Annotated in this window: 212 protein-coding genes and 6 tRNA genes (1 of these 218 cut by a window edge); 98 read left to right on the top strand and 120 right to left on the bottom strand. The window is 58.5% G+C overall.

Annotated features, from left to right (window positions below; all coding sequences use genetic code 11):
- Window positions 1-72 precede the first annotated feature (72 nt).
- A complete protein-coding gene (locus BHU62_RS00005) occupies window positions 73-429 on the bottom strand; it encodes a helix-turn-helix domain-containing protein (protein ID WP_073528889.1) in 357 nt (118 codons plus the stop codon).
- 294 nt (window positions 430-723) lie between these two features.
- Here BHU62_RS00005 and sdeA point away from each other — a divergent pair, with 294 nt between their 5' ends.
- Window positions 724-1,911, top strand: a complete 1,188-nt coding sequence (gene sdeA, locus BHU62_RS00010; protein ID WP_078061980.1) for a multidrug efflux RND transporter periplasmic adaptor subunit SdeA — start codon at window positions 724-726, stop codon at window positions 1,909-1,911.
- Window positions 1,912-1,934: 23 nt separating this feature from the next.
- On the top strand, window positions 1,935-5,078 hold the full coding sequence (gene sdeB / locus BHU62_RS00015) for a multidrug efflux RND transporter permease subunit SdeB (protein WP_073528539.1): 3,144 nt from the start codon (window positions 1,935-1,937) through the stop codon (window positions 5,076-5,078).
- A 65-nt stretch (window positions 5,079-5,143) separates the two neighbouring features.
- Here sdeB and BHU62_RS00020 read toward each other — a convergent pair whose 3' ends face one another.
- The 9 genes from BHU62_RS00020 to hinT form a co-directional block, all read right to left on the bottom strand.
- Entirely contained in the window at window positions 5,144-5,623 is a 480-nt protein-coding gene (locus BHU62_RS00020) for an RrF2 family transcriptional regulator (RefSeq protein WP_073528540.1), read from the bottom strand.
- Between the two features lie 265 nt (window positions 5,624-5,888).
- The gene (locus BHU62_RS00025) at window positions 5,889-6,425 is read right to left on the bottom strand and encodes a glycine zipper 2TM domain-containing protein (protein WP_171971272.1); all 537 of its coding nucleotides are present in this window, start codon (window positions 6,423-6,425) and stop codon (window positions 5,889-5,891) included.
- Between the two features lie 350 nt (window positions 6,426-6,775).
- Window positions 6,776-8,080: an NAD(P)/FAD-dependent oxidoreductase gene (locus tag BHU62_RS00030; protein WP_073528542.1), complete on the bottom strand. Its 1,305-nt coding sequence runs from the start codon at window positions 8,078-8,080 to the stop codon at window positions 6,776-6,778.
- 332 nt (window positions 8,081-8,412) lie between these two features.
- Window positions 8,413-8,955 (bottom strand): alpha/beta hydrolase YcfP, encoded by a 543-nt coding sequence (gene ycfP / locus BHU62_RS00035; protein WP_073528543.1) that lies wholly within the window; start codon window positions 8,953-8,955, stop codon window positions 8,413-8,415.
- Between the two features lie 79 nt (window positions 8,956-9,034).
- Complete coding sequence (gene nagZ / locus BHU62_RS00040; protein ID WP_073528544.1) at window positions 9,035-10,054, bottom strand: beta-N-acetylhexosaminidase; 1,020 nt, start codon at window positions 10,052-10,054, stop codon at window positions 9,035-9,037.
- Between the two features lie 38 nt (window positions 10,055-10,092).
- Entirely contained in the window at window positions 10,093-10,959 is an 867-nt protein-coding gene (gene thiK, locus BHU62_RS00045) for a thiamine kinase (protein WP_073528545.1), read from the bottom strand.
- Window positions 10,940-11,530, bottom strand: a complete 591-nt coding sequence (gene lpoB, locus BHU62_RS00050) for a penicillin-binding protein activator LpoB (protein WP_073528547.1) — start codon at window positions 11,528-11,530, stop codon at window positions 10,940-10,942. The genes thiK and lpoB overlap by 20 nt, the downstream gene beginning before the upstream one ends.
- 26 nt (window positions 11,531-11,556) lie before the next feature.
- The gene (locus BHU62_RS00055) at window positions 11,557-11,946 is read right to left on the bottom strand and encodes a YcfL family protein (RefSeq protein WP_073528550.1); all 390 of its coding nucleotides are present in this window, start codon (window positions 11,944-11,946) and stop codon (window positions 11,557-11,559) included.
- Between the two features lie 11 nt (window positions 11,947-11,957).
- Window positions 11,958-12,308, bottom strand: a complete 351-nt coding sequence (gene hinT / locus BHU62_RS00060) for a purine nucleoside phosphoramidase (protein WP_004928776.1) — start codon at window positions 12,306-12,308, stop codon at window positions 11,958-11,960.
- Window positions 12,309-12,529: 221 nt separating this feature from the next.
- Between hinT and BHU62_RS00065 the strand changes: the two genes are divergently transcribed.
- Window positions 12,530-13,435 carry a transporter substrate-binding domain-containing protein gene (locus BHU62_RS00065; RefSeq protein ID WP_073528552.1) on the top strand — a complete coding sequence of 302 codons (906 nt, stop codon included), beginning with the start codon at window positions 12,530-12,532 and terminating at the stop codon, window positions 13,433-13,435.
- On the opposite strand, the gene BHU62_RS00070 is transcribed toward BHU62_RS00065, so the two are convergent.
- Window positions 13,432-13,809 (bottom strand): winged helix-turn-helix transcriptional regulator, encoded by a 378-nt coding sequence (locus tag BHU62_RS00070; RefSeq protein WP_073528554.1) that lies wholly within the window; start codon window positions 13,807-13,809, stop codon window positions 13,432-13,434. The genes BHU62_RS00065 and BHU62_RS00070 overlap by 4 nt on opposite strands.
- Before the next feature lie 99 nt (window positions 13,810-13,908).
- Here BHU62_RS00070 and BHU62_RS00075 point away from each other — a divergent pair, with 99 nt between their 5' ends.
- A complete protein-coding gene (locus BHU62_RS00075) occupies window positions 13,909-14,658 on the top strand; it encodes an SDR family oxidoreductase (protein WP_073528556.1) in 750 nt (249 codons plus the stop codon).
- 22 nt (window positions 14,659-14,680) lie between these two features.
- Here the strand turns inward: BHU62_RS00075 and BHU62_RS00080 are convergent, their stop codons facing one another.
- Complete coding sequence (locus tag BHU62_RS00080) at window positions 14,681-15,985, bottom strand: Nramp family divalent metal transporter (protein ID WP_073528558.1); 1,305 nt, start codon at window positions 15,983-15,985, stop codon at window positions 14,681-14,683.
- A gap of 230 nt (window positions 15,986-16,215) precedes the next feature.
- Here BHU62_RS00080 and mntR point away from each other — a divergent pair, with 230 nt between their 5' ends.
- Window positions 16,216-16,677: a manganese-binding transcriptional regulator MntR gene (gene mntR / locus BHU62_RS00085; protein WP_073528560.1), complete on the top strand. Its 462-nt coding sequence runs from the start codon at window positions 16,216-16,218 to the stop codon at window positions 16,675-16,677.
- Between the two features lie 14 nt (window positions 16,678-16,691).
- On the top strand, window positions 16,692-17,057 hold the full coding sequence (locus tag BHU62_RS00090; RefSeq protein ID WP_073528562.1) for a DUF4180 domain-containing protein: 366 nt from the start codon (window positions 16,692-16,694) through the stop codon (window positions 17,055-17,057).
- A 56-nt stretch (window positions 17,058-17,113) separates the two neighbouring features.
- Here the strand turns inward: BHU62_RS00090 and ptsG are convergent, their stop codons facing one another.
- The 14 genes from ptsG to yceD all read right to left on the bottom strand — a co-directional run bounded on the left by ptsG (window position 17,114) and on the right by yceD (window position 29,424).
- Window positions 17,114-18,547, bottom strand: a complete 1,434-nt coding sequence (gene ptsG, locus BHU62_RS00095; protein ID WP_016928184.1) for a PTS glucose transporter subunit IIBC — start codon at window positions 18,545-18,547, stop codon at window positions 17,114-17,116.
- A gap of 343 nt (window positions 18,548-18,890) precedes the next feature.
- Window positions 18,891-19,667 (bottom strand): metal-dependent hydrolase, encoded by a 777-nt coding sequence (locus tag BHU62_RS00100; RefSeq protein ID WP_073528564.1) that lies wholly within the window; start codon window positions 19,665-19,667, stop codon window positions 18,891-18,893.
- Between the two features lie 19 nt (window positions 19,668-19,686).
- Window positions 19,687-20,694 carry a DNA polymerase III subunit delta' gene (holB, locus tag BHU62_RS00105; protein ID WP_073528566.1) on the bottom strand — a complete coding sequence of 336 codons (1,008 nt, stop codon included), beginning with the start codon at window positions 20,692-20,694 and terminating at the stop codon, window positions 19,687-19,689.
- Complete coding sequence (gene tmk / locus BHU62_RS00110; protein WP_073528568.1) at window positions 20,694-21,332, bottom strand: dTMP kinase; 639 nt, start codon at window positions 21,330-21,332, stop codon at window positions 20,694-20,696. Before tmk ends, holB begins: the two co-directional genes overlap by 1 nt.
- Complete coding sequence (mltG, locus tag BHU62_RS00115; protein ID WP_073528570.1) at window positions 21,322-22,347, bottom strand: endolytic transglycosylase MltG; 1,026 nt, start codon at window positions 22,345-22,347, stop codon at window positions 21,322-21,324. Before mltG ends, tmk begins: the two co-directional genes overlap by 11 nt.
- 13 nt (window positions 22,348-22,360) lie before the next feature.
- A complete protein-coding gene (gene pabC / locus BHU62_RS00120) occupies window positions 22,361-23,158 on the bottom strand; it encodes an aminodeoxychorismate lyase (protein WP_073528572.1) in 798 nt (265 codons plus the stop codon).
- 145 nt (window positions 23,159-23,303) lie between these two features.
- The gene (gene fabF / locus BHU62_RS00125) at window positions 23,304-24,545 is read right to left on the bottom strand and encodes a beta-ketoacyl-ACP synthase II (RefSeq protein WP_073528574.1); all 1,242 of its coding nucleotides are present in this window, start codon (window positions 24,543-24,545) and stop codon (window positions 23,304-23,306) included.
- Between the two features lie 82 nt (window positions 24,546-24,627).
- Entirely contained in the window at window positions 24,628-24,864 is a 237-nt protein-coding gene (gene acpP / locus BHU62_RS00130; protein WP_004719003.1) for an acyl carrier protein, read from the bottom strand.
- 154 nt (window positions 24,865-25,018) lie between these two features.
- Window positions 25,019-25,753: a 3-oxoacyl-ACP reductase FabG gene (gene fabG / locus BHU62_RS00135; RefSeq protein ID WP_073528576.1), complete on the bottom strand. Its 735-nt coding sequence runs from the start codon at window positions 25,751-25,753 to the stop codon at window positions 25,019-25,021.
- 11 nt (window positions 25,754-25,764) lie between these two features.
- Window positions 25,765-26,694, bottom strand: coding sequence for an ACP S-malonyltransferase (fabD, locus tag BHU62_RS00140; RefSeq protein WP_073528577.1), 930 nt, complete (start codon window positions 26,692-26,694; stop codon window positions 25,765-25,767).
- An 18-nt stretch (window positions 26,695-26,712) separates the two neighbouring features.
- Window positions 26,713-27,666, bottom strand: coding sequence for a beta-ketoacyl-ACP synthase III (locus BHU62_RS00145; RefSeq protein WP_073528578.1), 954 nt, complete (start codon window positions 27,664-27,666; stop codon window positions 26,713-26,715).
- A gap of 6 nt (window positions 27,667-27,672) precedes the next feature.
- Window positions 27,673-28,707, bottom strand: coding sequence for a phosphate acyltransferase PlsX (gene plsX / locus BHU62_RS00150; protein ID WP_073528579.1), 1,035 nt, complete (start codon window positions 28,705-28,707; stop codon window positions 27,673-27,675).
- 11 nt (window positions 28,708-28,718) lie between these two features.
- Entirely contained in the window at window positions 28,719-28,886 is a 168-nt protein-coding gene (gene rpmF, locus BHU62_RS00155; protein WP_004927778.1) for a 50S ribosomal protein L32, read from the bottom strand.
- A 16-nt stretch (window positions 28,887-28,902) separates the two neighbouring features.
- On the bottom strand, window positions 28,903-29,424 hold the full coding sequence (yceD, locus tag BHU62_RS00160) for a 23S rRNA accumulation protein YceD (protein ID WP_073528580.1): 522 nt from the start codon (window positions 29,422-29,424) through the stop codon (window positions 28,903-28,905).
- A 141-nt stretch (window positions 29,425-29,565) separates the two neighbouring features.
- Between yceD and BHU62_RS00165 the strand changes: the two genes are divergently transcribed.
- Entirely contained in the window at window positions 29,566-30,147 is a 582-nt protein-coding gene (locus BHU62_RS00165) for a Maf family protein (protein ID WP_139282239.1), read from the top strand.
- A 6-nt stretch (window positions 30,148-30,153) separates the two neighbouring features.
- Here the strand turns inward: BHU62_RS00165 and rluC are convergent, their stop codons facing one another.
- Complete coding sequence (gene rluC / locus BHU62_RS00170) at window positions 30,154-31,113, bottom strand: 23S rRNA pseudouridine(955/2504/2580) synthase RluC (protein WP_073528582.1); 960 nt, start codon at window positions 31,111-31,113, stop codon at window positions 30,154-30,156.
- A 552-nt stretch (window positions 31,114-31,665) separates the two neighbouring features.
- Here rluC and rne point away from each other — a divergent pair.
- The gene (rne, locus tag BHU62_RS00175; protein WP_073528583.1) at window positions 31,666-34,974 is read left to right on the top strand and encodes a ribonuclease E; all 3,309 of its coding nucleotides are present in this window, start codon (window positions 31,666-31,668) and stop codon (window positions 34,972-34,974) included.
- A 62-nt stretch (window positions 34,975-35,036) separates the two neighbouring features.
- On the opposite strand, the gene BHU62_RS00180 is transcribed toward rne, so the two are convergent.
- Window positions 35,037-35,324: a putative quinol monooxygenase gene (locus BHU62_RS00180; RefSeq protein ID WP_073528584.1), complete on the bottom strand. Its 288-nt coding sequence runs from the start codon at window positions 35,322-35,324 to the stop codon at window positions 35,037-35,039.
- Between the two features lie 213 nt (window positions 35,325-35,537).
- Here BHU62_RS00180 and pyrC point away from each other — a divergent pair, with 213 nt between their 5' ends.
- The 8 genes from pyrC to BHU62_RS00220 all read left to right on the top strand — a co-directional run bounded on the left by pyrC (window position 35,538) and on the right by BHU62_RS00220 (window position 41,111).
- The gene (pyrC, locus tag BHU62_RS00185; protein WP_073528585.1) at window positions 35,538-36,584 is read left to right on the top strand and encodes a dihydroorotase; all 1,047 of its coding nucleotides are present in this window, start codon (window positions 35,538-35,540) and stop codon (window positions 36,582-36,584) included.
- Window positions 36,585-36,659: 75 nt separating this feature from the next.
- Window positions 36,660-36,899, top strand: a complete 240-nt coding sequence (dinI, locus tag BHU62_RS00190) for a DNA damage-inducible protein I (protein ID WP_038875499.1) — start codon at window positions 36,660-36,662, stop codon at window positions 36,897-36,899.
- Between the two features lie 130 nt (window positions 36,900-37,029).
- Window positions 37,030-37,311 (top strand): hypothetical protein, encoded by a 282-nt coding sequence (locus BHU62_RS00195; protein WP_073528586.1) that lies wholly within the window; start codon window positions 37,030-37,032, stop codon window positions 37,309-37,311.
- A gap of 200 nt (window positions 37,312-37,511) precedes the next feature.
- Window positions 37,512-37,766 (top strand): biofilm formation regulator BssS, encoded by a 255-nt coding sequence (gene bssS, locus BHU62_RS00200; protein WP_004927812.1) that lies wholly within the window; start codon window positions 37,512-37,514, stop codon window positions 37,764-37,766.
- A gap of 138 nt (window positions 37,767-37,904) precedes the next feature.
- Window positions 37,905-39,020, top strand: a complete 1,116-nt coding sequence (solA, locus tag BHU62_RS00205; RefSeq protein ID WP_073528588.1) for an N-methyl-L-tryptophan oxidase — start codon at window positions 37,905-37,907, stop codon at window positions 39,018-39,020.
- Between the two features lie 217 nt (window positions 39,021-39,237).
- Window positions 39,238-39,864: a LuxR C-terminal-related transcriptional regulator gene (locus BHU62_RS00210; RefSeq protein WP_073528590.1), complete on the top strand. Its 627-nt coding sequence runs from the start codon at window positions 39,238-39,240 to the stop codon at window positions 39,862-39,864.
- Window positions 39,865-39,986: 122 nt separating this feature from the next.
- A complete protein-coding gene (locus BHU62_RS00215) occupies window positions 39,987-40,103 on the top strand; it encodes a DUF2770 family protein (RefSeq protein WP_073528592.1) in 117 nt (38 codons plus the stop codon).
- Between the two features lie 3 nt (window positions 40,104-40,106).
- Window positions 40,107-41,111, top strand: a complete 1,005-nt coding sequence (locus BHU62_RS00220; RefSeq protein ID WP_078061981.1) for a zinc-dependent alcohol dehydrogenase family protein — start codon at window positions 40,107-40,109, stop codon at window positions 41,109-41,111.
- On the opposite strand, the gene BHU62_RS00225 is transcribed toward BHU62_RS00220, so the two are convergent.
- The gene (locus tag BHU62_RS00225; protein ID WP_073528594.1) at window positions 41,059-42,117 is read right to left on the bottom strand and encodes an AI-2E family transporter; all 1,059 of its coding nucleotides are present in this window, start codon (window positions 42,115-42,117) and stop codon (window positions 41,059-41,061) included. The genes BHU62_RS00220 and BHU62_RS00225 overlap by 53 nt on opposite strands.
- Before the next feature lie 441 nt (window positions 42,118-42,558).
- Here BHU62_RS00225 and BHU62_RS00230 point away from each other — a divergent pair, with 441 nt between their 5' ends.
- Both BHU62_RS00230 and BHU62_RS00235 read left to right on the top strand, forming a co-directional pair.
- Entirely contained in the window at window positions 42,559-43,113 is a 555-nt protein-coding gene (locus BHU62_RS00230) for a cytochrome b (RefSeq protein ID WP_073528596.1), read from the top strand.
- 23 nt (window positions 43,114-43,136) lie between these two features.
- On the top strand, window positions 43,137-43,715 hold the full coding sequence (locus BHU62_RS00235; RefSeq protein ID WP_073528598.1) for a YceI family protein: 579 nt from the start codon (window positions 43,137-43,139) through the stop codon (window positions 43,713-43,715).
- Window positions 43,716-43,758: 43 nt separating this feature from the next.
- Here the strand turns inward: BHU62_RS00235 and BHU62_RS00240 are convergent, their stop codons facing one another.
- Both BHU62_RS00240 and BHU62_RS00245 read right to left on the bottom strand, forming a co-directional pair.
- A complete protein-coding gene (locus tag BHU62_RS00240) occupies window positions 43,759-44,826 on the bottom strand; it encodes a rhodanese-related sulfurtransferase (RefSeq protein WP_073528600.1) in 1,068 nt (355 codons plus the stop codon).
- 118 nt (window positions 44,827-44,944) lie between these two features.
- Window positions 44,945-45,106, bottom strand: a complete 162-nt coding sequence (locus BHU62_RS00245) for a histidine kinase (protein WP_073528602.1) — start codon at window positions 45,104-45,106, stop codon at window positions 44,945-44,947.
- A 279-nt stretch (window positions 45,107-45,385) separates the two neighbouring features.
- Between BHU62_RS00245 and BHU62_RS00250 the strand changes: the two genes are divergently transcribed.
- From BHU62_RS00250 to BHU62_RS00265, 4 genes are all read left to right on the top strand, one after another.
- The gene (locus BHU62_RS00250) at window positions 45,386-46,306 is read left to right on the top strand and encodes a Kdo(2)-lipid IV(A) acyltransferase (protein WP_073528604.1); all 921 of its coding nucleotides are present in this window, start codon (window positions 45,386-45,388) and stop codon (window positions 46,304-46,306) included.
- Between the two features lie 101 nt (window positions 46,307-46,407).
- Window positions 46,408-46,692 (top strand): YciI family protein, encoded by a 285-nt coding sequence (locus tag BHU62_RS00255; protein ID WP_073528605.1) that lies wholly within the window; start codon window positions 46,408-46,410, stop codon window positions 46,690-46,692.
- A gap of 199 nt (window positions 46,693-46,891) precedes the next feature.
- The gene (mdtG, locus tag BHU62_RS00260; RefSeq protein WP_073528606.1) at window positions 46,892-48,130 is read left to right on the top strand and encodes a multidrug efflux MFS transporter MdtG; all 1,239 of its coding nucleotides are present in this window, start codon (window positions 46,892-46,894) and stop codon (window positions 48,128-48,130) included.
- Window positions 48,131-48,604: 474 nt separating this feature from the next.
- On the top strand, window positions 48,605-50,158 hold the full coding sequence (locus BHU62_RS00265; protein WP_073528607.1) for a peptide MFS transporter: 1,554 nt from the start codon (window positions 48,605-48,607) through the stop codon (window positions 50,156-50,158).
- Window positions 50,159-50,208: 50 nt separating this feature from the next.
- On the opposite strand, the gene BHU62_RS00270 is transcribed toward BHU62_RS00265, so the two are convergent.
- From BHU62_RS00270 to BHU62_RS00285, 4 genes are read right to left on the bottom strand one after another with little or no spacing between them, the layout of a single operon-like run.
- Complete coding sequence (locus BHU62_RS00270; RefSeq protein WP_073528608.1) at window positions 50,209-50,607, bottom strand: VOC family protein; 399 nt, start codon at window positions 50,605-50,607, stop codon at window positions 50,209-50,211.
- Entirely contained in the window at window positions 50,598-51,026 is a 429-nt protein-coding gene (locus tag BHU62_RS00275; protein ID WP_073528609.1) for a YeeE/YedE family protein, read from the bottom strand. The genes BHU62_RS00270 and BHU62_RS00275 overlap by 10 nt, the downstream gene beginning before the upstream one ends.
- A gap of 2 nt (window positions 51,027-51,028) precedes the next feature.
- Window positions 51,029-51,463, bottom strand: a complete 435-nt coding sequence (locus tag BHU62_RS00280; RefSeq protein WP_073528610.1) for a YeeE/YedE family protein — start codon at window positions 51,461-51,463, stop codon at window positions 51,029-51,031.
- The gene (locus BHU62_RS00285; protein WP_073528611.1) at window positions 51,453-51,770 is read right to left on the bottom strand and encodes an ArsR/SmtB family transcription factor; all 318 of its coding nucleotides are present in this window, start codon (window positions 51,768-51,770) and stop codon (window positions 51,453-51,455) included. The genes BHU62_RS00280 and BHU62_RS00285 overlap by 11 nt, the downstream gene beginning before the upstream one ends.
- A gap of 205 nt (window positions 51,771-51,975) precedes the next feature.
- On the opposite strand from BHU62_RS00285, the gene BHU62_RS00290 reads away from it, so the two are divergent.
- Window positions 51,976-52,353, top strand: coding sequence for a MysB family protein (locus BHU62_RS00290; protein ID WP_073528612.1), 378 nt, complete (start codon window positions 51,976-51,978; stop codon window positions 52,351-52,353).
- A 34-nt stretch (window positions 52,354-52,387) separates the two neighbouring features.
- A complete protein-coding gene (locus BHU62_RS00295; RefSeq protein WP_073528613.1) occupies window positions 52,388-52,933 on the top strand; it encodes a GNAT family N-acetyltransferase in 546 nt (181 codons plus the stop codon).
- A 6-nt stretch (window positions 52,934-52,939) separates the two neighbouring features.
- On the opposite strand, the gene BHU62_RS00300 is transcribed toward BHU62_RS00295, so the two are convergent.
- The 3 genes from BHU62_RS00300 to BHU62_RS00310 all read right to left on the bottom strand — a co-directional run bounded on the left by BHU62_RS00300 (window position 52,940) and on the right by BHU62_RS00310 (window position 57,465).
- On the bottom strand, window positions 52,940-53,137 hold the full coding sequence (locus BHU62_RS00300) for a YceK/YidQ family lipoprotein (protein WP_016928222.1): 198 nt from the start codon (window positions 53,135-53,137) through the stop codon (window positions 52,940-52,942).
- 208 nt (window positions 53,138-53,345) lie between these two features.
- Complete coding sequence (mdoH, locus tag BHU62_RS00305) at window positions 53,346-55,904, bottom strand: glucans biosynthesis glucosyltransferase MdoH (RefSeq protein WP_073528615.1); 2,559 nt, start codon at window positions 55,902-55,904, stop codon at window positions 53,346-53,348.
- Complete coding sequence (locus tag BHU62_RS00310; protein ID WP_171971273.1) at window positions 55,897-57,465, bottom strand: glucan biosynthesis protein G; 1,569 nt, start codon at window positions 57,463-57,465, stop codon at window positions 55,897-55,899. Before BHU62_RS00310 ends, mdoH begins: the two co-directional genes overlap by 8 nt.
- A gap of 259 nt (window positions 57,466-57,724) precedes the next feature.
- Here BHU62_RS00310 and mdoC point away from each other — a divergent pair, with 259 nt between their 5' ends.
- The 4 genes from mdoC (at window position 57,725) to BHU62_RS25490 (ending at window position 61,775) form a co-directional block, all read left to right on the top strand.
- Window positions 57,725-58,855: a glucans biosynthesis protein MdoC gene (gene mdoC, locus BHU62_RS00315; protein ID WP_073528617.1), complete on the top strand. Its 1,131-nt coding sequence runs from the start codon at window positions 57,725-57,727 to the stop codon at window positions 58,853-58,855.
- A gap of 304 nt (window positions 58,856-59,159) precedes the next feature.
- Complete coding sequence (locus BHU62_RS00320; RefSeq protein ID WP_073528618.1) at window positions 59,160-59,384, top strand: hypothetical protein; 225 nt, start codon at window positions 59,160-59,162, stop codon at window positions 59,382-59,384.
- Between the two features lie 282 nt (window positions 59,385-59,666).
- Complete coding sequence (locus tag BHU62_RS00325; protein WP_073528619.1) at window positions 59,667-61,388, top strand: potassium/proton antiporter; 1,722 nt, start codon at window positions 59,667-59,669, stop codon at window positions 61,386-61,388.
- 255 nt (window positions 61,389-61,643) lie between these two features.
- Window positions 61,644-61,775, top strand: a complete 132-nt coding sequence (locus BHU62_RS25490) for a hypothetical protein (RefSeq protein ID WP_265341093.1) — start codon at window positions 61,644-61,646, stop codon at window positions 61,773-61,775.
- A gap of 60 nt (window positions 61,776-61,835) precedes the next feature.
- Here BHU62_RS25490 and BHU62_RS25495 read toward each other — a convergent pair whose 3' ends face one another.
- The 4 genes from BHU62_RS25495 to BHU62_RS00340 form a co-directional block, all read right to left on the bottom strand.
- Window positions 61,836-61,967 (bottom strand): hypothetical protein, encoded by a 132-nt coding sequence (locus BHU62_RS25495; RefSeq protein WP_015377413.1) that lies wholly within the window; start codon window positions 61,965-61,967, stop codon window positions 61,836-61,838.
- A gap of 69 nt (window positions 61,968-62,036) precedes the next feature.
- Window positions 62,037-62,540, bottom strand: a complete 504-nt coding sequence (locus BHU62_RS00330) for a YlaC family protein (RefSeq protein WP_073528620.1) — start codon at window positions 62,538-62,540, stop codon at window positions 62,037-62,039.
- Between the two features lie 123 nt (window positions 62,541-62,663).
- Complete coding sequence (locus tag BHU62_RS00335) at window positions 62,664-62,963, bottom strand: sigma-S stabilization anti-adapter protein IraP (protein WP_073528621.1); 300 nt, start codon at window positions 62,961-62,963, stop codon at window positions 62,664-62,666.
- A gap of 180 nt (window positions 62,964-63,143) precedes the next feature.
- Window positions 63,144-63,240: transfer RNA gene (locus BHU62_RS00340), tRNA-OTHER, on the bottom strand.
- A 325-nt stretch (window positions 63,241-63,565) separates the two neighbouring features.
- Between BHU62_RS00340 and BHU62_RS00345 the strand changes: the two genes are divergently transcribed.
- The 6 genes from BHU62_RS00345 (at window position 63,566) to BHU62_RS00365 (ending at window position 70,618) form a co-directional block, all read left to right on the top strand.
- Window positions 63,566-64,747, top strand: a complete 1,182-nt coding sequence (locus BHU62_RS00345) for an efflux RND transporter periplasmic adaptor subunit (RefSeq protein WP_073528892.1) — start codon at window positions 63,566-63,568, stop codon at window positions 64,745-64,747.
- Window positions 64,744-66,681: a MacB family efflux pump subunit gene (locus BHU62_RS00350; RefSeq protein WP_073528622.1), complete on the top strand. Its 1,938-nt coding sequence runs from the start codon at window positions 64,744-64,746 to the stop codon at window positions 66,679-66,681. Before BHU62_RS00345 ends, BHU62_RS00350 begins: the two co-directional genes overlap by 4 nt.
- Before the next feature lie 3 nt (window positions 66,682-66,684).
- Window positions 66,685-68,052, top strand: coding sequence for a TolC family protein (locus tag BHU62_RS00355; protein WP_073528623.1), 1,368 nt, complete (start codon window positions 66,685-66,687; stop codon window positions 68,050-68,052).
- A 412-nt stretch (window positions 68,053-68,464) separates the two neighbouring features.
- On the top strand, window positions 68,465-69,967 hold the full coding sequence (proP, locus tag BHU62_RS00360) for a glycine betaine/L-proline transporter ProP (protein WP_073528624.1): 1,503 nt from the start codon (window positions 68,465-68,467) through the stop codon (window positions 69,965-69,967).
- Between the two features lie 138 nt (window positions 69,968-70,105).
- The gene (locus BHU62_RS25155; protein ID WP_171971274.1) at window positions 70,106-70,243 is read left to right on the top strand and encodes a hypothetical protein; all 138 of its coding nucleotides are present in this window, start codon (window positions 70,106-70,108) and stop codon (window positions 70,241-70,243) included.
- A 105-nt stretch (window positions 70,244-70,348) separates the two neighbouring features.
- Window positions 70,349-70,618, top strand: coding sequence for a hypothetical protein (locus BHU62_RS00365; protein ID WP_073528625.1), 270 nt, complete (start codon window positions 70,349-70,351; stop codon window positions 70,616-70,618).
- Window positions 70,619-70,849: 231 nt separating this feature from the next.
- On the opposite strand, the gene BHU62_RS00370 is transcribed toward BHU62_RS00365, so the two are convergent.
- Window positions 70,850-71,137 carry a hypothetical protein gene (locus tag BHU62_RS00370; RefSeq protein WP_236720557.1) on the bottom strand — a complete coding sequence of 96 codons (288 nt, stop codon included), beginning with the start codon at window positions 71,135-71,137 and terminating at the stop codon, window positions 70,850-70,852.
- Window positions 71,138-71,375: 238 nt separating this feature from the next.
- On the opposite strand from BHU62_RS00370, the gene BHU62_RS00375 reads away from it, so the two are divergent.
- Both BHU62_RS00375 and BHU62_RS00380 read left to right on the top strand, forming a co-directional pair.
- Window positions 71,376-72,716: an anaerobic C4-dicarboxylate transporter gene (locus BHU62_RS00375; protein ID WP_073528626.1), complete on the top strand. Its 1,341-nt coding sequence runs from the start codon at window positions 71,376-71,378 to the stop codon at window positions 72,714-72,716.
- A gap of 726 nt (window positions 72,717-73,442) precedes the next feature.
- Window positions 73,443-74,432 carry an acyltransferase family protein gene (locus BHU62_RS00380; protein WP_073528627.1) on the top strand — a complete coding sequence of 330 codons (990 nt, stop codon included), beginning with the start codon at window positions 73,443-73,445 and terminating at the stop codon, window positions 74,430-74,432.
- A gap of 556 nt (window positions 74,433-74,988) precedes the next feature.
- Here BHU62_RS00380 and BHU62_RS00385 read toward each other — a convergent pair.
- The 10 genes from BHU62_RS00385 to uvrY all read right to left on the bottom strand — a co-directional run bounded on the left by BHU62_RS00385 (window position 74,989) and on the right by uvrY (window position 82,446).
- Window positions 74,989-75,074 (bottom strand) — tRNA-Leu (locus tag BHU62_RS00385).
- Between the two features lie 10 nt (window positions 75,075-75,084).
- Window positions 75,085-75,158: transfer RNA gene (locus tag BHU62_RS00390), tRNA-Cys, on the bottom strand.
- A 361-nt stretch (window positions 75,159-75,519) separates the two neighbouring features.
- Window positions 75,520-75,972 (bottom strand): hypothetical protein, encoded by a 453-nt coding sequence (locus BHU62_RS00395; RefSeq protein ID WP_073528628.1) that lies wholly within the window; start codon window positions 75,970-75,972, stop codon window positions 75,520-75,522.
- 97 nt (window positions 75,973-76,069) lie between these two features.
- The gene (locus BHU62_RS00400) at window positions 76,070-76,405 is read right to left on the bottom strand and encodes a TfoX/Sxy family protein (RefSeq protein ID WP_073528629.1); all 336 of its coding nucleotides are present in this window, start codon (window positions 76,403-76,405) and stop codon (window positions 76,070-76,072) included.
- Window positions 76,406-76,581: 176 nt separating this feature from the next.
- Complete coding sequence (locus BHU62_RS00405) at window positions 76,582-77,454, bottom strand: alpha/beta fold hydrolase (RefSeq protein ID WP_073528630.1); 873 nt, start codon at window positions 77,452-77,454, stop codon at window positions 76,582-76,584.
- A gap of 203 nt (window positions 77,455-77,657) precedes the next feature.
- Window positions 77,658-78,473 carry a hypothetical protein gene (locus BHU62_RS00410; protein WP_073528631.1) on the bottom strand — a complete coding sequence of 272 codons (816 nt, stop codon included), beginning with the start codon at window positions 78,471-78,473 and terminating at the stop codon, window positions 77,658-77,660.
- Window positions 78,474-79,137: 664 nt separating this feature from the next.
- Window positions 79,138-79,213, bottom strand: a tRNA-Gly gene (locus tag BHU62_RS00415).
- 144 nt (window positions 79,214-79,357) lie between these two features.
- Window positions 79,358-79,906, bottom strand: a complete 549-nt coding sequence (gene pgsA, locus BHU62_RS00420; RefSeq protein WP_073528632.1) for a CDP-diacylglycerol--glycerol-3-phosphate 3-phosphatidyltransferase — start codon at window positions 79,904-79,906, stop codon at window positions 79,358-79,360.
- A gap of 58 nt (window positions 79,907-79,964) precedes the next feature.
- Window positions 79,965-81,797, bottom strand: a complete 1,833-nt coding sequence (uvrC, locus tag BHU62_RS00425; RefSeq protein WP_073528633.1) for an excinuclease ABC subunit UvrC — start codon at window positions 81,795-81,797, stop codon at window positions 79,965-79,967.
- A complete protein-coding gene (gene uvrY / locus BHU62_RS00430) occupies window positions 81,790-82,446 on the bottom strand; it encodes a UvrY/SirA/GacA family response regulator transcription factor (protein ID WP_073528634.1) in 657 nt (218 codons plus the stop codon). Before uvrY ends, uvrC begins: the two co-directional genes overlap by 8 nt.
- A 716-nt stretch (window positions 82,447-83,162) precedes the next feature.
- Here uvrY and BHU62_RS00435 point away from each other — a divergent pair.
- Window positions 83,163-83,387 (top strand): DUF2594 family protein, encoded by a 225-nt coding sequence (locus BHU62_RS00435; RefSeq protein ID WP_004927950.1) that lies wholly within the window; start codon window positions 83,163-83,165, stop codon window positions 83,385-83,387.
- A gap of 121 nt (window positions 83,388-83,508) precedes the next feature.
- Complete coding sequence (locus BHU62_RS00440; protein ID WP_073528635.1) at window positions 83,509-83,850, top strand: GlpM family protein; 342 nt, start codon at window positions 83,509-83,511, stop codon at window positions 83,848-83,850.
- 17 nt (window positions 83,851-83,867) lie between these two features.
- Here the strand turns inward: BHU62_RS00440 and BHU62_RS00445 are convergent, their stop codons facing one another.
- Window positions 83,868-84,299: a hypothetical protein gene (locus BHU62_RS00445; protein WP_073528636.1), complete on the bottom strand. Its 432-nt coding sequence runs from the start codon at window positions 84,297-84,299 to the stop codon at window positions 83,868-83,870.
- A 169-nt stretch (window positions 84,300-84,468) separates the two neighbouring features.
- Window positions 84,469-84,783 (bottom strand): hypothetical protein, encoded by a 315-nt coding sequence (locus tag BHU62_RS24550; protein ID WP_078061984.1) that lies wholly within the window; start codon window positions 84,781-84,783, stop codon window positions 84,469-84,471.
- Window positions 84,784-85,324: 541 nt separating this feature from the next.
- Between BHU62_RS24550 and BHU62_RS00450 the strand changes: the two genes are divergently transcribed.
- Window positions 85,325-85,684, top strand: coding sequence for a hypothetical protein (locus BHU62_RS00450; protein ID WP_073528637.1), 360 nt, complete (start codon window positions 85,325-85,327; stop codon window positions 85,682-85,684).
- Between the two features lie 39 nt (window positions 85,685-85,723).
- Here BHU62_RS00450 and BHU62_RS00455 read toward each other — a convergent pair whose 3' ends face one another.
- Genes BHU62_RS00455 through BHU62_RS00470 form a run of 4 tightly spaced genes read right to left on the bottom strand, consistent with a single transcriptional unit; the run spans window position 85,724 to window position 89,313 of the window.
- Window positions 85,724-86,992, bottom strand: a complete 1,269-nt coding sequence (locus BHU62_RS00455; RefSeq protein ID WP_073528638.1) for an FAD-dependent oxidoreductase — start codon at window positions 86,990-86,992, stop codon at window positions 85,724-85,726.
- Window positions 86,985-87,245, bottom strand: coding sequence for a (2Fe-2S)-binding protein (locus BHU62_RS00460; RefSeq protein WP_073528639.1), 261 nt, complete (start codon window positions 87,243-87,245; stop codon window positions 86,985-86,987). The genes BHU62_RS00455 and BHU62_RS00460 overlap by 8 nt, the downstream gene beginning before the upstream one ends.
- The gene (locus tag BHU62_RS00465) at window positions 87,242-88,366 is read right to left on the bottom strand and encodes an NAD(P)/FAD-dependent oxidoreductase (RefSeq protein ID WP_073528640.1); all 1,125 of its coding nucleotides are present in this window, start codon (window positions 88,364-88,366) and stop codon (window positions 87,242-87,244) included. The genes BHU62_RS00460 and BHU62_RS00465 overlap by 4 nt, the downstream gene beginning before the upstream one ends.
- A complete protein-coding gene (locus tag BHU62_RS00470; protein ID WP_073528641.1) occupies window positions 88,366-89,313 on the bottom strand; it encodes a 4-hydroxyproline epimerase in 948 nt (315 codons plus the stop codon). Before BHU62_RS00470 ends, BHU62_RS00465 begins: the two co-directional genes overlap by 1 nt.
- Before the next feature lie 389 nt (window positions 89,314-89,702).
- Between BHU62_RS00470 and BHU62_RS00475 the strand changes: the two genes are divergently transcribed.
- Entirely contained in the window at window positions 89,703-90,557 is an 855-nt protein-coding gene (locus BHU62_RS00475) for an AraC family transcriptional regulator (RefSeq protein ID WP_073528642.1), read from the top strand.
- Window positions 90,558-90,574: 17 nt separating this feature from the next.
- Here BHU62_RS00475 and BHU62_RS25160 read toward each other — a convergent pair whose 3' ends face one another.
- Window positions 90,575-90,736 (bottom strand): hypothetical protein, encoded by a 162-nt coding sequence (locus BHU62_RS25160; RefSeq protein WP_171971275.1) that lies wholly within the window; start codon window positions 90,734-90,736, stop codon window positions 90,575-90,577.
- A 29-nt stretch (window positions 90,737-90,765) separates the two neighbouring features.
- On the opposite strand from BHU62_RS25160, the gene BHU62_RS00480 reads away from it, so the two are divergent.
- From BHU62_RS00480 to BHU62_RS00495, 4 genes are read left to right on the top strand one after another with little or no spacing between them, the layout of a single operon-like run.
- A complete protein-coding gene (locus BHU62_RS00480; RefSeq protein WP_073528643.1) occupies window positions 90,766-91,686 on the top strand; it encodes a dihydrodipicolinate synthase family protein in 921 nt (306 codons plus the stop codon).
- Between the two features lie 54 nt (window positions 91,687-91,740).
- On the top strand, window positions 91,741-93,354 hold the full coding sequence (locus BHU62_RS00485; protein WP_073528644.1) for an aldehyde dehydrogenase (NADP(+)): 1,614 nt from the start codon (window positions 91,741-91,743) through the stop codon (window positions 93,352-93,354).
- A gap of 44 nt (window positions 93,355-93,398) precedes the next feature.
- A complete protein-coding gene (locus tag BHU62_RS00490; RefSeq protein ID WP_073528645.1) occupies window positions 93,399-94,964 on the top strand; it encodes an APC family permease in 1,566 nt (521 codons plus the stop codon).
- Window positions 94,965-94,983: 19 nt separating this feature from the next.
- Window positions 94,984-95,997 (top strand): Ldh family oxidoreductase, encoded by a 1,014-nt coding sequence (locus tag BHU62_RS00495; protein WP_073528646.1) that lies wholly within the window; start codon window positions 94,984-94,986, stop codon window positions 95,995-95,997.
- A 118-nt stretch (window positions 95,998-96,115) separates the two neighbouring features.
- Here BHU62_RS00495 and BHU62_RS00500 read toward each other — a convergent pair whose 3' ends face one another.
- Window positions 96,116-96,544, bottom strand: coding sequence for a universal stress protein (locus BHU62_RS00500; protein ID WP_073528647.1), 429 nt, complete (start codon window positions 96,542-96,544; stop codon window positions 96,116-96,118).
- A gap of 762 nt (window positions 96,545-97,306) precedes the next feature.
- On the opposite strand from BHU62_RS00500, the gene BHU62_RS00510 reads away from it, so the two are divergent.
- On the top strand, window positions 97,307-97,849 hold the full coding sequence (locus BHU62_RS00510; RefSeq protein WP_073528649.1) for a hypothetical protein: 543 nt from the start codon (window positions 97,307-97,309) through the stop codon (window positions 97,847-97,849).
- 127 nt (window positions 97,850-97,976) lie between these two features.
- Here BHU62_RS00510 and BHU62_RS00515 read toward each other — a convergent pair whose 3' ends face one another.
- Entirely contained in the window at window positions 97,977-98,279 is a 303-nt protein-coding gene (locus tag BHU62_RS00515) for a putative quinol monooxygenase (protein WP_073528650.1), read from the bottom strand.
- Between the two features lie 292 nt (window positions 98,280-98,571).
- Between BHU62_RS00515 and BHU62_RS00520 the strand changes: the two genes are divergently transcribed.
- A complete protein-coding gene (locus tag BHU62_RS00520) occupies window positions 98,572-99,075 on the top strand; it encodes a DedA family protein (RefSeq protein WP_073528651.1) in 504 nt (167 codons plus the stop codon).
- A gap of 220 nt (window positions 99,076-99,295) precedes the next feature.
- Here BHU62_RS00520 and BHU62_RS00525 read toward each other — a convergent pair.
- Window positions 99,296-99,371, bottom strand: a tRNA-Lys gene (locus BHU62_RS00525).
- Window positions 99,372-99,720: 349 nt separating this feature from the next.
- Here BHU62_RS00525 and cycA point away from each other — a divergent pair.
- Window positions 99,721-101,121: a D-serine/D-alanine/glycine transporter gene (gene cycA / locus BHU62_RS00530; protein WP_073528652.1), complete on the top strand. Its 1,401-nt coding sequence runs from the start codon at window positions 99,721-99,723 to the stop codon at window positions 101,119-101,121.
- Window positions 101,122-101,173: 52 nt separating this feature from the next.
- Here cycA and BHU62_RS00535 read toward each other — a convergent pair whose 3' ends face one another.
- Window positions 101,174-102,097 carry a DMT family transporter gene (locus BHU62_RS00535; protein ID WP_073528893.1) on the bottom strand — a complete coding sequence of 308 codons (924 nt, stop codon included), beginning with the start codon at window positions 102,095-102,097 and terminating at the stop codon, window positions 101,174-101,176.
- Window positions 102,098-102,164: 67 nt separating this feature from the next.
- Between BHU62_RS00535 and BHU62_RS00540 the strand changes: the two genes are divergently transcribed.
- The 6 genes from BHU62_RS00540 (at window position 102,165) to BHU62_RS00565 (ending at window position 107,101) form a co-directional block, all read left to right on the top strand.
- On the top strand, window positions 102,165-102,740 hold the full coding sequence (locus tag BHU62_RS00540; RefSeq protein ID WP_073528653.1) for a helix-turn-helix domain-containing protein: 576 nt from the start codon (window positions 102,165-102,167) through the stop codon (window positions 102,738-102,740).
- A 116-nt stretch (window positions 102,741-102,856) separates the two neighbouring features.
- Window positions 102,857-103,327 (top strand): helix-turn-helix domain-containing protein, encoded by a 471-nt coding sequence (locus BHU62_RS00545; protein WP_073528654.1) that lies wholly within the window; start codon window positions 102,857-102,859, stop codon window positions 103,325-103,327.
- Window positions 103,328-103,413: 86 nt separating this feature from the next.
- Window positions 103,414-104,013 (top strand): NAD(P)H:quinone oxidoreductase, encoded by a 600-nt coding sequence (gene wrbA, locus BHU62_RS00550; RefSeq protein ID WP_073528655.1) that lies wholly within the window; start codon window positions 103,414-103,416, stop codon window positions 104,011-104,013.
- A gap of 236 nt (window positions 104,014-104,249) precedes the next feature.
- Window positions 104,250-104,564 carry a hypothetical protein gene (locus BHU62_RS00555; RefSeq protein ID WP_016928271.1) on the top strand — a complete coding sequence of 105 codons (315 nt, stop codon included), beginning with the start codon at window positions 104,250-104,252 and terminating at the stop codon, window positions 104,562-104,564.
- Window positions 104,565-104,698: 134 nt separating this feature from the next.
- Window positions 104,699-106,159 (top strand): TrkH family potassium uptake protein, encoded by a 1,461-nt coding sequence (locus BHU62_RS00560; protein ID WP_073528656.1) that lies wholly within the window; start codon window positions 104,699-104,701, stop codon window positions 106,157-106,159.
- Window positions 106,160-106,300: 141 nt separating this feature from the next.
- Window positions 106,301-107,101: a DNA/RNA non-specific endonuclease gene (locus BHU62_RS00565; protein ID WP_073528657.1), complete on the top strand. Its 801-nt coding sequence runs from the start codon at window positions 106,301-106,303 to the stop codon at window positions 107,099-107,101.
- Between the two features lie 49 nt (window positions 107,102-107,150).
- On the opposite strand, the gene BHU62_RS00570 is transcribed toward BHU62_RS00565, so the two are convergent.
- Together BHU62_RS00570 and BHU62_RS00575 are read right to left on the bottom strand one after the other, a co-directional pair.
- On the bottom strand, window positions 107,151-110,231 hold the full coding sequence (locus BHU62_RS00570; protein WP_073528658.1) for a MexW/MexI family multidrug efflux RND transporter permease subunit: 3,081 nt from the start codon (window positions 110,229-110,231) through the stop codon (window positions 107,151-107,153).
- A gap of 10 nt (window positions 110,232-110,241) precedes the next feature.
- Complete coding sequence (locus tag BHU62_RS00575) at window positions 110,242-111,327, bottom strand: efflux RND transporter periplasmic adaptor subunit (RefSeq protein WP_073528659.1); 1,086 nt, start codon at window positions 111,325-111,327, stop codon at window positions 110,242-110,244.
- A gap of 145 nt (window positions 111,328-111,472) precedes the next feature.
- Between BHU62_RS00575 and soxR the strand changes: the two genes are divergently transcribed.
- Window positions 111,473-111,946, top strand: a complete 474-nt coding sequence (soxR, locus tag BHU62_RS00580) for a redox-sensitive transcriptional activator SoxR (protein ID WP_073528660.1) — start codon at window positions 111,473-111,475, stop codon at window positions 111,944-111,946.
- Between the two features lie 40 nt (window positions 111,947-111,986).
- Here the strand turns inward: soxR and BHU62_RS00585 are convergent, their stop codons facing one another.
- From BHU62_RS00585 to BHU62_RS00605, 5 genes are all read right to left on the bottom strand, one after another.
- Window positions 111,987-113,063, bottom strand: coding sequence for a fimbrial protein (locus BHU62_RS00585; RefSeq protein WP_073528661.1), 1,077 nt, complete (start codon window positions 113,061-113,063; stop codon window positions 111,987-111,989).
- An 18-nt stretch (window positions 113,064-113,081) separates the two neighbouring features.
- Window positions 113,082-115,574: a fimbria/pilus outer membrane usher protein gene (locus BHU62_RS00590; RefSeq protein WP_073528662.1), complete on the bottom strand. Its 2,493-nt coding sequence runs from the start codon at window positions 115,572-115,574 to the stop codon at window positions 113,082-113,084.
- A 15-nt stretch (window positions 115,575-115,589) separates the two neighbouring features.
- Complete coding sequence (locus tag BHU62_RS00595; RefSeq protein ID WP_073528663.1) at window positions 115,590-116,285, bottom strand: molecular chaperone; 696 nt, start codon at window positions 116,283-116,285, stop codon at window positions 115,590-115,592.
- A 49-nt stretch (window positions 116,286-116,334) separates the two neighbouring features.
- Window positions 116,335-116,919, bottom strand: a complete 585-nt coding sequence (locus tag BHU62_RS00600; RefSeq protein ID WP_073528664.1) for a fimbrial protein — start codon at window positions 116,917-116,919, stop codon at window positions 116,335-116,337.
- 176 nt (window positions 116,920-117,095) lie between these two features.
- Window positions 117,096-117,710 (bottom strand): helix-turn-helix transcriptional regulator, encoded by a 615-nt coding sequence (locus BHU62_RS00605; RefSeq protein WP_073528665.1) that lies wholly within the window; start codon window positions 117,708-117,710, stop codon window positions 117,096-117,098.
- A gap of 404 nt (window positions 117,711-118,114) precedes the next feature.
- Here BHU62_RS00605 and BHU62_RS00610 point away from each other — a divergent pair, with 404 nt between their 5' ends.
- Both BHU62_RS00610 and BHU62_RS00615 read left to right on the top strand, forming a co-directional pair.
- Entirely contained in the window at window positions 118,115-118,912 is a 798-nt protein-coding gene (locus BHU62_RS00610) for a winged helix-turn-helix domain-containing protein (protein ID WP_073528666.1), read from the top strand.
- Window positions 118,913-119,395 carry a hypothetical protein gene (locus BHU62_RS00615; RefSeq protein WP_073528667.1) on the top strand — a complete coding sequence of 161 codons (483 nt, stop codon included), beginning with the start codon at window positions 118,913-118,915 and terminating at the stop codon, window positions 119,393-119,395.
- A 92-nt stretch (window positions 119,396-119,487) separates the two neighbouring features.
- Here BHU62_RS00615 and BHU62_RS00620 read toward each other — a convergent pair whose 3' ends face one another.
- Together BHU62_RS00620 and BHU62_RS00625 are read right to left on the bottom strand one after the other, a co-directional pair.
- Complete coding sequence (locus BHU62_RS00620) at window positions 119,488-119,703, bottom strand: hypothetical protein (RefSeq protein ID WP_016928277.1); 216 nt, start codon at window positions 119,701-119,703, stop codon at window positions 119,488-119,490.
- A gap of 228 nt (window positions 119,704-119,931) precedes the next feature.
- A tRNA-Ser gene (locus BHU62_RS00625) sits at window positions 119,932-120,019 on the bottom strand.
- Between the two features lie 228 nt (window positions 120,020-120,247).
- Here BHU62_RS00625 and yccA point away from each other — a divergent pair.
- Window positions 120,248-120,907: an FtsH protease modulator YccA gene (gene yccA, locus BHU62_RS00630; protein WP_004928091.1), complete on the top strand. Its 660-nt coding sequence runs from the start codon at window positions 120,248-120,250 to the stop codon at window positions 120,905-120,907.
- A 111-nt stretch (window positions 120,908-121,018) separates the two neighbouring features.
- A complete protein-coding gene (gene tusE, locus BHU62_RS00635) occupies window positions 121,019-121,348 on the top strand; it encodes a sulfurtransferase TusE (RefSeq protein WP_073528668.1) in 330 nt (109 codons plus the stop codon).
- Between the two features lie 34 nt (window positions 121,349-121,382).
- Here the strand turns inward: tusE and yccX are convergent, their stop codons facing one another.
- A complete protein-coding gene (yccX, locus tag BHU62_RS00640; RefSeq protein WP_073528669.1) occupies window positions 121,383-121,661 on the bottom strand; it encodes an acylphosphatase in 279 nt (92 codons plus the stop codon).
- Window positions 121,662-121,754: 93 nt separating this feature from the next.
- Between yccX and rlmI the strand changes: the two genes are divergently transcribed.
- Window positions 121,755-122,945 (top strand): 23S rRNA (cytosine(1962)-C(5))-methyltransferase RlmI, encoded by a 1,191-nt coding sequence (rlmI, locus tag BHU62_RS00645; RefSeq protein WP_073528670.1) that lies wholly within the window; start codon window positions 121,755-121,757, stop codon window positions 122,943-122,945.
- 60 nt (window positions 122,946-123,005) lie between these two features.
- Entirely contained in the window at window positions 123,006-123,323 is a 318-nt protein-coding gene (gene hspQ, locus BHU62_RS00650; RefSeq protein ID WP_073528671.1) for a heat shock protein HspQ, read from the top strand.
- A 58-nt stretch (window positions 123,324-123,381) separates the two neighbouring features.
- On the opposite strand, the gene BHU62_RS00655 is transcribed toward hspQ, so the two are convergent.
- Window positions 123,382-123,795 carry a CoA-binding protein gene (locus tag BHU62_RS00655; protein WP_073528672.1) on the bottom strand — a complete coding sequence of 138 codons (414 nt, stop codon included), beginning with the start codon at window positions 123,793-123,795 and terminating at the stop codon, window positions 123,382-123,384.
- Window positions 123,796-124,050: 255 nt separating this feature from the next.
- Here BHU62_RS00655 and BHU62_RS00660 point away from each other — a divergent pair, with 255 nt between their 5' ends.
- The gene (locus BHU62_RS00660; RefSeq protein WP_073528673.1) at window positions 124,051-124,716 is read left to right on the top strand and encodes a DUF2057 family protein; all 666 of its coding nucleotides are present in this window, start codon (window positions 124,051-124,053) and stop codon (window positions 124,714-124,716) included.
- Window positions 124,717-124,837: 121 nt separating this feature from the next.
- Window positions 124,838-125,296 (top strand): methylglyoxal synthase, encoded by a 459-nt coding sequence (locus BHU62_RS00665; RefSeq protein ID WP_073528674.1) that lies wholly within the window; start codon window positions 124,838-124,840, stop codon window positions 125,294-125,296.
- A gap of 33 nt (window positions 125,297-125,329) precedes the next feature.
- Here the strand turns inward: BHU62_RS00665 and helD are convergent, their stop codons facing one another.
- Window positions 125,330-127,384, bottom strand: coding sequence for a DNA helicase IV (gene helD, locus BHU62_RS00670; protein WP_073528675.1), 2,055 nt, complete (start codon window positions 127,382-127,384; stop codon window positions 125,330-125,332).
- 166 nt (window positions 127,385-127,550) lie between these two features.
- Here helD and BHU62_RS00675 point away from each other — a divergent pair, with 166 nt between their 5' ends.
- Both BHU62_RS00675 and yccS read left to right on the top strand, forming a co-directional pair.
- A complete protein-coding gene (locus BHU62_RS00675) occupies window positions 127,551-128,003 on the top strand; it encodes a YccF domain-containing protein (RefSeq protein WP_073528676.1) in 453 nt (150 codons plus the stop codon).
- Between the two features lie 26 nt (window positions 128,004-128,029).
- Window positions 128,030-130,165 (top strand): YccS family putative transporter, encoded by a 2,136-nt coding sequence (gene yccS, locus BHU62_RS00680; RefSeq protein ID WP_073528677.1) that lies wholly within the window; start codon window positions 128,030-128,032, stop codon window positions 130,163-130,165.
- 16 nt (window positions 130,166-130,181) lie between these two features.
- On the opposite strand, the gene BHU62_RS00685 is transcribed toward yccS, so the two are convergent.
- A complete protein-coding gene (locus tag BHU62_RS00685; RefSeq protein WP_073528678.1) occupies window positions 130,182-130,826 on the bottom strand; it encodes a TfoX/Sxy family DNA transformation protein in 645 nt (214 codons plus the stop codon).
- Between the two features lie 229 nt (window positions 130,827-131,055).
- Here BHU62_RS00685 and sulA point away from each other — a divergent pair, with 229 nt between their 5' ends.
- Window positions 131,056-131,562 carry an SOS-induced cell division inhibitor SulA gene (sulA, locus tag BHU62_RS00690; RefSeq protein WP_073528679.1) on the top strand — a complete coding sequence of 169 codons (507 nt, stop codon included), beginning with the start codon at window positions 131,056-131,058 and terminating at the stop codon, window positions 131,560-131,562.
- A gap of 357 nt (window positions 131,563-131,919) precedes the next feature.
- Window positions 131,920-133,008, top strand: coding sequence for a porin OmpA (gene ompA, locus BHU62_RS00695; RefSeq protein WP_073528894.1), 1,089 nt, complete (start codon window positions 131,920-131,922; stop codon window positions 133,006-133,008).
- 89 nt (window positions 133,009-133,097) lie between these two features.
- Here the strand turns inward: ompA and matP are convergent, their stop codons facing one another.
- Entirely contained in the window at window positions 133,098-133,556 is a 459-nt protein-coding gene (gene matP, locus BHU62_RS00700) for a macrodomain Ter protein MatP (protein ID WP_019454505.1), read from the bottom strand.
- Between the two features lie 209 nt (window positions 133,557-133,765).
- Here matP and BHU62_RS00705 point away from each other — a divergent pair, with 209 nt between their 5' ends.
- The 5 genes from BHU62_RS00705 to fabF (BHU62_RS00725) all read left to right on the top strand — a co-directional run bounded on the left by BHU62_RS00705 (window position 133,766) and on the right by fabF (BHU62_RS00725) (window position 139,332).
- A complete protein-coding gene (locus BHU62_RS00705) occupies window positions 133,766-135,514 on the top strand; it encodes an AAA family ATPase (RefSeq protein ID WP_073528680.1) in 1,749 nt (582 codons plus the stop codon).
- Between the two features lie 68 nt (window positions 135,515-135,582).
- Window positions 135,583-136,101 (top strand): bifunctional 3-hydroxydecanoyl-ACP dehydratase/trans-2-decenoyl-ACP isomerase, encoded by a 519-nt coding sequence (fabA, locus tag BHU62_RS00710; protein WP_019454507.1) that lies wholly within the window; start codon window positions 135,583-135,585, stop codon window positions 136,099-136,101.
- A 291-nt stretch (window positions 136,102-136,392) separates the two neighbouring features.
- Window positions 136,393-137,400 (top strand): acyltransferase family protein, encoded by a 1,008-nt coding sequence (locus BHU62_RS00715; protein WP_073528681.1) that lies wholly within the window; start codon window positions 136,393-136,395, stop codon window positions 137,398-137,400.
- Between the two features lie 130 nt (window positions 137,401-137,530).
- Window positions 137,531-138,058: a winged helix-turn-helix transcriptional regulator gene (locus BHU62_RS00720; protein WP_073528682.1), complete on the top strand. Its 528-nt coding sequence runs from the start codon at window positions 137,531-137,533 to the stop codon at window positions 138,056-138,058.
- Window positions 138,055-139,332, top strand: coding sequence for a beta-ketoacyl-ACP synthase II (gene fabF / locus BHU62_RS00725; RefSeq protein ID WP_073528683.1), 1,278 nt, complete (start codon window positions 138,055-138,057; stop codon window positions 139,330-139,332). The genes BHU62_RS00720 and fabF (BHU62_RS00725) overlap by 4 nt, the downstream gene beginning before the upstream one ends.
- A gap of 63 nt (window positions 139,333-139,395) precedes the next feature.
- Here fabF (BHU62_RS00725) and rmf read toward each other — a convergent pair whose 3' ends face one another.
- The 6 genes from rmf to rlmKL form a co-directional block, all read right to left on the bottom strand.
- Window positions 139,396-139,566, bottom strand: coding sequence for a ribosome modulation factor (gene rmf / locus BHU62_RS00730; protein ID WP_004928150.1), 171 nt, complete (start codon window positions 139,564-139,566; stop codon window positions 139,396-139,398).
- A gap of 270 nt (window positions 139,567-139,836) precedes the next feature.
- Window positions 139,837-140,397 (bottom strand): membrane integrity-associated transporter subunit PqiC, encoded by a 561-nt coding sequence (gene pqiC / locus BHU62_RS00740; protein ID WP_073528684.1) that lies wholly within the window; start codon window positions 140,395-140,397, stop codon window positions 139,837-139,839.
- Complete coding sequence (gene pqiB, locus BHU62_RS00745; RefSeq protein ID WP_073528685.1) at window positions 140,394-142,040, bottom strand: intermembrane transport protein PqiB; 1,647 nt, start codon at window positions 142,038-142,040, stop codon at window positions 140,394-140,396. The genes pqiC and pqiB overlap by 4 nt, the downstream gene beginning before the upstream one ends.
- Entirely contained in the window at window positions 142,027-143,343 is a 1,317-nt protein-coding gene (gene pqiA / locus BHU62_RS00750) for a membrane integrity-associated transporter subunit PqiA (protein WP_073528686.1), read from the bottom strand. The genes pqiB and pqiA overlap by 14 nt, the downstream gene beginning before the upstream one ends.
- Before the next feature lie 73 nt (window positions 143,344-143,416).
- A complete protein-coding gene (locus tag BHU62_RS00755) occupies window positions 143,417-145,321 on the bottom strand; it encodes an ABC transporter ATP-binding protein (protein ID WP_073528687.1) in 1,905 nt (634 codons plus the stop codon).
- A gap of 5 nt (window positions 145,322-145,326) precedes the next feature.
- Window positions 145,327-147,453 carry a bifunctional 23S rRNA (guanine(2069)-N(7))-methyltransferase RlmK/23S rRNA (guanine(2445)-N(2))-methyltransferase RlmL gene (gene rlmKL, locus BHU62_RS00760; RefSeq protein WP_088776020.1) on the bottom strand — a complete coding sequence of 709 codons (2,127 nt, stop codon included), beginning with the start codon at window positions 147,451-147,453 and terminating at the stop codon, window positions 145,327-145,329.
- Window positions 147,454-147,556: 103 nt separating this feature from the next.
- Here rlmKL and BHU62_RS00765 point away from each other — a divergent pair, with 103 nt between their 5' ends.
- Window positions 147,557-148,660 carry a YcbX family protein gene (locus BHU62_RS00765; RefSeq protein WP_073528689.1) on the top strand — a complete coding sequence of 368 codons (1,104 nt, stop codon included), beginning with the start codon at window positions 147,557-147,559 and terminating at the stop codon, window positions 148,658-148,660.
- A 6-nt stretch (window positions 148,661-148,666) separates the two neighbouring features.
- On the opposite strand, the gene BHU62_RS00770 is transcribed toward BHU62_RS00765, so the two are convergent.
- On the bottom strand, window positions 148,667-149,215 hold the full coding sequence (locus BHU62_RS00770; protein ID WP_073528690.1) for a cell division protein ZapC: 549 nt from the start codon (window positions 149,213-149,215) through the stop codon (window positions 148,667-148,669).
- A 176-nt stretch (window positions 149,216-149,391) separates the two neighbouring features.
- Window positions 149,392-150,402, bottom strand: coding sequence for a quinone-dependent dihydroorotate dehydrogenase (gene pyrD, locus BHU62_RS00775; RefSeq protein WP_019454516.1), 1,011 nt, complete (start codon window positions 150,400-150,402; stop codon window positions 149,392-149,394).
- A 258-nt stretch (window positions 150,403-150,660) separates the two neighbouring features.
- Between pyrD and ssuE the strand changes: the two genes are divergently transcribed.
- Genes ssuE through ssuB form a run of 5 tightly spaced genes read left to right on the top strand, consistent with a single transcriptional unit; the run spans window position 150,661 to window position 154,974 of the window.
- Complete coding sequence (gene ssuE, locus BHU62_RS00780; RefSeq protein ID WP_073528691.1) at window positions 150,661-151,239, top strand: NADPH-dependent FMN reductase; 579 nt, start codon at window positions 150,661-150,663, stop codon at window positions 151,237-151,239.
- Between the two features lie 24 nt (window positions 151,240-151,263).
- A complete protein-coding gene (locus BHU62_RS00785; RefSeq protein WP_073528692.1) occupies window positions 151,264-152,229 on the top strand; it encodes a sulfonate ABC transporter substrate-binding protein in 966 nt (321 codons plus the stop codon).
- Between the two features lie 20 nt (window positions 152,230-152,249).
- Window positions 152,250-153,398 (top strand): FMNH2-dependent alkanesulfonate monooxygenase, encoded by a 1,149-nt coding sequence (ssuD, locus tag BHU62_RS00790; protein WP_073528693.1) that lies wholly within the window; start codon window positions 152,250-152,252, stop codon window positions 153,396-153,398.
- A gap of 11 nt (window positions 153,399-153,409) precedes the next feature.
- Window positions 153,410-154,204, top strand: a complete 795-nt coding sequence (gene ssuC / locus BHU62_RS00795) for an aliphatic sulfonate ABC transporter permease SsuC (RefSeq protein WP_073528694.1) — start codon at window positions 153,410-153,412, stop codon at window positions 154,202-154,204.
- On the top strand, window positions 154,201-154,974 hold the full coding sequence (gene ssuB, locus BHU62_RS00800) for an aliphatic sulfonates ABC transporter ATP-binding protein (RefSeq protein WP_073528695.1): 774 nt from the start codon (window positions 154,201-154,203) through the stop codon (window positions 154,972-154,974). Before ssuC ends, ssuB begins: the two co-directional genes overlap by 4 nt.
- 55 nt (window positions 154,975-155,029) lie before the next feature.
- On the opposite strand, the gene pepN is transcribed toward ssuB, so the two are convergent.
- On the bottom strand, window positions 155,030-157,648 hold the full coding sequence (gene pepN, locus BHU62_RS00805; RefSeq protein ID WP_073528696.1) for an aminopeptidase N: 2,619 nt from the start codon (window positions 157,646-157,648) through the stop codon (window positions 155,030-155,032).
- Window positions 157,649-157,985: 337 nt separating this feature from the next.
- Between pepN and BHU62_RS00810 the strand changes: the two genes are divergently transcribed.
- The 5 genes from BHU62_RS00810 (at window position 157,986) to BHU62_RS00830 (ending at window position 165,611) form a co-directional block, all read left to right on the top strand.
- On the top strand, window positions 157,986-159,686 hold the full coding sequence (locus tag BHU62_RS00810; RefSeq protein WP_073528697.1) for a GGDEF domain-containing protein: 1,701 nt from the start codon (window positions 157,986-157,988) through the stop codon (window positions 159,684-159,686).
- A gap of 255 nt (window positions 159,687-159,941) precedes the next feature.
- Window positions 159,942-161,147 (top strand): nicotinate phosphoribosyltransferase, encoded by a 1,206-nt coding sequence (gene pncB, locus BHU62_RS00815; protein ID WP_073528698.1) that lies wholly within the window; start codon window positions 159,942-159,944, stop codon window positions 161,145-161,147.
- Between the two features lie 214 nt (window positions 161,148-161,361).
- Window positions 161,362-162,762 (top strand): asparagine--tRNA ligase, encoded by a 1,401-nt coding sequence (gene asnS, locus BHU62_RS00820; RefSeq protein WP_073528699.1) that lies wholly within the window; start codon window positions 161,362-161,364, stop codon window positions 162,760-162,762.
- A gap of 303 nt (window positions 162,763-163,065) precedes the next feature.
- Window positions 163,066-164,175 (top strand): porin OmpC, encoded by a 1,110-nt coding sequence (gene ompC, locus BHU62_RS00825; protein ID WP_073528700.1) that lies wholly within the window; start codon window positions 163,066-163,068, stop codon window positions 164,173-164,175.
- A gap of 245 nt (window positions 164,176-164,420) precedes the next feature.
- Window positions 164,421-165,611, top strand: coding sequence for an amino acid aminotransferase (locus tag BHU62_RS00830; protein WP_073528701.1), 1,191 nt, complete (start codon window positions 164,421-164,423; stop codon window positions 165,609-165,611).
- Window positions 165,612-165,684: 73 nt separating this feature from the next.
- On the opposite strand, the gene BHU62_RS00835 is transcribed toward BHU62_RS00830, so the two are convergent.
- The 7 genes from BHU62_RS00835 to cmoM all read right to left on the bottom strand — a co-directional run bounded on the left by BHU62_RS00835 (window position 165,685) and on the right by cmoM (window position 176,406).
- Window positions 165,685-166,332, bottom strand: a complete 648-nt coding sequence (locus tag BHU62_RS00835) for an MBL fold metallo-hydrolase (protein WP_073528702.1) — start codon at window positions 166,330-166,332, stop codon at window positions 165,685-165,687.
- Window positions 166,333-166,397: 65 nt separating this feature from the next.
- Window positions 166,398-166,946: a YcbK family protein gene (locus tag BHU62_RS00840; protein WP_073528703.1), complete on the bottom strand. Its 549-nt coding sequence runs from the start codon at window positions 166,944-166,946 to the stop codon at window positions 166,398-166,400.
- 180 nt (window positions 166,947-167,126) lie between these two features.
- Complete coding sequence (gene ldtD, locus BHU62_RS00845) at window positions 167,127-168,926, bottom strand: L,D-transpeptidase (RefSeq protein ID WP_073528704.1); 1,800 nt, start codon at window positions 168,924-168,926, stop codon at window positions 167,127-167,129.
- A 221-nt stretch (window positions 168,927-169,147) separates the two neighbouring features.
- Entirely contained in the window at window positions 169,148-173,596 is a 4,449-nt protein-coding gene (gene mukB / locus BHU62_RS00850) for a chromosome partition protein MukB (RefSeq protein ID WP_073528705.1), read from the bottom strand.
- On the bottom strand, window positions 173,593-174,321 hold the full coding sequence (gene mukE, locus BHU62_RS00855; protein ID WP_073528706.1) for a chromosome partition protein MukE: 729 nt from the start codon (window positions 174,319-174,321) through the stop codon (window positions 173,593-173,595). The genes mukB and mukE overlap by 4 nt, the downstream gene beginning before the upstream one ends.
- Window positions 174,302-175,624: a chromosome partition protein MukF gene (mukF, locus tag BHU62_RS00860; protein ID WP_073528707.1), complete on the bottom strand. Its 1,323-nt coding sequence runs from the start codon at window positions 175,622-175,624 to the stop codon at window positions 174,302-174,304. Before mukF ends, mukE begins: the two co-directional genes overlap by 20 nt.
- Window positions 175,621-176,406 carry a tRNA uridine 5-oxyacetic acid(34) methyltransferase CmoM gene (cmoM, locus tag BHU62_RS00865; protein WP_073528708.1) on the bottom strand — a complete coding sequence of 262 codons (786 nt, stop codon included), beginning with the start codon at window positions 176,404-176,406 and terminating at the stop codon, window positions 175,621-175,623. Before cmoM ends, mukF begins: the two co-directional genes overlap by 4 nt.
- A gap of 152 nt (window positions 176,407-176,558) precedes the next feature.
- On the opposite strand from cmoM, the gene elyC reads away from it, so the two are divergent.
- Window positions 176,559-177,332 (top strand): envelope biogenesis factor ElyC, encoded by a 774-nt coding sequence (elyC, locus tag BHU62_RS00870; RefSeq protein ID WP_073528709.1) that lies wholly within the window; start codon window positions 176,559-176,561, stop codon window positions 177,330-177,332.
- 7 nt (window positions 177,333-177,339) lie between these two features.
- Here the strand turns inward: elyC and BHU62_RS00875 are convergent, their stop codons facing one another.
- The 6 genes from BHU62_RS00875 to BHU62_RS00900 all read right to left on the bottom strand — a co-directional run bounded on the left by BHU62_RS00875 (window position 177,340) and on the right by BHU62_RS00900 (window position 181,605).
- Window positions 177,340-178,236 carry a YcbJ family phosphotransferase gene (locus tag BHU62_RS00875; RefSeq protein WP_073528710.1) on the bottom strand — a complete coding sequence of 299 codons (897 nt, stop codon included), beginning with the start codon at window positions 178,234-178,236 and terminating at the stop codon, window positions 177,340-177,342.
- 149 nt (window positions 178,237-178,385) lie between these two features.
- Complete coding sequence (kdsB, locus tag BHU62_RS00880) at window positions 178,386-179,135, bottom strand: 3-deoxy-manno-octulosonate cytidylyltransferase (RefSeq protein WP_073528711.1); 750 nt, start codon at window positions 179,133-179,135, stop codon at window positions 178,386-178,388.
- Entirely contained in the window at window positions 179,132-179,314 is a 183-nt protein-coding gene (locus BHU62_RS00885; protein ID WP_004928237.1) for a Trm112 family protein, read from the bottom strand. The genes kdsB and BHU62_RS00885 overlap by 4 nt, the downstream gene beginning before the upstream one ends.
- A 297-nt stretch (window positions 179,315-179,611) precedes the next feature.
- Window positions 179,612-180,838, bottom strand: a complete 1,227-nt coding sequence (locus BHU62_RS00890) for a winged helix-turn-helix domain-containing protein (RefSeq protein ID WP_073528712.1) — start codon at window positions 180,836-180,838, stop codon at window positions 179,612-179,614.
- 113 nt (window positions 180,839-180,951) lie between these two features.
- Entirely contained in the window at window positions 180,952-181,173 is a 222-nt protein-coding gene (locus tag BHU62_RS00895) for a cold-shock protein (RefSeq protein ID WP_004928241.1), read from the bottom strand.
- A gap of 222 nt (window positions 181,174-181,395) precedes the next feature.
- Complete coding sequence (locus BHU62_RS00900; RefSeq protein WP_019454537.1) at window positions 181,396-181,605, bottom strand: cold shock domain-containing protein; 210 nt, start codon at window positions 181,603-181,605, stop codon at window positions 181,396-181,398.
- Window positions 181,606-182,130: 525 nt separating this feature from the next.
- On the opposite strand from BHU62_RS00900, the gene BHU62_RS00905 reads away from it, so the two are divergent.
- A complete protein-coding gene (locus BHU62_RS00905; RefSeq protein WP_073528713.1) occupies window positions 182,131-183,537 on the top strand; it encodes a VOC family protein in 1,407 nt (468 codons plus the stop codon).
- Window positions 183,538-183,539: 2 nt separating this feature from the next.
- On the opposite strand, the gene lpxK is transcribed toward BHU62_RS00905, so the two are convergent.
- The 9 genes from lpxK to ansB all read right to left on the bottom strand — a co-directional run bounded on the left by lpxK (window position 183,540) and on the right by ansB (window position 195,845).
- Window positions 183,540-184,520, bottom strand: a complete 981-nt coding sequence (gene lpxK / locus BHU62_RS00910) for a tetraacyldisaccharide 4'-kinase (RefSeq protein WP_073528714.1) — start codon at window positions 184,518-184,520, stop codon at window positions 183,540-183,542.
- Complete coding sequence (gene msbA, locus BHU62_RS00915) at window positions 184,520-186,268, bottom strand: lipid A ABC transporter ATP-binding protein/permease MsbA (protein ID WP_073528715.1); 1,749 nt, start codon at window positions 186,266-186,268, stop codon at window positions 184,520-184,522. The genes lpxK and msbA overlap by 1 nt, the downstream gene beginning before the upstream one ends.
- Window positions 186,269-186,303: 35 nt before the next feature.
- The gene (locus BHU62_RS00920) at window positions 186,304-188,574 is read right to left on the bottom strand and encodes a ComEC family protein (RefSeq protein WP_078061985.1); all 2,271 of its coding nucleotides are present in this window, start codon (window positions 188,572-188,574) and stop codon (window positions 186,304-186,306) included.
- A 275-nt stretch (window positions 188,575-188,849) separates the two neighbouring features.
- Entirely contained in the window at window positions 188,850-189,134 is a 285-nt protein-coding gene (gene ihfB, locus BHU62_RS00925) for an integration host factor subunit beta (RefSeq protein WP_004928264.1), read from the bottom strand.
- A 62-nt stretch (window positions 189,135-189,196) separates the two neighbouring features.
- Entirely contained in the window at window positions 189,197-190,870 is a 1,674-nt protein-coding gene (rpsA, locus tag BHU62_RS00930) for a 30S ribosomal protein S1 (protein WP_004928267.1), read from the bottom strand.
- A gap of 184 nt (window positions 190,871-191,054) precedes the next feature.
- Window positions 191,055-191,744, bottom strand: coding sequence for a (d)CMP kinase (gene cmk, locus BHU62_RS00935; protein WP_073528717.1), 690 nt, complete (start codon window positions 191,742-191,744; stop codon window positions 191,055-191,057).
- A 265-nt stretch (window positions 191,745-192,009) separates the two neighbouring features.
- Window positions 192,010-193,296: a 3-phosphoshikimate 1-carboxyvinyltransferase gene (gene aroA, locus BHU62_RS00940; protein WP_073528718.1), complete on the bottom strand. Its 1,287-nt coding sequence runs from the start codon at window positions 193,294-193,296 to the stop codon at window positions 192,010-192,012.
- A gap of 114 nt (window positions 193,297-193,410) precedes the next feature.
- On the bottom strand, window positions 193,411-194,496 hold the full coding sequence (serC, locus tag BHU62_RS00945) for a 3-phosphoserine/phosphohydroxythreonine transaminase (RefSeq protein WP_049200401.1): 1,086 nt from the start codon (window positions 194,494-194,496) through the stop codon (window positions 193,411-193,413).
- Between the two features lie 302 nt (window positions 194,497-194,798).
- Window positions 194,799-195,845: an L-asparaginase 2 gene (ansB, locus tag BHU62_RS00950; RefSeq protein ID WP_073528719.1), complete on the bottom strand. Its 1,047-nt coding sequence runs from the start codon at window positions 195,843-195,845 to the stop codon at window positions 194,799-194,801.
- Between the two features lie 148 nt (window positions 195,846-195,993).
- Here ansB and ycaO point away from each other — a divergent pair, with 148 nt between their 5' ends.
- From ycaO to pflA, 4 genes are all read left to right on the top strand, one after another.
- Window positions 195,994-197,757: a 30S ribosomal protein S12 methylthiotransferase accessory factor YcaO gene (gene ycaO, locus BHU62_RS00955; RefSeq protein WP_073528720.1), complete on the top strand. Its 1,764-nt coding sequence runs from the start codon at window positions 195,994-195,996 to the stop codon at window positions 197,755-197,757.
- A gap of 464 nt (window positions 197,758-198,221) precedes the next feature.
- Window positions 198,222-199,082, top strand: a complete 861-nt coding sequence (gene focA / locus BHU62_RS00960) for a formate transporter FocA (RefSeq protein WP_073528721.1) — start codon at window positions 198,222-198,224, stop codon at window positions 199,080-199,082.
- A gap of 54 nt (window positions 199,083-199,136) precedes the next feature.
- The gene (gene pflB / locus BHU62_RS00965) at window positions 199,137-201,419 is read left to right on the top strand and encodes a formate C-acetyltransferase (protein ID WP_073528722.1); all 2,283 of its coding nucleotides are present in this window, start codon (window positions 199,137-199,139) and stop codon (window positions 201,417-201,419) included.
- Window positions 201,420-201,699: 280 nt separating this feature from the next.
- The gene (pflA, locus tag BHU62_RS00970; protein ID WP_073528723.1) at window positions 201,700-202,440 is read left to right on the top strand and encodes a pyruvate formate lyase 1-activating protein; all 741 of its coding nucleotides are present in this window, start codon (window positions 201,700-201,702) and stop codon (window positions 202,438-202,440) included.
- Window positions 202,441-202,488: 48 nt separating this feature from the next.
- On the opposite strand, the gene BHU62_RS00975 is transcribed toward pflA, so the two are convergent.
- Window positions 202,489-203,640, bottom strand: coding sequence for an MFS transporter (locus tag BHU62_RS00975; protein WP_073528724.1), 1,152 nt, complete (start codon window positions 203,638-203,640; stop codon window positions 202,489-202,491).
- 163 nt (window positions 203,641-203,803) lie between these two features.
- Between BHU62_RS00975 and BHU62_RS00980 the strand changes: the two genes are divergently transcribed.
- A complete protein-coding gene (locus BHU62_RS00980; RefSeq protein WP_073528725.1) occupies window positions 203,804-204,169 on the top strand; it encodes a DUF1801 domain-containing protein in 366 nt (121 codons plus the stop codon).
- A 63-nt stretch (window positions 204,170-204,232) separates the two neighbouring features.
- On the opposite strand, the gene serS is transcribed toward BHU62_RS00980, so the two are convergent.
- The 5 genes from serS to lrp form a co-directional block, all read right to left on the bottom strand.
- Complete coding sequence (serS, locus tag BHU62_RS00985) at window positions 204,233-205,525, bottom strand: serine--tRNA ligase (protein ID WP_073528726.1); 1,293 nt, start codon at window positions 205,523-205,525, stop codon at window positions 204,233-204,235.
- A gap of 109 nt (window positions 205,526-205,634) precedes the next feature.
- The gene (locus BHU62_RS00990; protein WP_171971282.1) at window positions 205,635-206,921 is read right to left on the bottom strand and encodes a replication-associated recombination protein A; all 1,287 of its coding nucleotides are present in this window, start codon (window positions 206,919-206,921) and stop codon (window positions 205,635-205,637) included.
- A gap of 67 nt (window positions 206,922-206,988) precedes the next feature.
- Window positions 206,989-207,600: an outer membrane lipoprotein chaperone LolA gene (lolA, locus tag BHU62_RS00995; RefSeq protein WP_019454555.1), complete on the bottom strand. Its 612-nt coding sequence runs from the start codon at window positions 207,598-207,600 to the stop codon at window positions 206,989-206,991.
- A gap of 198 nt (window positions 207,601-207,798) precedes the next feature.
- Window positions 207,799-211,443 (bottom strand): DNA translocase FtsK 4TM domain-containing protein, encoded by a 3,645-nt coding sequence (locus BHU62_RS01000; RefSeq protein WP_073528728.1) that lies wholly within the window; start codon window positions 211,441-211,443, stop codon window positions 207,799-207,801.
- 120 nt (window positions 211,444-211,563) lie between these two features.
- The gene (gene lrp / locus BHU62_RS01005; protein WP_004928318.1) at window positions 211,564-212,058 is read right to left on the bottom strand and encodes a leucine-responsive transcriptional regulator Lrp; all 495 of its coding nucleotides are present in this window, start codon (window positions 212,056-212,058) and stop codon (window positions 211,564-211,566) included.
- A gap of 654 nt (window positions 212,059-212,712) precedes the next feature.
- On the opposite strand from lrp, the gene trxB reads away from it, so the two are divergent.
- The 5 genes from trxB to infA all read left to right on the top strand — a co-directional run bounded on the left by trxB (window position 212,713) and on the right by infA (window position 218,512).
- Window positions 212,713-213,684 (top strand): thioredoxin-disulfide reductase, encoded by a 972-nt coding sequence (gene trxB, locus BHU62_RS01010; protein ID WP_073528729.1) that lies wholly within the window; start codon window positions 212,713-212,715, stop codon window positions 213,682-213,684.
- 240 nt (window positions 213,685-213,924) lie between these two features.
- Window positions 213,925-215,691 (top strand): heme ABC transporter permease/ATP-binding protein CydD, encoded by a 1,767-nt coding sequence (cydD, locus tag BHU62_RS01015; RefSeq protein WP_073528730.1) that lies wholly within the window; start codon window positions 213,925-213,927, stop codon window positions 215,689-215,691.
- 2 nt (window positions 215,692-215,693) lie between these two features.
- Window positions 215,694-217,433 (top strand): heme ABC transporter ATP-binding protein/permease CydC, encoded by a 1,740-nt coding sequence (cydC, locus tag BHU62_RS01020; RefSeq protein WP_073528731.1) that lies wholly within the window; start codon window positions 215,694-215,696, stop codon window positions 217,431-217,433.
- Between the two features lie 29 nt (window positions 217,434-217,462).
- The gene (gene aat / locus BHU62_RS01025; RefSeq protein WP_073528732.1) at window positions 217,463-218,188 is read left to right on the top strand and encodes a leucyl/phenylalanyl-tRNA--protein transferase; all 726 of its coding nucleotides are present in this window, start codon (window positions 217,463-217,465) and stop codon (window positions 218,186-218,188) included.
- Window positions 218,189-218,293: 105 nt separating this feature from the next.
- On the top strand, window positions 218,294-218,512 hold the full coding sequence (gene infA / locus BHU62_RS01030) for a translation initiation factor IF-1 (protein ID WP_002211347.1): 219 nt from the start codon (window positions 218,294-218,296) through the stop codon (window positions 218,510-218,512).
- A 207-nt stretch (window positions 218,513-218,719) separates the two neighbouring features.
- Here the strand turns inward: infA and clpA are convergent, their stop codons facing one another.
- Window positions 218,720-220,999, bottom strand: coding sequence for an ATP-dependent Clp protease ATP-binding subunit ClpA (clpA, locus tag BHU62_RS01035; RefSeq protein ID WP_073528733.1), 2,280 nt, complete (start codon window positions 220,997-220,999; stop codon window positions 218,720-218,722).
- Between the two features lie 27 nt (window positions 221,000-221,026).
- On the bottom strand, window positions 221,027-221,347 hold the full coding sequence (clpS, locus tag BHU62_RS01040) for an ATP-dependent Clp protease adapter ClpS (protein ID WP_004928347.1): 321 nt from the start codon (window positions 221,345-221,347) through the stop codon (window positions 221,027-221,029).
- A 355-nt stretch (window positions 221,348-221,702) separates the two neighbouring features.
- Here clpS and cspD point away from each other — a divergent pair, with 355 nt between their 5' ends.
- Window positions 221,703-221,924, top strand: a complete 222-nt coding sequence (gene cspD / locus BHU62_RS01045) for a cold shock-like protein CspD (RefSeq protein ID WP_004928349.1) — start codon at window positions 221,703-221,705, stop codon at window positions 221,922-221,924.
- An 87-nt stretch (window positions 221,925-222,011) separates the two neighbouring features.
- Here the strand turns inward: cspD and macB are convergent, their stop codons facing one another.
- The gene (gene macB, locus BHU62_RS01050; RefSeq protein ID WP_073528734.1) at window positions 222,012-223,958 is read right to left on the bottom strand and encodes a macrolide ABC transporter ATP-binding protein/permease MacB; all 1,947 of its coding nucleotides are present in this window, start codon (window positions 223,956-223,958) and stop codon (window positions 222,012-222,014) included.
- Entirely contained in the window at window positions 223,958-225,073 is a 1,116-nt protein-coding gene (gene macA / locus BHU62_RS01055) for a macrolide transporter subunit MacA (RefSeq protein WP_073528735.1), read from the bottom strand. The genes macB and macA overlap by 1 nt, the downstream gene beginning before the upstream one ends.
- Window positions 225,074-225,267: 194 nt before the next feature.
- On the opposite strand from macA, the gene BHU62_RS01060 reads away from it, so the two are divergent.
- On the top strand, window positions 225,268-226,221 hold the full coding sequence (locus BHU62_RS01060; RefSeq protein ID WP_073528736.1) for a VirK/YbjX family protein: 954 nt from the start codon (window positions 225,268-225,270) through the stop codon (window positions 226,219-226,221).
- 14 nt (window positions 226,222-226,235) lie between these two features.
- On the opposite strand, the gene BHU62_RS01065 is transcribed toward BHU62_RS01060, so the two are convergent.
- Window positions 226,236-227,894: an ATP-dependent endonuclease gene (locus BHU62_RS01065; protein ID WP_073528737.1), complete on the bottom strand. Its 1,659-nt coding sequence runs from the start codon at window positions 227,892-227,894 to the stop codon at window positions 226,236-226,238.
- A 187-nt stretch (window positions 227,895-228,081) separates the two neighbouring features.
- Between BHU62_RS01065 and BHU62_RS01070 the strand changes: the two genes are divergently transcribed.
- Together BHU62_RS01070 and hcp are read left to right on the top strand one after the other, a co-directional pair.
- Complete coding sequence (locus BHU62_RS01070; RefSeq protein ID WP_073528738.1) at window positions 228,082-228,978, top strand: lysine exporter LysO family protein; 897 nt, start codon at window positions 228,082-228,084, stop codon at window positions 228,976-228,978.
- A 179-nt stretch (window positions 228,979-229,157) separates the two neighbouring features.
- On the top strand, window positions 229,158-230,686 hold the 5' portion of the coding sequence (gene hcp / locus BHU62_RS01075; RefSeq protein WP_073528739.1) for a hydroxylamine reductase. It continues 121 nt past the right edge of the window; 1,529 of the gene's 1,650 nt are visible here — the first part of the coding sequence; its start codon is at window positions 229,158-229,160; the stop codon falls past the right edge of the window.

Raw genomic sequence — 230,686 nt, forward strand, 5'->3', positions numbered from 1 at the left:
CCCTCACCGCCATATTCTAACGAGAAAGCCTGAGCGAAAGTTCAGGCTTTTTTATCCCCACTCCCCAACCGCTCAGTGGTGCGTGCGCCCCACCGCCGCCGGTATTGCCAACGCGCGGCGCCAGTCGCCCGGCGTTTGGCCAAACTGGCGTTTAAAGCTGCGGTTGAACGACTGCTGTGAGTCGAAGCCGAGCGAAATCGCCACGCTCACGATCGGTTCACCGCTGTTGGCCAGGCGCTCCGCCGACACTTTCAGTTTTTGCATGCGGATATACTCCCCCAGCGCGTAGCCGGTCTGGCGTTTGAACATGCGCTGCAGATGCCATTTGGAATAGCCCGCGCGGTCCGCCACGGTGTTGATATCCAGTTTCTCTTCCAGATTGTTGTCGATCCACGCCTTCAAATCGGTAATAAAGCCCGTAGTGTTCATGCTGATGCTCCCATCATTCGGCAGGGTCACCCTCTGCCCGATGCACATACGTTGCAACAGTTCCGCTTTAAATGCAATTTTTATTATTGCATTTACCAGAAAGCCGCCACTATACTCCACCCAATTAATGTAACCGATATTGATACATTAATGTGACACCAATGTGTTTCAAAACCTAACGTTGCACCGCTGCTCGGTGCAACCGCCCCCTCGCCGCACACCGGTACGGGGCGGATCCCGGAGAACAGGGCCGGGTATAGGGCCTGACCGCGCTTACTTATCGGAATAAAAATAATGGCAAATCAACCTAACTCATCGTTCAACGCCGGCGGCCGCACGCGCGCCGTCGCTCTGGGCCAGCGGCTCTCCGGGGTGGCGCTGCTGGCCGCCCTGCTCGCCGGGTGCGACAACAGCGTCGCGCACAATGCCCCACCGCCGCCGCCGGTGGTCAGCGCCGCCAGCGTGGTGGTCAAGCCGATCAGCCAGTGGGATGCGTTCAACGGCCGGGTCGAAGCGGTGCAGAGCGTGCAGTTGCGCCCACGGGTCTCCGGTTACATCGAGCGGGTCAACTACACCGAAGGCGACGAGGTGAAAAAAGGCCAGGTGCTGTTCACCATCGACGATCGCACCTACCGCGCCGCGCGCGAACAGGCGCAGGCAGAGCTGGTGCGGGCTCGCAACCAGGCCGCCCTGGCGCGCAGCGAATCCTCGCGCACCGAGAAACTGATCGGCACCCAAGCCATCTCTCAGGAAGTGTGGGAGCAGCGCCGGTCGTCCGCCGCGCAGGCGCAAAGCAACGTGCTGGCGGCACAGGCCCAGCTCGATATGGCGCAGCTGAATCTCGACTTTACCCGCGTTACCGCGCCGATTGACGGGCGCGCCAGCCGCGCGATGATCACCGCCGGCAACCTGGTCACCGCCGGCGACAGTGCCAGCGTGCTGACAACGCTGGTGTCGCTCGACAAGGTCTATGTCTATTTCGACGTGGATGAAGCGACCTTCCTGCGCTATCAGCAGCAGGGCCGGCACGATGCGCGCCTGCCGGTGAAGGTCGGTCTGGTGGGCGAAGACGGCACCCCGCATCAGGGGCTGGTGGATTTCACCGATAACCAGCTGAACGCCGGTACCGGCACCATCCGCATGCGCGCCCTGCTCGACAACCGCGATCGCCGTTTCACGCCGGGGCTGTTTGCCCGGGTGCAAATGCCCGGCAGCGCCGAGTTCAACGCCATGCTGATCGACGATAAAGCGGTGATGACCGACCAGAACCGCAAGTTCGTTTACATCGTCGATAAAGACGGTAAGGCCCAACGCCGCGACATCGACGTGGGCCGCGTGGCCGAAGGGCTGCGCATCGTGCAGAAAGGGCTGGCAAACGGCGATCGGGTGATCGTCGACGGCATGCAGAAAGTGTTTATGCCGGGCATGCCGGTCGACGCGAAAACCGTCGCTATGTCCCCCATCGCTTCCGCACTCAACTAAGCCCCAGCAGAGACTTCTGACCCATGGACTTTTCCCGTTTTTTCATCGACCGGCCGATTTTCGCCGCGGTGCTGTCGATCCTGATTTTTGTCGCCGGCGCGATCGCCATCCCGCTGCTGCCGATCAGCGAGTACCCGGACGTGGTGCCGCCCAGTGTGCAGGTACGCGCCGAATACCCGGGCGCCAACCCGAAAGAGATCGCTGAAACGGTGGCCACACCGCTGGAAGAAGCGATCAACGGCGTCGAAAACATGATGTACATGAAATCGGTCGCCGGTTCCGACGGCGTGCTGGTAACCACCGTCACCTTCCGCCCGGGCACCGATCCCGATCAGGCACAGGTGCAGGTGCAAAACCGCGTGGCGCAGGCCGAGGCACGCCTGCCAGAGGACGTGCGCCGCCAGGGCATCACCACCCAGAAGCAGTCCCCGGCGCTGACGCTGGTGGTGCATCTGGTATCGCCTTCCGGCAAGTACGATTCGCTGTACCTGCGCAACTACGCCACCCTGAAGGTCAAGGATGAGCTGGCCCGCCTGCCGGGCGTCGGCCAGGTGCAGATCTTCGGCGCCGGTGAGTACGCGATGCGCATCTGGCTCGATCCGAACAAGGTCGCCGCGCGCGGGCTGACCGCTTCCGACGTGGTAAGCGCCATGCAGGAGCAGAACGTGCAGGTCTCCGCCGGCCAGCTCGGCGCAGAGCCGATGCCGACGCGCAGCGACTATCTGCTGTCGATCAACGCCCAGGGCCGCCTGCAAACCGAAGAAGAGTTCGGCAACATCATCCTCAAGAGCGGCGACAACGGCGAGATCGTGCGGCTGCGCGACGTGGCGCGTATCGAGATGGGTTCCGGCAGCTACGCGCTGCGCGCCCAGCTCAACAACAAGGATGCGGTCGGCATCGGTATCTTCCAGTCGCCGGGCGCCAACGCCATCGAGCTGTCGGACGCGGTGCGCGGCAAGATGGCCGAGCTGGCAACCCGCTTCCCGGACGGCATGAGCTGGAAATCGCCTTACGATCCGACGGTGTTCGTGCGCGATTCGATCAGCGCGGTGGTGGATACCCTGCTGGAAGCGGTGATCCTGGTGGTGTTGGTGGTCATTCTGTTCCTGCAGACCTGGCGCGCCTCGATCATTCCGTTGCTGGCGGTGCCGATCTCCGTGGTCGGCACCTTCGCCGTGCTGTATCTGCTCGGCTTCTCGCTCAATACGCTCAGCCTGTTCGGGCTGGTGCTGGCGATCGGCATCGTGGTGGATGACGCCATCGTGGTGGTGGAAAACGTCGAGCGTAATATCGAGGAGGGGCTGTCGCCGCTGGCGGCGGCGCATCAGGCAATGCGCGAGGTCTCCGGCCCAATCATCGCCATCGCCGTGGTGCTGTGCGCGGTGTTCGTGCCGATGGCGTTTCTTTCGGGCGTCACCGGTCAGTTCTACAAGCAGTTCGCCGTCACCATCGCCATCTCGACGGTGATCTCCGCCATTAACTCGCTGACCCTGTCGCCGGCGCTGGCGGCGCGCTTGCTCAAACCGCACGGCGCGCCGAAAGATCTGCCGTCGCGCCTGATCGACCGGCTGTTCGGCTGGCTATTCCGGCCGTTCAACCGCTTCTTCGCCAGCGGTTCGCAGCGTTATCAGCACGGCGTCTCCCGCGTGCTGGGCCGGCGCGGTGCGGTGTTCGTCGTCTACCTGCTACTGCTGGCCGCCGCCGGCGTGATGTTCAAGACCGTGCCCGGCGGCTTTATTCCGACGCAGGACAAGCTGTACCTGATCGGCGGCGTGAAAATGCCGGAAGGCGCCTCGTTGGAACGCACTGATGCGGTGATCCGCAAGATGAGCGCCATCGGCCTGAGCGTGGACGGCGTCACCGATGCGGTGGCATTCCCCGGCCTGAACGCGCTGCAGTTCACCAATACGCCGAATACCGGCACGGTGTTCTTCGCCCTGGAGTCGTTGAGCACCCGCACCCGTACCGCGGCGCAGATCAACGCCGAGATCAACGCGCGCATTTCGCAGATCCAGGAAGGTTTCGCCTTCTCGATCATGCCACCGCCAATCCTTGGCATCGGCCAGGGCTCCGGCTATTCGCTGTACGTGCAGGATCGCGCCGGGCTGGGCTACGGCGCGTTGCAAACGGCGATCAACACGATGTCCGGCGCCATTATGCAAACGCCGGGCATGGGGTTCCCGATCTCCTCGTATCAGGCCAACGTGCCGCAGCTGGACGCCAAAATAGACCGCGACAAGGCCAAGGCGCAGGGGGTGCCGCTCAATGCGCTGTTCAGCACGCTGCAGACCTATCTCGGTTCGTCTTACATCAACGACTTCAACCGTTACGGCCGCACTTGGAAGGTGATGGCGCAGGCCGACGGCCAGTTCCGCGACAGCGTGGAAGATATCGCCAACCTGCGCACCCGCAACGATAAGGGTGAAATGGTGCCGATCGGCAGTATGGTCAGCATCGGCACCACCTACGGCCCGGATCCGGTGATCCGCTATAACGGCTTCCCGGCGGCGGATCTGATCGGCGACGCCGATCCGCGCGTGCTCTCCTCTACCCAGGCGATGGGGGCGTTGACGCAGATGGCCGGCAAGCTATTGCCGAACGGCATGAGCATTCAATGGACCGATCTGAGCTACCAGCAATCGACCCAGGGCAATGCCGCGCTGGTGGTATTCCCGGTAGCGGTGCTGTTGGCGTTCCTCGCGCTGGCGGCGCTGTACGAAAGCTGGACGCTGCCGCTGGCGGTGATCCTAATCGTGCCGATGACCATGCTATCGGCGCTGTTCGGCGTGTGGCTGACCGGCGGCGACAACAACGTGTTCGTGCAGGTCGGGCTGGTCGTTTTGATGGGGCTGGCCTGTAAGAACGCCATTCTTATCGTCGAATTCGCCCGCGAGCTGGAAATGCAGGGTAAAGGCATCGTCGAGGCGGCGCTGGAAGCCTGTCGCCTGCGGTTGCGGCCGATCGTGATGACCTCCATCGCCTTTATCGCCGGCACCATTCCGCTGATCCTCGGCCACGGCGCCGGCGCCGAAGTACGCGGCGTCACCGGCATCACGGTGTTCTCCGGCATGTTGGGGGTAACCCTGTTCGGGTTGTTCCTGACGCCGGTGTTCTACGTCACCTTGCGTCGCCTGGTGGCACGTAACGCGCAGCCGCAGACCGCCTGATCACGGCGTTCAAATGCAAAAAGGTCGGGCAATGCCCGACCTTTCTTTATGCGTTTTACCCGGCATTATTTACCGGCGGTTTCGGCCTCTTGCTCGGCGGCGTATTCCGCGCAGGCGCGCTTGTCGCCCCGTTCCAGCTCGGCCAGCGAATCGGCCACGGTGTGGCGCGCCAGCACCGCGAGCGAAGCCTGCTCCGCCTCGTTCACCACCGATTTGAAATACCAACAGGCGTTGGCGCTCACCAGGCAACGGGCCGGTACTTCAGGGCGGGAAGCCCAGATGCGCTTGTCGTCAATCACCGCCAGATAGATATCCCGCAGGGTGATCTCTTCCGCCGGGCGGCCAAGGTGGATAGAACCGTTTCGGCCCAGGGTGGAAACGATAATGCCGTCTTTGGTCAGCGGCACCATCAGTTTGCGGATAAAGCTGGGGTTGGCTTCCAGACTGGCGGCGAGCGTGGCGCTCGTCGAACGCATGCCCTGCTTCTCAGCTACGGCGACGCTAAGGACCATTTGCAACGCTGTCGGAAAGCGAAAATCTAACATGTCGTTATCTCTGCGAGACGAAATACTCAGGTTTGGCCGGTGTGGCGATTGGCACCGATAACAGCGCTTAATCGCACAATAATATAACAAACGCGGGGGCTTTTTTGAAGTTTTGCCCAGTGATATCGCACGCAGACATTAGAAGGATCACAGAATCTTTGGGCAGGCAAAAAACAGAAACCCGCGTCAATGTTAACGCCGCTCGCTTAACTGGGTTAAACGATCAGAACTAACACTGCCCGCGGGTTTAATTCGAATGAGGCGATCAGGCTCTGTTCAGCACCAGCTGGCCGTTTTTATCCAACGGAATTTGCGTGCCCGGATCGTGATCCATACGGATCTTGCCCTGCTGGTTGCCGATCTTGTAGGTCACGTCATAGCCCAGCATTTTCTGAGACTTGTCGTAGACCGTTTTGCAACGCTGCTGAACGCTGGTGGTGACGTCGTTGTTCTGCATCGCCCCCTGCACCTGGTTACCGGCGTAGCCGCCGCCCAGCGCGCCGACCACTGTCGCCACATCGCGCCCGCGACCGCCGCCGAACTGGTGGCCGATCACGCCGCCCGCCACGGCCCCCAACACCGAACCGGCGATACGGTTTTCATCCTGCACCGGCGCACGGTGAGCGACGGTGACGTTGCGGCATTCCTGACGCGGCGTTTTAATGGTTTCTTTAATCGGCGTTGCGGCGAGCACCTGCGCGTATTGCGGACCGGCAGTAAAGACGTCCAGGCTAGCTACCGCGGCGATCCCCAGAGCGGCAGCAATACCAATCCCAACACCGGCTAACATTGACTTGTTCACAGGAAACCTCCTGAAAGTGTTACCACGCATTTTTTCCGGGGTCTGTTACCGGCATGGCACCGCGCTTATTATTTTGCGCATGGGCGGCTTGCGGTATCCCGGTTTACGGCGTGCGCGACGCGCCGTCTGTAAACGAGGTAAAGTCTGCACAATGATCTGAGGGCCCGCAATAAGACAAGGGGACCAAAAATGCGGGAAAACGGCCGTTTTGCCGTTGTTTAGGAGGAATCTTAAGAATTTTACCCATGCCGGCGACAGCTTATGCTGAAGAATCAAGCAACCGCCGCCGTTCGCCGCCATAAAAAAACCCGCGCGGGCGAACCGGCGCGGGTTGTTCAGCAAGGGCAGGATCAGTGCATCTTCAGACGCGGACGGATCACCCGGTTGATGCCGCCCACCAGCATCATCAGGCCGGTTTTGATGTAGCCGTGCAGCGCCACCTGGTGCATGCGGTACAGTGAGATATAGACGAAGCGCGCAATGCGCCCTTCCACCATCATCGAGCCGCGCATCAGGTTACCCATCAGGCTGCCGACGGTACTGAAGCGCGACAGTGACACCAGCGAGCCGTGGTCTTTATACACGTAAGGCTTCAGCGTCTGGCCGTTCATCAGCGCCAGAATATTGGTGGCGCAGCGTGAGGCCATCTGGTGCGCCGACTGGGCGCGCGGCGGTACGAAACCGCCGCCCTCTTTCGGGCAGGAGGCACAGTCGCCGATGGCGAAGATGTTCGGATCGCGCGTGGTCTGCAGCGTCGGCTCCACCACCAGCTGATTGATGCGGTTGGTTTCCAGGCCACCGATGTCCTTCATAAAGTCCGGCGCCTTGATGCCGGCCGCCCACACCATCAGATCGGCGTCGATAAACTCGCCGCCCTTGGTGTTCAGGCCTTTGGCATCGGCACTGGTCACCATGGTGTTGGTCAGCACGCGCACGCCCAGTTTGATCAGCTCCTGGTGCGCGGCGGCGGAAATGCGCGGCGGCAGCGCCGGCAGAATGCGCTCGCCGGCTTCCACCAGCGTCACGTTCAACGCGCTGTTGTCCAGGCCTTCGAAACCGTAGCTGTGCAGCTGCTTCACCGCGTTGTGCAGTTCGGCGGACAGCTCAACGCCGGTGGCGCCGCCGCCGACGATGGCGATGTTCACCCGCTCTTTTTGCCCCGGCTGCGCCGAGAACTTCAGGAACAGGTTGAGCATTTCGTTGTGGAAACGACGCGCCTGATGCGGGTTATCCAGGAAGATGCAGTGATCCTTCACGCCCGGCGTACCGAAATCGTTCGAGGTGCTGCCCAACGCCATTACCAGGATGTCGTACGGCAATTCGCGTGCCGGCACCAGCTCGCCGCCCTGCTCGTCGCAGATCTGCGCCAGCTGCAGCGTTTGCGTCTCGCGGTTGATGTTGGTCAGCGACCCCAGCTGGAAGCTGAAATGGTGATTGCGCGCATGCGCCAGGTAGCTGAGCGCATCCACGCCGTCATCAAGGGAACCGGTCGCCACTTCGTGCAACAGCGGTTTCCACAAATGGCTGTGGTTGCGATCCACCAGCGTGATCTCCGCTTTGTTCTTGCGGCCGAGCTTATGGCCCAGGCTGGTCGCCAGCTCCAGACCACCGGCGCCGCCGCCGACAATAACGATTTTCTTCTTTGGCGTTGTCAAAATAACCCCCTAAATGTGAACCATTTGTTATTCCAGGGTAAATAAATAATATCCTTAGAATACATAGGGTTCGCGTAAAATAAATCGGCTCTCTGCAGCCAGAATAGCATGTGAGGTTATTTGGTCATACCAAAATTGACGTACATCAAATTTTTTTGGTTAAAGGCTGGACGGGGGGATTTTTTGGGGATTGTGATTCAAATAGTTAGCGGTGAGTCACAGTTTTAAATTTTGCCGATTGCCACGCAAAACTTTGCCTGAACGCACAAAAAAGCCGCACTTGCCGTCGATGAAAAACGGTGAGCGCGGCCCACTGCGGCGTTATGAAACTGTTAACCCAGCGTCTTGAACGCCTTGAGCCGCTGCAGATGCGGTGAGAGGTTTTTGAACTTGTGCGTCTGCTGTTCATCCCAGACGATCTCGTAGTAATGGTGCAACAATTCGGCGCTGCGCCGGTTATCCAGCACCTCGTCGTGCCGCGCCAGCACCACCAGACAGCGATCGCGGTTTTTCTCGCGGAAATCCTCCACGCATTTGGTGGCAATATCGCGATACTCTTCCGGCCGATCGATCTTGCCGTGCATGTGTTCTTCGGGGTACAGGTTGGGATTGAACATCGCCTGGCGAATGCCGCACAGGAAGCCGATACGCTCCGCCCAGAAGCCGCCGAGACCGACGCCGCAGATCAACGGATGCGCGTCGCCGCCCTGCTGCACCGCCTTATCCACCTCTTTCAACAGGTGCTGCATGTCGTGGCGCGGATGCAGCGTGCTATAGCTGATAAACCGCACGTCCGGATCGATAAACTGCAGCTGTAACACTTTTTCATGATTGCCGGGACTGGTGGAATCGAAGCCGTGCAAATAGATAATCATGTGGATCCTCGCAACAAGCCAAGGGCCGCGGGCGCGGCCCTTCTCATTTCCGCTCTGCGCCGCGATGCGGCGCCTGGATTCACCCTTGCGAACGCTGCTTGTGCTCCTCCCAGCGTTCGCTCAGCGCGCTGAGCGCCTTGTGCGCCTGCTGCCAGCGCTCGGAGTCGCGCAGTTCCTGACGGGTGAACTGACCGCGATGATATAACCGCTTCACCTTCTCTGCTTTGACCGGGGACAGGTTATCCAACACGCTGACCGCGCCGGCGCGGTTATTGCACACCAGGATCATGTCGCAACCGGCATCCAGCGCCGCCTGGCCGCGCTCGGCGTAGCTGCCCATAATGGCCGCGCCCTCCATCGACAGGTCGTCGGAGAAGATCACGCCGTCGAAGCCCAGTTCCTGACGCAGGATCTGCTGCAGCCAGTAAGGTGAGCCGCTGGCCGGACGCGGGTCCGCTTCAGTATAGATGACGTGGGCCGGCATGACGGCGTCCAGCAGTTGGCGGTTGATCAGCTCGCGGAAGATCGCCATGTCGTGCTCGCGGATCTGCGCCAGCGGCCGCGGATCGCGCGGGGTTTCCTTGTGCGAATCGGCGCTGACGGCACCATGCCCCGGGAAGTGTTTGCCGGTGGTTTTCATACCGGCGCTGTGCATACCGAGGATAAAACGTTCCGCCATCGCCAGCGCCTGCTGCGGATCGCTGTGGAAAGAACGCTCGCCGATCGCCGCGCTGCCGTGGCCGATATCCAGCACCGGCGCGAAGCTGATGTCGATATCCTGCGCGATCATCTCCGCCGCCATCAGCCAGCCGGCCTCCTGCGCCAAACGGCCGCCTTCCTGCGCATCGTGCAGCGCGGCGAACGACTGCGCCGCCGGCAGACGGGTGAAACCCTCGCGGAAGCGCTGCACGCGCCCGCCTTCCTGGTCTACCGCCACCACCAGCCGATCGTGCGAGGCGGCGCGGATCTGGCGCACCAGCTCACGCAGCTGATCCGCATCGTGGTAGTTGCGGGTGAACAGGATCAGCCCGCCAACCAGCGGGTGTTTCAAAATCTCACGTTCTTCTGCGTCCAGCTCGTAGCCGGCGACATCTAACATTACTGGGCCCACGGGCACCTCACTTCATTATTGTTCGTTCAGAATTCGGATGATGATAAACAAAATCGCCGGCGCACCGCAGCGCCCCAGCGCAAAAATTCAGCGTCGCCGCTCTGCTGCCAGCGCACTTCAAACCACAGCAGCATCAGATAATCCACCCACGGCAGCCAGCGCCGCACCTGTGCCTGCAGCCGGGCGACGTCGCGATAGCCCCGGCACACGTAGTGCTGCAAAAAGCGCTGCTGCTGCCCGGCCGACCAACCGTTGCCGCGAAACAGTGCGGCGATATCCAGCGCCACGTCGCCGTCGGCAGCGTACTCCCAGTCGATCAGCCGCAGCCCTTCGCCGGTCGCGAGCAGATTGCCCGGATGGATATCCATGTGCAGCGGCGCCAACCGCAGCGGCCGCGGCGGCACGCTCTGTAAGAAATGACGCTGCAGGCGCAGCCAGGCGGGGGTTAGACGCCGCGTATCCAGCTGCTGCCAGTAACGAATGAACTGCCGCCGCAGATCCAGCCGGTAACCGCTGAGCGGCCGCCGATGCAGTTCCGCCACCATCGCCGCCAGCTCACCGCACTGATTCAGCGCCGTAAATTCGGCATCTGTGACGACGTCACCTTCGAGCCATTCGAGTATAAGCCACTGATTATTTTGCGCGAGAACCCGCGGCCCCAACCCCGGTGCACTGCGGCGCAAGACCTGCGCTTCCCGCCGTCGGCTCACGCCCAGCGCGCGTTTCTCCGCACTGTGTTGCCGCGCCAACAGCGTGACGCCTGAACCGTCGATGCGCCAGCTCTCGCCGGTCAGCCCCTGCACCGGGCTGAAACGACAACCGGCGGTATTCACCGCCGGCAGTCTGGTTTCCATCAATCTTCGCAGCGCGGCCTCAGCGGTTAACGGCGCCATTGCCCGACCAGACGATCTCGCCGGTTTGCACCAGCATCAGCTGCATGTCCAGCGCCGGTGACTTCACGTCACCGCTGACGTCGCTGTACAGCACGTACTGTGCGCCGACGATGCGCGCCAGGCCGATCGCCTTGCTGCGGGAGCCGAAGCTGTCATCCGCCGACAGACCCAGCGTTTGTCTGGCGCTGGTCAGCTTCGCTTCCGGCACCACGCTGAAGGTGGAGTTCGACGCCAGCGCCTTGTACAGCGCAGCGGTGGCTTTCCCCATTTGCAGCGAACCGTTGGTGTTGTTCTTGACGCTGTCCAACAGCAGCACGCTGCCGGCCGTCACGCCATCGGCCTTCAACATCTGATTCACCAGCGGCTGAACGCTGCCCAGCCAGTCGAGCTGCTGGATTTTTGGCGGCTGCGGCACCGGCTCGGTAGTCGGCGGTTGTGGCTGCTCTACCGGCGGCTTAGGCTGTTCCGGCTCGACGGTGACCGGCGGCAAAGGCTGTTCCGGCTCAGGCGGGCGCGACAGGCAGCCGCTCAGGGTTAATGCGGCCAGCGCCACTAAGACGTACTTTTTCATGCTTTTTCTCCAAACCTGGCAAGCGCTTACAGATACAGGTGCAGACGCGCGCTTTTGGCGTCCAGATTGCCGTTAATCGAGTAGATTTTGGCGTCCGAGTTAGGCGCCACAACGATCTCGCGCGGTTTCTCGAAAGGACGGATATCCAGACCCTGTGCATCGTACCAGTAGAAACGGTAATGCACGGTGACCGGCGTCGGTTGACTGTTATTGAGCACCGAAACCGCCATCACCCGCCCGGCGTCGGACGAGATTGAGGGCGTATCGGCCAAAATGCCGGCGGTCAGCACCGAAGGGTCCATCACCACCGTCTGGCCCCGGTTGACCGCAATGCCGGACGGTGAACTGCACCCCATCAGCAACGCGGCGGGCAGCGCCAACGCCATCAGACAACGCAGAGTTTTTCTACCGCGCATAGTTTCCTCGCTTAGCGTGACAGCAGCGGCCCCAGCGAACGGCCACCGACCAGGTGCATATGAATATGATAGACCTCCTGGCCGGCGTGGCGATTACAGTTGACGATCAGGCGGTAACCGTCCTCAGCGATCCCTTCCTGCTCGGCGATTTTCGCCGCGGCGGTGATCATGCGGCCCAGCGCGGCCTCGTGCTCCACGGTCACATCGTTGACGGTCGGGATCAGCACGTTGGGAACGATCAGCACGTGGGTGGGTGCCTGGGGGGAGATGTCACGGAAAGCGGTGACCAGTTCATCCTGGTAAACCACATCAGCAGGGATTTCGCGGCGGATAATTTTACTGAAAATCGTTTCTTCGGCCATCTGGCGTTCCTTGTTTTACACAATTAGCTGTACGCAGTATGAGTGACAAATTCTACTGCTTTCAACCTGATTGCGCACTTTCCGCGTCGAGTGATGCAGATTCGCGCAGGCCGGCGCCCCGCTTGTGCATCTTTTCACTTTGGTTATTCACTATTGTTGCTTTACTTGCCCCACGCCGCCGCCAATAGTAACCCAATGATTAACAAAGGATAGAGGGCAACATGCCACTGAGAATATCGGCGCTGTGTGCGCTGCTGCTGAGCGCTGCCGTTCAGGCGGCCCCGGCGGGCGGTATCGACCTGCAGGCTAACCGGCAGCCGATACACGCAGAGCAGAATCCTGCCGCTATCGCACTGATTCCGGCGAACTTTCACTTCGCGGTGCCCGGCAAGCTGACGGTGGCGGTAGCGTTCGAGAACTCCCCGCCGCTGGCGCTGTTCGCCGAGGACAATAAAACGCTGATCGGCAGCGATCCGGACATCGCCCGCCTGGTGGCCGACAGCCTCGGGCTGGAGCTGAATCTGGTACCCACCTCCTGGGAGGATTGGCCGCTGGGCATCAGTACCGGTAAATACGATGCGGCAATTTTCAACATCGCCGTCACCAAACAGCGCAAGACCAAGTTCGACTTTGCCACCTACCGGGTGGACACGCTGGGCTTTTACGTCAAATCCACCAGCAACATCACCTCAATCAACCGGCCGCAGGACGTCGCCGGGCTACGGATCATCGTAGGATCCGGTACCAATCAAGAAAACATACTGCTGGGATGGGATAAGCAAAACCGTGCCGCCGGGCTGCCGCCGGTACAGCCGATCTATGTGACCGACGACGCCGCCACCAACCTGAGCATTCAGTCCGGGCGCGCCGACGCTTTCTTCGGCCCCCACTCCACCGGCGCCTACAAGGCGGCGCTGACCGGCAAGACCAAAATGGTCGGCATCGGCCCCAGCGTGGCCTACGTGGCGGTTACCAGCAAGAGAGGCAATGGTCTGGTGAACGCCATCAACGCCGCCATCAACGGCGTCATCGTCAGCGGCGAATACGCGCAGGTGCTGGAACGCTGGGGCGAAGGCGACGAAAAGGTCGAGCGCTCTACCATCAACCCGCCGGGCATTGGCGACTAGCCGCCGATCAGCTGCGGCGCGTGTCGGCGCATCCACTCGGCCAGCGAGTCCAGCGTCGGCCGCAGCGACGTGCCCAGCGCAGTGATGTGATACTCCACCCGCGGCGGCACTTCGGGAAACACCTGCCGTGTCACCAGGCCGCGCTGTTCGAACAACCGCAGCTGACGCGTCAGCTCTTTCTGCGCAATGGGCGCCACCGCCCGCTGCAGCTCGCTGAATCGCACCGGGCCGTCGATCACGATCAGCCGGTACAGGATCGGTATCGCCCACTTGCCCGACACCAGATTGACGAAATCCACCATCGGACAGGGTTCGCCCGCCGTCGGCAACGCCGCCAAATTATTTTCCGCCGGTAATGGCGCTTGTGCCGTCATTTCATCCCACCTCGTCTTTTAGTATCCAAAAGGTGCCTACTATGCAAAAGGAACTATAGCGCAAATAATGCCGCAACTGACGCTAAAGAGGAATCGGTTATGTCACGACTGCAAGGCAAATATGCATTGATTACCGGCGGTACCAGCGGCATCGGGTTGGAAACCGCCCGCCAGTTCATCGCCGAGGGTGCGACGGTGGCGATCACCGGGCGCAGCCAAAATGCCCTGGACGCGGCGGGCCAGGTGTTGGCGGGCAAGGCGCTGTTGCTGCTGAGCGACGCCGGCAGCATCCCGCAGCAGCGCGAACTGGCGCAGCAGCTGGGGCAGCAATGGCCACGGCTGGACGTTCTGTACATCAACGCCGGCGATGTCACGCATCGCCCGCTGCAGGAATGGGATGAGCAGAGCTATCAGCGGCTGATGGACATCAACCTGAAGGGGCCGTTCTTTCTGATCCAGGCGCTGCTGCCGCTGCTGGCCAACCCTTCTTCGGTGATCCTGTGCGGGTCGGTCAGCGCCCATATCGGCCTGCCGCAGAGCAGCGCTTACGCCGCCAGCAAGGCCGGCTTGCTGTCCCTGGCCAGAACGCTCTCCGGCGAGCTGCACACGCGCGGCATTCGCTTTAACGGCCTGAGCCCTGGCCCGACAGAAACGCCGGCTCTGGGCAAGCTGGGGCTGGCGGAGGCGGATGAACAGGCATTGCGCGACGATATCCGCGCGCTGGTGCCGATTGGCCGCATGGGCAGCGTGCGGGAACTGGCCAAAGCGGCGGTGTTTCTGGCCGCGGATGAGTCGGCGTTTATGGTCGGCGCCGAGCTGCAGATGGACGGCGGCGTGGGGAACTTATAATTTAGCGGCGCGGCCCGAAAGATCACCCCAACCCGGGGATATCGACGCCGAAAGTCTGCAACAGCAGCACCACGTTGAGCAGTACGATCACCACCGTGCCGACCACCGCGGCCAAGCTGGTCCAGCGGCCGTTGGCGAACTCGCCCATGATGTCGCGGCGGCGAGTGAACATCACCAGCGCGATCATCGGCGCCGGCAGCGCCAGGCTCAACACCACCTGGCTGTAGACCAAAGCGTCAGTGGCGTTAACGCCCATCGCCACCACGATAAACGCCGGCACCATGGTGACCAGGCGGCGCACCCACACCGGGATGCGGAAACCGACGAAGCCCTGCATGATCATCTGCCCAGCCATGGTGCCCACCACCGAACTGGAGATGCCGGAGGCGATCAGCGAAGCGAGGAAGATACCGGCGGCGGCAGCGCCGAACAGCGGCGTCAGCGTATGGTAGGCGGTGCCGATCTCGGCCACGTCGCTGTTACCGGCGTGGAAAGCGCTCGAGGCCATGATCACCATCGCGATATTCACCAACCCGGCGAGCGCCAGCGCGATCACCACCTCGATATTGGAGAAACGCAGCAGCTTGCGCCGCTCGCCGTTATCGCTGGCCGGGCTGCGGTGCTGGGTCAGCCCCGAGTGCAGAAAAATGGCGTGCGGCATCACGGTGGCGCCGATAATGCCGACGGCGATGGTCAACGCCTGCGCGTCCGGCAACTGCGGCGTCACCATGCCGATGCCCGCCGCCTGCCAGTCCACCGGCACGATAAACATCTCCAGCAGATAGCACAGCGCGATGATACCCACCAGGCCGCCGATCATCAGTTCAACCGGGCGGAAGCCCTTCTTTTCCACCATCAGCAACGCATAGGTGATCACCGCCGTCACGCCCATCCCCGCCAGCAGCGGCATGTGGAACAACAGCGCCAGCGCGATCGCCCCACCGAGAAACTCCGCCAGATCGGTGGCCATTGCCGCCACTTCGCTGAGCAGCCACATGCCAATCACCACCGGCCGTGAAAACTGGTCGCGGCACATCTCCGCCAGATTGCGGTTGGTAACGATGCCGAGCTTGGCCGACAGCGCCTGGAACAGCATGGCGATCAGGTTGGCCATCACCACCACCCACAGCAGGCTATAGCCGTATTTTGCACCGGCCTGAATGTTGGTGGCGAAGTTGCCGGGATCCATATAGGCGATAGAGGCAATCACCGCCGGGCCGGCGAACAGCAGCGGCGTAAAGGCGCCGCGCTTGCGCCCGGCAAGAGCAGCGCCAATCGCGATGTTGGTCCGTTCGGTTAACGATGGAGTGGTCGCCGCGTCGCGCATGAAGTACCCTTAGTCTTTAACTGGTTATTTTTCCACCTATCATGCTGACAATGTAGCATCGGCTACACTTTATGCAACCGGCGAAAATCACTGGCTTTGTGTAGAGATATTTCTAACTACCACAATGCGCGGCATCGAATTGATAATGTGTGCTATTTGGACTAACTTAGGGCAAAGCTCCCCGCATGGCCGGGAGCCGTCATTTTTACGCTTACAGGACGCCCCACGCTATGGTTACCCGCGCGCCAGATAACGCCGACCGCCCCGACATGCCGGACGAAGCCGAGCACGCCCTGCGTTTTAGCCGCGCCCGCGAGGCGCAGTCCAATGCGCTGATCGAAGATTACGTCGAGCTGATTGCCGATTTACTGCAAAGCACCCGTGAAGCCAGAACCACCGATATCGCGCGCCGCTTCGGCGTGTCTCATCCGACGGCGATCAAAAACATCGCGCGCCTGAAAAGCGCCGGCTTGGTGGAGTCTCGCCCCTATCGCGGGGTATTTTTGACGGAGGAAGGCGAACAGTTGGCGCAGAAGGTACGCCGCCGCCACCGCATCGTGGTCGACCTGCTGATGTGCCTCGGGGTGCCTAGCGAAGCCGCCGAACTGGACAGCGAAGGGATTGAACACCATATCTCGAACGAAACGCTGGCGGTATTCGAAAGCTACCTGCAAAAACACGCCAAACCCTGAATTTCGGAGCGCTGATGAGCTACGCCGTGCAGCAAATCCATAACCTGCGCCTGGTGGTTTTCGCCGAAGCCGGGCCGATGCTGAAAGGCGCAAGCGATGTCAGTTTATTTATCGCCCCCGCTTTTGAACACGATGCCGGGATGCTGGTTATCCCCGTCAACCGCCTCGACGCCGCCTTCTTCCAGTTAAGAAGCGGCCTGGCCGGCACCGTATTGCAGAAATTCATCAACTACCGCCTGCGCGTCGCGCTGCTGGGCGATATCTCCCCCTGGCTGGCGCAAAGTAACGCACTGCAAGACTTCGTGCGTGAAGCCAACCGCGGCGAACAGGTCTGGTTCCTCCCTTCTCCCGCTGAACTAAATCAGCGCCTTGGTGCCTGACGGCAGACAACAAAAAAGGGAGGCTTTCGCCTCCCTTGGTAACTCCCCTGCCTGAATCAGTGATTACGGATGTATTCGTCCATATCGGTTTTCAGGTTGTCGGACTTAGTGCCGAAGATGGCCTGCACGCCGGAGCCTGCAACGACTACACCGGCTGCGCCCAGTTTCTTCAGGCCCGCCTGGTCAACTTTGGACACGTCGGCCACGCTGACGCGCAGACGGGTGATGCAAGCATCCAGGTTAGTGATGTTTTCTTTACCGCCGAAAGCCTGAACCAGCGCCGCGGACATTTCGGAACCGCCCTGCGCAGTCTGCTCGGCAGCGGTGTCTTCACGGCCCGGGGTTTTCAGATCCAGTTTGGCGATCAGCACGCGGAAGATGGTGTAGTACACCAGACCGTAGACGATGCCGACGATCGGGAACAGCCAGATTTTGCTGCTGTTGCCGCTCAGTACGATAAAGTCAATCAGGCCGTGCGAGAAGCTGGTGCCGTCACGCATGCCCAACAGGATGCAGATTGGGAACGCCAGGCCAGCCAGGATAGCGTGGATCACGTACAGGATCGGCGCTACGAACATGAAGGAGAACTCGATCGGCTCGGTGATACCGGTCAGGAACGAGGTCAGCGCGGCGGAGATCATGATGCCGCCGACTTTCGCGCGGTTTTCCGGCTTGGCCGAGTGCCAGATGGCGATGGCCGCCGCAGGCAGACCGTACATTTTGAACAGGAAGCCGCCGGACAGTTTACCCGCGGTTGGGTCACCCGCCATGTAGCGAGGGATGTCGCCGTGGAACACCTGGCCCGCCGCGTTGGTGAACTCACCAATTTGCATTTGGAACGGTACGTTCCAGATGTGGTGCAGACCGAACGGCACCAGCGCACGTTCAACCACGCCGTAGATGCCGAAGGCCACGACCGGGTTCTGATAAGCCGCCCACTGCGAGAAGGTCTGGATAGCCGTACCGATCGGTGGCCAGATGAAGGACAGCACTACGCCCAGAACGATCGCCGCCAGACCGGAAATGATCGGCACGAAACGCTTACCGGCAAAGAAGCCCAGGTATTCCGGCAGTTGAATGCGGAAGAAGCGGTTGAACATATAGGCCGCGATGGCACCGGAGATAATCCCCCCGAGCACACCGGTATCCGCCAGGTGTTTGGCCGCAATCTCTTCAGCCGGCAGGTGCAGCACCAGCGGCGCAACCACCGCCATGGTTTTCACCATGATGCCGTAAGCCACCACCGCCGCCAGCGCGGAAACGCCGTCGTTGTTGGTGAAGCCCAAGGCGACGCCGATGGCGAAAATCAGCGGCATGTTGGCGAAGACCGAACCGCCCGCTTCCGCCATCACGTGGGAGACTACCGCAGGTAGCCAGCTAAAGTTGGCGGAGCCGACGCCCAGCAGGATACCTGCGATAGGCAACACGGACACCGGCAGCATGAGCGATTTACCTACTTTTTGCAGGTTTGCAAATGCGTTCTTGAACATAGTTGAGTGTGCTCCTGAGTAATAATGCTTTGCTACTTCTTGTCGCGATAATTCGCGCTGCAAGGGGGGGAGAAAAACCCCTGCAATTCAGGGTGTCTGAGCACCCCTTGAATTTATTACGCAGAGTAAAATAAATAGCCTGCACAATGTTTGATGACAATCACGTTTCGATGATCGAGCCGCGGTAACTTTGCATAAACCGGCGTTTTTTGGCCAAAACAGGCCGAAAATCGCGCACCAATCGCCCTGAAACGGGTGGGAACCTTACCCGCTTCAGTGATTAATTACGAGCTTAAAAAAAATCATGCCGACAATGACCTACAGCTATAGCCTAGGTCAAAGATCACAGATCGATGTGAAATAAGCGTGAAAAGTTGGCGGTGGTGGCTTCGGCCAGTTGTTCCAGGCTGACGCCCTTCAATACCGCCATATATTCAGCCACATCGCGCACATAGGCGGGTTGGTTTTCTTTGCCGCGATGCGGTACCGGCGCCAGATAAGGCGAGTCGGTTTCCACCAGAATGCGGTCCAGCGGCACGTAGCGCGCCACCTCGCGCAGCTGTTCGGCATTGCGGAAGGTTACGATGCCGGAGAAGGAGATGTAGAAGCCCAGATCCAGCAAAGCTTCGGCCGTGGCCAGATCTTCGGTGAAGCAGTGCAGCACGCCGCCGCAGTCTTGCGCGTTCTCTTCACGCAGGATCGCCAGCGTGTCTGCGCGCGCGTCGCGGGTGTGGACGATCACCGGCTTGTTCAGATCCCGGCCGATGCGGATATGCTCGCGGAAAGAGTCCTGCTGCAGCTCCAGGTTGTCTTTCTGATAGAAGTAATCGAGCCCGGTCTCCCCCAGCGCAACCACCTGTTCCGCCGCCGCCAGGTGACGCAGCTCGGCGTAATCATAGCCCTCTTCCAGATTGAGCGGATGCACCCCGCAAGAGAAGGCCACGTCTTTGCGCTCGCCGATCAGCTCGGTCATGGAACGGTAACCCGGCAGCGTGGTAGCGACCGCCAGCACATAGCCGACGTCGCGCGCTTTGGCCTTGGCCAGTGCATCGTCCACATTCTGGTGCAGCGTTTGATAATCCAGGCCGTCAAGGTGGCAATGAGAATCGACTAACAACATAATTTTTAACTCTTTTACTTTACAGCGAATGAGGTTGGGAATAGCCGGCGGCGCCAAGCATCTGTTCCCAGCGAAGTAACTGTTCGGTCAGCAGCAGCTCGCGATTGACGCCCACCACGCTGAGCAGCTGATGGCGGCAATTCAGCCACTGCTGCACGATCTGCTGCAACGAGGCGCTGCTCAACAGGCTGGCCAGCTGATGCACCAACGGCTGCTGATCCTGATTCAACACATAGTGATGCGCGCCCTGCTGCCACTTCATCGCATCCACCAGCAGCGCGCACAGCCAGCGCAAGCGTTCAGAGACATCTTCGTGGTTTAGCACCGGCAACAGCGACAACATGTCGCGTTGCGGCAGCGCGGCACCCAACGCGGCACACAGGGCGCTGCGCTGCTGCCACTGCTGCGGCTGCAACAACTGTTCGGCAGCCAACGGCGCACCGTCGTGCAGGCGCAGCGCCGTGAGGCGATCCGTCTGCGATCCGGCCGCCTGTCGGCCCAGCCACTGCAAGCTGAGCTGCTCATCCGGGCTGGCCAAATGCCAGTACAGGCAGCGGCTGCGCAGCGTCGCCATCAGCCGCGACGGTTCACGGCAGCCCAGCAGAAAATAGGTTTTCTCCGGTGGCTCTTCCAACGTTTTAAGCAGCGCGTTGGCCGCCGCCTCGGTCAGCTGTTCCGCCTGCGGCAGCCAAATCACTTTGGCACCGCCCTGCTGGGCGTGGGCGTACAGCGTTTCAATCACCTGGCGGATCGGCTCGATCCCCAGGCTGCTCTTACCCTTTTCCGGTGCCAGCACGTGATAATCCGGATGGTTGCCCGCCAGCATCAGCCGGCAGCTGTGGCACTCGCCGCAGCTTTTTTCGCCGTTGCGCTGCTGGCAGATCAACCAGCGGCTCAGGCCGTAGGCCAACGCATCGTCACCGTTGCCCGCCGCCGCGTGCAGCAGCAGCGCATGATGGCCTCGGCCGTCGGCGTACTGCCCAATCAGCTGACGATAAGGGCCGTTCAGCCACGGGTACCAGTTCATTATGCGCCTTCCTGCTGCCGCAACCAGTGGCTGACGCAGTCGCGGATCGCCGCAGTCACCTGCTCCAGCGGCTGGGCGGCGTCGACGGTGACGATGGTTTTATCCTGCGCCGCCAGCTCGAGATAGCGAGCGCGGGTGCGTTCGAAGAACGGCAGCGCTTCCTGTTCGATGCGATCCAACTGACCGCGCGCCTGTGCGCGTTGCAGGCCAACCAGCGGCGGCAGATCGAGATAGACCGTCAGGTCCGGGCGAAAATCCCCCAGCACGGTATCGCGCAGCGAACTCATCAGCTGCGAGTCCACGCCGCGGCCGCCGCCCTGGTAAGCCTGTGAAGAGAGATCGTGACGGTCACCCACCACCCAGGCACCGCGCGCCAGGGCCGGTTTGATCACGGTTTCCACCAGCTGCACGCGCGCGGCGTACAGCATCAACACCTCGGCCTTGATGGTCGGCAATTCGCCGTCGATGCCGCGCTTGAACAGATCGCGCAGCTTCTCCGCCAGCGGCGTACCGCCCGGTTCGCGGGTGAAGACGATGTCGCTGACGCCATGTTCGCGCAGCACATTGACCACCGTGTCGCGCGCGGTGGTTTTGCCCGCGCCTTCCAGCCCTTCGATAACAACGAATTTACTTTTCATTCTTTTCCTTTAACGCCTGACGGTACGCGCGCACCGCCTGGTTATGGCTCGCCAGATTGGTGGTGAAGGTATGGCCACCCTTGCCGTCGGCGACAAAATAGAGATAAGGCGTTTTGGCCGGATTAGCGGCCGCTTGCAACGAGGCCTCACCCGGCATGGCGATCGGCGTTGGCGGCAGGCCGGCGATCACATAGGTGTTGTAAGGCGTCGGCGTCTCCAGATCCTTGCGCGTGATGTTGCCATTATAACTTTCACCCATGCCGTAGATCACCGTCGGATCGGTCTGCAGGCGCATGCCGATACGCAAGCGGTTGACGAACACCGAGGCCACCTTGCTGCGCTCTTCCGGCACCGCAGTCTCTTTTTCGACGATCGAGGCCATAGTCAGCAGATCTTCCGGCGTTTTGTACGGCAGGCTGGTGTCGCGGCCGGCCCAGGCGGCCTGCAGCGCTTTGTTCATACGCGCGTGTGCGCGTTTGAGCAACGCGATGTCGCTCATGCCGGCAGTATACTGATAGGTATCCGGGTAAAGCAGCCCTTCCGGGGTTTCTCCCGCAGGAATGCCGAGCGCTGCGGCGATCTCCGCTTCGCTCTTGCCTACCAGGGTGTGTTTCAGGTATTTGGACTGCTGCAGCACCTGCTGCCAGTCACGCAGGCGCGAACCTTCGATAAAGCGCGCGTTGAACTGCGCCTCTTTGCCGCTGGCCAACAGTTTCAGCATCTGACGCACCGTCATCCCCGGCGTAAACCGATAAGTGCCGGCTTTAAACTCCGCCAGCTCCGGCTCCAGCTTTAGCAGCCATTGGAACCAGCGGCCATTGCGCACCAGCTTATCGCGCACCAGCAACCCTTCCAACGCCACCCGGCCGGTGCCGGCAGGCAGTTTGAAGATGGTTTCTTGCTGGATAGCCAGCGGTGTATCGGCAAAGCGTTCGATCTTCTGGTAGCCCCAAAACAGCAGCGCCAATACCAGAACAACAATAACAGACAGGACCTTCAGCTTTCTTTTCTTCATCAATCAGCCATGGTTAACAGTGTGGACGCAAAAAATCATACAGCTGGCGCGAATGATAACGCCATGATTGCGCTGCGTTTACCGGCAGCAGCGGCATCAGCGCGTTGCTCACCAGGACTTCGTCGGCATCGGCCAGCGTCTCCAGCGGTTCACTGACGCAGTGCAGACGGTATACCGACCCCGCCAACAGTTCGATCACCCGCCGCCGCATCAGCCCGGCGACGCCCGCCTGGCTCAGATCCGGGGTAAACACCGCTTTTCCCTTACGCCAGAACAAATTAGCCGCACAGCATTCCACCAGCATACCGGCAGTGTCAAGCACCAGCGCCTCGTCGGCGGCCGTCTGGTCAAGATGCGCGCGGATCAGCACCTGCTCCAGGCGGTTCAAATGCTTCAAGCCTGCCAGCAACGGATTGCGCGCCAGCGCCACCGGGCTGAGCGCAAGCGTGATGCCTTGCTCGCGCCACTGCAAATAGTGCGTGGGGTAGCTGCTACGGGCCACGATGCGCGTCGGGTTTTCACACCCCAGCGGGCTGTAGCCCCGCCCGCCGCTGCCGCGCGTCAATATCGCTTTGACCACGCCGAGCGGAATTGATTCTGCCGCCAGCACGATCTCCCGCTCGAAAGCCGCCCAATCGGTGGCGGGCAGCATCAGCCGCTGCGCCGCTTGCTGCAACCGCTCCAGATGCCAGGGCAGCAGCTCGATTTTCCCGTCGATAACCCGGGCGGTAGTAAAGCAGCCATCGCCGAACTGCAGGCCGCGATCGCTCGGCGCCAGGGCATCGTGGCGTTGTCCGTTAATCCAGTACATGCTTCCTCCTGTTGCCGGGTTATTTCGTTATGCTCGCAGAATAGCAGGCAGCGAGGCGATACGCAGCCCCGCTGGCGGCCAAACGCTGGGCGTAAAAAAGCCCGGTTAAAAAACCGGGCTTTTCATCAGCTATCGACAGCGCGAGTTACACTCGGCGGAAGATCAGCGAGCCGTTGGTGCCGCCGAAGCCGAAGGAGTTACACAGGGTGTACTCCATATCGCTGACCTGGCGCGCTTCGTGAGGCACAAAGTCCAGATCGCAACCTTCATCCGGATTATCCAGGTTGATGGTTGGCGGTACCGCCTGATCGCGCAGCGCCAGTACGGTGAAGATAGACTCGATCGCGCCCGCCGCACCCAACAGGTGGCCGGTCATCGATTTGGTCGAGCTGACCATCACACGCTGCGCTTCTGCGCCGAAGACGGACTTCACCGCCTGCGCTTCGGCCTGGTCACCGGCCGGCGTGGAAGTGCCGTGCGCATTGATGTAACCGATTTGTGACGGGGTCACGCCTGCGTCAAGCAAGGCATTTTCCATCGCCAGCGCAGCGCCTGCGCCGTTTTCCGGTGGCGACGTCATGTGATAAGCATCGCTGCTCATCCCAAAGCCAACCACTTCGGCGTAGATTTTCGCGCCGCGTTTTTTCGCGTGCTCGTACTCTTCCAGCACCATCATGCCGGCGCCGTCGCCCAGCACAAAGCCGTCGCGGTCTTTATCCCACGGACGGCTCGCCGCCTGCGGGTTGTCGTTGCGGGTGGACAGGGCGCGCGCTGCGCCGAAGCCGCCGACGCCCAATGGGGTGCTGGCTTTCTCTGCCCCACCGGCCAACATCACGTCGGCATCATTGTAAGCAATGATACGCGCGGCATGGCCGATGTTGTGTACACCTGAAGTACAGGCGGTGGCGATGGAAATGCTTGGGCCACGCATGCCGTACATGATTGTCAGGTGGCCTGCAATCATGTTCACGATGGTGGATGGCACGAAGAACGGACTGATTTTCCGTGGGCCACCGTTAACCAGTGAACTGTGGTTTTCTTCGATCAAACCCAGGCCGCCGATGCCGGAACCGATCGCGGCGCCAATGCGGCTGGCGTTAGCCTCGTTGATGTCCAGACCTGCATCCTGCATGGCTTGCATGCCGGCAGCGATACCGTACTGGATAAAGGCGTCCATCTTGCGCGCATCTTTGCGCGAGATGAAATCCTCGGAATTAAAGTTCTTTACCAGGCCAGCAAACTTGGTCGCATAGGCAGTGGTATCGAAATGGTCGATCAGGCTGATGCCACTCTGACCGGCAAGAAGAGCGTTCCACGTGGACTCTACCGTATTGCCGACAGGAGACAACATGCCCAGTCCGGTCACAACTACTCGACGCTTAGACACGTTTGTCCTCCAGGGAGGGAAAAATATGACACTAGGGATAGAAAAAACTTAGGCGGTCGAGCGACCGCCTAGATATGTTCTCTTACTGCTGGCTAGCGTTGATGAAATCAATAGCTGCCTGAACAGTAGTGATCTTCTCAGCTTCTTCGTCTGGAATCTCAGTGTCGAATTCTTCTTCCAGTGCCATTACCAGCTCAACGGTGTCAAGAGAATCAGCGCCCAGATCTTCAACGAAAGAAGCGTTGTTCAAAACTTCTTCCTGTTTAACACCCAGTTGCTCAACAATGATTTTCTTAACGCGTTCTTCGATAGTGCTCATACTCTTAAATTTCCTATCAAAACTCGCTTTCGCGATGGTTTTCGTAGTGTATAAAATGCTGAAAAAGATGCAACTAAATCCCGGCTGGTCAAACCACGATTTTACGCTATTTTGCGGTTTTTGCCTCAAATAACGCAAATGGTTTTCGCATTTTTTAAATCATGTACATGCCGCCATTGACATGTAACGTTTCACCGGTGATATAGCCGGCCTCATCAGAGGCCAAAAATGCAACAGCGCTGGCGATTTCTTTAGCATCGCCCAGCCGGTTGGCTGGAACTGATGACAAAATGCCTGCGCGTTGATCATCTGTCAACGCCCGTGTCATGTCCGTCTCAATAAAGCCAGGTGCCACGACGTTGACCGTAATGCCACGTGAAGCGACTTCACGTGCCAAAGATTTGCTAAAACCAATCAGACCGGCTTTAGCCGCCGCGTAGTTCGCCTGCCCTGCGTTCCCCATGGTACCGACAACGGAACCGATGGTGATGATACGGCCAAAACGCTTTTTCATCATAGCGCGCATTACCGCTTTTGACAGGCGGAATACGGAAGTCAGGTTGGTGTCGAGGATATCCTCCCACTCATCATCCTTCATACGCATCAGCAGGTTATCACGCGTAATGCCGGCATTATTCACTAAAATGTCGATTTCGCCAAATTCGGCGCGAATCGATGCCAGTACGCTGTCGATAGATTGCGCATCGACAACGTTCAACATAAACCCTTTGCCGCTTGCGCCCAGGTAGCCACTGATCGCTTCAGCGCCGCTCTCGCTGGTCGCGGTGCCGATCACTTTAGCGCCACGTGCCACAAACGTTTCTGCAATAGCTCGGCCAATACCGCGGCTCGCGCCGGTGACCAGAACGATTTTACCTTCGAAGCTCATCATTTTCCTCTTTATTGTTCAAGCGCCGCCGACAGGCTGGCGGTGTCATTCACCGCCGCAGCCGTCAGGGTGTCAACAATACGTTTAGTCAGGCCGGTCAGCACTTTGCCCGGCCCCACTTCCAGCAGCGACGTCACTCCCTGTGCTGCGATAAATTCTACGCTCTCGGTCCAACGCACCGGGCTGTACAGCTGGCGCACCAGCGCGCTGCGGATCGCTTCCGGATCGTTTTCGGTACGCACGTCTACGTTGTTCACCACCGGCACCTGCGGCGCGTTAAAGGCGATATCCTGCAGCGCTACGGCCAGCTTGTCGGCGGCCGGCTTCATCAGCGCACAGTGCGAAGGCACGCTCACCGGCAGCGGCAGCGCACGCTTGGCGCCGGCGGCTTTACAGGCAGCGCCCGCGCGTTCAACCGCTTCTTTATTGCCGGCGATAACCACCTGGCCCGGCGAGTTGAAGTTGACCGGAGAAACCACCTGCCCCTGCGCGGACTCTTCACACGCCTTGGCGATCGCGTCGTTGTCCAGGCCGATGATGGCGGACATCGCGCCGGTACCTTCAGGCACCGCTTCCTGCATCAGCTTGCCGCGCAGCTCGACCAGACGGATCGCCGCCTTGAAGTCCAGCACGCCGGCGCAGACCAGCGCCGAGTATTCACCCAGGCTGTGGCCCGCCATCAGCGCAGGCGCTTTACCGCCCTGCTGCTGCCAAACGCGGAAAATCGCCACCGAGGCGGCCAGCAGAGCCGGTTGGGTCTGCCAGGTCTTGTTCAGCTCTTCCGCCGGGCCTTGCTGAACCAGCTGCCACAGGTCGTAACCCAGGGCGGAGGATGCCTCGCCGAAGGTTTCTTCGACGATTGGGTACTGAGCGGCCAATTCGGCCAGCATGCCAACGGTCTGCGACCCCTGGCCCGGGAAAACAAAAGCAAATTGCGTCATTTTTTCTTCCTGTTCAAATCAGAAACGAACCAGCGCCGAGCCCCAGGTAAAGCCGCCGCCGAAGGCTTCCAGCAGCACCAGTTGGCCACGCTGAATTCGCCCGTCGCGCACTGCTTCGTCCAGTGCGGAAGGCACCGAGGCGGCGGAGGTGTTGCCGTGACGATCGAGCGTCACCACCACTTTGTCCATCCCCATGCCCAATTTTTTCGCCGTTGCGCTGATGATGCGCAGGTTGGCCTGGTGCGGCACCAGCCAATCCAGCTCGCTGCGGTCCATGTTGTTGGCCTGCAGCGTCTCGTCGACGATGCGAGCCAGCTCGGTGACCGCAACCTTGAAGACTTCGTTGCCCGCCATGGTGACATAGGCCGGCTTGTCTTGATTCTGACGATCCTTGTACGGCAGCGTCAGCAGGTTGCCGTAGCTGCCGTCGGCATGCAGATGGGTGGACAGGATGCCCGGCTCTTCAGAAGCCCCCAGCACCACGGCTCCAGCACCATCGCCAAACAGGATGATGGTGCCGCGATCTTCAGGATCCAGCGTGCGCGACAACAGGTCTGCGCCGATCACCAACGCATGTTTGACCGCACCGTTTTTCACGTACTGATCGGCAACGCTGAGCGCGTAGGTAAAGCCGGCGCAGGCTGCAGCCAGATCGAACGCCGCACAATCCTTGATCCCCAGCATGTTTTGCACCAGGCACGCCGCGCTCGGGAACGCGTGCGTATTCGTGGTGGTCGCCACCACGATCAGCCCGATGTCTTCTTTAGCCACACCTGCCATTTCCAGCGCTTTCTCAGCGGCCTGGAAGCTCATCGTCGCGACGGTTTCATCCGCAGCGGCGATGCGACGTTCGCGAATACCGGTACGCGTGACGATCCACTCGTCAGAGGTATCCACCATTTTTTCCAAATCAGCATTGGTGCGCACTTGTACGGGCAAATAACTCCCCGTACCGAGAATCTTTGTATACATGTACGATCAGTCACTCTTAGGTAATACAGCCTCAAGGCGCGCAGCAATCCTTTCCGGGACTTGCCGCTGCACCGCCTGCACAGCCTGTTCGATTGCGACTGCAAACGCGTGAGGGTTCGCAGCGCCGTGGCTCTTGACTACGGTGCTGCGCAATCCTAACAGACATGCGCCATTATACTGGTCGGGGTTCAGGTGGCCGAACCGCTTAACCACCCGTTTTTGCAACCAACGGCCCAACAATTTCAGCCACCACGCTCGCTTGTTTCCGTCTCCGGACGATTTCAGCAGCGATAAGAACACCCTGACCACCCCTTCCATGGTTTTCAGGGTGACGTTGCCCACAAAGCCATCGCAGACCAACACGTCGGTCTTGCCGGTGAGCAGCTCGTTTCCTTCCAGGTAACCAATATAGTTGATTGCCGGCGTATTTTTTAACACAGCGGCCGCTTCGCGGATATTATCCAGGCCTTTGGTCTCTTCTTCGCCAATATTCAGCAGCGCCACCCGCGGTTGCGCAATGCCGATCACCTCTTCCGCCATCACGGCGCCCATCACGGCAAACTGCACCAGCATGGTGCTGTCGCACTCGACGTTGGCGCCCAGATCCAGCACCACGGTTTTGCTGCGTTGCTGATTCGGGATCACCGTCATCAACGCCGGGCGCTCGATGCCTTCCAGCGGCTTGATCAACAGCTTCGCCAACCCCATCAGCGCGCCGGTGTTGCCGGCGCTGACGCAGCCCTGCGCCTTTCCGCTGCTGAGCTGTTCGAGCGCAATGCGCATCGACGAACCGCGGCTAGCGCGTATCGCTTGTGAAGGTTTGGCGTCGCCGGCGATCACAGACTCGGCGGGCACGACTTGCAGACGTTCCAGAAGAACCGGATCGGCGTGGGCAAGCAAAGGGGAGATGACGTCGGGATTGCCGACCAGCAGGAGATGAAGCTGTAAATTAGAGGCCAGTGCCTGCAACGAAGCAGGCACTGTGACGCAGGGACCGAAGTCCCCGCCCATTGCATCTAACGCCAGGGTTAGACGAGTCAAGGTATCGCTACTTAGCCGATAACCTTGCGACCGCGGTAGAAACCGTCGGCAGTGATGTGGTGACGACGGTGAGTTTCACCGGATACTTTGTCTACAGACAGAGTAGTCGTGGTCAGAGCATCGTGAGAACGACGCATGCCACGCTTGGAACGGGTTGGTTTATTCTGTTGTACGGCCATGGACCTTACTCCTCAATTACTTACGCTTTAAACTGGCTAATACGGCAAACGGATTCGGTTTCTCCGCCTCAGGAGGCAGTTGGCCAAATACCATGTCCGCTTCGGACACTTCACAGTGTTCAGATTCATGTACCGGAACGACAGGCAGTGAAAGAATAATTTCGTCTTCAATCATTGCCAACAGATCGACTTCGCCAAACTCGTCAACTTCGATCGGCTCGTACGCTTCCGGTAATGCCTCAGCCTGCTCATCATTGACGACCGGGCTAAAACAATATGTTGTGTGAACATGGTGTTCGAACGGGACTCCACAGCGTTGGCACATCAGCGTTACCGTGACGTCCGCATGCCCTGTTATCACCGCGAGGCGTTGATTGTCGATATTAAACGACAACGACACCTCGACATCACTGTCCACACTGACCACGGAGTCGGCAACACGAGTAACCTGCTCAGGCGCATAGACACCAACATAGTCCAGGCGTTTCTGAGCGGTACGTACCGCATCAATGGTCAAGGGTAATTTTACCTTTTGCATAGGGCGCGCATATTAACTTTGTAACGACATAGAGTCAAAGAAAAAGGCCGTAAAACGGCTCCTTTCACCAATATTCGCTTCCACAGCGGCCGACAGTTTAAAATGCCGTACCCATTTACGCTACGGTTTGCGAAAAAAATTATGCAGAGATTGCTTTTAGCCTCTACCTCACCCTATCGGAAAATACTGCTGGAGAAGCTGCAATTGCCCTTCGACTGCGCCGCGCCGGAGGTGGATGAAGCCCCGCTGCCGGCTGAAACCGCCGAAGCGCTGGTGCTGCGCCTGGCGGCGGCGAAGGCTCAGGCGCTGGCCCTCGCCTACCCCGATCATCTGATTATCGGCTCCGATCAGGTCTGCGTGATCGATGGCAACATCACCGGCAAGCCGCATACCGAGGAAAACGCCCGTGCGCAGCTGCGCCAGGCCAGCGGCCAGGCCGTGACCTTCTATACCGGTCTGGCGTTGTACAACGGGCGCAGCAAGCAGCTGCAGGCCCTGTGCGAACCATTCCACGTGCATTTTCGCACGCTGAGCGAAGCGGAGATCGCCGCCTATGTGCGTATGGAGCAGCCGCTGAACTGCGCGGGCAGTTTCAAGAGCGAGGGGTTGGGGATCGCGCTGTTCGACAGGCTGGAAGGCCGGGACCCGAACGCCCTGATCGGCCTACCGTTGATCGCGCTGTTGGAAATGTTGCGGGCTGAAGGCATCAACCCGCTGGCCTGACGCGGATTATTTGGCCGCCTGCCGGCGCAGCACCTGCAGGCAGTGGCGCAGCTCTTCGTCCATCGGCGCTTCGATGCGCATCGTTTCGCCGGTGGCCGGATGCTCGAAGCGCAGCGCTGCGGCGTGCAGGAACAGACGCTTCAGGCCGGTGCCCGCCAGTTGGCGATCGAACTCGCGATCGCCATAGCGATCGTCAAAGGCGATCGGGTGCCCGGCATGCAAAGTGTGCACGCGGATCTGGTGAGTGCGCCCGGTGATCGGGCTGGCCTTCACCAGCGTGGCGAATTCGTAACGCTCTTCCACCTTGAAGCGGGTTTCCGAAGGCTTGCCTTCGCTGCTGACGCGCACGATGCGCTCGCCGCTTTGCAGAATGTTTTTCAGCAGCGGTGCCTGCACCGCCTTGCAGTGGGACTGCCACTGGCCGCGCACCAGCGCCAGATAATCCTTCTGCATGCCCTTCAGCCGCAGCTGTTCGTGCAGCGAACGCAGCGCGGAGCGCTTCTTGGCCACCAGCAGCACGCCGGAGGTGTCGCGATCCAGGCGGTGCACCAGTTCCAGAAAACGCGCTTCAGGACGCAGCGCGCGCAGCCCTTCGATCACGCCGAAGCTCAGGCCGCTGCCGCCGTGCACCGCAGTGCCGGAAGGCTTGTTGAGGATCAGCAGGTGGTCGTCTTCATACAAAATGCAGTCGGCCAACGCGGCCACTTTGTCCAGTTTGGCCGACACCGGCGTCTCTTCGCGTTCGGCCACGCGCACCGGCGGCACACGCACCACGTCGCCGGCCGCCAATTTGTACTCGACCTTAATGCGCCCTTTATTAACCCGCACTTCGCCTTTACGCACGATGCGATAAATCATGCTCTTCGGCACGCCTTTCAGGCGAGCGAGCAGAAAGTTGTCGATTCTCTGACCGGCTTCGTCGTCGGAAATCGTGATGAATTGTACTGCTGGATTGTTCGTTTTCATGGTGCGGGATTCTAAATAGACCGCGTGAATAGCGCCACATCTTTTTCTGTGCTTAACTGTCTCTCTGACGGCGGATGAAACCCCAGCGGACAATAAGGCAGCAAGCCGATTTGAACGTTTGCGATTTCTTCCGCAGTTAAGGAAAAGTCACCTTGCTATAACGGCATCAGCAGTGGAATAATGCAGTCACTTTCCGCGTTGATTCTCGTTAAACAGGGAAAACGGTGGAATTATAAAATTTGTCTGATCGCGCAAAAACGCAGCAATGGCGTAAGACGTAATGCGAAATCAAACAATTAGCGGGCTGCGGGTTGCAGCTTGGCCGGCAAATGGAATCAGATCTGTCGACGTAAATCAGAGGCTATTCCCCTATTAAAAGCGCTGTCTTTCACAAAGAAATGCAGGCTTACCGAGATAATGCGCCCCTATGCAGGCGACAACCGTGAGGTTGACGGCTTTGCGAGAAGACACGGGGCTTTCGGTTGAACTCCGGCCATGAGGTTATTTTGCCCGCAGCTTTGTCGATAATGTAAAAATAACGAGTAAGTTAAGATGAAAAGAATGTTGATTAACGCAACTCAGCAGGAAGAGTTGCGTGTTGCCCTCGTAGATGGACAGCGGCTGTATGATTTGGATATCGAAAGTCCGGGTCATGAGCAGAAAAAAGCGAATATTTACAAAGGCAAAATCACCCGCATTGAACCAAGTCTTGAAGCAGCGTTCGTGGACTACGGCGCAGAACGACATGGTTTCCTCCCCCTTAAAGAAATCGCCCGCGAATACTTCCCTAGCAATTACTCTTCCCATGGCCGCCCAAACATCAAAGATGTGCTGCGCGAAGGCCAGGAAGTCATCGTTCAGGTAGACAAAGAAGAACGTGGCAACAAAGGCGCCGCCTTGACCACCTTCATCAGCCTGGCGGGCAGCTATCTGGTGTTGATGCCGAACAACCCACGTGCCGGCGGCATTTCTCGCCGCATCGAGGGTGACGATCGCACCGAGCTGAAAGAAGCACTCTCTTCGCTGCAACTGCCGGACGGCATGGGCCTGATTGTTCGCACCGCGGGCGTTGGCAAATCCGCCGATGCGCTGCAGTGGGATCTCTCCTTCCGTCTGAAACACTGGGAAGCGATTAAGAAAGCCGCCGAAGGCCGCCCTGCGCCGTTCCTGATCCATCAGGAAAGCAACGTTATCGTGCGCGCCTTCCGCGATTATCTGCGCCCGGACATCGGCGAAATCCTGATCGACAACCCGAAAATTCTCGATCTGGCCAAAGAGCACATCGCTGCGCTGGGCCGCCCGGATTTCAGCAGCAAAATCAAACTGTACAGCGGTGAAATTCCTCTGTTCAGCCACTATCAGATCGAATCGCAGATCGAATCCGCTTTCCAGCGCGAAGTGCGCCTGCCGTCCGGCGGCTCGATCGTCATTGACAGCACCGAAGCGCTGACCGCCATCGACATCAACTCCGCGCGCGCAACCCGCGGCGGCGACATCGAAGAGACGGCGTTCAATACCAACCTGGAAGCGGCGGACGAGATCGCTCGCCAGCTGCGCCTGCGCGACCTCGGCGGCCTGATCGTCATCGACTTTATCGACATGACGCCGGTACGCCACCAGCGCGAAGTGGAAAACCGCCTGCGCGACGCCGTGCGCCAGGACCGCGCGCGCATCCAGATCGGCCGCATCTCCCGTTTCGGCCTGCTGGAAATGTCACGTCAGCGTCTCAGCCCATCGCTGGGCGAGTCCAGCCACCATGTGTGCCCGCGTTGTAACGGCACCGGCACCATTCGCGACAACGAATCGCTGGCGCTGTCTATCCTGCGCCTGATCGAAGAAGAAGCGCTGAAGGAAAACACCAAAGAAGTTCACGCCATCGTGCCGGTTCAGGTCGCTTCGTACCTGCTGAACGAAAAGCGCGAATCCGTCAGCGCGATCGAAAAACGCCAGGGTGGCGTGAAAGCCGTCATCGTGCCGAACGATCAGATGCAAACCCCGCACTATTCGGTGCTGCGCGTGCGCAAAGGCGAGGAAACCTCTACCCTCAGCTACCTGCTGCCGAAGCTGCACGAGGAAGACATGGAGCGCCCGCTGGAAGATGCGCCGATGGAACGCAAGCGTCCGGAGCAACCGGCCCTGGCTTCCTTCTCCCTGTCCGCCGATGTGCCGCCGCCGGCCGAAGAGCCCGTCGCCGTTGCCAAACCAGCTGCTGCAGCTACAGCTGCCAAGGCGAAAGCCGCAGCGCCGGCTGCCGCCAAGCCGGGCTTCCTGGGCCGTCTGTTCGGTGGTCTGAAGAGCCTGTTCGCCGGTGAAGAACAACCTGCCGTCGAAGAAGCCAAACCGGCCGAAACGCCGAAGGCCGAAGGCAACGGAGAAAACCGCCGTCAGGATCGTCGCGGTCAGCGCCGTCAAGGCACCGGCCGTAAAGAGCGCGGTGAGCGTGGCGAGCGTCAGGAACGTGGCGAGCGCAAAGAGCGCGGTGAAGGCCGTGACAATCGCGAGCGCGACAACCGTGAACCGCGTGAGAACCGCGAAGGCCGTGAATCGCGTGAATCCCGCGATGAGCAGCGCCGCAACCGCCGTAACCAGCAGCAGAACGCGCCGGTAGCGGAGGAAGTTTCCGCGGAAGAAAGCGCCAAAGCGCCGCGCGAAGACCAGCAACAGCGCCGTGAGCAGCGAGCTGAACGCCAGCGCCGTCGTCAGGAAGAGAAGCGTCAGGCTCAGCAGGAAGTGAAAGCGCTGGAAAGCGTTGAAGTGGTCGAGAGCACCGACGAAGAGCAGGAAGAACGCCAGCAGCAGAACATGCAGCGCCGTCAGCGCCGCCCTCTGACGCAGAAAGTGCGCATCCTGTCCGCAGAAGAAGAACTGCAGCGTGCAGCGGAAGAGCTGTTGGCGCCGAAAGCGCCGGTAGCGAAAGCCGAAGACGTGCAGCCGACCGCCGACGACAGCGTCAAGCTGCTGCCGGAAACCGTTGCCGCTCAACCGGAAGACGATGCTCAGGGCGAAAACCGCGGCAACGGCGAAGGTATGCCGCGCCGTTCCCGTCGTTCACCGCGTCACCTGCGCGTCAGCGGCCAGCGTCGCCGTCGTTACCGCGATGAGCGTTACCCGCTGCAATCCCCAATGCCGTTGGCAGGCGCGTTTGCCTCGCCGGAAATGGCGTCGGGTAAAGTCTGGGTAAGCTACCCGGTTGCTCAGGTTGAAGAAGCCGAAGTGCAGACCGAAACCGTAGAACAGGCCGCGGCACCGGTAGTCGCCGCAGCGGTTGAACAGCACAGCGCTGCCGTGGAAGACACTCAGGCCGCAACCCGCATCAACGCGCCGGCACCAGAAGCCACCGTTGAAACGGCTGCCGTCACCGCAACGGAAGACGCTGCAGTCGTTGCTACCCCGGCCGAGGAAACCCCGGCTCCGGTGGAAACCGCGCCGACATCGTCAGTGGTTGAAGAGCCGAAAGCGGAAGAGACTGCCCCGGCAGTTGAAGCCGAGCCGGTAATTGAAGCCGTTGCAGTTGAAGCTACGCCTGTGGAAGAAGTGCCTGTGGTAGAAACAGCGCCTGCGGCAGCCGTAGTGGAAGACGCTCCGGTGGAGAAAGCCCCAGAGCCGATCGCCGCTGAACCTGCACCTGTGGTTGTTCAGCAGCCTGCGCCGGTGAAAGCCGTCCAGGACGTGCTGTACAAACACATCGCCACTGCGCCGATGACCAAAGCGCCTGCGCCGGCCTACGAGCCGGAAGAACGCAAGCACAGTGACTGGCAGCGCCCTTCCTTCAACTTTGAAGGCAAAGGCTCAGCAGGCGGTCACTCGGCGGTGAGCCAAGCGACTGCGCCGGCCACCAAGCCGCAGCCGGTTAACGATTAAGTTAATCTTGCAGCCCTAAAAAAACCCGCCATCGGCGGGTTTTTTCTTGCCTGTCAAAAAGCTCAGGCGATCTGCTTCAGTTGTTTGATGTCCAACGTATCCAGTTTGCCGTCAAGCCGGCCGACAAACTGCTGAAAATGCGCGGTCTTATTGTGCTTATCCAGCGCTTCACCGCTGGCCCAACGCTCAAAGAACACGAAGACGCCCGGCTTTTCCAGGTCACGATGCAAATCATATTGCAGGTTGCCCAACTCCTGACGGCTCGGCTCGATAATCTCGTGCACCGCTTCGCTGACCGCGGCCTCAAATCCCGCTTTCGCTTGCAGGGTGGCGATAACGCGTACTTCCATTGCTTTCTCCCTTTCCATATGATGAAAGTCGACGGTATTCACGTCGGCATCGTTGAAATCCCTGCCACTATGCGCCCGCCAGCCCACTGATTTCAACTTGTCGGCAACAAACAGATGCATCTCAGGCACTTTCCGCTTATCCTTACACCCCGGCGTGAATAAACCCATTATTCGCTTTTCATTAGACGTATTTGACCGCCGGAGCCTAGCTAGATGACCGCACAACCTCAAGTTCTGAAAATCCGCCGCCCAGACGACTGGCATATCCATCTGCGTGACGATGAGATGCTGAAAACGGTGGTGCCCTATACCAGCCAGGTATTTGGCCGGGCGATCGTGATGCCGAACCTGGTTCCGCCCGTAACGACCGTGGCCGCCGCGCGCGCCTACCGCGATCGCATTCTGGCAGCGGTTCCACAGGGCCACAACTTCACCCCGTTGATGACCTGCTACCTGACCAACTCCCTGGCGGCCAGCGAACTGGTCAACGGTTTCGAACAAGGGGTGTTTACCGCCGCCAAGCTGTATCCGGCCAACGCCACCACCAACTCCAGCCACGGCGTCAGCGACGTGACCGGCATTTATCCGCTGTTCGAGCAGATGCAAAAAATCGGCATGCCGCTGCTGATCCACGGCGAAGTAACCGATCCTGCCGTCGATATCTTCGACCGTGAAGCACGCTTTATCGAACAGGTGATGGAACCTATTCGCCGTCATTTCCCAGAGCTGAAAATCGTCTTCGAGCACATCACCACCAAAGAAGCGGCTCAATATGTGCAGGCAGGCAATCGTTTCCTCGGCGCCACCATCACGCCGCAGCACCTGATGTTCAACCGCAACCACATGTTGGTCGGCGGCATTCGCCCACACCTGTTCTGCCTGCCGATCCTCAAGCGCAATGTCCATCAGGAAGCGCTGCGTCAGGCGGTCGCCAGCGGTTCGGATCGTTTCTTCCTCGGCACCGATTCCGCACCACACCTCAAACATCGCAAAGAGTCCAGCTGCGGCTGTGCAGGCTGCTTCAACGCGCCGAATGCTATCCCGGCTTACGCCGCCGTCTTCGAACAACTCGGTGCGCTGGAGCACTTTGAGGCCTTCTGCTCGCTCAACGGCCCACGCTTCTATGGCCTGCCACTCAACGAAGACTTCATCGAGCTGCAGCGCACGCCGACCACGCAGCCGGAAGAGATCGCCCTGGGCAATGAATCCGTGATCCCATTCCTGGCCGGCGAAACCTTAAACTGGTCGCTGAAAGACTGATATTTTTTCTTCGCCCTCTTGCTCCCGCTCGCGGTTAACTGTATAAATAAACAGTAAATCGCTTCGGGGGCAATTATGCGTGTTGAAGTCACTATAGATAAAACCCGGCCGCTGCCGGCAGGCGCTATTGAGGCGCTGACCGGCGAACTGGGCAAACGGGTCAATCGCCAGTTTCCAGACGCCGTCGTGCAAGTTCGTTATGCCGGCGCCAACGGGCTCTCCGTGCTGGGGGGCGCCAAAACCGACCGGGATCTGATCGAGGAAATCCTTCAGGAAACCTGGGAAAGCGCGGACGAATGGTTCAGCGCAGAATAACACTGCAATGCTGTTTTTGCCGGGGGTCGCTCTCCGGCTTTTTTGTTTCTGGCGCCCTGCCCGTTCATCGCTTACCCTTACTTTGGAACAAAATCCGCTTCAGATCTGTATTTAACGCAAAGGAGTTAGCATGGCCCCGGACAAGGTGAAATCCGAAGACGCAATGACGTTTGGCGAATTGCTGGCGCTGATTGCCGATCAGAAAAGGCGCCTGAACGTGCTGGAAGTGGCATTCTCTTACCTGGCATTCAGCCTGGATGACAAAGCCAACCAATTGCTGATCCACAGTCTGAAGCTGGAATCGCAAAGCCAGAAGCGCGACGCCGAAACGCAAAAGCATTTTGCGCATTTGGCCGAAGAACTGGAAAAATGCCTGCACGGCGCCTCCCCGCCCCCCACCGGCGCGGAATAACGCGCGGCGTTTATTCCCCCACAAATTCGCATACAGGTTTGTAGAATAATTGTTCAAATAAATATTTATTTTGCAAATTTAAGCGGAAACCCCCTCCACCGATGAAAGCGGATGCGTATACTGTAATTGCTCTCATGATGATGAGCCGCATTGATCCTCGTTAGTCACTCACGGTAGTTACTACTCAATAAGGGGTCTTTATGGACAGAAATGATGAAGTAATTCAGACGCACCCGCTTGTCGGTTGGGATATCAGTACTGTCGACGTTTACGACGCCATGATGATTCGCCTTCATTACCTGTCTTCACTAGACCAAACGCCCGAAGAAGCCCAAGTAGACAGAACGCTTTGGCTGACCACAGATGTCGCCCGTCAATTAATCAATATCTTAGAGGCCGGCATCGCCAAGATTGAAGCTACGGATTACCAGGATCTTGATCGAAGAAAACATTGATTCATCATCCCCTCCCCCTAAGGCGCCGCGGTCATCCCGGCGCCTTTTTCTTTATCTTTCGCCGTTCAATCAGTGCATTGCACCCGCCAACCTTTTATCATGAGGCGATAAGAAATCGCTATCAGAGAGGGTGGGCACGTGGAATATGATTTGATTGTGGTGGGCAGCGGTTCAGTCGGCGCGGCGGCAGGTTATTACGCCACGCGGGCCGGTTTGAACGTGCTGATGATCGACAGCGCCATTCCCCCGCACCGAAACGGCAGCCATCACGGCGATACCCGCATCATCCGCCACGCGTATGGCGAAGGCGAAAAATACGTGCCGCTGGTGCTGCGCGCGCAAGCGCTGTGGAATACGCTGATTCAACAATCCGGCGAGGAACTGTTCCAGTCGTGCGGTGTGCTCAACCTGGGGCCGCAGCACTCCGAATTCATTCGCAATGCGCAACACAGCGCGCAACACTTCCGCCTGAATACGCAAACCCTCAGCGCCGAACAGATCAATCAACGCTGGCCGGAATTCCGCGCGCCGGAAGGTTACGTCGGCGTATTCGAACCGGACGCCGGGTTCCTGCGTTCCGAGCTGGCGGTGGCCAGCCTGATCAAGCTGGCGAAAGACGCCGGTTGCGGCCAACTGTTCAACTGCCCGGTCAGCGCAGTGGCCCCCATCGATGGTGGCGTTGAAGTCGTCACCGGCGAAGGGCGCTTCACGGCGCGCAAAGCGGTGGTCACCGCAGGCACCTGGGTGAAAGCGCTGTTGCCGCAGCTGCCGATCGCGCCGTTGCGCAAAGTGTTTTCCTGGCATCAGGCGGACGGCCGCTACAGCGTGAACAACCGTTTCCCTGCCTTTACCGTCGAAGCGCAAGACGGCACGCATTATTACGGTTTCCCGGCGGATAACGATGGGTTGAAAGTGGGCAAACACGACGGCGGTCAGCCGATGGACACCCCCGAGCAGCGTAAACCCTTCGGCAGTTACGCCAGCGACGGCACGGAAATCTTCACCTTCCTGCGGCAGTTTTTACCGGGTGTAGGCGTATGTTTACACGGGGAAGCCTGCAGTTATGACATGAGCCCCGATGAAGATTTCATTATCGATACCCTGCCGGATTGCGATCGCCTGATGGTCATCAGCGGATTGAGCGGCCACGGCTTCAAATTCGCCAGCGCCTTGGGTGAGATCGCCGCGCTGTTCGCCCAGGACAAAACGCCGCCGGTAGACGTTTCCAGCTTTACCCTGAAGCGATTTAGCTGAACGGAGGATTTCGCTGCCTAAACCACCTGTCGGGTTCCGGGCAGCGAAATTCGACGGTTACAATTCGTTAACCTGCTAACTCTTTTAAAAATCAAGTAAAAACTCTTATCACGGAAATTTCTTGTATTCAGCAATTGAATTTCCGAATTGAACACTTGCAGTGTAAGCCCTATTTTACAGAAGATATGCTCCATCGGCTTTCAACAAGGACGTCACCATGAAACTACTTGTCGTGGATGAATGCTGCTTCACCCGGGTCGGTATAGCCAGCTACTTTGCTGATAGTGGGATTACGACGATCAAATGCTGCCACAGCATTGAATACGCGACGCCGCTGCTGGCCAGTTTTCAGCCGAGCCACATCCTGATAAACCTCAGCAACCAATGCCGTTATAACGAAGCCGACGCGCAGCTGCTGGCGTTTATGGAAGCCAGCCAATCCGCCTTGCTGTTCATCTATCTTGATACGCCTTACCCGTACAGCGAAACGCCGATGCGCATCGCCGATAACGCGTTCCTGTTCAACAAAAGCATCCTGCCGCTCACCCTGCGCACGCTGCGCGAAAACCCGTTGGCGCTGGCCGATGACGGCGAAGATCGCTCCTTATTCAGCCCGCAGGAGCTGACGGTGATGAAGTATTGGATGGCGGAAATGCCCAACTACCGCATCGCGAAAAAACTGCAAATCAGCTCGCATACGGTGTATGTGCATAAGCGACACATCACGGAGAAGATCAACGCGCGCAATCGGCTGGAGTTCTACTCGCTGTACAACGTGCTGCGTTACTTCTACCCGCCGAGCGCGCCGGCCAATTCTACGCCGCTGGCTCTGTTGGCGGTATAGCGTCAAGCCTGCGATCGTGCAGGCTTTTTTATCGCCATTCTCCCCCCGCTCCCGCGCAGCACGCTATAAAAGACGCGGAGAAAAGGACTATAATCAAAGGTCCCTTTCTTCAGGCGGCTGAAATGTTAAACCGAATACTGGCGGCTATCGTCAACAACGTGCGTGAGCACTTAGTGCTGTACCTTTGTCTGTGGCTGCTGCTGCTGGCGCTGGATGTCTACTTTTTCTTCGTGATGTAACCCATGCCGTTGTCATTTCCCCGATTGAGCTTCAGCCGCTTCGGCGATCCCGCTCAGGTGTTGGCACTGCAGCAGGCGAGCAAACCGCCACTGCGTCCCGGCCAGCTGCTGCTGCAGATGCGCTATGCTCCGATCAATCCTTCCGACCTGATCCCGATTCACGGCCAATACGCGCATCGCATCGCCCTGCCGCAGGTGCCGGGGTATGAAGGCGTAGGCGTTATCGTCGATCCGCAGAGCGGGCGCTCGACCGATCGGCGTGCACTGGCGGTGGCGGGCGACGGCAGTTGGCAAACCTTCGTCACGCTGCCTGAAGACCGAACGATCTGGGTGCCGGACGACATCGACGACGCCGACGCGGCGCAAATCTATATCAATCCGCTCACCTGCTGGGTGCTGTTGACGCAATGGCTGTCGCTCAACGCCGGCGACGTGCTGCTGCTTAACGGCGGCGGCTCCGCCGTTAGCCTGCTGCTGGCGCAACTGACGGCGCTGCGCGGCATTCGCCTGGCGGTTGTGGTGCGCAACGCCGCTCATCGTCAGGCGCTGCTGGCCGCCGGTGCGTGGCGCGTTATCGAGGCGCCGCAGCTGGCGCAAATGACAAATTTTGGCGCACGGGCGGCCATCGACTGCATCGGCGGAGAAGACGGGCTGCTGCTGGCGCGGGCGGTTCGCAGCGGCGGCGATTTCGTGGCGCTGGGTCTGCTGGGCGGTCACCAGGTGGACTGGCGGCGCGTGGTGGACGAATTGAAGCTGCGCGCTTCGCTGTTCCACCTGCGTAAATGGAATGCGCAGGCGGCGCCGGCGCAGTGGCAGACGGCGTTTTATCAGCTATTCCAGCTGCTGCGGCGCGGCCAGCTGGCGCTGCGCCCGCCCGCCGCGATTTATCCGTTGCATCGTTATACCGCCGCACTGCAACACGCAGCCCAGCCTGGCTTAGCTGGCAAAATCTTTCTCACTCCGGCGATGCCGGAGGCTGGCGCGGCGGACGGCCATCTCCCAGGATAGCCGCCAGCCGATAACCGCCCTCGGTGGTCTCCAACGCGATGCGGGCGACGATCGTCAGCGGCACCGACAGCAGCATACCCACCGGGCCGAGCAGCCAGCCCCAAAAGATCAGTGACAGGAACACCACCAGCGTCGACAGCCCCAACCCGCGTCCCATCACTCGCGGTTCGAGGATATTGCCGATCACCATGTTGATCGCGATAAAGCCGCCCGCCACCACCAGCGCGTCGCCCAGCCCGTTGAACAACAGCGCCTGAATCAGCGGCGGAATGGCCGCCAACACCGAGCCGATGTTGGGAATATAGTTGAGCAGAAACGCCAGCAACCCCCAGATAAAGGCGAAGCGCACGCCGACCGCCGCCAGGAAGATCCAGACGATCACCCCGGTGGCCAGGCTAATGACGGTTTTAATCACCAGATAGCGCGTCACGCCGTCCAACGCCCGCCGAATCGCGGCAAGGCCCTCGTTCGGCTTATCCAACGCCTGTTGTAGCTTAAAAGGCAGCAGCTGCACTTCGAACAGCATGAACACCACGGTCATCAACAACAGGAAGACGTTGGTCATCGCGCCGGACAAATGCCCCAGCATGCGGGTGACCAGATTCATCGCCGCGCTGGGATCGACATACTGCAGCATCGCTTCGCTGGAGAGGCTGATATTGAAACGACCGGCATAATGCTGCAGCTCGCGCAGCTTCTCAATCATCATGCCGCGGTACTGCGGTAGCGAACGGGCGAACTCATTCAGCGAAGCGCCCAGCATGCCGATAAGCAGCATCACGGCCACAATCACCGCAGTCACCAGCAGCGTCACCCCGACGATACGCGGTATGCGCTTGCGCTCCAGCATCGCCACCAGCGGGTTCAGCACTATGGCGAGAAACACCGCCAGTAAAAACGGCACCACGATGTCAGCGGCGGCTTTCACCCCGGCCAGGATGATCACCAGCATCGCCAGCAGAATGGCCAGGCGCAGGCTGCTGTCGGTTACACGGGTTCGGCCCATGACGTTTCCTTGTTATTTCACTGGGTTAACCGGCCCCACGGAGCCGCCTCTTGGCGCTCATGGTAGCAAAATCCGCCGCCGCGCCGCAGGAAATTTAGCGCAACCGTTCGACAAAATTAATCTTTCTGCCCTACTGTTCGCCGCGAGAAATACGCATAACGTTTGCCAACGAATCATTCCGCCAGGCAATTCATGGTGATTTACGTAAAATGACAAAAGCTGACATTAATAGATAATAAGCCTAATTTTCAACAACTAGCAATAACTTTGCATTCGCGAAACAATATCATCTTCAACGATTTATCTGATTAATTACGAGCATCTCAAACAAATTCACTGACTAATATTTCAAAGGAGTAACATAGTTAAATTTATTATTGATTTTATGTTTCCTAAAGTTTAATTATTGCAGCCAGCCAATCGGTAAACGAAGGAAACAGGATGCTCTGGAAAAATACCGCCGATCGTTTCGGCCATGTGTCAGTGTTGATTCACTGGCTGGTGGCACTGACGGTATACGGCATGTTCGCACTCGGCCTGTGGATGGTCACGCTGGGCTATTACGACGTCTGGTACCACCAGGCGCCGGAGATCCACAAAAGCATCGGCGCACTGCTGTTCATCGTGATGGTGATCCGCGTGATCTGGCGCTTTGTCTCGCCACCGCCCAAACCGCTGGCCAGCTATGGCCGCCTCACCCGCATCAGTGCCATCCTCGCGCATCTGGCGCTGTACGCAGTGCTGTTCGGCATTCTGATCAGCGGCTATCTGATCTCCACCGCCGATGGCCAACCGATCAGCGTGTTCGGCTGGTTCGACGTGCCCGCCACCGTCACCGGCATGGCGGAGCAAGCCGACACCGCCGGCACCATTCACCTTTACCTGGCCTGGGCCGTGGTAGTGCTTTCGGTACTGCATGGCTTGGCTGCGCTTAAACATCACTTTATCGATCGTGATGTCACTTTGAAACGGATGCTGGGTAGCAGCGCCGATTAACCTTTGGATTTATGGAGATAGCTATGTTGAAAAAGACCGTATTGGGCCTGACCGCAGGCGCCCTGCTGCTGAGCGCCGGTTCCGCACTGGCGGCGAACTATAAAATCGACAAACAGGGCCAACACGCCTTTATTGAATTCCGCATCCAGCACCTGGGTTACAGCTGGCTGTACGGCAGCTTTAAAGACTTCGACGGCGGCTTTACCTTCGACGAACAAGATCCGTCCAAGGACAAGGTCAACGTGACCATCAATACCGCCAGCGTCGACACCAACCACGCCGAGCGCGACAAACACCTGCGCAGCGCCGAGTTCCTCAACGTAGAGAAGAACAAGCAGGCCAAGTTTGAATCCACCGAAGTGAAGAAAAACGGCGACGGTTATGCGGTGGTCGGCAACCTGACGCTGAACGGCGTCACCAAACCGGTCACGCTGGACGCCAAGCTGATTGGCCAGGGCAACGATCCGTGGGGCGGTTACCGCGCCGGCTTTGAAGCCAACGGCAAGATCAAGTTGAAAGATTTCGGCATCACCACCGATCTGGGCCCGGCGTCACAAGACGTTGAGCTGATCATCTCCGTAGAAGGCGTGCGCGAGAAATAAAAAAAAGCCCGGCTTGGCGGCCGGGCTTCTCATATCCTCAGGCTCAGCGGGCTGGGCCTTCTTCTTCCGGTGCCGGAATGTGCATCGTGGTCTGCAACAGCCCTTTCGACTTATTGAAGATCTTGACGCCGTTTTCACGGCCTGCGCGGCGCGCGCGCTGCTCTTCGCGCGGCAACTTCAGCTCTTCGCGGCAAATCTCGCTGCAACACCCTTCGAATTTGGCGGCACAGCTCGGGCACTGAATGAACAGCAGATGACAACCGTCGTTTTTGCAGTTGGTGTGGGTGTCGCACGGCGCACCGCACTGGTGGCAGTTGGCGATCACATCGTCGGAGATACGCTCGCCCATGCGCTCATCGAACACGAAGTTTTTGCCGATAAACTTCAGCGGCAGCCCCTGCTCTTTCGCTTTGCGGGTGTACTCGATGATCCCGCCTTCCACGTGGTAGATGTTCTTAAAACCGTTGTGCAGCATATAGGCGCTGGCTTTTTCACAGCGAATGCCACCGGTGCAGTACATGACGATATTCTTGTCTTTGCTGTCCTGCAACATCTCCACCGCCATCGGCAGCTGATCGCGGAAGGTATCCGACGGCACTTCGATGGCGTTCTCAAAGTGGCCGACTTCATACTCGTAGTGGTTGCGCATATCGACGAACACCGTATTCGGATCGTCGATCATCTGATTGACGCGATCGGCCTGCAGATACTCGCCCACGTTGCTCGGATCGAAGCTCTGGTCATCGATGCCGTCGGCCACGATGCGCTCGCGCACCTTGAGACGCAGCACCCAGAAGGATTTGCCGTCGTCTTCCAGCGCGATATTCAGGCGTACCTGATCCAGCGCCGGATGCGAGGCGAACAGCGCGGCTTTGAACGCGTCGAAGTTATGCTGCGGCACGCTGATCTGCGCGTTGATACCCTCTTTCGCCACGTAGATGCGGCCGAACACCTTCAGTTTTTCGAACTGAACGTACAGGCTGTCGCGAAACGCTTTGGGATCGGTGATGGAGAAGTATTTGTAAAAAGAAACTGTGGTGCGCGGCTCGGTTTCCGCCAGCATGCGCGCCTTCAGTTCCTCGTTAGAAATTCGGTTATGTAACACTGGCATGGTGTACTTTCCTGTCTTTCGGGAGGTGACTGATTACTGCGCGCAGGCGGCCAGCCCGCGCGCGGCGCACATCATACCCGAAAAACCGCCGCAGCGCAGCCCTGACGCACGCGCCCGTTCAGCGCCCGCCGCCGCATTCGGTCAACGCGGAGGCCGCTATGCCGGCCGCCATCATCACGCCGGCGATCGCCAACACGGCGTTCACCTGCAGATGCGCGCCCACGCTGCCGACCAAAGCCCCCAAAACCAACAACCCCGCACTTCCCCATGACGCCAACATATTTTTCTCCTGCATAATTACCCGGCCATGATATCGCCATCGCCTCCCGCCGCTTTATCATTTCGCGGGAAATTTTGTTGAAAAATCCGTCACCTGATGCATATTTAACGCCGAAAAGAGGCTTTTAATGCGCTGTGTTTTCCCGGAGCGCGAGAAAAATGCCACAATAGTCGCTAACCAAACGGCAGAAACCAACCTTGCGGCCGAGCACACCCGGCTGCCAGACCATGCTATGACTCTGTCATTACACTTAAACAACCGTATTCAAACAGAGAACCCATGACTCAAGTTCCTACTTTCGATCGCTCTTTATTGCACCCACGCTACTGGCTGACCTGGCTGGGCATCGGCTCGCTGTATCTGCTGGTTCTGCTGCCTTATCCCGTCATCTACTGGCTTGGCACTTCGATCGGGCGATTTTCCATGCGCTTTCTTAAACGGCGCGTCGCTATCGCCCAGCGCAACCTGGAACTCTGCTTTCCCGACATGCCGCAGGCAGAGCGTGATGCGCTGGTGGTAAAGAATTTCGAATCGGTCGGCATGGGGCTGTTTGAAACCGGTATGGCGTGGTTCTGGCCCAACTGGCGCATCGAGCGCTGGTTCAAGGTCAGCGGCCTGGAGCATATCCAACAAGCGCGCGACAACCATCAGGGTGTGTTACTGATCGGCCTGCACTTTTTGACGCTGGAGCTGGGTGCGCGCATCTTCGGTATTCACAATCCGGGCATCGGCGTTTATCGCCCGCACGACAACAAGCTGATGGATTGGCTGCAAACCTGGGGACGCATGCGCTCCAACAAATCGATGCTGGACCGTAAGGACGTCAAAGGCATGATCCGCGCGCTGAAACAGGGTGACATTATCTGGTATGCGCCGGATCACGACTACGGCCCGCGCAGCAGCGTCTTCGCGCCGCTGTTCGCCGTGGACAAAGCCGCCACCACCACCGGCAGTTACGTGCTGGTGCGGATGGGCAAACCGGCGATCATTCCGTTCACCCCACGCCGCCTGCCGGACGGCAAAGGCTATGAACTGATCATGCAGCCGGCGGTGGAAAACTTCCCGCTGGATAACGAACTCGAGGCCGCGGCCTTTATGAATAAAGTGGTGGAAAAAGAGATCCTGATGGCGCCGGATCAATACATGTGGCTGCACCGCCGTTTCAAGACCCGCCCAGAAGGCGAGCCTTCGTTGTACTGAGCAAACAAACCCGCCGCCGGCGGGTTTTTTATTGCGCCCCCCTTGAGAATCGACGGCGAGGGTGGGATGGTAAAGCCTTTCCCGCCCCCCCTGGAGACGTTATGTACATTGTGAGCCTGACCTACCATCGCCCGATCGCCGAAGTCGACAGCCACCTTGACGGGCATATCGCCTGGCTGAAGAAATATTTTCAGGACGGCACCTTCGTCGCCTCCGGCCGCAAGAATCCCCGCAGCGGCGGCGTGATCCTGGCCAAGGGCATCGAGCGCGCTCGGCTGGACGCCATCCTGGCCGAAGATCCGTTCAACGCCGTGGCCCACTACGAGGTCACCGACTTTAACGCCACCACCACCGCCGCCGGTTTCGAAGCGCTGGCCGGACTATAAAACGCTGTAAATTCCGCGCGCTAAGCGCGGAATAAGGTTTAAACGCCATTTTTAAAACTTTATTTCATTTTTCACTCTATTTCCGCCCCCTCGTTTGCCGTTGCCGCGCCTGCGGCGCATACTTATCAGGCTAACTTTCACGTTTTGCCCCTTCATCATGCCGCCGGCAAAACGCGTCACCTTTCGGCAGTGGACATGTATGGCTTCGGCATCAGAACCCGTTAACTGGAAACGTAACCTTTTCGTCGCCTGGCTGGGATGCTTTCTCACCGGCGCCGCCTTCAGCCTGGTCATGCCTTTTCTGCCGCTGTACGTCGAGACGCTGGGGGTTACCGGCCATCAGGCACTCAACATGTGGTCCGGCCTGCTGTTCAGCATCACCTTCCTGTTTTCCGCTATCGCTGCGCCGTTTTGGGGTGCCCTGGCCGATCGACGCGGCCGTAAACTGATGCTGCTGCGCTCGGCGTTGGGCATGGCTATCGTGATGGTGCTGATGGGCATGGCGCAGACGATCTGGCAGTTTCTCGCGCTGCGTGCGGTGCTGGGGCTGCTCGGGGGATTCATTCCCAACGCCAACGCGCTGATCGCCACCCAGGTGCCGCGCAACCGCAGCGGCTGGGCGCTGGGAACCCTTTCTACCGGCGGCGTCGGCGGCGCGCTGGTCGGCCCACTGATCGGCGGCCTGTTGGCCGACCTGTACGGCCTGCGCCCGGTGTTTTATATCACCGCTGCGGTGTTATTCACCTGCTTCGTGCTGACGCTGCTGTATGTCAAAGAGCAATTCACGCCGGTGCCAAAACGCGACATGCTGCATGCGCGGCAGGTGTTCGCCTCGCTGAAGAACCCTAAACTGGTGCTCAGCCTGTTCGTCACCACCATGATCATTCAGATCGCCACCGGCTCGATTGCACCGATCCTGACGCTGTACGTGCGCGATCTGGCCGGCGAAACCCATAACCTGGCGTTTATCAGCGGGCTGATCGCCTCGGTACCCGGCGTCGCGGCATTGATGAGCGCCCCACGGCTGGGCAAGCTGGGCGATCGCATCGGCCCGGAACGCATCCTGGTGTTTATGCTGATCGTCTCGGTGCTGCTGCTGATCCCGATGGCGTTCGTGCAAACGCCGTGGCAGCTCGGCGTACTGCGCTTTCTGCTGGGGGCCGCCGACGGCGCGCTACTGCCGGCGGTGCAGACGCTGTTGATCTACAACAGCACCAATCAGGTGGCCGGCCGCATCTTCAGCTACAACCAATCGTTCCGCGACATCGGCAACGTCAGCGGCCCGCTGCTCGGTGCGGCGGTTTCCGCCGGCTACGGTTTCCGCGCAGTGTTCGGTATCACCGCGCTGGTGGTATTGTTCAACGCCGGCTATTCCTGGTGGTGTCTACGGCGGCGATCGAACTACATGCGGGAAGACACGCTGCAGGAAGAACAATAGCCGCATTTATCGCCAGTTTTCGCCGTTGGCCGGATCAACGGCGTGTTTCCCCTACTTTTAATAATGCTTCCTTCAGGAGTGCGAATTTTCGCCACACCCAGAACAACCTCATCTCAACATATTGTTTATCAATAACTTATTAACTTTCAGCGCATAAAACCCGCTGTCAATCATATTCCCGCCACAACCAACAGAAAAACCAGAAAAGGAGATGCCTGTCGACTTTTCGTCTAAAAAATGGGATACAGGTACTAGACAAAACCAACGACCAGTTATCAAATGGTTAAATAATATCACGCCAGATGTGAACCATCGGCCAAGTGAAGAAAAGGTCAGCACGCTTTCCACGGTTTATCAGCGTTGCAGCCGCAGTTTTGTCGGGTAATCCGCATTGGGCGGATCGCCTTCATTAAATACACATACATACCACAGTACGGGCTGCAGCCTTGCAGCGCCTTTTATTGGGAAATCGTTATGCAATCCTCTGTCAATAAGTCAGAAAGCCGGACCTTCTTCGGCCATCCCTATCCGCTGGGTTCTCTGTTCTTCACCGAAATGTGGGAGCGCTTTTCGTTCTACGGCATCCGTCCGCTGCTGATCCTGTTTATGGCCGCCACCGTATACGACGGCGGCCTGGGCCTGGCGCGTGAGAACGCTTCGGCGATCGTCGGCATTTTCGCCGGCAGCATGTACCTGGCGGCATTGCCGGGCGGCTGGCTGGCAGACAACTGGCTCGGCCAACGCAAGGCCGTCTGGTACGGTTCGATCCTGATCGCCCTCGGCCACCTGTCTATCGCCCTGTCCGCAGTGATGGGCACCAACCTGTTCTTTATCGGCCTGATGTTCATCGTGCTCGGTTCCGGCCTGTTCAAGACCTGTATCTCGGTGATGGTCGGCACGCTGTACAAGAAAGGCGATGCGCGTCGTGACGGCGGTTTCTCGCTGTTCTACATGGGCATCAACATCGGTTCGTTCATCGCCCCGCTGATCTCCGGCTGGCTGATCAAGTCACATGGCTGGCACTGGGGCTTCGGCATCGGCGGCATCGGGATGCTGGTGGCGCTGGTGATCTTCCGCGTGTTTGCCGTACCGGCGATGAAACGCTACGACAGCGAAGTGGGCCTGGACTCCACCTGGAACAGCCCGGTCGCGAAGAAAAAAGGCGTCGGCGCCTGGCTGTTGGCACTGGCGGCAGGCCTGGTGGCGGTCATCGTGCTGATCGCACAGGGCACCATCGTGATCAAGCCGGTCGAGGTCGCCAGCGTGCTGGTGTACGTGATCGCCGCCTCGGTCACCCTGTACTTCATCTATCTGTTCGCCTTTGCCGGCCTGAGCCGCAAAGAGCGCGCACGTCTGCTGGTGTGCTTCATCCTGCTGATCTCCGCCGCGTTCTTCTGGTCGGCGTTTGAACAGAAACCGACCTCGTTCAACCTGTTCGCCAACGATTACACCAATCGCATGATCGGCGGCTTCGAGATCCCGGCGGTGTGGTTCCAGTCGATCAACGCCCTGTTCATCATCCTGCTGGCGCCGGTATTCAGCTGGGCCTGGCCTGCACTGGCGCGCAATAACGTGCGTCCGAGCAGCATCACCAAGTTCGTTATCGGTATCCTGTGCGCCGCCGGCGGCTTTGGCCTGATGATGCTGGCCGCACAGAACGTGCTGACCAACGGCGGTGCCGGCGTATCGCCGCTGTGGCTGGTGGGCAGTATCCTGATGCTGACGCTGGGTGAGCTGTGCCTGAGCCCAATCGGTCTGGCCACCATGACGCTGCTGGCGCCGGAAAGAATGCGTGGGCAAATGATGGGGCTGTGGTTCTGCGCCAGTGCGCTGGGTAACCTGGCGGCCGGCCTGATCGGTGGTCACGTCAAGGCCGACCAGCTGGATATGCTGCCGGATCTGTTCGCCCGCTGCTCGATGGCGCTGCTGATCTGCGCCGCCGTACTTATCGTGCTGATCGTGCCGATTCGCCGCATGCTGGAAAATACCCAGTCCAAAAGCGCGCAGAAACCGGCGACCAACGCCTAACGGATAACCCGTTTTTATCTCGCAAACCGGCGCTCAATGCGCCGGTTTTTTTATGCTTGCCAAGCCTGATGTTGCAATACCACCCGATAACCATCGGGATCTTCAAACGTTTGTCCCGCCCGGTCCCAATAGGGATTATAGGCGGCGACCGATAAGAACCCCGCCGCCCGCATCCGCTCACACCCTGTTCGCCATTCGCTCTCTTGCGGCAGATAAAACACCAACAGATGATCCTGCGTCGGCGCCTGTCCGACCCGCACCCCGCGATGCTGCGTAAACTCCAGATGGTAGCCATGCTTTGGGTGCCCGATCATAATGCCGTCAAAGCCCTGATGATCGACAAACTCACCCAGCCTTTCAAATCCCAGCCCGCGGCAATACAGCGTGGCGATCTCGTGCAACCGATCGGTCGGGCGCGCGATGCGCAACACCGCTTTGGCTATCGACATAAACTCCTCCGCCTTATGATGACCTCATACAGCGCCATACCCGCCAACATTGCCAACAGGAACGGCCACACCCGTTGTATCTCCGCCCCCGCCAACACCCAGGCAGGGCCGGGGCAAATACCCGCGATGCCCCAGCCGATGCCGAACAGCGCACTTCCCGCCAGCAAACGGCGATCCACCCGCCCGGCGGCCGGGATCTGCAGCGGTTCCCCCAACAGACTCCGCTCTCGCCGCCGCGCCCACATGAAGGCCGGCGCCGCCACTGCGATCGCCCCGACCATCACCAACGCCAGCGAAGGATCCCACTGGCCGGCAATGTCGAGAAACGCCAGCACCTTGGCCGGATTGGCCATACCGGCGACGATCAGCCCCAGACCGAAAATCACGCCGCTCAGCAGCGCCAATAGGGATTTAAGCATCTTCAACCTCCCAGCAGGTGGCGCATCAGCCACACGGTCGTAAAGCCCAGCAGCATGAACACCGCCGTAGCGGCCAACGATCGCGGCGCCAACCGCGCGACGCCGCACACGCCATGCCCGCTGGTGCAACCGCTACCCAATCGGGTGCCCAACCCCACCAACAGCCCCGCAACCGCCAGCCAACCGCTGCCGGCCGCGATCTCACCGGGCGGCAAAGCCGCAGCGACAGCATACAGCCAGGGGGAAAGCAGCAACCCGCCAAGAAATGCGGCCCGCCAGCCCCGCTCCCGGCCGCCAGCGCTCAATAAACCGCCGGTAATGCCGCTAATACCGGCGATCCGGCCGTTGAACAGCAGCAGCAGCGCCACCGCACCGCCGATAATGGCCCCGCCCGCCAACGCGGAATAAGGCGTGAAGTGTTGCCAGTCAATGGTCATCGCAGTTCTCCGGTTGTGGGCAATACAGTTGATACAGGGTATTGAGCAGCGCCAACGCTTTGGCATCGGCCACCGCATAGTAAATCTGCTTGCCAGCGCGCCGGGTGGAAACCAGCCCTTCCTCGCGCAGTACGCCAAGCTGTTGGGACAGCGTCGGTTGGCGGATAGCCAGCGCCTGCGCCAGTTCGCTCACCGCCATCTCGCCCTGGCTGAGCCGGCACAGCAGCAGCAGCCGATCTTCATTGCCCAGGGTTCGCAGCATCGCGCCGGCCTGCGCCGCCGCCTTGCGCATCGCGTCTATGTCCATCTCCCCTCCATAATTTATAAAATTATATAATATCATTTTATAAATTATTTGCATGCACCGTCCACCCCTGACGCCGCAATAGCGTCAAACGGGCAACAAAAAAATTTGCATCCTGCGCCAGTGAGACAACAATTAGTTTTGACGTTTCTCCCACCGCACCGGCAGCGCGCCGGCCACTTTACTCTCATCGTCAACGGAGGCGAACATGAGCCTGTATGCAACCCTGGAAGAAGCCATCGAGGCCGCACGCGAAGAGTTTATCGACACCGCCGAAGGCGGCAGCGATGACGAACCGCCGGTGCCGCAGCAGTTCAATCTGCAAAAGTACGTGATGCAGGATGGCGACACGATGTGGCAGGCGGAGTTCTTCGAAGAAGAAGGCGAAGCGGTGGAGTGCCTGACGCTGCGCAGCGGCGCCGCGGCGCAGGCGATCTTCGACGGCGATTACGACGAGGTGGAGATCAGCGCCGAATGGATTGACGAAAATACCCTGTATGAATGGGAAGAAGGCGATTTCCAGCTTGAGCCACCGCTGGACACCGAGGAAGGCCAGGCCGCCGCCGATGAGTGGGATGAACGTTAACCCGCGCCATAACCTTAGCCGCCAAGGAAGCGCCATGATCATTCGCCAGGCCCGCCCCACCGACTACCCCGCGATTTTGCAACTGCAGGGGGAAAACGTGCCGGAAGCGCTCGACGAGCGCCAAAAACGGCAGGGGTTTATCGTATCGCGCATGAATGTAGCGCAGCTGACGGCGATCAATCGCGGCATCGGCATTTTAGTGGCGGAACAGCAAGGCCAACTGGCGGGGTTCGTTTGCCTGATGGCCGCTGACGCGCAACCGCGGCCGCCGGTGGTGGATGCGATGCTGGCGACGCTCGCCACGCTGTCGTTCGCCGGACGGGCGCTGAGCGAGCAGCGGGTCTTCCTCTACGGCCCGGTCTGTCTCGCCGCCGCCTGGCGCGGCAAGGGCGTATTGAAACGCCTTTACGCCGCGGTCAAGGAGCATACCCGCCAGCACTACGATCTTGGCGCGCTGTTTATCGACGACGACAATCCGCATTCGTTGGCCGCTCACGTGCAAGGGCTGGGCATGACCGCGCTGGCCCCTTTTCACTGCGGGCCGAAAAGCTATCAGCTGGTGGTATTCGCCACCCGCTGAACGGACTTATTCATAGGGCCCGTGCTGCGCATCGAACGGCAGCATAAAGGTATCCACCACCATCGACAGCGGCACGTCGATCACCGTGACGTAGCGCCACGGCGTATCGCGCAGATCCCACTGCACGCCGGGATAATACTGGTGGCCATGCCCGGCGCCGGGCACGGTGCGGCTGATGATGCTGCCACAGCCGGTTAAGGCCATCACGCCGGCCGTCACGCAGGCCAGACGAAGATAGAAAGAGAGCTTCACGACATTGACTCTGTGCAGGGGTTGTTTCGCGAGTGAACAACGCATCGCTCGCAGTTTATCACAGTTCCCTTTTTCCTCCGGACCGGCGCGCGTAAGCAACAGGTAAAAAAAACGGGGAACGCGCAATGCGCATTCCCCGTCGAGCGTGGCCGTTTAGCGATTAACGCCGGCCCGTTGGGTGCGCCAGCGGGTTGTGCGGCAACTGCTGATAGTGCTCACGCCAAGCGGCGCCTTCCGGCAACAGCCAGACGCGCTGGTGCAGACGCGCCAGCGTGACCGGATCGCTCAGCAGCTCCAGACGTTTGCCCTTCACCAGCTTCTCCGGCCCCAGCTGCAGCGCTTCGTTCACCCGCTCCTCGCGGTTGCGATCGAGGGTAGCGCGCAGATGGTGACGCGCCGTCGCCAACGCCGTCGCCAGCGCGTTGAAGGACGGGTTAACCACCGCGTGCATAAAGCCGTTGGTCAGCGCGCGGTTGCGGTTGAGATGCAGGTACTCTTCCGTCGCCAGCAGTTCGCGCGGCGGGTTGTACTCTTCCGGGATCAAGAACAGCTTGGCGCGTTTGCTTTTCATGCCCAGCGTCGCGCGGCTCGACAGTACCGACACGAACGGCGACAGGATCAGCGAGAACACAATCGGCGACAGCCACCACAGGAAGCGCAGATCCAGCCACGCCATGCCGCCGGCCCACACCAGGCCCAGCAACATCTGCGAGCCGTGACGGCGGAACGCTTCGCCCCATGGCGTATCGTCGTCGTCACGCTGCGGCGAATTCCACACCACTTCCCAACCGAGGAACGCGCTCACCACGAACACGGTATGGAACAGCATGCGCACCGGCGCCAGCAGCACCGAGAACAGCATTTCCATCAGCATCGAAATAAACAGACGGAATGCCCCGCCGTACTCTTTCGCGCCCTTGGCCCAGATCAACACGATGCTGAGCAGCTTCGGCAGGAACAGCAGCACCAGCGTGGTGGAGAACAGCGCGATCGCCAGCTCGGGCCGCCACTGCGGCCACACCGGGAACAGCTGCCGCGGCTGCAGGAAGTATTGCGGTTCCATCAGGGTGTGCACCACCTGCAACGCGGTGGAGAGCGCCAGGAACATGAACCACAGCGGCGCCGACAGGTAGGACATCACGCCGGTAAGGAACACCGCACGGTGCACCGGGTGCATGCCTTTCACCAGGAACAGGCGGAAGTTCATCAGGTTGCCGTGACACCAGCGGCGGTCGCGTTTCAGCTCGTCCAGCAAGTTCGGCGGCAGTTCTTCGTAACTGCCCGGCAGATCGTAAGCGATCCACACGCCCCAGCCGGCGCGGCGCATCAGCGCAGCTTCGACAAAGTCGTGCGACAAGATTGAACCGGCGAAGGAGCCCTCACCCGGCAGCGGCGCCAGCGCACAGTGCTCGATAAACGGCTTCACGCGGATGATGGCGTTGTGGCCCCAGTAGTGCGACTCGCCCAGCTGCCAGAAGTGCAGGCCGGCGGTAAACAGCGGCCCATAGACGCGAGTGGCGAACTGCTGCACGCGCGCATACAGGGTATCCATACCGGACGCCTTCGGCGCGGACTGGATGATGCCGGCGTTCGGGTTGGCTTCCATCAGGCGTACCAGCCCGGTGAGGCATTCGCCGCTCATCACGCTGTCGGCGTCCAGGATCACCATGTAGCTGTACTCACCGCCCCAGCGACGGCAGAAGTCGTCGATGTTGCCGCTCTTGCGTTTTACGCGGCGGCGGCGGCGGCGATAGAAGATGCGGCCGTGGCCGTCGACATCGCGGCACAGCTCCATCCACGCCTTTTGCTCCGCCACGCAGATGTCCGGATCGTAGCTGTCGCTCAGCACGTAGATATCGAAATGTTCCAGCTGGCCGGTGGCAGCGACGGACTCATAGGTCGCGCGCAGGCCGGCGAACACGCGTTCGACGTCTTCGTTGCAGATCGGCATGATCAGCGCGGTGCGGTGCGCCGGGTTGATCGGCTCATCGCCCTTGATGGTGGAGGAGATGCTGTATTTGTCTTTGCCGATCAGCAGCTGCAGGAACCCCATCAGCGCGGTCCAGAAACCGGCCGAGACCCAGCAGAACAGTACGGCGAACAGGATAAGAATGCCGGTTTGCAGCACATAAGGCAGCAGTTGCAGCACCGACTGCATCAGATCCTGATCCAGCATGGCGATAGGATCGATCAGCGCCCAGCCCTGATAAGGCAGGATGGTTTTCATGTACCAGGTGGCGATGCCGGTCTGCACCAGCATCAGCACCAGCAACACATAGCGGCGCATGGAACCGACAACGCGCCAGCGGTTCTCGGCCTCGGCCTCCTCTTTGGTGGCGTGCCGATTGTGTGGCGAACGCCCCAGCAGAGAATCCCAGAAGCGCGCCACCGGGTTGGTACGCCAGGCTTCCGGGAACATGGTGGTGCGTTTGATCGGCGGCGTCGCCTTGAGAATGGCGCGCCCTTCGGCATCGGTATCGAAGTCGTCGTCGCTGACCGCATCCGGCCAGGCGTTTTCAATACGCGGCTTGACCGAGGCCAGCGCCACGTCATCCGCCGACAGGCGATTGACGTTGGCGTCGGCGGCGCCCATCTGCCGATGCAGCGCCTCCAGAGCCTGGGCGTCATCCGCCGTTTGAGAGTTGAGCGCCTCCGACCGCTCAGCGGTCAGAGGCAGCGCCGCAAGATAATCCTGGGCGGGTTGATTAAGCTTATTCATTGGCAGGTAGCTGATAGCTCCAGGTTTCCGACAGAGTCTTATCGCCATTGACCAGCGCCGCGCGCATTTCTACCGGCTTCTTGTCGTCTTTCACTTTCAGACGCACCGTCAGGCGCCAGCCTTTGGTCACTGGGTTATAGCGGACATTGTTTTCTACCATTTCACCGTTGTCGCCGATGCTGACCTGAGAAGCGACCGGCGCGTTAGCGTCCAGCCCCTTCAGCACCGGGCCGACGAAATCGACCAGGAAGGCCACGCTGCCGTCAGGCTCACGGATCAGGTTAGACTGCTTCACGTCACCGGTCGAACGCATGGTGCGAGCCACATAGGCGATGTCTTGCGAATGCAGTTTGTCTTCATCGCGGGTGAAGTTCAGACGATAGCTCAGCGCCAGCGGCTTTTTGGCTTCCGGCAGCGTATCCGGCGTCCAGAACGCCACGATATTGTCGTTGGTTTCATCCGCCGTCGGGATCTCCACCAGCTCGACCTTGCCTTTACCCCAGTCGCCCTTCGGTTCGATCCAGGCGCTCGGGCGCAGATCGTAACGATCGTCCAGATCTTCGTAATCCTTGAAGTTGCGGCCGCGTTGCAGCAGACCGAAGCCTTTCGGGTTCTCGACGGTATAGGTGCTGACGGACAGGTGCTTAGGATTGTTCAACGGACGCCAGATCCACTCACCGTTGCCGGCATGGATAGACAGACCGTTGGAATCGTGCAACGCCGGGCGATAGTTCAGCGTCGGTGACGGCTGGCTCGGCCCGAACAAGAACATGCTGGTCAGCGGCGCCAGGCCCAGCTTGCCCACTTTGTCACGCAGGAACACTCTGGAATCGACGTCCACGGTGGTGTCGCGGCCCGGCGTCACCGTGAAACGGTAAGCGCCGGTGGCGCGCGGGGAGTCCAGCAGCGCATAGATCACCAGGTGTTTGTCGCCCTGTTTCGGACGCTCAACCCAGAACTCGCGGAAACGCGGGAACTCTTCGCCGGACGGCAAAGCGGTATCGATGGCCAGACCGCGCGCGGAAAGCCCGTAAACCTGCCCTTTGCCCACCACGCGGAAATAACTCGCGCCCAGCAGGCTCATAATTTCATCGTTTTTGTCGGCGCTGTTGATCGGGTAGATCACCTTGAAGCCGGCAAAGCCGAGGTTTTTCACCGATTCAGGATCGTGTTTGACCGAACCGAAGTTGAAGTAATCCGGGCTGTACTTGATCTGCTTGACGCTGGTGGCGGTGACTTCGTTGATTTTCACCGGCGTATCGAAGTACATCCCCTGATGATAAAACTCAAGCTTGAAAGGGGTTTTCAGCTTGCTCCAATAGGCTTTATCGTGATTGAACTGAATCTGTTGATAGTCTGCGAACTTCATCTCGCGGAACTGAGAAGGAAGGTTGCTCTTCGGGGCTTCGAAACCTTTCGCGGCCAGATCCTGCGCCTGCTTGGCTACGTCATCGATAGAAAAAGCCCATGCCGGCGAACTAAACAGCGTGAACAATACGGTGGCACCTAACCAACGAACGCTCGCGGCGCGTGGTTGTCCGGATAATATATTAACTAGCACATCCCCCCCTATTCGTGTGCTCAAATCATTTAAATCCATATTAATGGATTACTCAGCTTTCCGACAACATGATAAATGGATGGTTCATGTCTACGGCTCATTGTTTAAGCAGCTGATGGAACACCAGCGTAGCAAGCCGCGCAACAAGACGCTATGGAAAAATGCGGGGGGCTATAGTAGGGTTTCGGATAACAATTTAACCTTTGACGACTTATTAAGCGTGTTAATGAGCACCCGATTAAATCACCAGCGGTAATCTATGACTAAAGGCAGCAAACAGCGCGAGTTTTTCCTCGATTCCATCCGAGCCTATTTGATGCTGCTCGGCATTCCGTTCCACCTCTCCCTGATTTATTCCAGCCACGCCTGGGCGGTGAACAGCGCGTCGCCCTCCTTCTCGCTGACGGTGCTGAACGACTTCATCCACGCCTTCCGCATGCAGGTGTTCTTCGTGATATCCGGCTACTTCTCCTACATGCTCTACGAGCGCTACGAGCGCCACCAGTGGTTGAAGGTCAGGCTGGAGCGGGTGGCGATCCCGTTGCTGAGTTCCATCCCGTTAATAACGGTGCCGCAGTTTTTCATGCTGAAATATTTCACCGAAAAATTAAAAGGCTGGGATGACTTTTCTCTCTATCAGAAAATAAATGTAACAGTTTGGGAATTGGTCTCTCATCTGTGGTTTTTATTGACGCTGTCATTGTTAACCTGCGCCTGTTTTTATCTGTTCCGAAAGATCAAGCGTCAAACCAGTGCGGCTATTCCTGCGCTAATAAATAACATGCGCGGATTAGGAAACATCTCACTGTGCTTCTTTATTTATGCGGTATGCTATTCGGCCGCACACCGTATTATTTTAATTTTCGCACCTCAGCTATTATCCAACGGCCTGTTCAATTTCGTGGTGATGGAGACGATGTTCTACCTGCCGTTCTTCATCCTCGGCGCCTATGCGTTTAAGTACGTGTGGCTTAAGGAGATTTTTCTGCGCCGTTCGCCGCTGGCGCTGCTCGGCGCGCTGCTGCTGTTTATCGCATATATGCTGAACCAAAAACTGTTGGCGCACAGCAGCTATATGTTCGAGCTGGAAGTGGTGATCAAAACCCTAATGGGGATCCTGATGACCAATGTGGTGTTCTCTTTCGGACATAACCTGCTGAATTATCACTCGCCGCGCATCACCTATCTGGTCAACGCCTCGCTGTTTATATATCTGGTGCACCATCCGCTAACCCTGATATATGGCGCTTTCGTGACGCCTTATATCGGCAACAACCTGCTGGGATTCCTGCTCGGCCTGCTGTTTGTCTTCTCGCTGGCCTTCGCATTATATGAACTGCACAAGCGCATCCCGGTGCTGCGCTTCCTGTTCTCCGGCAAGCCGCAATAATCCCGTCGGCCCTGCAAGCCCGAATGTTTGCAGGGTTTTCTCTGTCATCTCACCGCCGCGCATAGCGCATATACTTGTTTACAGCAGAGCACACATTGCTCAGCCTGTCGCCACCCGTTAGGGCAAAGTGATACGGCTGCATATAGGTAACCTTACTGTTATAACCATCGTATATAAGTAGAAATCCACATCCCTGCCTTACGGTAGTGATTGGGCTCAATAACCCCTGAAGGGCGGCGCGATCGTTGTGTTATCAGATGGCGTTACCTCCATCTCCCTTCCGTCACGACAGAGAGGATTTTGAATGACCGATAAACCCCCCCCGGCTCAGGAAGCCATCGCGGAAAACGCCACCCTGCTGAAGATCCTCGGCAGGCTGCTGTCCGCACTGGACGCCTCGATCAGCGGTAAAGAACGCAGCGTTCTGGTGGCAGAGCTCTCCAACTTCAATCTCGACGGCATTTCCGAAGCGGAAAGAAAACTGGCCTCAGAGCTGATCAAACGGGCGCTGGAATCCCTCGACCATTAACCGCGTCGCGCCCGCAAACCATTAAGCCTGCCTGCGCGAGCTTAATGGTTTTTCCCGCCGCGCCGGCGAGCATTGTTGACGAACCAGAGATACAGCAGACTGATAATGTTGGATAAAAGCCAGAATTTCGCCCCTTCTCCTCACTTTCTTAGCTTAACCACGCCAAAGGGCAATAATTGATCGATTGTTTTCGCAATCAGCCTTGGCGTTTTACCCACTAAACACGTTATCATCGTCACACGCGCAGTGCCCCCTACCCCCCAGCCTCAGGAGAGCGATATTTTGGATGCCAGCACCATTAACAGTTTGTTCGTCATCGGTGCCGTGCTGGTGGGGGCAAGCATTCTGCTCAGCTCATTTTCTTCCCGTCTCGGCATTCCGATCCTGGTGATCTTCCTGGCGATCGGCATGTTGGCCGGCGTCGACGGCCCCGGCGGCATCGTCTTCAGCAATTACCCGGTCGCTTACCTGGTCAGCAACCTGGCGTTGGCGGTGATCCTGCTCGACGGTGGCATGCGCACCCGGGTCAGTTCTTTCCGCGTCGCCCTGTGGCCGGCGCTGTCCCTCGCCACCATCGGCGTGGTGATCACCGCCGGCCTGACCGGCATGGCAGCCGCCTGGCTGTTCAATCTCGATTTGCTGCAGGGGTTGCTGATCGGTGCCATCATCGGTTCTACCGACGCCGCCGCGGTCTTCTCGCTGTTGGGCGGCAAAGGCTTGAACGAGCGCGTCAGCGCCACGCTGGAGATCGAATCCGGCAGCAACGATCCGATGGCAGTGTTTCTCACCATCACGCTAATTGCGATGATCGCCGCCGGTGAAACTGCACTGAGCTGGACCTTCCCGCTGCATCTGATGCAGCAGTTCGGCATGGGCATCGTCTTCGGTCTCGGCGGCGGCTGGTTGCTGCTGACGCTGATCAACCACATCAAACTGGCGGACGGCCTCTACCCGCTGCTGGCGGTGAGCGGCGGCATTCTCATTTTCGCACTGACCACCGCACTGGACGGCAGCGGCATTCTGGCGGTGTATCTGTGCGGTCTGCTGCTGGGCAATCGGCCGATCCGCAACCGGCACGGCATCGTGCAAACCTTCGACGGCCTGGCCTGGCTCAGCCAAATCGGCATGTTCCTGGTGCTCGGCCTGCTGCTCAACCCGCACGAGCTGCTGCCAATCGCCATCCCTGCCCTGCTGCTGTCGCTGTGGATGATCCTGTTCGCCCGCCCGCTGTCAGTGTTTATCGGCCTGCTGCCATTCCGCAGCTTCACGCTGCGCGAACGCGGCTTTATCTCCTGGGTCGGTCTGCGCGGCGCAGTGCCGGTGATCCTGGCGGTGTTCCCGATGATGGCCGGTTTGCCCAACGCTCAGCTGTTCTTTAACGTGGCGTTCTTCGTCGTGCTGGTCTCCCTGCTGCTGCAAGGTACGACGCTGTCCTTCGCCGCCAAGAAGGCCAAGGTGATCGTGCCACCGGCGCTGACGCCGATCTCCCGCGTCGGGTTGGACGTACACCCGGAAAATCAGTGGGAACAGTTCGTGTATCAACTTTCGGCGGAAAACTGGTGCGTCGGCGCGGCGTTGCGCGAACTGAAAATGCCACCCAATACCCGCATCGCCGCCCTGTTCCGCGGCAAAGAACTGCTGCACCCGAGCGGCAGCACCCGACTGCGGGAAAACGACATTCTGTGCGTCATCGGCCATGAGCACGACCTGCCGATCCTCGGCAAACTGTTCAGCCAGGCGCCGGCCGTCACGCTCGACGAGCGCTTCTTCGGCGACTTTATCCTGCAATCCGACGCCTGTTTGAGCGACATCTCGCAGGTTTATGGCCTCAATCTGCAGGACGATGTGGACGAGCAGCAAACGCTCGGCCAATTTGTCATTCAGCTGATCGGCGGTGAGCCGGTGGTCGGCGACCAGGTGGAATGGGATGGCCTGACCTGGACCATCGCCGAAATGGAAGGCAATCAAGTCAGCAAGATAGGCGTCAGGATCGTGGCCGACTAGCGGCTAAGGCCGGCGGTCAGCGTTATCACGCGAGGGAACTTATGGCCTTAAGAACGTTCTTAATCACTGTCATACTTTATGACGTGCGGCGCGGCTGATTTATATCCGTTTGATATATAAATAATTTTGCAGCGGCACCAACAGGGATTAGGGATGTGAACGGCAAGACTCGATTTCTTTCGGTGATGGTGATCATGGCGCTGGGCGTAGCGGCGCTCGATCTCAGCATCGCCGGTTTGGTCCATAGACTTTTAATTGGATAATTTCAACGTGACGCAGCAGCGGGAACAAGAAAAAGACATTCTGGGGAAAATACTGGTGACGGTGTCCGCACTTTGCCTGGTTCTGGTGGCGGCGTTCCTGATATGGGGATTCGTGCTGGACTGAACCACACGACGCCCAGAGATAAAAAAAACCGCCGCGGCGGTTTTTTTATGGGTCCGGCGATCAGATTTTGCAGCCTTCGCAGTCCGCTTCGTCTTCGAGGAACTCCGGCACCTCTTTTACCTTCTGCGCCGCTTTCTCTTCGGCTTTCGCCAGTTCGGCATCGATATCAAAATCGAAAATATCATCACTCATCGCTTGGTCCTCAGTCTGCTTCACGTTCAAACGCTGAGTATAATCGACAAGCCGCCGGCCGGAAACCTTTCAGTTAGCCGCCGCCAGCTGCGGCTGCTCATCCTGCGGCTTTTTTCCGTAGGCCATGTCGTACACGTCGTAGAAGTCGATTTCGCCTTTGTTGCCGATGATCACCCGCATCTTCTGCTTGAGCGCGGCACCGATGGACGGTTCATCCAGCAGTTGTTGCACCGCGTAAGGCGACAGCGCACGGGTGAAATACCATTCGCCGTTGTAGCAAACCCGCAGATCCAGCACGCCGATGTCCTCGAAACGGTACACCGGCCGGATTTCGATCAGCAGCATGGCGAACATGAACAGGACGAAGGCGGTGAAGCCCAGGAAGGCATAAATCCCCATGTACGGCACTTGATACATCACGGCGATCACCGCGAAGTAACCGGCGAACATGGCAAGGCACAGATAGCGGTGAGTGCGGGCGAATTCGCCGTTGAAGCGCGGCTTGCCGTCACGCCCTTCGCGCCGGTTGATCTGTTCAATCTCTTTAACCAAGATGCTTTTAATCGCGTCCATCGTTACAACCTTATGCTGGAAACAGCATTGCCATCAAATCTCACCGCTAAAACTAACACAAGTACAGTTTCGCCGGGTAGATCAGTTCGCCAACTTAATGGTGGCAACTGTTATAGTTATGGTTCATCGCGGCTGAGCGGCCTTGCCTTGCGCAAACATAAACATGCGCTGGGCGACGTCGTCGGCCTGTTTGATTTTCTGCTTTTGTGGCTCGTTACCGCGTTGAATGGCGCGGGCGTAGGCAATTTCATGCGCCTGGTCGATCATGGCGATGACTCGCTCACGTTCTGCCTTTTCCATATTGCCCAACATGGTGGTGATAATCGCCTGATACGCGTTGGACGCTGCGGTCAGCGCTTTCTCGCGCGCCTCGAGAGCGGCGACGCGTTGCAAGAGTTCTTGCAGTTGATCGGAGTGGGACATATCGACCTCCTGTTGCCGGGCAGCAAGCCTGCCTGATCACAGTTTAGCAAAGGATCGAGGAAGAAAGGGGAAGGAAAGCCAGCAGTTACGGTAAAGCACACCCGAAAATCCCAACGAGGAGCCGATAGTGCAAATCAACCCGGGTGCGCTTTACGGTAACCGCAAAGAAGTGAAGAAAGTTGGCGCGCTATGCAGGACTCGAACCCGCGTCTATCAATTTTCAAGCCAAAACAAGCCATTATAAAACCAATCACTCTGCCAACTGAGTTAATAGCGCGTTCCTTCGCTTCGGGACGCCATTATCCATATCAACATTAAGGGTTCAAGTTTTTTAGCATAATTCGCTGAATTTACGGATAAGTCTTAGGTTATCGATAGCATTATGACGTTACGGCAGCTCAATAATTCGATAATCGCCGACCATAAAACAGATACCTGCCCGGCGGATAATAACTCACCGTGATCTTTAGCGGGAAAGCCTTTACCATCCCTTCTCCAGCGGGAAAGCGCCTCACGTTTAGCGCCAGTTCAAGCTGGTGCTGCCATGATGGCAGACTGGAACCGCCGCTTTTATCGTTATGGAAAACCTGGGCATGCCATCACTGAAACTCACACCCCGCCGTTTGGCGCCGATCGCCGTCATCATTTTCATCGCTATCGCTCTTGCGCTGGCGATCTATGAGCAACGCCCGCCGCAGCAAGATTATGTCACCGCGCCGGCGCGACTGGGCGATATCGAAAACGCCGTGCTGGCCACCGGTCGGCTGGATGCCGTCGAACGCGTCAACGTCGGCGCACGAGTCTCAGGTGAAGTGAAATCGCTGAAGGTCAAACTGGGCGACCGCGTCACCAAAGGGCAACCGATCGCCGACATCGACGATCTGCAGCAACGTAACGACCTGCTCAACGCCGAGGCGGCGCTGAACGTCGTCAAAGCTGATTTGCAGGCCAAACAGGCACAGCTGAAACAGGCTGAATCGCGTTTCAAACGCCAGCGCCGCATGCTGAACGACGAGGCCAGCTCGCGCGAAGACTTCGAAACCGCCGAAGCCACGCTCGCCACCACCCACGCCGAGCTGTTGTCGCTCAATGCGCGTCTGGTGCAGGCGCAGATCGAGGTCGACAAGAAAAGGGTCGATCTGGGGTATACCCGCATACTGGCGCCGATGGACGGCGTCGTCATCGCCGTGGTCACGCAGCAGGGGCAGACGGTGAACTCGCAACAAAGCGCGCCGACCATCGTCAAGCTGGCGCGGCTGGACGTGATGACCATCAAGGCGCAGATCTCCGAAGCCGACATTACCCGCATTTCGCCGGGGCAAAAGGCTTACTTCACCATTTTCTCCGATCCGGAGAAACGCTACGACGCTACGCTGCGCACCCTCGAACTGGCGCCGGAATCGGTAATGAAAGACGACTCGCTCGCCGGCACCAGCTCCGCTTCCGGCTCTGGCACCTCGAACGCGTCGGTCTATTACAATGCGCTGCTGGATGTGCCCAACCCGGAAAACCGGCTGCGCATCGCCATGACCGCACAGGTTTCCTTGCTGCTCGGCGAAGCGAAGAATGCCCTGCTGGTGCCGATTCAGGCGGTACATAAAACCGAAGGAAAAGTGCAGCAGGTGCAGGTACTGACCCAGGATCAGCGCCTGGAAACGCGCGAAGTGACCACCGGTATCACCAACAACGTCGACATTCAGATCCTCAGCGGCCTGAAAGCCGGAGAAACCGTGGTGCTGTCGCAACCCGCCGCCAAGTCGGCTGAGGACGGCATCTTCCTGTGAACGCGATCATCGAACTAAAAGGCATCAGCCGCACCTACACCAACGGCGGTCAGGCGCTGACGGTGCTGAAAGACATCAATCTGACCATCGCCGCCGGCGAACTGGTGGCGATCATCGGCGCCTCCGGCTCCGGCAAATCGACGCTGATGAACATCATGGGCTGTCTCGACGTGCCGGATCGCGGCGATTATTACATCAGCGGCCAGAACGCCGCCCATTTGTCACCGGACGAACTGGCCCGGCTGCGCCGCGAGCATATCGGCTTTATCTTTCAACGCTACCACCTGATGCCCGATCTCAGCGCGCTGGGCAACGTCGAAATTCCGGCGATCTACGCCAACGCCCGGCGCGATCAACGGCGGCTGCGGGCGGCGCAACTGCTGGCGCGGTTGGGCCTGGAGGGCCGCGAAGACCACAAGCCCGGCCAACTTTCAGGCGGCCAGCAGCAGCGCGTCAGCATCGCCCGCTCGCTGATCAACGGCGGCGAGATTATCCTGGCGGACGAACCGACCGGCGCGCTGGATACCCAATCCGGCCAGGAAGTGCTGGCGATCCTCAGCGAACTGAATCAACGCGGCCACACCGTGGTGATCGTCACCCACGATATGAATGTGGCGCAGCATGCGCAGCGCGTCATCGAGTTGCGGGACGGCAAGATCATCGCTGACAGCGGCCGCCAAGCGGCACCCGCCGTAGCGCTGCCGCCGCCGATCCGCAGCCGGCAAAGCGGTTGGCAAAGCGTGATCGACCGCACCCGCGAATCACTGCACATGGCGCTGAAAGCCATGAACGCCCACCGCCTGCGCACTGCGCTGACCATGACCGGCATCATTTTCGGCATCGCCGCCGTCGTCACGGTGGTGGCACTGGGCGAAGGTGCCAAACAGCGCACGCTGGAGAATATCAAAGGTCTGGGTACCAACGTGGTGAGCATCTATCCGGGGCGCGACTTCTTCGACGACGCCATCGACAGCATCCGCACCCTGGTACCGGCCGACGCCGACGCGCTGGCGCAGCAAAGCTTCGTCGACAGCGTCAGCCCGGAGGTCAGCGCGTCCGACAGCATCCGTTTTCGCAGTAAATCCGCCACCGCCTCGATCACCGGCGTCGGGCGCGACTATTTTCGCGTCAACGGCATCACGCTGGTGCAAGGTGCCACCTTCCGCGACGATCGCAACGCGTTGCAGGAAGTGATCATCGACGACAACGCGCGCCAGGCGCTGTTCGGCGATTTCGGCGTGGAACCGCTCGGCCAGATCGTATTTCTCGGCTCGGTACCGGCGCGGGTGATCGGCGTCGCCAAAAGCGAACGCAACTATGCGCCCAACCGCATCAGCGTGTGGATGCCCTACAGCACGGTGATGTACCGGATGGTCGGCAAAACCACGCTCAGCGGCATCACCGTGCGGCTGAAGGATGACGTCGCCAGCGAAGCCGCCGTCAGCGCCATTACGCAGTTGCTGACCCAGCGCCACGGCGTGAAGGACTTCATGACCTTCAACCGCGATCAGTTCCGCAAATCGATCGAGCGCACCTCGATGACACTCAGCCTGCTGATCTTGATGGTGGCCTCGATCTCACTGGTGATCGGCATCCTGGGCGTGATGAACATCATGCTGGTGTCGGTGACCGAGCGCACCCACGAAATCGGCGTGCGCATGGCGGTCGGCGCACGGCGCGGCGACATCATGCAACAGTTTATGATCGAGGCGGTGCTGGTCTGTTTGATCGGCGGCGCGTTGGGCATCGCACTGTCGTTCGCCGCCGGAGCGCTGTTCACCTCGCTGGCCGGCGGCATGTTCACCGCCATCTATTCCTGGCAAGCCGCCGCGACGGCGTTTTTCTGTTCAACCTTAATCGGCATGATCTTCGGTTATCTCCCCGCCCGCAAAGCGGCAAGGATGGATCCGGTCGTTTCATTGGCCAGCGAGTAACCCATGAAAATTCTCTCTCCCTTGGCGTTAAGCCTTGCAGCCCTGTTCACCGCCGGCTGCGGCAATGCGCTGAAAAGCGACTACCGGGCGCCGCAGATCAACTACCCGGCAAGCTGGCAACAGGCGGCCGACAGCGCCGCGCCGACGCCGTTCGACTGGCGCGACTTTCACGATCCCGAGCTCGAACGCTGGCTGCAGCAAGTGACGGCAAGCAACAACGATCTGGCCGTCGCCGCGCTGCGCGTCTACCGCGCGCGGCTTGAGGCGGAACGCGTCGGCATCCGCACGGCACCCAACCTTAGCGCCTCGTTGAACGCCGGCATCGATCGCCCGCTGTCGGAGTCCTCCGCATGGAATAAAACCAGCGGTGCGTCTCTCAGTACGAACTATGAAGTCGATCTGTGGGGCAAGTTGGCGCGCCAGCGCGACGCCGCCGAGTGGGCCAGCCAGGCTTCCGAGCAGGATCTGCAGACGGCGCGCCTAACGCTGCTGGCCAACGCCGCCACTCATTACTGGCGCATCGGCTTCCTCAATCAGCAGATCGGCGTCAGCCAAGCGAGCATCGCCTATGCCAAAGAAACGCTGCGGCTGGCTAACGCCCGCTATCGGGCCGGCAACATCTCTGCGCTGGACGTAGTAAACGCGGAGCAAAGCCTGCTGACGCAGGAAAACCGTCTGTTGGCGTTGCAACGTGAGTACCAACAAGCGCTGAACGAGCAGGCGGTGCTGCTGGGCGCCCCCTCCGGCCAGACTACGATCGCGCCAGCTCGCTTGCCGACGACGGCGATGCCGCAAATCAACACCGGTATTCCCGCCGGCGTTTTGAGCCGTCGCCCAGATCTCCGCGCCAAAGAGCTGCGGTTGCGCGCCGCGCTGGCCAATGTCGATGAACAACGCCTGCAATACTATCCCGCCTTCAGCCTGACCGGCTCATTGGGCGCCAGCAGCAACGCGCTGTTGGCGTTTCTGCACAATCCGACGGGTAGCCTCGGCGCCGGCCTGACACTGCCGTTCCTGCAATGGCGGCAAATGGGCGTGGACATCAAAATCGCCCGCAACGACTACGAACAGCGGGTATTGGAGTTCAAACAGGCGCTGTACCAGGCGATGGGCGATGTGAACAACGCACTGTCGCTGCGCACGCAGCTGATGGCGCAGGAAACGCAATTGCGGGCCTCGCTGGCGCTGGCGCGTAAATCGGAACGGCTGAATGAGGTGCGCTATCGACAAGGGGCCGTCACCATTACCGACTGGCTAAATGCTCAGGAGCAACGCCGCCAGGCGGAACTGGCCGTGGACGAAAACCGCTTCGCGCAGTACCAAAATCTGGCGAAAATCTATCTGGAGTTCGGCGGCTCATCGGCGCAATAAACGTACCGGCCTGGCCTTCGGGTCAGGCCCTTTTCGCCGGCAAATACATCAATTTTTCCTATTTTACCCCCCGCATTCTCTATACTTTAGACAGCATCAATCAGACAAAAAAACGTCAAGTCGCACAATTACCAGACCATCCCCGCTCAAAATCAGCGCAAACACTTAAGATAAATTACTCATTTGATCATCACAAGATATAACGTTAAGCTATATGCTAGAAATAATTAGTCAACTAAATGACATATTTTCGGCATAAGAGACCCTGTTTTGTGATCATAATCTCGCAATTCGGATGGGTAGCAAATCGCCACGAAATGCGATTCCATTAGCCGATTTGATAGCTCGAAAACAACAGTGAACGGAGATGACGCTTTCACGAACAACGAATAATTCATTAAGGGATGATTATATGAAGTTAAGAAAAAAACGACATAAACCGATGCATATTAACGACATCACCATCATCGATGACAGCAAACTCAAGAAGGCGATCACCGCGGCGGCCCTGGGCAACGCGATGGAGTGGTTCGACTTCGGCGTATACGGCTTTGTCGCCTACGCCCTTGGCCAGGTATTCTTTCCCGGCGCCTCGCCCGGCGTGCAAATGATCGCCGCGCTGGCGACGTTCTCCGTACCCTTCCTGGTACGCCCGCTCGGCGGCCTGTTCTTCGGTGCTATGGGCGATAAGTTCGGCCGCCAAAAAGTCCTCTCGGTCACCATTATCATCATGGCGGTCAGCACCTTCTGTATCGGCCTGATCCCGTCCTACGCATCAATCGGCATCTGGGCACCGATCCTGCTGCTGCTGGCCAAACTGGCGCAGGGCTTCTCCGTCGGCGGTGAATATTCCGGTGCAGCGATCTTCGTCGCCGAATACTCGCCGGATCGCAAGCGCGGCTTTATGGGCAGCTGGCTGGACTTCGGTTCCATCGCCGGCTTTGTGCTGGGTGCGGGCGTGGTGGTGCTGATCTCCAGCATCGTCGGCGAAGCCAACTTCCTCGACTGGGGCTGGCGTATTCCGTTCTTCATCGCCGCGCCGCTGGGCCTGATCGGCCTCTACCTGCGTCATGCGCTGGAAGAAACCCCGGCGTTCCAGCAGCACGTCGACAAGATGGAAAAAGATGACCGTAACGCCATCGAAAATCCGCCGAAAACCTCGTTCAAAGAGATCGCGGCCAAACACTGGAAAAGTCTGCTGGTGTGCGTCGGCATCGTGATTTCCACCAACGTGACCTATTACATGCTGCTGACCTATATGCCGAGTTACCTGTCGCATAACCTGCACTACTCGGAAGATCACGGCGTCCTGATCATCATCGCCATCATGATCGGCATGCTGTTCGTGCAACCGATGATCGGCCTCACCAGCGATCGCATCGGCCGCAGGCCGTTTATTATCGGCGGCAGCATCGGCCTGTTGGCGCTGGCGATCCCCTGCTTCATGCTGATCAACAGTAACGTAATCGGCCTGATCTTCGTCGGCCTGCTGGTGCTGGCGGTGTTGCTCAACGCCTTCACCGGGGTGATGGCCTCCATTTTGCCGGCGATGTTCCCGACGCATATTCGCTACAGCGCGCTGGCGATTTCATTCAACATCTCGGTGCTGATCGCCGGTGCGACGCCGACCGCCGCCGCCTGGCTGGTCGAAGCGACCGGCAACCTGTACATGCCGGCTTATTACCTGATGGCCGTCTCGGTGATCGGTCTTATCACCGGTCTGTATATGAAAGAAACCGCCAACAAACCGCTGCGCGGCGCGACGCCGGCCGCTTCGGACCGCACCGAGGCGAAAGAGCTCTTGCAGGAGACCTACGACAACATCGAACAAAAAGTCGAGGACATCAACGCGCAGATCGCCGAGTTGGAAAAGAAAAAGCAAATCCTGATTGACCAGCATCCCAAGCTGGATTGATAGGCGCTGAAAGGCAAAAGCCGCCCGTTCGGGTGGCTTTTTTGCTTGAATTTCAATCGAAACACTGCGCAGCGCATTTTATGACAATCGGGATTGGTGGTACTCTTTGAACCACACTTATTATGGAAAAGCATGATCATGAGCAAAATGGACCTTCCCGTCATCATTGGTATCGCCGTTATGCTCGCCTTGTGGCTCGGCGCACTTTTCAACATTGGCGATATCAACTTCACCATTTCCCGCCTGTTCCACTGGCTCGAAAGCCAACGCGGATGACCCGCGCCCACGCTGACGCAGGTGGCGGCAAACATCGGCTATGATTGAAAGACGTTACCGTCATTTTCTGAGATTATCGCCTGCGATGATAAAGGGGACCGCATCATGACCGACTATGTGTTCTACAATCAGATCCTGACCCGCCTGGCCGCCAATCACCCCGGCACGCTGGATGAAAAAACCTACGAACTGTGGAAGCAAGACGCCACCAGTTCGCACGCCTTCGCCGATCCCTTCGCCTATCTGAAGGCCAAGGGGCTGATACAGGCTTATGTGATGAGTGACATCGACGAAAACAACTATGACGTCGATCCACATCAGACGCGGATCACCGCTGCCGGCCTCGAATTCATCCGCAACGGCGGGTTCAAATAAGCTGCGTAAAAAAACCGCCGGCCGGCGGTTTTTTTACGCACAACGCCAGGCAAATTCAGCCACATTCAGCAACGGCGCGGCCGGTTTGGCAACGTCACCCTTGCAGCGCTTAAGATTCAACCAATGGATTCGGCGTATCCACTTCTCCTGGCGGACTCACTAATCCGCAGCCGTGGATCAGGCGAGCTATCAGATCCAACGCATCATCGGCGGCAGCGATCTCGGCGTCATTCACCCCCGCTCCACCGCACGCTCAATGGCACCCATCACCGCCGGAGCCCCTCCCCCAGCGTACTGTGCACCGCACAGCCGGTTACCGAGTCCAATACCGTAGCGGCAAAGCCACCATGAACGCCCCCCCAACGGATTCAGGTGGCGCCCGTCGGCCCGCACCACGATGCGGATATCCCCCACCGCGACCGGTTTCATGGGCACCGTCTCGGCGATCGACGGCGGTGGGACTTTGCCGGCCATCGCAGTCTGTAACAGCGCCAGCCCGGTCATGAGTGTCGGATCCATAGTTTTCCTCCTCTGATGAATGAACCTGTCATAGAGAAGATATCTGACCTGTACGCGTGTTTTTTCGTGCTGATGGCATCAGCCGCCTGCCTTCTGATTCACTTAGCGTGACCGTCATCACCCTTTAGGGTTAATAACCACAATTTTCCAATGCCTTTAGATTTAAAACAACTTTTTGCCGCCAACCCGGCCGGAAACTGAACGCAGTTAAGTTCAACATTATTAAGGCGTATCTATCATGGATTTCTTTCTGCAATTAGCGGTTATATTGGCATGCCTGCTTTATGGGGCACGTAAGGGCGGCATCGCGCTGGGGTTGCTGGGTGGCATCGGTCTGATGATCCTGGTGTTCGGTTTCCACCTGCAACCCGGCAAGCCGCCGGTGGACGTGATGCTGGTGATCATCGCGGTGGTGGCGGCCTCCGCCACCCTGCAAGCTTCGGGCGGGCTGGACGTTATGCTGCAGCTCGCCGAGCGGATGCTGCGGCGCAACCCGCGCTACGTCTCAATCATCGCGCCGTTCGTGACCTGTATTCTCACTATCTTGTGCGGCACCGGTCATGTGGTGTACACCATCTTGCCGATCATCTATGACGTGGCGATCAAAAATAACATCCGCCCGGAACGGCCGATGGCCGCCAGCTCGATCGGCGCGCAAATGGGCATTATCGCCAGCCCGGTCTCGGTGGCGGTGGTTTCACTGGTGGCGATGCTCAGTAGCTACACCTTTAATGGCCGCCACCTGGAATTCCTCGATCTGCTGTCGATCACCATTCCTTCTACCCTGTGCGGCATTTTGGCGATCGGCATCTTCAGCTGGTTCCGCGGCAAAGATCTGGATAAGGATCCGGAATTTCAGAAATTCATCTCGGTACCCGAGAATCATCGCTACGTCTATGGCGACGCCGCTACCCTGCTGGACCGAGTGCTGCCGCGCAGCAACTGGATCGCAATGTGGATTTTCCTCGCCACCATCGCGCTGGTGGCGGTGCTGGGGGCTTTCTCCGAGCTGCGGCCCAGCTTCGGCGGCAAACCGCTGTCGATGGTACTGGTGATCCAAATGTGCATGCTGATGGCCGGGGCGCTGATCGTCATCATCACCCGCACCAATCCGGCGTCGATCTCTAAAAACGAAGTGTTCCGCTCCGGCATGATCGCTATCGTGGCGGTCTATGGCGTCGCCTGGATGGCGGAAACCATGTTTGGCGCACACCTGGCGCAGATCGAAGCCACACTGGGCGTGCTGGTGAAAGCGTACCCCTGGGCCTATGCGCTGATCCTGCTGCTGGTGTCGAAATTCGTCAACTCGCAGGCCGCAGCGCTGGCGGCGCTGGTGCCGGTGGCGCTGGCGATCGGCGTCAACCCGGCCTATATCGTCGCTTCAGCACCGGCCTGCTACGGCTACTACATTCTGCCGACCTACCCCAGCGATCTGGCGGCGATCCAGTTCGACCGCTCCGGCACCACCCGCATCGGCCGTTTCGTGATCAACCATAGCTTTATTCTGCCCGGCCTGATCGGCGTCAGCGTTTCCTGCGTCTTCGGCTGGATCCTCGCCGCGGCGTTCGGTTTCTTATGATTTGTACTGCGGAGCCCTGCGGGGCTCCCGGCAGACAGGAGTGAAAATGGCGAAAATATTTTAAAAAATATTAACATCACCCAGAACATCATTCGATAATCATACAAAACCATCTGGCTACAGTAAGGTTAAGATTCACTTTCCGAGCTGTCATAGGCATAAATCACAGATTGCCAAGGTCCTTCTAATCGCGTGTTGCCATAGCTACAACATGCCGCACACCACTCTGATGCAGCACTGACCTCAAGTCTCATAACCAAACCCAGACAGCCTGATTTCGTCAAATGTCTAACTGCCTCCTCCTATTATTCATGCGGGATCACGCCGAGGAATGTAAGAGCGCATCCCCGGAAACATTGCGTAGGCATAATAAATATTCAAAGTGGTTATATTCTAGCGACCTTAGAGTAAAAGTAATTGATATCACACTCACCAGTGGCTCGAAAAACAACCAAAAAACTTTTATCGCACAAAATAAACTCGGATTTACGTTTGAAAAACAACAGAGATAGCGCTATTATTTTGCGCGAAACAGCGGGGAGGCGCAGAGAAAACCCTGAATGAAAGGACGCAGGGATCCTGTGCAAGGATATCAAATATCTCTTTTTTCATAGCGACTCAGCTCACACTTTCAAACGTTAACTGACAGAGAGCGGTCGTTAAAACGAAATAAATTAACAGCAATGTGAATTAAATATTTTAAAATCATAATAAATGAGATTAAAAATGGAAAATAGATTACCACACATAGATATAGCAAGGGCATTTGCGATTATAGCAGCATACTTGGGTCATATCTTAGCATATCAGTATCCTGGTACTGTATTAACCAACCTGGTATTATCATTCTCTCCTGGCGCAGCAATGTCATTGCTCGCATTTATCAGTGCAATCCTCGTCACCCCCAAAAATCTTACAGTTACTAATACAGCAGCAACAAGAAGAGTATTGAGGATTTACATACCCATGTTGTTATGTATTGCAATCACCTTTATTTTTAGCAGGATAAATACGCCCTGGGATTACGACGCGAAACATGTGCTCTTCCACATTATGGGACTGAGCCTATTCTTTGATTTGTTAAGCTTGCCAAATAATGCTGGCATGGGATATGGACTGTGGTTTGTTACTACAATATTAATTATGTACTTAACTCTTCCAATCCAGATCAAGCTATTCACTCACAGAAACGGAAAGTTGCACCTTCTGATGGTATTTTTGCTCTGCCTTTTGCTGAAGCTATACCTAAAAATAGACTCCTCGCCTTGGGTGGTTCTCGCTAGTTTTTCTCTTGGCGTCTATTTATCCGTAAGGAATAAGGTTGAGTCGGCCACTAGCATGAGCTTCCCCAAGGCCTCGTTCCTATTGCTAGGAATAACAATTATAAGCTATTTCGCCGTGGCTAAAGGAATATATTGGATAATTCCTTTATTAACCCCAGCCTATCCATTGGTCATGCTCCCGTTCTTCAAAGGAATGTGCAATTTCCTGTCTGGCACAGTATTAAAGGCTATAACTTTCTTTAGCCTAATTAGCTATGAGTTTTATATGCTTCAGTTCAGCTTCATAAACGGAGGCTTAACAAAACTCATCAATGTAAATGGATTGGTGGCACACATAGCGCTTTCATTTACCATTTTGATTATTGCTGCATACATAGTAAATAACATATCAAAAAGAATGATAGAAAAGTCCATAAGCTACATGGATAAATAATGAAAAGGCCATGTTTTACATGGCCTTTAATCCACGCAAGAAAGGCCTCCCCTTGGGTTGAAAAACTCATTGGGGAGTGTCATCCACACTCTGTAATAAAATAGCAAGGATCAGGAATCTCACGGGATAAGCAGTAATGATTCTTTCAATTAGCGCTGATATATTTATTACATTAATTCGTAATGCAAGATAGGGGGAATATAAAAATCCAGCGTGCCTGCATACCAAACATCCCGACTGACTTCCACTGCACGCGATACAACGCCGGGTTCTGATCACCTGCGTTCGGTAAGCCAACGATAAAGCTAACACAGATCGCCGGGTAACCCTCTGGCACACAAAGACTTTCGCTTGGTTAACGGTTTCTGCCTCTGCCGGCACCGTCAATATCAGGTCAATAAATCGCGGACCTGGCAGCTATCTACGATCGTAAGGTGAAAAATAACGCTAACGGAGAGTGGCCAGAAAGGATATATATTTATTGCACAAAAAAACCGCCTCTCGGCGGTTACGACATTACTACTTATTGCTTTGATTATTCGGTATTTTCGTTCCCTGGTACCCGGGGCGGGACTTGAACCCGCACAGCCATAAGCCGAGGGATTTTAAATCCCTTGTGTCTACCGATTTCACCACCCGGGCTCGGGAAAGTTGGAGGCGCGTTCCGGAGTCGAACCGGACTGGACGGATTTGCAATCCGCTACATAACCGCTTTGTTAACGCGCCTTTATTCTGTTTGCCTTTTCAGGCAGAAGCCGGTGATTCACCCACTTCGTTTTGTTCTTTTGGTTGGCGATGTTGAAATCGCTTATCCTAATCATCTGATTCTTAAGTAATTTGTTTCGTTACCGCTGAATCGATGGACTGCATTATGGACTAAACCCCCCACCTTGGCAACCCCCCGAAATAGCAAAAAGTTCTCTAACGCTTTCAACTGCTTATTTTGTGGGCGCACTGTTCACAATGCCGACGCAAAGGCAAGCGGAATGTTGATTTTATATGCATCGGCTCAGGAATTCACAGGCAAATCGGTTCTTTTTTCTCGGCAGGAATCGCTTACCCGCGCCCTCTACGGCTTTTCATTTGCTTATGATGATGGGGTACCGTGCAAAACATCATCATGGGGGACATCGCGCAATCTCCGGCGCCACCATAAAAACCCAGCGATCGTGCCCGGCAAAACCGCGATCGTACCGAAAATACGCTGATCGGCATTCAGCAAACCAGGAGCAACGGCGGATAGCACCGCGCATAACAGTAGAAACCACCGCAATCGGCGAATGCCGGGATGAGCGATACCGACGATAGCCCCCACCAAACATGCCGGCAGAAAACCGAGCACATAAGAGAAAGCACCGATAAACGCCACCATGCCCAGCGTGTCGCCGGCCTCGAGACGGCCCAACTCCACAAGTTCGCCGGTGCCAAACACCATTAGCAGAAACATCAACACGCCCCCCAACGGCGGGGCGACCAGGCCGAAGAACAACAGGCATCCCGCCGCTCTCCTGACCAAATGCCGTATAGCGCCAGACTTCATACTCCCTCCTGAGCCCGCCCCTGAGATACCAACAGTGACTCTTCAACCGATGGATTGTGAAGTGACCTGCCTGGCAGACAAGCATAACCCATACTGCTTAAGTAGACTTCTTCGATGGTTTTTTCTTAGGTGCAGGCAGCTGCGCGTAAGTAATCGAGACTAATTGGGAAAGCCAAACACGATCCTCCCAACTCTCTTCCGGAATCATAAAGCAAGGCTTTGCGCCAGGGTAAGGCGGCTCCTCTAAGCATTCGTTCAGGAACGCTTTCCCGCCCGGCGTCGGTTTGATAAACAACCGATCATCACAGACAAGCGCCACCATTTTCTCACCGCAGAAAATGCCATACTCACCGAACATCTTCTTCACCGAAAGCGTATCCGACGCAGAAATGTTGCCGATGATAAACTCTACCGTACTCAGTGTTGAGGCCATCTGGTTTCCTTATTCTTATTTGTGCTCCCTCAGGGCCTGGCCTGGAGCACTTGACTCTCATGTCGGGGAAAATAGCTGAAGGGAAGTCGCGCTTAATGACAGACACACACGCTATTCATCGACCTGAAGTGATGACTGCCGCCATGCAATGGCTAATCATCATACCGACTGAACGCTCACTTCTCCGATAACGCAACGATCAGCTGCGGCCAAAGCGCGGCGTGACTGCGCCTGAACATGTTGATATGGCCGATCGCCTGCCCCCCCACCTGCGTCGGCTGCAGCAGATGGATGGCATGCCTCGCGTTCGGCAACAGCCGCAGCCAGTCTTCGATGCTGCGTTGGGTCACCAACGCATCGTCACTGGCGGCAACCACGGCGATCGGCGCCTGGAACACTGCATAGTAATGACGTTTGATTTCCGTACCAAAAGCGTTTTCCACATAGCCCGGGCGCCGGCACCAGTCGGCCCATTGCCGGGCGACACCGGCGGGTAAGTCCTCCCCCCACCCCAGCCGTTTTGCCGGCGCATAGCCAAGCAGCCGAACCGATAAGGGTATATAGCACCACATAAAGAACATCGCCATCGCCCTAAACGGCCAACGAATATTGCCGATATAGCCGGATGAGGCGGAGACCGCCGTCAGGCTGCGCACCGCGCGGTGATTCGGCATCAGCCCCACCAACTGAGCGCCGGCACTATGTCCGATTAAATGCGCCTGTTGCGCGGCAGTCTTCGATAATAGCCAGTTCAGCGCCGCCGGCATATCCTGTTCTCCCCAATCCTGCTTACGGGCCTTGGAATACCGGACATGCGGCTCCGCCAGAGAGGCGCCGATACCCCGATAGTCGAACACCAAAACCGAATGCCCCTGCTCGCTCAGCCACTGTGCGAAAGCATAATAGAAACCTTGTTTAACGCCGGTGGCGGGGCATATCAGCACCGGCGTCTTATCGCCGCTCGACGCCGGGAAATAACTGCCGCTCAGCATGCAGCCGTCTGCGGCGATAAAACGGATCGCGTCATGCCAGGTATTTTTATCATCCATAACATACGTCCAACGTTGGCGCGCTTTAATTCCCTGGTGGCAATTCAATGCGTGCAATAATCAGAAATCAATATATAGCAGAAAGCAGAGACCTATCCAAGCCACGCTGCTTTAACATCACACAGTGGGAAATAATAAGCGGTACTGAGAAAGAATTGACACAACGCTGAGCAGCAGTTTTATCCGCCGATGCAAAGGCTATTTTATTCACTAATAATAACCCGCTCTGGATAAAAAATACTGATCGTTGCGTTCCCCCTCGTGCGGTCGGTGAAAAATATCTGAGCGGCACGTGCTTGATCATCTGTCAGTATTAGGCGAAGGTCGCTGACAATTTTATCGAACAGCTCCGCACTGTACGCTTTCTCGTCGTTACCGTCAGCCCGTGTTCTGTAGACGCGATACTTCCACTCTTGCCCTCTGTATAATTTACTTGTAGACAAACCGCGCTTTCTGAAAACAACGTTTTTTGCATCATGGCCATCTTCATCTGCAACCGCAGCCAAAGAAAAATCCGGCACATTGGTGTTCAGTCGATTAGCCAAGTCGCTCAGAACGGATGACAGACGGTTGTTAAAATAATAGGTATATTCCCAAGGGCCAGCAGGTTCATCTTTCCCTTCAGCCCACTTCGTAGGGTAATAAAGGCTTGCTGTCGCTGTTCCGTCGGCGCAGTCCGTCAGGAATATTTTTGCGGCAAAGGCACTTTCACTGGGGAGGCCATTAAGCATGTCCTGGATAGGGATAAAAAGCTTTTCCTTATACTCATACTGATTGCTACCCCCCGCTTTGGTTTCCACCGTGGAAACAACCCAGGTTGTGTTGTTCAGCCTTTTCAATTGGCTATCCGGTTTGCTATAAAATATCACCCCTTTCGCCAGCTCACCTCTTTCATCAGCAATAGAAGCTATCACTTTCCTGCCTTCTCGAGAAGATTCATCCATATCTTCTTTCATCTTATCAAGCAACTTGTCGATATCATTTTCAAATTCGTATAAAAGTCCCCATTCTCCCGCCATGATAGCCCCCTTAGACTATGTTTAACGTGATAGTGAATGTTTGTATATATCAACACTGACTTCAACTAATCGGTATATCGATATTGATAAGACACCTAAGCTATTTCACCTACTGATACCCGATTAAGCTGTCAAGTGAGTGTAGCACCGGGTTTTTAAGACGCCATAAAATAACCATCTACTCATAACGAAGACGCTCTCAGTTATAGAGGCAAGCGATTTCACCCGAATTAATACGCAGCAGTATTAGTAACGTCTTAATTACCTGAATGGGGGGGTATAGGGAAAATATTCAATGGCCATCGTCACGTTCAGGATTTTTACCGTGCGAATAGTCTGCACCCGGACAGTATTACCCTGTCCGGCGCCTATCGGGGGTTATTCAGATCCGAACGAACCTGCTTGGGATTGCGCTGAGTCAGCAACAAAATGGCGAAACGGGGCATTAGACAGTCACCTCAGGCTCAGGGCGTTAACCGGCACCCGACGACTTGCCGACGCACCTGAACCCGCCTGCGCCACCAGAAGCGGTGCCACATTCAAGCGAGAAGAGTAAAGTACGAGTGAGTGATAGTGAATTTCAACAAGAATGGAAAAAACAAAAAGGGGCCGAAGCCCCTTTTTGTTTACCTGCCGAACCACGAGAATCCGGCAGGTTAGAATTTGGAGCGGGAAACGAGGCTCGAACTCGCGACCTCAACCTTGGCAAGGTTGCGCTCTACCAACTGAGCTATTCCCGCATTATCAGAACTGACTGATTTCTTTGCTATCTTTCGGCAATTCATCGTTGTCGTCTGATGCGATGCATTCTACTTATCTGACGTGATGAGTCAATCAAATTGTTGGCCCATCACGATCGTTTGCCGATTTTTGCAGCGCATCGATCACGGTTCCAGCAGATCGTTGCGCGCCGCGTTCAAATATTGGAACATCGACCAGAAGGTGAGCACCGCCGCGATGTACAGCAAACCGAACGCGACATATTCCACAGAACGATCCGGGCGCCACAGCAAGCCCACCAGCGACATCATCTGCGCCATGGTTTTCACTTTGCCGATCCAGGACACGGCCACGCTGCTGCGTTTGCCGATCTCCGCCATCCATTCGCGCAGCGACGAGATGATGATTTCACGGGCGATCATAGTGGCCGCCGGCAGCGTGATCCACCAGCTGTGGTAGTGCTCCGCTACCAGCACCAGTGCCACCGCCACCATCACTTTGTCCGCCACCGGGTCAAGAAACGCCCCGAAGCGCGTCGTTTGCTTCCAGCGGCGCGCCAAAAAGCCGTCAAACCAGTCGGTGACGGCGGCAAACACGAAGATTACGGCACAAACCATCGGAGCCCAATTGAACGGCAGATAAAACGCCAGCACAAAGAATGGGATCAGAACTACGCGAAACAGAGTAAGCCAAGTCGGTATATTCAATTGCATAATGCTACGGTAACTATCTGGCTGGAGTGGAAATTAAGAGTATGTTGCTACATTGCCCTCAGTGTTTCAATGCATTGTAGATCTTTTCTGCCAATGCTTGTGAAATACCCGGCACTTTTGCAATTTCCTCCACGCTGGCGTTCAACAAAGGTTGCAGTCCGCCCATATACTTCAACAGCACCTGACGCCGCTTTGGTCCTACGCCCTCAATCAGCTCCAGCGCGCTGGTATTTCTGACTTTCGCCCTTCTCTGCCGGTGACCGGTGATCGCATGATTGTGCGAGTCATCGCGAATATGCTGGATCACATGCAGCGCCGGGGAATCCGACGGCAGCGAAATGCCCTCGCCTTCGGGCACAAAGAACAGCGTCTCTAACCCGGCCTTGCGATCGGCGCCTTTAGCGATACCGATCAGCAACGGTTTGTTCTTATCCCAGGTGACATTAAGCGATTTGAACACCTCGATCGCCATGCCGAGCTGCCCTTTTCCGCCGTCGATAAAGATGACGTCCGGGATTTTTTTCTCTTCGAGCGCCTTGCCATAGCGGCGCTTCAGCACCTGCGTCATCGCCGCGTAGTCATCGCCGGGAGTGATGCCACTGATATTGTAGCGCCGATACTCCGCGCGCACCGGGCCATTACCGTCGAACACCACGCATGAAGCGACGGTCTGCTCGCCCATGGTATGGCTGATATCAAAGCACTCCATGCGGTTGATTTCCGCCAGGTTCAACACCTTGGCCAATTCCGCCAACCGTTGATGGATAGTCGACTGCTGTGAAAGCTTGGTCGTCAGCGCCGTTGCGGCGTTGGTGCGCGCCAGCTTCAAATAGCGGGCACGGTCACCGCGCGGTTTGCTTTGGATCTGAATCTTGCGCCCCGCCAGCTCGGAGAGTGACTCGGCGAGCAACTCTTTTTCCGGCAGGTTGAAATCCAACAGGATCTCGCCCGGCAAGGTGCGCGCCTGGCTGCCTTGCAGGTAAAACTGGCCGACAAAGGTCTGCACCACTTCGCTCATCTCCGTGCCGCCCGGCACTTTAGGGAAATAGCTGCGGCTGCCCAGTACCTTGCCCTGGCGGATGAACAACACATGCAGACACGCCATGCCGGCGTCGAACGCCACACCGATCACGTCCAGATCGTCGCTGTCACCCGAGACGAACTGGCGCTCTGTCACGCGGCGCACGGCCTGAATTTGATCGCGAATGCGCGCCGCCTCTTCAAAATTGAGCAGTTTGCTGGCCTCCTCCATGCGCGCAATCAGCTGGTGCAACACCTGCTGATCTTTGCCGGACAGGAACAGCCGCACATAGTCCACCTGCTGCCGGTATTCCTCTTCGCTGACCAGGCCGGCGACGCACGGCCCCAGGCAACGGCCGATCTGATATTGCAGGCACGGGCGCGAGCGGTTGCGATACACGCTGTTCTCGCACTGGCGGATCGGGAACAGTTTCTGCAACAGCGCCAGCGTTTCACGCACGGCGTAAGAGTTGGGAAAAGGACCGAAGTATTCGCCCTTGGCGTGTTTGGCGCCGCGATGCACGGCCAAACGGGGATGGTTATCCGCGCTGAGGAAAATCAACGGATAAGATTTATCGTCTCGCAAAAGAACATTATATCGCGGTTGGTACAATTTAATGTAGTTATGTTCCAACAACAGCGCTTCTGTTTCGGTATGAGTAACAGTTACGTCTATTTGTGCGATATTTTTAACCAGCGTCTCGGTTTTACGGCTGCTGACCTGCTGCCGAAAATAGCTGGCGAGACGCTTTTTCAGGTCTTTGGCTTTACCGACGTAGATCACCGTGCCCGTGGCGTCGTACATACGGTAGACGCCGGGCTGGCTGGTGACGGTACTCAGAAAGGCTTTGGCATCAAAACGGTCATTCACTGCTTAACAACGTCTCCGCATTGAACAATCCATGTCGGATGGCCAGGTGGGTCAGCTCAACGTCGCCGCTGATATTCAGTTTGCTGAACATACGGTAACGGTAGCTGTTCACCGTTTTCGGGCTGAGACTCAGTTGCTCCGAGATCTCGTTCACTTTTTTACCTTTGGTGATCATCAACATGATCTGCAGTTCGCGCTCGGACAAGCAGCTGAACGGCGTTTCGGTCTGCGGCTCCAGCTGGCTCAGCGCCATTTGCTGGGCGATATCAGACGCGATATAGCGCTGCCCCGCATGCACGGAACGCAAGGCGCTGATCACTTCCTGCGGCGCGGCCCCTTTACTCAGATAGCCGGCGGCCCCCGCTTGCATCACCTTGGCGGGCAATGGGTTTTCAGTATGGATAGTGAGCATGATGACTTTGACGTCGGGTGCATAACGCACAATCTTGCGCGTGGCTTCCAGCCCGCCAATGCCCGGCATATTCATGTCCATCAGCACGATATCAACAGCGTTGCCGCGGCACCATTTCACGGCATCTTCACCGCATTGCGCCTCACCGACAACTTTTATACCTTTGATATCTTCAAGAATGCGTCGTATCCCTGCGCGCACCAGTTCGTGGTCATCAACAAGAAGAACGCTAATCAAGGAAAAATCTCCAAAAAAAGGGAGTAACGCAATCAGCCTCTGTTTTCGCCAGAGATATTACTTGTTTTTCAGACAAGAATGAACACAGATTAATACATACTCCCAAATAACTTTGCGGAGCAGAGCTGATTTTTCAATTTTAGCCGTCTATGCCGCCGATAAATCACCGCTATAGAGAAGCACGGGCGGCGAAAATAATCTCACTGCACCGCAGCGCCAGACACAGGATAGCGCAACAATCATGCCGCAGGGGGGGAATCAGTGTAAGCAATCACGGTATGAATAATATTACCACGGCAGTTGGCTATTTGTAATCATTTGATATTTAAGCCAACGTAAAAAACACCCTCGCCGTTTGCCCAGCGCCCGGCGCAAAAAACTATTATTCTCACTGAACGTCGGCAAAATCGGTGCCATCCACCGCGGATAATTAAAATAATCCTCAATGGCTCAACAATAACCTGCCGGACAAATACTTGTTAACCGTCTCAAAATAACTTGCGATTATCGATTAAGTGGAACATGAAAGGCTGCAGTGTAGGCGCGCTGTGCCCGCCGGTGCGATCCAAGCAAGCCCGGTGCAGATGACTGGCGCATGCTATGCTATACTCCGCGCCCAGTTAAATTCGCCGCCGCGCATGAGGCGACCTTCACCCACGCGCGGTGCGCCAAAGCAGTTTGTATCAGGCTACGGCCTCAAAAATTCAGGAGAGAAAATGAGCAACGTTGACTTCACTACGTCTGCAAACCCGGAAATCTTGGCGACTGAGGTTGCCTGCCTCAAAGCCACGCTGACGCTGATCCTGAAGTCGATCGGCCAGGCCGACGCCGGAAAAGTCATCATCAACATGGAACGTTTCATCGCCCAGATTGAAGACCCGACCCAGGCGGAAATCTTCAAGAACAGCATTCAGCAAATCAAGCACGCTTACCGTCAGTAAGCGTTGCCTCTCAGACCCGCGGTTCACGCGGGTCTGTTTTCCCCCACGCTACGTCACCCCCCATTGATCTCACTGGTGCTTTCGGGCAGTGTGTTGGCTTTCCCCGACACCCGAGACCGTTATGGGTATTCTTGTCAAAGCGCTGATCGGCGCGCTGGTTGTGGTTCTAATCGGCCTGCTGGCCAAAACACGTAACTATTATATCGCCGGATTAGTGCCGCTCTTCCCCACGTTCGCCCTGATCGCCCATTACATTGTCGGCAACGAACGTTCGATCACGGCGCTGAAAACCACGCTGGTTTTCGGCATGTGGGCGGTCCTGCCCTACCTGGTGTATTTGATTTCGCTGTACTTCCTGATTAACAGCCTGCGGCTGTCATTGGCGCTGGGTGCGGCGGTGCTGTGCTGGATCGCGGCGGCGTGGCTGCTGATCACGCTATGGGGATGGTGGCAAGGGCGTTGACGCCCTTGCCCGGTTTGTCACGGCCGCCCGGCCTGCAGAACGAAGCCGCGCTGCCGGTCGCCGGCGATGCGCAGATAACGGCTTTCACCGGCGCGCAAGGTCATAGGCACACTGCCGCCGGTATCGCGCCAAATGCACAGATGATTCTCGATCATGTCTTGCCCGATACTGATCGACGTATTGCCTGGCGGTACACGAAACTCCGCTTTTTCTTTCGCGCCCAGCGAGGCGGCAAACTCCCCGTTGACGTACACGCCGGTGCGGCAACTGCCCGCCAGCATCCCGCTGTCACGCACCACCACCACCGTGGCGTAAGGCGTATCCGGGATATTCTGATAGAGCATCAGACGGCTTGGGGGCGGTAACTCAGCCTGTTGCGGCGGCACGGCTTGAGTCGCGCACCCCGTCAACAGTGCAGTGGCGAAAAACAACGCGGCGTAATGCTTCATCCTTGGCTCCTGAAAAATAATGCTTATCGTAACAAGAGAATAGCCTGCGTCAGTAGTGCTTATGCCGCAAAGACGAAAAAATCGGATAACTTCCCTTGCCGCTGACCACTCACTTGATGATAAGAAGAATCTGTATTAAACGTCTTGAAACAAAGGTGATTTTACGGTTTTAAAACTTAACCATGCCGCGTTGGATATCTGCCGCAAACACGCCACTGACATAGTTGAAACCATCCGGCGTGACGTAAACCCGGGTATGGCCGCTATCCGATAACACCGCCACCATATATCCCAGACTGATCATTTCATGTGATGGAACATTCATCGGCGTAAGAAACCCGCGCCCGCGACACCACTGATAAAAGCGAGTCCGTCCATACCCCAACACGGTGCCGACGTCAGCGAGGTGCTTGAAAGTATCATAATCCTCTGATGGTGAAGGTAAACCGTCATTACTTGCAGGCGTTTTCTTTATCCCAGACAAAATAAACTCCTTTTTTGCATCTGTCGCTAACGGTTATCCTTCATCTGCGTTGAATTTAAAAAATCCGGTTTTGAAATGCAAATGAATTCCCTATATCAAAAAAGTATTTCATGGATAACCATTAAAATAAAACCACAATAAAAAAACAGAAATAAAAAAATAAGACATTAATACCGAGCATTAACGCTTTGGCATAGGTAAATATCCTAATTTAATACCTTCTTTACGTCGGACAAGAAAATAATTAGCTTGCATATTATATTTTCTCTCTCAACGATAAGACTGTGTCCTACCCATGACAATCCAGGGGGCAGGCAAAAACAATCGCCACATCTGCTCCGCCCCAGCGCTGGATAACGGCTCCCCACAGGCTTTCCTCAGTTCAGGGTATCGCTTCTCAAGACCGCGGTTTCTCAATCGCACCTAAACAATAACCATTATCATTTCCAATTAAGCCGCTAGTTGATTACACTTTTTCGCGTCGCTGGTTGGGAATATTCCTAGGCAGCGCCCCCAGGAGAGAGGAAAAGTTAGGGACACCATGAAGAATCGCCGTTGTTTGATTTTATTGCCGCTATTGATGATGACCGCCTGCACCCAATGGGAAAGGCCCGGCGCGGTTGAAAGTACCCGGGAGGCTGAATATGCCGAATGCCGCAGCCGCGGCTACGATCGTTTCCCGCCGGATGTCGTGCGGGACGTGGAGTTCAGCTACGAAAACAAATACATCCCTTGCGAGAAAAATAAGAAAGATTGCCCATCGGGATACCGCTATGACAAAGAGCCGTCAATTAAGACAGTGCAGACCGATCGCAATCAGTCCGCCCGAGATGCCACCATCGAAGCCTGTATGTACGGCAAAGGCTGGCGAGAGAAGACCTATTATTGGCCGCAATGGTAATATGGCGGCGTTTTCCTAAGGCAAACGCCGCTAACTCGCTCATGTGCCGTCATCACCGCAGCGTAGCCCCAGAGCAGCCAACGTTTGCGTACGCACCGGCGTTAAAGGAACGCGCGGCGGCGGTAAAGGCCAGCCAAACAGTTGTCTTGCCGCCGTCGCGCAAATTTTGCCCTGGCATGCCCCCATGCCGCAGCGGCTGCTCAGCTTGGCCGCGTTCCAATCCGGCAAACCACTTACCTGCCCCAGCGCAACATCTTCACAACGGCACAACAGCGTCTGCGGTTTAGCCAGTGAATGCAGGCTTTCATCGAGCGCAAAGGCGGTTGCCACCGCAGCGGCGAACCCCCGCCATTGCCGCCGCTGCCTTGCCAGGGAATCGGCTTTTTCCCGCTGCCCGGTGGCGACATAACCGGCGATGGTACCTTCGGTTAACGCCAATTCACTACCGCCGATGCCGGTACACTCCCCGGCGGCATAAACGTGCGGTTGGCTGGTTTGCTGCCAATGATCCACCGCCACGGCGTCGAGCTCGATCCGACACCCCAGCAGCATCGCCAGTTCAATGTTCGCCACCAAACCGAAACCGCAGGCCAACCTGTCGCAGGCGATCGTTTTCTCCCGCCCGCCGCTATTGACGCGTACCGAGGTTAAACGTTCTTGCCCCAACGCCGCCAACACCCGGCTGTCTGCACGATAGCGGCGCGACATCAGAGAAAACGCCTGAGGCAGCTTGGCCGGCCAGCGCCATAAACCGCCGGTGAACGCCGCCAACCGCCAAAGCGGCGCCTGTTCCGCCACCAGCACTACCTTGCCACCGCCCTGTTTCACGCTGTTAGCCACCGCCAGCAGCAGCGGACCGCTGCCTGCTATCACCACCCGCTCGCCGCGGATCGCCAGCCCCTGCTTAATTTGCGCCTGCAGACCACCGGCGCCGGTTACCCCCGGCAGCGTCCAGCCGGGAAACGGCAGCAGCAGTTCACGTGCGCCATTGCATAGAATCAGCTTTTGATAGCGAATCACGCCACAGCCTGCGGCGTCTTCATACGCCAATCGGCCAGCGCCGCACTGCGCCACCAGCTTGCAGCCGGACTGCAGCGCGATGTTTTCCCGCGCCGCCACCGCCTGTTGATAGCGGCGCGCAGATTCAGGCAGAGCCACCTGCGGCCCGCCGCGCCAGATTTGCCCACCGGGGTGAGGATTATCATCGATCACCCTCACCTGGCAGCCGCTTTCCGCCGCCGCCAGCGCCGCCGCCATGCCGGCCGGCCCGGCCCCAACGATCAGCACCTCACAGTCGAAATCACTCATCATCGCTCCTATCAATGCGCATGCCGGATTGGCACAACGTCTGGCACGCCAGGCGACGCAGGCCGTTAATGGTTACCCGACACTCCTGACAAATGCCCATGCCGCAAAATGGCGCGCGCGGCTGGCGTGACACCGACAGCCGACAACGATCCGCGCCGCACAAGCTGAGCGCCGCCGCGACGCTGATGCCGACCGGCACCCGGTAGGGTTCGCCGTCGATGCTCAACGTGAGCGTATCTTGACTTTCATTCATGCCGACAGCTCCTCGGCGGCAAACGCCCGCGCCGCCAAATACGGGGTATCGTTAATCTCCGGCGTTTTCTGACCGATCTGCGCGGCGATCAGCGCGGCGCTGCCGAGGGCGGTCGTAACGCCCAATCCCTCATGCCCCAACGCCAACCACAGCCAGGGATGGCGCGGATGCGGCCCCAGCAGCGGCAATCCGTCGACAGAAGCGGCACGCAGTCCGGTCCAGCAGCGAATGATGTTCATCTGTGCCAGTGCGGGCAAAAAATGCTGCGCGCGTGTGAGCATCGATGCCAGCAACGGCAGATCCAACGCCGAATCGACGGCATCAAACTGGCGGGAAGAGCCAATCAGCCATTGCCCGGTGGGCCGCGCCTGCACGTTGAACGCCACCGACGTGCCGTCGCTGGCATGCGCGCTGGCGCCGTACCCCAACTCCACTAGCTGATGCCGCACTCGCGACGGATAACGATCGGTTATCGCCAGATGCCCCTTCTTGGCGCGCAGCAACGGCTGCGACAACAGACTGTTGGCCCGCAAACCGCAGGCCATAACCACCACCGGCGCCGCCAGGCGCCTGCCGTCCACCAGCCGCACCGCCTTTTCTTCCAGCGCTGCCGCTTCGCCATACACCACGTCGATCGCCGCGCCACCGTCGGCCAACAGCCAACGCGCCGCGAGCGGCGCATACAGAATGCCATCGCCCGGCACCCGCAGCCCACCGGCCAGGCCGTGTCGCAACATCGGCTCCGTAGCGGCGACCTGCTTTGCCGTCAGCAGCTCCGCCGTCACGCCCTGCTCCGCCAACCTATCCCGTTTTTGCTCGGCAATAGCCATTTCATCCGTTTTATCCGCCAGCCATAACGTACCGCAACCACGCCAGGCACACTCTTCAGGCATGCGCCCCGTCACTTCGCGCCACAACCGCAGCGAATAAGCGCTCAACGCCAGCTCGGCCGGATTATCATCCATGCACACCAGATGCCCCATGCCGGCTGCGGTGGCGCCGGCGCGGCGATCGTCCACCACCGAGACGCGATACCCTTCCAGCGCTAACCGCCAGGCACAGGCGGCGCCGATGATGCCGGCACCCACCACGATGGCATCGGTTCCCCTTCCGCCTCCCATCAGCGTATTCCCCAGACAAAGGGATCGCGCTCATCGAGCAGCAGTTGGCTATCGGCGCACACATAGGCCTGCCCGCGAATAAAGGGGGTAATGCGATCGCCGTTCCAACGGTAATAGGCCTGGAATTCGCTGCCGATCACGCTGGCCTGCCGCCAATGCGTGTCCGGCGGCAGTTTGCCGTCCGCCGCCAGACACGCCAGCTTGGCGCTGGTGCCGGTACCGCACGGCGATCGATCGTAGGCTTTGCCGGGGCACAGTACGAAGCTGCGGCTGTCGGCCTGCGGATCGTCACCGAACAGTTCGATATGGTCGATCGTCCCGCCGTCTTCGCCGCGGATGCCCGCCTGTTCTAATGCCTGCTGCACCGCCCATGTGAACGCGGTCAGCGCCTCCAGATTTTGCTTATCGATGGGCAACGGGGACTCGCCGATCAGAAAGAACCAGTTACCGCCCCAAGCGATGTCGCCCGTCACCGGACCATGGCCCGCAACCTCAACCTGCACCAGGCGGCGGTAACGATAAGCCGCCACGTTCTCTACCGTGACACTGCCATCGTCATGCAGCGTGGCGTTGACCGGGCCGACCGGGGTCTCGATCAGATGGCGACCGGCGTGAATGCGCCCCAGGTGCGCCAGCGAGGCGATTAGCCCAATCGTGCCGTGGCCACACATTCCCAGATAACCGGTGTTGTTGAAAAAGATCACCCCGGCGGTGGCCTGTGGCGAGCAGGGACGACACAGCAGCGCCCCCACCAGCACGTCATTGCCGCGCGGTTCGAGCATCACCGCGCAGCGCCAGTCGTCATAATGTTGTGCGAAACGCGCCCGCCGTTCCGCCATGCTGCCTTCGCCGAGATCGGGGAAACCTTCGACGATCAGCCGGGTCGGCTCTCCGCCGGTATGAGAATCGATCGCCCGCAAAGCGGTGATATGCGCAGAAAGTGCCATCGGCGTCTCCTGGGTTAATGAGATGTTACCAACAGCGTTAAGCCTGAACGAATGCGCGCATGACGGCTTGATGCGTTTCGGCGTGGCGAATGAAGAAATCAGCACAGTGACAAGAGTCGGGCCTGATGCGCCACTATTATGTGCTTAGCGAAATTCATGTTAATAATTTATTTATCATGGTGTTATCTCATCACCAACCCCATGCGTAGCGAGAAACGCCGCAGTTTTCAAGCAACCGCCACACGCCACCCGGCAAAAGTATGCGGCAATCCGCATATTTGGCAGCCGGCCGGAAATAGCGCTTGATTCGTTACGGAAAAGTTAATATTGATGCGAAAGCGCCAACCTGGCCGCCTGTTTTTCCGGCTAACGACCGAAAAGGGACTGCTATGCGACCCACTTCAAGCCATCAGCATCAGGTTTCTCTCTCGCCGCCTGCGCTCGCGGAGCTGCCGGAGCAGGAGGACGTTTTCGCCGTCGAACATCTGTCGCGCCTGTGCGACGGGCTGGCGCAGCAGCGCCCGAACAACCTGCGCGATCTGCTGAATACGCTGGCGCTGATCGCGCCGTTGCTGAACGCGATTCCCAACGTGGTGTTCTTTATCAAAGACGCCCAGGCACGTTACCTGCTGGCCAACCTGACGCTGGCCAGGCGTTGTGGTTTCAAGACCGTTACGCCACTGCTGGGCAAGACGTCCGCCGACGTGTTCCCCGCTCAGCTCGGATCCGGCTACACCGAGCAGGATCTGCGGGTGTTGCGCCACGGCGTGCTGATCCAGGATCAGCTGGAAATGCACCTGTACACCGGCCGTGAAACCGGCTGGTGCCTGACGCAAAAGCTGGCGCTGTACGACGCGCAGGGCAAAATCATCGGCATGGCGGGCATTTCACACGATCTGCAGGAGGCCAAGGCCAATCACCCGGCTTACCAACGGCTGGCGGCGATCGATGTGCACATCCGCCGCCATTACGCCCGGCCGATCGCACTTGAGGAACTGACGGTGCTGACCGGGTTGTCGGTGGCGCAGATCGAACGCTACTGCAAGCGCATCTTCCACCTCACTCCGCGGCAGATGATCCACAAAGTGCGACTGGAAAAGGCCACGGAACTGCTGGCCGGCGACCTGCCAATCACCGATATCGCGCTGCAGTGCGGCTATACCGATCACAGCGCATTTAGCCGCCAGTTCAAAGCGATGACCGGCTCCACGCCGCGTGATTTCCGCCTGACGCTTTCCGCTTAATGCGCTGATTTACCCGATTAACGCATCCTTTTCACGGCGCGCCGGCGCCCGGCTTTTTCACGCCCGTTTTCCGGCGCTATTGTGCCAATTTCGTCGCGGCAATCGGTGAAAACCGTCAAGCCTCCCTGCGCAATACCGGTCAATCTGTCGGTGAGCTTAACCAAGGGTTCACCTTTCATTAACACTTTCGAACGACAGGACAAACACGATGAGCCATAAAGCCATAAGCTGGAGCGGCGTATTCCCGGCGGTGACAACCCAGTTCCGCAACGATTTCTCTCTGGACCTCGACGCCACCCACACGGTGATCAAAAACCTGGTGCGCGACGGTGTATCCGGCCTGGTGGTGTGCGGTACCGTAGGTGAAAACACCTCGATGACAGTACAGGAAAAGCTGGCGGTGATCGAAGTGGCGAGAGACGCCGCCGACGGCAAAGTCCCGGTGATCGCCGGCATCGCCGAGTTCACCACCGCCTTCGCGCAGAATATGGCGCGTGAAGCGCAAAAGGCCGGCGTCGACGGCATTATGGTGATGCCGGCACTGGTCTACTCTGCCAAGCCGCACGAAACCGCCGCGCACTTCCGCAGCGTCGCCGGTGCCACCGACCTGCCGATCATGGTCTACAACAACCCGCCGATTTATAAAAATGACGTCACGCCCGACATTCTGACTTCGCTGGTCGACTGCGAGAATATCGTGTGCTTCAAAGACTCCTCGGGCGACACCCGTCGCTTTATCGATCTGCGCAACGAAGTCGGCGATCGCTTCGTGCTGTTCGCCGGGCTGGACGATGTGGTGCTGGAGAGCATCGCCGTCGGTGCGCAGGGTTGGATCTCCGGCATGTCCAACGCCTTCCCGCGCGAGGGTGAAACCCTGTTCCGCCTGGCGAAGGAAAAACGCTATGAGGAAGCGCTGGCACTGTACAGCTGGTTCATGCCGCTGCTGCATCTCGATGCCCGTCCCGATCTGGTGCAGTGCATCAAGCTGTGCGAACAGCGGGTGGGCCGCGGCAGCGCCGTCACTCGCCCGCCGCGTCTGGCGCTGCAGGGGGAGACGCTCGCCGAGATCAACGCCGTGATCGATAAAGCGTTGGCCGCTCGCCCCGCGCTGCCGAACGTCGGCCTGTAGCGCCTTCACCGCCCGGCCACGCCGGGCGCCGCTCTTTCTCTACCGGGGGTACCGATGCCCAACGATCGCCACGCCGCCATCAGCGGCCAACAATTTATCGGCGGCCAGCGCCGCGCCGAAGGAGACGCGACGCTGCTCAGCCTGCGCGCCGACGATGGCCAACCGACCGGCTACCGTTTCCACCAGGCCACGGAGGCAGAAGCCGCCGCCGCCGCCGAAGCCGCCGCTGCGGCCTTTACGCCTTATTCGCAACTCAGCGCCGAGCAACGAGCGAACTTTCTCGACGCTATCGCCGAGGAGCTTGACGCGTTGGGTGACACCTTCTTCACCTTCGTCACGCAGGAAACCGCCCTGCCGCCGGCGCGGTTGAGCGGCGAACGCGCCAGAACCAGCGGCCAAATGCGGCTGTTCGCCACGCTGCTGCGGCGCGGCGACGTCGAGGCGGTGCGCATCGACTGCGCGCTGCCGCAGCGTTCACCGCTGCCGCGCCCCGATCTGCGCCAATACCGCACGGCGATCGGCCCGGTGGCCGTGTTCGGCGCCAGCAACTTCCCGCTGGCATTCTCCACCGCAGGCGGCGATACCGCCGCCGCGCTCGCCGCCGGCTGCCCGGTGGTGTTCAAGGCGCACAGCGGCCATATGATCACCGCCGAACTGACCGCCCTGGCGATCGAGCGCGCACGGGAACGCATGGGAATGCCCGCCGGCGTTTTCAACATGATCTTCGGTCACCGCGTGGGGGCCACGCTGGTGCAACATCCCGCGATTCAGGCGGTGGGATTCACCGGCTCGCTGCAAGGCGGCCGGGCGCTGTTCGATCTGGCTATGCAACGCCCCCAACCTATCCCGGTCTTCGCCGAAATGTCGAGCATCAATCCGGTGGTGATCCTGCCGCAGGCGCTGGCGCGGCGCGGGCAACAAATCGCGCAGGAACTGGTTTTCTCCTTCACGCTCGGCTGTGGCCAGTTTTGTACCAAACCCGGGGTGATCGTCGCGCTGCGCGGCGCGGATTTCGATCGGTTGGCCGAAACGATGAGCGCGTTGGTCAACGCCGCCGAACCGCAGCCAATGCTGAATGCCGGCACGCTGGATCACTACCGCGACGGGCTTGCGGCCCTCGACGCCCATCCGGGCATACGGCGGCTGGCGGGCCGAAGCGAAACGCTGCCCCACCAGGCGGCGGCGCAGCTGTATCAGGCCGAAGAGGCGCTGCTGCTGGCCGATCCGCTGTTGCAACAGGAGGTGTTCGGCCCTGCCTGCGTGCTGGTGGCGGTAGACAGCGAAGCGCAGCTGCATACGGCGCTGGCGGCGTTGCAAGGCCAGCTGACCGCCACGCTGCTGGCGGATGACGGCGACCTCGATGCAGCTGCCGGGCTGGCGGCACTGTTGGCTCGCAAAGCCGGCCGGGTGTTGTTCAACGGCTATCCGACCGGGGTGGAAGTGTGCGACGCCATGGTGCACGGCGGCCCTTATCCGGCGACCAGCGATGCGCGCGGCACTTCGGTAGGGACGCTGGCCATCGAGCGTTTCCTGCGGCCGGTCTGCCTGCAGAATACCCCTGCGGCGCTGTTGCCACCGCCACTGCAGGACGCCAACCCGCTCAACCTGCTGCGGCTGGTGAACGGCGTTTACACCCGAGATCCCCTTGTTTCACCAGCCCAAAACTAGCCTGGCCGCATCTGCCTGCCACTCAATAACAAAAGGGTAATACCATGACAACCCAAGGCAAATTCAAGAAGCAGCTTACGCTCACCGATCTGACGTTCATCGGTCTGGGCGCCATATTCGGTTCAGGCTGGCTGTTCGCCGCCAGCCATGTCTCCTCCATCGCCGGCCCGGCTGGCATCTACTCCTGGCTTATCGGCGGTCTGGCGGTGCTGCTGCTCGGCATCGTCTACTGCGAGCTCGGCGCCGCCCTGCCGCGCGCCGGCGGCATCATTCGCTATCCGGTGTTCTCGCACGGCGAACTGATGGGTTATTTGCTGGGGTTTATCACGCTGATCGCCTTCTCCAGCCTGATCGCCATCGAGGTCGTCGCCGCCCGGCAATACGCCGCCGCCTGGTTCCCGTTCCTCAGCCAACCGGGTTCCGGCGACCCGACGCTGCTCGGCTGGCTGGTACAGTTGGCGCTGCTGTGCTTTTTCTTCGCGCTCAACTATTACAGCGTCAAAACCTTCGCCAAATCCAATAACCTGATCAGCGTGCTGAAGTTTCTGGTGCCGCTGTTGGTGATCGTGGTGCTGTTCAGCTTTTTCAAACCGGAAAACCTGCACAGCCAGGGCTTTGCTCCCTTCGGTTCCGCCGGGGTCGAAGCCGCCATTTCCGCCGGCGGCATCATCTTCGCCTACCTCGGGCTGACGCCGATCATTTCGGTCGCCAGCGAGGTGCAACGGCCGCAACGCACCATTCCCATCGCGCTGATCCTGTCGGTCGTGCTCTCCACCATCATCTATGTACTGTTGCAGGTAGCGTTTCTCGGCAGCATTCCCAGCGAAATGCTGAGCGGCGGCTGGGTCGGCATCAGCCAACAGTTCTCCCTGCCGTTCCGCGACATCGCCATCACGCTGGGCATGGGGTGGCTGGCGTTCCTGGTGGTCAGCGACGCGATCGTTTCGCCGAGCGGCACCGGCAACATCTATATGAACGCCACGCCGCGCGTGATCTACGGCTGGGCGCGCGCCGGCACCTTTTTCAAACTGTTCACCCGGGTAGATGGCGAATCCGGCATTCCACGCCCGGCGCTGTGGCTGACCTTCGCGCTCTCGGTATTCTGGACGCTGCCGTTCCCATCGTGGGAAAAACTGATCGGCGTGGTGTCCGCCGCGCTGGTGCTGAGCTACGCCATCGCCCCGGTCACCGCTGCCGGATTGCGGCGCAATGCGCCCGACATGCCGCGCCCGTTCCGGGTGCGCGGTTTCTGCGTGCTCGGCCCGCTGTCATTTATCATTTCAGCGCTGATCGTTTTCTGGTCCGGTTGGGACACCGTTTCCTGGCTGCTGGGTTTGCAGATCCTGATGTTCTTCATCTATATCCTGTTCAAAAATCAGGTGCCAACCCACGCCGTCAGCCTAAAACAACAGATTTGGTCCTCACTGTGGCTGATCGTCTTCTATGCGCTGGTGATCGTCGTCTCTTACCTCAGCAGTTTCGGCGGCATCGCTGCTATCGCCCATCCGTGGGATACCCTCACCATGGCGGTGATTGCGCTGGTGATCTATTACTGGGGCGCCTACACCTGTTTACCTCAGGCCAATTTTGTCGGCGATGAAGAAGAATGAAACCAGGGAGGACATTGAGATGACGCCTATGCACACCTTATCGCTGGAACAGGCTTACCAACTGGCGCTGCGCGCACTGCGCAGCAACGGCTTCAGCCAGGCGCACGCCGAGGCGGTGGCGCAGAATGTCACCCAAGGCGAACGCGATGGCTGCGCTTCGCACGGATTGTATCGGGTGTTGGGCTGCGTGCGCTCGTTGCAGGCGGGCAAGGTCTCCGCCGATGCCCATCCCAGGCTGTTCGACCAGGCACCGGCCATCTTGCGCGCCGACGCCGGCGGCGCGTTTTCCCTGCTGGCTTACCGCGCCGCCCTGCCGGCTTTTATCAGAAAGGTGCGCGCCAACGGCATTGCCGCTTTGGCGATCAACCGCTGCGTGCATTTCTCCGCGCTGTGGGCCGACATCGAACCGCTTACCGAGCAGGGTTTGGTGGCTCTGGCCTGCACGCCCAGCCACGCCTGGGTAACACCGGCCGGCGGTTCGCGTCCGCTGTTCGGCACCAACCCCATCGCCTTTGGCTGGCCGCGCCCGGAGCGGCCGCCGTTTCTGTTCGACATGGCCACCAGCGCAGCGGCACGTGGCGAAATCGAACTGCATCGGCGCGCCGGCACCCCGCTGCCCGAAGGCTGGGGCATTGATAAGGCAGGCAACCCGTCCACCGATGCCGCCAGCGTACTGGAGGGTGCGATGCTGACCTTCGGCGGCCATAAGGGCTCGGCGCTGGCGGCGATGGTTGAATTGCTGGCCGGGCCGCTGATCGGCGACATGACCAGCAAGGAATCGCTGGCCTACGACGACGGCACCGGCTCGTCGCCTTACGGCGGTGAGCTGATCATCGCGCTGGATCCCGAGCGCTTTCTCGGTGCGGATAAAGCGAAATATTTCGCCAAGGCGGAGGGAATGTTCGCCGATATGCAGGCGCAAAGCGCGCGCATTCCTGGCGCGCGGCGCTATCGGCAGCGGCGTCACAGCGAACAATACGGCGTGGAGATCCCCAAGGGGTTGTACGACGAAATCGCGGCGCTGTGCGACTAGCGGCCCGCGCCGCCAGCTTGGCGCGGGGTCATACTGACCCTGCCTGAGCCGGATCGCTGTGCCGATCGTTTCTGATAAGCCCCTAACGGCATAGCGATCCCACTTCGGATGGGGAGGGTTACCTGACCACCATCACCGAGATATTGGCATGACGCACGATGGCGGCGGCGTTGGAGCCCAGCAGATAGGTTTTCACGCTTGGGCGACGCGAACCGATAATGATCAGATCGGCGTCGATCTCTTCCGCCAGTTCCAGGGCCTGATCGCGCGCGGAACCGAAGCTGACGGTGTAATTGAGGCGATCCAGCGGCAAATCAATTTCCGACATGATTTTCTTCAGCTTATCTACCGCTTTCACTTCCGCCTGATTTTCAAACTCCTTAAGACCAAACGAATAGGCGGTCACAAAGGCCGAAGCGTCCGGCAACGCATGGAAGAAATGCACTTTGGCACCGGACATCTTCGCCAAATATTCCACATGCTTCAGCGCATGGTCGGTCAACAGATCCTCTTCAATATCTATCGGCACTAAAATGGTCTTGTACATATCACATCCTTTCTAGGTAAACCGGGTACCTACAGAGTACTGCCACCCACAGGCGCGGTGAATCGCTTTGTCGCGCTTTTGTGATCGGAGGTAAATACTGATACGGACAATTCTTGTTTTAACAAAAATATAAACATCTCGCCGCTAACCGATAGGCGATTAATGATTTATATCTCGCGATTAAATAAGCGGCAAATAAGCTGCTTTGGCGGCGGCCGGCCTGCACGCATGGAGAGAATGCGCCGCCATATTGCCACGCCGTAAATAATTACCGGCCGATACGCCACAAAAAATAATATGCACGAAGGACAGCGCGAAATTAACAAATTATTACGGCCATTTGATCACGTCCAGCCTGATGGCCACTGCCCCTTTGCACTCACTCCCCGTCCGAGCCGCGCTATTCTCCCACAGCTCATTTTACGCAGCCCGCACTGCAGAGCTGCGATACACTGCCGGCAGCCATAATGTGCTGACGCTAATAAGGAAAACAATGCGCCATTCGCCTCTGTTGCCTCCCAGGCCGATCCCGCGCCCGTTCACGGCCAACGATCTGCCCCACTTTATCGTCTATAGCAATCCCCCCGACATAGCGTGCAGCCAGAGCAGGAGCGGTTATCGTGTAGCGCGCATACGCAACCTTCGCGCCGCCACGCCAGGCCATGAGGCCCGCTGGGGGCAAAACGCGTTCTTCAAAGGCCCATGGGCCGGCGAATTCGGCCTCGTTATGCGGCAAAGCGAACGATGGGAGAGCAAAAAAACATGACGTTGTTGAATAAATACCTCGGGCAATATCAGTTCGCGGAGCGACATGAGATCGCCATCGCCGCACCGCGGTCCCGGATCATGGCTGCCGTGGCCGCCTACGACCCCAAACACGATCGTTTTTTCCGCAGCATGATAGCGTTGCGAGAGCTACCCGCGCGGCTGATACCGCGCCAGACGCCCAGTCCACCGCCGTTTGGCCTGCATAATTTTTGCCTGCTTGAGCAGAATGAAGCTGCGCGGGTCTATGGCCTGATCGGCCGCTTTTGGCAGGCCGAATACGGCCTGGAGAAGGTCGCTGACGGGCCGGGATTTTTGGCTTTCGCTCAGCCCGGCGTCGCCAAACTGGCGCTGGGTTATGTCGTGAGTCCTCTGCAGGACGGCCGCTGCCGCCTGGTGACGGAAACGCGTATCTTCTGCCCCGACGACGCCAGCCGGCGGCGATTCACCCCCTACTGGTATACTATTCGCCTGGTCAGCGGGCTGATACGCCGCCGTATGTTGCACGCCATCAAAACAGCCTCTGAGGTTACGCCGTAAAATCATTCGTGTTCTTAATGTATTTAGGAGCATTCTCAGCGCGCATATCGAGTTTAGTGGTTATTTTTTAATCATTATAAGATGCATTGAGAAGCCATTAGCCCCGCCCTCAGCGGGGCCTTTTTCATCACTCGCTTTCCAATTCAGGAAATGCCTGCATAAACATAAAGGTGCAAGGCTTGCGCTGATACTGATTAATCTGTGGCACCAACCGGGTGAAATGTTCAGTCTGGCAATGCAGGTCCAGGGCGGCGCGGTCCGGCCAACTTTCGATAAAAATGAAATGCCCGGGATCTTGCTGGTCGATGCACAACTCATAAGTGATGCACAGTGGTTCTTGTCGGGTTTTCTCCACCAGCTCGCGATACCACGGCATGACGGTTTCAATGTGTTCCGGGTGAATGAAATCTTCAGCGATGACCTTAAGCATGTGACGCTCCTGCATTTTATTTGTCGTGCTTCACCTTATCTCGCCACCCGCCGAGATGAAAGCGCAACGCCGCAGGCCAATGACCTCTCTCCCGATTCAGTGATTGCGCACGCAGATCTCGATCACCGCGCTTGCTCTCGTAAGCCGCACCTGAACGTTCTGATTAACAAAACACGGCCCCCCACGAGGGCCGGTAAGATGCGGAGATTGCCGGCTAGCGGCGCGCTATTTAGCCATTATTGAACCTGCAGATGGGACACTGACACTCAGCCCCCTCGCCCGCAGGTGTTAAATGGATGAGTTGACGCAAATTATCGCCAAATACAGCCCGGAACCGGAGATGTTGCTGTTGTTGATTTTCCTGTTCGCACTGGGGAAATCCGTAATCTTCGTTTCTTCTGTGCTGCCGCCCGCGTCGGCCACACTGCTGATGGGCATTCTTGCGGGCAAGCACGCGCTGCCCGCCGGCGCGGTTTGGGCGGCCATCGCCTGCGGCGCCGCGTTGGGATCGATCCTGTCGTTCCACGGCGGCGCGCTGCTGTGCCGCCGCGATCTCAGCGGCCGGCTGCCGGTGCGCTTTCACGCGCCGCTGAGCAAAGCGCAGTATGTCTTGCAAAAGAGGGGGTTGCCGCTGTTGTTCGCTTCGCGCTTTCTGGCGGTGATGCGCTACACCGTACCGCTGATGGCCGGCATGTTGAAACTGCCGTTGGGGCGCGTCTATGCCACCGCCACGCTCTCGGCCGCCGTTTGGGCACTGGCCTTGATGTCCGCTGCGCATTTATTCCCCGTTTTTTGACCTGAAAGATTCTTGGGCAAATATCCCCTCCATGTACCGACGTTGCGCCAGCGCACAGCCTCCCTTGCCGTATAAAGTAAGGTGCAACACCGCAGTTTGCGCCAGATCACCTTTCTGAACATCAGTCGAAAAATGCGAATTTTTTTGCAGAATGCGCGCTTAAAACGGCGCAATGCGGGAACTGGCTGCGAAAAGTCTGAGCGTAACACGCTGATTTAGTTGGTGGGTCGTACAGGGTTCGAACCTGTGACCAATTGATTAAGAGTCAACTGCTCTACCGACTGAGCTAACGACCCAACGCGATAAATTGTCCTCCTCGCCGGCACAACTGTCAAACGCTTACACCCATTACTTTTTCTCATGCGAGTTTTACAACCCTTTGTTTAATCAACTAGATAAGCCGCATAAGGTCTGTTAATCCCACGTTTTGAAGAGTAATCTTCCGCTCCCTGAACGTCCGATTTGCCTCCTCCGTGTAAAGATTGATCGACTTTTATCCCGCGTATAAATGTTGCAAACATGTTGCACAAAGGTGGCGTTATTGCACTACCTTACTAAAGCCGGGCCAACCGGATAAATGTATAAAAAAGAGCCACTTCAGAGCTCGCGACTTCACTAATGACAGGTAAAACAGGACATCATCAGATGGTAGATCATTCCAAAATAGCGACTGACGCGACGCCCGCTTCAGAAGATCATCTACGGCGAGACCTCACTAACCGACATATTCAACTGATCGCCATCGGCGGCGCCATCGGCACCGGTCTATTTATGGGCTCAGGTAAAACCATCAGCCTGGCCGGCCCTTCGATCATCTTCGTGTACATGATCATCGGCTTTATGCTGTTCTTCGTGATGCGCGCCATGGGCGAGCTGCTGCTGTCCAATCTGGAATACAAATCGTTCAGCGATTTCGCTGCGGATCTGCTCGGCCCGTGGGCCGGATTCTTCACCGGCTGGACCTACTGGTTCTGCTGGGTGGTCACCGGCATCGCCGACGTCGTGGCGATCACTGCCTACGCCCAGTTCTGGTTCCCCGGGCTGTCGCAATGGATCGCTTCGCTGCTGTGCGTGCTGTTGCTGCTCGGCCTTAACCTGGCGACCGTGAAGATGTTCGGCGAAATGGAATTCTGGTTTGCGATGATCAAAATCGTCGCCATCGTCGGACTGATCGTCGCCGGGCTGGTGATGATCGCCATGCAGTTCCAGTCGCCGACCGGCACCGTGGCCTCATTCACCCATCTGTGGAATGACGGCGGCATGTTCCCGAAAGGCATCAGCGGCTTCTTCGCCGGCTTCCAGATTGCGGTATTCGCCTTCGTCGGCATTGAGCTGGTGGGCACCACCGCCGCAGAAACCAAGGATCCGGAGAAATCGCTGCCGCGCGCCATCAACTCGATTCCGATCCGCATCATCATGTTCTACGTGTTCTCCCTGATCGTCATCATGTCGGTGACGCCGTGGAACTCCGTGGTGCCGGACAAGAGCCCGTTCGTTGAACTGTTCGTGCTGGTCGGCCTGCCGGCCGCGGCCAGCGTGATCAACTTCGTGGTACTGACCTCCGCCGCCTCTTCCGCCAACAGCGGCGTGTTTTCCACCAGCCGCATGCTGTTCGGATTGGCGCAGGAGGGCGACGCGCCAAAATCGTTCGCCAATCTGTCCAAGCGCGCGGTGCCGGCCAACGGCCTCACCTTCTCCTGCATCTGCCTGCTGGGTGGCGTGGTGCTGATTTACCTGATCCCGAACGTGATGACGGTCTTCACCCTAGTGACCACCGTATCGGCGATTCTGTTCATGTTCGTCTGGACCATCATCCTGTGCTCGTATCTGGTCTACCGTAAACAGCGCCCGGCGCTGCACCAGAAATCGATCTACAAGATGCCGGCCGGCAAACTGATGTGCTGGGTATGCATGGCGTTCTTCGTGTTCGTGTTGGTGCTGCTGTCACTGCGCGAAGACACCCGCCAGGCGTTGATCGTCACCCCGCTGTGGTTCATCGTGCTCGGCCTGTCTTACGTGTTCCTGCGCAAGAAGAAAACCGCATGATGCAAAAAGGGGCGGATATCTCCGCCCCTTTCTTCTTTTTTGTGCCTCTGCGCTAATCCGCTTCCGTCGCCACCGCCGCTTTATCCTTGCGCCGCACGCGCAGCTCGCTGACTACCACCCCAACCACGATCAATGCAGCCCCCAGCAACGCCACGCCCGGCAAACGCTCGCCGGCCAACCGCCCGACGATACCCGCCCAGACCGGCTCACCGGCGTAAATCACCGTAGCCCGCGTCGGCGACACGCTGCGCTGCGCCCAGTTCATGGTCAGCTGAATCAAGGCGCTGGCCAGCCCTAGCCCAATGGCGCTATACAGCAGGTAATCCGAATACGGCGGCGGCGATTCGCCGGTCGGCGCCATCATCAGAAATGAAGCCAGCGAGGCGGTCGCCAGCTGTACGATGGTCACCCGGCGAATGTTCACTTTGCCGGCGAAGGCGCCGATCAGAATGATCTCCGCCGCCATCCCCAGGGTACCGGCCAGCGTCAGAATTTCGCCGAGGCTCAGCGTCATGTCGGTGCTGCTCGGCGCCGCCAGCAGCATCAGGCCGGTAAAGGCCAACAGAATGCCGATCCACGACATGATGCCGGGGAACCGCCCCAGCACCAGCCATTGCAACAGTGGCACGATCGGCACGTACATGGCGGTGATAAACGCCGATTGGCTGCTGGTGATGGTCTGCAGGCCGACGGTTTGCATGCTGTAACCAAACATAATCGCCAGCCCAATCAGCCCGCCTGCCTTCAGTTCATACAGGGTCAGGCCGCGCAGCACGCGCAGCGAAAACAGCGTCAGCGCCAGCGTGGCGGTGGCGAAACGCAGGCCGACGAAAAAGAACGGCCCGCTGACCTGCATCGCGTGATGCACCGCCAAAAAGGTGCCGCCCCAGATCATGGTGATAAAAATCAACACCGCTTCCGGCAGCCTGATTTGCGGAACCACGGCGGAAATAAAGGATTTTTTTGCTGCTGACACCGGCTTGCCCTTCTTGCTGGGTGCAATATAATGCACAGATCCTGCCAGTATGAGATAAAGCCCGGCGATGAGCAATACGGCACATAACGTGAAAAACGATCCCCCCAAGGTGCTGCAGTACCTGAGCAGCAATCTGCGAAGCTACCGCCAACAGGCGGGTCTGAGCCAGACGGCGCTGGCCGAACTTTCCGGCGTAAGCCGCCGCATGCTGGCGGGCATCGAGGCCGGCGACCGCAACGTCAGCCTGGCGGTGCTCGACAAGATCGCTGCCGCTCTGGCGATTTCCTTTACCGATCTGATCCAGGCGCCGGAGGCGCGCGGCAGCCATCTGGTGGGGGAACTGGCCTGGCAAGGCACGCAGCCGGGCAGCCAGGCGCTGTTCGCCGCCAGCGTGCCGGCATGCCAACGGGCCGAACTGTGGGAATGGACGCTGATGCCGGGCGAGCGTTATGACTCGGCACCGGACGCCGCAGGCTGGAGCGAAATGATTTACGTGATTGCCGGTACCCTGACGCTGGAGCTGGAACAAGATACGCTGACGCTCACCGCCGGCGTCTCGCAAACCTTCAACAGCGATCAACGCTACGCTTACGTCAACCGCAGCGATCTCCCCCTGCGGTTTATCCGCAACGTTGCCTTCTGACGGCCGCCAACCCGTACCGGCGGCGGATGTCGTGTCGCTGTCGTGCCGCTGTCGTGGCGCCGCTCCCCCGCTCGCCCTACACTGAATGACAGTGACAGCGAACTCAGGAGCGCACCATGCAAAAGTACCGCATCAGGCCATTACGTCTGGAAAAAGGCTGGTCGCAGGAGCAGCTGGCGACCATCGCTGGCCTCAGCACCCGCACCGTACAGCGGATTGAAAACGGCGAACAGGCCAGCCTGGAAACCTTGACCGCGATCGCCGCCGCGCTGGGCGTGCAGGTCAGCGATCTCAACGCGCAGCCGCAGCCGGAAACCCCCAATGACGTGAGCGAAGAACAGCGTATTCGCCGGCAGGTGGCCGCAGAAAGCAAACTGCTGAGCATGGCGGTGCGCTTCGCCTTTATCGGCGCGCTGCTGTTCGCCATCAACTGGTTCACCCACCCGCAATATCTCTGGTCGCTGTGGGCGATCGGCGGTATGAGCATCGCACTGATCATGCGGGCGGTGCGCACCCTGCTGCTGCGCAATGTTTTCAGCCGCTGGCAACAGCAGCGGCTGGAGCAAAAACTGCGGCGTTTGCCCTGAACCGGCCATTCGGCAAGATCAAATTCGTCATTCGCTTCTATGCTTATCAGGGGATTCAGTTAATCATCTGAGCGGGAGTACGGAACATGACGAAAGTGTTGGTGCTTTATTACTCGATGTACGGCCATATCGAAAGCCTGGCACAGGCGGTGGCCGAAGGGGCGAACCGGGTCAACGGCGTGGATGTGACAATTAAACGCGTGCCGGAAACCATGACGCCGGAAGCCTTCGCCAAGGCCGGGGGCAAACAACATCAGCAGGCGGCGGTCGCCAGCCCGCAAGAGCTGGCGGACTATGACGGCATTATCTTCGGCACGCCGACCCGCTTCGGCAACATGGCCGGGCAGATGCGCACCTTCCTCGATCAGACCGGCGGCCTGTGGGCTTCCGGCGCGTTGCACGGCAAGGTGGGCAGCGTCTTCTCCTCCACCGGCACCGGCGGCGGCCAGGAACATACCATCAGCTCCACCTGGACCACGTTGGCGCACCACGGTTTCATCATCGTGCCGATCGGCTACGCCACGCCGGAGCTGTTTGACGTTTCGCATGTGCGCGGCGGCACCCCTTACGGCGCCACCACCATCGCCGGCGCCGACGGCTCACGGCTGCCGAGTAATGAAGAGCTGACCATCGCCCGTTATCAGGGCGAACACGTAGCGAAAGTTACCGCCAAGCTGAAAAGTTAAGCGGCCGCCATTTACCCACCACTCAAAGGGGCCGCGCATTCGCACGGCCCCATCTTGTTGCCGACCCGCGGCAAGGTTAGAATGCCCCTCCCCCGGCCATTCAGCGTCTGAAGGCCAGGCCCGAATTCGTTCTGCCCGTGTTCATCGGCCTCGGCCGAAGGACGGGCGTTCTGTTTTTTGCGCACAGCGAAGGGAATAAGTCAGTGTCTAAAGATTTTGATGAACTAATAAGAGACATGGATCTTATTATTGAAAATGTAGACAGCTTCAAGGCTCTGGCTCCGCGCGCGCCCGAGCCGGCCCCGGCACCGCCGCCGCCGGTTCATCACTACGACTCGTTCTGCGAAAACATCGCGCTGAAAGTGGTGTTGAAGGTGCTGCTGTCTTCGGTGGACAAGATAGTCAAAGTGCAGATCGCCAACAAGGTCGAGCAGGAGATCGCCCAGATAGAGCAGCAGGTGGTGCGCGCCGGCGGTGGCCCGGTCTCGCCGGACGATTTGGCGCAGATGACGCACTATGTGCGTCGCACCGTCAACGATCTGCTGGAATAAACCGCGCCCCGGTGAGAAACACCGCCATACTTATTCGGCGATATGAATTTTTACGTTATTTTTATATCGCCTGCTTTATGCTTGATACACTTCAATAAATTGACGCATTGTCGGCAGGCATTCCGAGCAACAGCATGGTCAGAACCAAACAAATCCTGGTCGTTATTCATCTTTGCAGCTTTTTGGTCCTTCTTTACAGCCTTTCAATGATTCCCCCCTTGCTGATGGGCCTGTTGTATAAAGAAAAAAGCGCCTTCTCGTTTTTCTACACCCTGGTGCTCGCCGCGACGCTCGGCGGATTGGGCTGGTTCAGCACCCGGCAGTCGAAAGTGCAGCTGCGTACCCAGGACGGCTTTCTGATCATCGTGATGTTTTGGCTGCTGTTTTCCGCGATCAGCGCCCTGCCGCTGTGGCTGGATGACACGCTGAACATCCGGCTGGTTGACGCGATGTTTGAAGGGGTCTCCGGCACCACCACCACCGGCGCCTCGGTGCTGAACGACGTCTCTAACGTACCCAAATCGTTCCTTTATTATCGCTCGCAGCTCAATTTTGTCGGCGGCCTTGGGGTTATCGTGTTGGCGGTGGCCGTACTGCCACTACTCGGTATCGGCGGCGCCAAGCTGTATCAGTCGGAAATGCCCGGCCCGTTCAAAGAGGAACGCCTGACGCCGCGTCTGGCCGACACCTCGAAAAACCTGTGGCTGATCTACCTTGGCCTGGGGTTGGCCTGCACCGTCGCCTTTCGCCTGGCGGGCATGCCGTGGTTCGATGCGTTGTGCCACGGCATCTCCACCGTGTCGCTCGGCGGATTCTCCACCCGCAACGAAAGCCTGGGATATTACGACAGTTCGGCAGTGGAGATGGTCGGCGGTATATTCTCCATTCTGGCGGCGGTGAACTTCACGCTCTATTTCGTCGCCGTCGGCCGCCGCAGCCTGAAACCGCTGTACCGTAACCCCGAGCTGCGCTTTTTTCTGCTGATCCTGGCCATCGTCGTGGCGGTCGTGTGTATTGAACTGTACCGCTCCGGCATGTACGGCGCCAAGGATGCCTTCGTGCACGGTTTTTTCCTCACCAGCTCGATGATGACCGATAATGGCCTGGCCATCGCCGATTACACCAAGATCCCGTCCCACACCATCATGCTGCTGCTGGCGGCGAGTTTTTTCGGCGGCTGCGTCGGTTCCACCTGCGGCGGCATTAAGGCGCTGCGTTTTCTGATCATGTACAAGCAAAGCCGGCTCGAGATCAGCCAACTGGTGCATCCCAACGCCATGTTCACCATCAAGGTCGGCAATGCGCCGATCCAGGATCGGGTGCTGCGCTCCGTCTGGAGCTTCTTCTTCCTCTACGTGCTGTTCACCTGCCTGTTTATCTGGCTGCTAAATCTGATGGGCTATGATCTGGTCACCGCTTTCGCTACCGTCGCCGCCTGCATCAACAATATGGGACTGGGGTATGGAGAAACCGCCGCCGGCTTCGGCACGCTGAACGACGCGGCGAAGTGGCTGATGTGCGCCGCCATGCTGCTCGGACGCCTCGAGATTTATCCGATGCTGATCCTTTGTTCACGCGCATTTTGGCGTTTTTGATGCCTGGGGTTGGCGTTTCGCTCTGCCAACGCTGATACATTCACGACATGAATGTATTGCATTGTTGTATTCGTTTCACTGCGATAAGTTTAATTCACTGTAAATATATACAGTATCATTTAACTTATTGAGGATATGAATATGCGCTTTAACAACAAGATGTTGGCCCTGACCGCCCTGCTGTTCGCCGCACAGGCGTCTGCCGACACGCTCGAATCCATCGACAACTGTGCGGTAGGCTGCCCGACCGGCGGCGGCAGCAACGTATCTATCGTGCGCCATGCTTATACGTTGAACAACAACAGCAGCACCAAGTTCGCCAACTGGGTGGCCTATCACATCACCAAAGACACACCGGCCAGCGGCAAGACGCGCAACTGGAAAACCGATCCGGCGCTCAACCCGGCGGACACTTTGGCGCCCGCCGATTACACCGGCGCTAACGCGGCGCTGAAGGTCGATCGCGGTCATCAGGCGCCGCTGGCCTCGCTGGCGGGCGTTTCCGACTGGGAATCGCTGAACTACCTGTCCAACATCACGCCGCAAAAGTCCGATCTTAACCAGGGCGCCTGGGCGCGGCTGGAAGATCAGGAACGCAAGCTGATCGATCGCGCCGACATCTCCTCGGTCTATACCGTGACCGGGCCGCTGTATGAGCGCGATATGGGCAAACTGCCGGGCACCCAGAAAGCGCACACTATCCCCAGCGCTTACTGGAAGGTGATTTTCATCAACAACAGCCCGGCGGTAAACCACTATGCCGCGTTCCTGTTCGATCAGAACACGCCGAAGGGTGCCGATTTCTGCCAATTCCGCGTGACGGTGGACGAGATCGAAAAACGCACCGGCCTGATCATCTGGGCCGGTCTGCCGGACGACGTGCAGGCCTCGCTGAAGAGCAAGCCCGGCGTCCTGCCGGAGTTGATGGGCTGCAAGAACTGACGAAAAAACCCGCCGAGGCGGGTTTATTTTTCGCGCGGGCGCCGGTGGTTTACTCCGTCAGCGCCTTTTGTGCCGCGGCCAGCTCACGCTGGCGGGGTGAGGCCACCGCGTGATCGCGCGCCAGCAGCGTATACACCGTCGGCAGCACGAACAGGGTAAACAGCGTGCCCACCAGCATGCCGGACACGATCACCAATCCCAGACCGAAGCGGCTGGCGGCGCCGGCGCCGCTGGCGAACAGCAGTGGGATCAAGCCGAACACCATTGCCCCGGTGGTCATCAGCACCGGCCGCAGGCGAATTTGCGCCGCCTGCAAAATCGCGGCGCGCCGCGCCAACCCCTGATGCATCTGCAGTTCGTTGGCGAACTCCACCATCAGAATACCGTGCTTGCTAATCAGCCCGATCAGGGTCACCAGCCCGACCTGGGTATAGATGTTCATCGTGGCATAACCCAGCGCCAGCGGTAGCAAAGCACCGCAGATCGACAGCGGCACGGTGATCAGGATAATCAGCGGATCCTTCAGGCTTTCGTACTGCGCCGCCAGCACCAGATAGATGATCACCAACGCCGCCAGGAACGCGAACGCCAGTGCGCTGCCCTCCTGGGTATATTGGCGCGAGTCGCCCTGCCAGTCGTGGCTGAACCCGGCCGGCAGCGCATTCGCCTGCCGTTCGAGGAACGCCACCGCTTCCCCCATCGAAACGCCGGGCGCGGGAATGGCCTGCAGAGTGGCGGCGTTCTGCTGGTTAAACTGGGTCAGCTTGTTCGGCTCGACCTTGACGGCCACCGACACCACGGTGGAGAGCGGCACCAGCGTATTGTCCTGCGTGCGGACGTATTGCCGCGCCAGCGCCTGCGGCGTCAACCGTTGTTCGCGCAGGCTCTGCGGGATCACGTCATAGGCGCGCCCGTCCATACCGAAGCGGTTGAGGTAGTTCTCCCCCACCAGCACCGCCAGCGATTCGCCGATGTCGCTCATGCGGATCCCCAGACTGTTGGCTTTGGCGCGATCGATATGCACCTCCGCCAGCGGGTTGTTGTAGTCCAAATCGCTGTCCACCACCATAAACAGACCGCTGTTTCTGGCGTTCTGTTTCACCTCTTCCATAGTGCGGTACAGCTGCGGGTAGTCCTGCGGCGTGCGCAGTACCATCTGCACCGGCAGCCCGCCGGTGGAGCCCGGCAAGGCGGGCAGCTGGAAGGCGAAAATGCTGGTGCCTTCGACGTCGTTCACCGCCCGTTGCAGATCGGCCTGCACCGCCGACGCCGAGCGCTGACGCGCCTGCCACAGCGTCAGGTTGATGCCGCCGATACCGGATGCGGTGCCGTCGCTGCCGTTGATGATCCAGCGGCTTTCGGTTTCCGGCATGCGGTTGTAAACCTCGTCCAGCTTGTAGGCAAAGCGTTCGACATAGTTCAGGTTGGCGTGCTGTGGCGCCTTAATGGCGGTCAGTACGATGGCCTGATCCTCGGTCGGCGCCAGCTCGCGCTGCGGCATCAGATACAGCAGCGGCAGGCTGATCATCACCAGCAGCGCCAGCGCGCCGGTCACCCAACGGTGGTGCAGCGAGAAATCCAGCGCGCGCGCATAGCGCCGCGTCAGGCCGCCGAAGACCCCCTCGGCGGCGCGCGCCACGCGCCCTTCGCGCTGTTTGGCCGGCAATAGAAGAGAACTCATTACCGGCGACAGCGTCAGCGCCACCACGCCGGACACCACCACCGCGCCGGCCAGCGTCAGCGCGAACTCGCGAAACAGCGCGCCGGTCAGCCCGCCCATCAGGCCGATCGGCGCGTAGACCGCCGCCAGCGTCAGGGTCATGGCGATCACCGGCCCCGCCACCTCGCGCGCGCCGATCATCGCCGCCGCCAGCGGCGTTTTCCCCTCTTCGATATGACGATGCACGTTCTCCACCACCACGATGGCATCGTCCACCACCAGGCCGATCGCCAAGACCATCGCCAGCAGCGTCAGCAAATTGACGCTGAAGCCGAAGGCCAACATCAGCCCGGCGGCGCCAAGGATCGACAGCGGAATGGTCACCACCGGGATCAGCACGGTGCGCAACGATCCCAGACACAGGTAGATCACCGCCACCACGATCACCAGCGCTTCGAGCAGGGTATGCACGACTTCATCGATCGAGGCCTGAATAAAGCGCGCGGTTTCGAACGCCAGCGCCATCTTCACGCCCGGCGGCTGCATCTTGTCGATCGCCGGCATCAGGTGACGAATGCCGTCGACGATCACCAGCGGGTTGCCGGTCGGCGTGGGGAAGACGCCGAGGAACACCGCCGGTTCGCCATCCATCAGCGCGCTGGTTTCCGTCGTCGCGGCACCCAGCTCCACGGTGCCGACGTCCTTCAAGCGCACCAGGCCGTTGCCGTCGTTACGCACCACCAGATTGCGGAACTCCTCCACGCTGGTGAGATCGGTGTTCACCCGCACGTTGGCAACCACGTATTGCCCTTTCACCTTACCCGGCGCCGCCTGGTAATTGTTGCGCCGCACCGCGTCGGCCACGTCGGCGGCGGTCAAGCCGCGGCCAGCCAGCCGATCGCTGTCCAGCCACAGGCGCATCGCCATTTTTTGCCCGCCGAACACTTCCACCTTGGCGACGCCGTCGATGGTGGTGAACATCGGTTCCACCACCCGCGTCAGGTATTCGCTCAGCGCCGGCGTGGACAGCGTTTTACTGGAGAAACCGACATAGGCCACGGCGGTGGCTTCACCGGCGGAACGCTCAATCACCGGATCGTAAGCCTGCTCCGGCAGCTTGTAGCGCACCTGGTTAACCTTGGCCATCACCTCGGTCAGCGCCTGGGTGGAATCGCGGTTCAACGCCATGCGCACCGTTACTACGCTGCGCCCCTGCACCGATGAGGAAGAAAGGTAGTCAACGCCCTCGACGGACGACACCGCCTGGGCGATCGGCTGCGTGACAAAGCCCTGCATTAACTCGGACGACGCGCCGGGATAATCGGTGCTGATGGTGATGGTCGAGTTTTCCAGCAGCGGGTATTGGCGGATCGGCAGTTGGCTGAGCGCCAGCGCGCCGAACAGCAGGATCAGGGTGCTGACCACCAGCGCCAGCACCGGCCGGCGCACGAACAGATCGGTAAATGTCATCGGTCTCTCCTCAGGAACCGGCCTGGGCGGCGTTCAGGGTATCCTGCGCCACCGGCTCGGCCGCCATGCCGTCGCTCAGCTTGAGCTGGCCCGAAGTCACCACCCGATCGCCTTCCTGCAGGCCGTTGATAATCTCGACACGCCCGTCGTTGCGCTCACCCACGGTGACCGAGACGCGCTTGACCGTCATGCCCTTTTCACCCTGCTGCGCCAGGAACACAGTATCGCCGTACGCCGTATAGGTCAGCGCCGTTTCCGGCACCGTCAGCACCGCCACACGCTGCTGCTGCGTGACACGAATGCCGGCGTACATGCCGGCCTTCAGCAATCCCTCACGGTTGGTCAACGTCGCCTGCACCTGCACGGTGCGGGATTTGCCGATCATCGGATCGATAGCGCTAATGGCGGCGGGGAAAGCGCGTTCGGGATACGCCCCAACCTGCACCGACACCGCCTGCCCCAGCGCCAGCCCGGCGCTGCTTTGTTCGTCCAGCGAGAAGTTGACCCGCAGCGTATCGGCGTCCACCAGGCTCGCCACTGCTTCGGCGGCGTTGAGATATTGCCCTTCATGCACGCGGCGAATGCCGATGGTGCCGGAGAACGGCGCGCGGATTGCCTTTTGCGCGATTTTGGCCTGCGTTTCCTGTACCGCACCGAGCGCCATATCCCGTGCGGCCAGCGCATCGTCCAGCTGTTGCCGCGCGGTGGCGTTGAGGTTCATCAGTTTGCGCATGCGCGCCAGCAACAGATCGGCATTGCGCAATTGTGCCTGCAGGCGCACCAACTCAGCCCGTTCGACCGCATCGTTGAGCTGCACCAGCAGTTGCCCCTGCCGCACCGTTTGGCCGGACTCAAACAGAATGCGCGTGATGCGGCCGCTGGTCTCCGCGGCCACCTCCACCTGGCTGGCCGCCTCCAGTTCGCCCACGCCGGCATAGCTGCGCGCCGCCTGTTCACGCAAAGCGGGTGCCAGCGCCACTTTCACCGGCGGATAGGCCAGCGCGTCTTCGGTTTGCCGCGCGGTGGATCGCATCGCTACCGCAGCGACGGCGAGCGCCGCCAGCAGCGCGGCAATAATGAGGTATCGTTTCATCATGTAACGGTTTCTTCCTGATTTTACAGCTAAAGCCATCCTTCCCCCGACGCAGCGCAGGCAGGTGACGAGAGATGCCGGTTGCCAAGCCCGGCTGGCTGCACTATAAAACCTCAGGTTAACTTGAGGTCAAGCTGAGGAACGCTGAATGGCAAGAAATGAACCGATTGACACCCATCGGCTACTGACCGTGGGGGAAGTGGCGAAGCGCAGCGGCGTGGCGGTGTCCGCTTTACACTTTTACGAGAGCAAGGGGCTGATTCAGGCGACGCGCAACGCCGGTAACCAGCGCCGCTACGCGCCAGTGGTGTTGCGCTACATCGCGGTGATCAAGATCGCGCAAAGCGTGGGCATTCCGCTGGAGGAGATCCGCGCCACACTGGGCCGTTTTCCCGCCGGCAGCAAGTTGACTTCAGAGCAATGGGGGATGTTGTCTTCGGCCTGGCGTAAAACGCTGGATGAGCGCATTCAACGCCTGACGATGCTGCGCGATCGTCTCGATAGCTGCATCGGCTGTGGCTGCCTGTCGCTCACCGACTGCCCGCTGCGCAATCCAAACGATATTTGGGGCCAACAGGGTGCCGGCGCGTATATTTTCGAACACCCGGGCGAGCACCGGTGAGCGAATACGGTAGCGCACCAGCGCTCTCAGCCCATCCCTCTCAGGGATAGATGATGTTCAACGTGGCCGAGGTGTTGATTTCCCCCTGCGTCACGCCATCGCGCTGATAAGGGTAATAATAAGCGCCCATGCCGATGGTGAAGCTACTGTTCAGGCTGCCGCCGGCGGCGACGTGAAACAGTGAGGTGGCGCCGCCGCGATCGACGTTGGAGGGCGACACCACCACTGGCGAACTCGGCATGTCGCGTTTAACCAGGCGCAGCCCTACCCCTTGTGCGCCGCCCGCGTTGGCATTGGTCAGCACGCTGGCGTCGGAGGCCAGCAGGTTATTGCTGGACAGGAACATCTCAACGGCGCGATCGGCGATGCCTTCCTGCTGCATGTTCTGGCAGCTGATGTTCAGCGAGAACGGCGTGTAGCCGGGTTGGCTGTTATTCAGCACCTGCGCCACGCCCATTTTGGGCAATCTGACCGTCAGGCCGGCGTTGTCGAAACGGCAGGTGGTGGTTTTCGGCGCGTACCTCACCGTCATCGGTTGACCGTACATATCACGGTCGTCATAAGGCCATTTTCGAAAACCGCTCGCGATCCACGACAGCAGTTTGCCCAACATTTTTAACGGCCAGCCAATAATCTCTCCCAATGACATACCGCTCATATCACTGACAAACAGCACGTCTTCAAAGGGATAACTATCGCCATTCACCAACAACCCGTCTTTGGGTTTTTGTACCAGCGAAAAACGGATCGTCATCATCGTATTCAGTTCGCTGGCCGAATGGCTTCCCGCCCCTCTTAACGTAATATTCTTGATGTCATTGGTGATTTCAGCACGTACCCACTGCTTACCGTCATTGAAACCGATGTAGGTGGCATATTTATCTTTCGGTGACAGCACCGGCGTATAGGAAAATTCAAATTTGCTGCCTGAGCAACGGAAAGTCCCGCTGTACTGTGTCGACGCCTGGTATTCCCATACCGGGTTAGCGGCGCTCAGTTTGTCAGAAAGATCGACGAATAGCGCAGGGGCATATTCAATGCCCCTGCCATAGCAGGAAGCATAGCTATAGCCGCTGAACAGCCCGGACAGCAGCAGCAAAAAAATCAGCCTGATCATAGGTTCGGTTATCCTGTATTAGCGGCAAACGCCGGGCGACGCGTCGAGCGTCAGAATCGGTTTGGCGATGCGGCAACTGCCGTCGCGCAGTTGCACCGTCAACGCCGCTGGCGGCCGTTCGGCGCGCAGGTACAGTACGCTGGCCTGGCCGACAAAGCCGATCGACCGGCCGTTTTCATCCAGCACTTCGGCGCCGAACGGCAGCGGTGCGCCATCGGTACGCTGCGCCCGCAGCTGGTATGGCCGACGTTGATCGGTGTCGAATTTCAGGTAGCTGACCGCGCCGTAGTAAGGCACGTGGTTAGCAACGTTGCCGTTGATTTCCGCCCCGCTGCTGTGGCCGGTATCCGACAGCGTGACCGAGTTTTGCCGGTACGGCGTGGCGTAAGGCACCAGCGCCAAGCCCTGCGTGTTGGTGACGATGCTTTCGTCGCCGTTAACCATCAGCCCCTCGGCCTGCGGCGCTTCCACCACCGTCATGGTGTTGCCGATTTCGTTCGACGCCAGCACATGCCAGGGGATCGCCACCAGGCTGCCACGCGCGCTGAGACCGCTCTGGCGATAATCGTTACCTTCGCTGTAGGAGACGCCGAGTGTCGAGACACTGGTGCGATAGGCCGCATTGACGCTGGCCATGTTGTCGCCGCCACTGCGGTTGCTGCCGCTCAGCGCGTAGCTCAGGCGATTAGATTCCAGCGCGTTGCCGCTCAGGCTGACCGTGCTTTGCTGATAGTGAGCGTCCGTCGCCGACAGGCCGGTGCTGAGGTAGGCGTTGTTGTCGAACACCGACAGCGGCAGGCTGAACGACAGGTAATAACGCGTCTCTTCCTCACGCTGGCTGTTGCGCACCCGGCTGGCAGAAACGGAGTAGCTGACGCGCCCCAGATTGTTGGAGTACCCCAACTGATATTCACGGCTTTTCGCGTTGGCCGTCCAGTAATCGCGCTGGGAGCCGGAGAAGAACAGCGTGCCCCACCCTTCGTTCAGACGCTGGTTCAGGTTAAGCGTAAAGGTATTTTTCGGCCGCGCGGAACGCAGCGCATCCCAGGTGTTCATGTCCAGTTCTGATAAGCCGTCCTCGTCGCGCCAGCGATCAAACTGCCGTTCCAATTGGCGATAGCCGTCATTGGAGTAGACGGCGTCGGTAAAGCTGTAATAACCGCGAGTGGAGTAGCGGTAGGCCGCCAGCGTAAAGTTGGTGGCGGTGACGTCGAGAAATTTACTGTAGGCGATGCGGAAGCTCTGCCCGCTTTCGCGGCGGTCTTTCAGGCGGGTGTCGGCATGCGTCAAATCGATGGACACCGCCCCTATCGGCAGGTTCCAGCCGCTGCCGAGCAGCCAGGCCTGATAGTCGCCGCTCAATATGCTGCCGGCATAGCCGGTCACCAGGTTGCTGAACCCGTACTGCAAGGTACCCTGCACAAAGCCGGGATCGTAATCGGTATTGCTTTCGTTCACCTTGCCGGCCAGCACGCTGTATTGGCTGACACCCTGTTTCAACATGTTGGGTACGGCGGAAAACGGCACGCTGAACGACTGTTCGCGCCCATCCGCCTCTTTGACCGTCACCCACAGATCGCCCGCCGAGCCGGTCGGCTGAATGCTGTCGAGGGTAAAGGCGCCTGGCGGCACGTTTTCCTGGTAGATCACGTTGCCGTTCTGCACCACTTTTACCAGGGCGTTGGTTTGCGCCACGCCCCGCACGATCGGTGAAAAGCCCTGCTGCGAGTTGGGGCGCATGCTGATGTCCGAGGTCAGCGCTACCCCGCGGATGCGTACCGAGTCGAACAGATTCCCCGGCGAATAAAAATCACCGACGGTCAGGTTGGATTTGATATCGGCGAAGCCGCGCTGCAGATAGCGCGTATTGTTCTGCCAGTGGCTCCCCCGCCCGCTGCCGTGGCGAAAGCTGCTGCTGTCACGAAATTGCCAACCGGCGAGATTGATCCCAGATTCCAGCCCGGTATAAAAATCGTCATTGTTGCTGCGATTGCCGTCGCCGCGCGACTCGGCGTGGTAGTAGGTCGCGTTGTAGGCCAGCGTCAGCGCGGAGATGCCGCGATTCCAGAAGGCCGGATCCACGTATCCCGCTTCCGACCGATTGACCCGCGCCTGCGGCACCGTCAGCCGCAGGCTCAGCGCGCCGACGTCCATATCGAACCGCCCGCCCTGTACCAGCGTGGCGACCGGCAGCGTCGTCCGGGGAGCCTGAGGCATCGGCAACTGGCTCAGATCGATGCCCAGTCGCTGCGCATCCTGATAATCGATTTGGATATCGTCACGCTGCGTCCCAAACAGCAACGCATAGCGCCCTTTCCAATAATGGTTGACATACACGTCGATCTCTTGCCGACCGGCGGGCATGTCATTGTTAAGGTAAAAACGCGAGAGATCGGAATCGCGCGATTCGCCGGCCAGCAGCGAAGTATCGAACGTCACCGCCCAGACCTTATCCGGCAACAAGAATGAAGAGGCGGTCAGCAGCGAGAGGACTTTTTTATTCAGCTTCATTATTGTTCTTTCAGGTTAGTGTGCGGTGATGGCTTTGGACTTGTAAGCCCCCAGATCGTCGATATACATCAGGTCATAGCGGACGTTTTCACTGACCGATCGTTTGCTGGCGGCAAACTGGGTGGAAAACGGCGCCACCATGAGCGAGTCCACCAACAGATGCTTATCCGCACCCTGGCCGATATTCGCCACCGTGATGAAATAAGGGCTGTTGTTGACCACCTTGAACCCTTTGCCGTTGGCTTGCAGCGTCAGTTTTTCCAGTGCGTTTTCTACGCCGCGCGTTAGCGCCTGTGGGCGGTAGAACAGTTTGATGCGCGACTTGATCGCCAACTGCAGCGTATTGGTGCCTTGCAGGTTTTCCGGCGTAGGTGGGATATCCAGCACATTGAGGTAGAACACCGATTCACGATCCGTCGCCAACGCGGCGCCGACCTTCTGAATTCGCAACTGCTGCCCGCTGTTGCCGTTCACTTTCACCACCGGCGGCGACAGCAAAAACGGCACGTTGGCGGTTTCCGGGGTGGAATTGATATCGCCGTCGTCGATCCATGCCTGAACCAATGAGGGGTCGGCGCCATTATTCAGCAACTGGACAATCACATCCTTGTTGTTTGCCGGGTAGATCACCCGTGTGCCGTTAACGACCACATTGGCCTGAGCGCCAACGGAACCGAGCAACAGCACCGCCATCATCACGTATTTCTTCATCGTTCCCCCGGGTGGCCAGGCCCAATCACGGGCCTGGCTGTCAGCGTGATTACAGGTAAGAGATGGTGTAAGTCACGTTGGAGCTCAGAGCGCCCACTTTTGCCGCTTCGGCGTTGGTTTTGTAGTAGTACGCATCCAACGTCAGGGTTTCCGAATCCGGTGCCGTTTTGTCGCCCATAATGTCGGTGACATAAGGCACATTCAGCTGGATCGGCGTGGAAGAACCGGTTTCCGCCAGGGAGAAACCTACGTTTTTCGCCACGGAAGCGTCGTTCTCGTTAACCGAATTGTTCAGCAGGTATTTGCCGTCGGTGGAAATGTTATCCGCGGAGGAGAAGTAAATCTTCAGCGGGGTGCCTGCGCTACCGGCCGCCGGCGAACAGCCGGAGAAGGTCAGCGAGAAGGACTTCTTGTTCTTGGTGATTGGCCCAACGGCGGCGCCTGCATCAGTCACTGAGATCGGGCTCAGCGCCACGGTGAAGTCCGCGCTTTTGCCGCCGTTGATGGTACAGGTGGTGTCGGTGATGGCACCGGTAAAGTTAATGACGCCACCGGCGGAATTGTCTTCAGCAAAAGCCGTAGGCGCAGCGACCGCGGCCGCCATGATTGCAACAGAAAGCATCTTCTTCATCATGAGATAAGACTCCATAACAGTTTGGTTTGAGAGAATAAATAAAAATGGCCGCTGCCGGCGGGATGAAGTCATCCCTCCCCGTTATGCAGAGACAAAAGATCAACCACATTCCTGTTTTTATACAATTAAGAAATAACGTGATGCATAAATCCGGGATATAAGCGAGAAATAGCCCCCTACACCTCACCTATGAAACCGGAAGAAATTCCCAATAAATTATGCACCCGATTTTCCAACCCCATTTTCCGTAATGCACTGCATTTTTGCGTGCTGACGGTTTTCACGCTTTTGTCCAGCATTCTGGACACCTGAGTCACCGTATAGCCGAAAGAAAGCAAATGAAGCGTTTCCACTTCACTTTCCGTCAGACAATGTTTCGCTGCGCAGCCAGGTTCATTATCATCGGTGTTTTCTTGCCGCACTGAACGTTGAGACATATCGCTCAACAGCAAAGCCAGCGTTTTATTTATGCCGGAGACGCTTCCTTTTTTGTTGAGCACCACAACATCACGCCGTGAAATGCGACATAACAAACGACGCCGCTCTTCCGTCGCAATAAAGATCTTTAGGCCATGAATAGCCGCTAATAACGCCGCCGTCATACTGAAACGCAGTATGCTTTTCACCGCATCATCGACAATGAGAATATCGTGGCAATGTCGCCCTACAACCAAAGGCAGATCGTCATAGCAGGTAATAATGTGATCTTTGTGAAAAACCCTTGGCATCAATATTCTTTTGATCGCCTCTCTGAAAAACAGATTTTCAGTCACGATACCGATACTGAGCATATTACTCCCATCCATGGCTTAAGAGGAGTGCCCCCTTGTTACAGCAAGAGGGGTACTTTTAAGGAAGATTCTCATTACCATCCACGCATAAATAATAAGCTATCGGCGCAGCAAAAGCCCATCCCGTACAGCCAGGATAATTCTGCATCAAACCGCCGAATACAGAAAGATTATTTTTTATAACGCAAATTATAATTATAATAATCTATAAATATTTATAAAATCAGCATAAACATCCAAAAAAGCCAATACATTAGCGCCATATACAGGGATTGCATCCGAAGGGAAAATAAAAACGCACCGCAATTCATTTATGATTTCCGCCATAATCCTTGACCTCCCCACCTTTTACCTAAATACTAGCCGCGCACTGGACGCCTATATCTTTATAAAAACCTGCAGATATGAAATACATTATCGATCTCTGCGTGATCTATGACGCAAACACCTGTTATCTCCAACTCATTGATAACGATGAGTCATCGATACGAATATCCAACCCGGCCTCACGGCTGTTAATTGAAATGCTGACTCATCCAAATATCCCATTGAAACGTGAGATGTTGATAAAAAAGGTATGGGAAGAGTATGGTTTTTCAGGTTCATCGATCAGCCTCAATGTGGCCGTCAGTGAAATAAGGAAAGCATTCAAACTGCTGGGGAGAGAAACCTCCCCGATAAAGACCCTGGCGAAAGTCGGTTTTTGCTTCACCGCCATGATTGATATTTACCCATCACCGCAGGTAATCGTTAACGAAACGCCGCCTTCTTCCGTTCCAGCACCGCTTTCGCTCCTCCCTCCGGCTGCCGAACCCCATAACCCGCCAGCGCAGAAAAAGGCAAAAATTAGCGCTATTGCCGCTATCTGCGGCATATTTATACCGCTGGTGATCGTAGCAGCGCTCTATCCTATCGAACCGGCTGATCAACCTCGAGAAAAGTTAATTCCGTTAGGAAAGAAAGGACACTGCACCTTGTATTCTCTGGATGCGGATAAGCATATTGATGACGAACTGGAAAAAAGCATGGTTAACCAGGCGTTAGAAAGCAGCGGCGTTGATTGCATAAACAGTAAGGCGGATATCTATTTCTCCTCCGTAAAACACACGTTGACTTATAACACTTTTCTCGGGGCGTGTTATCTCGGATCGCAAGAACAATATACCCAGTGTGTTACCTACAAAATTCTCAACGGAAAATAAATGGCCGTATTGCACAATCCCAAAACACTGATTATCGGATTTTTGGCAGTGATTCTCTTCATTGTCCTGTTTCGTATCTTAACGCCCGCCGCGCCTGTGCATATGAATTGCCAAGCCGATACGATAACGACAAAACGATTAGCTTCAGGCGATGATCTGGAATTAAAAATGACGGGCAGTTTATTCATCTATGACGAACATCACGCCATGATTGTTCAACGCGGGGACATTACCGTGGGTGACAAAACTTATAGCCTGGATAGAAAAATAAACTTTGATATAAAGAGGTTAGATCACGGATTTTACATGACTACTCACCGAGAAATCAGCAAGACCCCCGATGACAACGCACCGGATGAGCTGACCAAGGAAATACCCATGATCTCTCTCGGCATCAAGAACGGCGTTTTTTCGATGCGTAAAGTTCGACAGGATGCATACATCGTACATGGCGTGCTTTTCCCGGTAACGCTATGCCGTTAACCGGAGAACAGCATACAGCAAAGAGACCGCTGCGAAGCACAATGGGGCGCGCTCGTGGCAAACACGCCCCCGATACCGGTTGGGGAGGATGACTATTTTACCGACATATCCGTACGGACGATGCCATGGTTTTTCATCACTTCTTCCATGGTGAGGTTCTCGTCATACGGCGTATCGTCCACCACGACGTCTTGCGGGCGCACATAAGGTTTAGTCGCGCGTTTGAACATCCACCACCATACGAACACCAGAAAAGCGCCGGACTTCAGAAAAATCATGGTCCATAGGGCGACTTGATACCAGTTCATCTCTGTCTCCATAAGAGCATTACGTGAAATCAATAAGGCGGCGTTGATTATCGCGCCGATAACGCCTGACAAAAACAGGTGCTCGAGCGGCCAGCCTTGATACCTGCATAATCTCACCGATGCATAGCCCTTATCAATAGCCGATCGCGTTTCCTGCAAGCGCGCCTCTGATTCTCAGCACGCAAAAGCAAAAAACCCCGCGCTCAGAGAGCGCGGGGTCAGAATGTATGGCGGAGGAGCAGAGATTCGAACTCTGGAACGGTTTCCCGTCGACGGTTTTCAAGACCGTTGCCTTCAGCCACTCGGCCACCCCTCCGCAACGGAGCGCACTATAAACAGAGCTTATTCGCTTGTAAAGCCCGGCAGGGTTCAACCGCGCGAAAAATCGGCGGAGGCGGCGCAAGCGGCGAACAAATGCGCAATCACGCCCTCGCTGTTGCGGCAATGATAACTAAGGGTAAAGATTGGTAAACAAACTTTAATCAAACGCTTGCGCTGCCTATCATCGGGATTATTTTGTGATGGCTTGATAAGAGAGAGCATTATGGACCGCATTGTCGTCTCATCTTCCTCGCGCGACTCGCTGCTCAGCACGCATAAAGTCCTGCGCAACACCTATTTCCTGTTATCCCTGACCCTGGCGTTTTCAGCCCTGACCGCGACCGCCAGCACCATGCTGGGCCTGCCGGCACCAGGCTTGCTGCTGATGCTGGTCGGTTTCTACGGACTGATGTTCCTGACCCATAAGCTGGCCAACAGCCCGGCGGGCATTCTGGCGGCGTTCGCGCTGACCGGTTTCATGGGATACGCCCTCGGCCCGATCCTCAGCTCGTTCCTGAACGCCGGCGCGGGCGATCTGATCATGCTGGCGTTGGGCGGCACCGCAGCGGTGTTCTTCTGCTGCTCGGCGTATGTGCTGACCACCCGTAAAGACATGTCGTTCCTGTCCGGCATGATGATGGCCGGTTTCGTGGTGCTGTTGGTCGCGGTGATCGCCAATCTGTTCCTGCAGATCCCTGCCCTGCACCTGGCGATCAGCGCGTTGTTCATCCTGTTCTCCGCCGGCGCGATCCTGTGGGAAACCAGCAACATCATTCACGGCGGCGAGACCAATTACATTCGCGCCACCGTCAGCCTGTATGTGTCGCTCTACAACATGTTCATCAGCCTGCTGAGCATTCTGGGCTTCGCACGCAGCAACTAATGGTGCACAACGCATGCCTTCCAAGCCCCGCTCCGGCGGGGCTTTGTTTTTTGCCGACGAAAAAATTTGCTAAACTGGCGGCCGTTCTGAATTATCCGTTATCGAGGCAGTATGTTGGAGTTTGAAGGTCAGGTTATCGACACTGACGCACAGGGCTATCTGAAAAACAGCGCCGACTGGCATGAAGGCCTGGTGCCGCTGCTGGCCGCACAGGAAGAGATCGTGCTCACCGAAGCACACTGGGAAGTCGTGCGCTTCGTGCGCAACTTCTATCAGGAGTTTAATACCTCGCCGGCCATTCGCATGCTGGTCAAAGCCATGGCGCAAAAATACGGCGAAGAAAAAGGCAACAGTCGCTACCTATATCGCCTGTTCCCGAAAGGGCCGGCCAAACAAGCCACCAAAATCGCCGGGTTGCCGAAACCGGTAAAGTGCATCTGATCGTGCTGTCCGCCGCAGCGCTGCCGGCGGGCGTTTAATAGCGAATACCGAACCCGACGTAATCGGCCGCGCCCTGCGGCTCCACCAGCACGCGTTCGACGCGCGCGCTGCGCGGGCCGCCCTGTTTCAGCCACGCCACCAATTTGTCAACCTGCGCCTGCGCGCCGCAAGCCACCACCTGAACGCTGCCGTCATCGAGGTTGCGCGCGTAGCCGGTCACCCCCAGCGCCTCGGCCTGCCGCTGAGTGGAATAGCGAAACCCTACGCCCTGCACCACGCCATACACATACGCAGCAATGCAAACTTGTGTCATAATCGCCCCCTTAATTCAGTTTTCGTTATGGCATTGCCGTGCCTTCGCACCGCCGTGTCACTCTTTCTATCCTAGCTGGCAGCATTATTAATTATGACCGTACGCCTGTTTCTCGCCAAAGGACGTGAAAAGTCCTTACTCCGTCGCCACCCTTGGGTGTTCTCCGGCGCCGTTCAACGCGTTGAGGGCAAAGCCCTCTCCGGTGAAACCATCGACATTCTCGACAGCCAAGGCAAATGGCTGGCTCGCGGCGCCTATTCGCCCGAGTCGCAGATCCGCGCACGCGTCTGGACTTTCCAGCAGGATGAAGAGATTAACATCGATTTCTTCATTCGCCGCCTGCAGCAAGCGCAAAGCTGGCGCGATTGGGTCGCACAGCGCGACGGCCTGGACGGTTACCGCCTGATCGCCGGCGAGTCCGATGGCCTGCCAGGCATCACTATCGATCGCTTCCAAAATTTCCTGGTGCTGCAACTGCTGTCCGCCGGCGCCGAATACCAGCGCCCGGCTCTGCTTTCCGCCCTGCAGCATTGCTACCCGGAATGTTCGATTTACGATCGCTCCGACGTCACGGTGCGTAAAAAAGAGGGCCTGCCGCTGGCGCAAGGCCCGGTGCTGGGCGATCTGCCGCCGGAGCTGCTGCCGATCACCGAGCACGGCATGAAGCTACTGGTAGATATTCAGCAAGGACACAAAACCGGTTTCTACCTCGACCAGCGTGACAGCCGCCTGGCGGCGCGCAACTACTCCGCCGGCCGTCGGGTACTGAACTGCTTCTCTTACACCGGCGCCTTCGCCGTCTCCGCTCTGATGGGGGGATGTGCACAGGTGATCAGCGTGGATACCTCGCAGGCGGCGCTGGACATCGCCAAGCAGAACGTTGAGCTCAACAAGTTGGATCTGAACAAGGCGGAGTTCGTTCGCGACGACGTGTTCCAACTGCTGCGCAACTACCGCGCCCAAGGCGAGAAGTTCGATCTGATCATCATGGACCCGCCGAAGTTCGTCGAGAACAAGAACCAGCTGGCCAGCGCCTGCCGCGGCTACAAGGACATCAACATGCTGGCACTGCAGCTGCTGAATCCGGGCGGCATTCTGCTCAGCTTCTCCTGTTCCGGGCTGATGCCGACCGATCTGTTCCAGAAAATTTTGGCCGACGCCGCTGTAGATGCCGGACGTGATGTACAATTTATAGAGCAGTTCCGGCAGGCTGCCGATCACCCGGTGATCGCAACGTATCCTGAAGGGCTGTACCTGAAAGGATTCGCTTGTCGGGTGATGTAACTTGAAATGCGCTGCTTTGCCCCCATATATGAGCAAGGCATTGTTTCTCAGGAGGTCATCATGATTGCCAGCAAATTCGGTATCGGACAACAGGTTAGGCATAAACTGCTGGGGTATTTGGGCGTCGTGATAGATATCGACCCGGAATACTCTTTGGAACAACCCAAAGCTGACGAAATAGCGGCGAACGATGAACTGCGTTCCGCCCCTTGGTACCACGTGGTGATGGAAGACGAGGAAGGCCAACCGGTGCACACCTATCTGGCGGAAGCGCAGCTGGATAGCGAAACCCAGGAGGCACACCCCGAGCAACCATCGCTGGATGAATTGGCGGAATCCATCCGTCACCAGCTACAGGCGCCACGCTTGCGCAATTGACCGCGCCAAGACCTGAGAAACTCCAAGAGGGCCTGGCATCACGCCAGGCCCTTTTTATTCAGCGCTCCAGCCCCAAACGCGGGATGTCGATTTTCGGGCAGCGATCCATCACCACCCGCAACCCGGCCTGTTGCGCCAGGGCGGCCGCCCGCTCGTTAATCACCCCAATCTGCAGCCACAGCGCTTTGGCACCGATCGCTATCGCCTCTTGCGCCACGCCGTAAGCCGCTTCCGAATTGCGAAAAACGTCAACCATGTCCACCGGTTGCGGGATAGCGGCCAGCGTAGCGTAAACCTGCTGCCCCAACAGCGTCTGCCCCGCCAGTTTTGGGCTGACCGGGATCACCTGATACCCTTGCGCCAACAGGTAAGCCATCACCCCATAGCTGGGTCGCGCCGGGTTATCGCTGGCCCCCACCAACGCAATGGTTTTGACCTGCTGCAACAGCTCGACAATTTCTTGATCTTGCATCTTAAACTCCCGTTTATCACTGCGTCGTTCACCACTCCGAGTGTAACCGATCGTCATTCTCTCGGCTAAACACAACGCGGGGGAAACTTCAGCGTAATCTTATGGTCAGAGGCTCTCGCGGTTCAGCCGCGCATGGCCGTGTCTAATCGCGATAAAATATGTAAAAATGTAAACAGAATACCCGCTTGAAAAATTTTGACACAACCTGTGCCGTGTTCAACACTTAGAGCTACGTCACTTTATAAGGAGATAATGATGAAATTTGGTCTGGTGGTTGCGGCTTTGCTCAGCATCAGCATGCCTGCCGCGGCTACGACCCTGAAACTCTCCCCGGACATCGACCTGCTGGTGGTCGACGGCAAGAAAATGACAGGTTCGTTGTTAAAAGGCGCCGACAGTCTTGAACTGGATGGCGGACAGCACCAACTGCTGTTTAAAGTGACCAAAACCGTCCGTTCCGGCCAGCATACGCAGGCCTATGCGTCCCTGCCGCTGGTCGCCACCTTCAATACCCAAAAAGTCAGCCAGGTGGCGATCGAATTGCCGCGCATCGAAAACGATCGTGACGCGCAACGCTTTGACAAAACGTTGAATTATTTGGTGGTCGATAAAGATGGCAACGCCCTGCCGTTCAAACATGATGTGCTGCACCCCAACAGCGTCACCTTCAATGCCGATTTGGAAAAGGTGATGACGGATTACAACCGTCAAAATCGCCCGGCCTCCGTCCCGACCTTCATTCAGGCGAACTCCGGCAGCACCTCTTCGTCGCCGTTGGCCGGCGCGCCGTTGAATGCCCCGACGGTAACGCTAAAAGGGGAAAACGTGTCGGAGCAGATGCTGCAATATTGGTTCCAGCAAGCGGACAAGGAAACGCAGAAACGCTTTCTGCGCTGGGCCAATAAGCAACCGGCTCACTGACTTTCCCGGCGCCTTTGGCCGCAAAGGCGCCTTTTCTTCGCATTTTCAGGCGCAAACGCTAGGCAGTGAAAAACAGTTTCAGTAATCTGTCGCACATCCCCGATTAGCGAAGGACACCGAGATGGAATTGACCACCCGCACTATCGCCGCGCGCAAGCACATTGCGCTGGTGGCGCACGATCACCGCAAACAGGCCCTGCTGGAGTGGGTAGAAAGCCACAAGACCCTTCTGGCGCAGCACCAGCTGTACGCCACCGGCACCACCGGCAACCTGATTCAACGCGCCAGCGGCATCCCGGTAATCAGCATGCTGAGCGGCCCGATGGGCGGCGATCAGCAGGTCGGCGCATTGATTGCGGAAGGCAAGATAGACATGCTGATCTTCTTCTGGGACCCGCTGAACGCGGTGCCGCACGATCCGGACGTGAAAGCGCTGTTGCGACTGGCGACCGTATGGAATATCCCGGTGGCCACCAACCGCTCGACCGCAGATTTTCTGATTGACTCTCCGCTGTTCAAAAGCGCAGTAGAGATCGCCATCCCCGACTATCAGCGCTATCTGCAAGAGCGCCTGAAGTAACCTTCCCGGCCTGGCTACCGCCAGGCCTGATTCTCACGGTTTTTTCTGCACCGGCACGCCAAGATCCCGCAGGTGCTCGACGAACACCGAAGGGCGCTCGCGATCCTGCAACAGCCACACCTGGTGTTTGGCGCGAGTCAACGCGACGTACAGCAGGCGGCGCTCTTCTGCATCGGGGAAATCTTCCGGCTGCGGCAGCAACACCTCTTCCAGCACCGACTCGCGCGCCACGGCGGGGAAGCCGTCGCGCCCCTCATGCAACCCGGCGATGATGACGTATTCCGCCTGCTGCCCCTTGCTGGCGTGGATGGTCATAAATTCCAGATCCAGCTTGGGCCAGCGGGTAGCCGCCTTCGCCAACGCTTCCGGTTTCAGATGGTGGTAACGCGCCAGCACCAGGATGCGCTCATCCGGCTTGGCGTAGCCGCTCAGTTTGTCCAGCAATGGTTCCAGCTGTTCGTGCGGCAGGATCGCCACCGACTTTTTGTTGCCCTTGCTCAAGCTGTTGAGCGGTTTTTTCAACTGGTGCGGGTTCTGCTGAACGAAACGGTTAGCCACCTCGCCGATGCGTTCGTTGAAGCGATAAGTGGTGTCCAGCGCGCACTGTGCCCCTTCGCCGAAATTCGTGGCGAACGCGGTGGTTAACGTCAATTCGGCGCCGCTGAAGCGATAGATCGCCTGCCAGTCATCCCCCACCGCGAACAGGCAGGTTTGCTTATTCTGCCGGCGCAGCGCCGCCAGCAACAGCGCGCGCTGCGGCGAGATATCCTGAAACTCATCGACCAGAATATGTTTCCACGGGCTGACGAAGCGCCCCTTGTCGAGTATGTTGACCGCCTGATGGATCAGGCCGGAGAAGTCCACCGCCCCCTCCTCTTTCAACGCGCTTTTCCAGGCTTTCAGCAGCGGCGCCATCAGCCGGATGCGTTTCGAGAACAGATCGCGGATCTCTTCGTCCGCCTGCTCAATCATCTCAGCCTGGCTACCGCCGTGCATGCGCATCAGCCCCAGCCAACGCTCCAGCCGGCCCGCCAGCCGATCCGCCAGGCGTTTATCCTGCCAGAAGTCGCCTTCCGGCACCTCCCATTCCAGTTCTTCGTCCAACCATTGACGCCACCCTTTGGCCTGCGCTTTCTTCTCCGTGCACTGCTGGCGCCAATGGGTAATCAGTAACGCTTTGCGCGCTTTGGCATCGGTTTCCAGCCGGCTGATAGCCGGTGCCTTGCGGCTGCCCTGCTGGATGATCTGCAGCGCTAACGCATGGAATGTTTTGGCCTGAATGCCGACATCGCCCATCCGCTCTTTGATGCGGTCGTTCATCTCACCGGCGGCCTGACGGCCGAACGCCAACAGCAGGATTTGCCCCGGCTCCGCCTCCTGACGGCGCAGCAGCCAGCCGGCGCGCGCCACCAGCACCGAGGTTTTGCCGCTGCCGGCGCCGGCTAACACCAGCACCGAGTCTTCACCGTTGACCACCGCACGGCTCTGCGAGTCGTTGAGCGGCGAACTCTCGACGGTCTGGAAGAAGTCGTGGTGTTGCTCCAGCATACGCTCGGCCCACTGGCGGTTGCGCTGTTCGACGCTGCGCGCCCCCTGTTGCAGCCATTGCAGGCACAGATGGTAGTCGGCGCGGCAGTTATCGAATTCATCCAGGCGCGCCACCGGCATCGGCAGCGCGGAGAAAGCCTCGCGAATTTGCTGCTGCAGCTTGCCCAGCTCGGACTTTTTGAACCATTTATCTAGCTGTTCAATGCGCTGGATCTGCGCCACCTGCTGCTGCAGCACGCCGGCGCTGACCTCGCTCATTTCGGCGCTCCACTGCTGCCACGCCTGCTGCAAATAGTGATGAAAGCGCTGTGTTTCCTGCCATTCTGTGCCGTGCAACCGCACCACTTTTTCGTCCGGCAATTCAAACTCCAGCTCGCCCCAGACGATGCCGCGCTTGCACCTGACCTGAATCAGCTGATTGAAAGGGATCAGGTATTCATGTTTCTCCCCGCTCACCTCAACGCCGGCGTGCAGCAACCGCACGCGGTTATAAGGGTGCTGAGCCAGGTGTTTCCCCAGCGATGTCGCTTTAAGTTCCATATCGTCGCGCCATAACTATATTGAGATTAAATAACGGATATCTGCCAGTTTACCTGCGATAAGCAGTGGCACTCTAGCGCTAAAAAAAGGGTAGAATAGATTTTGCGTTTTTATCGTGAATACGCCCGCATCGCGGTTTGGCCATCATTAGAGCAGAATGACGTCTATGCGTACTGTACTGAATATTCTTAATTTTGTGTTGGGTGGTTTCTTCACCACGTTGGGTTGGCTGATCGCCACGGTGTTCAGCGTGCTGCTGATCATTACGCTGCCGCTCACCCGCTCCTGCTGGGAAATCACCAAGCTGTCGCTGGTGCCGTTCGGCAACGAGGCGATGCACGTCGATGAACTGTACCCGGAAAAAAGCAATGCGCTGCTCTCCGCCAGCGGTTCACTGCTCAACATTATCTGGTTGGTGCTGTTCGGCTGGTGGTTGTGCCTGTCGCACATCGCCGCCGGTATTGTGCAGTGCGTTTCGATCATCGGCATTCCGGTCGGCATCGCCAACTTCAAAATTGCCGCCATCGCGCTGTGGCCGGTGGGACGCCGCGTCGTCTCGGTAGAAATGGCTCAGCAAGCCCGTATTGAGAATGCTCGCCGCCAATATCATCAGCGTTAATTTTTTCTCCGTTTGAGGAGTTTTTCGTGCTCTCTTTTGCACCCGCAGTTCGTCGTTATGCCTATAACAGCAACCTGCTGTATCACCTGCGTATCTTGATTGCGCTGACCGGCACCGCCGCCGTTCCCTGGTGGCTGGGCATTCCCAAGCTGACCATCCCGCTGACGCTGGGGGTGGTAGCGGCGGCCCTGACCGATTTGGATGACCGCCTGACCGGCAGGCTGCGCAACCTGCTGATCACGCTGGTGTGCTTCTTTGTCGCCTCCGCGTCCATCGAGTTGCTGTTTCCCTACCCCTGGCTGTTCGCCCTTGGCTTAACCACCTCGACCTGCGGTTTTATCCTCCTGGGCGCTTTGGGGCAGCGCTATGCCACCATCGCTTTCGGCGCGCTGCTGATCGCGGTTTACACCATGCTCGGCGCCTCAATGTACGATGCCTGGTACCAGCAACCGCTGCTGCTGGTGATTGGTGCACTGTGGTACAACCTGTTGACGCTGGCCGGCCACCTGCTGTTTCCCATCCGGCCGCTGCAAGAAAATCTGGCGCGCTGCTACGATCAGTTGGCCAACTACCTGGACGCCAAAGCCAACCTGTTTGATCCCGACGCCGAACGAGACGCTGATCTGCCGTGGATGGATGTCGCGATGGCCAACAGCGCGTTGGTCGCGTTGCTTAACCAAACCAAAGCCTCGCTGCTGACGCGCCTTAAGGGCGACCGCGGCCAACGCGGCACTCGCCGCACCCTGCACTACTATTTTGTCGCACAGGATATCCACGAACGTGCCAGCTCTTCCCACGTTCAATACCATGCGCTCAGCCGACAATTCCGCCACAGCGACATTCTGTTCCGCTTCCAGCGTTTGCTAAGCATGCAGGCGCGCGCCTGCCGCCAGCTGGCGCAATCGATCCTGCTGCGGCAGAAATACCAGCACAACCCGCGCTTTGAGCCGGCGTTCAACCGTATTCAGGAGGCGTTGGCGCGCATCGCCGAGACCCAGGGCAATACCGAGCAGACCAAAGCGTTGGCGCATCTATTGAAAAACCTGCATGCGATCGATGCGCAGTTGGCCAATATCGAGTCGGAGCAAACGCTGGCCAGCGGACAAGCGGAAGAGAACAGCCTGGCGGACGACCGCTTAACCGGCTGGAGTGACATCCGCCTGCGTATCAGCCGCCATCTGACGCCACAGTCTGCTCTGTTCCGCCATGCGATCCGCATGTCGGCGGTATTGTGCGTGGGGTACGCCTTCATTCAATTCACCGGCATGCAGCATGGTTACTGGATCCTGTTGACCAGCCTGTTCGTCTGCCAGCCGAACTACAACGCCACCCGACGTCGCCTGGCGCTGCGCATCATCGGCACTCTGGCCGGTATCCTGATCGGCTTGCCTATCCTCTACTTCGTGCCTTCGTTGGAAGGACAGCTGGTGTTGATTGTCATCACCGGCGTCCTGTTCTTCGCTTTCCGCACCGTCCAGTATGCGCACGCCACCATGTTCATCACGCTGTTGGTGTTGCTGTGCTTTAACCTGCTGGGAGAAGGGTTCGAGGTGGCGGCCCCGCGCGTTTACGATACGTTACTGGGCTGCGCCATCGCTTGGGCGGCGGTCAGCTTTATCTGGCCAGATTGGAAATTCCGCCAACTGCCGGCGGTGGTAGATAAAACGCTGAATGCCAACTGCCGCTATTTGGATGCCATTCTGGTGCAATACCATCAGGGTAAGGATAACGGCCTCGCGTACCGTATCGCGCGGCGGGACGCCCACAACAGCGATGCGGAACTGGCTTCGGTTATCTCCAACATGTCCGCCGACCCCAAAGCCGACAAAGCGTTGCAGGAAGCCGCCTTCCGCTTGCTCTGCCTGAATCACACCCTTTTGAGCTATATCTCGGCCTTGGGCGCGCACCGCGAACAATTGAATACACCCGCCACGCTCGAACTGCTCAATGACGCCGTGTGTTACGTGGATGGCGCCTTGCATCAGGAAGAACAAAACAGCCAGCGCATTGCGCAGGCATTGGAACAGCTGGCGGAACGCATTCGCAAAGCCGTTCCGGAACCCGAAAGCAAAGAGCAATTGGTGTTGCAACAAGTGGGACTGGTGCTCGAACTGCTGCCGGAACTCACGGCACTGCACACCCAGATAAATAAGGCCGTCTAATTATTCAGGGCCCGACCTATGGGCCCTGAATAACCGGTTCATGCCCATGGCGGCGCATCGCCATCGTGTGATCAAACCAGCGCACCAGTTCATTGCGCAACTCGGCCGGCAACGCCGCCTGGTGATAACCGGCTAGCGCTCCCCCCAACGACAACAGCACCCGCAGCCCCAGATTGGTCTGCTGTTTCAGCAAGCGGAGATAGCTGCGTTTAGCGCCGTGCAACCGCAGATCATAGGCGTTGCGAATACCCGCGCGCCACAGCAAGCGCTCCATATTGACGTCGATATTCGGCAGCGCCTTCAACCTGCCGTGATCGCCGGCTTTGAGCCGCTGCTCTCGGCGCGTTTCCCTGATGGCCTGCCAGGCCAGCCCGATCAGTTCGTTGCGCTCCCGCCACAGCGACTCGTCAACCCAGTAATAACGCAGGGTGATGGGGACACCGCGTTTTGAGTAGACCATATTGACCATTCCCCGGGCGCGAAAGACCGGCTCCATGCTCGCCGTTGCCCGCAAGTACAGCTCGCCTTCCGCTATCACGGCGAACATTACGCCCTCGGCCAGCAAACCATAACCGCCGAACTGCGATCGCGTGGTGATGGCCCCCAATGCCGCAAAGCAATTTTTAGCCTGTGCGATTCTTCTCTTCGACGTCCTTTTCATAGCGTTCCTCCGTTTTAGATTTCGGTCGTATTATTTCTCTCATCAATTAAAAAAGTAACGTGAACAACTAATTAGAAAAATACGCACTATCTTACTGCATGCCAATCACAAAAAACGCCGGTACAAAAAATGATCGCAATTATGCGAGTCGCTACGAAAATTTGGGTTGATCTTATCCTAAATCGCAGATACTGTATAAACATACAGTAACACGACGGGCGGGAACTTTATGCGTACTCAATCACTCTACCAACCTCATTTTAGCCATGGCGCCTTTACAGCGAACAACACTGCGAAGAACACGGATGTCGACAAAGAGAATGGCCTGATCAGTGAACTTGTTTACAACGAGCGTCAGCCCGCAGTCGCCCAACTGCTGCTACCCTTGTTACAGCAATTGGGCAAGCAGTCTCGTTGGCTGCTGTGGCTGACGCCGCAGCAAAAGTTAAGCAAACAGTGGCTGCAACAATCCGGTCTGCCGGTGGATAAAATGGTGCAACTGAGCCAGATCAGCCCGGTGAATACGGTCGAAGCGATGGAAAAAGCCCTACAAACGGGGAATTACAGTGTGGTTCTCGGCTGGATCCCCGAGCTAACCGAGGAAGATCGTCTAAAATTAAGACGTGCTGCAGAATTGGGCTGTGCCTACGGGTTTATCATGCGTCCTCAACGTGACATTGGCCCGACTCACGGACACTGTTCCACCCTAAAAATTCATTCTTCTTTGTATCATTAAGTAAATTTCGGATTTTTCCCACCATTTTCGTAGCCCGTAAAGGGAACCTTTGTAGAGTCAGGCAGAAAGCGAGTCCGGCTGCGGTTTGGCGAGAGAATTCGCCCGCCGGGCAGCTGATTTTTTAGGCTAAGAATGTTAGCAAATATGTACGATTCCACGTTTTTTTTTAGAGCTTTATCACATCACACTTGTAACTTTCGCGCCACGTTGTAGACTTTACATCGCCAAGGTTGCTCTATAACGTCAGAAAAACTGGCGAGTAACAAACGAGGGCTTAAACCTTGGCGAAGGAATTTAACCAAGGGCTTAAAACAGCTTTAAAGCTCATTGCCTATTTGGATGATAACGAGGCGCAAAATGAAAAAGACAGCTATCGCATTAGCAGTGGCACTGGCAGGTTTCGCTACCGTAGCGCAAGCCGCACCAAAAGATAACACCTGGTACACCGGTGCTAAACTGGGCTGGTCCCAGTACCATGATGTTGGCTTCTACGGCAACGGTTACCAGAACGGTATCGGCAACGGCCCAACCCACAAAGATCAACTGGGTGCTGGCGCGTTCCTGGGCTACCAGGCAAACCAATACCTGGGCTTCGAGCTGGGCTATGACTGGCTTGGCCGTATGCCTTACAAAGGCAGCGTGAACAACGGTGCTTTCAAAGCGCAGGGCGTTCAACTGGCAGCTAAACTGAGCTACCCAATCACTGACGATCTGGACATCTACACTCGTCTGGGTGGTATGGTATGGCGTGCAGACTCCAAAGCTAACTACAACAATGGTAGCGCTGGCCGTCTGAGCAACCACGACACCGGCGTTTCTCCGCTGGCTGCTGTTGGTGTTGAATACGCACTGACCAAAAACTGGGCAACTCGCCTGGACTACCAATTCGTAAGCAACATCGGTGATGCAGGTACCGTTGGTGCGCGTCCAGACAACACCATGCTGAGCCTGGGCGTTTCTTACCGTTTCGGTCAGGATGACGTAGCAGCTCCAGTTGTTGCTCCAGCTCCAGCTCCAGCTCCAGTTGTTGAAACCAAGCGTTTCACTCTGAAGTCTGACGTGCTGTTCAACTTCAACAAAGCAACTCTGAAGCCACAAGGTCAGCAGGCTCTGGATCAGCTGTACACCCAGCTGAGCTCCATGGATCCTAAAGACGGTTCCGTAGTTGTTCTGGGTTACACCGACGCCGTTGGTTCCGCTCAGTACAACCAGAAACTGTCTGAAAAACGCGCACAGAGCGTTGTTGACTACCTGGTCTCCAAAGGCATCCCGTCAGACAAAATCTCTGCACGTGGCATGGGCAAAGCTGATCCAGTTACTGGCAACACCTGTGGCTACAAAGCTGGCCGCGCTACCAAAGCTCAGATCGACTGCCTGGCTCCAGATCGTCGCGTAGAGATCGAAGTTAAAGGTATCAAAGACGTTGTAACTCAGCCTCAGGGCTAAGTTTACTCGCCTAACAAAAAACCCCGCGCTGCGGGGTTTTTTTTGTCCTGCTGTTATCAAAGCATGTAACGAAGCCGCACCGCCCTCGCTTACTTGGGCTCTTTGCCGAGAATCGCCTTCAAATCTTCTTTCAACGACGACATCTGATTCGCATACTTCTCTTTGCGTTCAGCATCTTCGATAAGCTGCACGACGGTTTCCGACAGCGTGACGCCGCGGCGGCGCGCCAGAGCCGCCAAACGTTGCCAAACCAAAAACTCCAAATCGATAGATTTTTTACGCGTATGTTGGTGTTCTGCGTTAAAATGACGCTTGCGGCGGGCGCGGATCGTTTGCTTCATCCGGTTATCCAGTTCCGGATTCATGTGGGCGGCAATCCATGCAAGTACCTTTACCGGCTCATTTTCCAGCTTCAGCAGCTCGTTAACCGCTTCCTGAGCAGCGCTGTTTTCAATGTAGCGGGTAATGAGTTCCCCTTCCCGGTGTTTCTTTACCAGGTACTTCCATTTCCAACCGCTCTCCAGATTTTCCAGTTGCTGATATTTCATCTTGAGCTCTTCAGTGACCGCGTAACTTCAATAAGCATAACAGCTTTGCGCCGAATTTCCCCGGCAATTAAGCCGTCTTTTAGACTGTTTTTTGCACAGTCATCGCGCGATGTCAAACTCCCTGATACCAACTGGCACTCCGCATGTATCAAGCTGCCGTTATTCTTGTATAATCGCCCTTTCCCTTTTTAACGATTGCATCTAACACTTTGACCAATAACCGACTTGAATGGCAATCTTTATTGCCGGACGTAACGCCTTATCAGGCGATATTTGATACCGCCGCTCAGTTGGCACCCGTGCCCTTTTCCGCCATTCAGCCCCGGTTGGAAAATGCCCTGACGCTATTTTGCCACCCTCAATCACCACCGCGTTTCATGCTGTTGAAAGCGCAAGAAACGCGCGAATACCTGGAACTGATCGCTAACGCCGTCACGCCGCTATTGCCGAAAAACACGGCATGCGGCGGTAGCCACTACGCCATTCAGGATGGCAAGGTGAGTGTTGCCCCCGCCAGCCGTGGCGACGAGCCTTTCGCCGCCGGCGGTGCTTGCCTGTTCCAGGAATGGGTTGAACCGGAGCAGCTGTTCGGTTGCGTGCGGATCCACAACGGCGAGATCACCCTGCAACCGGGTCTGGTACACCAGGCCAACGGCGGCGTTTTGATTCTGTCGGCCCGCGCATTGCTGGCTCAACCGCTATTGTGGTTACGGCTAAAGCAGATGATCGGCCAGCGCCAATTCCATTGGGTTTCGCCAGACGAGACCCGTCCACTGCCGGTGGTCATTCCGCCGATGCCGCTGGATCTGCGGCTGATCGTGGTGGGTGACCGTCACGGTCTGGCCGATTTCCACGATATCGAGCCGGAACTGAGTGAACAAGCGATCTACGGCGAATACGAAGACGACCTGCAGCTGACCGAAACCGACGATATGGCGCAGTGGTGCGGCTACGTCAACGGCGTGATCGCCGACCAGCAGTTGCCTATGTTGGCAGCCGACGCCTGGCAGCCGCTGATCGTCCAGGCGGTGCGCCACAGCGGCGATCAGGGTATTCTGCCGCTCTCACCGGTTTGGCTTGGCCAGCAGTTGGCCGAGGCGGCATTGTATGCCGAAGAGGATCGTATTACGGCCAAAGCGTTCGAAGCGGCGCTGAATGCCCGCGAATGGCGAGAAAGCTATCTGGCCGAACGTATGCAGGATGAGATCGAACTGGGTCAGATCCTGATTGAAACCGAAGGTGAAGTGGTCGGGCAGATCAACGGGTTGTCCGTGCTGGATTATCCTGGCCACCCTCGCAGTTTCGGCGAGCCCTCGCGCATCAGCTGCGTCGTGCATCTCGGCGACGGTGAATTCACCGATGTTGAGCGCAAAGCCGAACTGGGTGGCAACCTGCACGCCAAAGGTATGATGATCATGCAGGCGTTCCTGATTGCCGAACTGGATCTGGATCAGCAGCTGCCGTTCTCCGCTTCGATCGTCTTCGAACAATCCTACGGTGAAGTGGACGGCGACAGCGCCTCACTGGCTGAGTTGTGCGCATTGGTCAGCGCCCTCTCGCAGCAGCCGATCACGCAGCAAGTCGCCGTCACCGGCTCTGTCGACCAATTCGGCAATGTACAGCCGATAGGCGGCGTTAACGAAAAGGTCGAGGGTTTCTTCGAAGTTTGTCTGCGCCGCGGCCTGACCGGCAAACAGGGCGTCGTATTGCCCATCACTAACGTGCGCCACCTGTGCCTGCGCCAGGATGTCGTCGATGCAGTGCGCGAGGGGCAATTCCACCTGTGGGCGGTAGAGAGCGCGGCGGAAGCCTTGCCTTTACTCACAGGTTGCCTCTACTCTGACGAACAACAGCCGAATCTGTTGGCGGCCATTCAGGAACGGATTGCGCAGGTGAACCTGCAGGAACGCCGCCATCCGTGGCCGCTGCGCTGGCTCAACTGGTTCAACCACGGCTGATCGGACTTGTTCAGCGTACACGTGTTAGCTAACCTGCGTCCTTCATTAAAATAAGGCTTACTGAGAACATGGTAGATAAACGCGATTCCTATACGAAAGAAGACCTCGAAGCATCCGGCCGTGGCGAGCTGTTCGGCGCCGGTGGCCCACCGTTGCCGGCAGGTAACATGTTGATGATGGACCGCGTGGTCAAGATGACCGAAGACGGCGGCACTCACAACAAAGGTTATGTGGAAGCGGAGCTGGATATTAATCCGGACCTATGGTTCTTCGGTTGCCACTTTATCGGCGATCCCGTTATGCCTGGTTGCCTGGGCCTGGATGCAATGTGGCAGCTGGTCGGTTTCTACCTCGGTTGGTTGGGTGGCGAAGGCAAAGGCCGCGCGCTGGGTGTTGGTGAAGTCAAATTCACCGGCCAGGTGCTGCCGACCGCGAAGAAAGTCACCTATCGTATCAACTTCAAGCGCGTCATTACCCGTAAGCTGATCATGGGTGTCGCCGATGGTGAAGTGCTGGTTGACGGCGAAGTGATCTATACCGCCACCGACCTGAAAGTGGGCCTGTTCAAGGACACCGCAGCGTTCTGATCGCGCTGACGAGAAGGCGACCAACGCCTTCTCTATTCCAAGGTTCGTTGCATGCCGTCACGCTCAGCGTGGCGGCATTTCTTATTTTCTTTCTCCTGCTTTCCCCCTCTTTCCCTCTGGGCCTTTTGGGCGCCCGAAACGCGTGACCGGGCTTCACAAATCGATAATTACGGAAATGTCTTATTCTACCGTGAGATCCCCTGCGTCTATGATTGAAAAATAATTAGCCAATGAATTATAAATTTCACCAACATTCACTGTGCTTTATTTTACTGATGGGATAAGGAAAAAATGGAGAATAACAATCGTCTGTTATGGATGGACACCCTGCGCGGCTTGAGTATTCTGCTGGTCGTAATGCTACATAACGCCTACTCCCTCGCGGGTGGTGCCAGCCATATTGGCACTGTCTCCGACTTTATTAATACCAATGTTATTCCCATGCGCATGGAGATCATGTTTTTCCTTTCAGGCATATTCGTCAACCACAGCCTGCAGAAAGGAAAGAAAGCGTACCTGACCGGCAAGTTGAAGAACATTCTTTATCCCTTTTTGATCTGGGTCGCTATTTATGGCGCATTGCGGATCATCTTCTCCGGCATGGTCAACAACCCCGCCAGCCCGCTGAGCGTGATCTACACGCAGCTGACCGGCGGCGGCGACATCACCTGGTTCCTCTGGACCCTGATGGCGTTCTTCCTGCTGGTCATCCCGCTGCGCAAGGTGAACGTAATTGTCGTTCTGGCACTGTGTATCGCCGCATACTATTTGCTGCCGCTCAGAGAGGAAGATCTCTATAGCGGTTATAATCCTTACCATTTGCGCTATGCGGCCTACTACTTCCTTTTCTTCTATCTCGGTGACTTTATGTCACGTAAGAATTTCAATATTATCGGCTCATTGGAGAATCGGCTGATCGTATTCCTTGCCTTCAGCGCCTGGGGCATATTGATGCTTACCGTGTATTTTAAGCATCATGATAATATTTTGATGATCCCCCTTACCCTGCTGTCAATTGTGGCACTGATTTACATGACAAAATATATCAATAATCGGGCCATCAACTTCATTGGGCAAAACTCTATCGTCTTTTATCTGACGCACTATCTTATTATTCAGTTCTCTTCGAAGATGATTAAAGTCGATCAGGATAATGCGCTGTTGGGCGATATAAAGTATCTCATCACACTGGGGTTGGCTTTGGGCATACCCTACATTATCGCCCGTTACCGAAACGCGTTTTCCCTCTTGTCTCTGCCCTATGCTTACCCGAAGCGGCCAAAGCAACAAACCGGCTGAACGAAGGTTCTCTCAACACCCGGCATCAATACAAAAGCGGTTTTTTTGCTCCCAGTGATTCTCTTGCTCCTCAAAATCATCTAATCTGGATTAGAGAGTAACTACAATTACTGTATCCAGTGAGAGTGACATGCAAAAAACCCGCTTTAGCGATGCACCTTGCCCAGTCGCGCGTTCATTGGACCGTGTCGGCGAGTGGTGGAGCATCCTGATCCTGCGCGATGCCTTTCAGGGGCTGTCCAAATTCGACGAATTCCAGCAAAGTCTGGGGATGTCGCCCACACTGCTGGCCCGCCGCCTGAAGGATCTGGTGGCCCACGGCATTCTGTATAAGCAACGCTATCAAACTCGACCGGTGCGCTACCACTACTTGCTCACCGAGCGCGGCAACGATTTTTTCCCTGTGCTGGCGGCCCTTTCACAATGGGGCAATCACCACCTGACCGACGGCGCCGTCAGCGCATTGTTGGTCGACGGCCGCACAGATCAACCGATTCAGGTTCAGTTAATCAATCGCGATACCCAACAGCCGGTGCCACAGCAGTTCATCACGCTGGCGCCCGGACCGGCGGCCGGTGACGGCATACGTCAGCGCGCCGAGCTGATGCGGTGTCGGCGTCTCGCAGATTTTCCCGAATTGACCAAGGAGTCATCATGAGCAATCGTCGTATCGTTATTACCGGCATGGGCGCCGTTTCGCCGTTAGGGTGCGGAGTAGAAACAATCTGGCAACGTTTATTACGCGGAGAATCTGGCATTCGCCCGCTGTCTGATGCGATCGTCGCAGATTTGCCGGTCAAGGTCGGGGGCCAGGTGCCTGAACTGGCGCAAGATGCCGAAGCGGGCTTCACTGCCGACGCCTCCGTCGCCCCCAAGGACCAAAAGAAAATGGATCGCTTCATTCTGTTTGCCATGGCAGCGGCGGATGAAGCCATTCGTCAGGCTGGCTGGATAGCCGATACGGAGGAAAAACAAGAGCGCACCGCCACCGTCATCGCCTCAGGCATTGGCGGTTTTCCGGCGATCGCCCAGGCGGTGCGCACCACGGATAGCCGCGGCGCCAAACGTCTGTCGCCATTCACCATCCCCTCTTTCCTGGTCAATCTGGCTGCCGGTCACGTTTCGATCAAACACCACTTCAAAGGCCCGATTGGCGCACCGGTTACCGCCTGCGCTGCCGGTGTGCAAGCCATTGGTGATGCGGTGCGGCTGATCCGCAATGACGAGGCCGATATCGCCCTGTGCGGCGGCACCGAAGCCGCTATAGACACCGTCAGCCTGGGGGGATTCGCTGCCGCGCGCGCCATGTCCACCGCACCGGCCGAGTCGGCGCGACAGGCCTCCCGGCCTTTCGACACGGCCCGGGACGGGTTCGTCATGGGCGAAGGCGCCGGCATGTTGGTGATTGAAACCCTGGAGCATGCGCTGGCACGCGGCGCCACCCCGCTGGCGGAAATCGTAGGTTATGGCACCAGCGCAGACGCCTACCACATGACATCCGGCGCAGAAGACGGCAACGGTGCCTATCGGGCGATGAAAATCGCGCTGAAACAAGCAAACGTCACCCCAGATAACGTGCAACATTTGAACGCACACGCGACCTCCACGCCCGTAGGCGATTTGGGCGAAATCAACGCGATCAAGCACCTGTTTGGTACGGCAGGGACTGTCGCCGTGACCTCAACAAAATCGGCAACCGGACACCTCCTGGGTGCCGCAGGCGGGCTGGAAACCATCTTTACCGCGTTGGCGCTGCGCGATCAGATTGCACCCGCGACGCTGAATCTGGATAACCCCGATCCGGCAGCGCAAGGATTGCATTTGGTAGCGAAACAGGCTGAATCGATGAACATGACCTACGCCTTATCAAACGGCTTCGGCTTTGGCGGCGTGAATGCGAGCATTTTGCTGAAACGCTGGCGGGATGCATAACTCCCTGAAACTAAAACCTCCGCCAAAGGCGGAGGTTATTCCTTTTATTTGACAGGGAGCCGCTTAAGCGGTCACAGCCCTGTCTTCCATGGCTTCTCGCCAACCTCCCAGCCATTGAGACCGGGCGTCCACTGATGATTGGTAGGGACAATGTTCCCTGGAACGCCCTAAAATACCTGCCTGATACCCTCTCGAATGCGCCCTTTCCAGACGATCGCGTTTCTGTCTCTTCATGCCTCGTTTCCCTCATTTTGGTCTGGTGGAAAGAAAACAATGGCTGCTTTTTGCGCAGCCACGAGTAATCAATAGCGCTAAAAGAAGAGAAGATCAATGCGCAAAATTCACGCCAATGTCATATTTGTGAGCTACGCCCGTGGAAATTGCTAAGTGGCTGATCTGCCGAGAAAGGATTTAACTGATTGAAACTCAATGAAAATCCCTGCCGGTGAGAAAAAGCGTTTTTTCACGCCGACAGGGATTAGACGATTTTAGACCAAATTATGACTAAACGCCGCCCATCTGTGCGGCGATAGCCTGAGCTTCCTGCTGCCAGCCTTGCGCCAACGTGCGCACCAGGGCGTCATAGCCATCTTCACCCTGCTTCAGCTCCAGGCTGAAAGGCCGCTTGATCAAGCGCCCCTGGCGGCTCAGCACCCACTCGCCGCGAATGATCGCCTTGCCATCGAAACGGCCGTGGAAACCGCTGATGGTGACGTTCAACACATCCTGATCGCTGCTCATCGGCTGCGAAGAGACCACCCAGCCCGGCAGCGCGCTGCTCAGGTTGGTGACCAGCGTTTGCTGCAGCTGCTGGTCGAGCGGGCTGGCCCACAGATTGTTCTGGGCGATCACATATTGCACATCGTTGGTTTGATACACCACGCCGCTCTGCGCCAGATAATCCGCCACGCTCACGTGCTCCAGCCACAGCTGGCGCGCGGGGGCGCCGCTGCTGCTGACTGCGGCCGGCGCACCCAACGCCGGCAACTGGTAGTAGGTCTTCTGTGGCGTACTGCTACAGGCGCTGAGCAACAGCGCCAGGGCTACCGGGATCCATTTCATCATTTAGTGGCCTTCTTCGGCTGAGGGTCATTGCTGCCGGCGGCTTCAAACACCAGCGCGTTGCTCTTCTCATTCAGGGTGCGCAGCACCGGTTGCAGCTCACGCAACACCTGGTCGAGGCGCTGCATATCGCCCACCATCTTGTTGTAAGCCGGCGAACCAGGCTGGAATCCTTTCATGCTGCGGTTCAGTTCCAGCAGCGTTTTCTGCAGGTCCTGCGGCAGCGCCTGCATCTCTTTGCTGGCGATGATGTCGTTCAGCGACTTCATGGTCTGCTGCGTCGACTTCATGGTTTTCTGGCTTTCCGCCAGCGTTTTGGTCGCTTCGTTGATCATCGGATTGAGCGGCATCGCATTGATCTTATCCAGCGTCTGCATCAGTTTCTGCTGGATCTGCGCCAGACCGCCGCTGGTGGTTGGCATCAACGGATAACCGAACAGCTCACGCGGCCCTTTCCACGGTTTCTCCTGCGGATAGAAGTCGAGATCGATGTACAGCGAACCGGTCAGCAGGTTAGCGGACTTCATCGACGCGCGCATGCCGCGAGACTCCGCGTCTTTCAGGTGCCCTTCGATATCGAAGTTGCCGCCCAGCTGTTTCTGGAAGCGATCCGGTTCGATGCGGATCAGCACCGGAATGCGGTAATCGCTGTCCAGACGCTGCGCCATGCCCTCTTTAGAGAACGGCACCTGTGCCACCGTACCCAGACGGATGCCGCGGAACTCGACCGGCGCCCCCGGCTGCAGGCCGCGCACCGAGTCGGAGAAGAACAACAGGTAGTCCTTATGCACGGTATACAGCGAATCTTGCGTGCTACGCTGGTTATCGAACAGCTGGTACTCCGCCTTCTCTTTCGCCTGTTCGCCGCGATCCCACCCTTCCGGCACGTCAAAACTGACGCCGCCGCTGAACAGGGTGGTCAGCGACCCCATCTCTACACGCATGCCCTGCGCCGACATATCGAACGCGACGCCGCTGTCCTTCCAGAAACGCACGTTGCTGGTGACCAGTTGGTCGTAAGGGGCGGAAATGAACAACTGATAGCGCATCGCGCGTTCTTTCGGATCGAAGTAGCTGGTCTCCACCGAACCGACACGATAGCCGCGGAACAATACCGGGTCACCGGCGTTGAGCTGGCCCGATTTCTCGCTGTCCAGCACGATGCGCAGCCCTTTGGCGTCCGGGGAGGCCAGCGGCGGCGCATCGAGCAGCTGATAATTATCCTTGCCGTCTTTGCCCTTGCTGCCCGGCTGCAGTTCGATATAGGCGCCGGACAGCAACGTGCCCAGCCCGGAGACGCCTTCACGGCCGATCTGCGGTTTCACCACCCAGAAGGCGGAGTCCTGACGCAATAACTTCTCCATGCCGGCGTTGAGGCGCGCCTGCACCATCACCTTGCTCAGGTCATCGCTCAACGTGACGGTTTCCACCACGCCGACGTCCACGCTGCGGCTTTTGATTTTGGTTTTACCCGCTTCCAGCCCCTCTGCCGTCGTGGTCACCAGCGTCACCACCGGCCCCTGATGGCTGAAGTGGTAAAACAGGATCCAGGCGCCGATCAGCGCGGTCACAATGGGAATGATCCACACCGGCGACCAGCGTTTGATCTTCTCAACGTCCGCGACGCTATGATTATTTTCCGTCACCTTGCGGCTCCTTGTTGATTGTTTCACTTGCGCGATCCCAGGTCAGCCGGGGATCAAATGTCATGGCGGCGAACATGGTAAGGATCACCACCAGCGCGAACAGCACGGCGCCCGTCGCGGGATAAATGCTCATCAACTGCCCCATTCGCACCAGCGCCGACAACACGGCGATCACAAACACGTCGATCATCGACCAACGGCCAACGAATTCGACCACTTCATAAATCAGATGCATGCGCTCGCTGTCGGCGCGCGGCTTCTTCCTGCCGTTGGCATCCCAACACAGCCAGCCGATCGCCAGCATCTTCAGCGACGGCACCATGATGCTGGCGATGAAAATTACCATCGCTACCGGATAAGAGCCGTCCCCCCACAGCAGGATCACCCCTGCCATGATGGTGGAGTTCATCTTATTGCCCAACGCCTCGGTCACCATGATCGGCATCAGGTTGGCCGGAATGTACAGCATGATAGACGTCACCAGCAGCGACAGCGTCCACTGCAGGCTGTGGCGGCGACGCACATAGCCGTTGGTGTGGCAGCGCGGGCAGCGCACCTGATTGGCCGGCAGGATCGCCGTGCAGCAGGCGCAGGAGCGCACGCCCTGCGGCATGCCGGTGCGCCCCACCGTCAGCGGCCGATCGAGGCGCGGCGCCGGTTCAATGTCCTGCCACAGCCAGCGCCGATCCACGCACTGGAAGGCGCGCACCTGCAGCAGGCAGAACAGGCAATAAGGCACGAAGCTGCTGCCGATGCCAATATCGCCGTAGGCCATCAGCTTGACAAAGCTGACCAGCACCCCGGCGAGGAAAATTTCCACCATGCACCAGGTCTTGAACTGAAACAGCACCCGGGCCATCCACTCTTTGAGCCCCAGCGGCAAGCGCACTTTGGCGCACAGCAGGATGATCGCCACCATGCAGAACGCCGGGATCAGCTGCACGAACACCATAAATAGCGTGGCCATGCTGGCATAGTCTTCCGCCACCATCACCTGGGGGATCTGAATCAGCCGGATTTCGTTGCCGAGGCCGGCGACGCGCATGTTGATAAACGGGAAAATGTTGGCCAGCACCAGCATGAACAACGCGCTGAGGGCGTAACCGATCGGCCGCTTGCGCGGTTCGTCCCAGCGGGCGCTGAGCGTGGTTTTGCAGCGCGGGCATACTGCTTTGCTGCCATAGGCCAGCGGCGGCAGCGCCACCAGCATGTCGCACTGGGGGCACAGCATCAGGTTATCCTGTTGCGCCGCCGCAGGTGCGGAATGACTATGCTGCTGATGATTGTCGTGGGAACACACCATATTCCTCCTCAATAACGTTGCTCACCGGCACATCGATACCGCCCGCAGCAGCGCGCGGGCGGTATCGCAACGGTCAGCCGTTTTTCATCGCTTCCAGCTCTTCCCAGCGGGCGAAGGCTTGCTCCAGCGCCTGCTCGGCATTAGCCAGCGCCGTCAGCACTTCCTGCGTTTCGCTGTGCGGCCGCGTGAAGAAGTCGGCGTCGTTCATCTGCGCCTGCAGCCCTTCAATCTCCGCCTCCAGCTGTTCGAGCCGCTGTGGCAACTGTTCCAGTTCGCGCAGCAGGTTGTAACTCAGCTTGGCCGCCGCTTTCTTCGGCTGCTCGGCCTTTTTCTCCGCCGCCGGCTTGCTCGCGCTCGGCGCCGCCTGACGAATCGGTTTCGCCGTGGCGCGCTGATGATGCGCATCGTAGTAACCGCCGACGAAGGCATTGATCACGCCGTTGCCTTCGAAGATCCAGCACTCGGTCACCGAGTTGTCGACGAACTGACGATCGTGGCTGACCAGCAGCACGGTGCCCTGATAGCCGTCGATCAGCTCTTCCAGCAGTTCCAGCGTTTCGACGTCGAGATCGTTGGTTGGTTCATCGAGGATCAACAGATTGCTCGGCTTCAGAAACAGCTTAGCCAACAGCAGACGGTTACGCTCACCGCCCGACAGTGCCTTCACCGGCGTCATCGCGCGCTTAGGATGGAACAGGAAGTCCTGCAGGTAGCCCAATACGTGGCGAGCGCGGCCGTTGACCATCACTTCCTGTTTGCCTTCCGCCAGGTTATCCATCACCGTGCGTTCCGGATCGAGATCGGCGCGGTGCTGGTCGAAATAGGCCACTTCCAGCTTGGTGCCGCAGTGCACGCGGCCGCTGTCGGCTTTCAGCTGACCGAGCATCAGTTTCAGCAGCGTGGTTTTGCCACAGCCGTTCGGCCCCACCAGCGCAATTTTGTCGCCGCGCTGCACCTGAGCGGAGAAGCCGCGCACCAGCACTTTCTCACCGACCTGATAATTGACGTCTTCCAGCTCGAACACGATTTTGCCGGAGCGGGTCGCCTCTTCCACCTGCATCTTGGCGGTGCCCATCACTTCACGGCGTTGGGAGCGCTCGACGCGCAGCGCCTTCAGCGCGCGCACGCGGCCTTCGTTGCGGGTGCGGCGCGCCTTGATGCCCTGACGGATCCAGACCTCTTCCTGTGCCAGCTTGCGGTCGAACTCGGCGTTTTGCAGTTCTTCCACCCGCAGCGCTTCTTCTTTACTCTGCAGATACAGATCGTAGTTGCCCGGCCAGGAAACCAGCTTGCCGCGATCCAGATCGACAATGCGCGTCGCCATGTTGCGGATGAACGAACGGTCGTGCGAGATGAATATGATGCTGCCGTCGAACTCTTTCAGGAAGCCTTCCAGCCAGTCGATGGTTTCGATATCCAGGTGGTTGGTCGGTTCGTCGAGCAGCAGCACGCGCGGCGAGCTTACCAGCGCGCGGCCCAGTGCCGCTTTACGTAGCCAGCCGCCGGACAGCGAGGAAAGCTCAGCGTCGCCGTTCAGCCCCAGCTGCAGCAGCACTTCGCTAATGCGGCTGTCGAGCTGCCACAGCCCCTGGTGATCGAGGATCTCCATGATTTGTGCCATGCGCGCCAGGTTTTTCTCGCTTGGGTCGCTTTCCACCAGATGAGAGATCGCGTGATATGCCTTCAGGTGTTCCGCCTGCTCCGCGACGCCTTCCGCCACGAAATCGAACACGCTGCCGCCGATATTGCGCGGCGGATCCTGTTGCAGGCGCGCCACGATCAGATCCTGTTCGTAGATCACCCGGCCGTCGTCCAGCGGGATCTCCTTGCCGAGGATCTTCAGCAGCGTGGACTTGCCGGCGCCGTTGCGCCCGACCAAACACACGCGCTCGTTGTCTTCGATATGAATTTCGGTGTTGTCTAAAAGCGGCGCATCGCTGAAAGAGAGCCAGGCGCCGGACATGCTGATTAACGACATAGTAATTATTTTCCTTCGCCGGCGTGAGTCACCAGCCAGCAGTTGTGGATCTGACGATTACGGGCAAAGTCCTGCGACAGCGTCTTGGCGGTGATCTCTTTCGCCTCCAGACCCAGCGCGCTTAGCCCCGCCATATCCATTTGGAAACCGCGCTTGTTGTTCGAGAACATGATGGTCCCGTTGCGGCGCAGCAACCGTTTCAAATCTTTCATCAGCGCCAGATGATCGCGCTGCACGTCAAAGGTGTTCTCCATCCGCTTGGAGTTGGAGAACGTCGGCGGATCGATGAAGATCACGTCGAACTGTTCGTTGGCGTTGCTCAGCCACGACAGGCAGTCGGCCTGGATCAGCCGATGCTGGCGGCCGGTCAGGCCGTTGGCGCGCAGGTTCTTCTCCGCCCATTCCAGATAGGTACGCGACATGTCCACCGTGGTGGTGCTGCGCGCGCCACCCAGACCGGCGTGCACGCTGGCGGTGCCGGTATAGGCGAACAGGTTGAGGAAGTCCTTGCCGTTGCTCATCTCGCCCAGCATGCGGCGCGCGATGCGGTGATCGAGGAACAGGCCGGTATCGAGATAGTCGGTCAGGTTGACCCACAGCTTGGCGTTATACTCTTCCACCAGCAGGAACTCGCCCTTCTGCGCCAGCTTCTCGTACTGGTTCTTGCCCTTCTGCCGCTCGCGGGTTTTCAGGATCAGCTGATTCGACGGCAGTTCCAGCACCGCCAGCGTCGCGTTGATCACATCGAACAGGCGCTGACGCGCTTTCTGCGCATCGACGGTTTTCGGCGGCGCGTACTCTTGCACCACCACCTTACTGCCGTAGCGATCCACAGCGACGTTGTATTCTGGCAGATCGGCATCGTACAGGCGGTAGCATTCAATGCCCTGCTGCTTCGCCCACTTGTCGAGCTTCTTCAAATTCTTGCGCAGACGGTTGGCGAAATCTTCTGCTACCTGTACGCCACCGGTGGTGGCGCCGGCCGGGTTCGCCGCCAGCTGATAGTTTTTCTGCACGCACTCCAGCGGGCCGTTCTTCGCCTTGAACTGGCGCTCGGCGCGCAGCTGCAGGCAGCTCAGCAGCTCCGGCGAGGCGCTGAACAGCGACAGCTGCCAGCCGCCGAAGGCGCTTTTCATCACGCGGCCCAGCATATTGTGCAGCGCGATCAGCGCCGGCTCGCTTTCCAGACGCTCACCGTACGGCGGGTTGCTGATCACGGTACCTTGTGGGCCTTCCGGCAGCGGATTAGTCAACCTTGCCACGTCACCGACATTGAAGGTGATCAGCTCAGCGACGCCGGCACGGCGGGCGTTGCCGCGCGCCATCTCAATCACCCGGCGGTCGATATCGGAACCAAAGAAGCGGGAGGCGGTTTCCTGCAGGCCGCGGCGTGCGCGCACCTGCGCTTCGGTAGTGACTTCACGCCACAGTTCGGCGTTGTGGCCGTTCCAGGCGCTGAAACCCCAGTGTTGACGGTGCAGTCCCGGCGCGCGATCGGCGGCGATCATTGCCGCTTCGATCAGCAGCGTACCGGAGCCGCACATCGGATCGAGCATCGGCGTGCCCGGCTGCCAGCCGGAACGCAGCACAATGGCGGCCGCCAGGTTTTCCTTCAGCGGCGCCTGGCCGGTGAGATCGCGGTAGCCGCGCTGATGCAGACCTTCGCCGCTCAGATCGAGCGCCACGCTAGCCATATCGCGTTGCAGGAACACGTTGACGCGAATATCCGGCTGCTGTTTGGCGACCGTCGGGCGTTGGTCGAGTTTGCGGGTAAAACTGTCGACGATGGCGTCTTTCACCTTCAGCGCGCCATATTGGCTGTTGCGGATCTCTTCATTCACGCCGCTGAAGTGCACGGCAAAGGTTTTATCCACGCCAAAAATGCTCGGCCAGTCGATCGCCTGTACCCCGAGGTACAGATCCAGGTCGCTGTGTACGCGAAATTCGTTCAGCGGCAACAAAATGCGCGAAGCCAGGCGGCTCCACAGCAGGCTTTGGTACAGAAGACGATCGTCACCCTGAAAATGTACCCCACCCTGCACCACTTTGCAGTCGTGAGCGCCAAGCGCTTCCAGCTCGCTTTTTAACAGTTCTTCCAATCCACGCGCCGTGCTGGCAAACAGAGAGTTCATATCGTGCTTATCACCAAAAAGAAAATTGTTGCGCATTATAGCTAATCCGCACCGCTTGTCATAAAGTTGCTCCCTTCTATTTAATCATCGCACGGAGATAAGGGTGATCACGCTTTCCAGACTCTACGTCCATCCGGTTAAATCACTGCGCGGTCTGCAGCTTTCTTACGCCCAGGTCGGCAGTAGCGGCCTGGCCTTCGACCGCAACTTTATGATCACCGAGCCGGATGGCACCTTTATTACCGCGCGCCAATACCCGCAGATGGTGCTGTTCACGCCGGCGCTGCTGCCGGACGGGCTATTCCTGACCGCGCCGGACGGCGAAAGCGCCGCCATTCGCTTCAGCGACTTCGCCGCCGCGCCGCAGCCGACCGAGGTGTGGGGCAATCATTTCACCGCGCTGATCGCGCCAGATGAGATCAACCGCTGGCTGAGCGGCTATTTCCAGCGCGATGTGCAGCTGCGTTGGCTGGGGCCGGAGTCGACCCGCCGGGTGAAGAAGCATCCTGAAATCCCGCTGACGTTTGCCGACGGGTATCCTTATCTGCTGATTAACCAGGCTTCGTTCAACGATCTGCAACAGCGTTGCCCCGGCAGCATCAAGCTGGAGCAGTTCCGCCCCAATCTGGTGGTGAGCGGTGCAACCGCCTGGGCCGAAGACGGCTGGCAGGTGATCCGCGTCGGCGATGTGATGTTCGAGCTGGTGAAACCCTGCAGCCGCTGCGTGCTCACCACCGTCAGCACCGAGCGCGGCCGCAAGCACCCGAGCGGCGAACCGTTGAGCACGCTGCAAAAATTCCGCTCCGCCGACAACGGCGACATCGATTTCGGCCAGAACATGATCGCACGCAACAGTGGCATCATTCGCGTTGGCGATACGGTAGAGGTGTTGTCGACCAAGCCGCCGCGCCCCTATGGCGCCGGCAACGTGGTGGAAAGCGTGCAGGCGCCGCAAGACAGCGAGCACAGCGTGACCATCGAATATGAAGGAAAGGTGTTTACCGGCAACAACCAGCAGATCTTGCTCGAGCAGTTGGAACAACAAGGCATCCGCGTGCCTTACTCCTGCCGCGCCGGGATTTGCGGCAGCTGCCGCATTACCTTGCTGAGCGGTGAAGTCGCGCCCCTGAAGAAAAGCGCGCTGGGCGACAACGGCACCATCCTGTGCTGCAGCTGCATCCCGAAAAGCGATTTGACGTTGGCGTAATGCGCTTTATACCGCTCTGTCGTATGCCGGAGCGGTGCTTTCATCCTGCGTGCAGGGTTTGAGCCGATCGTGCATCACCTTGATGGCGTCGCCCAATACCATGGTGCGGCCGGCGACCGTCAGCTGATTTTGCGCCAGCAGGCACAGGCTGGCGTTATCCCCCGCCTCTACCACCAGCAAGCGCGCTTCCGCGCCGCTTTCCATCACTTTTACCGCCGCCAGTTCGCCGTTTTTCGGCTGCAACGGATAGTGCTGCTGCGAGAAATGCCAGCTCTTCGGCATCAACGGTTTCAGGAAACGGTAGGCAACCAATGCGTTCAACACCAGCTCAGCGCGCTGCTCATGGCTGAGTTTGACCTGCTTGCACTGTTCTTCGTAGGTGAAATAAAGGGCGGCATCGTCCACACAAAAAGCGCATTCATCGAAAGCGTCCGGCGTTAACATTTTGGCCGGGAAACGTGAACGAAAGATCATACCATTAGCTAAATCCAGCATTAGCCGATCATGCTCGGCATCAAAATACCAACGCCAATTATCGTCAGGTTTTATCTTCATTTCGTATCCTTCTCGCTGCCTATGCCAACGCCGCACTCACCCTAAAAGGCGATTTTATCACCGATAAAGTTGCTTAAACATCGGATAATTCCGCGAACGATATTTATGCTACCGAACAAAATATAGACGAGCCGGGGGCAGAAATAAACCCCCGGTATAAAATGAGAGAAAAAATATTAGATATGGGTAACGATATCTTTAATCAAACGCGGGCCGTGATAGATAAATCCGGAATAAATTTGCAGCAGGCTCGCGCCGGCCTCCATTTTTTCGCGTGCCGCCGTCAGCGAATCGATGCCGCCCACGCCGATAATCGGCAGGCGCCCTTGCAGTTCGGTGGAGAGACGACGGATCACTTCGGTGCTGCGTGATTGCAACGGACGCCCGCTTAACCCGCCCGCTTGTTCGCAGTAATTCAGCCCCTGGATCAATTTTCGATCCAACGTGGTATTGGTGGCGATCACACCATCGATATTATGCCGCACCAGGCTATCGGCAATTTGGATCAATTCTTCTTCTGAAAGATCCGGCGCGATCTTTACCGCCACCGGCACATATTTGTGATGGCGCGCATGCAATTCCTGCTGCTTATTTTTTATCGCAGCCAAAAGATCGTCCAGCGCTTCGCCATACTGTAAGGATCGTAACCCCGGCGTATTCGGTGAAGAGATGTTAATCGCGATATAACCGGCATACGGATAAACTTTATCCATGCAGATCAAATAATCGTCTTTACCCTGTTCGACCGGGGTGTCTTTATTCTTGCCGATATTGATCCCAAGAATGCCGCCAAAATGGGATTTCTTAACGTTTTCAACCAGATTGTCCACGCCGTGGTTATTGAACCCCATGCGATTGATCAGGCCTTCCGCCTCGACCACGCGGAACAAACGCGGCTTGTCGTTGCCCGGCTGCGGGCGCGGCGTCACGGTGCCCACTTCCACATGGCCGAAGCCCATCGCGCCGAACGCATCGATGCACTCGCCGTTTTTATCCAGACCGGCGGCCAATCCCAGCGGGTTTTTAAACGACAGCCCCATGCAGCTGACCGGTTTGGTCGGCACGGACTGACGGACAAGAAACGCTAATGGGGTGCCGGTGATACGGCTGAGTTGACGAAAGGTCACTTCATGCGCGCGCTCCGGATCGAGCTGGAACAACGCTTTCCTGATGAGGGGGTAGTACATGGACTCTCCTGATTTCCCGGTTGCAAACCGGGGGCGTATTATCCGGTATCCCCCGCCCAATTGGAATTGATTAAAGGCAAAAAAAGCCGTTTTTACGCAACCGTTTTCTTTCTTCGCCGCCAAATCGGCGCCAATCCGCTTTTGCGCATATCCAAATCAAAAAATGAGATTTAAAAAACGCGCCCGGTTGCTGGTAGGTTTAAAACACTTCTCGTTAATTTCCTAATTAAACCTAACTTTTAGTTATAAGGAGTGGCAATGCGCGTTATATCACTGGCCGGTAGCCCACGCATCCCATCACGTTCCGCCGCGCTGCTCTCGCTGAGTCAGAGCTGGCTGCGGCAGCAAGGGGTGGACGTGACGGCTTATACCCTGCACGACTTCGATGCCGAAGATCTGCTGTACGCCAACTTCAACAGCCCGGCGATCAAGGCGTTTGCCGAGCAGCTGGCGCAGGCCGACGGCCTGCTGATTTCCACGCCGGTTTATAAAGCGTCGTTCTCCGGCGCGCTGAAAACCTTGCTGGATCTGCTGCCGGAACGCGCTCTGGATCATAAGGTGGTGCTGCCGCTGGCGACCGGCGGTTCGATCGGCCACATGCTGGCGGTGGACTATGCGCTGAAACCGGTGCTGGCGGCGCTGAAAGCGCAGGAAGTGCTGCACGGCGTATTCGCCGACGACAGCCAGATCCAGCTGGCCGGCGAAGGCGCCACGCTCACCGACGCCGTAGCCGCCCGGCTGGAAGAGGCGCTCACCAGTTTCTACCTGGCGCTTGGCCGCCGCAAACCGCCTGCGCTGCGCGTCGCCTCGCCGCTGGCGGCGCGTCAGACCGCCTGAAACGCCGGGTAAAGGAGAGCCTGAATGAAAGAACGCATCACTTTGCGGCGCTGGCTGAGCGCCGCCGCCCTCACCGGCCTGCTGTCGCTGGTTTGGGCCAACGCCGCCGTTGCGCAGGATCCGGCGCAGTTCCGCATCGGTTACCAAAAAGGCTCCGTCAGCCTGGTACTGGCGAAGAGCCACCGGCTGCTGGAGGAACGTTTCCCCGCCACCCGCATCAGCTGGATCGAGTTTCCCGCCGGCCCGCAGATGCTGGAAGCCTTGAACGTCGGCAGCATCGATCTGGGCAGCACCGGCGATATTCCGCCGATCTTCGCGCAGGCCGCCGGCGCGGATCTGTTGTATGTCGGCGTTGAGCCGCCTAAGCCCAAAGCGGAAGTGATCCTGGTGCCGGAAAACAGCCCGATCAAAACCGTCGCCGATCTGAAAGGCCATAAGGTCGCCTTCCAGAAAGGATCCAGCTCGCACAACCTGCTGCTGCGATCGCTGCAAAAAGCCGGCCTGAAGTTCACCGATATCCAGCCCGCCTATCTGACGCCCGCCGATGCACGCGCCGCCTTCCAACAAGGCAACGTCGATGCCTGGGCTATCTGGGATCCTTATTATTCCGCCGCACTGCTGCAGGGCGGCGTGCGGGTGCTTGGCGACGGCACCGATCTGAACCAGACCGGTTCCTTCTATCTGGCGGCGCGCCCCTATGCCGAAGCCAACGGCAGCTTTATCAGCCAGGTATTGACGGTGCTGACCCAGGCCGATGCGCTCACCCGCAGCGACCGGGCGCAAAGCGTGACCCTGCTGGCCAACGCCATGGGGCTGCCCGAACCAGTGATCGCCAGCTATCTGGATCACCGCCCGCCGACCGCCATCACACCGCTCGATGCGCATACGATCGCCGCGCAGCAGCAAACCGCCGACCTGTTTTACGCCAACCGGCTGGTGCCGGTGAAGGTCGACATCTCGCAACGCATCTGGCGCCCAAGCGCACAATAAACAATGGGAGAACATTGACGATGAGCCTGAACGTTTTCTGGTTTTTACCCACCCACGGCGACGGCCACTATCTTGGCAGTGCACAGGGGGCGCGCAGCGTCGATCACGGTTATTTGCAGCAGATCGCTCAGGCGGCGGATCGGCTGGGATTCGGCGGGGTGTTGATCCCCACCGGCCGCTCGTGCGAAGACTCCTGGCTGGTGGCCGCCTCGCTGATCCCAGTCACCCAGCGGCTGAAATTTTTGGTCGCGCTGCGGCCGGGCATCATTTCCCCCACGCTGGCGGCGCGCCAGGCGGCGACGCTGGATCGCCTTTCCAACGGACGCGCGCTGTTCAATCTGGTCACCGGCGGCGATCCGGAAGAGTTGGCGGCCGAGGGGCTGCACCTTAGCCATGAAGAGCGCTACGAAGCCTCAACCGAGTTTACCCATATCTGGCGCCGGGTGCTGGAAGGTGAAACCGTCGATTTCGACGGCAAGCATATTCAGGTGAAAGGCGCCAAACTGCTGTTCCCGCCGGTGCAGCAGCCGCGCCCGCCGCTCTATTTCGGCGGATCCTCCGCCGCCGCGCAGGATCTGGCCGCCGAACAGGTAGAACTGTACCTCACCTGGGGAGAGCCGCCGGCGCAGGTTAAAGAGAAGATCGAAGAAGTGCGCGCCAAAGCGGCGGCGAAAGGCCGCCAGGTACGCTTCGGTATCCGCCTGCATGTCATCGTGCGGGAAACCAGCGAAGAGGCCTGGCGCGCCGCCAACCGGCTGATCGCGCACCTCGATGAGGAAACCATCGCCAACGCGCAGCAGGCCTTTGCGCGCTTCGATTCCGTCGGCCAACGGCGCATGGCGGCGCTGCACGGCGGCAAAAAGGATAAGCTGGAGATCAGCCCGAACCTGTGGGCCGGCATCGGCCTGGTGCGCGGCGGCGCCGGTACCGCGCTGGTGGGTGATGGCCCGACGATCGCGGCGCGTATGCAGGAATATGCCGACCTGGGCATCGACACCTTTATTCTCTCCGGCTATCCGCATCTGGAAGAGGCCTACCGCGTCGGCGAACTGCTGTTCCCGCACCTCGATCTGGCGCAGGAGGAAACGCCCACGCGCCTTCAGCCGGTGCGCCCGCAGGGAGAAGTGGTGGCCAACATTTATGTTCCACAAAAAGTGTCGCAGAGTTGAGGAGCGCCCCGATGGCAAAGAACGCGCAACGCATCCTGTATCAGCTAGCCCCTTGGGCGCTGCCGCTGGCGCTGGTGATCGTCTGGCAGATCGCCGTCGAAACCGGCTGGCTGTCCAACCGCATTCTGCCGGCGCCGAGCGCGGTGCTGGCCGCCTTCTGGAGCCTGAGCCAAAGCGGCGAACTGTGGCAGCACCTGAGCATCAGCAGCCAGCGCGCGCTGATCGGCTTTGGCATCGGCGGCAGCATCGGTCTGATCCTCGGCTTTATCACCGGGCTGTCGCGCTGGGGCGAGCGCCTGCTGGACAGCTCGGTGCAAATGATCCGCAACGTGCCGCACCTGGCGCTGATCCCGCTGGTGATCCTGTGGTTCGGCATCGATGAATCCGCCAAGATCTTTCTGGTGGCGCTCGGCACATTGTTCCCGATTTATCTCAACACCTATCACGGCATCAAAAACATCGATCGCGGCCTGCTAGAGATGGCCCGCAGTTACGGTCTGAGCGGTTTCCGCCTGTTTACGCAGGTGGTGCTGCCGGGCGCGCTGCCGTCGATTATGGTCGGCGTGCGCTTCGCCCTCGGATTCATGTGGCTGACGCTGATCGTCGCCGAAACGATCTCGGCCAATTCAGGCATCGGCTATCTGGCGATGAATGCGCGCGAATTCCTGCAAACCGACGTGGTGGTGGTGGCGATCGTGCTGTACGCCCTGCTCGGCAAGCTGGCGGACGTTGGTGCGCAGCTGCTGGAACGCGTCTGGTTGCGCTGGCATCCGGCCTATCAACTGAAACAGGGAGAAGCGCTATGACCCTTCCCGCTCGCCTTGCGCAAGGCACGCCGGTGACGCTGGAGTCCATTAGCAAACGTTACGGCAGCCGCACGGTGCTGGACAATATTCAGCTGCGTATTTCCGCCGGGCAGTTCGTGGCGGTGGTGGGCCGCAGCGGTTGCGGCAAGAGCACCCTGCTGCGTCTGTTGGCCGGCCTGGAACAGGCCAGCAACGGCGCGCTGCTCAGTGGCAACGCGCCACTTGCCGCCGCTAAAGAAGATACCCGGTTGATGTTTCAGGATGCGCGCCTGCTGCCGTGGAAAACGGTGATCGACAACGTGGGCCTGGGGCTGCGCGGCCAGTGGCGCGACGCGGCGTTGCAGGCGCTGGCTGCGGTCGGCTTGGCGGATCGCGCCCACGACTGGCCCGCAGCGCTGTCCGGTGGGCAAAAGCAGCGGGTCGCTCTGGCGCGCGCGTTGATCCACCGCCCTCGCCTATTGCTGCTGGACGAACCGCTCGGGGCACTGGATGCCCTGACGCGTATTGAAATGCAGGGGCTGATAGAAACGCTGTGGCAACAGCATGGTTTTACCGTACTGTTGGTCACGCACGACGTCAGCGAAGCCATCGCGCTGGCGGATCGGGTGATCCTGATCGAAGAGGGGCACATCGTGCTGGATCTCACCCTCGATCTGCCACGCCCACGCCGCAAAGGCTCAGCCAGGCTGGCGGAGCTGGAGGCAGAAGTGCTGGAACGGGTGTTATCGCCGCCGGTCACAGCGGCCAGCCCACGCCAGGCGGTGAATTGAACGATTAAAAAAGGGACGGCGCAGGCCGTCCCTTGATCGATTCACCGTGAAAAGATCAGGCGTCGAGCGCCTTGCTGATCTTCTCGTACAGATCGCCGGACAGGTTTTCCAACCCTTTCAGCTGTTCCAGCGCCTTGCGCATCAACGCCTGGCGGCCGGCATCGTAACGCTTGAGGCGAATCAGCGGTTCAATCAGACGCGCGGCAATCTGCGGGTTGCGCTGGTTAAGATCGCTGAGGATCTCTGCCAGGAACTGATAGCCGCTGCCGTCTGCCGCATGGAACGCCGCCGGGTTGCCGGAAGCGAAGCCGCCGATCAGCGAACGGGTGCGGTTCGGGTTGCCCAGGCTGAACGAACGGTGTTGCAGCAGCGCACGCACCTTGCTCAATACGTCCGCCGCCGGGCTGCCGCCCTGCAGCACGAACCATTTGTCCATCACCAGACCATCCTGGTGCCAACGCTCGTCGAACGCCGCCAGCAGGGTATCGCGGCACGGCAGCTGGGCCGCTACCGCGGCGGACAGCGCCGCCAACGAATCGGTCATGTTGTCCGCCTGACGATACTGTTCGCTCACCAGCTGGTCAGCCAGCGCGGCGTCTTCGCCGAACGCCAGATAGCCCAGGCAAACATTACGCAGGGCGCGCTTGGCAATCTCGGCGTGCTCCACGCGGTAACCGTCGGTCTTGTTGGCGTGGTACACCGCCAGCCATTCATCGGCCAACTCCCGTGCCAGGCAACGTACGATCGCTTCGTGCACCGCAGCGATCGCTTCCGGATCGATGGTAGCAAACAGCTCGGCGATTTCGTTTTCCGACGGTAGCGTCAGAATCTGCGCCGCCAGCGCCGGATCCAGCTTCTCGTCCAACAGCACCGCGCGGAACGCGTCGGCCACGTGCAGCGGCAGCGACAACGGCTGTTTCTGCTGGTGCCGTGCCACGTTCAGTTTGATATAGGTTGCCAGCAGACTCTGCGCCGCATCCCAACGCGCAAATTCATTGCGCGCGTGCTGCATCAGGAAGGTCAACTGCTGATCGCTATACGGGTAATCCAGCTTCACCGGCGCGGAGAATTCGCGCAGCAGCGACGGCACCGGCTTGTGCGCCACGCCGTCGAACACGAAGGTCTGCTCCGCTTCGGTAACGTTCAACACGTTGTTGACCGGCAGGCCGCCTTTCTGCAGCGCGATGACGTTGCCTTCGCTGTCATACAATTCAATATCCAGCGGAATGTGCAGCGGCAGCTTCTCCGGTTGATCGGCAGTCGGCGCGGTTTTCTGGCTGACATGCAGGCGATACTGCTGAGTTCCCGCATCGTACTCATCACGCACCGTCAACAGCGGCGTACCGGACTGGCTATACCAGCGGCGGAAGCGCGACAGATCGACGTTGGACGCATCCTCCATCGCCTGCACGAAATCGTCGCAGGTGGCGGCGCTGCCGTCGTGGCGTTCGAAATAGAGCTGCATCCCTTTCTGGAAGTTCGCCTCCCCCAGCAGGGTGTGCATCATGCGGATCACTTCGGAACCCTTTTCATACACCGTCAGGGTGTAAAAGTTGTTCATCTCGATCACTTTGTCCGGGCGGATGGCGTGCGCCATCGGACTGGCGTCTTCGGCGAACTGCGCGCCGCGCATCACGCGCACGTTATCGATGCGGTTGACCGAGCGCGATCCCAGATCGGAACTGAACTCCTGATCGCGGAACACCGTCAGCCCCTCTTTCAGGCTGAGCTGGAACCAGTCGCGGCAGGTCACGCGGTTGCCGGTCCAGTTGTGGAAGTATTCGTGGCCGATCACCGCTTCGATGTTCAGGTAATCCTTGTCGGTGGCGGTTTCCGCCTTCGCCAACACATACTTGGAGTTAAAGATGTTTAACCCTTTGTTCTCCATCGCACCCATATTGAAGAAGTCGACCGCCACGATCATATAAATGTCGAGATCGTATTCTAGGCCGAAGCGGGTCTCGTCCCACTTCATCGAGTTCTTCAGCGAGGTCATTGCCCAGTCGGCGCGATCCAGATTGCCGCGATCGACGAACAGTTCCAGCGCCACCTTACGGCCGGAACGGGTGGTGAAGCTGTCGCGCAGCACGTCGAAATCCCCCGCCACCAGCGCGAACAGGTAACACGGTTTCGGGAACGGATCCTGCCATTGCACCCAGTGACGGCCGTCGGCCAATTCACCCTGGCCGATGCGGTTGCCGTTCGACAGCAGGAACGGATAGCGCGCCTTGTCGGCCACGATGCGGGTGGTAAAGCGCGCCAGCACGTCCGGGCGATCCTGGTAATAGGTAATGTGGTGGAAACCTTCGGCTTCGCACTGCGTGCACAGTGCGTCGCCGGACAGGTACAACCCTTCCAGCGCAGTATTTTTCGCCGGGTGAATATCGTTGACGATGGTGAGAGTGAATTCTGCCGGCAACGCTTCGATGATCAGCTGGTTATCCTGCTGACGGAAGGCGCTCCAGGGTTGGCCGTCGACCTGAATGCTCACCAGCGTCAGGTCTTCGCCATCCAGCACCAGCGGTGCGCCGGCCGCGCCCTGACGTTTGATTTTACTGACGGCGGTCACGCGCGTGGTTTCCGCATCCAGACTGAAGTCCAAATCGATATCGGTCGTGGTGTAATCGGGCGCGCGATAATCGTGGCGGTATTTTGCCTGTGGCTGTTGTGTCATAAAAACCCTTAAACGTCTCAGTGAGTTATAGGTGCCAGGCCGCTCTTCTCCTTCGGACCGCAGCCGGTGTGTTCCCCTGCGGCGCGCGGCGGGCCTGAATTGTGAATAAACTGTATCACAGCTGGCCGAAAAGCCCAGAGCAGCCGGGCGGCCACGATAGAGAAATCAGAGGCAAATCATAATTCGCCCGCCTGACATCAGCTCGGTTGACCTATGGCTAAATAAAAATCAGCATTTAATGCTAAAAAACCGCCATCTGGGTGCGCCGGCATAGTTGAGGCGACACAGGCGGCATGGTGGTATAATTGCCGAATCAGGCCCAGGGATGACTCGCACTATGAAAATTAAATACGCAATCTATTTTTTTACCCTGTGCCTAATGACCTCCTTCTCGCTGTTCATTGTCGAAGAGCTGCTCGAAGCCCATACCGACTACCGCGACAACCAGCTCAATCTGTACAAAATTGATCGCGCCAAAGAGATCTCCGAGGCCTTTCAGGCGTCGTTGCACGCCCACCGCCTAAAACGGTTGAGCCTGATCGATCCGCAGATCACCCGCGCGCAATGTTTGGTTGCCGATCGGGTGGCGCGCGAGAAAATCGCCCGGATCCGCGAGCATCTGAACGATGCAGTGGCCAAACAGCTCGGCGTGCGGCAAAAAATCGCCGCGCTGTCGATGATCGGCCTGATGGAACAGCTGCTGGATAATGACAATCTGCAGCTTTCTCAGGTCAACAACGCCAATGCCAATCTGTTCAATATCAACAGCGCCTATTACATCTCGCAGACCAGCAAGAACTATTACCGCTACACTTACGATACCCGGATGGTGGATACCGACTCCTTTATGTTTCTCGAAGCAATCCGCCTCAACAACCGGCTGAATATGTCGCTGACGGAGCTAAGCGATCAGATTATCGATGTCAACGTCAACCCGCTCGACAGCAAAGACGCCTATCTGAAGTCCATCCAGCTGACCGGCGTATTGAACGCGCTGAGCACCCGACTGATCTTTATGAAGATCAACTACGACGACGTGCAAACCACCGACATCGTCAATCAATTGCTTACCCAGGTGTCTGCCGAACGCCTCAAACAGATCACCGATGGGATGTATACCGCCATCAATACCCAAAAGCCTTATCCCGCAGCGCTTATCTCGCGCTACGTCGACGAGCTGAGCGCGCTTTCGCAGGCGCTGTATCAGCGCAGCTTCGAGTTGGAAACCGTCGCCTCACGCCACAAGATTTACGACAGCCAGACCACCATTTACGGCATGATCGCGCTCACCGGTCTGGTGGTGTTGCTGTTCATTTTGCCGGCGCTGGTGTTCTGCACCAACATCAACCGTTGGCTGACCAAAACCCACAACAACATCGTGCGGCTGTCGCGCGGCGAGATGAATATCGACCGCAACGACGCCTTCTACAGCCGGGAACTGATCGCCATCAGCGACGCCATTCAGCAACTCAGGCAGTACCAGTTGGACAAGGTCTCGCTGGAGAGCGAGAAACAGCTGCTGATTAAAGAACTCGAGGCCTCTTCCTTCCTCGATCCGCTCACCAACATTTATAACCGCCGCAAGTTCTTTCTCGAATGCCAACTGTTGGGCGACGGCAGCTACCCGCAGGCCTTTTGCCTGATCGACATCGACAACTTCAAACAGCTCAACGACAGCTATGGCCACGACGTGGGTGACCGGGCGTTGGTGGAATTCGGCCATTTGCTGCAACGCGCGTTCCGCGCCAGCGACATTTTCTGCCGCTACGGCGGCGAAGAGTTCGCGGTGCTGCTGGGCAGTTGCTCTTTGGACAACGCGCGGGACATCATGGAGCAGCTGCGCGCCCGCACCCATCGCCTGACGTTGAATCTGGCCGACGGGCGGCAAGTGCGTTTCACCACCAGTTGCGGCATTGCGCCGGTCAATGCGTTCACCGCGTTGCAGGGGGCGATCAAACAGGCGGACGAAGCGCTCTATTTTTGCAAAAAGAACGGCAAAGATCGGGTCAGCGTGCACACCCAAGTCGGGTTTATCTGATTAGCTGTTTAAAATAATTAACATTATAATTTTTATGACTAATTAGGCTAAGTCATTCACCTTACAGGCATATCTGGCCTTTTTTTCGCCCCGCCGCCGCCTGGCCGTCATAAAGGCACGTTTAATCCTCGACCCGCTTTGGTGATTTATGGTGTGATGCGGCTTCAATAACAGGATAATCCGGGTATACTCCACCCCCACTTTTATGATTATCCGGATTTGGACACGCGCCTGACGAGGATGCTGTAACGCGCTATGACTCAATACGCTTCCCCGATTTTGACATCACTGCTTGATACCGACGCTTATAAGCTTCATATGCAACAAGCAGTGTTCCATCGCTATCCCGCCATCAGCGTGGCGGCGGAATTCCGCTGCCGCGGCGACGATCTGCTGGGCGAATATGCCGACGAGATCCGCGCGCAGGTAGCGCTGATGAGCCAACTGGCGCTGACCGACGCCGAATTCGCTTACCTCTCGGGCCTGCCCTTCTTCCGGCAGGATTACCTGAACTGGCTGCGGGCGTTCCGCTACGACCCGCAGCAGGTAACCATCGACAACCATGACGGCAAGCTGCAAATCCGCATCGCCGGGCCATGGCGCGAGGTGATCATGTGGGAGGTACCACTGCTGGCGGTGATCAGCGAGGTGGTACACCGCCGGCGTTCTCCGCAGGCGACGCCGGAACAAGCGGTGGCGCATCTGCAATCCAAGCTGGCGCAGTTCAAAACGCTGGCGGGCGATCTGGATCTCTCGCGCTTCAAACTGATGGACTTCGGCACCCGCCGCCGTTTCTCTCAGGGCGTGCAGCAGGCCATCGTCAGCACATTGCAGGCCGAATTCCCGTACCTGTCGGGCACCAGCAATTACGATCTGGCGCACCAGCTGGGCCTGGCGCCGGTCGGCACTCAGGCGCATGAGTGGTTCCAGGCGCACCAGCAAATCAGCCCAGTGCTGGCCAACAGCCAACGCGCTGCGCTGCAGGCATGGCTGGATGAATACCCGGATCAACTCGGCATCGCGCTCACCGACTGCATCACCATGGACGCCTTCCTGCGCGATTTCGGCCCGCAGTTCGCCGAACGTTATCAGGGGCTGCGCCACGACTCGGGCGATCCCGTCGAGTGGGGTGAAAAAGCCATCGCCCACTATCAAAAGCTGGGCATCGACCCGATGAGCAAAACGCTGGTGTTCTCGGACAACCTGGACCTGGAAAAAGCGCTGGCGCTCTATCGCCATTTCTATCAACGCATCAATCTCGGATTCGGCATCGGCACACGCCTGACCTGCGATATTCCGGGCGTCAAACCGTTGAATATCGTGATTAAACTGGTCGAGTGCAAGGGCAAGCCGGTGGCCAAGCTCTCCGACAGCCCCGGCAAGACGATCTGTCAAGACCAGGCGTTCGTCAGAGCCCTGCGCAAGGCCTTCGACCTGCCGCTGGTGAAGAAAGCCAGCTGATCCTTCTTTTATAACAGCAAAACAAAGCCGAGCGGATTTGCGCGCCGGCTTTGTTTTTATCCCGAACGCCCTCTTTTCAGCCAGCCGCAATAAATGTTGCGCCAATCCGATGATTTCTGCTTGTGCTCTGCACCGCGGCAAGTAACATAGCTATTACCCCCATATTCTTGGGTTGTAAGCTATTTCTAAACCAAATTATTAAAGAGAGAAATCTATGAGCGTAGTGCCTGTAGTCGACGTACTGCAAGGTCGTGCTGCGGTTGACAGTGAAGTCACCGTACGCGGCTGGGTACGTACCCGGAGAGATTCAAAAGCTGGTATCTCCTTCCTGGCCGTCTATGACGGTTCCTGCTTTGATCCGTTACAGGCCGTCGTTAATAATTCTCTGCCGAATTATCAGGATGAAGTGCTGCACCTGACCACCGGCTGTTCGATTGAAGTCACCGGCAAGGTTGTCGCTTCGCCGGGCGAAGGCCAGAGCTTCGAACTGCAGGCCACCGCCATCAAAGTGGTCGGCTGGGTCGACGATCCGGACACATACCCGATGGCGGCCAAACGCCACAGCATCGAATACCTGCGTGAAGTGGCCCACCTGCGTCCGCGTACCAACCTGATCGGCGCCGTGGCGCGCGTGCGTCATACTCTGGCACAGGCGATCCATCGCTTCTTCCATGAAAACGGTTATTTCTGGGTGTCCACCCCGCTGATCACCGCCTCCGATACCGAAGGTGCCGGCGAGATGTTCCGCGTGTCCACACTGGATCTGGAAAACCTGCCGCGCACCGACAAAGGCGCCGTCGATTTCAGCCAGGACTTCTTCGGTAAGGAAGCCTTCCTCACCGTTTCCGGCCAGCTGAACGGCGAAACCTACGCCTGCGCGCTGTCGAAGGTTTACACCTTCGGCCCAACCTTCCGCGCCGAAAACTCCAACACCAGCCGCCACCTGGCGGAATTCTGGATGATCGAACCGGAAGTAGCCTTCGCTACGCTGGATGACGTCGCCGGCCTGGCCGAAAGCATGCTGAAGTATGTGTTCCAGGCGGTGCTGGATGAACGTGCCGATGACCTGAAATTCTTCGCCGAGCGTGTGGATAAAGACGCCATCGCTCGCCTGGAACGTTTCGTCTCCTCCGATTTCGCCCAGGTGGACTACACCGACGCCATTGAGATCCTGTTGGCCTCCGGCCAAACCTTCGAAAACCCGGTTTCCTGGGGCATCGATCTCTCCTCCGAGCATGAGCGTTATTTGGCGGAGAAACACTTCCAGGCGCCGGTGGTGGTGAAAAACTACCCGAAAGACATCAAAGCCTTCTATATGCGCATGAACGAAGACGGCAAAACCGTCGCGGCCATGGACGTGTTGGCGCCGGGCATCGGCGAAATCATCGGCGGCTCGCAGCGTGAAGAGCGCCTCGACGTGCTCGACCAGCGCCTGGAAGAGATGGGTCTGAATAAAGAAGACTACTGGTGGTACCGTGACCTGCGTCGCTACGGCACCGTGCCGCATTCCGGTTTCGGCCTGGGCTTTGAACGTTTAATCGCCTATGTCACCGGCGTGCAAAACGTGCGCGATGTGATCCCATTCCCACGCACGCCACGTAACGCAAGCTTCTAATTCACACGATCAATCATTTTTTAAACGATTTCGTTACAAAACAAAGGCCAGCATCGCTGGCCTTTCGCATTTTTTAATATTGACGCCCGTCACAAAGTTCCCTAAAAATTACATTCAGTTACAAATACTTTCTTTTTGCAACCTCATTAGGACATTGGTATCATTTTCGTCCTAGATTAACCCGCCTGTGAATGGAACACTGCGTTCAGACACAGGACGACACCAATCTATCAACAATAGTTCCCAAAGAATTATTGGCGGCAGTGGCAAAGGTGTCCGAATAACACCAATGAGGGTAATATAATGATGAAGCGCAATATTCTTGCAGTGGTAATCCCGGCTCTGTTGGCTGCTGGTGCGGCAAACGCAGCTGAAATCTACAACAAAGACGGCAACAAGCTGGATCTGTACGGTAAAGTTGACGGCCTGCACTACTTCTCCAAAGACAAAGGTAATGACGGCGATCAGACCTATGTTCGTTTTGGCTTCAAAGGTGAAACCCAAATTACAGACCAACTGACCGGTTACGGCCAGTGGGAATACAACGTTCAGGCTAACCACTCCGAATCTCAGGGCACCGAAGGCACTAAAACCCGCCTGGGCTTCGCTGGCCTGAAATTCGCTGACTACGGCTCCTTCGACTACGGTCGTAACTACGGCGTACTGTACGACGTGGAAGGCTGGACCGATATGCTGCCAGAGTTCGGTGGCGATACCTACACCAACTCCGACAACTTCATGACCGGCCGTACCAACGGCGTTGCAACCTACCGCAACAACAACTTCTTCGGTCTGGTTGACGGCCTGAACTTCGCTCTGCAATACCAGGGCAAAAACCAGAACGATAAGCGCGCGCTGAAAAAACAGAACGGCGACGGCTTCGGTATCTCCTCTACTTATGACATCGGCGAAGGCGTAAGCGTCGGTGCGGCATACGCATCCTCCAGCCGTACCGATGACCAGAAAGACGACTCTACCGCTACGGGCAAAAAAGCTGACGCATGGACCGTGGGCGCGAAATACGACGCCAACAACGTCTACCTGGCGGCGATGTATGCAGAAACTCGCAACATGACCCCATACGGCGAGTCTGACTTCACCATTGCTAACAAAACTCAGAACTTCGAAGTGACCGCTCAGTACCAGTTCGACTTCGGTCTGCGTCCAGAAGTGTCTTACCTGCAGTCTAAAGGTAAGGATCTGGCTGGCCGTACCGCACACGGTGCTAACTTCGGTGGCGGCGACGCTGACCTGGTTAAATATGTTTCTGTTGGTACCACTTACTACTTCAACAAAAACATGTCCACCTACGTTGATTACAAAATCAACCTGCTGGATAAAAACGCGTTCACCGAAGCTAACGGCATCGCTACCGATAACGTCGTCGGCGTTGGCCTGGTGTACCAGTTCTAAGTTGTCTCGCTTAACGGCGGTTTACCGTCGGCTAAGTTAAAAAAACAGGGCTTCGGCCCTGTTTTTGTTTGTGTCAGCCGGTAATTTTTTATCCTGCCAATTTCCCCTTCCCCATCATTTTTTCTGTTGAACTCGCCCCCTTCACAAGATCGCGGTGTTTTTATCGCAAACGGTTGGCAAAGCCGATAACTGGCGCTACCCTGATGCTTCTGTCTGCTTAACTCCGAGATTTGGAAGCACCTGACATGTTTGAAAAAATCACCGCCGCACCCGCCGACCCGATCCTGGGCCTGACCGACATTTTCCGCGCCGACGCCCGCCCGAATAAAATCAACTTAGGGATTGGCGTTTATAAAGACGAAACCGGTAAAACGCCGGTGCTGACCAGCGTAAAAAAAGCTGAACAGTATCTGCTGGAAAATGAGACCACCAAAAACTATCTCGGCATTGAGGGCATCCCGGCGTTCGCCAGCTGCACGCAAGAGCTGCTGTTCGGTAAAGAGAGCCCGATCGTCGCCGATCGGCGCGCACGCACCGCACAGACGCCAGGCGGCACCGGCGGCCTGCGCGTGGCGGCAGACTTTATCGCCAACCAGACCAGCGCCAAACGCATCTGGATCAGCAACCCAAGCTGGCCCAACCACAAGAACGTCTTTGGTGCCGTTGGTCTGGAAGTGCTGGAGTACGCCTACTATGACGCCGCCAACCACGCGTTGGATTTCGACGGCCTGCTGAACAGCCTGAAACAGGCACAGGCCGGCGATGTGGTGCTGTTCCACGGCTGCTGCCATAACCCGACCGGTATCGATCCAACGGCGGAACAGTGGGCACAGCTGGCCGAACTTTCCGTCGCCAATGGCTGGTTGCCGCTGTTCGACTTCGCGTATCAGGGCTTCGCCAACGGTCTGGAAGAGGATGCGCAGGGCCTGCGTATTTTCGCCGCCAAACATAAAGAACTGATCGTCGCCAGTTCCTACTCGAAAAACTTCGGTCTGTACAATGAACGCGTCGGCGCTTGCACTATTGTGGCCGCCGATGCCGAAACCGCCGATCGCGCCTTCAGCCAGGTGAAAGCGGCGATTCGCGCCAACTATTCCAACCCGCCATCGCACGGTGCCGCCGTGGTCGCCACCATTTTGGGCAACGACGCCCTGCGCGCGATGTGGGAGCAAGAGCTGACCGACATGCGCCAGCGCATTCACCGCATGCGTCAGCTGTTCGTGAATACCCTGCAGGAGAAAGGCGCGCAGCAAGACTTCAGCTTTATCATCCAGCAGAACGGCATGTTCTCGTTCAGCGGCCTGACCAAAGAACAGGTGCTGCGCCTGCGCGAAGAGTTCGGCGTCTACGCCGTGAACTCGGGCCGGGTGAACGTGGCCGGTATGACGCCGGACAACATGGCACCGCTGTGTGAAGCCATCGTCGCCGTGCTCTGAGAATAACGACGCGGATCGTAAAGAAAAGGGGCGCTCGATGCGCCCCTTGATTATTTCTGCCGGGAAATAATCGTTACCACACCGCCGGCTCTTCGCGCAGGAACGGATTGGTCTGGCGCTCGTGGCCGAAGGTCGACATCGGGCCATGGCCGGGGATAAAGCGCATATCGTCGCCCAACGGCAGCAGCTTGGTGCGAATAGAGGCAATCAGCGCCTGATGGTCACCGCGCGGGAAGTCGCTGCGCCCCACGCCGCCGTTAAACAGCACGTCACCCACCAGCGCCAAACGCGCCTGCTCATTGATAAAGACGATGTGGCCCGGCGTATGGCCAGGGCAATGCAGCACCTTGAGCGTCATCTCGCCCACCAGCATCTCATCGCCTTCCGACAGCCAACGGGTTGGTGTCAGCGGCGCGCACTCTTGCAGCCCGAACATCCGGCTCTGCGCCGGCAGGCCGTCCAGCCAAAAGGCATCTTCTTTATCCGGGCCATAGATCGGCACCTGATAATGTTCCGCCAGCTCCGCCGCCGCGCCGACGTGATCCAAATGGCCGTGCGTCAGCAAGATCTGGGTAATCGTCACGCCCTGCTGCGCCACTTCCGCTTTGATTTTTTCCGCTTCGCCGCCGGGATCGACCAACGCCGCCTGCTGAGTGTTTTCACACCAGATCAGACTGCAATTCTGGCTAAAGGCGGTAACGGGAATAAGATGGTATTTCATAAGGCTCCAACGACAATAACGCCGCTTCCGCAAGGCGCGGCGTTATTCACTGATGGGCACAGCGATTACCAGGTCCGCACCGGACCGGTATCGATGTGTACGAAGTTGCTACGTGGGTAATATCCTACACCACCGGCGCGCATTTTTAACGCCGCTTTGCGGATATTGCTTAGTTGGATGCCTTCGATATGGAAATCCATCGCCTGGCCTTTGGTATGGTAGCTGTGCTTGGCGACGCCGCGGCTGCGGGCGCGCAGCTCGTTATTGGTGTCCACCGAGCGGTAGCCGGAGACCAGCTGCACCGGTTTGCTGGTGCCCAGCAGCCCCTGCAGGCGATAGAGGTGATCAAACAAACGGGGATCGATCGATTTAACCTTATTGGCGCGATAATCGCGGAACAGATGATTTAGCCGCACCAGTTCGTCTTTATTGTAACCTTTGCCGTCAAAGAACTCGGCTTTAATGGATTCACCAGTATGTAGGTTATTCAGCACTAAAATACGCGGTCGAGCGGTGGAAAGGCTGGCAAACGCTTGCCCTGGCAGCAGCGCAATGCCCATAGCTGCGCCACCTAGCGCCAGCCATTTACGGCGGTGATGATCAATTTTGTCCATGACTCTGTTAAACCCGGCAAGAATGTCAAAATAAATGCACAAAGCAGCGCACTGTCCGAACCATAACCGCCCACGTATGCTGAGTCAACCCGCGATACGCCTGGGTTTACGGGCCCCTTCCCACAGGGGCCCGCGCTATAGCCAATCATTCTGACCGTTATTTATTTATAATTACTGCATTTACTGCATTAATTTTTTGGCCTGAGCCAAAATTTGTGCGCCCGATCTCGCCGTATTATCATAATTGTAAATATCTGTACGGAATTGCGGTTGGCCGTCATCCGAGACCCAGGCGGTCAGATAATACAGTTTTACGGGAATACGCTGGCGAATATTCACATAAGTGGTATTCCCCTCTTTCAGCGTGGAGGAAACGCGGCTGTTGTTCCAGCCGGCATCCTGCAGCAGCATATTCGCCAAATCAGAGGCCTTGTTCACCCGCACGCAGCCGGAGCTGAGCGCGCGAATGTCTTTCTGGAACAGACTGTGGTTCGGCGTATCGTGCAGATAGATGGCCTCGGAGCTCGGCATATTGAACTTGAAGCGCCCCAATGAGTTGGTCGCCCCCGGCGCCTGACGCACGCGATACGGGAAGTTGCGCGCAGAGACCATGCTCCAGTCAATCATCGCCGGGTTGATGACCTCAGCGTCGTTGCTCCAGCCCGACAGCACGGTATAGCCATGTTTCTGGAAATAGTTACCGTCGCGCATCGCCTTCGGCACGATATCCTCACGCACCAACGTGGTCGGCACGTTCCACGGCGGGTTGACCACCACATTGTTCAACGCGCTGTTCATCAGCGGCGTCTTGCGGCTCGGCCGCCCAACGATGACGCGGGACGAGAGCACTTCGTTGCCGTTCTGGTAGTAAGTCAGAGAATAGTTAGGAATGTTGACCATGATGCCGGTGCTGACGTGCCCCGGCAAAATCCGCAGGCGCTGGATATTCAACGCCAGCAGCGCGGCGCGCGTTTTCGGTGAGACATTGAGCCACTCACGGGTGCGCACGCCGATCACGCCATCCGCCGTCAGGCCCTGCCATTTCTGGAAGCGCTTGACGCCTTCCGCCAGCTCGTTGGTATAGAGGTTATCGCTTACCACACTGCCGGCCTGCGGTGGCGTCTGCTCAGCGGTCAATGCCGTCGCCGACGGACTGGCCGTTACGTGACTTTTTTCTTCGTCCACCGTCAACCCGCCGTCGTCGGGCTCATTGCTCTTCGCCGAAACCACCGCAGGTTCCGGCTCCGCTGCCGGCGCCGAGGCGGCCAGCATGCCGGTGCGCGTCAGGATCTCGCGCAGCGCCGGGATATCATTGCTCATTTGCCCCGGGCGCAGGCTCGGGCCGCTGCCCACCTGCGGCCAGGGGCGATTGTCCGCCAGCATGTCGCGCAGCGCCTGATGCATCTTGGCATATTGCGGATGCTGCGGCGCGAGCGAATTCACGTAGCTCAGGGTGCGCGCCTGACGCACCGCAAGCTGCCATTGGTTGATCACCGCAGTGGGCGGCAAGCCAAGCTTGTAAGGAATATTGCTGTACAGCCAGTTGTTGCCGTTGGCACCGATGGCGGACACAAACTGCAAGTAGCCCAACATCGCGTCGGACAACACCACATCGCGCCCCACGTCACTGAGCGCCGGATTGGTCAACATTTTCACCCATTGGGTGAACTGCGGCTGCACGCCAGACATCGCCAGCTCGGCCAGCTGCTGTTGAAACTGCTGTACGGCTTCGCGATCCTGCCACATCGGCTGCATACGGTTCGCCGCATACAGCGGTGCCAGCGTTGCAAGGTAGTGCAAATCCATGCCGCGCGGCAACGCGGCCAGCAGTTCAGAACGGCTTTGCGCAACGGACATGCCTGCTGACGCCACCGGAAACGCCGTCACGGTGGCCGATGCGGAAAACGATGACATAAGACTACAAGCGATCGCGCTACCCAGCGCCAAACGCCGTAGCGAGTTTCCCTTTTTAAGCAACATCCCTTGCCCCCTGTATGCTCACAAAAAAAACGTCAAAAAACTGCTTATAGTTTCAGTATACAAACAGAAAGGCCGTTTCGCCCTGCGGGCGTCGAATAACTGTTTATGTGATTAAACTAACCGCTTTTCAACGGATAAAAAAGCAGGACTATCATCCACGCGCACAAAAAAATAGCCACCCTGCGGCGGCTATTTTCGGATTTTTAGGGCGTTTTTCTGCGTTACGACGCCTCTACCTGTGCGGCGCCCAGCGCCGGCGGCTCGCCGGCGAAACCGCGCAACCCCACCACATGCACATGCTCGTGGTTCTGGAACACCTTGCGCACCAGTTTATAGGTGGTGCCTTTCTCCGGGCTGATGTTCTCCGGCGCAGCGATGATCAGCTGCATCTCCAAACGGTCGCACAGTTCGAACAGCGTGGCGATCGACTTGGCATCCAGACGCGCCGCTTCATCGAGGAACAGCAGGCGGCATGGCGAGATGTCTTTACCGCGCAGGCGACGGGACTCTTCTTCCCAACTCTGCACCACCATCACCAGGATCGACATCCCGGTACCAATGGCTTCACCGGTGGACAACGCGCCGCTTTCCGCACGCAGCCAACCGTCGGAACCACGGAACACTTCCACCTCCATCTCCAGGTAGTTGCGGTAGTCCAGCAACTCCTCGCCGATGGTCTGCGGCGTGCGCTGCCCCATGTCGATCTGCGGATTCAGGCGCTGATACAGCTTGGCCAACGCTTCGGAGAAGGTCAGGCGGTTGCTGTTGAACAGATCCTGGTGCTGTTCCTGCTGCTCAGAGAGTACGTCCAGCAGGGTGGCGTGCGCTTCACGCACGTTAACGTTCAGGCGCACGCTCTTCACCTGACCGAAGGCGACGGCCTGCAGCCCCTGGTTCAGCATGCGAATGCGGTTCTGTTCGCGCTGAATGGTTTTGCGAATGATGTTGGCCACGCTTTTCGAACTGATCGCCAGCTTTTGCTCACGGGCGGTCAGCTCTTCGGTCAGACGGCCCAGCTCGATCTCCATCTGCTCGATGGCCTCGACCGGATCGTCGGTGCGGATAATATCCTGACGGATACGCTCACGCAGGTGCTGGTACACCGCGATATAGAACTGGATTTTGCGTTCCGGCCGCTTCGGATCTTCCGACAGGCGCAGCACGTCGCGCAGGTGTTCGTTGTCCGCGACCGCCAAGCGCAGCGCACCGAGCGCCTTATCCGACATCGAGCGCAGTTCGTCGCCATCCATATACGCCAGCTCGCGGCGATGCAGGCGGCGCTCCACGCCGTTGTCTTTCACCAGACGCATCACCGCGCACCAGCCCGCCTTGGCAGTCACCACCTGTTCGCGCAGCTGGTGATAATCGCGTTCCAACTTGCGCAGTTTCTTCTGCAGGCCGTCCATTTCGGCCTCGCAGAAGGTCAGCTGTTTCTCCAGCTGATTGCGGCGAGCGCGGTTGTTGCTCAGCGCCGCATGCAGTTCGTCGCGGCGCTGACGCGCGCGCGCTTCGGCGTTAGCGTCAGCCTGCACGCCGATGTCCAGCAGTTCCTGGCTCAGCTCTTTCAACATGTCGCGCTTGGCGTCATACGAGCTTTTCAGCGAGGCCAGCACCTGACTGTACTGGGTGAACTGGGTTTGGTACTGACGCAGCTGTTCACGGGCACGGGCGCGTTCGGCTTCCGCCTGCTCCAGGCGCTGGCGCAGCTTGTCGTTAAGATCGTTGTTGGCATTCTGCATACCGGCAGAGTCGGTATAGCTGAAGTGCGCGCGGCGCTGCACCACTTCAGTCAGCGCGAACGCCTGCTGTTTGGCCTGGCGCTGCACGCTTTGTGCCTGCGCGTAGTCCTGCTGCAACTGCTCATGCTGCTGCGGATCGCTCTGCAGCACCGACAACAGCGGCTCCAGCTTGGCCAGCGACACGCCGTGCTGCTGAATATGACGCGCGGCATCCTGCGCCTCTTCCAGCTCTTCGCGGATCTCGTCGACGCGATCCTGCAACGTTTCATCATTCAACAACGACACCAGCGGCATCAGCCGGTTGAGCGCGGAGATGCCCTCTTTGGCCTGATCGTACTGCTGACGTTGCTGCTGGTTCTGCGCCTCGTGATTGTTCAGCGCGCGTTCGATCTCGCCACGACGGGCGTTCAGGCCGCGGATCTCCGCTTCCGGGTCGGCGTCGAACGCCACCGCCAGATGAGTGCCGATAAAGCGGCTGAAGGCCTGGTGCGAACGCTGGGTTTTCTGCACGTCGAACGACAGCGTGGCGTAACGCTCCGCCAGCGTTTCACGCTCGGCATGCAGCACTTCCAGGCGGTTCTCGCGCGCCGCGCGGCCGAACAACGGCACTTCCGGGTAGCGGGAATAACGCCACTGGCGATCGGCGATTTTCACCACCACCGCTTTGTCCTGCTCTTCGACGGCGAATACGCTGTCATCGAACGACTGCGGATCCCCTTCGATCAGGTAAAGATCTTCCGGGCAATCTTCCAGCCCTTCCAGCATCTCGCGCACCAGCGACAGATCAGGCACCACGATGGCGTGGCGCGAAGGGCCGTACAGCGCCGAGAAGTAAGGTGCATCGTCAATGGTGACGTCATCGTAAATTTCCGACAGCAGCACGCCGCCGAAACGTTCGGCCAGCGTGACCAGCCGTTGATCTTCCGCGCCGCCTGGCTGGCTGAGACGTTCGATCTGCGCTTCCACTTCCCGCTTGCGTGATGCCACTTCGTCGCGCTCGACGGTGGTTTCACGCTCGCTCTCCAGCAGTTGCTGCATGTATTCAGTCACCTGCTGGCTGTTTTCCAGCGGCTCGCCGCTCTGATCGCTGAGCTGGCCCAGGGCATCCTGCGCCGCCAGCCACACCGGCGCACGCGCCGTCAGCTCACGGATGCGCTGCTGGATCTGCTCCAGCTCCTGGCGCATCTCCATGCGGCGTTCGCCGGCTTCGCTGACGTTCTGCGACAGCGCTTCCAGACGCTCTTCCAGCTCCTGTTGCAGCATGTCGAGATCGTCAGGCTGGTACTCCTGGCCATGACGTTTGCAAAACTCTTGCAGCAGGCGCTCGGCATCCTGCTGCGAGCGCAGGCGCTGTTCCAGCTCGCTCAGGCGCAGGCGCAGCGGCTGAACGCGCTCGGCGAGGTGTTGCTGCGAAGGCCAATCGCGCAGCAATTCGCGCGCGCACTGCCAGGCTTCGCTGCGGCTGACCTGACCGGCGATTTTACCCACCAGCTGATAGGCCTGTTCGAACTGGCCGTGCGCGGCGTCGGCCACGCTCAGCTTCTGTTCCAATCTCAACAACGCTTCGGTCGCTTCCTGCTCGCGGGCCTGGAAGGTGTCCAGCCAATGCTCGGCGTTGTCGGCGGTCAGATCCGGCAGTTGGCACAGCGTGCGGGCGCGCTCCAACGCCTGCAGCGCCTGCTGGTACTGAATGGCGCGGGTCTGCTGCACGTCGAGCGCCTGCTGGTAGTCGGCCAGCTGGCTCTTCAGCTCGTCCACTTCCAGCTCGGCCGCTTCGGCGCGCGCTTCGTTTTCGGCCTGCTGCTCGCTCGCTTCGGCCACCACTTCGTTCTGCTCTTCCAGACGGTAGGTCAGCTCTTCCAGATCGGCTTCATAGCGTTCGATCTTCTCCTGCTGACGCATCGCCGTCTGCACCAGATTCAGGTGGTCGCTGGCGGCCTGGTAATCGGTTTCCAGATCGGATTCGGCGCCGCTTTGTTCGCTCAGCTCACGCGCCATTTCCACATGGCGATACTGCTCGGCGGCCAGCTGCTTGCGGCTACCCAACAGATCGCTGCGCAGCGCCAGCGCACCGTCCAGATGGATGCGGCGTTCGTTGGCGTGGCGCATATAGTCCGCCGCCACATAGGACGTGGCTTCGGAGATCAGATGTTTGAACAGGTCACGGTCCGACTGGGTGACGCGGATCGCTTCCAGCGTCATGCGGTTTTCGCGCAGCGCCGCTTCCATGTCCTGGAACGCCTTGCGCACGCCGCTGTTTTCCGGCAGCAGGTAATCACGCAGCGAGCGGGTGATGGCGCTGGAAATACCGCCGTACAGCGACGCTTCGATCAGACGGTAGAATTTGCTGCGATCGGCGGACGAACGCAGACGTTTCGGGATCACGCCCAGATCGAACATCAGCGAGTGGTAATCGGTGATGGAGTTGAACTGCTTGAACTGCACGCCCTCCATCTCTTCCACACGCTCTTTCAACTCCTGCAGCGACAACACGCGCGCCTGGCGCTCGCCCACGGTCTGGGTCAGCAGCTCGGTCGGATGCACCGCGGTCGGCAGGCCCTGGATGGTGAAAGGTTTGATATCGACCTTGCGATCGCGCCCCGCTACCTGCTGCAGACGCACGCCGACCACCACGCGCTGGTGGCGCGAGTTGACCACGTCGAGGGTGGAGTAACACACACCGGCGCGCAGTTTGCCGTGCAGGCCTTTGTCGCGCGAGCCGCTGGTGGCGCCCGCTTCGGTGGTGTTACGGAAGTGCAGCAGCGTCAGGTCGGGGATCAGCGCGGTGACGAAGGCCGCCATGGTGGTGGATTTCCCCGCCCCGTTGCCGCCGGACAGCGTGGTCACCAACTCGTCCAAATCAAAGGTGCGGGCGAAGAAGCCGTTCCAGTTAACCAGCGTCAGCGAGCGAAATTTACCGCGTTCAATCATTCCTGTTCATCCTCTGCACCGTCAGGAGCATTATCAACCTGCTGATCCTCAGCCTCATTCTCATCATTCAGCGACAGGCTGTTTTCAACCGGCATCGCCTCACCGTCGCGAATCATGCGCAGCTGCGCTTCGCGCGGATCGTCGCCGCTGCGCACGTCGGCGCCGAAGCGGAACACCGCCTCGGTAATGCGGAACTTGCTGCTGTCATTGCCCATGAAGTAGACCATGCCGAGACGGCGCAGGCGGTTCAGCGAGGTGCGCACCTTTTCGTGCAGCTTCAGCCGATCGAGATCTGACCCGGTGGAGCGCTGGTTAACAAACTTCAGCAGCTTGTTCTCATCGGCCAGGCTCAGCAGCTCGTCGTACAACTCCTGATGGCTGAAAATGCCTTCATGCGCCAGGCGCTCGGGGCTGAGGTACAGGTAGCACAAGATTTTACCGACCATCATATCCAGCTCGGACAGCACCGAACGCGGGATCAGCGTGGTGGAGCGCGGGCGCAAATAGAAGAAACCTTCCGGCGCCCGAATCAGCTCGACGCTGTAACGGTTGTAAAACTCTTCCAGCTCATCCTGGAAATCCATTAAAAAGGCGTGATTGTCCAGCTCATCGATACCGATGTGACGACCCGCGCGCAGTTGGCTGTCCAGCGCCGGGAACAGCGAGTTGGACAGCGCCTTGGCCAGCTTGACTGGCATTACTTGTTCAATATTTGTCGATGACATGGGCCTGGACCTTGGCTCCGTAATCATTGATTGCCTGCCATTCCGCCGGCAACCCTGAGAAATCTGCTTCAGCCACACCGAGGCGCACCGCCTGGTCGACCACTAAACGTGCCACGTCAAAATGACGCGCACGCGGATATTGCGCCAGATAATCGCGCATCACCGCTGCAAGGTTGAGCGGCATCTGCTGTTCCTGGTACACCTTCAACGCCTGTTCGATCATCGCCGCCAGCTGTTCGCGAATTTCGCTGAACTCTTCGAACTCCAGATCCGGCGGCAGTTCCCCGGTCACTTCCTCACTGCGCAGCGCCAGTTCTTCGTCGCGCATGTCCAGCAGACGATCGGCATTGGCATGGGTCAGCGCCCACGGGTGGTCGAAATAGGTTTGCACCGACTGGCGCAGGCGTTGGGCGAACACGCGGTTTTTATCCATATCGATCGCGGTACGGATAAATTTATGCACGTGGCGATCGTAGCCGATCCACAGGTCGATCGCCTGCTGGCCCCAGCTGATGATGCGATCCAGCTTGCTCTGCAGATCGAACACCAGCTTGTCGACGAAGCCCAGCTCCACGTTGCCGAGGGTGGCGTCCTGGATGCGCAGCAGGTTGGCCTGCAGCTTGTCGCCCGCCGCATCCAGCGTATCCTGCAGTTCGCGCAGGGTGCCCGAGGTTTCCGACAGCAGCATCTCACAGCTGGAGATCGCCGCTCGCCAGTCTTTGCTCAACAGCGCCGCGATGTCGCTTTTTACGCTCTGCTGCTGTTCGTCCATCACGCGTTGGGTCATGTCGATGCTGTCGAAAATTTCCGCCACCGAATATTTCAACGGTGCGAACACGTTGCGGTGCCAATGGAAATCGTCGCCGCCTTCATCGGCGGCGTCGGCGGCGCGCTTCAGTTCCTGCGCCACGATCGACAGCTGCATCGACAGACGCAGCGTGGAGAATTCGCGTTGGCGAATATAGTAATCGGTAATGCCGATGCCCAGCGGCGTCAGACGGTAAATCGCGTTGCCGTCCGCCAGTTCGCTGGTAAAGCGGTTCAACAGGCGCTGGCGCACCATGTCGTTGATCGCATTGTTGGCGCGTATCGCTACCGTTTCATGCGTCTGTTCAAAACCCTTGCTGACATGGCGAAATGCATCAACCAGCTCACCTTCGCTCATCTCGCCATCCAGTCGTTCGCCGTTCAGGGTGGCGATGGCGAGCAGAAATGCGAGACGCTCCGTAGGGAGCGAAATAGAGAAATCATTTTTCCGTGCCCAGGCGACCAGTTCGGGTACTGTCTGGGAAAATTCACTCATAGTTCGTCCTTCAGGTTTGGTTTATGCGCCATGACGTGAATATAGCGCCCCAAACTCACGTACGGCTCCTGCCGGCAATAGTGCTGTTCAAGCGCCAGTAACTCTTCAAATTTTTGTGTTTGCAGCTGTCTGCTCTGCAGATAATCGTGGAACACCCGCACGCCGGTTTTACCGACGATGCGCATGCCCAGCTGTTCCAGCCAACCGTAGACCTGCAGCGGATCGTGTGGGTATTGTGGCGACAGCGAACGCTTGCGGCGCCGCCTGACCTCGGGATCCACCAGTTGGAAGTTACCCAACACCACGTTGCGCATCAAGAGGCCGTTGGCGTTGAAGAACATCAGCGACAGCGCGCCGCCCGGCGTCAGGCAGTCGTACAACGCCTGTAGCGCCGCTTCGGGTTCGGCGATCCATTCAAGCACTGCATGAAACAATATCAGATCAACCGGCTGTTCCAAATGTTGAGCGATATCCTGCGCAGAACTTTGTACGAATTGCATGTTCTGGCTCACACCTTTCTGTTCCGCCAGCTGCGCGGCGCGCTGGATCATCTCACCAGAAAGATCGCACAACAACACCTGATGTCCTAATTCTGCCAGCTGGCAGGCCATATGGCCTTCACCGCCCCCGGCGTCGAGGATACGCAGCGGCCGCTGCGGCAACTGCGCCAACAGCCCGGTCAGATCCTGCCAAACCACCGCCTGGCGGATTTTCCCTTTAGTGGTGCCGTAAATATTACGCGCAAATTTTTCAGCAATATCGTCAAAATTGCGATCCTGCATGGACAACGGCTCCGCTGATCTCATTCTTATCGGCGGCAAAGCGCACGCCCATTCAAACCTGCTATTTTGGCACAGACTGGCTTAGAATGTATCTTCTTGCGGCCTGTTTATGCCTGGATGCCGCTTTTTCACCCAAAAGGATCTGATTTTCGATGCTGTTCAACCTGAAAAAGTTCTTCGGCGCCCTGCTGATGCCGCTGCCGCTGTTGATGCTGCTGATGGGGCTGGCGCTGCTGCTGCTGTGGTTTACCCGCTGGCAAAAAAGCGGTAAGGCGATTTTCACGCTGAGCTGGCTGTTTTTACTGCTTTTCAGCCTGCAGCCGGTGGCCGATCGGCTACTGCGGCCGATCGAAGCCGAATACCAGACTTATCGCGGCAACGATCCGGTCAGCTACATCGTGGTGTTGGGTGGGGGCTATACCTATAACCCCGACTGGGCGCCCAGCTCGAACCTGCTCGGCAACAGCCTGCCGCGGGTGACGGAAGGCGTGCGGCTCTACCTCGCGCACCCCGGTGCCAGGATGGTGTTTACCGGCGCGTCCGGCGGGCGTATGCAAAGCAACGCCGCCACTGCGGCGCTGGTGGCCGAAAGCCTGGGCGTGCCGCGCAGCGATATGGTGATCCTGGGGGAACCGCGCGATACCGAGCAAGAAGCCGCTCAGGTGGCGAAGCTGGTCGGCGAGCAACCGTTCATTCTGGTGACCTCCGCCAACCATCTGCCGCGCGCCATGCGCTTCTTCGAGGCCAAAGGCCTGCATCCGATCCCGGCGCCGGCCAATCAGCTGGCGATCGACTCGCCGCTGAACATTTGGGCGCGCACCATGCCGTCGTCGATGTTCCTCGGCCATACCGAACGCGCCTGGTATGAAACGCTGGGCAGCCTGTGGCAATGGCTGAAAGGCGCGGATCGCGCTGGCGCCGAGTAGGCCCCGTTCAACCGGCCAGCCAGGGCAGCAGCTGTTGCGACGCATAGTCGAACGGCCGCCGCTCCAGCTTGCCGGTATGGATCAACCGCCCTACCGCTTCCCACACCACGTACAGCCAGCGCCGCGCCAGGAAAGAGTCGGCGACCGGTGCCCGCTGCAGATAGCTGAACAACAGCTGGCTGGGCATACCCGCTTCGCAGAGGCGGAACAGATCGTATTCGCGCGGCGCCCACAGCACCACACCGGGATTGAGCATCGCCAACAGCTGATCGCTTTTGGGATCTTTCAGCATGCTGCGCAGCGACAGGTTGCCGTGCACCAGGACGCAGGGATCGTCGAAACCGACGAAGAAATGCGTCAGCGCTTCGCGCGTGCGGTACAGCAAGCGCCGGTCCGCCATCGTCAACTGCGGTGTATTGAGATTGACCACCGTCGCCCACAGCACCTCGACCCGCTGTTGATACCAGCAAAACCAGTCGTTCTCCTGCGTGCTGTCAACGCTGCCGACGCTGCCGTGACTGTCGATGCGGTGCCAGACCAATACCCCGTCGACGATCTGCTCCATCAACATGTTCCAACGGTCCGGCGAACGCGTCGGCGCTTCGGCCGACACGCCGCGCAGGCGCTCGATCAGCAGAATTTCCTTATACGGCGCCTGGTGGGTACATACCACGCCGTACACCGTAGGCAGACGAATATCCCCGTCGCGCGCCAGCATCGACAGCTTGTAAGCTTCCTGCTGGGCGATGCCCTGGCAGATAAAGCTTTTCGCCATCAGCGGGATGGCGTTGCCCTGCCGATCATACAGCGAATACAGATGCGCATAAGGCTGCTCGCTCACCCGTTCCAGCCGGCTGATGGGCTCACCCAGCACGATGCTCAGTTCGGCGCGTAACTGCTCCATAAGGCATTCACCTCAGGCTAGTAAGGGGGAATGCGTAACATCATCGAACGGTGAGCGGAAAAATTCTTCAACGCAGATCAACAAAACGGGGATCAAAGTGAGGGGGGGGCATCGTCGGCGCGTTGCGCGGCGCGCCGACGACCTCAGGCTCAAGGTTTAATGCTGTCGCGCACGCGCTGGAGATCTTCCGGCGTATCGACCCCCACGCTCGGGATCGCTTTCGCGACCGCCACGTGGATTTTTTCACCGTACCACAGCACGCGCAGCTGTTCCAACAGCTCAATCTGCTCCAGTTGGCTCGGTGCCCAGCTGACGTAACGGCGGACGAAACCGGCGCGGTACGCGTAGATACCAATGTGGCGCAGCAGGCTGGCGCCGATGCTCTCTTTCGACGCGGCGAAACGCTCGCGATCCCACGGAATGGTGGCGCGTGAGAAATAGAGCGCATAGCCCTGCGCGTCCATCACCACCTTCACCGCGTTAGGGTTGAAAGCCTCTTCGGCGCTCTCGATCGGTACCGCCAGCGTCGCCATGCCGGCCTGGCTGCCCGCCAGGTTCTCCGCCACCTGCCGCACGATCACCGGCGGGATCAGTGGCTCGTCGCCCTGCACGTTAACGATGATCTGGTCGTCGGTAAAGCCGTAGTGCGCGATCACTTCCGCCAAACGTTCGGTGCCGGAATGGTGATCCGGGCTGGTCATACACACTTCGCCGCCGGCGGCTTCCACTGCTTTGGCGACTTCCGGGTGGTCGGTCGCTACAATGACGCGGCTGGCGCCGGACTCACGGGCGCGCTCCATCACGTGCACCACCATCGGCTTGCCGTGAATATCGGCCAGCGGTTTGCCCGGCAGACGGGTTGAGGCGTAGCGTGCGGGAATAATGGCGATAAAACTCATGCGTGTTTCTCATCCAGCGACAGCGCACGCGCTTCATTTTCCAACAACACCGGAATGCCGTCGCGCAGCGGGTAAGCCAGCCCGTCCGCTTTGCACACCAGCTCCTGGTTTTCTTTATTGAAGTAGAGTTTGCCGTTGCATACCGGGCAGGCAACGATTTCGAGTAAACGGTGGTCCATGCATCCTCCGCAAGGGGATAGGTCATCTGGGAAAGTGGGTGAGGATAGCATAACGCCCGGCCTCAGGTTAATCATCGGCGGCGTCAGCCCGCCGATATTTCCTCACAACGCCGGCGCAACAGCTTGAACTGCGGCGCATCCCGGCGTAGAATTTTGTGATGAATGTCACACAAAATAACAATGTGTGATCACACGTCTGCAAAAAATCATCGCTCTGTTCGCTAACTTCAGCCACTGAGCCCCCTTTGTAACGAGCGGCGCTGAACTTCGTTTTACCCCCACCGACGGCGTCGCTCGTTATCCCACTTCCCAGCCGGAACCCCATTCAGCGGCCAGCGCCGCTGGAATGTCGCCCAGTGCGACGCGTTGCGCGCCGTGCCATTTGGCGCTGCGCGCGATGGCTTGTCGGATATCCTGCGCCCGCTGTTTGCCGAAGCGCACCTGCGGCTCCGCATGGAAACTGATGATCTCGAACACGCCCTGGCGGCGGTGCGCCTTGGCGTCAATCCGCCCCACCAGCTCACCGCGATGCAGCACCGGCAACGTGAAATACCCGTAGCGACGTTTTTCTTTCGGCGTATAGCACTCCAGCCGATAGTCGAAGTTGAACAACTCCAGCGCCCGGCGACGATCCCAAACCACCGGATCAAACGGTGATAGCAGGCTGGTGACTGTCGATTTGAGTTTGCCCAGCTCCGCCAACGGCAGCAGTTCCGCCAGTGATTCATGCACATAGAACTGCCCTTCCAGCCCCTCTACCCGCACTGGCGTAATCTCCCCCTGCTCCTGCAGCTCTGCCAGCAAGGCTTTCGGCGCAATGCGTTTCAGCCGATAGTAATCCGCCAACCATTCGGCGCGGAATATGCCCAGATAGCGGCAGGTGCGGCGCAGCATCTGTCGGCGCGCCCGCTCCGCAGGCAGCGTATGACGCGCATCGTCCCAGGCCGGCAGCAGCCTTTCGGTCAGATCGTAAACCCGATGGAAGTTACGCCGTTCGGCCACCATCAACTTGCCTGCGGTAAACAGGATCTCCAAATGCCGCTTCTCCGGTTTCCAGTCCCACCACCCGCTGTTGCCCTTTTTCTCGGCGCTGAAATCGGCCGAGCGTACCGGCCCCCGCTGTTCAATGTGCCGCAACAGATCATCCATTGCCGTCTGGTGCTGCTGCACCCAATCGGCAGAGTATTTCCACCCCATGTCATGAGGTGCCAACATGCGGTGGCGCAGCAGGCCAAAATCCTCAATCGGCAGAAAACAGGCTTCATGCGCCCAATACTCGAACAGTTTGCGGCCGGCCAGCGCCTGCTCCAACCATTCCGGCTGATAGGCTCCCAAGCGGCTGAACAGCACCAGATACGGGCTGCGGGCGACAACGCTAATGGTATCGATTTGTAACAGCCCCATGCGTTGGATCGCGCTCACCACGTCATCGGGCCGGGCCTGGTGTTTAAGCGGAGAAAGCAGCCCCTGGGCGGCAAGATGCAGCGCGCGAGCGGCGGCAAGGGAAATTATCGGGGTGGTCATCCTGATATCCGTGGCGAGTAGACAGTGGCCTGATAATAGTGGATATCGAGGGATTTATCTTCGCCAGTGCTTGCGGGTGGCGGCACCGGCACTGGCGAGGAAGGAGGGTGCGATCAGAACGCGATAACGTCTGCCGCGGACAGCCCATGCGAGCTGCGGTAGATCGAGAACTCAACGTTCTGACCTTCGTTCAGCGACTTATTTTTGGTGTTGGCGATAGCGTTGCGATTGACATAGATTTCGTCGCTGCCATCTACCGGTGAAATAAAACCATAGCCTTCGGCCTGATTAAACCATTTCACGCGGCCCATTTTTAACACAGTATTTTTAAACATAACTTATATCCTTTTACTTGAGCATCCTTGACAACGTCATTTTTTATATTGTCTGGACGCTACCAGCCCATCCTAAAGTTTTTCGTAACAAACCTCTCGTGAGCAAAAAAATAAAAAACCCGCACTAAGGCGGGCTTGTTGAACTTAATATCTTCCGCATGACTCAGCGCTGAGGCGTTACCATGGTTGTATTAAGATCTTTTATACGCGTGACCTGTATTCTTACAGAGCAACTACGTTGGCGGCAGCCGGCCCGCGCGGGCTGTCCTGGATGGTGTACTCGACGCGCTGGCCTTCAGCCAGGGTCTTGAAACCGTCGGTCATGATTGCGGAGAAGTGTACGAATACATCTTTGCCGCCGTCGTTCTGCTCAATGAAACCAAAACCTTTGCTTTCGTTGAACCACTTAACCTGACCAGTCTTCTTAGACATTACATTTACCTTTAAATATATTTACAAAACCTGCCATAAGAGGCAATTTGGGCCGTTTCAGAAACATTACTTATGGGAGGTACTTAGAAGGTTCGTCTTTGAAGCGGAATCGGATGATAACGTTTTTGGAGGAACTGCTTAACTCTAAACTCGAACATAAATAGGTCTGGATTACAGGCCGACTTGCATTTACTCATAAAAATGATGAATGCACAAGTGGTTTGTTGCATTAAATTTGCCTTTACGCTGCATTTATTTTTATCCTCATGAATATACATGAATTAATTTACCGTTCATCACCGGTAATCCCCTGCGGCTCTCCCCTGGCCAGGGCGCCGCTCGCCCGTGAGTGCGCCGCAAATGAGAGCTAACGCATAAAACTCTAATATGCTTGGTGCGCCTATAACAAATCCCAAATCAGATGGCTAAACTTGAGGGGAAAACAAGGCAGACGGCTTTTTCGCCAGCACTTTTGCCGCTAAAAACACTATTTTTCAGATTATGCTGAATCAAGGAGCTATGCGCATGACCGCCCAGCAGTTCGTTTCACCTAATGAAATCCGCGCCAGATTCTCTCACGCGATGTCGGACATGTACCAAAAGGAGGTACCGCTGTACGGCGATCTGCTGGAACTGGTGGCGGAAACCAACCGACAGGTGCTGCGCGAAGATGCCGCACTGGCTCATCAACTGCAAATCACCGGCGAGATCGCGCGTTTGGCCATGGAGCGCCACGGCGCCATCCGGGTCGGCACCGCGGACGAGCTGGCGACCCTGCGCCGCCTGTTCCGGGTGATGGGGATGTCGCCGGTGGGCTATTATGACCTGTCGGTGGCGGGCGTTCCCGTACACTCCACCGCTTTCCGCGCCATTCACGAAGACGCATTGCAGATCAGTCCATTCCGCGTATTTACCTCCCTGCTGCGCCTGGAGCTGATAGAAGATCCTGCGCTGCGAGAACTGGCCGAGCGCCTGCTGGCGCGCCGTCGTATCTTTACCGATCGCGCGCTGGAACTGATCGCGCTGCAGGAAACGCAAGGCGGATTGAATGAAGTGCAAGCGCAGGAGTTCGTCGAACAAGCGCTGGAAACCTTCCGCTGGCATAACCGGGCAACGGTCAGCACCGAGGAGTATCGGCAGTTGCACGATCAGCATCGCCTGATCGCTGACGTGGTGGCGTTTAAAGGGCCGCATATCAACCACCTGACGCCACGCACGCTGGATATCGATCGCGTTCAGCAGGCGATGCCCGGCCGTGGCATTACGCCCAAGGCGGTCATCGAAGGCCCGCCGCGCCGCCGCCGTGCGATCCTGCTGCGCCAGACCAGTTTCAAGGCGCTGGAAGAAAGCGTCGATTTCGTTGAACGCGACGGCCATGCCGTTACCGGTCACCATACCGCTCGCTTTGGCGAAATCGAACAGCGCGGCGTAGCGCTGACGCCTAAAGGCCGCGAGCTTTACGACCGTCTGCTGCAAGCCACCAACGATGCGCTGCAGGCACCGCCGAGCGAGAAGAATGCCGAGCGCTACTATCAACTGCTGGAGGAAAACTTCCGGGCGTTTCCAGATGATTACGCCACGCTGCGCGAGCAACAGCTGGCCTGGTTCCGCTATTTCCCAACCGAGTGCGGCCTGGCGGCCAAAGAGTCAATGGATAAGCACAGCACCCTGGAGCAACTGATCGAGCAAGAACACGTTCGCTTCCAACCGCTGGTGTATGAAGATTTTCTGCCGGTCAGCGCAGCGGGGATTTTCCAGTCGAATTTGGGGGACAGCCGCCATGCGCAGTACAACGCGGCCTCCAGCCGGGCAGCCTTTGAACAAGCGTTGGGCAGTGCGGTGATCGACGAGCTGGCGCTGTATCAGCAAACTCAGCAGCGTTCGCTGGAAGCCTGCGCGCAAGCCCTGGGGCTTGCCGCGCTGGCACCCTGAGGTTATTTAGCCAGCAGGGATTCGATATCCTGCAGCAGTTGCTCAGCCTGATCGGACGGTAGCACCGCATCAACCGGCAGATACCACCAATTAGGCTGGGCAAAGGCACGGCACTTCACCGCGTCCTTCTCCGTCATCAGCAACGTTTGTTCTGCAGACGTCAGAGCCGCAAGCTGCGATTGCTGATATTCCTGATGGTCGGCAAACGCCACTTCCTGTATGACCTCGACGTTCAACTTTTCCAGCGTAGCGAAGAAGCGCGGCGGATGGCCGATACCCGCCATCGCCACCACGCGTGGCAACGCCGCCGCCGGGCGGCGCTCGCCGCTGAGCAGGTTCACCGCTTCACGCGCCTGCAGACGCATGGCGATCTCCCCGGCCTGTGCCACGCCGCCGTTGGCGATGCGCGCATCGACGCTGTCAAGCCGTGTGGCGCGTTCGCGCATCGGCCCCGCGGGCAGCCACCAGCCGTTGCCGAAACGACGCACGCCGTCGATCACCACCAGTTCAAAATCACGCTGTAAAGCATAGTGCTGCAAGCCGTCATCGGTAATGATCACATCCAACGGCTGCTGTTGCAGCAAGGCCTGTACCGCCTCGGCTCGCTTGGGCGCGATCGCCACGGGCGCGCCGGTGCGTTGATAAATCAGCACCGGCTCATCGCCCGCCTCGCGGGTCGAGGTACTCTGGCTGAGCACCAGGGGATAGACCGCCGACTTGCCGCCGTAGCCGCGCGACACCACGCCAACGCGATAGCCCCGCTGCTGCAGGTGTTCCACCAGCCAGATCACCATCGGCGTTTTGCCGTTGCCGCCGGCGGTGAGGTTGCCCACCACCACCACCGGCACCGGCGCGCGCCAACTTTTCCGCAGGCCGCAACGGTAACTGAGGCGGATCAACCCGCTAAACAGACCATACAGCCAGGAAAGCGGCAGCAGCGCCAGATAGAGCAACGAGCCGCCGGACCAGATGCGCTCAATCATTATTGGCCAAACTGCATGCGGTGCAGCTGCGCATAGGCGCCCTGCCGTTCGAGCAACTCGGCGTGCTCGCCGCGCTCGACGATACGGCCGTCTTCCACCACCAGAATTTCGTCCGCCTTCTCAATGGTCGACAGGCGGTGAGCGATCACCAGCGAAGTGCGATCCTTCTGCAGCTCGTCCAGCGCCGCCTGAATGGCGCGTTCAGACTCGGTATCCAGCGCGGAGGTGGCCTCATCCAGGATCAGGATCGGGCAGTCGCGCAGCAGCGCACGCGCGATGGCGATGCGCTGGCGTTGGCCGCCGGACAACATCACGCCGTTTTCACCGATCACCGTATCCAGGCCGTTTTCCATCTTGTTGATGAAGTCCATCGCGTACGCCATTTCGGCCGCTTTCTCAATCTGCTCGCGGCTGTATTCGCTCTCGCGCGCATAGGCGATGTTGTTGGCGATGGTGTCGTTGAACAGGTGCACGTTTTGCGAGACCAGAGCCACCTGATTACGCAGTGAGGCCAGGGTGTATTCACGCAGATCGTGGCCATCCATCAGGATTTCGCCTTCCTGAATATCGTAGAAGCGCGTCAACAGGTTGGCGATGGTGGATTTCCCCGAACCGGAACGGCCCACCAATGCGACGGTCTTGCCTTCGGCGATTTTCAGGTTGATATCACGCAGCGCCGGTGTTTCTTTGGACGGGTAGTAGAAGGTGACGTTGCGGAATTCGATATCGCCTTTCGCACGCGCCACTTCGCGGGTACCGGTGTCTTTTTCCTGCTCCATATCCAAAATGGAGAACAGCGTCTGACAGGCCGCCATCCCGCGCTGGAACTGGGCATTGACGTTGGTCAGCGACTTCAGCGGACGCATCAGCGCAATCATCGACGAGAACACCACGGTAATGGTACCGGCGGTCAGAGTTGACATCACGCTTGGGAAGCTGGCAGCAAACAGCACGAACGCCAGCGCCAACGAAGCGATCAGCTGAATGATCGGATCGGAAATGGAAGACGCGGAGACCAGTTTCATGCCCTGTTGACGCATGCGGTTGCTGACCGAGTTAAAGCGCTCGGTTTCCACCTGCTGGCCGCCGAAGATCAGCACTTCTTTATGGCCTTTCAGCATCTGTTCGGCGCTGGTGGTCACCTGCCCCATGGTGTTCTGCATGTTCTTGCTGATGTTGCGGAAACGCTTGGACACCAGGCGAATGGCGATGGAAACGATCGGCGCCAGCACGATCAGGATCACCGACAGCTGCCAGCTGTAGTAGAACATCATGATGAACAGGCCAATGATCGAGGCCCCTTCACGCACCACGGTCACCAGCGCGCTGGAAGAGGAGGAAGCCACCTGCTCGGAATCATAGGTAATGCGCGACAGCAGCGTCCCGGTGGACTGCTGATCGAAGAAGGCCACCGGCATTCTCATCATGTGGCCAAACAGGCGGCGGCGCATTTGCATCACCACCATGCCGGAAACCCAGGAAATGCAGTAGCTTGAAACAAAGCTGGTCACGCCGCGCATCAGCATCAGCGCAATCACCGCCAGCGGCATCCACACCAGCACGCTGCTGTCGGTTTTTCCAAACCCATCGTCCAATAGCGGTTTAAGCAGAGACAGCATCAGCGTGTCCCCCGCTGCGTTCATAATCAACGCAATGGCGGCCACAATCAGCCCGGTCTTAAAAGGAGTGATCATCGGCCAGAGTCGACGGAATGTCTGCCAGGTCGAGAGATCTTTATCATTCATCATGCAAATACCAGCATCGGAAGAAATAGCGGCCTATTTTACTCATTATCGCCCTCTACGCCAAACCGCTGATGGTACCAACGGGGCATTAATTGTTCGCGAAAGCCTTTAATTTGCCAATCGTTGTCGAAAAAAAGTACCGATAACTGGCCGGAGCGCGTCGTATCGCGCCATGTAATGCCATTTGCCCGGTATCTGGCGACCACTTTACGCGCCGGCAATCGCCATTTGTTGTAACGAGATGCTGACGCCAGCGCCACCTCCGGATTGACCGCGCGCAGAAACGGCGGCGTCGAAGACGTTCTGCTGCCATGGTGCCCCACCTGCAATACCGTGGCCGCTAAACGGTCGCGCCGCAATCGAATCAGCTGTGCCTCCGCCTTCTTTTCCGCGTCGCCGGTGAGCAGCAGGCTGTATTTACCGTCGTCGATACGGATCACACAAGAGTCGTCATTGACCGGCCTTTTGAGCGTTTTCGGCGGCCACAACACTTCGAACTGCAACGACTGCCAGCGCCAACGCTCGCCGGCGACGCAGGGCAAGTGCCCTTCCCCGCGGATCGGGCTGCGCACTGTAGCCAGTGGAAATGCTCGCCGCATCGTCGGCAGCCCGCCGATATGATCGAGATGTGCATGGCTGATAATGATCTGTTCCAGTTCAATACCCCGCCAGTTCAGCATCGGTAAAATATGCCGCTCGGCGGCGCTGCCTGCAGGCCAACGATCGCCGGTGTCGTACAATATTCCCTTGCCGTTCTGCTCGATCACCACCGCCAGGCCGTGCCCGACATCGAGCATATCGACTCGCCAGCGATAATCCGATTCTTTTCCCCGCCACAGCAGGCAGCATATCGCGATCGCCGCCAGCCCCGGCGCATAGAGCCACCACCAATGAAAGCGCCAACATATGACGATTAACCATCCCGCTGCGCTGGCCAACAGCGAGGCGGCGCCCAAATCCACCCAACCGCGCTGCAGGTAATTCAGCGGAACAAACACCCATGACAGAGTGAGATCCGCCAACCACCAAAGCCCGTAACTTAATGAGGGGAAGAAGCCGCACATCACCGCCAGCAAAATTAACGGCACCGTCACCAACGAGACGATGGGCACCGCCCACAGGTTGGCGGGCAGTGAGGCCAGCGTCAGCCCCAGGAACAATGCGGCCTGCATCGGCACCAGCAGCAACGTCATGCCCAGCTGAATATGCAGCCAGCGCACCGGCGCCCAATACCAGGCTGCACGAAATCGTTCGCCGAGCGGCGCCCATTCAAACCAAAAAATCAGGCAACCTACCGCCAGCACCGACAGCCAGAAGCTGTCCGACAATACCGCCAGCGGATCGCACAGCAAAATCAGCCCGACGCACCACAACCACACCTGCCAGGCGGAGCAATGTACGCCGCGCAGGCGCAGCAACATCCATAAGGTCATCGCCAATGCGGTACGTACCGCCGGCGGCTGAGCGCCCACCAGCCAAACATAGGCCAGCGTCGCCAGCCAGCCTGCGATCAGCGGAAAACGATAGCCAATCAAATGGGCGGGAAGAAAAAATTGCAGCGCGCGCAGCACCGCCCAAAACAAGATGGCGACCATTGCCACATGCAGCCCCGAGATGGCCATCAGGTGAGCAATGCCGGTTTTCAGCATCAGCGTGCGCAAAGCCTGCTCCAGTGCGGTTCGCTCACCAAACGCCAGCGCCAGCAACACCGCCTTGTAACGCAATTCACCGATGTTGGTTTCCGCATGGCTGATTATGCGCTGGCGCAGGCCGCAATCGCCCGCCAGCAAACGAGCCTGCCTGACCTGCGCGGTCAAGGGTTGGCGCTGCGCGATTGCCCAACGCTGGCTGTCAAAGCCGCCTTCATTGAGCTTGCCGTGCACCGGCCGCAAACGCAGTTTCAACTGCCAACGCTGCCCGGCGCATAACCGCTGCTGTTCTGGGGCCCACGTCGTGGTAAACGCCAGCGCAGGCACCAACCAATGGCCGTCGACCCGCTCGATGCGCATCAGCGTCTGCTTACTGACAGCAGGCTCTAGAGCGACGCTGTTCACCTGCACCACCGCCGTTACCTCCGGCATGCGGCTTAGGCGCTCCATTTGCCCTATTAGGCTCCCGGCGTTGAAAACCGCCCATATGAATCCCAATCCCAGACAGGCCAAATAACGGCAAAGCGGCCAACGAGTGCGCAGCAGTAAACAGGCGACAAACAGCATCGGCCACAGCAGCCATGGCTCAGGTAGCTGCGGCAAAACCAGCAGCGGCAGGATGCCGCAGATAACGGCGAATATCGCCAGATCCAGCGAAATTTTGATCGCTCTTCTCCCATCGGCTCCACCATGAGCAAAAACGCGTCACGGCAGGCAAACAGGATCATTCAGGCGACATGTCGCCGCCAGCGGGCTTTAACGAGGATGCGGTGAACATGGCAGGATAAGAGAAGCCTATGCAGCAGCCACACCGCAAATGCGGCGCAGTACGCAATTCACAAGCGTATCGCGGAGATCGCAGGCGAAAAAAAACGGCGCCTTAAAGGCACCGTTTTATATTCTTTACAAGCAACAACGCTATGAGCAGTCAGCGACTAGCCATAGATATTGGCGCGGTCACGCAACTCTTTACCTGGCTTGAAGTGAGGAACGTACTTGCCGTCCAACTCAACTTTATCACCGGTTTTCGGGTTGCGACCTACACGCGGGGCACGGTAGTGAAGAGAAAAACTGCCGAATCCGCGGATCTCAATGCGTTCGCCCTCGGCCAGCGTAGCGGCCATGTGCTCAAGCATCTCTTTCACTGCATCCTCAACGGCCTTCGCCGGAATATGAGATTGCTGGCCAGCAAGTCTTTCAATAAGTTCAGACTTGGTCATAGTACCTCCAAGCTTTGCAGCTAAACTACCGTATCGGGGCGGTCAGAGACCGCCCCCCGTCATTACTCGCCTTTAGCCGCTTTGAAAGCTTCAGCCATTGCGTTAGAGAAGTTGCCTTCTTCCTGTTTGTTGTTAACAGTAGCGATGGCGTCTTTCTCGTCAGCTTCGTCCTTAGCACGCACGGACAGGCTTACAACGCGGTTCTTACGGTCAACGCCGGTGAATTTAGCTTCAACTTCGTCACCTACGTTCAGAACCAGAGTTGCATCTTCAATGCGGTCGCGAGAGGCTTCAGATGCACGCAGGTAACCTTCTACGCCGCCTGCCAATTCAACTGTAGCACCTTTGGCGTCAACTGCAGTGACTTTACCAGTAACAATAGCACCTTTCTTGTTCATAGACAGGTAGTTATTGAACGGGTCTTCAGCCAGCTGCTTCACGCCCAGGGAGATACGCTCGCGCTCTGCGTCAACTTGCAGAACAACCGCTGCGATTTCGTCGCCTTTCTTGTATTCACGTACTGCTTCTTCGCCTGCAACGTTCCAGGAGATGTCAGACAGGTGAACCAGGCCGTCGATGCCGCCGTCCAGGCCGATGAAGATACCGAAGTCAGTGATAGACTTGATTTTACCTTCAACGCGGTCGCCCTTGTTGTGGGTTTCTGCGAACTGCTGCCATGGGTTGGATTTGCACTGCTTCAGGCCCAGGGAGATACGACGACGTTCTTCATCGATGTCCAGAACCATCACTTCCACTACGTCGCCCACGTTAACAACTTTGGACGGATGGATGTTTTTGTTGGTCCAATCCATTTCAGAAACGTGTACCAGACCTTCAACGCCTTCTTCGATTTCTACGAAGCAGCCGTAATCAGTCAGGTTGGTTACACGACCAGTCAGCTTGGTGCCTTCTGGGTAACGTTTCGCGATAGCAACCCATGGATCTTCGCCCAGCTGTTTCAGGCCCAGGGATACACGAGTACGCTCGCGGTCGAACTTCAGCACTTTAACAGTGATTTCATCGCCAACATTGACGATTTCGCTTGGGTGCTTAACGCGTTTCCAAGCCATGTCAGTGATGTGCAGCAGGCCGTCTACGCCGCCCAGATCAACGAATGCACCGTAGTCAGTGAGGTTCTTAACGATACCTTTAACTTCCATGCCTTCCTGCAGGTTTTCCAGCAGTTGATCGCGCTCAGCGCTGTTCTCGGATTCGATAACCGCACGGCGAGAAACGACAACGTTGTTGCGCTTCTGATCCAGCTTGATGACTTTGAACTCAAGCTCTTTGCCTTCCAGGTGCAGAGTGTCACGTACCGGACGCACGTCAACCAGGGAACCTGGCAGGAACGCGCGGATGCCGTTCAGCTCGACGGTGAAGCCACCCTTCACTTTGCCGTTGATAACACCGGTTACAGTCTCAGCTTCTTCGTAAGCTTTTTCCAGCGTGATCCAAGCTTCGTGACGCTTAGCTTTCTCACGGGACAGCAGGGTTTCACCGAAGCCGTCTTCAACAGCATCCAGAGCAACGTCAACTTCGTCACCAACCTGGATTTCCAGCTCGCCCTGGGCGTTTTTGAATTGCTCAGCCGGGATGGCAGACTCAGATTTCAGACCGGCGTCAACCAGTACGATATCTTTGTCGATAGCAACAACTACGCCACGAACGATGGAACCCGGGCGGGTTTCGATTTCTTTTAAGGATTCTTCAAAGAGTTGAGCGAAAGATTCAGTCATGTTGTTAATCTTCAGGGTTCTTTAGTTTAACGTCCATTTAGCGTCCCGCCGAATGGGGTTGTTTCACATACCCCGCCATTGGCTCCATGCCGACAGGGTTTCAGGTTACAGGGGTAAAATTTTACCCGATATATTGCGATACCGCTATGACAAATATGACAAAAAGCCAATAGCGCCGCCGCGCTTATTGCTGCGGCAACGCCAATACTTTCTGTGCATACGCCAACGCCTGCCGGATCACTTCTTCGATCGACATGCTGGTAGAATCCAGCACAAGGGCGTCGGAAGCGGGCACCAGAGGCGCGATAGGCCGATTACGGTCACGGTCGTCCCGTTCCTTTATCTCGGCTAAAAGACGTTCAAAGTTAACATTAAAGCCTTTCTCCTGCAACTGCAGCATGCGGCGGTGCGCGCGCTCCTCCGAGCTGGCGTCGAGGAAAATCTTGACCGGCGCGTCCGGGAACACCACCGTGCCCATATCGCGGCCATCGGCAATCAGGCCAGGCGCCTCGCGAAATGCGCGCTGGCGGCGCAGCAGCGCCTCGCGCACGCGCGGAAACGCCGCAGCTTGTGACGCGGTGTTGCCGACGGTTTCGGTGCGGATCTCATTGCTGACGTCCTCACCTTCCAAAATCACCTGCAGCTTGCCGTCGTGGGCAACGAAGCGAACATCGAGATGTGCGGCCAGCGGAACCAGCGCTTCCTCAGAAGTGATATCCACCTGATGATGCAACGCCGCCAGTGCCAGCACGCGATAGATCGCGCCGGAATCCAGCAAACGCCAACCAAGGGACTCGGCCAACGCTTTACACAACGTGCCTTTACCTGCGCCACTTGGTCCATCAACGGTTATCACCGGGGCTGTAGCCGTCATTTCTCTCTCCTTCAGGTAGAAAACCTCACAGAGACACGGCCGGCTTCGGCTCGAAGCCCACGCGCCGCCATCTCTGTCATCTGCCCAATCGGGGCAAATACGGTGGCGTATTATACGCTGCCCTACGGCGATCTGTTACCCTGGAACTGTCCGGTTGTTGAAAATAAGCGCACAACCGCGAAAAAGTATAGAAGAAACGCCGGTCGCCAAGCGCTAAAAACGATAAAGGCCCGCAAAGGGGCCTTAAAAGAAACGATTTGACGGATTACGCCGGCTGGCTGATGCGCGCCAACTGTTCAAAATAGTCTGGGAAGGTTTTCGCGGTGCACTTCGGATCGAGAATGGTGACCGGGGTATCCGACAACGCCACCAGCGAGAAGCACATCGCCATGCGGTGATCGTTGTAAGTGCCAATCTCGGCGAACTGCAGTTTAGCCGGCGGCACAACGTGAATGTAGTCTTCGCCTTCATCCACTTCCGCACCCACTTTGCGCAATTCGGTGGCCATCGCCGCCAGGCGGTCGGTCTCTTTCACCCGCCAGTTGTAGATATTGCGGATGGTGGTCGGCCCCTCGGCGAACAGCGCCGCGGTGGCAATGGTCATCGCCGCGTCCGGGATGTGGTTCATGTCCATGTCGATGCCGCGCAGCTCACCGCGGCTGCACTCGATGAAGTCGTCGCCCCAGGTGATGCGCGCGCCCATTTTCTCCAGCACGTCGGCGAACTTGGTGTCGCCCTGCACGCTTTTGCGACCGATGCCGGTCACGCGCACGGTGCCGCCTTTGATCGCCGCCGCCGCCAGGAAGTAAGAGGCGGAAGAAGCGTCGCCCTCAACCAGGTAATCCCCCGGCGCGCGATAAGTCTGACGGCCCTCAATGTGGAACACCCGGTAGTTGTCGTGACTTACCGCCACGCCGAAGGTACGCATCAGATGCAGCGTGATGTCGATATACGGTTTGGAGACCAGCTCGCCCTTGATGTGGATCTGCGTATCCTGCGGCGCCAGCGGCGCGGTCATCAGCAGCGCGGTCAAGAACTGGCTGGAGACGCTGCCGTCGACGGTAACGTCGCCGCCCTGGAAACCGCCCCGCAGGCGAATCGGCGGGTAATCGGCCTGCTCGAGGTAATCAATTTGCGCCCCGCCCTGACGCAACGCGTCTACCAGATGGCCGATCGGGCGCTCTTTCATGCGCGGCTCGCCGGTCAACACCACGTCGCCGGCGCCTAGGCACAGCGCCGCCGCCAACGGGCGCATCGCGGTGCCGGCGTTGCCGAGGAACAGTTCCAGCGGCTGAGCGGCCACCAGCGGCCCGGCCACGCCGGTCACTTCGCACACGGTGCGATCGGCGGAAAGCTGATAGTTCACGCCCAACGCCTGCAGCGCGTTCAGCATATGACGCACGTCGTCGCTGTCCAGCAGGTTGGTCAGCCGGGTCGTGCCTTCCGCCAGCGCCGCCAGCAGCAGAGCGCGGTTAGAAACGCTCTTGGAGCCGGGTAAGTTGACGGTGCCATTGACCAAAGCGACCGGGTGTAACGTCAGGGAATCCACCATGTGAACAAAACTCTCCAATTCTGATAAACGAAACGGCTCCGGGATAATGCCGGAGCCGCTTTAATGCAAAAGGACAACAGCCTGGGGCAGCCCGCGCCTGGCGAGCTGCCGGGATCAACCGTGACGACGTTCGAAGTCGGCCATGAAGTCGGTCAACGCCTGCACGCCGGCCAGCGGCATGGCATTGTAAATAGAAGCACGCATGCCGCCAACTACCCGGTGGCCTTTCAGCGCCTGCAGGCCGATGGCCTCGGCTTCGCTGAGGAACACCTTGTCCAGCGCCGCATCGGCCAGCTGGAACGGCACGTTCATCCAGGAGCGGTTGGCGATCGCCACCTGGCTGCGGTAGAAGTCGGATTTATCGATGGTCGCGTACAGCAGCTCGGCCTTGGCCTGGTTGCGTTTCTGCATCTCCACCAGGCCGCCCTGCTCTTTCAGCCATTTGAACACCAGCCCGGACAGGTACCAGGCGAAGGTCGGCGGGGTGTTGAACATTGAGTCGTTCTCGGCCAACACGGTGTAGTCGAGGATAGACGGTACTTCTTTGCGCGCTTTGCCCAGCAGATCGTCGCGCACGATCACCAGCGTCAGGCCGGCCGGGCCGATATTTTTCTGCGCGCCGGCGTAAATCACGCCGAAGCGGCTGACGTCGAGCGGGCGGGACAGGATGGTCGAGGAGTAATCGCCGATCACCACTTTATCGCCGAAGTCCGGCGTTTCATCGATGGCCACGCCGTCGATGGTCTCATTCGGGCAGTAATGTACATAAGCCGCGTCGTCGCTGAGCTGCCACTCTTTCATCGGCTTGATGCCGCTCAGGCCATCGATGCGGGTTTTTACGTCGATGACGTTCGGAACGCAATATTTCTCCGCTTCCTTGATGGCGCTGTGCGCCCAATAACCGCCGTCGATATAGTCGGCGGTGGCCTTGTCGCCCAGTAGGTTCAGCGGCAGCGCGGCGAACTGCGCGCGGGCACCGCCGTGGCAGAACAGCACTTTATAGTTGGAGGGGACTTTCAGCAGATCGCGCAGATCCTGTTCCGCCTGCTCGGCAACGGCGATGAATTCTTTGCTGCGGTGGCTGATCTCCATCACTGACGTTCCCAGGCCGTGCCAGTTGCACAGTTCCTGTTCCGCACGACGCAATACTTCCACCGGCAGCATCGCCGGGCCAGAGCTAAAATTATAAACCTGAGTCATTTCCCCTCACCACATTCACTGTTCGCCGCAGAAAAGCGACCTGTCGAAAAGACGCCCGAAGTTAACGTTCGCGTTAACCAACCCTTCGGTTTTATCACTCACGCCCCATGGCTGCAACGCTTATTCGCCCGTCAGCGGCAAACGGTCGCGCCGGGCGATGACAGGCTCTGCGGCCGTCGCCATTTTTTGGACGATAAAACCCTGCGACATGGGGAAATTCAGCGGGTTAACGCGGTGTTTTATGCTGTATTCAGCCGAGATGGCTGCGGGAGCCCAACCAGCCCCCGCAGGATAAGAAACGATCAGTACTGATTGAACATCTGCTGGATCTGTTTCGCGTCTTTGGTTTGCGTCAACGCCAGCTGCAGCAGAATGCGCGCTTTTTGCGGATTCAGCGTACCGGCGGCGACGAAGCCGTACTTGGCGTCGTCCACTTCCGCATCCTCGGTGGTGGCGCCGGTCGGCACGCGCGAAGAGCGCACCACCGCCACGCCGTTGTGCGCCGCCGTCGCCAGGGTGTCGAACACCGTTTTATACAGGTTGCCGTTGCCGACCCCGGCGCTGACAATGCCCTGATACCCTTCGGCGATCAGCGCCTTGGCCGGCGCATCGGAGGCGTTGGCGTAGTTGTAGATAATGCCGACCTTCGGCAATTCGCTCAGCTTGCTGACGTCGAACGGCGTCTCGCGGGTGTGCTTGCGCTGCGGCGAACGTTGATAGTCGATCTTGCCGTTGTGGATATACCCCAGCGGGCCAAAGTTCGGTGACTGGAAGGTCTGCACGGCAGTAGTGTTGGTCTTGGTGACGTCGCGCGCGTCCAGCACGCTGTCGTTCATCGCCACCAGCACCCCGCGGTTGGCCGATTGCGGGTCCGCCGCCGTCACCACCGCGTTATACAGGTTGAACGGGCCGTCGGCGCTCATTGCCGTCGCCGGTCGCATCGCCCCCACCAGTACCACCGGCTTGTCGCACTTCACCGTCAGGTCGAGGAAATAGGCCGTTTCTTCCAGCGTATCGGTGCCGTGGGTAATGACGAAACCATCGGTCTTGCCGCAGTCGGCGTCAATTTTTTTCGCCAACGTCAGCCAGACCTGATCGTTCATGTCCTGCGAGCCAATGTTCACCACCTGCTCCCCCTGCACGTTGGCGATATTCTTCAGCGCCGGCACCGCATCGACCAGCGCTTCGACGCCCAGTTTGCCCGCGGTATAGTTGGATTTGGTCGCCGAATCGCCGCCGCCGGCGATGGTGCCGCCGGTGGCCAGCAGGGTGATGTTGGGCAGCGCCAGCGCCGAGGCGCTAACACCGGTCAACAAGAGGGTTAACACGCTGAGTTTCACTGATTTCATTAGATTTCTCCGTGACAGATAACTCGCTGAATTATGGCCTTTATCCTTAAAAAAACTGTGACTTTGCCGCCGCTTTAGGAATACGTGGAGCTCCGGCGTAAAACCCCGTATCATTGCGCGTTTTTAGTACGCGCAAAAAGTGAAGACAATGACGCAAACTTTTATCCCCGGTAAAGACGCCGCCCTGGAAGACTCCATCGCCCGTTTCCAGCAGAAACTGAGCGATCTCGGTTTCAACATCGAAGAAGCCTCCTGGCTGAACCCGGTGCCGCACGTGTGGTCGGTGCACATTCGCGATCGCGATTGCCCGCTGTGCTTCACCAACGGCAAAGGCGCCAGCAAAAAAGCCGCGCTGGCCTCGGCGCTGGGTGAATATTTCGAGCGCCTGTCCACCAACTACTTCTTCGCCGATTTTTATCTGGGCCAGCAGATCGCCGAAGGCGACTTCGTGCATTACCCGAATGAAAAATGGTTCCCGATCCCTGAGGACGACGCACTGCCGGCCGGCATCCTCGACGAGCGCCTGCACGCCTTCTACGATCCGCAGCAAGAGCTGAGCGCCAGCGATCTTATCGATCTGCAATCCGGCAACGGCGATCGCGGCATCTGCGCGCTGCCGTTTACCCGTCAGTCCGACCAGCAAACCGTGTACATCCCGATGAACATCATCGGAAATCTGTATGTTTCCAACGGCATGTCCGCCGGCAACACCGCCAACGAAGCGCGCGTGCAGGGCCTGTCGGAAGTGTTCGAGCGCTATGTGAAAAACCGCATCATCGCCGAATCCATCAGCCTGCCGGCGATCCCGGACGAGGTGCTGAACCGCTATCCGGGCGTGGTTGAAGCCATCGCCAAGCTGGAAGAGGAAGGTTTCCCGATCCTGTCCTATGACGCCTCGTTGGGCGGCAACTACCCGGTGATCTGCGTGGTGCTGTTCAACCCGACCAACGGCACCTGCTTCGCTTCATTCGGTGCGCACCCGGACTTCGGCGTGGCGCTGGAGCGCACGGTGACCGAACTGCTACAGGGCCGCAGCCTGAAAGATCTCGACGTGTTCACCGCGCCGACCTTCGATGACGAAGAAGTGGCGGAACACACCAACCTGGAAACGCACTTCATCGACTCCAGCGGCCTGATCTCCTGGGATCTGTTCAAGCAGGACGCGGATTACCCGTTTGTCGACTGGAACTTCAGCGGCAGCACGCAGGAAGAGTTCGCCACCCTGATGAGCATCTTCGACAAAGAAGACGCGGCAGTGTACATCGCCGACTACGAGCACCTGGGCGTTTACGCTTGCCGCATCATTGTGCCGGGCATGTCCGATATTTATCCGGCGGAAGACCTGCTGCTGGCCAACAACAGCATGGGCGCGCACCTGCGCGACACGCTGCTGGCGCTGCCGGGCAGCGAGTGGGAACCGGAAGAGTATCTGGCGCTGATCGAGCAGTTGGACGACGAAGGGCTGGACGATTTTACCCGCGTACGTGAACTGTTGGGCATCGCCAGCGGCAAAGACAACGCCTGGTATACCCTGCGCGTGGGCGAACTGAAGTCGATGCTGGCGCTGGCGGGCGGCGATCTGGATCAGGCGCTGATCTGGACCGAATGGACGCAGGACTTCAACGCCTCCGTGCTGAGCCCGGCGCGCAGCAATTACTACCGCTGCCTGCAAACGCTGCTGCTGCTGGCGCAGGAGCCTGAGCGCGAAGCGGCGCAGTACTATACCGCGTTCGTGAAGATGTACGGCCAGGAAGCGGTTGACGCGGCCTCTGCCGCCATCAGCGGTGAAGAGCGCTTCAACGGTCTGTTCGCCATCGATGCCGATCTGAAGGCGCTGCCGGCCCACCAGGCGCTGCTGGCGGCCTACGAAAAGCTGCAGGCGGCCAAACGCCGTCACTGGGCCAAGGCCTAAGCATCATCATCAGGGGATACTGCCACTTTGGGAGTACCCCCTTGGGTAAACGCCGCAATCCGTTGCGGCGTTTTCATTTTTGCGGTTTATTTCAACGCATTCGGTTTTATTTTCTCACCGGAAAATAGGCGGTTAAACGAGCATAAGAATAAATAAACCGTCAATTGTTGCCGGACGGTGAAATAATAATTAACCGATAATTAAACTTTCAGCGACGAGCGGAGACAAAACGCCTAAAAATTTAACTTTTCCCAGTCTCACCTACCCGGCAAATTCAAAAAAATTTGCAAACATTAAAAAAATGTTTTTCATTTAAAATCAAATAGATAATACAAAAAACCACACAAAAAACACGCCATTTTGCCGCTTTACTTCCCCGCCTTATGATCCAAATCAAATTTTCCCCTATACTGCTTTGCTAGTATCTCATTGCGTTGTTTTAACCCTTAAGAGCGAGAGTTAGTTTGAAAACTGACAGCCCCTTCGATCTGATTTTACCTGCGGCAACGGCGAAAATCGCTGAGGATGCCGGCGTGTATAAAGCCACCAAACATCCGCTGAAAACGTTTTATTTGGCGATCACCGCCGGTGTCTTCATTTCCATCGCCTTCGTCTTCTACATCACGGCGACCACCGGCACCGCCGGCGTGCCTTTCGGGCTGGCGAAACTGGTCGGCGGCATCTGTTTCTCTCTCGGGTTAATGCTGGTGGTGGTGTCGGGCGCCGACCTGTTCACCTCTACCGTGCTTATCGTCATCGCCAAGGCCAGCGGCCGCATCAGCTGGGGCCAGCTGGGTGCCAACTGGCTGAACGTTTATCTCGGCAACCTGGTCGGCGCGCTGTTCTTCGTAGCGCTGATCTGGTTCTCCGGCGAGTATATGGTCGCCAACGGCCAGTGGGGCCTGAATGTCCTGCAAACCGCGGACCACAAGCTTCATCACACCTTTATCGAAGCCGTGTGCCTCGGCATTCTGGCTAACCTGATGGTCTGCCTGGCGGTCTGGATGAGCTACTCCGGCCGCACCCTGACCGACAAGATGCTCGCCATGGTGCTGCCGGTCGGCATGTTTGTCGCCAGCGGCTTCGAACACAGCATTGCCAACATGTTTATGATCCCTATGGGCATCGTGGTCAAACACTTCGCCACGCCGGAGTTCTGGCAAGCCGTAGGGGCGGTACCTGAGCAATTCGCTCATCTGACAGTAAGCAACTTCATTATCGACAACCTGATTCCGGTCACTATCGGCAACATCATCGGTGGCGGTCTGCTGGTTGGGTTGACTTACTGGGTAATTTATCTGCGCGGGGCGCGCGAACAGCACTAAGCTGTGAGTGACCCCACGCAGAGTTAGAAATCCACAATCAAAGGTAGGTGTACAATGACCGAACTTAACGAGAAATTAGCCAACGCTTGGGAAGGTTTCAGCAAGGGTGACTGGCAGAATGAAGTCAACGTTCGTGACTTCATCCAGAAAAACTACACGCCTTATGAGGGTGACGAAGCCTTCCTGGCCGGCGCGACTCAAGCCACCACCACCTTGTGGGACAAGGTTATGGAAGGGATCAAACTGGAAAACCGCACTCACGCGCCAGTTGATTTCGACACCAACGTTGCTGCAACCATCATTTCTCACGACGCAGGTTACATCGCCAAAGAGCTGGAAACCATCGTGGGTCTGCAGACCGACGCCCCTCTGAAACGCGCACTGATCCCGTTCGGCGGCATCAAAATGGTCGAAGGTTCGTGCAAAGTTTACGGCCGCGAGCTGGATCCGCAGCTGAAGAAAGTGTTCACCGAATACCGTAAAACCCACAACCAGGGCGTGTTCGACGTTTACACCAAAGACATCCTGAACTGCCGCAAATCCGGCGTACTGACCGGCCTGCCAGACGCCTACGGCCGCGGCCGTATCATCGGTGACTATCGCCGCGTTGCGCTGTACGGGATCGACTTCCTGATGGCCGACAAGCTGAACCAGTTCAAATCGCTGCAGGAAAAACTGGAAAACGGCGAAGATCTGGAAATGACCATCCAGCTGCGCGAAGAGATCGCTGAACAGCACCGCGCTCTGGCTCAGATCAAAGAGATGGCCGCCAAATACGGCTACGACATCTCCGGCCCGGCCACCAACGCGCAAGAAGCGGTACAGTGGACCTACTTCGGCTACCTGGCCGCGGTGAAATCCCAGAACGGCGCCGCCATGTCCTTCGGCCGCGTGTCCACCTTCCTCGACGTGTTCATCGAACGCGACATCAAGGCGGGCAAACTGACCGAAGAACAAGCGCAGGAGCTGATCGACCACCTGGTAATGAAACTGCGTATGGTGCGCTTCCTGCGTACCCCTGAGTACGATGAGCTGTTCTCCGGCGACCCAATCTGGGCGACAGAGTCCTTGGCCGGTATGGGCGTTGACGGCCGTACTCTGGTCACCAAAAACAGCTTCCGCTTCCTGAACACCCTGTACACCATGGGGCCGTCTCCGGAGCCGAACATGACCATTCTGTGGTCTGAGAAGCTGCCGCTGAACTTCAAGAAATTCGCGGCGAAAGTGTCCATCGACACCTCTTCCGTTCAGTACGAAAACGACGACCTGATGCGCCCTGACTTCAACAACGATGACTACGCCATCGCTTGCTGCGTCAGCCCGATGATCGTCGGCAAACAAATGCAGTTCTTCGGCGCCCGCGCCAACCTGGCGAAAACCATGCTGTACGCCATCAACGGCGGCGTTGACGAAAAACTGAAAATGCAGGTCGGCCCGAAAGAAGCACCGATGATGGACGAAGTGCTGGACTATGACAAAGTCATGGCGCGCATGGACCACTTTATGGATTGGCTGGCCAAGCAGTACGTGACCGCGCTGAACATCATTCACTACATGCACGACAAGTACAGCTACGAAGCTGCACTGATGGCGCTGCATGACCGTGACGTTTATCGCACCATGGCTTGCGGCATCGCCGGTCTGTCGGTTGCTGCCGACTCCCTGTCCGCCATCAAGTACGCGAAAGTCACCACCATTCGCGACGAAGACGGCCTGGCTGTCGACTTCAAAGTGGAAGGCGAGTATCCGCAGTTCGGTAACAACGACGCTCGCGTCGATGACATCGCCTGCGACCTGGTGGAACGTTTCATGAAGAAAATTCAGAAACTGCGCACCTACCGCAATGCGGTACCGACTCAGTCCGTACTGACCATCACCTCCAACGTGGTGTACGGTAAGAAAACCGGTAACACCCCGGATGGCCGCCGCGCAGGCGCACCATTCGGCCCAGGTGCCAACCCGATGCACGGCCGCGACCAGAAAGGCGCAGTAGCCTCCCTGACTTCGGTAGCCAAACTGCCGTTTGCCTACGCGAAAGACGGGATCTCCTACACCTTCTCCATCGTGCCTAACGCGCTGGGTAAAGACGACGACGTGCGTAAAGCCAACCTGGCGGGCCTGATGGATGGTTACTTCCACCATGAAGCCTCCATCGAAGGCGGCCAGCACCTGAACGTCAACGTGATGAACCGCGAAATGCTGCTGGATGCGATGGAAAACCCTGAGAAATACCCTCAGCTGACCATCCGCGTTTCCGGTTACGCCGTGCGCTTCAACTCGCTGACCAAAGAACAACAGCAGGACGTCATTACTCGTACCTTCACTCAAACGATGTAATACGCCAACCGGGCGGGAAACCGCCCGGTGCCAACGTCAGGGCCGGTTCTGCCGGCCCTTTTCTCCCACCGCTCTCCCCTGACTCTGTAGAGTCTGTTTTGCCGGACATCTATACTAGATGGATAGCCGGCAAAACAGTTATCCGGCAACTGACCGGCCGACAGGCATCATTACCCCCGGTGGCGGGCTCACCCCGCCACTGCATCGCAGATACCTGGCCGGCGGCCACGCGCCTATTTTTAGACTGCGTTTGACAGTCAATATTGGAGAGAACCCCGCAATGTCAGTAACTGGCCGTATCCACTCCTTTGAATCCTGCGGTACCGTCGATGGGCCCGGGATCCGCTTTATCGTATTCTTCCAGGGCTGCCTGATGCGCTGCCTCTATTGCCATAACCGCGACACCTGGGACACCCACGGCGGCAAGGAAGTGACCGTCGAAGAGCTGATGAAAGACGCGGTGGCCTATCGCCACTTCATGAACGCCTCCGGCGGCGGCGTGACCGCGTCCGGCGGCGAAGCGATCCTGCAGGCTGAATTCGTGCGCGACTGGTTCCGCGCCTGCCACGCCGAAGGCATCAACACCTGCCTGGACACCAACGGCTTCGTGCGCCGCTACGACCCGGTGATCGACGAACTGCTGGACACCACCGATCTGGTGATGCTGGATCTGAAACAGATGAACGACGACATCCACCAGAATCTGGTCGGCGTCTCTAATCACCGCACGCTGGAATTCGCCCGCTATCTGGCAAAGCGCAACCAGCGCACCTGGATCCGCTACGTGGTGGTGCCGGGTTGGTCAGACGACGACCAGTCGGCGCACCTGCTGGGCGAGTTCACCAAGGATATGACCAACATCGAGAAAATCGAGCTGCTGCCCTACCACGAACTGGGCAAGCACAAATGGATTGCGATGGGAGAAGAGTACAAGCTGGACGGCGTACACCCGCCGAAGGCCGAGACCATGGATCGCGTCAAAGGCATTCTGGAAAGCTACGGCCACAAAGTCATTTACTGATTGGCGCAGCGCCAAAGAAAAACCGGCTCATGGCCGGTTTTTTTATGCTCAGGCGGCGGCGAACGGCGTGTGGTGGTGATCCGGCTTCTGCTTCTTCAGCAGCATCAGCAGATAGACCAGTGCCACGGCGGCGATCATCACGAACAGCACGCGGTCGGAGTAGTTTTGCATCAGCAGCGCCGTCATCGATGGGCCCAGCAGGCTGCCGATGGTGTAACTCATCAGCAGCGCTTGGTTCATCGCCACCAGCTCGTGCGGCAGCGCCTTCTCACAAGCCCAGGACATCGCCACCGGATACAGGGTAAACCCGGCGCAGCCGAGAATGAACAGCGAAGGCGCCATGGCGTAGTTGCTGAGCATCGCCATGCTGGCGAGGATCACCACGAACACCTGAATGCGCAGCACCAGCAGGCGCCCGTAGCGATCGGCCAGGCGCCCGACCGGCCATTGGCCGACGATGCCGGAGCTGACCAGCAGCGCCATCCAGTAACCGACGTTGGCGTCGCTCATACCCTGATGGGAGAGGTACAGCGGCATCAGGCCGTACAGCGAACCGAGCACGATGCCGGAGATAATGCAGCCGTTGATGCCCAGGCGCGCGCTGCGGCGTTTCAGCATCGACCACACCGCCGCCTGCTGCGGCTCGTCCTCATGGCGGTTGACCCGGGCGAACAGCATCGGCAGCATGGCGCTGATCACGATAGCGGTCACCCACGGCACCACGTGCAGCAATTCGGTTGAGGTCATGCTCAACAGCAATTGGCCGGTCACCGTACCGAGGTAATAAACGATCATATAGGCTGCCAGCAGCTGGCCGCGGTTGCTCAGGTTACCGCTGCGCAACAGCGCGCTCTCCACGATCACCCAAATCCAGGCGCAGCCGACGCCGGCGAAGAAGCGCCAGCCCAGCCAGCTCCAGAAGTCGATCGACAGCACCATGCCGGCGGTCGCGGCGGCGAACACCAGGCAAGAGAGATGATAGCTGCGGGTAAAGCCGACGCGCTGGATCAGCTTGCCCGCCACCAGCGTGCCCAACAGGTTGCCGCTGAAATAAGAGGAACTGACCATTCCCACCTGCCAGGTTGACAGCTGAGCATGGCTTAACCAAAGAGGCACTAACGTATTCAAAACGGCAATGGATACCGTAAGCAGCAACAGGCCGCAGAGCAGCAGAAGCACTGGGCGGGAGTATGCGGACATAGTGAAATTGTGACCGAACGCGCAATGAGAGTGCGCGCATCATGCCACTGGCGATAAAAAAGTCAATCGCCTCTTATCATTCCACCGCACGATTTGTTTCCGGCTAATCAGCTGAAAAAACGCTATGCTCAGCGCAGCGCGGATTTGACGATGGAGAAACAAGATGAGTCAGGCAAATGATGCGGCGGTAGAAGCCCTGCTGGCGGACATCGGCAGCACGCACGGCGAGCTGCTGGCTATCGTGCAACAGGTGCGCCGGGTGGTTGCGGCGAGCGGCAATGGCGTCACCGAGTCAGTAAAATACGGCGGTATCATGTTCTCACATACCCAGTTTTTCTGCGGCGTTTTCACCTATCGTAACCACGTCACGGTGGAGTTCGGTCAGGGCTACCGATTGGAAGATCGCCATCGGCAGCTCGAAGGCGGCGGCCAATATCGGCGGCATATCAAGCTCCACTCGCCCGCCGAGGTGAAAAGCAAATATCTGGCGGACTATGTCAGCCAGGCTTATGCGCTGGCGCTAGGCTGAGTAAACCCGAACGAACCGGCATAAAAAAGCGCCCGCAGGCGCTTTTTTCTCATGGTTTGCCATTCAGCCGATGAATTCCAGGCCGCCCATGTAAGGGCGCAGCACTTCAGGCACCTGAATGCGACCGTCGGCCTGCTGATAGTTTTCCAGCACCGCCACCAGCGTGCGGCCTACCGCCAGGCCAGAGCCGTTCAGGGTGTGAACCAGACGCGGTTTCTTGTCGGCTTTGCTGCGGCAACGTGCCTGCATGCGACGAGCCTGGAAATCCCACATGTTGGAGCAGGACGAGATCTCGCGGTAGGTGTTCTGCGCCGGCAGCCACACTTCCAGATCGTAGGTCTTGCACGCGCCGAAGCCCATGTCGCCGGTGCACAGCAGCACCTTGCGGTAAGGCAGGTTCAGCAGTTGCAGCACTTTCTCCGCGTGGCCGGTCAGCTCTTCCAGGGCATCCATCGAATCTTCTGGACGGACGATCTGCACCATCTCGACCTTGTCGAACTGGTGCATGCGGATCAGACCACGGGTATCGCGGCCGTAAGAACCGGCTTCTGCACGGAAGCATGGCGTGTGCGCGGTCATTTTCAGCGGCAGAGATTCCTCTTCCACGATTTCGTCGCGCACCAGGTTGGTCAGCGGTACTTCCGCCGTTGGGATCAGCGCGTAGTTGCTGCTGTCCGCTTCTTCTTCCAGCGGGCGGGTATGGAACAGATCTTCGCCGAACTTCGGCAGCTGGCCGGTACCGTACAGCGTGGCGTGGTTGACCAGGTAAGGCACGTAGGCCTCCAGGTAGCCATGCTGCTCGGTGTGCAGATCCAGCATGAACTGGGACAGCGCGCGGTGCATGCGGGCGATTTGCCCTTTCATCACCACGAAGCGCGAACCGGTCAACTTAACCGCGGCGGCAAAATCCAGCCCGCCGGCCATTTCACCCAGATCGACGTGATCGCGCACCGCGAAGTCGTACTGGCGTGGTTCGCCCCAGCGGGTGACTTCCAGGTTTTCGCTGTCGTCTTTACCGTCTGGCACGGCGTCGTCCGGCAGGTTAGGCAGCGTCAGAGCGTAATCGCGGATCTCGCTTTGCAACGCATCCAGCGCCGCCTTGGCGGCATCCAGCTTGTCACCCAGCTCGTTCACTTCGCGACGCAGCGGCTCGATGTCTTCCCCACGCGCTTTGGCCGCACCGATGGATTTCGATCGGGAGTTGCGTTCCGCTTGCAGCGTTTCAGTTTCTACCTGCAGAACTTTGCGGCGTTCTTCCTGCGAACGCAGCAGATCCAGATCGAGTTTAAAGCCTCGGCGAGCCAGTTTGACGGCGACTGCGTCTAGCTCATTACGCAGCAGATTGGGATCGAGCATGCTAATCCTGTGCTTGTTGTTATTGAAAGAAGTGTTGTTGTTCTATGCGGCTGATTTATAGCCGCATAAAAGAAGAGTGATACCCGCTAACCTTACCGCAACGGCCACGCTAGCGGTAGCGTTTTGTCGGGCTATTTTGATCCTGCTCAGCCAGCCATGCCAACTTTTCGCCGATTTTCCCTTCCAGCCCGCGCGAAGTCGGTTGATAGTAGCGCGTATTGGCCATTTCGGGCGGGAAATAGTTCTCGCCGGCGGCGTAAGCGTTGGCTTCGTCGTGGGCGTAACGGTATTCCGCCCCCAGTCCCATCTCCTTCATCAGCTTGGTCGGCGCGTTGCGCAGGTGCTCCGGCACGTCATAGTCGGCCTGCTCTTTGGCATCGCGCATCGCGGCCTTGAACGCGGTGTAGACCGCATTGCTCTTCGGCGCGCAGGCCAGGTAGACGATCGCCTGGGCGATGGCGCGCTCACCCTCCGCCGGCCCCACGCGGGTAAAACAATCCCAGGCGGCGATCGCCACCTGCATGCCGCGCGGATCGGCGTTGCCCACGTCTTCAGAGGCGATCGCCAATAGACGGCGCGCCACATAGAGCGGATCGCCGCCGGCGGTAATGATGCGTGCATACCAGTACAGCGCGGCGTCCGGCGCCGAGCCGCGCACCGATTTATGCAGCGCGGAAATCAGATCGTAATAACGGTCGCCTTTATTGTCGAAACGCGCACTGCGCTCGCCAGACACCTCTTTCAGCAGCTCAGGCGTCAGCACCCGCACGCCTTTAGCGTCGATCTCCGCCATGTCCACCATCATTTCCAGGCTGTTCAGCGCCCGGCGAGCGTCGCCACCCACCAGCTCCGACAGCAGGCGGCGCGTTTCCGCCGGCAGCGCGATATTCTGGCCACCAAAGCCGCGCGACTTGTCGCTCATCGCCTGATCCAACACCTGGCCGATATCTTCGGCGGTCAGCGCCTTCAACAGATAGACGCGGGCGCGGGACAACAGCGCCGAGTTCAGCTCGAACGACGGGTTTTCGGTGGTGGCGCCGATAAAGGTGATAGTGCCGTCTTCGATGTGCGGCAAGAAGGCGTCCTGCTGGCTCTTATTGAAGCGGTGCACTTCGTCAACGAACAGGATGGTGCGGCGGCCGGCGTCGCGATTTTGCCGCGCCCGCTCGATCGCCTCGCGGATCTCTTTGATACCGGAAGTCACGGCGGAAATCCGTTCGACATCCGCCTGACCGTAACGGCCGATCAGCTCTGCCAGCGTCGTTTTCCCGGTGCCCGGCGGCCCCCATAAAATCATCGAGTGCAGTTGCCCGGCCTCAATGGCGCGCGGCAGCGGCTTGCCGGCGGCCAGCAGGTGCTGCTGGCCGATATACTGCGCCAGCGTGGTCGGCCGCATGCGCGCGGCCAACGGCTGGAACTCGTTTTGGGAAAAATCGAGCGACAGATTATTACTCACTTGCACCTCACTGGCGCTGGTCGTCCAGCGTCACCCCCTTCGGCGGGGTAAATTTGAATTTGGCCGGATCGGCGGCAACGTTCTGCTGGCTTTTCAGCGTGTAGGAACTGCGCTGGCCGTCCTGCTCCACCGCAGCGAAGCTGCGGATGGTGCCGCTGTTGGTCACGCTGATAGCGAACTGCTTCAGGTTGCCGCTGGCGGATTTCGGCGTCAGCTCGAAATCATCGCCCTTTTGCTTCACGTTGTACTGTTTCCAGTCGCTGGCATTATTGCGGGTGATCAGCATAAACGGCGTATTGCCGGTGGCGTTCTTCAGCCAGGTCGCCGTCACCTGCTCGACGAACGGGTTGTAGAACCACAGGGTCTGGCCATCGGAAACCAGCACGCTCTCATCGGGCGACGTCATGTGCCAGTTGAACAGGTTCGGCCGCTTCACCCACAGCTCGCCTTCACCCTGCTGCACCGCGGCGCCGTCGGCGCTGGTCACGGTTTGCGAGAAGCTGGCGTGGAAACTGTTCACCTTCGCCAGGCGACTTTGCAGATCCTGTGCGGCGTCGGCCAGCACGGAGGTAGAAGCGAATCCCGAAAGCAGACAGCAGGCAACTAACAGTTTTTTCATTATTCCAGATACCTTATGAAATGCGTTAACCGCAAGGCGACGCCGTGCGGGACAAATCAACCCTTTACCCCATTACTTTACCCGAAGCCGGCGAACGGCCGGTAGGCTAATGTTCCGAGAAGAAACGGGTTTACGCTTCTTTGCACAAGGGCCGCTTAAGCGGCCCTTTATTATTGAATTGCAATGGCTAAATGGCCATCAATCGTGCCGCGGTGGCGCCAGCACCTCACGGTTGCCGTTGTGCCCCTGCTCGCTGACGATGCCCTGCGCTTCCATCTGCTCGATGATGCGCGCAGCGCGGTTATAGCCGATACGGAACTGGCGCTGTACGCCGGAGATGGAAGCGCGGCGTTTATCCACCACGAAATCCACCGCCTGGTCAAATAGCGGATCCAGCTCTTCATCGCCGTCCATCCCGCCGCCGGCACCGCCCTCGCCGTCTTCGCCGCCGCTGAGAATGCCCTCTTTATATTGGGGCCGCTCGCGCGCTTTCCAATCCTTGACCACCGCGTGCACTTCCTGATCGCGCACGAATGCGCCATGTACGCGCACCGGGATCGAAGAGTTCGGCGCCAGATAGAGCATGTCACCCATACCCAGCAAGGATTCGGCACCGCCCTGATCGAGGATAGTGCGCGAGTCTATCTTGCTCGACACGGTAAAGGCGATACGCGTCGGGATATTGGCCTTAATCAGGCCGGTGATCACGTCCACCGACGGGCGCTGGGTCGCCAGCACCAGGTGGATACCCGCCGCACGCGCTTTCTGCGCCAGGCGAGCGATCAGCTCTTCGACCTTCTTGCCCACCGTCATGATCAGGTCGGCGAATTCGTCGACCATCACCACGATGTACGGCTCTTTCTCCAATACCGGCGGCGTGATGTCCATGCTGTCGGTCGGTTTCCAGAACGGATCCGGAATCGGACGCCCCATCGCTTCGGCCTGATCGACGCGCTCGTTGTAGCCGGCCAGGTTACGCACGCCCAGGGCGGACATCAGCTTGTAGCGGCGTTCCATCTCGCCCACGCACCAGCGCAGCGCGTTAGCGGCGTCTTTCATGTCGGTGACCACGTCGGTCAACAGGTGCGGGATGCCTTCGTAAACCGACAGCTCCAGCATTTTCGGGTCGATCATGATAAAGCGCACTTCTTTCGGCGTGGCTTTATACAGGATGCTCAGGATCATGGCGTTGACCCCGACCGACTTACCGGAACCGGTGGTGCCGGCAACCAGCAAGTGCGGCATTTTGCCCAGATCGGCCACCACCGGTTCGCCGGAGATGTCTTTACCCAATACTATGGACAGCGGCGACGGGTTATCGCGGAACGCCGGGCAATCCAGCACTTCGCGCAGATACACCGTTTGACGCTTGGTGTTTGGCAACTCCAGGCCGACATAAGGCTTGCCGGGGATCACCTCCACCACGCGCACCGCTGAAGTCGACAGCGAACGTGCCAGATCGCGCGACAAGTTGGAAATGCGCGCCGCTTTAACGCCCGGCGCCAGATCCAGTTCAAAGCGAGTGATGACCGGCCCAGGCAGAATGTCCACCACGTCGGCTTTCACGCGGTAATCAGCCAGGCTGGCCTCCACCAGACGCGCCTTCTGCTCCAGCGCAAAGGAATCGACCGGCTCCACCTCTTTCGGCGCTTCGGTCAGCAGATCCAACGTCGGCAACGGCGTGGTCGGCTTTTGCAGCGGCAGATCGTTGCGCATCAGGAACGGGTGGATCAAGCTGTCCATCGCCGGGTGCTGCTCGGCCTGAGGTTGCTGAGGCTGTTGCTGTACCTGTTGCGCTGGCTGCTGATATTGCTGCTGCGACGGCTGTTGATACTTCTGCGGCTGCTGATACGGTTGCTGCTGCGGCTGTTGGTATTGTTGAGGTTGCTGAGGCTGGGCAACCGGTGCCACAGGCTCAAACTGGCCAAACGGCACATCGTCCTCTTGCTCGCTTTGCTGTTCAATACGCTCTTCAAGCTGCGGCGACAGCGTGAACATCGGCTCGCTCGGGCCCTCGTCCACCAGATCCGTCATCGGTGAGAAGCTGAACGCATTGCGGGTATCGACAGGGTTGGCGGCCGGCACTTGCGGGGCAGGCTCTGGCTGACCGTAGCGCGCCTGTTGCTGCTCGGCGAATGCCTGACGCAGCGCGGCCTCTTGCCGCGCCTCTTCGTCGTCCTGCTGATAGCCTTCGCCATAGCGTTGGCTCTGCTGTTCGGCGAACGCCTTGCGCAGTTCAGCTTCCTGCAGGGCGCTCTCGTCATCTTGATCCGGCGTGTATTGCTCCGGCTCGTAGCTTTCGCCATAACGCTGGCTTTGCTGCTCGGCGAACGCCTGACGCAACGCGGCCTCCTGCAAGGCCTCTTCTTCTTGCGGGTTCACTGCCGTCGGCGGCAGAGACTCTGCCTCAGCCTGACGCTGCTCCTGTTCGGCCGCACGCTGCGAAGGCAGCTTGATGCCGTAGGAAGCCAGCTCGCGACGGGTCGGGATACGCACCGGGTTCGGCCGCGGCAACTCCGGGCCGATACCCTGCTTAACCTGCGGGTTAGCGTCGCTGGTGGCCGTGAAGGCCGGCATAAAGGTCGCCGCTGCGGCGCCCGCAGCAGTAGCGGCTGCCGCGTCCAGCTGCGGCTTGGCGCCGCCGTTGGCGCTGAAACCACCTGAGCCGCTGACGTCGACGCTGTCGCGCTGCGCGGCAGTAAAATCAAAGGGAGAACGCGCCGGCGGCTGCGACGCAGCCGGCTCTTGCCAATTGCCCAGACGCGGCTCATCGTCATCCTGATAAGGATCGACAGGACGCGTCGCCTTCGGTGCCGGCGTTTCTTCCGGAATTTCGAAGGAGTACAGCGGCGGCGTGGCGTCTTGCACCGGTGCACTCACCGGCTGTTGGCTGACCGTGGCCGGCGCTGCCGGCGCAGGCGTCACCGCCTGTACGGCCACCGGGGCGGCGACAGGTTCATGTACTACGGCCGCAACGGCAGGTGCAGCAGGTGCCGCCTCAGGCTCATCATCATCGGCGCGCAGGCCGCTGAGCAACGGATCGACAGCGTCTTCCGCCGTCGCTTTGGCGCTTTCGGCGACCGAAGGCGCGGAGAACAGCACGTCGTCATCGGCAACCGCAGCACCGGCGGCGGTCGCGGCAACCGCTGCGGCGGCCCCCTTCCCTGCCTGCTCCGGTTCGTCGTCAACGTACCGCTCGTCATCCTCGAAATAGCGCTCTTCGCGACGCGAACGGTTGGTCATCACCGTTGCGACGCCCAGCACCGCCCCGCCGATTTTCTCGGCGATCACCAGCCAGGACCAGCCGGTAAACAGCGTCAGCCCCGCCGCCCACACGCACAGCAACGCCAGCGTGGCGCCGATGCCGTTGAACCACGGCAGCATGGCGTTGCTCAGCAGGCTGCCGATCACGCCGCCGGAGGCGAAGTAATAGAGATCGTCAACGTTCAGCGCCGCCAGCCCACAGGACGTGAGCACCAACGCCAGCGAGCCGATCAGGCGCAGGGAGAGTGCGAAATAGTCGATGTAGTCACTGCCGCCGCGTTGGCGATAGGCCGCCCAGCACAGGAGCAGCATGATCGGCGGTATCGCGTAGGCGAGTACCCCGAAGGTGAAGAACAGCGTGTCGGCCAACCAGGCCCCAACACCGCCGCCCAAATTGTGAATCGGCTCATGCCACGCGGTCTGCGACCAGCTTGGGTCAGACGGATTGAAGCTGACCAGCGCAGCCATGAGGTAAACGGCAAAAATCGCTACCACGATCAACACAGCCTCCAGCAAACGCCGGCCACTGCTGAGTCTTTTCAGGGTAACTTCTTTATCTTCTGTATATTCCTGGCTCAAGAAAGGCTCTCCAGGTTCCTGTTAGCTGACATAGCAACAGCGCCGAGAAGCTTCCCCGGCGCCGAAACTGTATGAATAAACAGGAGTGTAACCAATTTAATCAGGTTTTGCACCTGCACCTTACCGTGTTTTGATAACCAGACGGTTACTCTGTTTCACTTCTTCCATCACTACGTAGGTACGGGTGTCGTTAACCCCCGGCAAACGCAGCAAGGTTTCGCCCAGCAGTTTGCGGTAAGCCGACATGTCCGGTACGCGGGTTTTCAACAGGTAGTCGAAATCACCGGAAACCAGATGACACTCCTGAATCTCTTCAAGCTTCTGCACAGCCGAGTTGAATTGCTCAAACACATCCGGCGCGCCGCGGTTCAGCGTGATCTCCACGAAAACCAGCAGGGACGCATCCAGATAATGCGGGTTGAGCAATGCGGTATAGCCATGAATGAAACCCTGGCGCTCGAGACGGCGCACGCGTTCTAAACATGGTGTCGGGGATAACCCCACGCGCTTCGAAAGCTCGACGTTCGAAATACGCCCATCCTTCTGCAGCTCATTCAGGATGTTGCGGTCGATACGGTCAAGATCTTTACCCGGGCGTTTCTTGTTGTCTGCCATTATTATTGTCTCTCTTATTTTCTTCCGTGCACTTGCCACACCCTAGCCAACGTCAATGTGTAAGGGTTCGTTCCAAGCGAAGACCCGATGCCTGTCATATGCTTCTTCACTACCATCATTCCACGCCGCGCAGCCTGTCTGTCCAACCCCGCGCAACGCCGGCAATGACGTTAAGGTCGAGAAAAAATCAGCAAACGCTTGCGCGTCTTGTTCCGCACACCCGCCGCACATTGCCGCCGCACGGCGCAAATACGTACGATTTGCTGGTGTTACGGGGATAATTTCTTCTTCCTATGATGTTTTCGCAAATGCGCAGCGGATTGTCAAAGTAAAAGAAGCAAAATCAGAACAACGTACCGTCACGAAAAGTCTGCATCCTATTTTTAGTTATGAATCGCTGGCAGACAGAGCCCGGCAGGGAGCCGCCGAAACCGCATAAGACGCCGTTTTTGCGCATTTGGTGATTCTGCCGCCACACGCGTCTTTGATAAGCTAAATTTCTGCGTTCCGCGTACAATTTGCCGACAGCAGTCGCATTAATAGGCGACAACTATCATACAAATCGTTAACAACATCGCCCGACGCTTTTTTTACTGCGCCATTTTCCCTACAATCGGCTTCATTGTCCGCCATTGTGGAATAAAGAGGTTATTCATGGGCACGGCTAAACATAGCAAACTACTGATTCTGGGTTCCGGCCCGGCCGGTTACACTGCCGCCGTCTACGCGGCGCGCGCCAACCTGAGCCCGGTGCTGATTACCGGCATGGAACAAGGCGGCCAGCTGACCACCACCACCGAAGTGGAAAACTGGCCGGGCGACGCCGAAGGCCTGACCGGCCCGGCGCTGATGGAACGCATGCGCGAGCACGCGGAGAAGTTCCAGACTGAAATCGTCTTCGACCATATCAACCGCGTCGATCTGCAGCAGCGTCCGTTCCGCCTGTTCGGCGACAGCGGCGAATACAGCTGCGACGCGCTGATCATCGCGACCGGTGCCTCCGCCCGCTATCTTGGCCTGCCTTCCGAAGACGCGTTCAAAGGCAAAGGCGTTTCCGCCTGCGCGACCTGCGACGGTTTCTTCTACCGCAACCAGAAAGTCGCGGTCGTTGGCGGCGGCAACACCGCCGTTGAAGAAGCGCTGTATCTGTCCAACATCGCCGCCGAGGTTCACCTGATCCACCGCCGCGACAGCTTCCGTTCAGAGAAAATCCTGATCGACCGGCTGATGGAGAAAGTGAAAAGCGGCAACATCGTACTGCATACCGACCATACGCTGGACGAAGTGCTGGGCGATGAAATGGGCGTGACCGGCGTGCGTATCCGCAGCACCAAAGCGGAAAACGAAACCCGTGAACTGGAACTGGCCGGCGTATTCATCGCCATCGGCCACAGCCCGAACACCGGCATCTTCGGCGGCCAATTGGAGCTGGAAAACGGCTACATCAAGGTGCAGTCCGGCATTCACGGCAATGCGACCCAAACCACTATCCCCGGTGTGTTCGCCGCAGGCGACGTGATGGATCACATTTACCGCCAGGCGATTACCTCCGCCGGCACCGGCTGCATGGCGGCGCTGGACGCTGAGCGCTACCTGGACGGCATTGCCGGCGCAGAAGTCTGCTAAGACTTTAACGTTATCAGCAAAAAGCGGCTCTCGGGCCGCTTTTTTTGTCCCTTCCTTCCGCACTCTCCCCCTCACGTCTGTTATAGCCACATTTGGCTGCTTTATTATTTTCAGTCTGCCGGGTGACGAGGTAACATGAGCCCTCGCTTGTTTGTCGCCGATTGCGCCAAACACTATTATTTAACAGTACGTTAACCCAGTCCGTAACAAACGGGCGCCGGCGACGCAGACGCATATCTGATGAAAAAAACCAGACAGCAACAGTTAACCCGTTGGCTTAAAACCCAGAGTTCGTTAGCGCAGCGTTGGCTGCGCCTTTCCATGCTGTTGGGGTTATTCAGCGGCCTGCTGATCGTGGCGCAGGCCTGGCTGCTGGCCAGCCTGCTGCACGCCCTGATTATCGAGCATACCCCGCGCGAACAGCTGATCCCTTCGTTCATCTGGCTGGCCGCCGCGTTCGCGCTGCGGGCGCTGTTGAGCTGGCTGCGGGAACGCGTCGGTTTCCTGTGCGGCCAGGTGATCCGCCAGCGTATGCGCCAACAGGTGCTGGATAAGCTCCAGCAGCTCGGCCCGGCCTGGATCCAGGGCAAACCGGCGGGCAGTTGGGCCAGTATCATCGTCGAGCAGATCGAGGATATGCAGGACTATTACTCGCGCTACCTGCCGCAGATGTATCTGGCGGTCTTCATCCCGCTGCTGATCCTGATCGCCGTCTTCCCAATCAACTGGGCCGCCGGCATCATTCTGCTGGCGACCGCGCCGCTGATCCCGCTGTTTATGGCGCTGGTCGGTATGGGGGCTGCCGACGCCAACCGCCGCAACTTCGTGGCGCTGGCGAGATTGAGCGGCAACTTCCTCGACCGCCTGCGCGGCCTGGACACCCTGCGGCTGTTCGATCGCGCGCAGGCCGAAACCGCGCAGATCGCCAAATCTTCCGAAGATTTCCGCAGCCGCACCATGGAAGTGCTGCGTCTGGCCTTCCTCTCTTCCGGCGTGCTGGAGTTCTTCGCCTCTATCTCCATCGCCGTGGTGGCGGTGTACTTCGGCTTTTCTTACCTCGGCGAACTCAACTTCGGCAGCTACGGCCTCGGCGTGACGCTGTTTTCCGGTTTTCTGGTGTTGATTCTGGCGCCGGAGTTTTTCCAACCGCTGCGCGATCTCGGCACCTTCTATCATGCCAAAGCACAGGCGATCGGCGCGGCGGAAGCGCTGGAAACCTTCCTCAGCGCCGAAGGCGAGCAGATGGGCAACGGCACGCGGCAGCTGCCCGCCGATCAACCGCTGACGCTGCAGGCGAACGAGTTGGAAATCCTGTCGCCGAACGGCGTGCTGCTGGCCGGGCCGCTGAGTTTTACCCTGCAACCGCAACAGCGCGTGGCGCTGGTCGGGCTGAGCGGCGCCGGTAAAAGCTCGCTGCTCAACCTGCTGCTCGGCTTCCTGCCCTATCGCGGGTCACTGACCGTCAACGGCATCGAGCTACGCGAACTGTCCGCCGAAACCTGGCGCCAACAGCTGAGCTGGGTCGGGCAGAACCCGCACCTGCCGGCGCAAACCTTGCGCACCAATATCCTGCTGGGCTGCCCGCAGGCCAGTGAAGCGCAGCTGCAGCAGGCGGTGGAACACGCCTACGTCAGCGAACTGCGGCCCTATCTGCCGCAGGGGCTCGACACCGAAGTGGGCGACAACGCCGCCCGCCTGTCAGTCGGCCAGGCACAGCGCGTGGCGGTCGCCCGGGCGCTGATCGGCCCGCGCCGCCTGCTGCTGCTGGATGAACCGGCCGCCAGCCTTGACGCCCACAGCGAACAACGGGTGATGCAGGCGCTGAGCGCCGCTTCGCATCAGCAAACCACCCTGCTGGTGACGCACCAGTTGGAAGACACCGAAGACTACGACCAGATTTGGGTGATGGACAACGGGCGCATCGTGCAACAGGGCGACTACGCCACCCTCAGCGCTCAGCCAGGCCTGTTCGCCACGCTGATCGCCCATCGCCGCGGGGAGCTTTAATCATGCGCGTTTTACTGCCGTTTCTGGCGTTGTATCGCCGCCATAGCCTGCTGATTAGCCTGGGCATCCTTTTGGCGATCGTCACCCTACTGGCCAGCATCGGCCTGCTGGCGCTGTCCGGCTGGTTCCTGGCCGCCTCTTCGCTGGCCGGATTGGCGGGCCTGCTGACCTTCAACTACATGCTGCCGGCCGCCGGCGTGCGCGGCGCGGCGATCTTCCGCACCGCCGGGCGCTACGCCGAGCGCGTGGTCAGCCACGACGCCACCTTCCGTGTGCTGTCGCATCTGCGGGTGTTCACCTTCAGCAAGATCCTGCCGCTGACGCCGGGCGGCATCGCCCGTTTCCGCCAGGCCGACCTGCTCAACCGCCTGGTGGCGGACGTGGACACGCTGGATCACCTGTATCTGCGGGTGATCTCGCCGCTGATCAGCGCGGCGGTGGTGATCCTGGTGGTCACCTACGGCCTGAGTTGGCTGGATCCCGCGCTCGCCCTGACGCTGGGCGGCATTCTGCTACTGTTGCTGCTGCTGGTGCCGCCGGTGTTTTATCGCGCCGGCAAACCGATCGGCGGCCAGCTCACCGCCCTGCGTGGCCAATACCGCACCGACCTGACCGCCTGGCTGCAGGGGCAGGCGGAGCTGGTGGTGTTCGGCGCCGTCAACGACTTCCGCCATACGCTGAACGCCACCGAACAACTGTGGCAACGCCGCCAGTGGCAGCAGGCCTCGCTGAGCGGCAAGGCGCAGGCGTTGATGATCCTCGCCAGCGGATTGACGGTGACGCTGCTGCTGTGGCTGACCGCCGCCGGCATCGGCGGCGATACCCAGCCCGGCGCGCTGATCGCACTGTTTGTCTTCGCCGCGCTGGCGTCGTTCGAAGCGCTGATGCCGGTCGCCGGTGCCTTCCAGCACCTCGGGCAGGTGCTCGCCTCGGCCACGCGCGTTAAACAGATCATCGATCGCCAGCCGGAAGTCACCTTCCCGGCCGCCGGCCCCGCCGCCGCCGATCGGGCTCAGCTTAGCCTGCAGCAGCTGAGTTTCACCTACCCCGATCAGCCGCAGCCGGTGCTGCGCGACGTCACCCTTGAGATCGCGGCCGGTGAACACATCGCCTTGCTCGGCCGTACCGGCTGCGGCAAGTCCACCCTGCTGCAGCTGTTGACCCGCGCCTGGCGTACCGACGGCGGCAAAATTCTGCTCAACGGCGAACCGCTGGAGGATTATGATGAAACCACATTGCGTCGGATGACCACGGTCGTCAGCCAGCGGGTGCATATCTTCAGCGATACGCTGCGGGAAAACCTGCGGCTGGCCGCGCCGGATGCCGACGACGCTCGCCTGATCGAGGTGTTGCAGCAGGTAGGGCTGAGCAAACTGCTGGACAGCGACGGCGGACTGAACGCCTGGCTGGGAGAAGGCGGCCGGCAGCTGTCCGGCGGTGAACAGCGCCGCCTGGGCATCGCCCGCGCGCTGCTGCACCCTGCCCCGCTGTTGCTGCTCGACGAGCCGACCGAAGGGCTGGACGCCGAGACCGAACAGCAGATCCTGGCGCTGCTGCGCCGGCATTGTCAGGGCAAAACGCTGATCCTGGTGACGCACCGTTTGTACGGTCTGGAGCATCTCGACCGTATTTGTGTGATGGATGGCGGCCAGATTGTCGAACAGGGCGATCATGCGACCCTGATGCGACAGCAGGGCCGCTATGCCCGCTTTCGCAACCGTATCAGCAACCTGGCGCCGTAATCGGCCCGTAGAGGACGCAGAGACCCTGTATGCGCATCGTTAAGCTTTCTCCGCAGTCATTGGCGTTTCCCTCGCCTGAGGGCGCCCTGCGCGATCCCAACGGCCTGTTGGCTATCGGCGGCGACCTCACGGCGCCGCGGCTGCTGGCGGCCTACGAGCGCGGCATCTTCCCCTGGTATTCGCCGGGGGAAGCGATTCTGTGGTGGTCGCCCGATCCGCGTGCGGTGTTGTTTCCGACCGAGTTTCATCTGAACCGCAGCCTGAAGCGCTTTCTGCGCCACGATCCGTTTCGCATCACGCTCAATCACGACTTCGCCGCGGTGATCGCCGCCTGCGCCCACCGCCCGGATGAAGGCACCTGGATCGGCCCGGAGGTACAGCGCGCCTATTTGCATCTGCACCGTCTCGGCTACGCGCACTCAATAGAGGTATGGCAGGATGATCAACTGGTCGGCGGCATGTATGGCGTGGCGCAGGGGGCGTTGTTCTGCGGTGAATCGATGTTCAGCCGCGTCACCAATGCCTCCAAATGCGCATTGATGGCGTTTTGCCGTCATTTTGCCGCTTATGGCGGGGAATTGATTGACTGCCAGGTGCTGAACGCTCACACTGCCCGCCTTGGTGCGCGCGAAATTCCGCGCCGTCAATTTTTGCAGCAGCTCAGCACCCTTCAACGGCGGCCCCTGGCGCCGGCGTGCTGGGAGCCGCAAGTCATATCCCCACAGCCGGTTGAACCACCCTCCCCAGCAAACTAATTGGTGGAAACGGTGCAATGTTCACCGACACATCTTTACATAATGGGGGTTTTTCGGCATTATCTTGCCGGTTAAAAACTAAGGTAGTTAGACCTAGAGGATTCGATGGCCAAAGAAGACAATATTGAAATGCAGGGCACCGTTCTTGATACGCTGCCGAACACCATGTTCCGCGTTGAATTGGAAAACGGGCACGTGGTAACCGCACACATCTCCGGTAAAATGCGTAAAAACTATATCCGCATCCTGACGGGCGACAAAGTCACTGTAGAGCTGACCCCGTACGACCTGAGCAAAGGCCGCATTGTCTTCCGTAGCCGTTAATCGGCTCACCGCGCGCCACACGCTGGCGGCATCGAGGATGTAATCCCTCGGGAGCCCTTTCCGTTTACCCCCGCAGCGACGTTACACAACGGGTTGCAGGTGCGCAGGTAAACTGAGAGGGCTCACTCGTTTCTGTTGTACGGTGAATCTCACCCATAAAAAAAAAGCGATGCCGAAGCATCGCTTTTTCTTTGCCTGAACGCGGCCTTAGTGCACCGCGCCCTCGTCCGTCTTGCGTTTGGCGGCGCTGAGGAAGTGATAGGTCAGCTGTTTCTTGTCCTTGTCCAGCTCGACCTTCACGGAGCCGCCGTCCACCAGCGAACCGAACAGCAGCTCGTTGGCCAACGGTTTCTTCAGGTTTTCCTGCATCACGCGCGCCATTGGGCGAGCGCCCATCGCACGGTCGTAGCCCTTCACCGACAGCCAGTCGCGCGCTTCGTCGCTCACTTCCAGCGAGACGCCCTTCGCATCCAGCTGCGCCTGCAGTTCGACGATAAACTTGTCGACTACCTGCTGGATCACCTCGGTAGACAGATGGTTGAACCAGATGATGTTATCCAGACGGTTGCGGAACTCCGGCGTAAACACCTTCTTGATTTCTTCCATCGCGTCGATGCTGTTGTCCTGCTGCACCAGGCCGATCGATTTACGTTCGGTTTCCCGCACCCCGGCGTTGGTGGTCATCACCAGGATCACATTGCGGAAGTCCGCCTTGCGGCCGTTGTTGTCGGTCAGCGTGCCGTTGTCCATCACCTGCAGCAGCAGGTTGAACACGTCCGGGTGCGCCTTTTCGATCTCATCGAGCAGCACCACCGCATGCGGATGCTTGATCACCGCATCGGTCAGCAGCCCGCCCTGATCGTAACCGACGTAGCCCGGAGGCGCGCCGATCAGGCGGCTGACGGTATGCCGCTCCATGTACTCGGACATGTCGAAACGCAGCAGCTCGATATCCATCGCCTTGGCCAACTGTACGGTGACCTCGGTTTTCCCGACCCCGGTCGGCCCGGCGAACAGGAAGGAACCAACCGGCTTGCGATCGTGGCCCAGACCGGCGCGGCTCATCTTGATCGCTTCCGTCAGCGCTTCGATCGCCTGATCCTGGCCGAATACCAGCATCTTCAGGCGATCGCCCAGATTTCTCAGCACGTCGCGATCGCTGGCCGACACGGTTTTCTCCGGGATGCGGGCAATGCGCGCCACCACGGATTCGATATCGGCCACGTTGACGGTTTTCTTGCGCTTGCTGGCCGGCATCAACCGGCTGCGGGCGCCCGCCTCGTCGATCACGTCGATCGCCTTGTCCGGCAGATGACGGTCGTTGATGTATTTCACCGACAGCTCCACCGCCGCGCGGATCGCCTTGGCGGTATAACGCACGTCGTGGTGCGCTTCATACTTGGCCTTCAGGCCGTTGATGATCTGAACGGTCTCTTCCGCCGTCGGCTCGGTGATGTCTATCTTCTGGAAGCGGCGCGCCAGAGCGCGATCCTTTTCGAAGATGTTGCTGAACTCCTGGTAGGTAGTCGAGCCGATCACCCGGATCTTGCCGCTCGACAGCAGCGGTTTTATCAGGTTGGCAGCATCCACCTGGCCACCGGAAGCCGCGCCGGCGCCGATAATGGTGTGAATTTCATCGATGAACAGGATGCTGTTCTGATCCTGTTCCAACTGCTTGAGCAGCGCTTTGAAGCGCTTCTCGAAGTCGCCGCGGTATTTGGTGCCGGCCAGCAGTGAACCGATATCCAGCGAATACAGCGTGCAGTCCGCCATCACTTCCGGCACGTCGCCCTGCACGATGCGCCAGGCCAGGCCTTCGGCGATAGCGGTCTTGCCGACGCCGGATTCGCCGACCAGCAGCGGGTTGTTTTTACGGCGGCGGCACAGCACCTGAATCGCGCGTTCCAGCTCACGATCGCGGCCGATCAACGGATCGATGCCGCCCACACGGGCCAACTGATTGAGGTTGGTGGTGAAGTTTTCCATACGGTCTTCCCCTCCGGACTGCTCTTCGTTCACCGGGTTTTCCGCATTCGGCGCTTGGCCCGGCTCGTCTTTACGCGTGCCATGTGAAATGAAGTTCACCACGTCGAGACGGCTGACGTCGTGTTTACGCAGCAGATAGGCCGCCTGCGACTCCTGCTCGCTGAAGATTGCCACCAACACGTTGGCGCCGGACACCTCACTGCGGCCGGAAGATTGCACATGGAAGACCGCGCGCTGCAGCACGCGCTGGAAGCTGAGCGTCGGCTGAGTGTCGCGCTCTTCTTCGCCGGCGGGCAGCGTCGGTGTGGTTTGTTCGATGAAGGCTTCCAGCTCCTGGCGCAACGCGGCCAGATCCACCGTACATGCCTCAAGCGCTTCTCGCGCGGCAGGGTTGCTCAGCAACGCTAGCAACAGGTGCTCCACGGTCATAAACTCGTGTCTGTGCTCACGCGCCCTGGCGAAAGCCATGTTGAGACTGAGTTCCAGTTCTTGATTGAGCATAAGCACCTCCCCAATAGATTGCCTTATTCAGGCTTTTTCCAGCGTACAAAGCAACGGATGCTCGTTCTCCCTTGCGTACCGGTTCACATGGACGACTTTGGTTTCCGCCACCTCGGCGGTAAAAACACCACAGATCGCCTTGCCTTGATAGTGGACCGTGAGCATCAGTTGCGTTGCGCGTTCAATATCATAAGAAAAGAACTTTTGCAGAACGTCAATCACAAATTCCATCGGTGTGTAATCGTCGTTGTTAAGTATAACTTTATACATAGACGGCGGTTTTACCGCATCGATTTGTTTTTCTTCGGCCAAGTGTTCAAAGTTTAGCCAGTCGTTGTTATTGCCCATCGCTGCTCATCTTCTCTGCTCTGCCCTCTTATATGGGGGCAGGTTTCGGTTATTCAAAGTGGGGGATAGTTACTATTTTATCATCTTCGGCCTCGTCCCGCCGCACTGTAACGTGCGCAAAAAAACGGGCCAATTGTGACTGAATCGTGGCAATAGCGTTACCTGCTTCAAACTTTGGTGAACTGCTCCCCGCCGACAAAAGCCGATCCCTTGACGCCCCGATCATTTGCTCTAGAGTGTAAATTCGTGGCTGGTGGTCTTTTAACCACCCCTTGCCCACCTGCTACCCGCTCATGGCGGGTGCGAAATCAGTTATTCATCTCACTTAAAATAGCGTTGCGAGGGATGTAAAAGCATGGAGACGGGTACTGTTAAATGGTTTAACAACGCCAAAGGCTTTGGCTTCATCTGCCCGGCCGGCGGTGGCGAAGATATTTTCGCGCATTATTCCACCATCAAGATGGATGGTTACAGAACGTTGAAGGCGGGCCAACAGGTCAGCTTTGACGTGCACCAAGGGCCAAAAGGGAACCATGCAAGCCTGATTGTGCCAGTGGAAAGCGAGGCGCTGTCCTAAACGCTTCCTGCAGAATCGCTCTGCACTGATCGTGACTGCAATAAAAATGCCAGCCGCCGTGTGACTGGCATTTTTTATGCCTGTGACTTACTCGCGTGCCAGCGCGTCGATCGGGTTCAGCCGCGCGGCATTGCGCGCCGGCAGATAGCCGAACACCACGCCGATGCCGGTGGAACAGAGAAACGCGCTCAGCAACGCCGCCGGCGGGAAGCTTATCTGCCAGCCCGGCAACACCAGCTGTACCACCAAACCGATGGCGAACGACAGCGTAATCCCCAGCGCGCCACCCACCAGGCAGACCAAGACCGCCTCGATCAGAAACTGCTGCAAGACGTCGCCGGAACGCGCGCCCACCGCCATGCGGATGCCGATCTCGCGCGTGCGCTCGGTCACCGACACCAGCATGATGTTCATCACGCCGATACCGCCGACCACCAGCGAAATCACCGCCACCAGCGTCAGGAACAGCTGCAGCGTGCGGGTGGTTTTCTCCGCGGTTTGCACCAGGCTGTCCATGTTATAGGTAAAGAAGTCCTTCTTGCCGTGGCGCAGCGTCAGCAGGCGTGACAGCTGTTGCTCCGCTTCCTTGCTGTCGTAGCCGTCGCGGATGCGCACGGTGATCGAATCAAAATAGCTGTTGCCCATCAGCCTGTTAGCCATCGTGCTGTAAGGCACCCACACGTTCAGCGTCTTGCTGCTGCCGAACATCGACTGCTTCTCCTTGGCCACGCCAACCACCGTCGCCGGCATGTTGCCCACCAGAATCACCTCGCCCACCACGTTCTTTTGGTGCGGGAACAGCCGCCGTTGGGTATTGGCGTCGATCACCACCGTCTGCGCCTGCGACTGTACCTGCATCTGGTCGATGCCGACACCTTGGGTAAAGCTCATGCCGTAGACGCGGAAAAACTGCTCGCTGACGCCGTTGACGTTAGCCGCCGCGTCGACGTTGCCCAGCCGCAGCCGCATGCTGCTGCTGATGCTCGGCGACAGCGCGCTGATGTATGGCTGTTCGCGCAGCGCATCGAGGTCACCGTATTTCAACGATTGCCGGTAGGTCGGGTCGTCGTCACCGAAATCCTTGCCGGGGTAGATGTCGACGGTGTTGGTGCCGATGGATTTGATGTCCGCCAGCACCATCTGCTTGGCGGCTGCGCCGATCACCAGGATCGACACCACCGAGGCGATGCCGATAATAATCCCGAGCATAGTCAGCGCGGTGCGCATCTTGTTGGCCGCCATTGCGCGCCAGGCCATGACCAGCGCCTCGCGGAAGCGGCCGCCCATCTGCCGCCAGGAAGGCGCCGCAGCGGCCAGCGCCAGCGGCTTGACCTGCGCATTATCTTGCGGTGTCGGACGCGAGTCAGCGATGATTTCGCCGTCGCGGATCTCGATGATCCGCTCCGCCTGCCGCGCCACCGCCGGATCGTGTGTCACCAGGATCACCGTGTGGCCCTGGGCGCACAACTGTTTGAGGATCGCCATCACCTCTTCGCCGGAGTGGCTGTCGAGCGCGCCGGTCGGCTCATCCGCCAGGATCACCTGCCCGCCGTTCATCAGCGCGCGGGCGATACTGACGCGTTGCTGTTGGCCGCCGGAAAGCTGGCTCGGCCGGTAGTTGACGCGCTCCCCCAGCCCCAAACGCCGCAACAGCGCCACCGCCCGTTCGTGCCGCGCCGCTTTGCCCAGTCCGGCGTACACCGCCGGCACTTCGACGTTGTGCGCCGCGCTCAGGTGCGGCAACAGATGATAGCGCTGAAAGATAAAGCCGAAATGCTCGCGCCGCAGCTGCGCCAACGCATCGTCGCTCAGCGTCGCCACATCCTGCCCGGCCACCTGATACACGCCGGCGCTCGGCTTGTCCAGGCAGCCGAGAATGTTCATCAGCGTCGATTTGCCGGAGCCGGAGGCCCCCATGATCGCCACCATTTCACCGGCTTCGATGCTCAGGCTGATCCCCTTCAACACCTCCACCGTCTGTTCGCCGGAACGGTAGCTGCGGCGGATGCCGCTCAGCTGCAACAGCGCCGCCATCAGCCGGCCTCCACGCCGCCGCGGCTGACGATCACCTCATCGCCCACCTCGAGCCCGCTGAGGATCTGCACATCGATATTGTTGCGCAGGCCGATGGCCACCTCACGCTTCTCTTCCTTACCCTGTTTCAGCACCGAAACGTGATAGCGATTGTCGGCGATCTGATCGCCCAGCGCCGCCAGCGGGATCACCAGCGCCTGCTCAACGCCGGCCAGCTGAATATGCACCTGCGCCGTCATTTGCAAGCGCAGCAGCCTTTCCGGGTTGGGCACTTCGAAACGCGCATAATAGAAGATGGCGTTGTTGACCTTCTCCGGCGTCGGCTGAATGTCTTTCAGCACGCCGTCGAAGCGCCGGGCCGGATCGCCCAACACCGTGAACCAGGCCTTCTGACCCGGCTTGAGGTTGATGACGTCGGCCTCTGACACCTGCGCCTTCACCAGCATGGTGCTGAGATCCGCCAGCGTCAGAATGTTCGGCGCCTGCTGCGCCGCGATCACCGTCTGGCCCTGCAGCGTGGTGATCTGCACCACGTCGCCATCCATCGGCGCTTCGATACGGGTATAGGCCAGGTTGATCTTGGCAGTATCCAGACTGGCCTGATTCTTGGCGATCTGCGCATTGATGGTGCCCACCTGCGCCTTCTTCACCGCCAGTTGCGTCGCCGCCTGATCCAGATCCTGGCGCGATATCGCCTGCAGCTTGGCCAGCGCCTGGTTGCGCTGCAGCGTGACCGCCGCCAGCTGCTGCTCGGCCTGCGCCTGCAGCAGTTGAGCATGCAGTTCGCGCAGCGTCGCTTCCCCTTCGCGGATGCTGTTCTGCGCCTGTTGCGGATCGATAACCCCCAACAACTGGCCTTTCTGCACCTTGTCGCCGATCTCGACATACAGCTTTTCCAACTGCCCGCTGACCTGCGCGCCGACGTCAACCTTGCGCACCGCGTCCAACTGGCCGGTCGCCAACACGTTCTGCTGCAGATCGCGTTGGGTAACTTTCACCGTTTTGAAATCGGTTGGCGCCGGATGGCGAAAGTGCCAAACGACCGCCGCGGCAATTACCGCGATCACCGCCAGAGAGAGAATCCAGCGGCGTCTATGTCCTTTAAACCCTGTCAAAATTGACCTGCCTGTGCTTGTGAATATCGACCGCCCATCGCGGCGGCGGAGCTAAATTAGCATGCACCGTAGGGAATAACTAAACCTTAGCTCAACACAATGTGGAGACACGCTTGGTTACAGTTCTGCATTGAACTCCCGTTTAGTGAAGCCTTGATGAAATAACGCCATTCAACACAGCCAAGGATTTCATCATGTCACAGCTCAGCTACCCACTCGCTTCCGCCCGGCCGCTTAACGGCTGGCAACTGATGACGGCGCTGATCAATGGCGAAAAGGCGCCGAGCAATGCCTGGAAAAAAACCGCGTTTCGCCTGAAGTTTCTCGGCCGCTCGCTACTCAACTGGCGCACCACCAGCGGCCTGCTCAACACCCTGGCCAGCCATCCGTTGCTGGAAGAGATCCTGAGCGCGCAGCCGAACCTGCCGTGCAAACTGCATCGCCCGTATCTGGCGGCCAACATGAGCAAGATCGAATGCCTGTTCGCGCTGCGCGATCATTACGATCTCATCGTGCAGCGCATGCCGCTGAAGATGCGCCTCGGCCACCTCGGCCCGCAGTCTTTCGTGTTGGCCAGCGCGATGGGTAAAAACGAAGCGCCGATCACGCTGGAACTGGCGGCGATCGACAAACTGAATAAGGAAGGGGAAGCCACGCTGCTGCTGCGCAACGCCAACGGCGTGATGCTGGCAGAGATCACCTTTGCGCTGATGCATTATCAACAGCAGCCGACGCTGTTCATCGGCGGCCTGCAGGGCGCGAACCATGACGTGCCGCACGCCGAGATCCAGCACACCACCAAAGAGTGCCATGGCTTGTTCCCCAAACGGCTGGTGCTGGAAGGCATCTGCACGCTGGCGCGGCGCCTCGGCATCCGCCAGATCGTGGCGGTCGGCAACGCCACCCATATCTATCAAAACTGGCGTTACCAGAGTAAGAAGAAGGATAAGCTGCACGCCGATTACGATCAGTTTTGGCTGTCGATGGGCGCCAAACCGCTCGACAGCGGCTATTTCCTGTTGCCTGAACGCATCGCCCGCAAACCGATCGAAGAGATTGCCAGCAAGAAGCGCGCCGAGTATCGCCGCCGCTATCAGTTGCTGGACGAGTTGGAACAGGGATTGGCGGCGCACTTCTGCGCCCGATAGCGCCCTGCGGGCCGTCAGTCCGCCCGGCCGCGCGCCAGCCAGATTACCCGTGAGAACATTTTCTTCAGCAGCGGCGGCACCGAATCCGTGCCCCATTCGCCGGCCTGCATCGCGACCTCGATCGCCAGATCCGGTTTTGAAGAGTGGTGGACCGCTTTCAGGATCACCTTACGCACCGGCATCTGCGCGTTGATCGGCACCGAAGCCACCCGGTGATAGACCGGGCCGAACCCTTCGCGGAACATAAAATGCTCCATGTCCGGTGCCGGCAGCGCGGTCAGCCGATCGCGCTCGTTGTCTTCATGATTGTCCAGCAGGCTGCGCACGGTGTTGGCGTACTTTTTGCCCGCTTCGTCGCCGTCCACCAGCGCATGCCACTCGATGCCCATGCGGCGGGCAAAACGTAGCAGCGGCTTCAGGCCGCACTGGGCGAATTCGATGACCCTCACCCCTTCCGCCTCGAAATGGTAACCACACTGGCGCGCCAGTTCGTTCAGCAACCACACCTCGGTTTCCCCCTCCACCAGCAGCCAGCAGCGGGCGAACAGCGACGACGGCCGGTTGAAACGGATATGGAACGCGATGCGGCGCCCGTCTTCGGCGCCCAGCCCGCGCGGCCCGAGGCGATAGGTTGCGACCCGCCCCGACTCGCGCACCAGCCGGCAAACGTGTTCCACCGGCACCAGCGACACCAGCTCGCTGGAGTTGGTGGTGGTAATGCGCTGTAACGGCAGCTGATTGAGCAACCCCCAGGCCACGGACAGCATGATCGGGTGCAGACGGGTTTCCGGGTCTTCCACCAGCAGCAGCGGCCGGGCGTGCGGATCCAGCTTGACGTCGCCTTTGGCCTGCAACAGGGTGGAAAACATCCCCAGCAGAATCAGACGCATGCTGCGGCTGTTCGGCTCGGCCACCATGCGGTTGATGCCGTCCAGCGCGCGCCAGGCATCCTGCTCGGGTTCGCCACCGCGGCGGCGCGGGCGCGTCACCTGCGAGCCTTGCTCAGCGAAATAGTGCTCCAGCAGCTGCTGCATGGCCGCCAGCCCCTGACGCAGTTCGCCGTTGGTCAACTTTTGCGGATTGCGTACCAGTTCGCGCGTCAGCTGATCCAGCTGCTGCGCCAGCGCCTGAGTGTCCGGCCGCCGTTCATCGCCGAGGCTGCTGGGGCGCAGGCGGCGAATAAAGCGCGCGTCGCGCAGGCGCAACACCGGATGGATGCGGATGATGGCGTGGGCCAGCTGTTCGATATGGTGCAGCTGCAGCGCATTGCCGTCGGCGTCGAGAAAACCGCGCCAGGTGCATACCGTGCCGTCATCGGCCAGCTCGCCCTCGCAGCGGTAATGAATGCGGTTCAGGCCATCTTCGCCCTTGACCCACAGCGGCGTCAGGTGGCGATAGCGCGGCAGGTGCGCATGGCCGATGTCTTTTTCGCAGAAGGTGAACACCACCTGCAGGTGGCGCTCTTTGGCCGCCTCTTCACCGGGCGGGAAGTGGAAGTCGTGCGCTTCAAACCGATACAGCTTTTGCTCCGGCGCCAGCAGCAGCGTCAGCGCATCCAGCAGGCTGGATTTACCCCAGGCGTTTTCACCGAGCAACAGCGTGTTGTCGTCCAGCATCAGGGACAACCGATTAATGCCGCGAAAACCTACAATTTCGATACGCTCCAAGAACATCCGCCGCCTCCCGTGCGCGTCGCCGCCTCTTCAATGAGGTGACTTTCACAGAGCATGGTCAAAAAACCCCTTGCAGGTCAAGCGGCCAACGTCAAATCTGCCGCTTTACTCCGGCCGGGCTTTTGGTTAGCGTGTGCTCCTCGCCGCCGTTCGGCGCGCTTCAAAACTCAAGGACACAAGCTGCACCATGTACTCAGGACTGTTGATTATTCTGTTACCGCTGATTGTCGGTTACCTCATTCCCTTACGCCATCGCCCGCTGCTGGTGCTGATCAACCGGCTGCTGAGCTGGATGGTGTACGTGATCCTGTTTTTCATGGGTATCAGCCTGGCGTTCATGGAAGATCTCAGCAGTAACCTGGTGCTGATCTTCCAGTACAGCGCGGTGTTCTTCTTCTGCATTCTCTGCGCCAATCTGCTGTTGCTGGCGCTGCTGGAGCGGCGCATGCCGTGGCGCAGCAGCCATAAACAGGAGAAGCTGCCTTCGCGCGTGCACATGGCGCTGGAGTCGCTCAAGCTGTGCGGCGTGGTGCTGGGTGGCTTCCTGCTCGGCCTGACGCAGTGGCAATGGCTGCAGTTCGCCCATAAAGGCAGCGAATATGCGCTGATCTTCCTGCTGTTGCTGGTCGGTATTCAACTGCGCAACAGCGGCATGACGCTGCGCCAGATCGTGCTCAACCGCCGCGGCACGCTGGTGGCGTTGGTCGTGACCATCGCGTCTCTGGCCGGCGGTGCGCTGGCGGCACAGCTGCTGGGCTTGCCGGTCAAGGCCGGGCTGGCGATGGCCTCCGGCTTCGGCTGGTACTCGCTGTCCGGCATTCTGATCACCGACGCCTACGGCCCGGTGATGGGCAGCGCCGCGTTCTTCAACGATCTGGCGCGCGAGCTGGTGGCGATCATGCTGATCCCGACGCTGGTGCGCCGCAGCCGCTCCACCGCCCTCGGCCTGTGCGGCGCCACCTCGATGGACTTCACCCTGCCGGTGCTGCAGCGCAGCGGCGGGTTGGACATGGTGCCGCCTGCCATTGTGCACGGCTTCCTGCTGAGCCTGCTGGCGCCGGTGCTGATCGCCCTGTTCTCCTGATCCTTTCCCCTGGGGGCCGCCCGGCCCCCAAAGCGTAATAATTCCCATCCGCATGGCAAAATTGCGCTAAATCAAACTTGCCTGCAGTAGTCGCACAAAAGCCTTTTGCAACCCCGATCGCCGATCTATGCTTTTAAACAAGCATTACAAATGCAACTTTAAAATAAAAGGAAGCGACTATGTTCTGTGTGCAATGTGAACAAACCATCCGTACCCCGGCAGGCAACGGCTGCGCGTATGCTCAGGGCATGTGCGGCAAAACGGCGGAAACCTCCGATCTGCAGGATCTGCTGGTCGCGGCGCTGCAGGGTCTCTCCGCCTGGGCGCTGCAGGCGCGTTCACTGGGCATCGTCGACCACGAGATCGACAGCTTCGCCCCGCGCGCCTTCTTCTCTACTCTGACCAACGTCAACTTCGACTCCCAGCGCATCATCGGATACGCGCGGGAAACCCTGCTGCTGCGCGATTCGCTGGCCGCCCGTTGCCGACTGCTGGACGCCGGCGCGCGCGTCGATCACCCAATGGCGGCGCTGCAGCTGGCCGGTGACGATATGCCTGCGCTACTGCAACAGGCGGCGCAATTTGCCCTCAACAGCGACAAGGCCGAGGTAGGCGACGACATTCACGGCCTACGCATGCTGTGCCTGTATGGCCTGAAAGGCGCGGCGGCCTATATGGAACACGCGCACGTGCTCGGCCAGTTCGACGCCCAGATCTACGCCGACTACCACGCCTTTATGGCCTGGCTCGGCACCCAGCCGCGCGACGTCGATACCCTGCTGAACAACGCCATGGGCATCGGCAAGATGAACTTCAACGTGATGGCGATCCTCGATCGCGGCGAAACCCAGGCCTATGGCGATCCGCAGCCCAGCGCGGTCAACGTGCGCCCGGTGGCCGGGAAAGCCATCCTGATCTCCGGCCACGATCTGAAAGATCTGCGCATGCTGCTCGAACAAACCGAAGGGCAAAACGTCAACATCTATACCCACGGTGAAATGCTGCCGGCGCACGGTTACCCGGAATTGAAGAAATTCAAGCACCTGGTGGGCAACTACGGCAGCGGCTGGCAGAACCAACAGACGGAGTTCGCCAAATTCCCCGGCCCGATCGTGATGACCTCCAACTGCATCATCGATCCGAACGTCGGCAACTACGGCGACCGCATCTGGACCCGCAGCATCGTCGGCTGGCCGGGCGTCAACCATCTGGAAGGCGACGACTTCGGCGCGGTGATCCGCCAGGCGCAGGGCATGAACGGCTTCCCTTATACCGAGATCGAGCACCTGATCACCGTCGGCTTCGGCCGCCAGACGCTGCTGAACGCCGCCGACACCGTGATCGATCTGGTGTCGCAGAAAAAACTGCGCCACGTCTTCCTGGTCGGCGGCTGCGACGGCAGCCGCGACGAACGCAGCTACTTCACCGACTTCGCCCGCAGCGTACCGCAAGACTGCCTGATCATGACGCTGGCCTGCGGCAAGTACCGTTTCAACAAGCTGGACTTCGGCACGCTGGAAGGGTTACCGCGCCTGCTGGACGTCGGCCAGTGCAACGACGCCTACTCCGCCATCATGCTGGCAGTCAAGCTGGCCGACACCCTCGGTTGCAGCGTCAACGAGCTACCGCTCAGCCTGGTGCTGTCGTGGTTTGAACAGAAGGCGATCGTCATTCTGCTGACGCTGCTGTCGCTGGGGGTGAAAAACAT

This window comes from Serratia marcescens, from assembly GCF_001902635.1.
Classification (GTDB): Bacteria; Pseudomonadota; Gammaproteobacteria; order Enterobacterales; family Enterobacteriaceae; genus Serratia; species Serratia marcescens_F.

Bases quoted from the DNA above. Each gene is read 5' to 3' on its own strand.
- ompA (WP_073528894.1), top strand. From the start codon at position 131,920: ATGAAAAAGACAGCTATCGCATTAGCAGTGGCACTGGCAGGTTTCGCT.
- BHU62_RS00495 (WP_073528646.1), top strand. From the start codon at position 94,984: ATGACGCCTATGCACACCTTATCGCTGGAACAGGCTTACCAACTGGCG.
- ssuC (WP_073528694.1), top strand. From the start codon at position 153,410: ATGGCAAAGAACGCGCAACGCATCCTGTATCAGCTAGCCCCTTGGGCG.
- BHU62_RS00480 (WP_073528643.1), top strand. From the start codon at position 90,766: ATGAGCCATAAAGCCATAAGCTGGAGCGGCGTATTCCCGGCGGTGACA.
- cspD (WP_004928349.1), top strand. From the start codon at position 221,703: ATGGAGACGGGTACTGTTAAATGGTTTAACAACGCCAAAGGCTTTGGC.
- BHU62_RS00835 (WP_073528702.1), bottom strand. From the start codon at position 166,332: ATGAAATACCATCTTATTCCCGTTACCGCCTTTAGCCAGAATTGCAGT.
- BHU62_RS01060 (WP_073528736.1), top strand. From the start codon at position 225,268: ATGTCACAGCTCAGCTACCCACTCGCTTCCGCCCGGCCGCTTAACGGC.
- yceD (WP_073528580.1), bottom strand. From the start codon at position 29,424: ATGCAAAAGGTAAAATTACCCTTGACCATTGATGCGGTACGTACCGCT.
- BHU62_RS00410 (WP_073528631.1), bottom strand. From the start codon at position 78,473: ATGGCGGGAGAATGGGGACTTTTATACGAATTTGAAAATGATATCGAC.
- BHU62_RS00620 (WP_016928277.1), bottom strand. From the start codon at position 119,703: ATGAACTGGTATCAAGTCGCCCTATGGACCATGATTTTTCTGAAGTCC.
- BHU62_RS00455 (WP_073528638.1), bottom strand. From the start codon at position 86,992: ATGAGTGATTTCGACTGTGAGGTGCTGATCGTTGGGGCCGGGCCGGCC.
- BHU62_RS00400 (WP_073528629.1), bottom strand. From the start codon at position 76,405: ATGGCCTCAACACTGAGTACGGTAGAGTTTATCATCGGCAACATTTCT.
- BHU62_RS00900 (WP_019454537.1), bottom strand. From the start codon at position 181,605: ATGTCTAAGAAGACTGGTCAGGTTAAGTGGTTCAACGAAAGCAAAGGT.
- BHU62_RS00615 (WP_073528667.1), top strand. From the start codon at position 118,913: ATGGCCGTATTGCACAATCCCAAAACACTGATTATCGGATTTTTGGCA.
- ompC (WP_073528700.1), top strand. From the start codon at position 163,066: ATGATGAAGCGCAATATTCTTGCAGTGGTAATCCCGGCTCTGTTGGCT.
- BHU62_RS00275 (WP_073528609.1), bottom strand. From the start codon at position 51,026: ATGCTTAAATCCCTATTGGCGCTGCTGAGCGGCGTGATTTTCGGTCTG.
- BHU62_RS00100 (WP_073528564.1), bottom strand. From the start codon at position 19,667: ATGTTGTTAGTCGATTCTCATTGCCACCTTGACGGCCTGGATTATCAA.
- BHU62_RS00510 (WP_073528649.1), top strand. From the start codon at position 97,307: ATGACGTTGTTGAATAAATACCTCGGGCAATATCAGTTCGCGGAGCGA.
- BHU62_RS00210 (WP_073528590.1), top strand. From the start codon at position 39,238: ATGAAACTACTTGTCGTGGATGAATGCTGCTTCACCCGGGTCGGTATA.
- BHU62_RS00555 (WP_016928271.1), top strand. From the start codon at position 104,250: ATGGATCTTATTATTGAAAATGTAGACAGCTTCAAGGCTCTGGCTCCG.
- BHU62_RS00330 (WP_073528620.1), bottom strand. From the start codon at position 62,540: ATGGACGCGATTAAAAGCATCTTGGTTAAAGAGATTGAACAGATCAAC.
- mltG (WP_073528570.1), bottom strand. From the start codon at position 22,347: ATGAAGAAAAGAAAGCTGAAGGTCCTGTCTGTTATTGTTGTTCTGGTA.
- BHU62_RS00165 (WP_139282239.1), top strand. From the start codon at position 29,566: ATGCAGAGATTGCTTTTAGCCTCTACCTCACCCTATCGGAAAATACTG.
- BHU62_RS00090 (WP_073528562.1), top strand. From the start codon at position 16,692: ATGAGCTACGCCGTGCAGCAAATCCATAACCTGCGCCTGGTGGTTTTC.
- BHU62_RS00665 (WP_073528674.1), top strand. From the start codon at position 124,838: ATGGAATTGACCACCCGCACTATCGCCGCGCGCAAGCACATTGCGCTG.
- sulA (WP_073528679.1), top strand. From the start codon at position 131,056: ATGCGTACTCAATCACTCTACCAACCTCATTTTAGCCATGGCGCCTTT.
- BHU62_RS00515 (WP_073528650.1), bottom strand. From the start codon at position 98,279: ATGCTTAAGGTCATCGCTGAAGATTTCATTCACCCGGAACACATTGAA.
- rluC (WP_073528582.1), bottom strand. From the start codon at position 31,113: ATGAAAACGAACAATCCAGCAGTACAATTCATCACGATTTCCGACGAC.
- BHU62_RS00365 (WP_073528625.1), top strand. From the start codon at position 70,349: ATGACCGACTATGTGTTCTACAATCAGATCCTGACCCGCCTGGCCGCC.
- hspQ (WP_073528671.1), top strand. From the start codon at position 123,006: ATGATTGCCAGCAAATTCGGTATCGGACAACAGGTTAGGCATAAACTG.
- BHU62_RS00295 (WP_073528613.1), top strand. From the start codon at position 52,388: ATGATCATTCGCCAGGCCCGCCCCACCGACTACCCCGCGATTTTGCAA.
- BHU62_RS00810 (WP_073528697.1), top strand. From the start codon at position 157,986: ATGAAAATTAAATACGCAATCTATTTTTTTACCCTGTGCCTAATGACC.
- BHU62_RS00540 (WP_073528653.1), top strand. From the start codon at position 102,165: ATGAGCAATACGGCACATAACGTGAAAAACGATCCCCCCAAGGTGCTG.
- ldtD (WP_073528704.1), bottom strand. From the start codon at position 168,926: ATGTTGCTTAAAAAGGGAAACTCGCTACGGCGTTTGGCGCTGGGTAGC.
- BHU62_RS00005 (WP_073528889.1), bottom strand. From the start codon at position 429: ATGAACACTACGGGCTTTATTACCGATTTGAAGGCGTGGATCGACAAC.
- BHU62_RS00230 (WP_073528596.1), top strand. From the start codon at position 42,559: ATGCTCTGGAAAAATACCGCCGATCGTTTCGGCCATGTGTCAGTGTTG.
- fabD (WP_073528577.1), bottom strand. From the start codon at position 26,694: ATGACGCAATTTGCTTTTGTTTTCCCGGGCCAGGGGTCGCAGACCGTT.
- ssuB (WP_073528695.1), top strand. From the start codon at position 154,201: ATGACCCTTCCCGCTCGCCTTGCGCAAGGCACGCCGGTGACGCTGGAG.
- cydD (WP_073528730.1), top strand. From the start codon at position 213,925: ATGAAAAAAACCAGACAGCAACAGTTAACCCGTTGGCTTAAAACCCAG.
- trxB (WP_073528729.1), top strand. From the start codon at position 212,713: ATGGGCACGGCTAAACATAGCAAACTACTGATTCTGGGTTCCGGCCCG.
- BHU62_RS00055 (WP_073528550.1), bottom strand. From the start codon at position 11,946: ATGCGCGGTAGAAAAACTCTGCGTTGTCTGATGGCGTTGGCGCTGCCC.
- BHU62_RS00265 (WP_073528607.1), top strand. From the start codon at position 48,605: ATGCAATCCTCTGTCAATAAGTCAGAAAGCCGGACCTTCTTCGGCCAT.
- fabF (WP_073528683.1), top strand. From the start codon at position 138,055: ATGAGCAATCGTCGTATCGTTATTACCGGCATGGGCGCCGTTTCGCCG.
- infA (WP_002211347.1), top strand. From the start codon at position 218,294: ATGGCCAAAGAAGACAATATTGAAATGCAGGGCACCGTTCTTGATACG.
- BHU62_RS00600 (WP_073528664.1), bottom strand. From the start codon at position 116,919: ATGATGAAGAAGATGCTTTCTGTTGCAATCATGGCGGCCGCGGTCGCT.
- BHU62_RS00720 (WP_073528682.1), top strand. From the start codon at position 137,531: ATGCAAAAAACCCGCTTTAGCGATGCACCTTGCCCAGTCGCGCGTTCA.
- BHU62_RS00980 (WP_073528725.1), top strand. From the start codon at position 203,804: ATGAGTCAGGCAAATGATGCGGCGGTAGAAGCCCTGCTGGCGGACATC.
- kdsB (WP_073528711.1), bottom strand. From the start codon at position 179,135: ATGAGTTTTATCGCCATTATTCCCGCACGCTACGCCTCAACCCGTCTG.
- rpsA (WP_004928267.1), bottom strand. From the start codon at position 190,870: ATGACTGAATCTTTCGCTCAACTCTTTGAAGAATCCTTAAAAGAAATC.
- BHU62_RS25155 (WP_171971274.1), top strand. From the start codon at position 70,106: ATGAGCAAAATGGACCTTCCCGTCATCATTGGTATCGCCGTTATGCTC.
- cmoM (WP_073528708.1), bottom strand. From the start codon at position 176,406: ATGCAGGATCGCAATTTTGACGATATTGCTGAAAAATTTGCGCGTAAT.
- BHU62_RS00785 (WP_073528692.1), top strand. From the start codon at position 151,264: ATGAAAGAACGCATCACTTTGCGGCGCTGGCTGAGCGCCGCCGCCCTC.
- cydC (WP_073528731.1), top strand. From the start codon at position 215,694: ATGCGCGTTTTACTGCCGTTTCTGGCGTTGTATCGCCGCCATAGCCTG.
- nagZ (WP_073528544.1), bottom strand. From the start codon at position 10,054: ATGTTAGATGTCGCCGGCTACGAGCTGGACGCAGAAGAACGTGAGATT.
- BHU62_RS00320 (WP_073528618.1), top strand. From the start codon at position 59,160: ATGACCGATAAACCCCCCCCGGCTCAGGAAGCCATCGCGGAAAACGCC.
- BHU62_RS00145 (WP_073528578.1), bottom strand. From the start codon at position 27,666: ATGTATACAAAGATTCTCGGTACGGGGAGTTATTTGCCCGTACAAGTG.
- BHU62_RS25160 (WP_171971275.1), bottom strand. From the start codon at position 90,736: ATGAAAGGTGAACCCTTGGTTAAGCTCACCGACAGATTGACCGGTATT.
- BHU62_RS00225 (WP_073528594.1), bottom strand. From the start codon at position 42,117: ATGGGCCGAACCCGTGTAACCGACAGCAGCCTGCGCCTGGCCATTCTG.
- BHU62_RS00075 (WP_073528556.1), top strand. From the start codon at position 13,909: ATGTCACGACTGCAAGGCAAATATGCATTGATTACCGGCGGTACCAGC.
- BHU62_RS00240 (WP_073528600.1), bottom strand. From the start codon at position 44,826: ATGCCAGTGTTACATAACCGAATTTCTAACGAGGAACTGAAGGCGCGC.
- lpxK (WP_073528714.1), bottom strand. From the start codon at position 184,520: ATGATTGAGCGCATCTGGTCCGGCGGCTCGTTGCTCTATCTGGCGCTG.
- ycfP (WP_073528543.1), bottom strand. From the start codon at position 8,955: ATGATTATCTATTTGCACGGCTTCGATTCCACCAGTCCCGGCAATCAT.
- BHU62_RS00280 (WP_073528610.1), bottom strand. From the start codon at position 51,463: ATGACCATTGACTGGCAACACTTCACGCCTTATTCCGCGTTGGCGGGC.
- aat (WP_073528732.1), top strand. From the start codon at position 217,463: ATGCGCATCGTTAAGCTTTCTCCGCAGTCATTGGCGTTTCCCTCGCCT.
- ansB (WP_073528719.1), bottom strand. From the start codon at position 195,845: ATGAAATCAGTGAAACTCAGCGTGTTAACCCTCTTGTTGACCGGTGTT.
- wrbA (WP_073528655.1), top strand. From the start codon at position 103,414: ATGACGAAAGTGTTGGTGCTTTATTACTCGATGTACGGCCATATCGAA.
- BHU62_RS00830 (WP_073528701.1), top strand. From the start codon at position 164,421: ATGTTTGAAAAAATCACCGCCGCACCCGCCGACCCGATCCTGGGCCTG.
- pyrD (WP_019454516.1), bottom strand. From the start codon at position 150,402: ATGTACTACCCCCTCATCAGGAAAGCGTTGTTCCAGCTCGATCCGGAG.
- sdeA (WP_078061980.1), top strand. From the start codon at position 724: ATGGCAAATCAACCTAACTCATCGTTCAACGCCGGCGGCCGCACGCGC.
- lrp (WP_004928318.1), bottom strand. From the start codon at position 212,058: ATGGCAGACAACAAGAAACGCCCGGGTAAAGATCTTGACCGTATCGAC.
- BHU62_RS00460 (WP_073528639.1), bottom strand. From the start codon at position 87,245: ATGAATGAAAGTCAAGATACGCTCACGTTGAGCATCGACGGCGAACCC.
- pgsA (WP_073528632.1), bottom strand. From the start codon at position 79,906: ATGCAATTGAATATACCGACTTGGCTTACTCTGTTTCGCGTAGTTCTG.
- aroA (WP_073528718.1), bottom strand. From the start codon at position 193,296: ATGGTGGATTCCCTGACGTTACACCCGGTCGCTTTGGTCAATGGCACC.
- BHU62_RS00080 (WP_073528558.1), bottom strand. From the start codon at position 15,985: ATGCGCGACGCGGCGACCACTCCATCGTTAACCGAACGGACCAACATC.
- pqiC (WP_073528684.1), bottom strand. From the start codon at position 140,397: ATGATGAAATGGATCCCGGTAGCCCTGGCGCTGTTGCTCAGCGCCTGT.
- acpP (WP_004719003.1), bottom strand. From the start codon at position 24,864: ATGAGCACTATCGAAGAACGCGTTAAGAAAATCATTGTTGAGCAACTG.
- thiK (WP_073528545.1), bottom strand. From the start codon at position 10,959: ATGGCGCCGTTAACCGCTGAGGCCGCGCTGCGAAGATTGATGGAAACC.
- asnS (WP_073528699.1), top strand. From the start codon at position 161,362: ATGAGCGTAGTGCCTGTAGTCGACGTACTGCAAGGTCGTGCTGCGGTT.
- BHU62_RS00655 (WP_073528672.1), bottom strand. From the start codon at position 123,795: ATGCAAGATCAAGAAATTGTCGAGCTGTTGCAGCAGGTCAAAACCATT.
- cmk (WP_073528717.1), bottom strand. From the start codon at position 191,744: ATGACGGCTACAGCCCCGGTGATAACCGTTGATGGACCAAGTGGCGCA.
- BHU62_RS00605 (WP_073528665.1), bottom strand. From the start codon at position 117,710: ATGCTCAGTATCGGTATCGTGACTGAAAATCTGTTTTTCAGAGAGGCG.
- BHU62_RS00445 (WP_073528636.1), bottom strand. From the start codon at position 84,299: ATGAAGCATTACGCCGCGTTGTTTTTCGCCACTGCACTGTTGACGGGG.
- rmf (WP_004928150.1), bottom strand. From the start codon at position 139,566: ATGAAGAGACAGAAACGCGATCGTCTGGAAAGGGCGCATTCGAGAGGG.
- BHU62_RS00435 (WP_004927950.1), top strand. From the start codon at position 83,163: ATGAGCAACGTTGACTTCACTACGTCTGCAAACCCGGAAATCTTGGCG.
- pqiA (WP_073528686.1), bottom strand. From the start codon at position 143,343: ATGGTGTGTTCCCACGACAATCATCAGCAGCATAGTCATTCCGCACCT.
- BHU62_RS00405 (WP_073528630.1), bottom strand. From the start codon at position 77,454: ATGGATGATAAAAATACCTGGCATGACGCGATCCGTTTTATCGCCGCA.
- BHU62_RS00475 (WP_073528642.1), top strand. From the start codon at position 89,703: ATGCGACCCACTTCAAGCCATCAGCATCAGGTTTCTCTCTCGCCGCCT.
- BHU62_RS00570 (WP_073528658.1), bottom strand. From the start codon at position 110,231: ATGACATTTACCGATCTGTTCGTGCGCCGGCCGGTGCTGGCGCTGGTG.
- BHU62_RS00290 (WP_073528612.1), top strand. From the start codon at position 51,976: ATGAGCCTGTATGCAACCCTGGAAGAAGCCATCGAGGCCGCACGCGAA.
- sdeB (WP_073528539.1), top strand. From the start codon at position 1,935: ATGGACTTTTCCCGTTTTTTCATCGACCGGCCGATTTTCGCCGCGGTG.
- BHU62_RS00065 (WP_073528552.1), top strand. From the start codon at position 12,530: ATGCCACTGAGAATATCGGCGCTGTGTGCGCTGCTGCTGAGCGCTGCC.
- cycA (WP_073528652.1), top strand. From the start codon at position 99,721: ATGGTAGATCATTCCAAAATAGCGACTGACGCGACGCCCGCTTCAGAA.
- ihfB (WP_004928264.1), bottom strand. From the start codon at position 189,134: ATGACCAAGTCTGAACTTATTGAAAGACTTGCTGGCCAGCAATCTCAT.
- BHU62_RS00250 (WP_073528604.1), top strand. From the start codon at position 45,386: ATGACTCAAGTTCCTACTTTCGATCGCTCTTTATTGCACCCACGCTAC.
- mukF (WP_073528707.1), bottom strand. From the start codon at position 175,624: ATGAGTGAATTTTCCCAGACAGTACCCGAACTGGTCGCCTGGGCACGG.
- hinT (WP_004928776.1), bottom strand. From the start codon at position 12,308: ATGGCCGAAGAAACGATTTTCAGTAAAATTATCCGCCGCGAAATCCCT.
- BHU62_RS00770 (WP_073528690.1), bottom strand. From the start codon at position 149,215: ATGAAGATAAAACCTGACGATAATTGGCGTTGGTATTTTGATGCCGAG.
- pncB (WP_073528698.1), top strand. From the start codon at position 159,942: ATGACTCAATACGCTTCCCCGATTTTGACATCACTGCTTGATACCGAC.
- BHU62_RS00610 (WP_073528666.1), top strand. From the start codon at position 118,115: ATGAAATACATTATCGATCTCTGCGTGATCTATGACGCAAACACCTGT.
- BHU62_RS00560 (WP_073528656.1), top strand. From the start codon at position 104,699: ATGGTCAGAACCAAACAAATCCTGGTCGTTATTCATCTTTGCAGCTTT.
- BHU62_RS00895 (WP_004928241.1), bottom strand. From the start codon at position 181,173: ATGTTTAAAAATACTGTGTTAAAAATGGGCCGCGTGAAATGGTTTAAT.
- macB (WP_073528734.1), bottom strand. From the start codon at position 223,958: ATGGCGGCGCTGTTGCAGCTGAGCGGCATCCGCCGCAGCTACCGTTCC.
- lolA (WP_019454555.1), bottom strand. From the start codon at position 207,600: ATGAAAAAACTGTTAGTTGCCTGCTGTCTGCTTTCGGGATTCGCTTCT.
- BHU62_RS25495 (WP_015377413.1), bottom strand. From the start codon at position 61,967: ATGAGTGATGATATTTTCGATTTTGATATCGATGCCGAACTGGCGAAA.
- BHU62_RS00285 (WP_073528611.1), bottom strand. From the start codon at position 51,770: ATGGACATAGACGCGATGCGCAAGGCGGCGGCGCAGGCCGGCGCGATG.
- mdtG (WP_073528606.1), top strand. From the start codon at position 46,892: ATGGCTTCGGCATCAGAACCCGTTAACTGGAAACGTAACCTTTTCGTC.
- BHU62_RS01070 (WP_073528738.1), top strand. From the start codon at position 228,082: ATGTACTCAGGACTGTTGATTATTCTGTTACCGCTGATTGTCGGTTAC.
- BHU62_RS00520 (WP_073528651.1), top strand. From the start codon at position 98,572: ATGGATGAGTTGACGCAAATTATCGCCAAATACAGCCCGGAACCGGAG.
- bssS (WP_004927812.1), top strand. From the start codon at position 37,512: ATGGACAGAAATGATGAAGTAATTCAGACGCACCCGCTTGTCGGTTGG.
- BHU62_RS00395 (WP_073528628.1), bottom strand. From the start codon at position 75,972: ATGAAGTCTGGCGCTATACGGCATTTGGTCAGGAGAGCGGCGGGATGC.
- mdoC (WP_073528617.1), top strand. From the start codon at position 57,725: ATGACTAAAGGCAGCAAACAGCGCGAGTTTTTCCTCGATTCCATCCGA.
- pabC (WP_073528572.1), bottom strand. From the start codon at position 23,158: ATGTACTGGATTAACGGACAACGCCACGATGCCCTGGCGCCGAGCGAT.
- BHU62_RS00660 (WP_073528673.1), top strand. From the start codon at position 124,051: ATGAAATTTGGTCTGGTGGTTGCGGCTTTGCTCAGCATCAGCATGCCT.
- BHU62_RS00020 (WP_073528540.1), bottom strand. From the start codon at position 5,623: ATGTTAGATTTTCGCTTTCCGACAGCGTTGCAAATGGTCCTTAGCGTC.
- BHU62_RS00500 (WP_073528647.1), bottom strand. From the start codon at position 96,544: ATGTACAAGACCATTTTAGTGCCGATAGATATTGAAGAGGATCTGTTG.
- dinI (WP_038875499.1), top strand. From the start codon at position 36,660: ATGCGTGTTGAAGTCACTATAGATAAAACCCGGCCGCTGCCGGCAGGC.
- BHU62_RS00270 (WP_073528608.1), bottom strand. From the start codon at position 50,607: ATGTCGATAGCCAAAGCGGTGTTGCGCATCGCGCGCCCGACCGATCGG.
- BHU62_RS00245 (WP_073528602.1), bottom strand. From the start codon at position 45,106: ATGTTGGCGTCATGGGGAAGTGCGGGGTTGTTGGTTTTGGGGGCTTTG.
- BHU62_RS00215 (WP_073528592.1), top strand. From the start codon at position 39,987: ATGTTAAACCGAATACTGGCGGCTATCGTCAACAACGTGCGTGAGCAC.
- mdoH (WP_073528615.1), bottom strand. From the start codon at position 55,904: ATGAATAAGCTTAATCAACCCGCCCAGGATTATCTTGCGGCGCTGCCT.
- BHU62_RS00585 (WP_073528661.1), bottom strand. From the start codon at position 113,063: ATGATCAGGCTGATTTTTTTGCTGCTGCTGTCCGGGCTGTTCAGCGGC.
- tusE (WP_073528668.1), top strand. From the start codon at position 121,019: ATGTTGGAGTTTGAAGGTCAGGTTATCGACACTGACGCACAGGGCTAT.
- tmk (WP_073528568.1), bottom strand. From the start codon at position 21,332: ATGAAAAGTAAATTCGTTGTTATCGAAGGGCTGGAAGGCGCGGGCAAA.
- BHU62_RS00675 (WP_073528676.1), top strand. From the start codon at position 127,551: ATGCGTACTGTACTGAATATTCTTAATTTTGTGTTGGGTGGTTTCTTC.
- BHU62_RS00490 (WP_073528645.1), top strand. From the start codon at position 93,399: ATGACAACCCAAGGCAAATTCAAGAAGCAGCTTACGCTCACCGATCTG.
- yccA (WP_004928091.1), top strand. From the start codon at position 120,248: ATGGACCGCATTGTCGTCTCATCTTCCTCGCGCGACTCGCTGCTCAGC.
- BHU62_RS00195 (WP_073528586.1), top strand. From the start codon at position 37,030: ATGGCCCCGGACAAGGTGAAATCCGAAGACGCAATGACGTTTGGCGAA.
- proP (WP_073528624.1), top strand. From the start codon at position 68,465: ATGAAGTTAAGAAAAAAACGACATAAACCGATGCATATTAACGACATC.
- BHU62_RS00755 (WP_073528687.1), bottom strand. From the start codon at position 145,321: ATGTCGTTAATCAGCATGTCCGGCGCCTGGCTCTCTTTCAGCGATGCG.
- BHU62_RS00180 (WP_073528584.1), bottom strand. From the start codon at position 35,324: ATGGAAGTACGCGTTATCGCCACCCTGCAAGCGAAAGCGGGATTTGAG.
- BHU62_RS00840 (WP_073528703.1), bottom strand. From the start codon at position 166,946: ATGGACAAAATTGATCATCACCGCCGTAAATGGCTGGCGCTAGGTGGC.
- ssuE (WP_073528691.1), top strand. From the start codon at position 150,661: ATGCGCGTTATATCACTGGCCGGTAGCCCACGCATCCCATCACGTTCC.
- elyC (WP_073528709.1), top strand. From the start codon at position 176,559: ATGCTGTTCAACCTGAAAAAGTTCTTCGGCGCCCTGCTGATGCCGCTG.
- rpmF (WP_004927778.1), bottom strand. From the start codon at position 28,886: ATGGCCGTACAACAGAATAAACCAACCCGTTCCAAGCGTGGCATGCGT.
- mukB (WP_073528705.1), bottom strand. From the start codon at position 173,596: ATGATTGAACGCGGTAAATTTCGCTCGCTGACGCTGGTTAACTGGAAC.
- clpA (WP_073528733.1), bottom strand. From the start codon at position 220,999: ATGCTCAATCAAGAACTGGAACTCAGTCTCAACATGGCTTTCGCCAGG.
- rlmKL (WP_088776020.1), bottom strand. From the start codon at position 147,453: ATGAACTCTCTGTTTGCCAGCACGGCGCGTGGATTGGAAGAACTGTTA.
- BHU62_RS00470 (WP_073528641.1), bottom strand. From the start codon at position 89,313: ATGGCACTTTCTGCGCATATCACCGCTTTGCGGGCGATCGATTCTCAT.
- BHU62_RS00905 (WP_073528713.1), top strand. From the start codon at position 182,131: ATGACCGCCCAGCAGTTCGTTTCACCTAATGAAATCCGCGCCAGATTC.
- serC (WP_049200401.1), bottom strand. From the start codon at position 194,496: ATGACTCAGGTTTATAATTTTAGCTCTGGCCCGGCGATGCTGCCGGTG.
- BHU62_RS00335 (WP_073528621.1), bottom strand. From the start codon at position 62,963: ATGTCCCACTCCGATCAACTGCAAGAACTCTTGCAACGCGTCGCCGCT.
- BHU62_RS00595 (WP_073528663.1), bottom strand. From the start codon at position 116,285: ATGAAGAAATACGTGATGATGGCGGTGCTGTTGCTCGGTTCCGTTGGC.
- BHU62_RS00440 (WP_073528635.1), top strand. From the start codon at position 83,509: ATGGGTATTCTTGTCAAAGCGCTGATCGGCGCGCTGGTTGTGGTTCTA.
- BHU62_RS00975 (WP_073528724.1), bottom strand. From the start codon at position 203,640: ATGTCCGCATACTCCCGCCCAGTGCTTCTGCTGCTCTGCGGCCTGTTG.
- yccX (WP_073528669.1), bottom strand. From the start codon at position 121,661: ATGACACAAGTTTGCATTGCTGCGTATGTGTATGGCGTGGTGCAGGGC.
- helD (WP_073528675.1), bottom strand. From the start codon at position 127,384: ATGGAACTTAAAGCGACATCGCTGGGGAAACACCTGGCTCAGCACCCT.
- ptsG (WP_016928184.1), bottom strand. From the start codon at position 18,547: ATGTTCAAGAACGCATTTGCAAACCTGCAAAAAGTAGGTAAATCGCTC.
- BHU62_RS00715 (WP_073528681.1), top strand. From the start codon at position 136,393: ATGGAGAATAACAATCGTCTGTTATGGATGGACACCCTGCGCGGCTTG.
- BHU62_RS00565 (WP_073528657.1), top strand. From the start codon at position 106,301: ATGCGCTTTAACAACAAGATGTTGGCCCTGACCGCCCTGCTGTTCGCC.
- rlmI (WP_073528670.1), top strand. From the start codon at position 121,755: ATGACCGTACGCCTGTTTCTCGCCAAAGGACGTGAAAAGTCCTTACTC.
- BHU62_RS00255 (WP_073528605.1), top strand. From the start codon at position 46,408: ATGTACATTGTGAGCCTGACCTACCATCGCCCGATCGCCGAAGTCGAC.
- BHU62_RS00220 (WP_078061981.1), top strand. From the start codon at position 40,107: ATGCCGTTGTCATTTCCCCGATTGAGCTTCAGCCGCTTCGGCGATCCC.
- mntR (WP_073528560.1), top strand. From the start codon at position 16,216: ATGGTTACCCGCGCGCCAGATAACGCCGACCGCCCCGACATGCCGGAC.
- ssuD (WP_073528693.1), top strand. From the start codon at position 152,250: ATGAGCCTGAACGTTTTCTGGTTTTTACCCACCCACGGCGACGGCCAC.
- BHU62_RS00885 (WP_004928237.1), bottom strand. From the start codon at position 179,314: ATGGACCACCGTTTACTCGAAATCGTTGCCTGCCCGGTATGCAACGGC.
- BHU62_RS00875 (WP_073528710.1), bottom strand. From the start codon at position 178,236: ATGGAGCAGTTACGCGCCGAACTGAGCATCGTGCTGGGTGAGCCCATC.
- lpoB (WP_073528547.1), bottom strand. From the start codon at position 11,530: ATGAAAAAGTACGTCTTAGTGGCGCTGGCCGCATTAACCCTGAGCGGC.
- BHU62_RS00990 (WP_171971282.1), bottom strand. From the start codon at position 206,921: ATGCGGCCGACCACGCTGGCGCAGTATATCGGCCAGCAGCACCTGCTG.
- BHU62_RS00355 (WP_073528623.1), top strand. From the start codon at position 66,685: ATGAAAATTCTCTCTCCCTTGGCGTTAAGCCTTGCAGCCCTGTTCACC.
- soxR (WP_073528660.1), top strand. From the start codon at position 111,473: ATGGCAAGAAATGAACCGATTGACACCCATCGGCTACTGACCGTGGGG.
- BHU62_RS00370 (WP_236720557.1), bottom strand. From the start codon at position 71,137: ATGGATCCGACACTCATGACCGGGCTGGCGCTGTTACAGACTGCGATG.
- BHU62_RS00485 (WP_073528644.1), top strand. From the start codon at position 91,741: ATGCCCAACGATCGCCACGCCGCCATCAGCGGCCAACAATTTATCGGC.
- BHU62_RS00545 (WP_073528654.1), top strand. From the start codon at position 102,857: ATGCAAAAGTACCGCATCAGGCCATTACGTCTGGAAAAAGGCTGGTCG.
- BHU62_RS00465 (WP_073528640.1), bottom strand. From the start codon at position 88,366: ATGGGAGGCGGAAGGGGAACCGATGCCATCGTGGTGGGTGCCGGCATC.
- BHU62_RS00235 (WP_073528598.1), top strand. From the start codon at position 43,137: ATGTTGAAAAAGACCGTATTGGGCCTGACCGCAGGCGCCCTGCTGCTG.
- BHU62_RS00380 (WP_073528627.1), top strand. From the start codon at position 73,443: ATGGAAAATAGATTACCACACATAGATATAGCAAGGGCATTTGCGATT.
- msbA (WP_073528715.1), bottom strand. From the start codon at position 186,268: ATGATGAATGATAAAGATCTCTCGACCTGGCAGACATTCCGTCGACTC.
- rne (WP_073528583.1), top strand. From the start codon at position 31,666: ATGAAAAGAATGTTGATTAACGCAACTCAGCAGGAAGAGTTGCGTGTT.
- pyrC (WP_073528585.1), top strand. From the start codon at position 35,538: ATGACCGCACAACCTCAAGTTCTGAAAATCCGCCGCCCAGACGACTGG.
- fabG (WP_073528576.1), bottom strand. From the start codon at position 25,753: ATGAGCTTCGAAGGTAAAATCGTTCTGGTCACCGGCGCGAGCCGCGGT.
- BHU62_RS00685 (WP_073528678.1), bottom strand. From the start codon at position 130,826: ATGAAAAGGACGTCGAAGAGAAGAATCGCACAGGCTAAAAATTGCTTT.
- BHU62_RS00070 (WP_073528554.1), bottom strand. From the start codon at position 13,809: ATGACGGCACAAGCGCCATTACCGGCGGAAAATAATTTGGCGGCGTTG.
- BHU62_RS01065 (WP_073528737.1), bottom strand. From the start codon at position 227,894: ATGTTCTTGGAGCGTATCGAAATTGTAGGTTTTCGCGGCATTAATCGG.
- serS (WP_073528726.1), bottom strand. From the start codon at position 205,525: ATGCTCGATCCCAATCTGCTGCGTAATGAGCTAGACGCAGTCGCCGTC.
- BHU62_RS00375 (WP_073528626.1), top strand. From the start codon at position 71,376: ATGGATTTCTTTCTGCAATTAGCGGTTATATTGGCATGCCTGCTTTAT.
- BHU62_RS00590 (WP_073528662.1), bottom strand. From the start codon at position 115,574: ATGAAGCTGAATAAAAAAGTCCTCTCGCTGCTGACCGCCTCTTCATTC.
- BHU62_RS00890 (WP_073528712.1), bottom strand. From the start codon at position 180,838: ATGACCACCCCGATAATTTCCCTTGCCGCCGCTCGCGCGCTGCATCTT.
- clpS (WP_004928347.1), bottom strand. From the start codon at position 221,347: ATGGGCAATAACAACGACTGGCTAAACTTTGAACACTTGGCCGAAGAA.
- fabA (WP_019454507.1), top strand. From the start codon at position 135,583: ATGGTAGATAAACGCGATTCCTATACGAAAGAAGACCTCGAAGCATCC.
- BHU62_RS00300 (WP_016928222.1), bottom strand. From the start codon at position 53,137: ATGGCCTTAACCGGCTGTGGCAGCATCATCAGCCGCACCGTGCCCGGC.
- pflA (WP_073528723.1), top strand. From the start codon at position 201,700: ATGTCAGTAACTGGCCGTATCCACTCCTTTGAATCCTGCGGTACCGTC.
- ycaO (WP_073528720.1), top strand. From the start codon at position 195,994: ATGACGCAAACTTTTATCCCCGGTAAAGACGCCGCCCTGGAAGACTCC.
- BHU62_RS00450 (WP_073528637.1), top strand. From the start codon at position 85,325: ATGAAGAATCGCCGTTGTTTGATTTTATTGCCGCTATTGATGATGACC.
- mukE (WP_073528706.1), bottom strand. From the start codon at position 174,321: ATGTCATCGACAAATATTGAACAAGTAATGCCAGTCAAGCTGGCCAAG.
- pflB (WP_073528722.1), top strand. From the start codon at position 199,137: ATGACCGAACTTAACGAGAAATTAGCCAACGCTTGGGAAGGTTTCAGC.
- pepN (WP_073528696.1), bottom strand. From the start codon at position 157,648: ATGACACAACAGCCACAGGCAAAATACCGCCACGATTATCGCGCGCCC.
- matP (WP_019454505.1), bottom strand. From the start codon at position 133,556: ATGAAATATCAGCAACTGGAAAATCTGGAGAGCGGTTGGAAATGGAAG.
- BHU62_RS00575 (WP_073528659.1), bottom strand. From the start codon at position 111,327: ATGATGAAACGATACCTCATTATTGCCGCGCTGCTGGCGGCGCTCGCC.
- holB (WP_073528566.1), bottom strand. From the start codon at position 20,694: ATGAACTGGTACCCGTGGCTGAACGGCCCTTATCGTCAGCTGATTGGG.